A 222,725-nucleotide genomic window follows, 5' to 3' on the forward strand; every position below is an offset into this window, starting at 1 on the left:
GGTGACCCTCTTGATGCTGGGAATGCTGGCCCAACCCATGGAACTGCACCTGAGCCAGTTTTTCGCCCAGAAAAGCCTGCCTGAAGGCTTCGGGCGCAACATCGTGAACGTGATTCTGGTAGATTTCCGCGGCCTGGACACCTTCGGCGAGATTACCGTGGTGGGGCTGGCCGGGCTGGGGGTCTGGGCTCTTTTGAAACGCCGGCAGCGGGAGGAGCGGCCATGAACACCCTGATTCTCAAGACGACCTCGAGGTTCCTCTTCACCCTTCTGCTTCTGCTCTCGGTCTTTTTGCTCCTGCGCGGCCACAACGAGCCGGGCGGGGGCTTTATCGGGGCCCTGGTGGCGGTGGGGGCCTACGCGCTGTTTGCCCTGGCGCATGGGCTGGCCGCGGCCCGTAAACTCCTGCCCCTCGCCCCCTTGCGCCTGGTGGGGTGGGGCCTGCTGGTAGCCCTTCTGAGCGCCCTGCCGGCCTTGCTTTTGGGCCAGCCCTTCATGACCGGGCAGTGGTTCAGCCTGCTGGGCGTGAAGGTGGGCACCCCGGTCATCTTCGACATCGGGGTCTACCTGACCGTGTTCGGGGCGCTGCTCTCGGCTATTTTTGGGCTCGAGGAGGCCGCGCACCATCCTTCGGAGGGCGCCTGATGGAAATCCTGCTCTCGTTTTTGGTGGGGGGCCTGGCCGCGGTAGGGGTTTATCTGATGCTCCGGCCCCACCTGATTCAGTTTCTGATTGGTTTTCTGGTGCTGGGCAACGCCGCCAACCTGCTGATCTTTACCGCAGGCCGTCTGGGCAGCCAGTTCCCGCCCCTGGTGCAGCCCGGCGGCGCAGTGCTGGAGCCCTACGCCAACCCCCTGCCCCAGGCCCTGATCCTCACCGCCATCGTGATTGGCTTTGCCCTGGCGGCGTTTGGCATCGTGCTCTTCTACCGGGCCCAGCAGGCCCTGGGCACCCTGAACGCCGAGGCCATCCTCGAGGTGCCCGAACCGGCCCCGGCCCCCTCGCCGGTGGACGAGGTGCCCGCAGAGGGGGTGCGCCGATGAGCTGGCTGCTGGTGCTGCCCCTGCTGATTCCGCTCACCACCGGCATCCTGTGCCTGGTGCTGCCGGGCCGCACCGCCCAGCGGGTGCTGGGCCTGGCGGGGGCCCTGGGCCTGCTGGCCGCGGGCCTGGCCCTGCTGGCCCAGGTTCAGCGCCTGGGCATTCAGGCCGTGCAGATAGGCAACTGGCCGGCCCCCTTTGGCATCACCTTTGTGGCCGACCACCTCTCGGCCCTGATGGTGCTGGTCACTGGGGTGGTAGCGGTGGCGGTGGCCCTTTTTGCCCTGGCCGAAAACGACCAGGCGCGCGAGGGTCTGGGCTACTACGCCCTGGGCCATCTGTTGCTGTTTGGGGTGAACGGGGCCTTCCTGACCGGCGACCTGTTCAACCTGTACGTCTGGTTCGAGGTGCTTTTGCTGGCCTCCTTTGTGCTGATGATTCTGGGGGGCAGCAAGGCCCAGCTCGCGGGCGGGGTCAAGTACTTCGCAGTCTCGCTGCTGTCCTCGATCCTCTTCCTGGTGGCGGTGGGCCTGCTGTACGGGGCGACCGGAGCCCTGAACATGGCCGACCTGGCCCTCCGGGTGGAAAAGGTTCATCCGGGGCTGCTCACGGCTTTGTCCATGCTGTTTCTGGTGGCGTTTGGGCTTAAGGCCGCGGTTTTTCCTTTCTTCTTCTGGCTGCCGGCCTCCTATCCGGCCCCTCCCGCCATGATCTCGGCCCTCTTTGCCGGGCTTCTGACCAAGGTGGGGGTGTACGCCCTGATCCGGGTCTTCACCCTGCTCTTTACCCACGACACCGGGTTTACCCATAGCCTGATCCTCTGGATTGCCGGTTTTACCTTACTCCTGGGGGTGCTGATGGCGCTGGCCCAGGGGGAACTCAGGCGGCTGTTGTCGTTCCAGTTGGTGAGCCACATCGGCTACATGCTGATGGGCCTGGGCATCCTGACCCCGCTGGCCCTGGCCGGCTCGGTGTTTTATGCCCTCAACCACATGATTGTGATTGCCGCGCTCTTTTTGCTGGCGGGCCTCTTACAGCGCTTGCAGGGCACCACGGTGCTGGTGCGGATGGGCGGGCTGTACGGGCCTTATCCCTGGCTGGCGATCCTGTTTTTGCTGCCGGCCTTCTCGCTGGCCGGACTGCCGCCTTTTTCGGGCTTCTGGGCCAAATACACGCTGGTGGCAGCCGGGTTGCAGGCCGGACAGTACGGAATTGTGGCGGTGGCCCTGCTGGTGGGCCTGCTGACGCTGCTCTCGATGGGGCTGGTCTTCGCCGAGGTGTTTTGGAAGAAGGCTCCAGGGGAAGTCAGGGCGGCCCCCGGGGGCCTGGGCGGGCTGGCGCTGCCGGTGGGCCTGCTAGCAGTTCTGACGCTGGGGATTGGGCTCTGGGCCGAGCCGCTCTTGAGCCTCTCGCAGGCCGCCGCGCGGGAGCTGCTCGAGCCATCCGGGTATATCCAGGCGGTGCTGGGGGTGAGCCGATGAGGGCCTTTGTGTACAACGTGGTGCTGACCATCTTCTGGATGGCCGTGACCGAAGCCTTTACCCTCGAGAACTTTCTGGTGGGCTTTGTCATCTGCTTCCTGATTTTGCTGCTGGCCCGCCCGCTTTTCGATGCCCCCTCGAGGCGCTACTTCACCCTGGCCTGGAAGCTGCCCCGCTTCGTGCTCCTGATGCTGTGGGAGATCGTGCTCTCGAGCCTGCGGGTGGCCCAGGCGGTGCTCTCGCCCCGGATGCCCATCAAACCCGGCATTATCGCCTACCCGCTGGAGGTCAGGAGTGATCTCGAGATCACTCTGCTGGCCAACCTGATCACCCTCACACCGGGCACCCTAAGCCTGGACGTCTCCTCCGACCGTAAGGTGCTCTATGTGCACGGGATGTTTGTGGACGACCCACAAAAGGTGATCGAGTCTACCCACGAAAGCCTGGAAAAAGCCGTACTGGAGGTGACCCGATGAGTTTTCTGGAGGTCATGCTGCTGGCCCTGCTGCTAACCCTGCCCTTTGCGCTGTACCGCCTGGTGAAGGGGCCAACCCTGCCCGACCGGGTGGTGGGCCTCGACCTGATCACCACGGTCTCGGTGGCGCTGGCTGCACTGTATGCCCTGGTGAGCGGCCAGACTGCTTTCTTGGATGTGGCCATTGCGCTGGCTCTGTTTGCCTTTTTAGCTACGCTAGGGCTGGCCCGTTACATCGAGTACCGGGGTCACAAGGGGGACTGAGATGCTTGAATGGCTGGTGTATATCCTGGTGCTGGGTGGGGTGTTTTTTCTGTTAATTGCGGCCATCGGGGTGGTGCGGATGCCCGATTTGTACAACCGCATGCACGCCACCTCCAAGGCCGGTACCCTGGGGGTGGGCCTGATTCTGGTAGCGGTGGCGGTGTTTTATCAGGAGCTCTCGGTGGCGGCCCGTGCGCTTTCGGCCCTGGCCTTTATTGTCCTGACCGCGCCGGTAGCCGCCCACGCCCTGGGCCGCGCAGCCTACCTCTCGGGTGTAAAGCCCTGCGAAGACACCTACATAGACGAGCTGGCCGGGCACTACCAGGCCAATCACAGGCTCGAGTCGGTGGAGAAAACCCCACCGGCCCACAAGCCGGAGTCAAACCCCTAAGCGCTCGAGCTCATACGGCAGCATTTTCTGCCACCAGGGCCAGTCGTGGTCTACGTCGTGGCCCCAGTAGTCGAAGGTAGCGTATACGCCCTTCTGGTGGAGCAGTTCCTGCATCTCGCGGGTGTCGCGGATGCACTCTTCCTCCCAGCGCCCCTGGCCCACCGCAAACACAATCTTGTTGCGCCGGTAGGCGTTTAGCTTGGCCTCGTCGGTCAGGTTGCGCAGGTACCACAGCGGTGAGTTGAAGTAGGCATCCATACCGCCCTCGTTCCCCACGAAGCCCCCCACCTGGTACAGTCCCGACAGGGCAATCAGGCCATCGAAGACCTCGGGGTATTTGAAGAAGAAGTTGGCCGCGTGGAAGGCCCCCATGCTGCACCCCGTGACCCATAGGGTGGGCAGGCCGGTGTTTTTCTGCACAAAGGGCACCACCTCCTGCATGATGTAGGCGTCGTAGTCGTTGTGGCGGCGGGCCCGCGCGGCAGGGGGGATGCTCTGGTTGGTCCAGCTCTGCCAGTCAATGCCGTCCACGCAAAAAAACTTGACCCGCCCCGCCTCGATCATGGGGGCCAGGGCCTGGGCCATGCCGGCGTGGCCTTCCCAATCGTACCAGCGCCCGTTCTGGGCCGGAAATACCATCACCGGCTGGCCGTAGTGGCCGTACAGCTTGAGCTCCATCTCCTGCCCCAGGGCCGGGCTATACCATTTGTGATACTCGGTGTACACGCAGCACCCCCTCTAGGCCCGTTCCTGGATGGCCTGGGCCGCCTGAAGCAGGGTTGGCAGGTCGGGGTGGCGCAGGATGTAGCCGTAATTCCCGATGGCCCCGGCAAAAATGCCGCTTATGCGCTCGTGGTGGGCGATGAGGGGGCCAAACTCGGCCAGCACCTGTTCGTGCGGGCGCTTGTAGTGTATGTGATCCTTGCGGCCCACGTAGGTGCAGAAGTAAGGGCGCTGGGCCTGCTGGCTTACCCGGCCATGGGTGAGCACGTTGACCCATTCCTTGAATATGTCCATGTCGTTGGCGTAGTTGAACATGTCAATCGAGAGGCCCCCCGGTGGGCGCATGTTAACCTCGAGCGCCACCAGACCGCCGTCTTCCAGGCGGAAGAACTCGAAGTGAAAGAAGCGCTCGCGCACGTTGAAGGCCTGCACCACCCGGCGCCCGGCTTCCCGCAGGTCTTCGGGGATTTCCCGCACCATGTAGTAATAGATATCGGTGTCCTGGTTAACCACTTCCATCACGCCTTTGGAGTACTCGAGCGAACTATCGAAGACCACGTTGCCCTGGATGTCGGTCAGGCCGTCGTAGGTGATGATTTTGCCGGGGATGAACTCCTCCATGATGTAGTCCACCGGGGGCTTAGTGGCGATGTAGTCCATGAGCTCGGCGTCGTTGGTGATCTTGTAGGTTTTGGCCGCGCCCACCCCGATATCGGGTTTGGCCACCACCGGGTAGCCCACCTCCTCTACAAAATCCTGGGCCTCCACCGCGGTGCGGCAGACCCGGCCTCGCGCCACCCTGAGCCCGGCCTGCTGAAAATACTGCTTCATAACCGACTTGCGCTTCACGCGGTCCATGTCCTGGGGGCGCAGGCCGAAGATGTTAAAGTCTTCGCGCAGCCGGGCCTCGGTCTCGAGCCAGTACTCGCTCATGGAGTCGAGCCGGTCGATCTTGCCGTAGCGGTGGGTGAAGTAGCCCAGCGCCCGCAACAGCTCGTCGTAGTTGTGCATATCGGAAACTCTGTAATACTCCGTCAGGGCCTGCTTTAGCTCTGGCCGTAGCGCGTCGTATTCGGCATCGGCCAGCCCCAGCACGTTGTGCCCAGCTTCGCGCAAACGCACGCAAAATGGCCAGAAGTTGGGGGGGAAATGGGGGGAAAGAAAAACTACATTCATCGCATACCTCCTGGGCTTTGGGCTGACCCCAGTATTCTCAATCAGTGCCTACAAATCAAGCATTTGAGGCCGGTTTCGCTTGAACCCAATACATTTGGGTGTAATAAAAGGTGAGGGGTTCAAGCCGACCGAAGGAAGTAGGAGTGCATTCCGGCAGTTTAGCCCTGCCAAAGTGAATGATACTGCTGGGATGCGTATGTAGCCGCCCGAAAACAGGAGAGTTTTACAATAAGCAACCCCCAGGAGGCTGGTTTCTTGAAACCTGCATTCGTTGCCGATAATATCCCATAGGGTCGGCTTCGACAGCCTCAGCCAGCCCCCCGCTGGATAAGGCCGGAAAGCCTTCAGCGCACACCCTTTGCCATACTCGGTGAGTAGGCGCCTTCTTAGAGCCTGCTAACTAGCTGTTCGTAAAAGCTCCACAGTTTTCGCTGTCATCAGAATCGAAAAAGCCAACAGTGCCAACCTCGCAAGGTCTCAGCCAGCCGCTCATAGTCTCGCGCCAGCCTGCGAACCGGGATGTCCAGGCAAACGAACGTTCCACCACCCCAACGCTTCGGCAGCAGCACGAATCCTCGTTTGGCCCCTTCCACCTTGACCACACACAGGGCGATGCCTTCCGCCTCTGCCGCTTGTGCCGCTTCCTCCCCAGTGTAACCCTGATCCACAAAGGCCACTTCCACCTGCTCCCCCGTCACTTCCTGCACCTGTTGACTGAGGGCTCCACCTGGGCCCGTTCCTGTTCACTGGCCGCCGTTACTACCAGGGCCAGCAGATGCCCCAGGGTATCTACCGCCAGGTGAACTTTGCTTCCCTTGCGTCGTTTGTACCCATCGTATCCGGCCCGCTCCCCACTTTGCGGGGTGGACTGTAGGGTGCGAGCATCGTAGATGGCAGCGCTGGGATGGGCGGCTTTGCCCTGGAGCATTCGCAGGGTCATGCGCAGGTCGTGTACCAGGTCTTCGAAGACCCCCCCGGTTCATCCAGCGGTAGGCTTGCGCCTGAACGATATGGGGGGGTGGGAAGTCGTGGGGCAGGTAGTCCCACTGAGCACCGGTTCGAACCATCCAGCGCAGGGCGTTGAACACTTCGCGCAGGTCGTACTTGCGCTGGGGTGCTTCCAGCGGGGCGAGGGTCAAATAGGGCAGCACCAGAGCCCATTCCTCATCACGGACGTCCGATGGGTAAGCACGGCGGTTCATGCTCTAAACATAACTGCAGTGCCTGATTTGGGTAGGTGGTTTGTAGATTCTAGCGATAAGGCCCCACAACCTCGGCCCTGGGATTCTCGGTTTGCAGGTCTTCCGGCCAGGCCCCGCCCAGGCCCACCCAGGCCCACACCATATCGGCGGGGATGGGGGCCACAAAGTGCAGGTATTTGCCGGTGCGCGGGTGTTGCAGGCGCAGTTCATAAGCGTGCAGGGCCTGGCGCGCTATCCGCTCGGAGGGCTTGCCGTAGACCTCGTCGCCCAGGATGGGGGCGTGCAGGTGCTTGAGGTGCACGCGAATCTGGTGGGTGCGCCCGGTGTGCAGAATGGCCGAGACCAGGGCGTGCGGTTCGGCTACCGCCAGCACCTCGAACTCGGTCTGGGCGTGCCGGGCCGCCACCCCCCCCACGTGCATGCGAGTGCGGTCGACCGGGTGGCGGCCGATGGGAGCCGACAGGACGCCCGCGCGCGGGATGCCCACCGTTAGGGCAATGTAGCGCTTGTACACGCTGCGCCCGGCGAAGGCCTCGGCAAGCCGGCGGTGCGCGGCCTCGTGGCGGGCTACCACAATCACCCCGCTGGTGTCCTTGTCGAGGCGGTGCACGATGCCAGGGCGTATTAGCTCGGGCTTCTGGGCTTGCAGGCGCAACCCGCCCTCCTCCTCGGGCTCGCCCAGCGAGAGATCCAGCCCGAACCGCCCCAAAATGGCGTTTACCAGCGTTCCGGAGTATACCCCTGGGGCCGGGTGGGTGATCATGCCGGCGGGTTTGTTGATCACAATCAGGTCGGGGTCTTCGTACAGAACGTGCAGCGGGATGTCCTCGGCAGCCACGCTTGCTGGCTGGGGTGGCGGGGGCTCCACCTCGACGGTCTCGCCCCGTAGCTTGTAGGAAGGCTTGGTCACCACCTTACCCCCCACCGTCACCAGGCCGGCCTCGATCCATTCCTGGGCCTTGGCACGGGAGGTATTGGCCTCGAAGGCCAGGGCCTGGTCGAGGCGAACCCCACTGGCAGAAAAGCGTACCATCAGGGTTATTGTAGGGTATCGCCCTAGTCGCAGCGTGAGCCAGGGTTACGTAAAAAACGTAATCTTTGGGTAGGCTACCTGTATGATGGTAGGCGTGGAAGTGGATTTGACCCTGCGGCCCAAGCGTCTGGACGACTACGTGGGGCAGGCCAAGCTCAAAAAGAAGCTACGGGTCTACCTCGAGGCCGCCAAAAACCGGGGGGAGGCCCTCGATCACCTGCTCTTGTTTGGCCCACCAGGGCTGGGCAAGACCACCCTGGCCCACGTGGTGGCCTACGAGCTGGGGGTGAACATCCGCGTAACCAGCGGCCCGGCCATCGAGAAGCCGGGCGACCTGGCAGCCATCCTGACCAACAGCCTCGAGGAAGGCGACATCCTCTTCATCGACGAGATTCACCGCCTGTCCAAAGCCGCCGAGGAGCACCTCTACCCAGCGCTGGAAGATTTCAAGATCGACATCGTGATTGGCGCAGGCCCGGCGGCCCGTACCCTGCGGCTCGACCTGCCCCGCTTTACCCTGATTGGGGCTACCACCCGCCCAGGGCTCATCTCCGGGCCGTTGCGCAGCCGCTTTGGGATTATCGAGCACCTGGAGTTTTACACCGAGGCCGAGCTGGCCCAGGGGGTGACGCGTGATGCCCAGCTCATGGGCCTGGCCATCGAACCCGAGGCCGCCCTGGAAATTGGGCGTCGCAGCCGGGGCACCATGCGCATTGCCAAGCGCCTGTTCCGCCGGGTGCGGGACTTCGCCGAGGTGGCCGGTGAGCAGGTGGTGGGCCTGGAGCGCACCCGGCAGGCCCTGGATGCCCTGGGCCTGGACGCCTTAGGGCTGGACGCGCGCGATCGCCAGATTATTCAGACCGTGATTGAGCGCTTTGCCGGGGGGCCGGTGGGCCTCGAGACCCTGGCCACCGCCCTTTCCGAAGACCCCGAGACCCTCGAGGAAGTCCACGAACCCTTCCTGATTCAACTCGGCCTGCTCAAACGCACCCCCAGGGGCCGCCAGGCCACCGAGCGGGCCTACGCCCACCTGGGCTACCCGCTGCCCGAGCAGAGCCGCCTGCTGGAGTAGACGCCGAGACTCATATGATTCGGGCTAGGTTGGGCGAAATCGATCTCGGGGATCTGCTGCGAGCCCTCGAGGGGGGGCGCAAGAGCGCCATCATTACCCTGAGCTGCCCCAAACTGGAGGGCCGAATTCACGTCCGCGAGGGTAAAATTGCCTACATCCAGACCCAGCCTGGCCCCCACCTGGGCGAGTACCTGGTGCGTTTCGACTATCTGACCCTGGAGCAGGTGCAGGCCCTGGTCAAATACCAGCAGCAGGAGAACCCCGGAACCCCCCTAGGCTTGCTGGCTTTGCAGCAGAGCCTGGTCACCGATGAGGAACTGAACGAGGTTTTGCAGGCGCAGATCCTCGAGGGTCTGGCGACTATCCTGGCCCAGCAGGAGGGCGAGCTGGTGGCCGAGACCCCGCCTGCAGACACCTCACAGGTGCTGCTGCCCGGTGCTGCCGATACCAGCACCATGCTGATGGAAGCCCTGCGCCGCCTCGATGAGTGGATGCGGGGCAGGGTAGAGCCCGAAACGGTGCTGCAACTTTCTGGTGACCCCACCCGTCACGCCCTCTCTCCCGATGCCTGGACGGTGCTCGAGGCCATCGACGGGGTCAAACGGGCTCGCTCGGTGGCCCTGGCCTGCGACCTGCCCGAAGAGCAGGTCTACCACCTGCTTTACGAACTCAAAAGCCGGGGGATTCTGACGGAAGCCGAGGTGCGCCCCCAAGACCCCTTGCTACTGGTTTTGGCCGATTCCAACCTGATCCGGCGGTTGCTGTTGGTGACCCTCGAGCGCCATCGCTACCGGGTCATGCTGTCCCCTGACCTCCAAAGCGCAGGGCGCATCCTGGAGCACAACCGGGTGCAGGGAGTGCTGCTGGAAGGGGCCGATCTGGCGGCCAAAGTGCGTTACCTTCGGGCCTTGCCCAGCGGACGCTTTTTGCCCATCTGGCTGATTACCGAGCAGCCTCTGCGTGGGCTGTGGGTCAGGAGCGCAAGGGTCAGCCACCTCCCCAAACCCTTCGGGGAGGGGGAATTGCTCGAGGCCCTTTCCGTTATCAAGCGGCCGGTTTAAGCACCCCAGAATGAGGAAAAATCAGTGATACGCATTTCGGTAGTATCATTTACTTTGACTAGCCTAAACGATTCTACCGAAATGCTTTTCTACTCCCTTCGGTCGGCTTGAATCCTTCACCTCTGACTGCGCAGGGCGGTGAAGGATTCAAGCGGAAACGGTATGACAGGGCACTTAGCTTAGGTGCAGGGTATGCTGGCCGGTGGCCGGAAGTTTGGTCAGGCGATCGAGCACCACCTCGCCGTGTTTGAGCAGGTACATCAGGAAAGGGTAGACCCGTTCCTGGGGGCCTGCGGGCGCCAGGTGGCGCTGTAGACGGGCAAACTGAGCGCCGATGGTATTATCCTGCCGCAGGGCGCTGTCCAGGATTTTGCGCTCGAGGCGCTTTAGTTCGTGCTGAATGCGCACCTGGGCCCTGTGACGGGGGCGTTGCAGGGTCGGTTCACTGAGTAGGCGCTGAATCTGTTCGAACTCGGCATTAATGCGCGCCAGGTGGCCTCGGATGGCCTGCACCCTGGCCTCTTGCTGGGCCAGAGCGGCTTTGAAGGCCCCTTCGGGGTCGGCCTGGAACGCCCAGGCCTCGAGGCCGTATTTTTGCAGGATGCGTTCGATGGGTGGCTCCAGTACCACAACCCCCATCCGTCGAATCACCGCGGGTGGTTTAAGCCCATGCAACTCGTACACACCACCTAACTCGGCCACATATCTAAGCTCACCCGGCCCTACCACAAAACCGGCGGTGGGCAGCACAGTATCCTGCAACACTGGCCTGAGCCCAGCCGCTGGGGTGAGCCGGGCAGGGTCGTGGGCCAGGATGGCCCGCAGGTCGGCTTCGGTGTACTGCCGTTCGCCATCTTCAAAATGCCCTTCCCGGAAACGCAGCAGCCGACGAACGCCGTCGGGGCCTTCTAAAAACAGGTTGGTGGCCCCCTCGCCGCGGCCCAGGGCCGGCTCGAGGCCGGCCTGCTTCATCGCCAGGGCGGTGCGATTGATAGCCTCGGAGGAAGCCAGAGGATTGGCAATTTCACGCTCGAGGGCAGGTGCGAACAGGGGGGCCAGCTCGGGGGCCATGGGGTCGAAGACCACCAGCCCCAGGGGGCCCAGGAATTCCAGCAGCAAGCGGGCAAATACCTCGCTGTAACTCCAGGGCCCCACCAGGGCCTTACAGATGCGCTCGCGTACCTCGGAATAGCCACCAAAACGCCGCAGCAACTCGCAGACCTGGGAAAAATAGGGTGAAAACGGTATGCGCCCGGCGGGGTGGGCCGCGGGTAGCTCGAGCGTCAAGCGGTGCACCCGCTCCTCGAAGTCCAGCAGCTCAACCGAGCGAATCTCGTCGGTATCATGATCCTGTGAGGCCACCCAGAATATTGGAACCACCGGCGTATCGGTGCTGTGGGTTCGCGCCAACTTAATGGCTGCGTGGGCTTTGTAGAAGGTATAGGCCGGCCCGGTAAGCAGGCCGGCTTGCTGTCCGCTCACAATGGCCCGGCTGTTGGGGTGGGCCAGCCGCTTGGCGGCCTCGAGGCTGGCCGAAGGCGCGCCAAGCCGCTTGAGATAGGCCACCAGCCCCGCGCTGAGCGCCTCGCGTGGGGCTGCTCGAGGCGTATGCAGCAAAGCGGGCAGATCCTCGAGGCCGTAGGGCAAGAATTGACGCAAAGGGTCGGCCATGACTAGGGGATTCTATCTTCAGATGGGCATCTATGGCGTAACTTGCTTTACCTGCCCCGTATACAACGCCATTATCCCGAGGCCACCTGCTTCAGCGCATCGGGCTTGAGTATCAGAATACGGCGGTAACCCAGCTCGATGGTGTCATCCATCGCCAGCTCCCCCAGCACCTTGGTGATGGTTTCGCGGGTAGAGCCGGCCAGGTGGGCCAGATCCTGGTGCGATAGGGTTACCTCCAGGCCCTCCTGGCCCCTGCGCATGGCCGAGAGCAAAGCCTTGGCCAGCCGGGGGAGCACCTCCTTGAAGCGCAGGTCGCGCAGGCGTTCCTCGGTTTTGCGCAGGCGGCGCGAGAGCAGCAAGACAAAGGCTGCCTGCGCCTCGGGGAAGCGGCTGTTCAGGCGCAGCAGGTCTTCCCTCGAGGCCGAGAGCAGCTCACAGTCCACCAGGGGCTCGGCGAACATGCCGTAGCGCTCGCCCGGCAGCAGGGCGCTCTCCCCAAAAATATCACCAGCCCCCACCACCGTTAGGGTGATCTCCTCCTCCTGGGGGCCAAGCTGGAACAGGCGCACCCAGCCCTCGAGCACGTAGTACAGGGTTTTGGCCTCGTCTTCCGGGTAGCATACATAGCTGTTCCGCCGGGCCGTAAAGCTATGGAATACCCGCTCGGCCTCGGCCCTGGCTTCGGGGGGCAGGGTGGTGATGAACTCCGGAATCATATCTAATAAATTAGCGGTTCTATCTGTGAGAGATTCCTGGCCGAGGATACAAATTGTGAGCTGATTACTTATCGATTTGATGTGTGCTCAGACAAATAGCGAGCGACTGGAACCGGGCAGCAGCCCGGCGGCCTCGCCACGCCGGAACAGCTCGGCTACCGCGGCCTCGCCCTCGGGGCCTACATCCGGCGAAAAGTTGTTCACATAGGTTTGGACGTGGGCCCAGATGACCTCGTCCTGCAATTCCTGGGCGTGCTGCTTGATGTAGGCCACCGTTTCTTCGGGATGGGCGTAGGCGTACTCGAGGCTTGCGCGCACCGCCCGATCTATGGCCCGGATGGTCTCCGTACCCAGGTCGCGCCGGGCCAGGATGGCCCCCAGCGGCAGGGGCAGGCCGGTCAGGCTTTCCCACCACTCCCCCAGATCCAGCAGCTTTTGTAGCCCGTGTAGCTGATAGGTAAAGCGCGACTCGTGGATGATCAGGCCGGCGTCTACCTCGCCCTGGGCCACGGCAGGCATAATTCGGTCGTAGCGCATCTCCACTGGCTCAAATCCCTGGCTGTGCAGGGAAAGCAGCAAAAACGCCGTGGTGTGGCGGCCTGGAATGGCGATTTTTTTACCGCGCAGGTCTTGTAGTGGGTGTTTGGCAACCAGCAGCGGCCCCACGCCCCGCCCCAGGGCCCCGCCCGACCGCAGCGCGACATATTGCTCGCGCAGGTGGCCGTAGGCCGCGTAGCTGATCTTGGTTAGCGGGAGCCGCCCTTCCAGGGCCCAGCGGTTCAGGGTTTCCACATCCTCCAGTTGTTCAGTGATGGGAAAGGGGGTGGCAACCTTACCGTGAGCCAGCGCATAGAAGATGAAGGTATCGTTGGGGCAGAAGGAGTAGCCTAGTTGCATACAGTTTATGTTACCGGCTGGCCCAAAGCCGCAAAGTGAACGCGGCCGGTTGATAAACTGAGCTTGTGCGGTATCTACGGGTGCTGGGTCGTTTTTGGGGAACTGCCCTGGCCGCCGAGCTCGAGTACCGGGGCAATTTTGTACTGGCGGCCCTCTCCTCGCTGGGAGGTGCAGCGGGGAGCCTGTTTGGGATTTCCTTGCTTTACCAGGGGGGCTACCAGCCAGGCGGGTGGCGCTTCGAGGAGGCTTTACTGGTACTGGCGGCCTTCCTCATGCTGGATGGCCTGGCTTTTACTCTGCTTTCGCCCAACCTCAACCGGGTGGTGGAGCAGGTGCAGAAGGGCACACTCGACTTTGTGCTGCTCAAGCCGCTGGACAGCCAGTTCTGGCTCTCCTTTCGCACCCTTTCCCCCTGGGGCCTCACCGATGGCCTGATCGGACTGGCGATCTGGTTCTACGCCGGTAGCCGCCTGCAGTTTGCCGTGCTTGATTACCTGTTGGGTTTCGGGCTCTTGGGGGTGGCCTTTGTGATGCTGTATAGCCTGTGGTTCATCATCGGCAGTAGCAGCATCTGGTTTGTGAAAGTAGCCAATGCTACGGAGGTGCTGCGGGCGGTGCTCGAGGCCGGGCGCTTTCCAGTGCAGGCTTTTCCGGCGGCTTACCGCTTCATCTTTACTTTTGTGGTGCCGGTGGCTTTCCTTACTACCGTGCCCGCCGAGGCCGCCCTGGGCCGGCTGACCGTTGCAAACCTGGGCCTGGCCGTTCTGATAGCCCTGGGCCTGCTGTTGTTTTCGCGGGCCTTCTGGCGCTTTGCTCTCAGAAGCTACACCTCAGCCTCGAGCTGAGCTTACCGGCTCTGTGCGAGAAAGGTCGAAAATCCTCCGGCAGCGATCGGGGCCTGTTGCTTCATATGCCGTGTGTATTGGTTGATATCTCACTTAGGGTTTTAATTCACACTCATTAGACTTGACAATAATACGCTCAAGTTTCATAATAAACTTGATATGAATCTGGAGCGCTATACCGAACAAGCCCGCCAAGCCATTGCCCAAAGCCAGGTGTTGGCCCGGGAGTCTGCCCATTCGCAGATCGACCTACCCCACCTGGCTGCGGTGATGCTGCGGGATGCCGCAAGCCTGCCAGCCCAGATCGTGCAAAAAGCTGGGCTGAATCCCCAAAGTATCTACCAGGCAGCGCAAACCGAACTGGGCCGCTTGCCCAAGGTCTCGGGAACCGAAGGAGGGCAGTATCTTTCGTCCCGTCTGGCCTCGGTGCTGGGGCGGGCCGAAAAACTGGCCGAAGAACTGAAAGATCGCTTCGTGGCCCTGGACACGCTGCTTTTGGCCCTGGCCGAGACCGGGTATGGAGGGTTGCAGGCCAATGGTATTCGGCAAGCCTTGCAGGAGATTAGAGGAGGAAGAACCGTGAACAGTGAACATGCCGAAGGAACCTACAACGCTCTGGAGCAGTACGGCCTCGACCTGACCCGCCAGGCCGAAGAGGGCAAGCTCGACCCCGTGATCGGGCGCGACGAAGAGATCCGGCGGGTAATTCAAATTTTGCTGCGCCGCACCAAGAACAACCCGGTGCTGATTGGTGAGCCGGGGGTGGGTAAGACCGCCGTGGTGGAAGGGCTGGCCCAGCGCATCGTGAAGGGCGACGTACCCGAGGGGCTCAAGGGCAAGCGCATCGTGAGCTTGCAGATGGGCTCGCTGCTGGCGGGGGCCAAGTACCGCGGTGAGTTTGAAGAGCGGCTCAAGGCCGTCATCCAGGAGACCGTGCAGAGCGCGGGCCAGATTATTCTGTTCATCGACGAGATTCACACCGTGGTGGGGGCCGGTAAGGCCGAAGGCGCGGTGGACGCAGGCAACATGCTCAAGCCGGCCCTGGCCCGGGGCGAGCTGCACCTGATCGGGGCCACCACCCTCGACGAGTACCGCGAGATCGAGAAAGACCCGGCCCTGGAGCGCCGCTTCCAGCCGGTGTTTGTGGACGAGCCCAGCCTCGAGGAGACCGTCAGCATTCTGCGCGGCATCAAGGAGAAGTACGAGGTGCACCACGGGGTGCGCATCTCCGACCCGGCGCTCATCGCGGCGGCCCAGCTCTCGCACCGCTACATCGCCGACCGCAAGCTGCCCGATAAGGCCATCGACCTGGTGGACGAGGCGGCGGCCCGGCTGCGCATGGCCCTCGAGAGCAGCCCCGAGAGCATCGATGCCCTGAACCGCCGGAAGCTCCAGCTCGAGATCGAGCGCGAGGCCCTGAAGAAAGAGACCGACGCCGAGAGCAAGTTCAGGCTGGGCGAGCTGGAAAAGGAAATCGCCGAGCTCGAGGCCGAGATCAAGAAGCAGCAGGCCGAGTGGGAGGCCGAGCGCGAGATTATGCAGAGGCTCCGCGCGGCCCAGCAGCGCCTCGATGAGGTACGCACCCAGATCGAGCAGGCCGAGCGGGCCTACGACCTGAACAAAGCCGCCCAGCTCCGCTACGGCGAGCTGCCGAAGCTCGAGCAGGAGGTCAACGAGCTGGCCGACCGCATGGCCGGGGCCAAGTTTGTACGGCCCATGGTGACCGAGGAGGATATCGCCGCCATCGTCTCGCGCTGGACGGGCATCCCGGTAGCCAAGCTGATGGAAGGCGAGCGCGAGAAGCTCCTGCGCCTCGAGGACGAACTGCACAAGCGGGTGGTGGGCCAGGACGAGGCCATCGTGGCGGTGGCCGACGCCATCCGGCGGGCCCGCGCCGGCCTCAAAGACCCCAACCGGCCCATCGGCTCCTTCCTCTTCCTGGGCCCCACCGGCGTAGGCAAGACCGAGCTGGCTAAAACCCTGGCCGCCAGCCTCTTCGACACCGAAGAGAACATGGTGCGCATTGACATGTCGGAGTACCAGGAGAAGCACACCGTGGCCCGCCTGATTGGGGCCCCTCCGGGCTATGTAGGCTACGAGGAGGGCGGCCAGCTCACCGAGGCGGTGCGCCGCCGGCCCTACTCGGTAATCCTCTTCGACGAGATCGAGAAGGCCCACCCCGACGTGTTCAACGTTCTGTTGCAGGTGCTCGACGACGGCCGCCTGACCGACGGCCAGGGCCGCACGGTGGACTTCCGCAACACCGTGATTATCCTCACCTCCAACATCGGCTCGCCCCTCATCTTCGAGGGCATCCAGTCGGGCCAGAGTTACGAGACCATCCGCGAGCGGGTGTTTGGGGTGCTGCAGCAGCACTTCCGCCCCGAGTTCCTCAACCGCCTCGACGAGATTGTGGTCTTCCGTCCGCTGGCCAGGGAGCAGATCGCGGCCATCGTGCAGATCCAGCTCGAGGCGGTGCGCAAACGCCTGGCCGAACGCCGGATTACCCTCGAGCTCTCGCAAGAGGCCCTCGACTTCCTGGCCCAGCGCGGCTACGATCCGGTCTTTGGGGCTAGGCCCTTGAAGCGGGTGATCCAGCGGGAACTCGAGACCCCCCTCTCGCGCAAGATTCTGGCGGGCGAGGTGGCCGATGGCGCTCATCTGTACGTGAGCAGCGGCCCCCTGGGCCTCACCTTCGAGGTGCGTCAGGCTGCGGTGGCCTAAGGAAATACCGTCTGGGGTCGCCAAGGCCCCAGACGCTTGTTGACTAGGAGTAACCATGGCTGTATCCGACAACATCACCACCTGTATCCATTGCGGCGCTAAAAACCGTCTGGGTAACCCCCCCGCGGGCCAGGTTCCGGTCTGCGGGGCCTGCAAAAAGCCCCTGCCCTGGCTGGTGAATGCCACCCAGGGCCTCACCCCCGAGCTTCAGGCCAGCGTGCCGGTGCTGGTGGATTTCTGGGCCGAGTGGTGCGGGCCCTGCAAGATGATTGCCCCGGTGCTCGAGGAGATCGCCCGCGAGTACGCTGGCCGGCTCAAGGTGGTCAAGCTGAACGTGGATCATCACCCCCTGGCCCAGAGCGCCTACCACGTGCAGGGCATCCCCACCCTGATCCTGTTCAAAAACGGCCAGCCGGTTGAGCGCATTGTGGGGGCCGCGCCCAAGCATATGCTCCTGCAAAAACTCCAGCCCCACCTCTAGCAAGCGGCTCCTCCAGTGGAGCACAGGCCATCCCTCCCCAGCGCTGAGGGGTGGCCTGATGTATATTTATGATGTATGCTCCGCAAGCAAGTTTACCTGACACCAGAAGAAGACGCCAAGCTCAAGCGTCTGGCGCAAGCGACCGGGCGTACCGAGGCCGAAATCATTCGCCTGAGCCTCGACCTTCTCCCGGAGGAAGAAGCCCCCGTGTTGCTCAACCTGGCGCAGGAGGGCTTGCTGGAGTTTCCGGAGCGCCCCTGCACACCGGCTAAAGCCCAGGAAGTTTTTCAGCTTTATCTGGCACGGGTAGGGAAGCGCAGATTGGGGCTGTCCCAGGCGGTTATCGAGGGACGGGAGGGTCGGTGATCCCTCCGTACCTGGATACCTCGGCCCTCATCAAGCGCTACGATCCCCAGGAGCCCGGGGCCGGGGCTGTGGTGGCCCGGCTGGAAGAGACGAGGGTGATACTCACGAGCGCCTTAACCCCAGTAGAGGCGGTTTCCGCCTTCCGCATGAAGCAACGAAGCGGGGTTTTCAGTGCGGAGGAGGTGCGCCTGGCCGTGGAGGTGTTGGAGGCTCACACCGCGCTGCAGTACCGCCTGGTATCGCCCAAACCCCCGGTGTACCGTGAGGCCAAACGCCTCCTTTTGCGCTATAAGCTGCGGGCCTACGATGCCCTACAACTGGCCACGGCCCTGGTGGTGGTTCGGGTAAGCGGCCTCGAGGTTGGGGCGCTGGAGTTCTGGACAGCAGACCGTGACCAGGCCGGGGCGGCGCAGGCCGAAGGGCTATCCGTCAGGCTGGTCTAATCTATAAACTACTAAAACTACTTGACAATAGTACACTCAAGTTTTATACTCTCCTACGTAAAGGAGGTTGCTATGATTCGATACAACCCTTTCCGCGAGATTGAACAACTGCAAAACGCACTGCTGCGCAACTTTTTCACCCCCACCGCTGAAAGCGCCCATACCCCCTTGGTGGACGCGCTCGAGGATGCCCAGGGCATTCACCTGGCCGTCTACCTGCCGGGTGTGGAGCCCTCCAACGTGGAGGTGACCGCCGAGAACAACACCCTCACCATCCGGGCCGAGCGCCCCTTCAACAAGCCCGAGAACGCCAACCAGTGGCGGCTCGAGGGGCCTTACGGCAAGTTCGAGCGCAGCTTCGTTATTCCCAACACCTTCGACCTGGGCAAAATCGAGGCCACCTTCAAACACGGCATCCTCTACCTCGATATCCCCAAGGCCGAAGCTGCCCAGCCCCGCCGGATTGAGGTACGGGTCAACTCGTAAGGCACGAACGCTATACCAGCCCCCGCTTGGCGGGGGTTTTTTGTTGTTCTTGCTGTAACCTGTGGGCATGTTCCCGCTGCACGACATCAACCGGGCCCACCGCCGCCCGTATGTGGTCTACCTGCTGGTGGTGCTGAACCTTGTGGGGTTTGTGTACACCTTTGGCCTCACCGACCCCGCCGCGGTGATCGGGGCCTATGGCTTTGTGCCGGCCCGCTTTATGGCCGATCCCTTTGGCGAGGGGATCACGCTCTTCAGCAGCATGTTTTTGCACGGCAGCCTTTTACACATTCTGGGCAATATGTGGTTTTTGTGGGTCTTCGGCGACAACATCGAAGACCGTCTGGGCCACGGGCGTTTTTTGCTGTTCTATCTGCTAGGCGGGGTTGCCGCTGCCCTGATTCAGGGCCTGGTGAGCGGTTTTTCCAGCGACATCCCCATGATCGGAGCCTCGGGGGCCATCTCGGCGCTGCTGGGGGCCTACATTGTGCTCTACCCCCGCGCCCTGATTCTCTCGCTGGTGGGCTGGATTCCCGTGCCCATTCCCGCCGTTATTTACCTGGGCTACTGGCTCCTGATTCAGTTTGCGGGCGACTTTATGGGCGAGGAGGGCATTGCCTTCTGGGCGCATATTGGGGGTTTTGTGGCGGGAGTGGTGCTGATCCGAGTATTTGACTCGAGCTCGAGCCGCAAAGCGTAGATGATTATTTTGACCTTAGAAGATAAGGGGGTTGAGATAAACTAATTTTTGCAATGGTATCAATTAGCCCTCATGCAGTAGTACAAACTCGTAACATAGGGACAAACGTTCAGATCGCCGAGTTCGCTGTAATACGACAAGATGTAACCATTGGTAATGATGTTGTGATCCACCCCCATGTGGTTATCGAATCCGGGGTAGTAATCGGTGACGGTGTTGAGATATTTCCTGGGGCATATATTGGCAAGGAACCCAAGGGGGCTGGAGCTCTTTCTCGTAAGCCAGAGTTTGAAAGGCGTGTAGTAATAGGTGCAAACAGCTCTATTGGCCCAAACTCGGTCATTTTCTATGATGTTGAGATTGGCGAGAGCACTCTGTTGGGAGATGGTGCTTCTATTCGAGAGAAGTGTCGAATTGGATCTAAATGTATTATAAGTCGCTACGTAACCATAAATTACAACACAACCATCGGAGATCGCACCAAAATAATGGATCTAACTCATGTGACGGGAAACTGTCGAATTGGCAACGATGTATTTATTAGTTTGACTGTCGGGATGACAAACGACAATGCTATTGGGCGTATGGATTATGACGAATCCAGAGTTCAAGGGCCGGTGATTGAGGATGGTGCGGCAGTCGGGGCAGGAGTAACTTTGCTACCGGGAGTAAGGATAGGCCGTAATGCTTTGGTTGGAGCGGGTTCGGTGGTCACAAAGGACGTTGATCCAAACACCCTAGTAATGGGTATACCAGCCCGATTCGTAAAAAAGTTAGGTGACTGATATGCCACTGGATCAAGTACGAATAATCACTCTGCCTAAGATTAGCGACCCGAGAGGCAACCTAACCTTTGTTGAAGAAAATAGACACGTGCCTTTCGAAATCAAACGGGTTTATTATCTTTATGATATACCTGGCGGAGAGGGCAGAGGTGGACACGCCCATTATGAACTCGAGGAGTTTATTATTGCTGCTTCGGGAAGTTTTGATGTCATTCTTGATGATGGTTATGTGAGACACCGTTTTCATCTTAATCGTTCGTATTTTGGTTTGTATGTTCCAAAGATGGTTTGGCGAGAATTAGACAATTTTTCTTCTGCCTCGGTGTGTTTGGTGCTCGCTTCTAATTTTTATGATGAACTAGACTATATTCGTGATTACAGCGAATTTGTGAAGAGGGTTCGAGATGGATGAGATCCCTTTTCTAGACCTTAGAGCGGCTTATCTTGAGCTGAAGGCTGAGATTGACGCTGCTGTACTGCGTTCCCTCGAGAGCGGATGGTACATTGGTGGTGCCGAGGTCGAGGCTTTTGAAGCGGAGTATGCCAACTATTGCGGTGCCCAGTTCTGCATAGGTGTGGGAAACGGCCTCGACGCATTACACCTGTCACTCAAAGCTTTTGGGGTTGGCCCAGGTGATGAGGTAATTGTGCCCAGCAATACCTACATTGCAACCTGGTTGGCCGTGACATACTCGGGCGCCAAACCTGTTCCTGTCGAACCTGACGAGCGAACCTATAACCTAAACCCAGCACTTATTGAGGCTGCAATCACGCCTAGAACCAAAGCGATCATTCCCGTTCACCTTTATGGTCAACCAGCTGACCTTGACCCGATTCTCGAGATCGCGCGTCGGTATGGCTTGAGGGTACTCGAGGACGCTGCTCAGGCACACGGCGCACGCTACAAGGGAAAGAGGATAGGTGCACACGGCGATGCTGTTGCCTGGAGCTTTTACCCAGGCAAGAACCTTGGAGCAATAGGGGATGCTGGAGCGGTTACCACAAACAACCCCGAACTTGCTGAGCGAGTAAGTATGCTGCGCAACTACGGCTCCAGGGTGAAGTATGTCAACGAGCTGGCGGGTTACAACAGCCGCCTAGACCCCATCCAGGCCGCCGTGCTACGTGTAAAGCTTGCTTACCTGGATGAGTGGAATGAGCGTCGTCGTTTGGTTGCAGGGCTGTACCTAAAGCAACTAGCCAATACGGGGCTGACGCTCCCGTACGTTCCCGAATGGGGCGAGCCTGTCTGGCATCTGTTTGTGCTTCGCAGCTCTGAGCGTGATCAGTTGCAGAAGCATCTTGCGTCCCAGGGTATCGGAACCCTGATTCACTACCCGATTCCGCCCCACCGACAGCAGGCATATGCCGAAATGGGTCTGCAAGAAGGCTGCCTCCCAATCTCGGAAGCCATTCACCGGGAAGTACTTTCATTGCCCATCGGCCCACACTTAAGCATGGCACAGGCAGGCCGCGTGGTGGAGGCTGTACAGTCTTTTGCATGGGCTCGATCTTAAGGGCTACCTTGATCTTGGGTAGCGGCTCTGTCGTAAGCCTGTTTGCTGGCTTTATCGCGAACAAGGCTTATGCGATATGGGTTGGCCCGGAAGGGCTGGGTTTGCTGAGCTTACTGCAAGGCTTGCTTGGACTGGCTGCGCTGGTTGCTGGGATGGGTTTACCCTCTGGATTGGTTCGCCTGGGAGCAACGGCCGCAAGCCAAAATGACAGCACATTTATAGCTGCGCTACGCCAGGCGTCTTGGCAACTTTATGCGCTGCTTGCAGGCACGGTGGTTTTGCTGTCGCTGCTCTTCGGCCAGCCTATTGCTCGTTTAATGTTGGCAGACAGCCCTGCTTCGATCCTTGTCTGGGTTGTTCTTGCTGTGCTACTCAGTTTAGCTGCGGGCTTGCAGATTGGCCTGTTGAATGCCTACCATCGCGTCGAGATGCTGGCTCGAGTGACGGCACTCTCTAGCATCTTTGGGGCGGCTTGGGGTGTTGGATTGGTCTGGTTGTGGCGTGAAACAGCATTGCCTTTGGTCTTAATGGGTGTTCCGACAGCCCAGTTGGTTTTGTCGAGCTATTTTGTTCGAAATCTGTATTTAACTAGAGAAAAACCCCTTCTAGCGAGGGTAAGAGAGGCTCGAGCCCAGTTGCTGCGATTCGGCTTTCCTTACACCCTGAGCCAGCTGGTTGGCAGTGCGGTACAGCTTGCAATGCCCTTTTTTGTGCTACACCAACTCGGTCAAGAAAACGTGGGTTACTACAGAGCTGCCGTATTATTTTCTACCGCCTACATTGGATTTTTACTAAATGCATTGGGTCAAGATTACTATCCCCGGTTATCTTCCGTTAGAGATCGGCCCGAGGTCTTCCGTCAGACTATACACCTCCAGCAAACTTTTGTTCTACTGATAGGTGGCCCTCTTATCACACTTTCGATAGCACTGGCTCCCCCGATGGTAACGATTTTGTTTTCTACTGAGTTTGAGCCTGCAGTGAAAGTACTGCAGTGGCAACTGCTGGGCGATCTATTACGGTTTTTGAGCTGGACGCTTGGTTTTGCTGTACTGGCCATATTGCCCAGTCGCATGTATCTATTCACCGAAACGCTGGGGGGCGGGATGATGTTGGGGTTTTGTCTGTGGGGCATGCAGCAGTTTGGCTTGCAGGGCTTGGGTATAGGCTGGCTGCTCGGGTATGGCGGTTATTTGCTCGTTTTAGCACTGGTGCTAGTAGCAAACAAAACCTGGGCGCCCACATGGACGAATGTGGGTCTACTCATGCTGGGTCTAGGCGTGGCAACACTAGTGCGGTTTTTTTCCCAGCCTTGGGGGTTGCTAGTTGCATTAGTATGGACACTGATGTGTGGTTTCTGGCTGCTTGTTTGGCTTCGACAGGTTCGGGTTGAGGTGAGATAGAAATGGCCGAGCCTCTGGTTAGCGTTTTAATCCCGGTTTATAACCACGCTCGCTATGTGCGTCAGTGTTTGGACAGTTTGTTGAGCGAAGGTTGGCCCAACCTCGAGGTTCTGGTTGTAGACGATGGTTCCACGGATAACTCTTTTGAGATGGTGCAAGCATGGCGCACGCAGCACTCGACCGCGTTCAAACGCTTTATATTAGAAAGACAAGACAACAAGGGCTTATGTCGAACTCTAAACTATTTGGTTCGAAAAGCTGAGGGAGATTTCCTGACGCTAGTAGCTAGTGATGATTACCTTTTACCCAATGGTATAGCCAGGCGGATTGAGTATTTAACAAACAACCCTGAAAAGCTAGCGGTTTTTGGCGACAGTATAGTAGTAGATTCTTGTGGGCGACAAACCGGGCGCAGTGCCTTGACTCAGATCTATAAATTTTCAGCCCGGCCGGAGGCGTTAAAGGTTTCGAGACTAATGGCGCTGGAGCTCATCTTGAGATGGTCTGTTCCTGGGCCGGGTTTGCTTTTGAGGCGTACTGCATTCGACGATACTTTGGGAGTGGGCTACTACAACGAGTCGGTCATGATCGAAGATCGAGATTACTATCTGCGGTTACTGGCTCGAGGCGCTCTTGGATTCATCGACATTCCCGTTGCCGCATACAGATGGCATCAAGAAAACACGGTTAATGCTAATGGAGCCAAAAGGATGCGCCAGTATGCCGATCTTGCATCTATTGCACAGCGACTCTCACACCAATTCACTGGTATAGAGAGACTGGCCCTTTTGGTGGAAGCGAAGAAACGGGCAACTGCCTTCTCTGGGTTAGCGCCGACTCGACTACCAGCATGGTTTTTCTGGAGGTTGGTCTGGGCTTTGCTCCTGCTGATCCAGGATGCCCGGGTGTTTTTCTACCGCTTTGTAGGAGGTGTCGATTGAGTCACTTCCATGTGGAGATACTGCTCGCAACTTTTAATGGAGCACGGTACCTGCAGGATCAACTTGACTCGTTGGGTGCGCAAACCTATTCGAACTGGTCGCTTATTGTGCGGGATGACGGCTCTACTGATAGCACCCGAGACATACTTAAGACTTACTCACAGAGTTTCCCGGGGCGAGTAAGAATTATTGAAGATAGCGATAAGGGATTGGGGGCTAAGGGCAATTTTGCTCGTTTGCTAGAATATGCGTCTGCACCTTATGTAATGTTTTGTGACCAGGACGACATATGGCTGCCCAATAAGATAGAATTACTTCTTCATCGGATGCTAGAGGCTGAAGCTCACTGGGGCTCGGGTGTACCTCTTCTCATACACAGCGATCTTGAGGTTGTAAATCATGACCTATCTGTAATTGCTAATTCTTTCTGGAAATACCAGTACCTTGAGCCCACATCAGGGCAGGGTCTAAACACCCTTTTGGTTCAAAATACGGTGACGGGCTGTGCAACCATTATTAACCGAGCGCTGTATCGAATGGCTTTACCTATTCCGCAAGAAGCTATTATGCACGACTGGTGGCTGGCTTTAGTTGGGTCTGCTTTTGGGCGGGTGGAGTTGGTGCCACAGCCTACCGTACGTTACCGCCAACATGATTCAAACAGTATCGGTGCAAAAAGATGGGGGTGGGGTACAATGTTTAGCAAAGCAAAGAAAGTTCGAGGGATCATAGAAAAGACCCAAAGGCAGGCGCGAGCTTTCACTGAGCGATTCGGTATGTCAACCCCAAAAATTATTAGCGAGTACGGAAGGCTGCAAGAGCTGGATCCACTGTCCCGGCGTAGTTGGTTGCTTCGAAATAAGGTTCGCTGTTCTGGTTGGCTGCGCAACCTTGGTTTCTGGCTCTACGTATGACCGTATCATTGATCATTCCCACCTACAAAGCGGCCACGTTCCTACCAATACTGATCGAGGCGCTGTGGCGGCAAACCCTCAAACCCTACGAGATCATCATCATAGACTCCTCCTCTTCCGACCAGACAGTTGCAATCGCACAAGAGATGGGCTGTCGGGTCGAAGTGATCCCACAGTCGGAATTCAACCATGGTGGAACGCGCAACCGTGCAGCGCGGCTGGCCAAGGGTGAAATCCTGGTTTTTATGACCCAGGATGCCCTCCCATCAGACGAATTCTTTCTACAAAAGCTGATCGAGCCCATCAGCCAGGGTACTGCTGTAGCAGCCTATGCTCGGCAAATTCCCTATCCCGATGCCAACCCAACCGAGGCCTTTGGGCGACAGTTCAACTACCCGGCTCAGAGTCACCTGCAAACCCTCGCGCAACTTCCGTATAAAGGCTTCAAGACCTTCTTCTACTCCGATGTAGCCTCGGCTGTGCGGGCCGAGGTGTTCTGGGCCATGGGTGGCTACCCGGACTGGGTGATCGTTGACGAGGATGTTTACCTCTGTGCCCGGTTGCTGAGAGCAGGCCACACGGTGGCCTATGCTGCAGAAGCAAAGGTCATTCACTCGCATAACTACAGCTTGAGCCAGCAGTTTCGCCGCCTGTTCGATGTAGGGGTTTTTGTAGATCAGGCTGGTGATATGTTGACAGGGGCCAAAACCAGCGGCGAGGGGTTGCGGTTTGTGCGGCATATGACCATGCATCTGGCCCAAAAAGGTGCCTGGGGATGGGTTTTGTATGGCTGGCTCGAGGCAGCCCTTAAATTTGTCGCCTACCAGATGGGCCGTCGCCACCGCTGGCTGCCTGTTTCGCTCAAACGCATACTGAGCTTACACCGGCGCTTCTGGGGCGTTGCAAGTTGATCTGCGGCATTTGCCCCAAGAAAAGCGGCAACAGGCGATAGGCTAGAGGGGATGCAGTCACGTATTCCAAGGGTTTTGCCCTATCCTGTAGCCAGGTCAAATGCTGTGGTCGCAAGCAAGCCTTGGCTCACCATTACCACGCTCGTAGTGGGCGATCTTCTCACCCTTACGGCCCTGATGGCTGCAACGGTATGGGCTCGCTATGTGCTGGGGGGGGTATACGAGTTCCAGACCTACTGGCAGCTTTGGCCCACACTGTTTTTGTTCGTGGCGGTTTACGCCCTATTGGGGCTCTATCCCGCGGTGGGGCTGAGTGTACCTGAGGAAATCCGCCGCGTCTTTACCGCAACGACTTTGGTTTATCTGCTGTTAGGCTCTACCACCTTCTTGTTCAAAGAGGCTGAGACCTACTCCCGTGCCATCTTCCTGGTGGCTTGGGCGCTTAGTCTGGCAGGAGTGCCAATTACCAGGGCCCTCCTGCGACACTGGTTCGCTGCCAAACCTTGGTGGGGTTATCCGGTGGTGATATTGGGCGCGGGCAAGACGGGCGAGGCGGTGGTTAAAGCCTTGCGACAACAGCCCGGACTGGGCCTCAAGCCGGTGGCCTTCCTGGACGATGACCCCAGCAAGCGCGGCGATTTTGTGGGGGTTCCGGTGCTGGGTGGGTTGGAACTGGCTCCAAAAATTGCGCAAGAGTGGGGTATTCGACACGCGGTACTGGCGATCCCAGGTGCTTCAAGGGCACGCCTGCTGGAGGTAATTGAGCGCTACGGCAGCGCCTTCCCCAAGCTCACCCTCATCCCCGATCTGTTTGGCATGGCCAGCCTGTGGGTCTCGGCTACCGATATGGGGGGTATTTTGGGTTTGGACTTGCGCCACAACCTGCTGCAACCTTCAGCACGTTGGCTCAAGCGGGGTTTGGATTTGGTGGGGGTTCTGATGGGTGGCTTGCTGTTGCTGCCGTTTTTGGGTTTGCTTGCGCTTCTGATTCGCCTGGATTCGCCTGGCCCGGTGATTTTTGCTCACGAGCGCCTCGGCAAAGATGGGCGGCGCTTCCGGGCACTCAAGTTTCGCACGATGGTTCAAAACGCCGACCAGGTGCTTTTCAAAGCGTTGGAGCAAAACCCTGCCCTCAAGGCCGAGTGGGAACGCGACCACAAACTTCGCCGCGACCCCCGCATTACCCGCCTTGGGGTCTGGCTGCGGCGTACCAGCCTGGACGAACTGCCCCAGCTATGGAACGTGTTGGTGGGGGAGATGAGCTTAGTAGGGCCACGGCCTATTGTGCAGGCCGAGGTGGAGCGCTATGGCGACCGTTTCTCGCTTTATACTCAGGTTTTGCCCGGCATGACCGGCCTGTGGCAGGTCTCGGGTCGCAACGATACCACCTATGCCGAGCGGGTGGCGCTCGATACCTACTACGTGCGTAACTGGTCGCCCTGGCTCGACTTCTACCTATTGGCCCGCACGGTTTGGGCGGTGCTGTGGAGCAAGGGGGCTTACTGAGCCTCGAGTTTCTCCAATAGTGCAGGAGCTTTCTGACCCCATTCTCCATACTGTCTATAGACGCTGTTCCCAAGTGGTATACCTGCTGGTTTGAAATTCGGCGGAAAGCGCTCGAGGCCTGCCCGCAATGCCTCGATAGCCTCGGGTTTTAACCCCAGTTCAATCGCGACTTCTGCCCGTTGCAAGTAAAACCACGGCCCGGCCAGAGGAAACTGCTGGTTGATGGTGCGTAGAGCCTCGAGCCTCTCCTGAGGGCTTTCCGCATACTGAAGCTGGGCGCGGCGAATCCAGATACTCTTGGGGTTCAGCTCGGCAGCCCTGGCCAGCAGCGCCTTTTGCTCTTCCCCCGAGAGCCGCGCTGCCTCGGCTAAAACCTCGGGCCGGTAACCCAGGTGGCGCGTTACAGCGCAACTGCTCTGGCAGGGCCAGTACCACCATACGGCCAGAGCCATAGCGATGATTAGAAAAGGCACCCTCCAGAGTAGGTGCGTACTGGTGGGGATAGGCTTATGCACAAGTTGTCCGTACACTGCTCCCAAGCTGGCGAAGGCCAGCATCATCACGGCTGGGTACATGCCGGTAATGTCGAAGGCTAGGGTAGCCCAGAGCCCGGCGGCACCCAGTGCCCAGGGCCAGACTTTGGAGTTCCACCCCCGCCAAAGAATCCAGGCCAAAAGCCCTAGAAGCACGATTAGCCGGGGCCAGCCTCCGGTCGCAGCGGTCTCGAGGTAGTAGTTATGAGCGCTGCTAAAAAGTACTCCAGGGTATTGCTGATAGGCCGCCAAAACCTCTCGAAAGCTGCCATTGCCTGTTCCTAACGGTTCATGCAGGGCAATGCTAAGGGTTTGTCGCCACATCTGAAGCCGGCTGCCGAAGCTGCCCTCGGTGCTGGCATCGCTGATTTGTTTTTCGATCGAGGTGCGTGTATCTAAAGCGGTTTGAATGGGATGAAAGGGAAGTGCAGCATCTACGCTAAACACAATCAAACCTACTAAGCCCAACCCGGCAAAAATGCGTGGAAGATTGATTTGTTCTCGCCAAAGCCGATACACCAAGAGGGCAAGAACCAGTACGAAAGGTAAGTAGACCGCTCGAGCGCCCGACATCAAAGCGAGGTACAAAGCCGCAGTTAACAAGATACCGCTCAGCAGGGGCCACCTCGAGCGAAACAGCCACACCATAGCCAGCGGGATTAGCACCAGGGCCTGGGCCCCGGCTACATAGTGGCTCGAGCCAGAGAAGTACATCACCAAGCCAGCCCAGGCCAGCGTGAGGGTGGTTAGGAGGCCATACCCCAATAAGGCGATATTCAACCCCACAAAGCCTGCCAGCCAGGTTCCTGCGGCAAACGCAGCTAGGTAGGCCAGCTCCCACAAGCCCAACACCAGGGTGTTGCCAGGCGTAAGGCTCCAAAAAACGGTTAGAAGACCCAGCCCCCACCACACCCACAGGGCAAGCGGGATTTTCGGCAACACAAACCCTACACAAAAAAGCACCAGACTGCTCAACCAAACTGGAGCGACATCATAATGCGAGTAGATCTGCTGCCATAGCCAAAGAAGTACAGCCAATAACAACATTGAATTAAAGAAAGTCTGAATATAACCGGATTTATACACAGCTTTATTGTAAAGTCCAATTTAATGTTCAGTCGTACTTTTCTGCACCAATGGTTGTGGCCGATCTATGCTGCCATCTATGTTTTTTTATTCTATCCAACTTTTCTGGTAAACCCAGGTGCAAATCTTAGCAATGTTCTTTCCGAAGGATATCTGGTAAGGGCTTATGTTACAGCCCTTTTTTTGTTGGTTGGCTTTACGCTGGAATGGTCGGCACATCCTCAGTTGCAGCTTAGTGACGCTCGCTACTTGTCAAGAGCCTTACGTCACCACCCGGCCATTGCGCTGGCTTTGTTTTATGGGCTCTGGTCTGTAATAACCTCTTTCCTTGCACTAGAGCCAATTGCGGCATTAACGGGTTCATTTTATGGCAGTGGCGATGGTGCTTTATTTAGTCTCGCCCTTATAGGGGTTTTTGTATTGGTTTATTTGCAAGCGCTACGTGATCCTGAGCTGCCACGTCGGTTGGCATGGGCTGTCGTAATCTCGGGTGTGGTAATGGCCTTACTTGCTATTATCGAAATCATTACCCGGCAGGGAGTTTTGTATCCAATTCATCCTGGAAGTTTGCCAATGGTAAGCTTCCCGCAAAAAGGACACTTGGCTGGGTTCTTTGTATTAGTTATTGGAATCTTATTTGGTTTTTTGCGTCAGCCTAGTAGGATTGCAATTCCTGCCCTTTTGGCAGTTAGTGTGGCACTGGGTTTAACCTTTAATCGGACAGCGTTACTAGCAATAGGCTTTGGGTGGTTGTGGTTGCTTGGTAAATGGCGACAAATGTTTGTAGTTGCTACAGTAATTGCCTCGGGTCTTTCGATGGGTTGGCTCATGGTCGGTACGCTAAACTCCGAGGGTGAGCGCCCGCTAATAAACAACACAACTGTTCAAACCCGTTATTACATCTGGAAAGCGGCTATGGGGGGTATTTTGGAGCGACCCCTGACCGGATGGGGGGCAGGCCAGTTTGATATGGTTTGGCCAAAGTTTTTATCGGAGGAAGAACTCAACCGATATGCTCAGATGGAGTGGGGAGTGAAGAGAGTCAAAGATGTTTTCCTAACTCCCAGAGCCTCACCAGTGCTCCTCGTAGAGCAAACCGATGGGACAGTGGCAATCAAAGGGGTTTCAGTTTGGAAAGCCCATAATCAATTTTTGGATATCGCTTTGCTGCGCGGCTTGGTAGGCTTGCTGTGCTACCTAGGGCTGTTATGGTATGTCTTTCTTTCTATACGTAAGTTTCCTCCGCTGGCAATGGGACTCATTACCTACCATGCATTCTTGCTCTCATGGTTTGCTCCTTTTCATATTGAAGGAACTTTGTGGGCTGTTTTGGGAGGAGCTTGCGCTGTAGCGAGTTTAACTGGGCGTAGAACGAATATTACCTGAATGTGCTGAGGATATGCTTGCCCAACCCATGGCTACAAGGAGCAGGTGCAATGGCTCAGTTCCAACCACAGGAAACCACGCAAGGTAGTAGACCATCAAAGCTATCGTTATCCAAAGCCACGCGAGATTTCGGTTCCCCCAACTTTTCCAAACTGGAAACAAATAGAGAACGACCCATAACATTGCGCTTAGACCACCAAAAGCCAGTAGACGATCTAGTAAGAGATTATGTGCCTTATCGAGCGTGATCGGGTAATCTCGTTTAATATTGGCCTGGCCGCCAAATCGTTCAAACTCCACATGGATATACCTGCTGCGCAGTTGCTCTCGTGGAGGCATAACGACAGTGGCATTGGCGACCTGCGCGTCGCGGGGCCAGGCTAGTTCTGTTTTGGTCAATTCCAGCAAATCGGCTACTGGCGGGTCGCGTAAGAGAGATAGCCTGAAGGCATCTGACCCTCCTCCAATCAAGGGTGCACCCGGAATTTTGCTCAGGCTTTGATAAGCCAATGCCCAGATTTGAAAACGACTCTCGAGGGTGTTGGTTTCTGTATATTCACGCGTAAAGCCTTGCGGGTTTGGAACAACAAACTGAACACAAAATACTGACATAACAGCAAACGTGGAGATAAGCAGCGTGCGCCAAGTACGGTGTATCAAGCTTAGGCCGACCACGCCAACAATTAGGGCTATCAGAGCTGCGCGATTCCCGGTTGCGCCAAGAGCGAGTGCGGAAAGAAAGAGACCAAGCAGAGTTAACCAACGATATTCTTTTCTTGACTGCTCTATGGTTAGCCATATGCCCAGCAATATAGTGGGCAAAAGGAGGCCAGCCAGCATGCCGGGGTGGCTTAGGCTGCCAACCGGGCTGCTGTACATACTCCACTTCACCAGTGGTCCGATAGGGTCGAGCTGTAGCCGTTGTAAAAGGGCTAGTACTGCTTGAATGCTTCCCCCAACGAACAATGCTGCCATAAGAGTAATCCGAAGATGGGGCAACTTAAGGAGCATTTGGTAGGCGAAAATTCCAAAAAGAACCAGACCCAAATGGTATAGCAAGCCATCAAGCCGTCGCTGTGGGCCAAGCAGGGCATAGCTCCAGTCATCCCGCGCGTTGAGGCTACTCACTAAGACCAGTAACAAATGAACAGATAGTAGCAAAACAAAGGGTTTGCGCCACTGTATCTCCCTAAGACTAAGCATTCCCAATAAGCCAATCAGCAACAGTACCAGAACCTTTGGAAATAACTGAAACATTTCAAGCGCCTGGGCTAGCTCAGTATCAAAAATTAGACCGGGTTTCCAGAAGGGTGCACCAGGAACAATAACCAATGGAAAGAAGGTAGTAAAGGCAATTAAGGAGATAGTAGAACGATGTTGATTGGGCGAGTTCATTAGGGGTACTATAGCGCTTTTGGCATTAGCGAAAGACAAGAATGCCCCTCATAAGAGGAGCATTCGTAGCTCAAACACTATTTCATGGAAGAGTGAAGGTTCGGCCAGCAGCACTGGATACAACTACCTGGGCAATGTTGCCACCTAGATCGCTTATCGTGCACGACTGCACCGTGTTTGCTCCAGGGCTTGTGATGACATAGCCTCCAGCTGAGTAGCCATTGGTACAATCGCCCGTGACCAAACTATTGTTTGTATCCTCGGCAAGGTAAGCATAGGCCGCTTTGTAGACGTTATGGCCGTAGGCTTGAGCAGCCCGATCAATGCTTAATCGGCGTGCCTGGATTAGATTGGGCAGCAGCACCGCAGCCAGAATGCCGATGATGGCAATTACGATCAAGAGCTCTATAAGGGTAAAACCCCTGCTCTGCATCGGCACCTCCCTGTCAAAACCAGGAGACCGAAACACTTCGATCTCCTGGCGCAAAGCATGAGGCTGAGGGGTTATTGACCGATGGTGTAGGTTTGGGAGTTGGCGCTGGTGACGGTTACACGGGGGGCGTTTGCAGTACCAGAAACGGTGCAGCTAGAAACGGTAGTGCCAGGGTCGGCTACAGAGTAGCTACCAGCCGAATAGCCATCGGTACAAGAGCCTGTGATCAGAGTGTTGTCAGGGTTTTCAGCTACGTAGGCCAGAGCTGCCTTGTAAACGTTCTGGCCGTAGGCCTGGGCAGCGCGGTCGGTGGCAGTGCGGCGGGCGTTGAGCAGGTTGGGGATCAGCACGGCGGCCAGGATGCCAATGATGGCGATCACAATCAGGAGCTCGATGAGGGTGAAACCGGATTTCTTCATGGTACTTCTCCTAAGGGTTCCGCACCGGGATATGGTATGGGTGCGGTATTGCGTAGTGCAGATAAAGCTTAGGGCCTCGAGGGAGCGGGCCTATTCCCGAACTCCAGGGTTTAGTATAGTCCGCGGTTTTGTAAGGCGTGTGGAATTTGACCCAACTCAAGGCCCGAAGCGTTACGTGAGCTAAAGGCTTGATAGATTGGTGCTTATGGAAGTTAATCGGCTCATCGAGTTGGGGCGCTACGAGGAGGCCCGTAGCCGCATCCTGGCGGGAGAAAAGGGCGATGCCGACGGGTTGGCGGTGCTGCTCGAGCTGCGCGACTGGCTGCGTCTGAAGGAATATGGCAGGGCCCTAAAGGTGCTCGAGCAGGACGGCGACCTGGTGCAGGGCTATCTGGATGTGGCGCAGGCCAGGGCGGCCATTCAGGCGTTCGAAGCCGAGGACGAGCAGCAGATCAGGGCCTACCTGACCGACCCCCATCTGGGGGCGGAGGCCTGGGCGGTGCTGGGGTTGGTGCGCATTTCGCACGGCGACCGCGCGCAGGCCCGGCAGGCTTTCGAGGCTGCGCTGCAGGCCGACCCCCGCCACTTTAGGGCCCAGACCAACCTGGCTAACCTGGCCCTCGAGGCCGGCCAGATTGATGAGGCTATCCGGCTATACCAAGAGGCGCTCAAACTGAACCCCGAGTACGCCCTGGCCCATCACAACCTGGGTGCGGCCTACCGCAAAAAAGGCCAGATCGACAAATCGGTCTACCACATCAAGCAGGGCCAGCGCCTACAGATGCGCCCCGCGACGCGCCCCCCACGTGCATCTGTACCGGGGGCCGCGCCCCCCCTGCCCGAGCGCAGGCCCTGGCTGGGGGGCCGCTGGTGGCTCTGGCTTCTAGTGCTGGGGCTGGCGCTCTGGCTTATAAGCCGCCAGCCCTGAGCAGGTGTTTAGGGCTCGAGGCTCGCTTCCTTGGGAGCAGGCTTGGATTTGGTGCCTACATAGCGTAGGGCCGTCCAGATGAGCACCACCGAAAAGGTGAGCCTGAGCCAGAACTCGGGGAGTTGATTGGCCACCAGGCCTCCCGCAAAAGCCCCGACCAAGATGCCTACTACCAGCCCCGGTACGTGGGCCTGGGCCAGGTTGCCATGGCGGTAGTGGGTGTACGACCCCACCAAGGCCGATGGCACCATAGCCAGCAGCGAGGTGCCCTGGGCGGTGTGCTGCTCGAGGCCCACCAGCAAAACCATAATCGGCACTGTAATGGTACCGCCACCCACGCCCAGCAAGCCCGAGGCAAAACCTGCGGCAGCCCCGGTAAAGACCAGGGGAATGATCCGAAGCCAGCCTTGCAGGGGCTCTTCCACGTGCGGAATGTAGGGCTTGAGGATCAGGCTCAGGGCCACCACCACCAGGTACCAGCCAAACACCCGCTTGAGCTTCCACTCCGGCAGCCGGTTGGCGAAGCGGGCTCCCCAGTTGGCCGTGAGCATGGCGCTGGGGAAGATGAGCAGGGCCGCCAGCCAGTCCACGGTACCCTGGGTGGCGTAGGTCAGGGCCCCTACCAAGCCGGTGAAGACCACCATCACCAGGCTGGTAGCCACGGCCTGGTGCTGGGATAGCTTGAGAAAGGCCGACATCAGCGGAACCGCTATAATGCCGCCCCCAAGCCCCACCAAGCCACCAAATGCTCCTGCCAACAGGCCGATCCACAGACTCGAGAGATTCACAGGCCAGTTATACCACGACCGGTGAAATTTTAGATTCAAAATATACCCTGCAGCCAGCGCAGCCAATTCTCCCCCAGCACACCGCTTTGGAAGGCTTCGGGAACCAGCGCGGCGATTTTTTGTAGATCGGCGGGTGTATCGAGGCCGTGGGGGTTCTCGTTCAGGCCAAAGCCGCCGTCGAAGTCGGAACCGAGGCCCACCCTGTCCCAGCCAATCAGGCTGGCGGTGTGGGTCATATGCTTACCGACAACATCCAATTTCACCCGTTCCATGCCGCGTTTCCAGGTGTGGTCGAGGAAAAACCCATACAGCACCGTGCCAATTACGCCGCCCCGCGCCCCAATGGCTCGGATCATGGCATCGCTCAAGTGGCGGTTGGAGAACTCGAGCCCCTCCCCCCCCAGCAGAGCCCGTGGATTGCTGTGGGTGGCGCAGACCGGGCCTTGGAAGACCTCCAAGGCCTCCCAGAAAGCCTGCTCGTCCATGTGGGAAAAGTCCAGGGCCAGCCCTTGCTCGTCCATGGCTTGCAACAGTTCCATCCCCAGCGCGCTCAGGCCGCCGGGCTCGCGGGTGCCGCCGCAGTAGCGGGTGCGGTTCCAGGCGGGGCCAATCAGCCGCACTCCCTGGGCCTTCCAGAAAGCCACCTCGCCGGGCTCGCGGACGCACTCGGCGCCTTCAATCAGAATGACCAGGGCTGTGACCCTGTCCTCGGGCCACAAGGCCAGATGCCGGGTCAGGTCGGCCTGGCTGCGCAGGATGCGCACCCAGCCCTGCTCTTCCCAGCGCAGGTACACCTCCAGTTGCCGGAGGGCCTGGGTGTGGGCGCTTTGGGGCTCTGGGTAGCGGCGGGGGTCTACCCACAGGGTGGCAAAGCAGACCCCAACCTTCCCTTCGCGCAGGGCCGGTAGGGTTACGACGGGTATATCGGTGTGGGTATCGCGCTGGCGTAGCTCTGAGAGCGGTAGGGTGAGGTCGCGCCCCAGGTCTACTACGTTGTGGGCGAGGTCGAGGTGGGCGTCTACGATCATGGGTTCAATACTAAAACAGGGGTGGCTGGTTGGCGCGGTTCTGGACAGAACTCGGCAATCCAAATATAGTCAGGAAACTGTGCTGAACTCGTTTTTTGCTGCCAGGACTGGCGGCAAAGGTAGAGACAATCGCGATGGGAAAGCATTTTTCGTTTTGAACTGCTCTGGATTCTGTAAAGCCATTGCCGGTTTGTAGGGCATGCTGGTGTGACAAAACCGGTTAGCCCTTAAAACCAGGCTTATGAACCTAGTCTGGCACCGCGCCGACCTTCGCTTGCACGACAACCCCGCCCTGGCCGAGGCCTTGCGAACCGGCCCTGCTGTGGGGCTGGTGGTTTTGGATCCCAATATTCTGCAAAACACCACCCCCCGGCGGCGGGCCTGGTTCTATCGGAACACCCTGGCCCTGCGCGAGGCCTATGCGGCGCGGGGGGGCCTCCTGCTGGTGCGCAGCGGCCTGCCCTGGGAGGTTTTGCCCCAGATAGTAACCGAGCTGGGCATTCAGCGGGTATTTGCCGTGCGGAACTCGACCCCCTATGCCCGGTTTCGTGACCAGAAGGTGGGGGAGGCGTTGCTGGGGCGCATCTGTTGGCTGCCGGGTCAGTACATCCACGAGCCGGGAAGCATCGTCAAGCCGAACGGGGGAGCCTACACGGTTTTTACGCCCTATTCCAGGCGCTGGTGGGCAGCCCCGGAGCCGGTTTTGCTCGAGGCCCCCGACCGCTTTCCACCCCTCCACCTGCCACCCGACTACAACCCAGGGCACCTTCCCCAGGAAACCTCGGACGTGCCCCTGCCACCCGCGGGCGAGGCGGCGGCCCTGGAGGCGCTCGAGGTCTTCTTGCGCGATAAACTGCCCCACTACCACCAGACCCGCGACGGGCTGGCCGGGGAGGGGGTCTCGAGGCTCTCCTACTACTTCACCCTGGGGGTTCTTTCGCCCCGGCTGGCCGCCCGTAAAGCCCTGCAGGTGGGGGGGGAGGGGGCCCGCAAATGGGTCAACGAGCTGTGCTGGCGCGACTTTAGCGGCGACCTGCTCTACCACCGCCCGCAGATGATGACCCAGGCCTTCGACCCGCGCTGGGAAGGCCTGCCCTGGAACGACGATAGCGGGTTGTTTGAGGCCTGGCTGCACGGCCAGACCGGCATCCCGGTGGTGGATGCCTGCATGCGTGAGCTACAGGCCACCGGCTTTCTGTCTAACCGGGGGCGCATGGTGGTGGCGCAGTTTGCGGTCAAGCTGGCTTTGCTACCCTGGCAGAAATGCGAGCGGGCCTTCCGCAACCTGCTCTTAGATGGCGACAACGCCTCCAACCTGCAGGGCTGGCACTGGGCGGGGGGGCTGGGGGTGGACGCGGCCCCCTACTTTCGGGTGTTCAACCTGATCACCCAGGCCGAGACCCACGACCCCCAGGGATTGTGGCTAAAGCGCTGGGTGCCCGAGTCGGGGGGCCGGGCCCAGCCCTACAAAACCCCGGTTATTGACCTGGACGCGGCCCGCAGGCGGTATCTGGCGGCTGCGGAGGGGATCGCCAAGGGCTAGGTGGTGGTCAAATGGGCTTATTCGGGTGGTGTCGGCAAATAACACCGACTGGTTTGTTGGGCTCCAGGGGATAGTTTGAGCGCTGAGACTCGATAAAATCTGAAACGTGCTACTATTTTTAGACGAGAGCGGAACCGACCATAAGGAGGCTCCCTACGAGGTATTAGCAGGTATTGCGGTTTCTGAGCGCAAAGCATGGTCGCTAATTGAAGCTATCCGCGAAGCCCAGCTCGAGACCTTTGGGGTCGAGCTGGTGGAGGTGTTGAAGGAGTTCAAGGGCAGTCAACTACTGCACCGTAAAAAGTTCCGCCTCGCATCGCAGTTGCCTGATATGGACTCCACAAGCCGCCGTGAACTGGCCTTGTCGCTGCTAGAGAAGGGCAAGCGCTCGAGGGAAACCGGTAGGCCCGAGCAGATTTCCCGCGCCGAACTCACTGCCTATGCTCAAGCCTCGCTGCACTATGCCATGACCCTGCTTGACTTGTGCGCTGATTACAAGGTTCGGGTTTTCGCTAGCATTATCGAGCCTTCCGCGCCCTTGCCCAGCGAACCCGTGTTGCGAAAAGATTTTGCCTACCTATTCGAGCGCTTCTATTATAGCCTCGGGGACGCAGCTCCCGCAGAACACGGCCTATTGGTCTTCGATGAACTCGACATAACCCAGTCGCGCCGGATCAATACTCAGATGCAACGCTACTTCCGCGACACCCGCAAGGGTCAGCAGCGGGCCAAGCGCATCTTGCCTGAGCCGTTTTTTGTTCATTCCGACCTAACCACCTTGGTACAAGTAGCCGATTTAGTAGCCTACTGCCTCAACTGGGGTTGGCGCTTAACAGGCAAAATGAACCATCCCACCCGCCCAGAACTTGAGCCTTACGGTCAAAAAGCGGCCAACCTTCAGTACAAAGGCAAACCCCGTAAAGCCAAGGATGGCAGATGCTATCCCGTATACGGTATTTGCTACCTAGATGACCTGCGGCCCCGCGGGGAGCGGGTCAGCCTCGAGCCAAGTTCAGTGTTGGGAGGGGAACCGTAACAAAAAGAAAAGGCAGTGCCAATGGCAAAGCCTCCAGTAAGCATTATGGCAGCAAACCACTATTCTGTCAAAGCTTTATGACCCTCCTCGATCCACCACACCCTGATTTCCCAGCAGGCATGGCCGATTGGGGCTTTGAGCGCCTGACCGTGCTTGGCAACCACGAGCTTCTCAGGCAGCCTTTGGTTGGGGTGGTTTCCTCCCGCCAATGCCCTGCCGGCTTGATTCTGGCTGCGCACGATTGGGCAAAAACTGCCCGAGAACAGAACCTTGCCTTGGTTGGAGGGTTTCATACGCATTTCGGTAGTATCGTTCACTTTGACAAGCCTAAACGATACTACCGAAATGCTTTTCTACTCCCTTTGGTCGGCTTGAATCCTTCACCTCTGACTGCGGCGGGCGGTGAAGGATTCAAGCGGAAACGGTATCACTCGCCTGTTGAGCAAGAGGTGTTGCGCCTGGGTACAGACTTAAAGAAAGCACTCGAGGCAGGGCGCTTGCTGCTGGTCTCACCCTTTGGCGTGGGGGTTCGGAGGGCCGACAGTCAGAGGGCCGAGCGGCGCAATCGGTTGGTGGTAGGGCTGGCCTCGAGGGTTCTGGTCATCCATGCGGCTCCGGGCAGTGCTACGGAGCGGCTTGTTCGAGAGATAAAGGCTTTGGGGAAACAGATGGAGGAACTCGAGGCTCTATCATGAGGCGTAAAGGCTTCAAATCCCACCTACCCACCCAACTCTGCCCCGTCTGCGGCCTGCCCTTCCAGCGGCGCAAGAAATGGGCCAGGAACTGGGATACGGTCAAGTACTGCTCCCAGCGCTGCAAGCGCCAGGCCGAAGGGAGGCTGGCGTGAGCGAACTGGCAGGGGAGCGGATCGCCCAGCAACTCATGCTGTGGGCGCTGGTGTGTCTAGCTGGTGCGATGTTTGGTCTGTGGCGCACTGGGCAGGTCTTCTGGAGGGCCTTCTGGTTCATGACCGGGGTCTGGGCGCTGGTCAACGCGGCCATCGCCTATGGGGGCTGGCTGGGGGCCGAGCCCGACCTAGCCAACCTTCGCCGCTTGCTCTGGATTAATGCCGGTCTGGATGTGCTGTACATTGCGGTAGGTTTGGGTTTATGGATGCGCCCAAGGCCGATGCTCAAAGGTTTTGGCCTTGCTATCGCAATCCAAGGCTTATTCTTATTTTTCTTTGACCTGTTGCACGCCCTACAAATCTAAACGTATCTTAGACAAATATTGTACTAATGCTGAACGAATATCCTTAGCCCCAAGGTTGAAGGGCAGAACCATTTGGCAATTGCCGCCATACTCCAAGTCTGCCGTTCAACTTTAGTAGAGGAGAGCATGTATGAAGCTAAGAACCCTGCTCGTGATCGGTAGCCTTGCCTTGGCCGCACTGGGCCTCACCCTGACCAACGCCCAGAGCACCACCCAGAACCAGACCATTGCCCAGATAGTGGCCACCAACCCCAACTTCAGCACCCTGCTGGCTGCGGTGCAGGCGGCGGGCCTGGTGGAGACCCTCTCAGGCCCGGGCCCCTTTACGGTATTCGCGCCCACCAACGAAGCCTTTGCCAAGATCCCCAAGGCCGACCTGGACAAGCTCCTGGCCGATAAAGCCGCCCTTACCAAGGTGCTGACCTACCACGTGGTGGCGGGGCGGGTGCCCTCGAGCCAGGTGGTCACGCTCAAGGAGGCCAAAACCGTGCAGGGCCAGAGCGTGACCATCGAGGTCAAGGATGGCAAGGTGATCCTGAACGGTAACTCGACCGTTACTGTGGTGGATATCCAGGCCAGCAACGGCATTATTCACGTGATTGATACGGTTTTGCTACCCAAATAGCAGAGCCGAATTTTTAGCCCCTGTCGCCTGGCAGGGGCTTTGTTTTTGTCCTGAGGTTGTTGGTTTGTAATCCAGATCGGTTTCCGAACCATCTGTCGCGGGATACCATGCCCTGGAAGAAAGTCCAGCAGGAAGGAAGGAGCAGGCTATGCTTTGGACAAGGTGGATTGCAGGCTTGGTGCTGGTACTTGGTTTTGTGCTGGCCCAGGGGGGTACAGCCTACGTGCGCTTTGCCCACCTGGTGCCCGATGCACCCGCGGTGGATATCGTCTCGGGGGGTAATAAGGTCTTCGAGGCTCAGGCCTTCAAAGATGTCACCTACTACGCCGAGGTGCCCGCTGGCAGCCTGACCCTGACCGTGCAGACCACCGGGCAGAACCCCGCCAAGGTGGCCGATGTGACCATCCGGGTGCAGGCGGGTAAGTACTACACGGTGATGGCCCTGGGCACGGCCTCCACCCTCCAGGCCCGCCTGGTCGAAGACCGCATCGCCCCCGCCGAGGGGGTGGCGAAGGTTCGTGTGATCCATGCCTCGCCGGACGCGCCCGCGGTGGATGTGGCCCTCAAGGGGGGGCCGGTGTTGTTCCGCAACCTGGCCTTCAACCAGCTCTCGGGCTATGGCATTGTTCCGGCGGGGGTGTACAACCTCGAGGTGCGCCCCACCGGCACCCGCACGGTTGCGCTGCCGCTCGAGGGGGTGGGGTTTGAGGGCGGCAAGGTCTACAGTGTGTTTGCGGTGGGCCTGCTGGCTGGAGAAACCCTCGAGGTCATCGTGGTGGAGGACAGCTTCGGCAGTCCATAGCTTCCTCAATATCTGACCGGGTGGGCTTCGGCCCACCTTTTTGTGTGCTCCGGCCATGTTACAAATCCCTGGCGGCAGCAGGATAAGAGCCATGCGTGCATGGATTCTGCTAATGATGGGGCTGCTGGGGTTGGGCCTGGCCCAGCCAGCCCGCTGGGAGGGCCAGCCCGAGTACCGGGCCATTCCGGGAGTCACGACTGCCGCCGGGGCGGCTCTGGACAGAAGCTACGTGCTGGTCTATCCGGCCCAGGGCACCCCACGCGGCACCTTGATCTTTGTTCCGGGTTTCTTGGGGGGCGCCACCAACTTTGATATTCTGGCCCGGCGATTGGTGCTGGCCGCGCCGGGCTGGGCAGTCTGGGCCTGGGATCGGCGGGCCAACGGCCTCGAGGATCGCCGGGGCTTCACCACGCCCGACCCCTGGGCCTACTACCAGAACTACCCACTGCCCGAGTTTCCCTTCCTCAAGGACTGGGGGCTGCGGGTACACCTGGAGGATCTCGAGCGGGTGGTGAACCAGGCCCGCTCGAGCGGCCCGGTGGTGCTGGCCGGGCATTCGCTGGGGGCCAGCCTGGCCTCGCTCTACGCCCTGTACCGGGGTGATACCATCCGCGGCCTGATTTTGCTCGACGGTGCACCCCGCCTGATTCCCCTCACACGCGAGCAGTATTTTGGCGGTACCGAAGGTGGGTTTGGCCGGCTGGCCGGGCTCAATGATCTGCTGGAAGGTAAAGCACCTCCCTACATCAACGCTTTCGGGCTGAACCCGGTGGGCTTTGCCCAGGCCGAGGCCCAGGCTTTCATGACCGCACAAGACCCCCAGGCCGACGCCCCTCCCGGCTGGGCGCCCTTCCGGGCCAGCCGGCTGGCCGCGGCCCTGTACCGTGTGGACGAGCGCTACGCCCTCTCGCCCATCTTTGCCGTCTCGGTGGGGCAGGCCACCGGGCGCGAGGGCATCAACCTGCTGAGCCTGGCGGTGGGCAGCCTGGTTTATACCATCCGGGGCCCGCGCGGTGGGCGGGTGGAGTGGCGCGACAGCGGCGAGGCCACCGACCCGCTGGAGTTCATAAACGCCTACGCCAACCCGGTTACGGGTTTCTCGGAGTGGTTTTTTCCCTACCGGCTTTCGCTCGATATCTCGGCCTATGACACCGCCATGCCCGAGCTCCAGCCGCGCGCGGTGCCGTATCCGGTGCTGGCCCTGGGCGCGGGGCGGGGTTTGCTGCCGCAGGTGAGCAATTTTCGCAGCGTGGGGGAGGTATTCCCCAGCACCAACCTGGACATTCGCATCCTGCCCGGCCTGACCCACCTGGACATCCTTACCAGCCGCAAGGGGGATGTGGTGGGCCCCATCGCCCAGTACCTGCAGGGGGTGCGCTAGCCAATGGACCCCAGAAGCTCGGTTCTTTGGCGCCATGCGCCACTTTGCCCGGGGCCTCGAGGTTGGGCTGTAGCTATATAACCTGGGACAAGCGCAACCCAAAAGAGCAGGCGTCCATCTGCCAGCAGGCCCAGCTTTTGCGCCGACGCATTGCCCAGGGTGAGGTTTAGATGGCAAAGGGCTCAACAAAAACTCAAGGCTCGTTACACACCGAGATTTCACAGTGGCGATCTTTGCCGGAAAAGCTGTTTTGGTCGGTATTTATGCACGTAACTATGGCAGGGCTCCCCGCGTGACCTTGGTGCCGGGTGTGATTAACGTTCCGAAGAGGGGCAATTGTGGGTAGAATCACTGAGTGCTAGAACGGCTTTGACAGGGCAAGCCCAAAGCGCACGTTCGGTTTGCATACGGGAGACGAAGACTTGTTCACACAGATGCTGACCTGGTTGAAGCTGCGCAGGCTCGAGCTGCTGCTGGGCCTGGGTTTCGTGCTGGTATATGCCCTGGCCTTTCCGCTCCTTTACCAGACCCTCAACCACGGTGCACTGCACCTGGCTTTGCCGGGGGTGGCCCTGCTGAGCTGGGGCCTGGGCCTGGGGGGGGCATTGGGGGTAGGCCTGGCGATGCCCTTTCTGCACCTGGGCCTGCTGCAAGCAACGGGCGTTCCGTGGGACTCGAGCCTGCGGGAAGTGATGCTGGTGATGGGGGCGGTGGGCCTGCTGACCTGTTTGGTGGTGGGCCTGTTTCGGTTTCAGTACGACCGCCGCTGGGCTGCTGAGGCGGCCATGCGGCAAAGCCGGGCCCAGGCCGAGGCGCGCAACCTCGAGCTGGCCCTCTTCTCCAAGGTGCGCGACGGGCTGGCCCGCGACCTCGAGCCGCTGGCCCTGATGCGCGGGGTGGTGGATGCTCTGCAGGAACACCCGCGCTTCGACAGCATTGCCGTCTATCGGCCCGAGGCTGCCTCTTTGCGGCTGCTCTGGGCTGGGGGCCGACAAACCCTGCCCGAACAGTTCGAGCCCACCCACGAGATCGTGCACCGGGCGGCCCACCTGGCCGAAACGGTGGTGATGTACAGCACCGAGGAGCGCAGCAAAGCCGGTCTGCTGGGCGAGCGCAGCCTGGTGGCGGTTCCGCTGCCGGTCAAGGGCAAGGTGGTGGGGGTGCTGGTGGTGGGCAGTGCCCATACCGACCTCGAGCCGCGCGACGTGCGTTTTCTGGAGGGGGTGGCGGGGCAGCTCAGCCTGGCTATTGACCGGGCCCAGGTCTACGAGGCCCTGCGCGAACAGGAGGCCATCTACCGCACCCTGATGGAGACCCTGCCCGATGCAGTCGCCCTCTACGACGGCTCCAGGCTGCTGTACCTCAACCCGGTGGGCCTGCGCGGGCTTGGTTACGAGCGCCTGGAGGAGGTGGTGGGCCAGCCCCTCACCAAATTTGTTCATCCCGACTCGCTGCCGCGCGTGGCGGAGCGGGTGCAGCGCATTCTGGGAGGGGAACGGGATCAACTCGAGGAAATTCGCTTGCTCACCCGGGATGGGCGAGAGCTCGAGGTCGAGGCCCAGGGGGTGCGGGTGCAGATCGCAGGCCACGAGCAGGTCTTGATCTCCATCCGCGATGTGGGCGAGCGCAAGCGCCAGCAGGCCCGCATCGAGTACCTGGCCTACCACGACCCCCTCACCGACCTCCCCAACCGCCGCAAGCTGTGGGAGGTGGCCGAGAGTATTTTTGTGGCCGACCGGCGCAAGCGCGAGACCCCGGCCCTGATCTACCTCGACCTCGACAACTTCAAGCTGGTCAACGATACCCTGGGCCACCAGGCGGGCGACGAACTCTTGCGCCAACTGGCCCAGCGCATCAGAGAGGTCTTGCGCCAGGACGACCTGCTAGCCCGCATGGGCGGGGACGAGTTCGCGGTACTGCTGCCCTCGGCGGATCACACCTCGGCCATGGCTGCCGCAAGGCGCATTGTCGAGGTGTTTGATTATCCCTTTTCGCTGGGCGAGCACGCCATTCACGCGCAGGCCAGCCTGGGGGTGGCGCTCTACCCCGAGCACGGCCAGACCCTGGATGAACTGGCCCGCGCCGCCGATGTGGCCATGTACCAGGCCAAGCAAGCCCAGACCCAGGTGGCCGTCTACGACCCTGCCCAGGACATCAACTCCATCGAGCGCCTGAAGACCATCCAGCAGTTGCGCAAAACCATCCAGCAGGGCCAGTTCCTCATTCAGTACCAGCCCATCCTGAACATCGCCGAGCGCTACATCAACAAGTGGGAAGCCCTGGTGCGCTGGGAGCACCCCACCCGCGGCCTGCTGCGCCCGGCTGAGTTTGTGCCGCTGGCCGAGGAGTCGGGCCTGATTGGCGAACTGGATCTGGCCGTGCTGAAACAGGCGGTGCAGGACCAGAAGCGGCTGGGTGGCGAGCTGACCATCAACTTTTCAGCCGTCACGCTGGCCCACCCCAACTGGGTGCGGGAGGTGGTGCGTGCGCTGGTGGACGAGGCCCTGCAGCCCAGCATGCTGTGGCTCGAGATCACCGAGTCGGCCCTGCTGCCCGAGCGGCAAAAATGGCTGGGGGGGCTGGTGGCGTTGCGCGGCCTGGGCGTGCGGGTGGCCCTGGACGATTTTGGCATGGGCTACTCCTCGCTGGCCCACCTCAAGCAGGTGCCGGTAGACCTAATCAAGATTGACAAAAGCTTTGTGGCAGAGATCGGCCAAAGCCAGACCTCGGAAGACATCCTGCGGGCCATGCTGCAACTGGCCAGCGCCTTTGGCCTCAAGACCCTGGCCGAGGGGGTGGAGAACCGAACCCAGCTCGAGTGGCTGGCCCGCCACGGCTGCCACTATGCCCAGGGCTACTACATCGGCCTGCCGGTCTCGGTGGAGCAGGCGGTTGAGGCTGCTTTTACCAAAGCCTACTGATCTGGAGAGTTTTGCTGGATCTTATTCAAACCCCACGCGCGGTTTCTTGTATGGGCCAGCCAATAAACCTTTACGGAGAAGAAGGTGTGGGGTTGCAAGGGATTTGCTTCTGCCTCACGGTGTTTGGCAGCAAACACACGTAACTTGAGGCCATGAATACCTTGCTGTTGGGCGCGACGGGGGGCATCGGGCAGGCTCTGGCGCGGGGACTGGCCGGGCGGGTGGGCCGGTTGTGGTTATCGGGCCGCAACGGCGCGGTTCTGGCCGCTCTGGCCCATGACCTGGGGGCCCTGGCCGTGCCCACCGAGCTGGCCCACGAGCTCGAGGTGCAGGCGCTGGCCCAGGAGGTAGGGCCGCTGGATCTGCTCATCTACGCGGCGGGGGCGGTGCAGAAAGCCAGCCTGCGCGAGCAGGGGATGGACGACCTCGAGCGCCTCTCCGCCGCCAACCTGACGGGCCTGGCCCTGGTGCTCAAATACGCCACCTTTAACCCGCAGGCACGGGGGGTGCTGCTGGGGGTTTACCCGGAGCTGATTGCCGTACCGGGTTTGTCGGGGTATGTGGCGACCAAGCTGGGGGCCGAGGGGCTTTTGAACGTGGCCCGCAAGGAATTCTGCCGCGAAGGGGTGCGCTTTTGCCTGGTGCGGCTGCCCGCGGTAGCCACCGGCCTCTGGGGCCCCCTGGGGGGTGCGCCCAAAAACGCCTTACATCCAGACGAGGCTGCGGCGCGTATCTTAGAGGGTGTCCTGAGCGAGCCTATGCCGGACGTGCTCGAGGTCAGGTAGGGGAGGAAGATGCGCAATTGGCTAGTGTTGCTCTGGCTGGCTTTGCTGGCGGGCGGTGCCCAGGCCCAGACCGGCCAGTTCACCATCGAGGGGCGCGTGACCTATGCAGCCAGCTACAACCTGGGCCGCTGGGAGGGCAGCAACACCAGTGTGCGCGGTACGGTGCGCTGGAACCCCCAGACCGGCGAGGCCTCGGGCCAGGTTTGCGTGGAGCTGGGCCGCTTCGATTCGGGCAACCCCTTGCGCGATGCCGACGCGCGGGGGGTCTTCGACGTCAACCGCTTTCCCCTGAGCTGCCTGGAGGTGGAGCGCCTGACCCAGACCGGCGAGGACGCCTTGCTGCTAGGAACGCTGGAAATTAGCGGAACCCGCCGCCCGGTGCGCATAGCCGGCAAACTCACCCACGAGGGCAGCGCCTACCGCTTTGTGGGGGGGTTCAACACCAGCTTCTCGGAATGGAGGCTGACCCCCCCAAGCCTGCTCTTTTTGCGGGTCAACGACCCGGTGGAGGTGCGCCTGGAGGCTCGAGCGCTCCCGCGTTAAGTAAAGCGAAGTTAAAGAACCTTCTGCACCTGGGGCAGGGGGGCCTTGATACCCTTAAAACCCGGAGGGATTCCATGCAGAAACGAACCGCCCTGCTCCCGGTTCTGCCCTGGTTGCTGCTGGCCTGCAACGCCCTCGAGGCCGCACCCCCCGTCGTACCCCCCGACCAACCCACACCCGTTGCGGGGCAGGCCTGCCCCGACTGGGTGCACAACCGCCACGTGGTCAAAGGCCCCGATGGCGAGCTGTACCCCACCTGGCACCCCCAGGTAGACCCCGAGTACGGGTGCTACTTCGACCACGACCACGGCGACGACCCCCGCACCAGCCTGGCCAACCCCGAGCTGCCCCCCTTTGGTTACGTGGGCAAGCTGGCGGGTATGCCGGAGGCCCACGAGGGTTTCAAGGTCTTCGTAGCCAACCGCGGCACCCGCAACGACGAAGACCGGGTGGCCCTGACCAGCACCCGCATCGTGGCCCACATGGGCACGGGTGGGGTGCGCCGCTACAGCGTGCGCCAGCACTCCTTAATGTTCGACCTGGTGGCCCCCAGCGGGCACCGGGTGAGTGTGCAGGGGATGGCCGACACCGGCCTGGTGGGCTCCATCTGCCAGCGCGACCTCACCCTGGGCGACGCTGACCCCAGCAACGACATTGGCCGCACCGTCATGACCCTTCCGGGAACCGGCTGCCATAGCAACAGCCCCGGCTCGCTCTACGAGATCTGGGCCTTCAAGCTCCGCCTGGCCGATATGGCCGAGGTGGTGGCCTCCACCGCCGTCTTCGACCCCATCACCACCATGAACCCTGCCAACCTCGCCGAGCTGCACTACACCGAGCAGGTCTTCAGCGGGTTTAGCGGGTTGCGCGGCTGCGACCGCGAGGCCTACCACGGCCCGATCTACTGGTACAACCGCAACGGTCCCGAGGTCTTCTACACCGATGCCTTTGGGCGGCCTGGTGGCCCCATCCGGCAGTTGGTCTCGCGCCACGATGATGTGGGCATCTGGATGTCGCAGCGTTCGGATGGCTTCCAGAACCAGTTCAAACTGATCAGCAAACACTGTGCGCCTGGGCTGGGGCTGAAAAACTAATCCAGGGGCTCCCGGCCTGATCCGGTGCTCTGGGCTGCTCGAAGCCGAGGCTTACGCAGGACAGGTGCGCCCCTGCGCTAGTCGAAGATTTTGCCGGGGTTGAGCAGGTTGTGGGGGTCGAAAAGCCGCTTGATCTGGCGCATCCAGCCCAGGGCCGGGCCGTGCTCCTTGGGCAGGTACTTCTTTTTGCGCAAGCCCACCCCGTGCTCGCCGGTGCAGGTGCCGCCCAGGGCCAGAGTGTGCTCTACCAGCCGAAGGGAGAACTCCTCGGCTCGCGGGTCGCCCGGCTCGCAGACCACCAGGGTGTGAAAGTTGCCGTCGCCCACGTGTCCCAGGATGTTTCCGGTCAGGCCCAGTTCGCGCAGCAAGCGGCTGGAATAGGCCACCAGATCGGGCATTTTGGAGATGGGCACGGCGGTGTCGGTGGAGAGGTACTCCTTGCCGGGAAACAGGTTGACCAGGGCCCAGTAGGCCTGGTGCCGGGCCTCCCACTGGGCAGTGCGCTCTTCCTGGGTGCGGGCGGCGTCTATGCTGATGGCCCCGGCCTCTCGCATGAGCTCGAGGGCCAGGTGGGACTCGGCCTCGAGGGCCGCGCGGGTGGAGGAGTGAAACTCCACGAACAGGACGGGTTTTTCTGGGTAGTTGCGGCCCAGGTAGCGGTTGATGGCTTTGATGCCGATCTCGTCCACCAGCTCGAGGCGGGCCACCGGTAGCCCGCTGACCATCACGGCGTAGGCGGCCTGGGCGGTGTCGGTCAGGTTTTCGAAGAAGACCCGCAGGGTGTGGATGTGTTCGGGGATGGGGTGCAGCTTCAGGGTGAGGCGGGTGATGATACCCAGGGTGCCCTCGGAGCCGATGAAGAGGTCTTTCAGGTCGTAGCCGGCGCTGGTCTTGCGCACCCCCCGGCCCAGCTCCAGCACCTCGCCATTGGCCAGCACAACCTGCAACGCCAGCACGTTCTGGCGCATGCCTCCATAGCGCACGGTGGTGGTGCCCGAGGCGTTGGTGGCGGCCATCCCGCCCAGCGAGGCGTCGGCACCGGGGTCTACCGGAAAGAACAGACCTGTGCCCTTGAGGGCTTCGTTCAGGGCCTTGCGGGTCACACCGGGCTCCACCACGGCCAAAAAGTCTTCGGGGCGAACCTCCAGCACCCGGTTCATGCGGGAGACATCCAACGAGAGCGCTTTCCCCTGCGGAATAACCTGGCCCTCGAGGCTGGTTCCGGCCCCAAAAGGCACTACGGGAATGCGATGTTCGCGGGCCCAGGCCAGAGTGGTTTGAATGTCGGGAAGATTTTCGGCGTAGACCACGGCAATAGGGGGGTGGTGTGTCGGATAGCTTTCATCTTTGCTGTGGGCTTCCAGGTCGGCGGGGGCGGTGCTAACCTTTAGGGGCAAGAGGTGTTGCAAGCTTTCCACCATGGCTCTAGCCTAACCGAACCAGACCGATGGTGAACACGTGACTTGGAGCCCTCGAGCGGGGTGATATTTGAACCATTAGAGAAGACTTAAGCGTTACGCCGATGGGTTTGGTGACGGATGCGCCCAAAGACTTGGCATTAACTGCTACCCTTGCTCGTAGTGATGAGCGCTTTGACGAACACACACCAACCTACTGCACGTGAGAACCTACAACAACTGCTGCGCGAAGCCTGGCACAAGCTTGCACTGCAACCCCTGGAGTCAACGGCCCCGGCGCGACGCGCCGAGCACTTGGCCCGCTGCGCAGGGGAGAACCGGGCCTGGGCCCAGAGCCTGTTTGTATGGGGGGTAGCCAGTTTATATGAGGGGGGAACCCACGAAGCCATCACGCTGTTGTCGAGGGCCCTGGCTGTTTACCGATTTCTGGGCGATGAAGAAGGCCAGTGGTCTTGCCTTAAGGCCATTGCCCTGGCCTGGAGCCATGCTGGGGACACAACCCAGGCCCTCGAGACCCACGCGGCTGCCAACAGCTTTAAGCGTCAGGCAGAGTTTTCAGCCCGAGCAAACTGGCTGCGCTGGTTTACCGATTGACGCTGGCTGCCCCGGACTGTCAAGGCCAAACTTCTCTTTTTGCCGTCTGGGACGGTTTATTTGCGCTTGACCAGAACGCCTGTTTTGGTGCAAGCTAAAGTATGGCAAGCCTTAGACGGGAAGTGTGGCAAGACGTAGAGGTGAACCTGGAGCTTTCGCTCGAGTTCGACCCTGAGGAGTTTTTGCGGCGCTACCCAGGGCTCTCGCTGGTGCTGGCCGAGCTGCTGGTGGGGCCGCCGCGGCGCTGGCGCGACCCCGCCGAACTGCTGCCCTATGCCGGTTGCAAGAGCCTCGAGGCCAAGCTGCCGCGCCTGCGCTTCAGCCCGCTGGAGACCCGCTCGCTGGGTCAGGCCCTCGACAAGCTGTTCACGGCGATTGAGTTCAGCATTGTGGGGCATAAGGTGATGGCAGTACCGCCGCCCAGCCGGTTTATCGAGCTGCCCGAGGGTTGGCGGGCTCGGAGCGGGGTCTGGCTCTGCCACCGGCCACTGGCTTAGATGCCCAGACCGATTTGACCCATACCTAGCCGGAACGACTGATTGGATAACGCTCCAAATTCTATTGGGCCATATTCGCCATCTGTCCAAAAATGCCCTAAGCTGGAGTGGCGTAGCCGGATGCTGCGCGGGTTATGCCGCAACGAATTTTGCTGGTTTACACAAAGGCAGGGGGTGGGCACTTTGCCCTGGCGAAAAATCTACACAAACTGCTGACCGAGCTCGAGCCCGAGTCCGAGGTTCGCCTGTTCAATTTTTTCGATGTGGGGCCGCGCTGGATTGCCCAGGCCATTCAGGATGGCTACAACTTTGCCGTCAACAAGCAGCGCTGGCTCTTTACGGTCTTTCAGGCGTTTTATCAAACCCGCCCGGCCATTCAGTCCTTTGCGCGGGTGCTGGGGATGCGCCTGGCGCCGGCCATCAACGAGTACCTCGAGGAATTTCGTCCCGATAAAATCATCTACTGCTACCCGGTGAACCACGGCTTTCGCCGGCTGCCCTACGTGCGCAAGCACAAGCCCAAAACCCTCACCGTAGTAAGCGATATTTTTAGCCCGCACCTGTACTGGTTCATAGACACCAAAGACCAGTACGTGGTGGCCAGCCCCGAAGCCTACAGCATCGCGCGGCGTTACCGGGTGCCCCCGGAAAACCTGCACTTCTTCCAGACCCTCATAGACCCCAAGTACAACAAGCCCCTCGAGCCCGCCCAGGTAGCCCGGCTGCGCGAGGAATGGGGCCTGGTTCATCCCTACACCGTGCTGGTGACGGGGGGTGGGGCCGGCCTAAAAATTAGCTTCAAGCTGGTGCGCGAGCTGATCAAAATCGAGGGCATCAACGTGGTGGTGGTGTGTGGGTATAACCAGAAGCTTTACCGGCAGCTCGAGGCTTTCAAGCAAAAGCACCGGCTATCTAACCTGATTCTGTTCGGCTTCACTCAGCAGATGTACGAACTGATTAATGTCTCCGACGTGGTGGTTTCCAAAGCCGGCCCTGCGACCATCGCCGAGGTGCTCTCCCAGCACAAAGACCTGATCGTCTGCGATTATGTATGGCCGCAAGAGTACGGCAACGTCGAGCTAATCCGGCACGAGAAGCTGGGGTATTACATCCGGCAGCCCCGCAAAATTGCCGACAAAATCCGGGAACTCAAAGACCGGCCCCCCGAGCGCAAAACCCTCAACCTGCAAAACGACATCGTGCGGCTGGCCGAGTATATCCTCAGGCTTTAGGCTTTTCGCCCAGAATCTTTTCGATTTTGTCCAGCGCTTCCTGGGGCAGGTCGACTCCGGCGGCGCCCAGGCTCTCCTCGAGCTGCTCGGGCTTGGTTGCGCCAGTAATGGCGCTGCTCACCCCTTTTTGCCGCAAGACCCAGGCCAGGGCCAGTTGGGTGCGGGTGAGGCCCAGCTCGCTGGCTACTTTCTTGAGGGCCTTGACCTTCTTGACGTTTTCCTCGGTCAGGAAGCGGTTGCCGAACTGCGGGTAGCGCTCGAAGCGGCTGTCTTTGGGGACGCCCTTGTCGTAGCGCCCGGTGAGCATACCCATAGCCAGCGGGCTCCAGACCACCATACCCATCCCGAAGCGCTCGGTCTCGGGCAGGATTTCCTGCTCCACCCGCTCGCGGTAGAGCATCGAGTACTGCGGCTGCTCCACTACGGGCGGGTGCAGGCCGTTGTTGCGGGCAAACTGCACGGCCTCCACGATGCGGGCCGCCGGCCACTCGGAAGTACCCCAGTACAGCACCAGGCCCCGGTCTACCAGGTTGCTCATGGTGCTGACGATTTCCTCCATGGGCACCTCGGGGTCGTAGCGGTGGCAGAAGTACAGGTCGAGGTAGTCGGTGCCCATGCGCTTCAGGCTTCGCTCGAGGCTTTCCCGCACGTGCTTGCGCGAGAGGCCCCGGCCGTTGGCGTCGTCGCTGGTAGGCCAGAAAACCTTGCTAGACAGCACCAGCTCGTGGCGGGGGAACTGCTCCAGCAGGGCCTTGCTCATCAGCTCTTCAGCCAGCCCTTTGGCGTAGACGTCGGCGTTGTCGAAAAAGTTAATCCCGCCCTCGTAGGCGATGCGGGTGATGGCCTTGATGTGCTCGAGGTCCTGCACCGCGTCGCCGTAGGTGACCCAGGCCCCCAGCGAAATTTCCGAAACCTTCAAGCCCCACTGACCAAGTTTGCGATAGCGCATGGGCATAGTAACCTCCGCCCGCCATCTTATCGCGGGTCACACCGGTGATTGGGATTTGGGTTACCTCGGCTCCTCGAGCTCGATGACCGCCGCCGGGGCCACGAAGCCCACCGACTTGTGGGTGCCGTCGCAGAAGGGCTTATTGCCCGAGTGCCCACAGCGGCACAGCGAGACCCTGGGCTTCTCGATGACCACCTCCTGGTCCCCCTGACGGAAGACGTACCTGCCGCCGGTTTCGATGCCGATGGAGCCATTCTCGCGAAACTCGATTTTCATGGATGCAATTCTAACCGTGTCTACTGTGTGGTAGAAATGGGGTAGCAGCACACCGCCTGGGTTTGACCTGGAGGCGCAGGCATTCCAGAATACTCTGGATGTATACCACCCGCCTGGCTTACGTACACCTGACCGTGCGGCACCTCGAGGCCGCCGTTACCTTTTACACCCGTTTCCTGGACTTGCAGCTCTCCGAACGTTTTGGCAAAACCGCCCTGCTGGTCTCCTCGGAGAACGATGCCCACTTCGAGCTGGCCCTTAGCGAAGGCACGCCATCGGGCTCGGTGGTGCTGGGGTTTGCCATTCTGTCCGAAGAGGACTTCCGAGCGGCCCAGGATTTTGTGCGGCTCGAGGGGGTGCCCTTCCGGCTGGAGGATCGCGGGATCGCCTGGGTGCTGGGCCTGCAAGACCCCGATGGCAACACGGTAGAACTGTTCCTGGATCGCCGCGCATCGGGGGGGCGGGCCTTCTGGCGGGGCGAGAGCGCCCCTCTCTGATTGTTTCGTCGCCCGGGCGTTTTTCTGGGATGCACGCTGGCATAGGGTGCGCCACCAACTGTGGCTTTATACTGGGGCCAAAGCAAGGAGGAAGTGTGCGCATACTGCGTTTTCTGGGGCGTTTGTTGTTGTTGCTGATTGGACTGGCGCTGGTTCTGGCTGTGGGGGGTTGGTTCTGGTTGCGGGCGGCCACCATTCCGCAGCACACGGGGCGGCTGGCCCTTAAGGGTCTCTCGGCGCCGGTGGAGATGAGCCGCACTGCCGAGGGCATACTGCACATCAAAGCCCAGACCGACGAGGACGCGTTCTTCGCCCTGGGTGTAGCCCACGCCCAGGATCGCCTGTGGCAGATGGAGTTCCAGCGCCGGGTGGGGGCCGGGCGGCTTTCCGAGGTGATTGGGAAGGCCACCCTGGAGCAAGACCGCTTCCTGCGCACCTGGGGCTTCTACCGCGCTGCTGAACAAGCCTATGAGGGCCTATCGCCCTATGCCAGGTCGGCAGTGGACGCCTACGTGGCGGGCATCAACGCCTACCTGGCCACCAACCCGCCCCTGCCGCTCGAGTTCCGCCTGCTGGGTTTCAGGCCCGAGCCCTGGAAGCCCGCGGATGTGCTGGTCTGGGCCAAGATGATGTCCTACGACCTTTCGGGCAACTGGCGCAGCGAGCTGCAGCGCCTGCAGTGGGCGGCCAAAGGCATGCCCGTGGCGCGCATGATGCAGCTCAAGCCCCCTTACCCCGCCGATGCGCCCACCGTGCTGCAGGCCGAGGATTTACAACTCCCTCCGCCAGCAAAGCCGGATGGGGAGTCGGCCCGTTCCCTCCTCAGCCTGGCATCCCGGCTGCCCCAGGCTCTGCACCTGCCGGGGGAGCTAATGGCCCGGGCCTCCAACAACTGGGTGATTGGCCCCGCGCGCACCGTGAGTGGAAAACCCCTGCTGGCCAACGACCCCCACCTGGGGCTGGGTGCGCCCTCGGTGTGGTATCTGGTGCATATCGAAGCCCCCACCTACAGGGCCATCGGTAGCAGCTTTCCGGGGCTTCCGGCGGTGGTGATTGGCCGCAACGAGCGCATCGGCTGGGGGGTGACGACAGTTGGGGCCGATGTGCAGGATCTGTACATCCTGGAGGAAGTTCCAGGTGGCTACCGCTACAAGGGACAGACGGAGCCCTGGCGCACCCGCACCGAGGTGATCAAGGTCAAAGGCGAACCCGACGTGACCCTCGAGGTGCGGGAAAGCCGCTACGGGCCGGTGATCAACGATGTGGTCAGGAACCCCGGCGCCAAGCCGCTTTCGTTGCGCTGGACCAGCCTCGACCCCACCGACCGCACCATGGAGGCCTTCCTGGGGATCGCCCGCGCGCAGAACTGGGAAGAGTTCAAGGCTGCCTTAGCCCTCTACAACGCGCCCAGCCAGAACTTTGTTTATGCCGATGTGGACGGCAATATCGGCTATATGGCTCCAGCCCGCTTCCCCATCCGCCGGCCCGGCCACTCGGGCCTGATGCCGGTGCCGGGCGACGGCAACTGGGACTGGCAGGGCTACCTGCCCCAGGATCAGTGGCCGCAAGTCTATAACCCCAAAGAGGGCTTTATCGTCACCGCCAACAACAAGGTGACCGCCCCCAATTACCCGCACACCATCTCGCTGGAGTGGGAGGAACCCTACCGGGCCCAGCGCATCCGCGAGCTGATACTGGCCAAGGAAAAACTCTCCCTGGAAGACATGGTCGCCATGCAGCAGGACATTACCAGCCTCTTGTACCGGGAGTTTAAGCCGGTTTTGGAGCTGCTCAACCCACTCTCGGAGAACGCGCGCCAGTGGAAGGCCCGTTTGCTGGCCTGGGATGGGGTGATGCGGGCCGAGCAGGTCGAGCCCACGGTCTTCCAGGCCTGGTACACCGAGCTGACCCGCTTGCCCAGCAAAGAGGTGGAGCAGGAGTTCTGGGAGCAGCCCCGCTACCTGCTGGCCGCCATGCGCCAGGGCGACCCGGCCTGCCAGACGCCCGATACCCAGACCTGCCTGGAATTTGCTGCCCTCGCCCTCGATAAGGCCCTCGACCGCTTCAGCAACAACCCCCCGCGCTGGGGCGAGGTGCACCGGGCCACCTTCCCCCACGCCATTCTGACCAACGTCTCGCCGCTCAACCGCCTCTCCGACCGGGCCGTGCCCCACGGGGGCGACCGCTACACCCTGAACCGGGCCTCCTACGACCCCAGCACCTTCCGCATGACGGTGGGGAGCAGCTACCGGCACATTCTGGATTTTGCCGATCTGGAGAACTCGAGGTTCATTCACCCCATGGGCCAGTCCGGTGCGCTTTTGTCGGGCGGATACGACAACCTACTGGCTAAATGGGCGGGGGGGCAGTACCTGCCCATGCGGATGGGGGAGACCAGCTTCAGGACGCGCCAGACCCTCGAGCCCCTACGCTAGGGCGGCACGGTTCAGGGCTTGACGTGCTGTCGCTCGAGTTTTAGTGTACTAGATAGCTAGTGCACTAAGGAGGTGGCTCGATTGTGGGACTTGGACGTGGAAGCAGGGCCGATTTATGCGCAGATCGTACGGGGGGTGGAGCGGATGCTGGCCAATGGGCAGTTGAAACCAGGGGATAAGCTGCCCTCAGCGCGGGAGCTGGCGGCGGCCTTGAAGGTCAACCCCAACACGGTGATGCACGCCTACGGCCAGCTCGAGATGGCCCAGATCGCCGAGACCCGGCGGGGCCTGGGTACTTTTGTGCGGGAGGATGTAAACGTGGAGGGTATCCGGCTTCGCATTCTGCACGAGGCCGCCCAGCGCTTCTGGTTGGAGGTACAGAGCCTGGGACTCAGTCTCGAGGAGGCCCTCAAAGCCCTTAGAAGCCTGGGCCCCAACAGCGGCGGGGAGGTGCAGTGATGCTGGCCCGACTAATTGGCGTGACCAAGCGCTATGGCAAAACCGAGGGGGTGCACGACCTGAGCCTCGAGCTCTACCCAGGGCAGGCGGTGGGGCTTTTGGGCCTGAACGGCTCGGGCAAGACCACCACCCTCAAGCTCCTGGCCGGGATGCTTTTTCCCACCCAGGGCCGGGTGGAGGTGCTGGGAAAAACCCCACGCGAGAACCGGGGCCAGATTGCTTATCTCTCCGATGCCGACAACCTGTACGCCTGGATGACCCCGGACGATGCCGAACGTTTTATGCGGGGGCTGTACCCCGACTTCAACCCCAGGCGCTACCGCGAACTGCTGGCCTTCCTGGAGGTGCCGCAGCGCAGCTACCGTGCGATGTCGCGGGGGCAGCGGGCCCGTCTGCGGCTGGCGATGGTGCTGGCCCGCGACGCCCGGCTGTTTCTGCTCGATGAACCGCTCTCGGGCATAGACGTGATCTCGCGCGACCGCATCCTCAAAAGCCTGGTGCTGGAGTGGCGGGAGGAGGCCTGCTTGGTGCTCTCGACCCACGAGGTGAGCGAGGCCGAGGGAATTTTTGAACGGGTGCTGCTCTTGAAGGAGGGCCGCCTGGCCCTGGATGCCAAGGCCGAGGATTTGCGGGCCAGGGGACAGAGCGTGAAGGACGCCTTTATCGAGGTTTTGGCTTGATTGGAACGGAGAGGCGGATGGCAGGAGAGTATCCACTGAAGCCCTGCACGCTGCAATCGTTGATCTGGCTAGGAGGTAGATCTTAATGAACACGTTTTTGACTTTGCTCTGGCTCGAGTTTCGCAAGTTTAGCGGTTTCGGACTTGCGCTTTTGGTGGTGGGGGTGCTCTGGTTTTTTGTGGCCCGGCAGTTCTTCGAGTGGAACGGGAGCAACCTCGAGTCTGCCGCTGCTGTACTTGGCATAACCTTTTTGAGCGCATTTGTGGCTAGCATGGCTTTTCTGGTAGCCCTCGCCCAGGATTTCGCACGCGAGTACCGCGCTGGGCGCTGGGCACTGCTGCTGGGCTCACCCCAGCCGGGCTGGCTGCACTTGGCGGTCAAAGCGCTGTTTGGCCTGATAGTGTTGACCCTCTTCAACGGGGGAATGTGGCTGGTGCAAGCTTTCTGGCTTGGCCAAGCTGGGGTCAACCTGCCCTTCAGCTTGGGGGCTAGTATGTGGCTCTATTTGCTGGGGGGGCTGGCGCTGGTAATCCCGGCGCTTTTCACGGGTCTTTGGATTGCGGCCTACATCCCCGGCAAGGCCACTACCCTGGCTTTCTTCATCGGCGCGATTGGACTGGGGCAAGTACTGGAGTGGAATGCGCGGCTCTTTGGTAACTGGTTTTACCAACTCCTGCCGCCCTGGAAACTGCCCGCGCCCAGTATTGAGCAGAACCCTATGGTTCGTTTGCAGTTGGAACGCTTTCCTGGCCTGCCCACCGAGGGCTTCGTGCTTTTGGCGGTGCTAACAGTGCTGTTCTTTTTGGCTGCCAGCCGCTTGTGGCAGGAAGTGGAGGCTTGAGATGCCCAATGCGCATTTTGGAACTGTCGAGGTCATCGTGTTTGGGGTGGTGTTTGCCTGGCTGGCCTACGCGGGCTACCGCCTGTGGACGGCCACCTTCAGCCCGACGGCCCGCTGGGTGGGTGTTGCGTTTGTGGCCCTGGCAGCTTTAGGGCTGGCCCAGGATCTGTTCGATCTCAATCGGCAGTCGGTTAATGCCGGGGTGGTGGTGGCCGATGCTGGTGTGGTGAGTGGGGTAGTGGTGGTGAGCGGTGGCGGGGTCTGTATCCAGTGTGACCGTCGCCTGGACGGTGGCAGATACCGCTTGCGCGGTGGCTGGGTTGCGGGGGAGTATACCCTGCGACCGCAGGGGACTCAGCCCTATGCCATCGGGTACGAGAGTGGCGTGGCGCGCCTCGAGGACACCCCTTTGAAGCCTGGCTGCACCACGGGTTTTATATCCGAAGAAGCCCGGCTGGAATTCGCCGGTGCCAGCGAGGTGGTGCTCGAGGTGGGCCCCGGGGCTAGCTGTGTAAACTGAGCTGTAGCGCAATCTACCCGATGACGCAGGCACAGACTTAGACCATGAGGTGAGGAAAGATGCTGGATGTACTGCTGCAACCTACCAACTTTTTTCGAGCCCTGGCCGAGCGCAAACCCAACCTGGTAGCCCCCTTTTTCATCGTGATTGCGGCCACCGCAGCGGCTTCGCTGGGGCAGGTGTTGCTGGTTCGATTATTGCCCGGCCTGCTGCCTGGGGGCTGGGTGGTGCAGATGGTGCTGGCCCTGGTGGGCGGGGTGGTGGTCGGCATGATCCTCTGGGGACTGGGCGGGCTCATCATTCGCCTGCTGGCCGGGCCGGATAGCCGGGCCTGGGAGGTGTATGGCTGGGCCAACGTCCCGGCCTTGCTGGTGGGGCTGGTGCTGATCCCCTTTGGGGCTTTGTTTCCAGTAACCGCCGATCTGCCCCCGGTGCCGCCCATGACCGATGTCGAGGCGGTGCGGGCCTGGCAGCGGGAGTACCAGCAGGTGGTGGGCTCTGCATTGGGAACCCGTGTGCTGCAAGGATTGGGGCTTCTGGCTTCCGTCTGGTCGTTCTGGATTATCTGGTCGGGCCTGCGGGTGCTGGCCCCGGCTCGAGCCCTCTGGGCCACGCTGGCAGTGGCTGCGGTTTCGTTGGCTTTTTCGTTGTGGGGTATCCTGGCTCAGGGTTAAGGGCTGCAACTGGAGGCAATAAGCATGAAACGTTGGTTCTGGGCTCTTTTGGTAGCCCTGTCGCTGGGTTTGACCCTGCTGGGCCTGCTGCGCCCGAGGGCCGAGCAGGGCCTTTCCGTCAACGTGGTGCGGGTGGAGCGGGGCGAGTTTATTCGGGAAGTACGGGCCAGTGGCACAGTAGAGGCGCGGGTCTATACCCTGACCTTCTCGCGGCCGGGGCGGGTAGCCGAGGTGCGGGTGAAGGAAGGGCAGGCGGTGCAGGCCGGTCAGGTGCTGGCGGTGCTCGAGACCGTCAACGAAACCGCACAGCTTCAGGCCGCCCGCGAGAGCCTGCAAGCCCTGCAGGCGCGGGCCCAGGCCCAGGAGACCGAGTTTGCCAGCAACCGCACCCGCTTGCAAAACCAGCTCCAGGAGGCCCGGCGCAACCTAGGCCTGTTGAAAGCCCTGCTGGCCGTGGGCGGGGTGGCTGCCAACGAGGTGCGCCAGGCCGAGCGCCAGGTCAGCGACCTCGAGGCCCAGCTGGCCAGCCTGCTGCAAAACCGTATCAGCACCCAGCGTGAGCTGCAGGCCCAGCTTCAGGCCCGGCAGAACGAGCTTGCAGCCCTGGAGCGAACCATCGCCCAGTCCACGCTGCGGGCCCCGGTGGCGGGGGTGGTCTCGAGCGTGGGCTTCCTGGTGGGCGTCGAGACCACCGCGCCCAGCGGCAGTGGAACCTCGCTCAACACCCCGGCCATCCGCCTGGTGGAGGCCGGGAGCCTGCGCGTACAGGCCCGCTTATCCGAGGCGGAGATTCCCTTGGTGCGCCCCGGCCAGCCGGTGCGGATCGAACTCGACGCTGCCCCGGAGCAGCCCTTGCAGGGCAAGGTGGATCGCCTGGGGGTACAGGCCGAGGTGGCCGGTGGCGGAGGGAGTGCGGTGTTGCCGGTGTTCATACGGTTTTTAGACCCGCAGGCCGAGGCGGTGGCCCGGCCCGGCCTGACCGCTACCGCCAACATCACCACCCTGCGCCTGCCCAGCGCGCTCAAGATTCCCCTCGAGGCCCTGGTCGAGGAAGAAGGCAGGCGCTTTGTCTGGGTAGTGGATACCCAGAGCCGCACAGTGCGCAAACAGCCCATCGTGCTCAAGGCCCGCAACCTGACCCAGGCCGCGGTGGAGGGGCTGGCCGAGGACAGCCTGCTGGTCTCGCTGCCGCCTGAAACCCTCAAGGAAGGTAGCAAGGTCAGCTACCGCCTGCCCGAGGCCGAGGAGCGCTGATGCCAGGCGGCAGGAGCGAGGATGGATATGGTTGCTTCCCAGCGTGAAGAAGTACCGGTGGTGGAGATGCGGGGTGTGACCAAGGTCTACCGCTCGGGCTCGAGCACCCGCACGGTGGAAGTGCGCGCGCTTGCAGGCGTCGACCTAACTATCTACCCCGGCGAGTACGTGGCCCTGATGGGGCCTTCGGGCTCGGGCAAGTCGACCCTGATGCACATCATCGGCCTGCTCGACACGCCCACCGAGGGCGAGTACCGCCTGGGGGGCGAGCCGGTGCGCGGTCTGGGCGAGGCCCAGCTGGCCCGCATCCGCAACCAGCGGGTGGGGTTTGTGTTCCAGGCGTTTTTTCTGCTGCCGCGCCTGACCGCGCTGCACAACGTGGCCCTGCCCCTGGTCTACCGGGGACTGCCGGCGTCGGAGCGGCTTAGGCGGGCCCGGGAGGCGCTCGAGGCGGTGGGTCTGGGCGACCGTCTCGACCACCTACCCTCCGAGCTTTCGGGGGGGCAGAAGCAGCGGGTGGCTATCGCGCGGGCCCTGGTGCAGGAGCCCGACTTGTTGCTGGCCGACGAGCCTACCGGCAACCTCGACTCCAGGTCTTCCGACGAGATACTGGCCCTGTTCGACATGCTGCACCGCCAGGGCAAAACCATTGTGGTGGTGACCCACGAGCCCGATGTGGGGGCCCGGGCCCAGCGCATCGTGCGGCTGCGCGATGGCCGGGTGGCCGATGGAGGCACGGTATGAATCCCGCCAAGGATGCCCCCCTCAGCTCAACGCGCGGAGGCCAGTCCGGTATGAACCCGCTCGAGAACTTCCGCATGGCCTTTGAGTCGCTGTGGGGCAACAAGCTGCGCAGTTTTCTGGCCTTGCTGGGCATTGTAATTGGGGTGTTCGCCGTCACGGCCATGATTTCTCTGGGCCAGATGGCCACGGCAGGCATCACCCAGGACCTCGAGGCCATCGCCGGTCGTTCGATTTTCGTACAGCCCAACTTCAACGAGGGACAGGACTTCAGCACGGCGCCTATCCGCGAGGAAGATATCCTGGCTTTGCAAACCCTACCCGCCGCAGTTATTCCGCAGCTTTTCACCAGCGCACAGTACGAGGTTCGGCCCGGCACGCGGCGCTCCATCCAGCTCCAGGGCACGCCCGGCGACCTGCCCCGGCTCGACCCCACCAACAAGCTGGCTAAAGGACGCTACTTCAGCGAGGCCGAAGCGCGGGGAGGGCTGGCGGTGGCGGTGCTATCCGACCGGGCGGCCCGCGATTTGTTTCCTGGCCGCGAGGCGGTGGGCCAGGTGGCCCGGCTGTACTACCCCGGTGGGGCCCGCCTCGAGCTCACCGTGGTGGGGGTCTTGCAGCCACCAGGGGGGCTGTTTGGGGGGCTGGGGGCGGCGGCGACCGTTTACGTCCCCAACGAGCTAATCTGGAACACCTCGCCCACCGCCCGCAAGGGCCAGTACGATTTTGTGGTGCTCTCCCTCAAAAAAGGGGCCGATGCCAGGCAGGTCACCCGCCAGGTGCAGCGCATCTTCGAGAGCCGCTACGGCAAGGGCAAGTACCAGATCGCCTCCACCGAGAGCTTTCAGGACACCCTGCGCTCCATCACCCTAATTTTGCAGGCGCTGCTAGGGGCCATTGCCGGGCTTTCGCTCCTGGTGGGTGGTATTGGCATCATGAACATCATGCTGGTAAGCGTAACCGAGCGTACCCGCGAGATTGGCCTGCGCAAAGCCCTGGGCGCGACCTCGAGCCAGATCCGCCAGCAGTTTCTAATAGAAGCGGTGGTGCTCACGCTGGTGGGGGGTCTGCTGGGCGTGGTGCTGGCAGCGGGGCTGCTGCTGATGATCACCGCGACCGTGCCGTTCTTCAAAGTTTTCATCCTCAACCCGGCTACGGTGCTGCTGGCCCTGGCGGTGAGCGCCTTGGTGGGCCTGTTCTTTGGGGTATGGCCGGCGGCGCGGGCGGCGGCCCTCGACCCCATCGAGGCCCTGCGCTATGAATGAGAAAACCAGGGATTGGGAATCCCTGGTTATTGGGTTGGGTGTTTGGGTTTAGCGGAAGTAGAGCCGCGGCCCGAACTCCACGTCGAGGCCAAACTGGCTGCTGCCACCGGCAAAATAAAGTGCGGGCTTCAGCTCAACAAGAAAGTTGAAATTGCCGCTTACGGGGAGCTCGAGGCCGGCCGCGCCGGAGAGAACAAACACGGTAGTGCCCCCAGCTTGCAGGCCCAGCCCACCTCCAAAGTAGAAGTCCAGCCCAGGGTTGCGCAGGAAGTAGAGTGCATCTGCACCGATGCCAAAAGCAGTACCCCCGCTGCTGGTTTGTAGCCCAAACCCGCCGCGCAGGGCCAGCGGGCCTAGTGCGTTCTCAGCGCCCATACGGGCAGAAACGCTCAGGCCGAAGTTAGGTACCAGCGCCATATTTCCGCTGGCAACTTCACCAAACAGGCGTCCCTGGGCAAACGCCCCACCCAAGACCATGGCTACGAACAAGACAAGGAGTTTTTTCATCTTTTTCACCTCCGGGCGGCCCAGTAAAAAAGCCGCCCCGGTAGAGTCTAAAGCATTTAGGTCAAATTGCGATTAAGCTTATACCAAGGAGGCAGTATGCAACGTTGGTTGACGGCGTTGGTTGTGGTTTTGGGGTTTGCTCTGGCCCAGGCTCCGGCAGGCTGGCAGGAAATTCGCCCGGGGGGTGCAGCGGTTTGCTCGGATGGTTCCCCCTGGCGTTTTTATGTCTCCCCGGGGGCCACCGACAAGGTGGTCGTCAATTTTCAGGGGGGTGGGGCCTGCTGGGATGCTGCTAGCTGCAACCCCCAGTCCCGCCTCTACACCACCCGCCTGCAACTTCAGGACTTGCAGGCCGGTCAGGGTATTTTCAACCGCAGTAACCCCGAAAACCCTTTCCGCGACTGGACGCACGTGTTCGTGCCCTACTGCACCGCCGACCTGCACTGGGGCAACAACACAGCCCGTTACGGCGATCTGACCATTCAGCATAAAGGGGCTGTCAACGCCCGCCAGGCGGTGCTCTGGGTCTTCAACAACATCCCTAATCCACAGAACGTGTTTGTTACCGGTTGCAGCGCGGGCGGCTATGGCTCGATTATGTGGGCCCCCTACTTCATGCGCCGTTACCCCAATGCGCAGGTAACACAGCTGGGGGATGCCGCCCTGGGGGTGGCCCCGGCCGCGTTCTTCCCGGTAGCCTCGAGGGCCTGGGGTATCCAGGGTGCGCTTCCAGGCTGGATTGGGGGCCTCGAGCCCGACCGTTTGGGCTCGAACGACCTATACCAAATTTTTGCCAAGGCCTTCCCCAACCGCAGCTTTGCTCAGTACAGCACCCTGGCCGACGAGGTGCAGATATTCTTCTACAGCCTGATTGTGGGCCAGCCACGCCCCACCCCTGAAATTGCCCAGCAATGGGTGCAGGGCGCCCTGGCGAACCTGGCTTCCATCAAACAAGCGGCCCCCAACTTCTACAGCTACCTGGCCCCGGGCAACCAGCACTGCATTATCGGGCGGCCCGAGTTCTACAGCACCCGGGTGGGGGATGTGCGCTTTGTGGACTGGGTGCGCAAGCTGGTATCGGACGGTAAACCCGGCGACGTGGCCCCATCCAGATAAACCGGCGAAACCCAGCCGGACTCATGCTCAGGAGGGGTCGCCCACCCCCTCCCATCCCAGCGCCTTGGTTATTTCCTCAGAGCCAGGCCTCTTTTGAGGAGCAAAGCTGGCAAACCAGTCGCGTAGGTGGGGCTCGAGGCCCACCAGCAGTTTGTGCACCGTCGATTTTCTGAGGGGTGCGGCTTGCAGCAGACCCTGCAGCAAGGCATCGCCCCTTTCCTCCACCAGCCGCGCGGCCTCGGTGGTGAACTGCCCCTGGAACCAGAGCTGGTCGGAAAGCCGCTTGGGTTTGGTCTCGTAGCTGCCCAGGCTGGGCTCACTGGGTGTGAGCTGGGCCAGTAGCAAGCCCCACTGCTTGGCTTTGGGGTAGAGTTCCGGCAAGGCCAGGTGGAGCGCAAGAAGATAGAGGTAGTTAGCCAGAAACTCGTCCACCCAGCGAACCCGGGTGCGCAGCTTCCAGGCCACGGCCACGGCGTGGGCATACTCGTGGCCCAGGTTGAGGTCGAGGAAATCACCCGGCTGGCCCGGCGGTCTGCCGGCTCGCTGGATGGCCGGAACCAGGGCTTCGCGCAGCCGCCAGATCAGGCGCTCGGGGTAGCGGGCCGGTAAAAACAGGTACAGCCCTTCACGCAGGCTGGTGCGCTGGAAGGGGAAGCCGTAGGGGTGTTTGACCCGGGCGGCCCAGTCGGCCTCGTCCAGCACCATCAGGTGTACGGGTGGTATCGGGGCGTAGCGCGCCAGGCCTTTGCGTAAGTCCAGCAGGTAGCTTTGCATGGCCCTGGCCCGCAGAACCGAGCCTTCGGAGGCCTGGATGGGGATGTAGGGGTGCGGGAGGGACTGCACACCCCGATTGTACGGGAGGGGCCTACGGCCTCAGCTCGAGCGTCCAGGTAGGCCCCCAGTCGGCCGGGCGGGTGCTGAGGGGGATGTACTGCTTATCGCGCCAGAGCCAGAGCAGGTTGTCGAAATGCGGGCTAAACACATCAGCAGACTGGCCCATGGGGTAGACGATGCGGCTGTTGTCGGGGTCGGAAAGGTCGAAGAGGGTGCGCAGGCTGGCCCCCGAGGTGTGCTGGAAGGTGTCCTGGTTGTAGTTTGCTACGTTCACGGTGTGCATCGAGCCGGGGGTGGGAATGGTGCGGTTGAACAGGCCGCCGATAAGCGGCGTGGAGGCCAGGGGGGAGGGAAGGCTGGCCTGGTGCAGCCGGCCCCACTGCCAGCCGGAGGGGTCGGGGCCCAGGCGGCGCTCGAGCTCGGCGCCGGCTTTCTCCAGGGCCTGGGCCATAAACTGGGCGCAGTTCCGGATGCCCGCGCTGGCATTCTGGCACCAGCGGCCATCCTCGCGCAGGGTTTTGACAAAGGTATAGGGCACCGGCGGGTAGCGCAGGCCCAGCTCATCCTCCAGCATCCGGGAGATCTCACGGTAGTAGAAGGCGAAGGCCGTGGCCCCCACCGAGTCCAGTTCGGCCCGCAAGTCCCAGTTGCGCACCGCGTTTTGCAGACGTCGGGCTGACTCGCTTTGGGGCTGTAGGGCCAGCAAGCCCGGTAGCAGCTCACGGGCAATGATGGAGTAGGTATCCCCCTGCCAGCGGGCCATGTCCTCGAGGCTGGCCCTGGGCGTAGCCAGAATCAGCTCGCGGATACGCTGGGCCCGGAACACCTCGGTGGTGTAGCTGGAGATGTCCGGCCCCCCGTGCGGCAGCACGCGGTTGTTGGCGCTCGAGACAAACCCCTCCCTGGGATTGACCACCTGGGGTAGCCGCTCAAAAGGCAGGTAGCCCTTCCACTGCTGCCCGGTGCTGGCGCTGGCCGGGAAGCGCCCGTCCCAGTCGCGTATGGGAACCCAGCCCGGTGCGAAATAGCCGATGTTGCCCTCCACATCGGCATACACAAAGTTCTGCATGGGGGCCACGTAGCGCCTCAGGGCCTGGCGGAACTCCTCGGCGTTTTGGGCGCGGTTCATGCCCAGGTAGGCGTCCAGGGTGGTGTCCTGCGGGTCGAGGCCCGTCCAGCGCACCGAAACGGCCTGCTTTTCCGTAGCGATGGCGGCGCCCGCCGTGAGGCCGGGCCGCAGGAAGGCCGGCCCCAGGTCGGAGATCACCGGGCCGTACTCGCTTTCCCGCACGGTGATGGTCACCGGGTCGGCCCCCCGCACCCGGATGGTCTCCTGCCGAACCCGTAGCGGAACCAGGCCCAGCGGGGTGCGGTACGACTCTCCTTCCAAATCCAGCACAAACAGATCCATCACGTCGGGCCGCACGTTGGTGGCCCCCCAGGCCACCCGGTCGTTGCGTCCCAGAAACACCCCCGGCACGCCCGGAATGGTGGCTCCAATAGCGTTGTAGGTGGGGCCGCGCAGGTCGGCGATGTACCACAGCGCAGGGTTTTGCAGCCGCAGGTGGGGGTCGTTGGCCAGCATTGGCTTGCCGGTGGTGGTGCGCGCACCGCTCAGCACCCAGTTGTTGGAGCCCTGGTCGGGGTTTTGGGGGGCAATGCTGAGCTGCCTGGATAGCGCGGCCACCTGCTCGAGCCGCTCCAGGAGGCCAGGGGAGAGTGCGGCTGGCTGGTATACCCGGCGGCTCTGGGCGGGCTCGTCCAGGCTGCGGAGGTCTTCGGGCTGAAGAATGGTGGGCCAGCCCTGCGGATAGGGCCCGCGCAGGTCGTTAAAGCCCTCGAGGCCCACCTTATTCAGGATGAAGGTGTTGTCTATCTCGTCCTGCCAGACCTGCCCCAGATCGTAGGACTGCAGCTTGCCCCAGGCCAGGGTGTCGGCGGGTGTCCAGGGCTCGGGGGTAAAACCCAGCAGGGCAAAGGGCAGGGGCAGGCTGCCCTCGCGGATGAACTGATTGACCCCGGCGGCGTAGGCCTCGAGGGCCCGGCGGGTGAACTCGGTGTGGTTGGGAAGGGAAGCCAAAGCGGCCCGGTAGAAGCCCCAGGTGCGGAAGAAGCGATCCTGCTCGATGGCCCCGCTGCCCAGAATTTCGGCTAGCCGCCCCTGCGCGGCCCGGCGGCCCAGCTCCATCTGAAAAAGCCGGTCGCGCGCGTGCACGTAGCCCTGTGCAAAAAACACGTCCATATCGCTGGCCTGAGCCCGGATGTGCGGAACCCCCCAGCGGTCGAAGGTAATGCGCACCGGCCCCACAAGCCCCTGCACCTGCTGTACCTGATTAACCGGCACGCAGGAAGCCAGCACCAGCAAACCCATAAGCCACAAAAGCCGCCTGTGCATAGTTACTCCTCAGTATATGGAATCGCTGCGGTGTGGGCCGGGCCTGTCGAACGCCCCCGGTGGGTCTTGACCACCCCGGCGGCTTCCAGCTCGCTTATCTCCTCCAAAGAAAGGCCCAGGGCTGCGTGCAGCACCTCCTGGGTGTGCTCCCCCAGCAGCGGGGGGTGTGAACGAATCTGGGCTGGGGTGCGCGAGAAGTGGGCCAGTGGGGAGCCCAGCAGCGGAACCGTCCCCAGCCAGGGGTGCTGCACCTGCTGGCGCATACCCCGGGCCTGGGCCTGGGGCTCGGCCAGTGCCTCGGCCAGATTGTTCACCGGCGTGACCGGAACCCCGGCCTGGGTGAAGCGCTCGAGCCACTCCTTACGCGGACGGGCCCGTAGGATGGCCTCGAGCCTCGGCAAAAGCTCGGCGCGGTGGGTGACCCGGCCCGCGTTGGTCTGAAAGCGCGGGTCATCCCACAGCTCCGGGTGCCCGGTGGCCTCACAAACCCGCCGGTACTGCTCGTCGTTGCCAATGGTCAGCATGAACCAGCCGTCCGCCGCTTCAAAGGCCCCATAGGGGACAATCTGGGGGTGGGCGTTGCCCAGCCGTTCGGGCAGTTGGCCGGTTAGCAGGTAGCTCTGGGCCAGGTTGACCATGGCCGAAAGCCCCACATCAAACAGCGCCAGGTCAATGTGCTGCCCCAGCCCGCTCTTCGCCCGCTCCTGCAAGGCGGCCAGCACCGCCACGGCCCCATGCAGCCCGGTCATCAGGTCTATCCAGGCCACCGGTACGCGCATGGGCGGGCCCTCCGGCGCCCCCGTGACCGACATAATGCCGCACAGGCCCTGCACCGCCACATCGTAGCCCGGTTCCTGGGCGCGGGGGCCGGTCTGGCCGTAGCCGGTGATGGACAGGTAGATCAGCCGTGGGTTCAGCCTGAACAGGGTGGCATAGTCCAGACCGTAGCGGGCCAGGTCGCCGGTTTTGTAGTTTTCCACCAGCACATCGGCCTGCCGGGCCAGTTCCTGCACCATCTGCTGGCCCCTGGGGTCTTTGAGGTTGACCACCACGCTCTTTTTGCCCCGGTTGCAGGAGAGGTAATACGCGCTCTCCCCCTCCGGCCCCAGTTCCCAGCCCGGTTGCTCATCGGGCCCGGCCCGGTTTCCCTCATCCCCCGCCGGGGGGGAAGGGGGTGGCTGTCGTTTTGACAGGAAGGGGGGCCCCCAGCTACGGGTGTCGTCGCCCTTGGGGGGTTCGATCTTCCAGACCTCCGCCCCCAGGTCGGCCAGCATCTGGGTGCAGAAGGGGCCGGCCAGAATCCGGGAAAGGTCGAGTACCTTGAGACCATCCAGCGCGCCCATGCTCGAGATACTAAAGCTTTTATGGGTAGAATCGGCGGCATGAAGGTTCTGATTACAGGCGGAGCAGGGTATATCGGCAGCACCATCGCCAACGCACTCCTCGACACCGGCCATACCCCGGTGCTCCTGGACTCGCTGGTAACCGGGCCCCGGGTCTTTACCGAGGGCAAAATTTTCTACGAGGGCGACATCGCCGACCGGGCCCTGCTGGAGCGCATTTTCCAGGAGCACCCCGATATTCACAGCACCATCCACTGCGCCGCGCGGATTGTGGTGCCGGAGTCGGTGGAGCAGCCCTACCTCTACTACCGCGAAAACGTCTGCAAGAGCCTCGAGCTCTTCAAAAACCTGGAAGAACTCGGCTACCCTCGAGTGGTGTTCAGCTCCTCGGCCTCCATCTACGACGCGGTGCCGGGGTTCAAGGTCACCGAGACCTCGCCGCTCAAGCCCAGTTCCCCCTATGCCCGCACCAAGTACATGATGGAGATGGTGCTGGAAGACCTGTCCAAAGCCACCCGTCTGCGCGGCATTGCCCTGCGCTACTTCAACCCCATCGGGGCCGACCCCAAGCTGCGCTCGGGCATCCACGTGCGCGAACCCAGCCACGTGCTGGGCAAGATGGTAGATGTGGCCCTGGGTAAGCTACCCGAGTTCACCATCACCGGCGTAAACTGGCCCACCCGCGACGGCTCGGGCATCCGCGACTACATCCACGTCTGGGATCTGGCCATGGCCCACGTCAAAGCGGTGGAGCAGTTCGACCAGGTCATCGAAAAAGTGGGCAGCCCCTACGTGGTCATCAACCTGGGCACCGGCCACGGTGTCACCGTCAAGGAGCTGGTGGCCGCCTTCGAGCGGGTCTACGGGCGGCCCATCCCCAAGCGCGAGGCCCCACCCCGCCCCGGCGATGTGGCCGGGGCCTACGCCAACGCCGACCGGGCCCTGGAGCTTCTGGGCTGGAAGGCCGAACACTCGATTGACGAGGGCATCGCCAGCGCCCTGGCCTGGGGCCAGAAACGCAAAGAAATTCTGGGATACGCCTAGCCCATGCTTATGGGCTTTCCAGGGCCAGGGCGTTGAACAGATCGAACAGCAACAACCAGGCCCCCTGCAAGGCGATGGCCCACCCGGCCCCCTGGCTGCGGGGGTCAGGCTGCAGGGCCAGCACCACACCCCCGGCGATGTAAAGAAGATCGAGACCGGCGTTGATATACAGCAGGTTGCGGAGGCTATCCTTGCCCGGCTCGGGCCCCAGCAGCCCCACCAGGGCGATGCCGGAGTTAACCGCCGCCCAGACCGAGTTGGTGAGCCAGAAGGAGCGCTGCCAGGGGTCGTCGCTGGTGAGCCCGACGGTGGAGCCTACCAGGGTCCAGGGTACGCTCCAGGCCAGAAGGCGGACGGAAAGCGCCAGCCCCCGGTAGCCCTCCGGGGCCGGGCCAAAGAGCAGCCGATCCCAGGAGGGTCGTTCGGGCGGCTGGGTCTCCGCCGCATAGGCCATTCCCACCGAAAAGGGGCTTTGCGCCTGGGCCAGCCCCACGAAGGCCAGGCAAGCCAAAAGTGAAAACCAGAGGCCTCTGCGCATGCCTCCAGCTTCGCCGCTCAGTGTTCCGGCGAGTGGGGCTCGGGCAACACTTTGCCGGGGTTCAGGCGGTTGTGCGGGTCGAAGGCGGCCTTGACCCGCCGCAGGGCCTCGAGGGTCTCGGGGTCTACCGCTTCGCTCATAAAGTCGCGCTTCATCAGGCCGATGCCGTGCTCACCGGACAGCACACCCCCGTGCCGCAAGGCCACCCGGGCAATCTCGTGCAGCAGTTCCCAGACCTTCTCCTCGGAGTCCACCCTGGGGTCGTAGAGCACGTTGGGGTGCAGGTTCCCATCGCCAATGTGTCCAAACTGCACCACCTGCAGGCCGTACTGCCGGCCCAGCGCCTCGATGGCCCGCACCACCGCGGGCAGGCTCGAGCGCGGTACGGCAATGTCCTCGTTCAGCCGCTTGGGCTTGATGGCACCAATTGCGGGCGAGATCGAGCGGCGGGCTTTCCAGAGGGCCTCGCTCTCGGCGGCATCCTGGGCAACCCGCACGGTAGCCCCGTACTTCTGGCAGGCCTCGGCCACCCATTGCAGCTCCTCTTCCACGATGAGGGGATCGTCGCCGTCGGTGTCCACCAGCAAAATGGCTGCGACTTCGCGGGGCAGGCCCAGCCGCAGGTAGTCTTCCACCGCGTTGATGCAGCCGTTGTCCACGAACTCGAGCTTGCTCGGCACCGCACCCGCCGCAATAGCTTCCGAGACCGCTTCGGCCGCCTGCCCCACCTCACCAAAGATAGCCATCAGGGTGCGGGTGTAACGGGGGATGGGCTCCAGGCGCAGCCGGGCCTCGGTGATCAGGCCCAGCGTGCCTTCGGAGCCCACCAGCAGGCCCGCCAGGTCGTAGGCCTTGCGCTCCAGGCGGTGTACCTGGCCGGCAAAGTCTACGAACTCGAGCGCCTCCACATAATCGCCGGTCACGCCCTTCTTGAAGCACATGGGCCCCCCGGCGTTCTCGGCCAGGTTGCCCCCGATGGTGCTGGTGCGAAAGGAGGCCGGGTCGGGGGGGTACCAGAGGCCATGCGGCCGGGCCTGCTCGCTGATTTGCTGGGTGACCACCCCCGGCTGCACGGTGGCGGTGCGGGCCTGGGGTTCGATGTGCAGCCCGGTCATGCGGGTGAAGGAGAGCACGATGGACTCCTGAACCGGTACCGCCCCCCCCGAGAGCCCGCTGGCCGCCCCCCGGGCCACGATGGGCAGCCCCACCTGGTTGGCGAAGCGCACCACCTCCACCACATCGGCGGTGCAGGTTGGCAGCACCACCAGGGCCGGGGTTACGCCCATAGCAATGCCGTCGTAGGAGTAGTTGCGCCGCTGGGCCCGCTCTAATAGCACCTTCTCCCGGCCCAGCCGCGCCTGCAATTCCTGGACGGACTGGGCCGGCTGGGTGTAGCTGGGGCGGGACGGGGGCTTGAGGGGCTTTTTCCCGAGGTTGAGGGTCACGCCTATAGCTTATCAGGGCGGCCTCAGGGGCAGTTGTCAATCACCGGAATACCGGGAAAGACCAGCCGGGCCGAGCTGCCGTTGGTGGCAAAAACGGTGAGCTCGAGGCGGGTGGCCCCAATCTGGCGGGGCTGGGGCACCGGGGTAACCACAATGCTCTGCGGCGCTACGCTCAAGGGGGCGGTACCCTGGCTCAAAACCCAGTTCACCGTAATGCGGTTGTTCTGATTGAGGTAGCCGCCGCTTTCGCGGTTCATGCTGAGGGTGTGGGTAGCCTGGCCGGTTGTTTCGCCTACCAGCCTGGAATCCCAGCGGGCAATCCGGGCAAAGTCGTTGTAGCGGAAGCTGTAGGTAAGAGTGGTGAGTTTGTTGTCGCAGATGTACGAGCGCCCGCTGGCATCGCGGTAGTTGCTCTCGTAGCGCAGGTCGGAGATGAGTAGCGTGTCGGAGGGGTTGGTGCCGATGGGGATGCAGCCTACCAGCGCTGTTGCCAACATAGAAGCCAGGAACCATCTTTTCATGATTGAATCTTGGCTCGAGTGCCCCAGACCCTCATAAGAACAACTTAAACCAGGGTTTAGTTTGGGGGCCTGCACAGCAAAATCTAAAGTCCGGCTAAAGTTAGACTATCCCAGTATGAGCTACTGGCTGCTCAAATCCGAACCCGATGTATTTAGCATCGACGACCTGAAAAAGCAAAAAACCACCCTCTGGGACGGCGTGCGCAACTACCAGGCGCGCAACTTCCTGAGGGCCATGGAGGTAGGAGATCTGGCTTTCTTCTATCACTCCAGCACCGAGCCGCCCGGTATCGTGGGGCTATGCCGGGTACTGGAGACCCAAATTGCCGACCCCAGCCAGTTCGACCCCAAGTCGCCCTATTTGGACCCCAGGAGCTCTGTCGAAAATCCGCACTGGTGGACGGTGCGGGTGGGTTTCGTGGAAAAATTCAGACAACCGCTCACGCTGAATTTGCTACGTAAACACTTTAGCCCCGACGAGCTTATTTTGCTTCGCCGGGGCAACCGTTTATCGGTTATGCCGGTGGCAGCCGAGGTCGCAGAGAAGATTATTGCGTTGAGAGCGTTCCGATGATTTTGAAGAGCGGCAGGAACATCCCGGCCACAATCACACCCACGATAAAGCCCAGGAAGATAATCATGAGCGGCTCGATAGCGGCGGTGAGGGCGCTAACGGCTTCGTCTACCTCGCGCTCGTAGAAGTCCGCAATCTTTTGCAGCATAGTATCCAGGGCGCCGGTCTCTTCACCAATGGCAATCATCGAGCTGACCATGGGCGGGAAGACCTGCGGGTGGGCCTGGATGGTGGTGTAGACCGGCTCGCCAGCCTGAATGGCGACTTTGGTTCGCTCGAGGATATCTTCCACAATGGCGTTGCCTGCTGTGCCTTTGGTGATGTCGAGGGCCTCGACGATGTTGACGCCGCTCGAGATCAACAGGCCAAAAGTGCGCGAAAAGCGGGCCAGGGCGCTTTTTTTCATCAGGTTGCCAAAAACCGGGAGCTTTAGCTTAATCTGGTCGATCTGGTGCCGGCCTTTGTCGGTGCGGTAGTAGGCTCGGTAAGCAAAGTACAGCGCCACCGCCATCAAAGCGATAAAGATGGTGCTCTGGCGCAAAAAGTCGGAGATGCCCATTAGGGCTCGAGTCAGCAGCGGAAGCTCCGAGCCCAGCCCGGTTAGAATCTGGGCGAACTGGGGCACAATTCCGGTTAAGAGGAAGTAGGTTACCCCAATAGCAAACACGAATACGATGGCCGGGTAGGTCAGGGCCGAGCGAATTTTGCCAATCAGGGCCAGCTCGTTTTCCAGGAAGGTAGCCAGCCGATCCAGAATGGCGTCCAGCGTACCCGAGGTCTCCCCGGCCCGTACCAGGTTGATGTAGAGACGGCTAAAGAGCTTGTGTTTGCTCAGGGCCTCGCTGAAGTTGGCCCCCCCTTCCACCTCGGTACGAATTTCTTTAAGGATGCTTTGAAACTTCTTCTTTTCGGTTTGCCGCTCCAGAATAGCCAGGGCCTGCACAATCGGCAAGCCCGCGTTCAGCATGGTGGCAAGCTGGCGGCTGAAGATGGCCAAGTCCTTGAGGCCCGGCTGAGGCTCGAGGCCTGGAAGCTTAATTTCGGCCTGCAAGCCTTTCCCCGGCTCCTTTATTTCGGCGATAAACAGCCCCTTTTCGCGCAAGTTGCGGGCCGCCGTGCGCATATCCTCAGCTTCGATGACGGCAGTCACCAACCGCCCCTGTCTATCCCTGGCCTTATATTGATAGGTTGGCATACTCACTCTAGTATAGCCTCGGGAACGAAGTGCGCTGGTGAAAACAGCACATCCCCCTATTTATGGACACCCAGACCCTTAAAGCCCAGATTCTGGCCGTTTTGTTTGCTGCTGGCAGGCCGCTTGCCCTGGGCGACCTCAGTCCACTGGGCACGGAAGACGCGCTACTGCGGGCCATCGTGGCCCTCGAGCACGACCTGAGCGACGGCAAATCGGGGGTGCAACTCGAGCGGGTGGCGGGCGGCTGGCGGCTGGTGGTGCATCCCCTGCACCTGACGGCGGTCGAGCAGGTGTTGCGCCCCACCCCCCCACGCATTTCCAAGGCGGCCCTGGAGGTACTGGCCCTAATTGCCTATCAACAGCCCCTTACCAGAGCAGAGCTGGAAGCTTTGCGTGGCAAGAGCGTGGAAGGGGTGCTCGAGGGACTGATCGAGCGCCAACTGGTGCGGGTAGTAGGAGAGAAGGAAGCTGTGGGACGGCCCAAGCTATATGGAACCACCGACCGCTTCCTGGAAATGTTCGGCCTGGAAAGCCTAGCCGACCTGCCCCCAGTAGGAGAAGGCCCGATTTTGCTGCTGCGCAGCTAAGGTGCGTGCATGGCGCGAAACCAGGCTTCGTTATAATGCCGCAGGTAGGGGAGGGTTATTTGTTGTGACGCTTCGGGTTGATGTGATCCCTAAACCCCCGTATCCACAGCCGGTATTGGTCGTGGATGTTTTTTATGGCAGCGTTGTGGGTGCTTTGCTATCTTCTGGAGCCCGGGAAGTATGGGTTGCCAAGAGCGTGCGGGCAGCGCAAATTCTGGCTGAAGGGGGTGGCTTGCTTCTGGGCGAACAGGAGGGCTTTCCACCGGAGGGTTTTCATGCTGGAGTCTCGTTGCAAATCCTCCCAGGGCTTGGCGTGAAAGGAAAAACCTGTGTGCTGCTGGCCCCGCCGCTGGCCGAGTCGCTGGAGCAGGTTCCGCTCGAAAGCACGCTGGCCTACTTCCGCAATGCCAGAGCCGTTGTGGCCTACGCGGCCGAGCAAAACATCGGCACGGTAGTTGCGGCGACGCAGGCCAGGCTCGAGCCCAGCCTGGCCAATACCGTGGCGGCGGGTTTTATTGCCAAACGTTTACATCAATCGTTGGGTGGGGTGGGCGACCTGCAGGGCGGTGGCCGAATGGCCATGGCGCTGCTCAAGTCTTTCCCAGACCCGCAAGAGTCGCTGGTGCAGTCCGATATGGGTGAGCTGCTTTACCGCGCAGGACGTAGCGAGGAACTGGCCTTGTCCAGCCTGGTTAGCGTGGAAGAGCTAACGCCTAAACTAAAGCAGGTTAAGCGGCTCGAGGCCAGGCAGTACGGCCTGACCAAAGATCGGTTCGGATTTTGTTTCCAGGCGAGGTAGGCGATGCAGCGGGTCGAGATTTTGGGGACACCGGTTGATCTCGTCGACCTCGAGCAAACCCTGAACTGGATCGAAAGCCAGGTAGCCCACCCTGGTTCCCTGTGCGCCCAGATCGTCACCACCAACCCCGAGGCTGTAGTGCGGGCCCAGACCGAGCCGGCCCTCAGGCAAGCCCTTCGGGAGTGCGAACTGATCACAGCGGATGGGGTCGGTATCGTTTGGGCGGTGCAGCTTCTAACTGGACACCGCCTTCGTGACCGGGTGCCTGGCTCGGAAATCCTGCCCGCTGCTTTTGGCCGCTTTGGTTCCGGCTTAAGGGTTTATTTTCTTGGTGCAGCGCCCGGCGTAGCTCTGCGCGCCGCCCAGAACGCCCAGGCCCGCTGGGGCATTCAGGTGTGTGGGGTGCAGGATGGCTACTTCACCAACGAGGAAGACGTGGTAGAGGCCATAAGACAGGCCCAGCCCGATCTCCTGGTGGTGGGCATGGGTGAGCGGCAGGACACTTTTATTCACCGCAACAAGGCCCGATTGGGTGCCAAGGTCGCTATTGGCGTGGGCGGTATGATTGATGTTTTGGCCGGAGAGGTCAAGCGGGTGCCGGTCTGGGCGCAAAAGCTCAAGATTGAGTGGCTGGTACGCATTGCGCTTGACCGTCGGCGCTGGGGCCGATTCCCAAGGTTGCTCCACTTTGTGCGCCTGGTGTTGCGAGAAAAGCTACGCCATCTGTGGCCTAAGGGCACACATCGCGGCATCTGAGCTACCATACCCAAAATGTTGCACTGGGTATCTGCTGGAACCGCGATTGGACACACCCCTTGCCGAACCCAGCCACCAAGTAAAAGCTGGGGGCTTGTTATGCGTACTCTGGCAGCACAGATCGCTTTTGAAAGCCTAAACCGCACTGCCGGAATGCACTTCTACGCTTTGTGAGCGGAACCGGTACTAAACCCACCGGAAATTTCCTGTAGATTCCCCTATAAATTCTCGGGGAAGAGTTGTATAGGGGTGCGACTTACGATACTGTCCAGCACCTTTTGTAAGGCAGCCCGCCTGACTGTCTGGTCGAGCTCACCCTTAACTTGGTCAAAGGTTTGGAAACCGGCAGCTTCGATGCGATTGAGCAAAATGACATGATATCCAAACTCGGTTTTGACAGGTGTTTTAGAGCTTTCGCCTGGTTTTAGCGTCATTAAGGCTTGCTCGAAGGGGGCCACATAGGTGCCTCTGGGTTCACAGCCGAGATCGCCACCTTCGTCTTTGCTACCGGGATCCTGTGAAAGCTCTTTGGCCAGATCGGCGAACTTTTCGCCCTTGCCCAGCCGGACGATTACCTGACTGGCTTCCTGGGCCGTGCCTACCAGAATATGGGAGGAGCAGTACCGCGTGGGTACTGCAAACTGCTGTTTGGAGACCAGATAAAGCATCCGTAGGGCTGGCTCACTGATTTGTAGTTGTTGGAGGAGATGCTCGAGGTAGGCATTGTAGGTCAGCGCCTCGTACACCAACCCACGATAAGCCTCGAGGCTAGGTATGCCAGCTTCCTTGAGGGCTCGGACAAGCTCTTCTTCGCTTTCAAAATCGGCTTTTATCTCTTCGATGGCTGCTTCTACCGCTTCCTTGGAGGCGGCAAAGCCCGCCGCTTCTGCTCCAAGAACAATGGCCTGGTCGTGAGCCATACGTTCTAGGAACCGTGGTTTGAGTACGGCTAAGGCTTCTTCGCTGTAAGCCTGACCGCGTTGCCGCTCAGCATCGCGCACAAATAGGCCAAACTGCAGATCGAACTGGCTTTTGGTAATGGTGATGCTGGCGACAGTTGCGACCACTGGGTCAGACTGGGCCATCACCAGTGACCATAGAGCCGTAATCAGGAAAATTGCGAGCTTCAGATTCATTGATTCACCTCTGCAGCTTACGCCCAGCAGCGGCCGCAAAACTGCTTGTGAAGCTATGCTAACACGATTACGACTGCAAAAACACACCACCTCCACTCGCTCGAGCGTGGGCGGTCGCTTGTCCAGGCAGAGCAGTCATGGTCTTCATGGTGCAGCCTGGCCATGCCCTGACCGATTGGCCTTCCTCCCAAAGTGGCCCAGCACAGGATAAAATCGGCAGGTGTGCAAGAACCGCATAGTATCCAGTGCAAATACCCATAAGCCTGCTAGCTGTTTGACCGGGTGCGAGGCCATTAGATGAGCAAAGTGATCATCGTCGGCGGAGGGCTTTCGGGGTTAGCCGCGGCCTATTGGGCCTCCGAAGCCGGTCTGGAGGTTTATTTGGTCGAGGCCGCCCACAACCTGGGGGGGTGCCATCGAACAGTAACGCTAGAGGGACGATTTTTTGATCTGGGCGATGAGTATTTTGATGCGCAGCCCAGCACCCTGCTTGAACTTTGTTCCCAGGTGGGCTTGGAGCCACAACCCTTCCCTAAGCTCCAGCGGGTAGTGCGGCTACGAGGGCAGGACTGGGTCTTGCCTTCTGGCTTCAACCCAGTGACGGGATATGGCCTGCATCAGTTGGCGACTCTGCCCTTTGGCCCTGGGGTCAAGTGGCGGCTGGCCGCGGAGCGCTTTGTACCCGCAGCCACGGTCAAGGACGAGTCGCTGGACGCCTTTGTTCGCCGGAGACTGGGCCCGGAAATTTGGGAGGTGCTGGAGCCTTTTCTAAGTGCGATACTGGGCGGCCCGGCGGAGGAGGCCGCAACCCCAGAAGCTTTCGCTGCCCTGCTCGAGCTCGAGCGTCAGGGGGGCCTTATGGTCGCCAGCCGTCGGCTCAAGACAGAGGGCCGCTGGTCCCTGGCTGGCGGCATGGGTAGCCTGGTTCAGGCTCTGGGTACCCACCTATTGTCCAAGGCGCGGATTTTTACCGGGCAGGAGGCCCTGGCTATAACCCGCGATAAGGGGCGGTGGCAGGTGCACACACCTGGGGGTAGGCTCGAGGCAGAAGCAGTGGTGCTCGCGCTTCCAGCGCCACGCGCGGCCAGGGTATTTAGGCCCTCGGCTCCGCAGATGACCGCTTTGCTCAACCAGTTCCCCTACCGCCACAGTGCGAAGGCTTTCCTGCTTTTCCGCCACACCGGGCCTGAGGCCGGGCCGGTAGAGTATTACTGGGCTAAGACAGAAAGCTATGTCGGTTCGTCCCTCCGGCTGTCCCAGCTTGAGCCGGAGCTGACCCTGGCGCTTGTTCAGTTTATCGGAGATGTGGCTCACACTGCCGATGCCGAGCTTTCCCGCCTAGCCCAGCAGGATCTTTCCAGATACCTGCAAACCCAGGTTCGCCCGTTGGCTGCCTGGGTTTTTCGCCAGCCCTATTCCAGGCCACAGTTCACGCCGGGCCACACCCGTCGGCTCGAGGCCCTCGAGCAAGCCCTGGTGCATGCACCGGGTCTTTTCCTTACTGGTAGCTACCTGGCTGGCCCTGGCCTGGCCCGTCAGATTGCATACAGTCACAAGATCACCCAGCACCTGCTCAACTTCCTGGCCCTCTCTGCACTTCAGGCCGACTGATGCTGGATTCAAAAAAACTATCATCAGACCCAAAGCCCCAAGAGAGTGTCTTTTTGAACCCTACGGCTGCTGAGCTTGTCGGAGCAGAGCACACCCCCACGCCCTTGGCGAAGGAAGCGCCTTCTTTCCAGGGTGCGCTGCTGTCCCGCTATACAGATAATTTTGGCCGAACAGCCTCGACAATGTGCCTTACCAACTAACCGAATCTGGTATGGGGACTTAAGGGTTTTCTGGGGAATGCTCTAGGCCAAGCGTATCTCGGGAAGGCCTCGCGCTAGATGCTCGTCGTGGGTTGCGATGATTACCGCAGTGCCCAGGTCTTTAGCCAAACTTAGCAGAAGTTCCCAAACCCGCTCAGCATTGCGCCGATCCAGGCTGCCGGTAGGCTCGTCGGCCAACAGTAGCTTGGGCCGGTTGTAGAGGGCTCGAGCTACCGCGATCCGCTGCCGCTCACCGCCGGAAAGGGCTTTGGGGAACAGGTTGGCGCGGCCTTGCAGCCCGATGCGATGCAGCAGCTCCTGACCCCAGGCGGTATCTATTTCACCTGCCAGATACCCCGGAACCAGGATGTTCTCAAGGGCAGTAAGCTCTGCTTGTAAATAGTGATGTTGAAAAACCAGGCCAGTGAAGCGCAACCGCCGCTGGGCCAGGGTTTCCTCGCCCTGCCCCCGAATGCTTTGTCCTTGCCACCGGATGTCGCCTTGCTGGAGGTTGAGCAGCCCTGCCAGCAGGTGTAAAAGGGTGGTTTTGCCACTACCCGAGGGGCCCAGAATGACCCGAGCCTCACCCGCGCAGAGCGAGAAGCTGAGGTCTTGGAATAGCCTCACTTCGTCGTAGGCAAAGCCCAGATTTGTGACTTCCAGAACTGGTGTGTTATCTACTATTGGCAAAGCGTTACGCACCCTTGTAGAGTGTACTTGATGTTGGCTGACACACAGGTACTTGCCAAGACCCCGCTATTCCAAGGGGTGCCTCCGCAGGCCCTCGAGGTGGCCCGGGAGGCATTTGTTACCCGCAACTATCCTGCGGGCAAATTGATATTCGAAGCAGGAGATATGGGGGCTGCACTCTATATTGTGCAAAGCGGCCAGGTTCGCATTTACCGTACCTACCTGGATGGCCGGGAGCGGATGTTCGCTTACCTGGGCCCTGGGGAGGTATTCGGCGAGATGAGCCTGCTGGACGATCAGCCCCGCAGCGCCTCAGCCGAGACCACGGTAGACTCCGTTCTCTTGGTTCTGTATCAGGACGCTTACTGGAGCCTGGTGCGCAAATGGCCGGAAATCCTGCACAACCTGGCCACTATTCTGGCCCGCCGCTTGCGTGAGGCCGACCTCGAGCTCGAGGTGCTCTCCTTCGAGGAAGCCCGGGGCCGGGTGGCCTACGCCCTGACCAAGCTCCGCAAGCAGCGCTACGGCGATGGGCTCAGGATGAAACTAACCCACCAGGAGCTGGCCCAGCTTTCTGGAACCAGCCGCGAGACGGTAACCCGTGTTCTGCACGCTTTGCGCGAAGAAGAGCTGGTTAAGGTGGGGTCGGGTTACGTGGAAATTCTCGATCCGGCGGGGCTGGAAGAAGTTTTGTTCGGTTTGCGCTAAGCAGACCGTGTCGCCAAAACCAGGTTCCCCCCATTGCCCACCGATGTTGCGAATGGCACCGGTGGCTGGCCTATTTGCATGTTTTGGCGCGAGATTTTTGAACCGCAACCCTCGAGGTCACTTTCATAACGGCGGGGTTATCCTTTATGATTCCCTTCGTCCTCATTTATGTCTCAGCCTGCGGCCACTCGATTTCAAAAAAAACACGACTTAACAATAGGGTGCTATTTCGCTCATGAGGTGGGCCTGACCGGGCGTGAAGGTGTTTTTCAGAGGAAAAAGCTATGCGCTTACGGGCCGATCTAGTTCCCCAAGACAACCTGAGTTATCCCGATGTGGTGTTGGTGGTTGATGTGATTCGAGCCACTACCACCGCCACTGCTTTTCTGGAAGCAGGGGCCGATGCTCTGTACCTTACGCCCGATCTGGAAAGCGCCCGGGCTTTTCGGGATACCGATGTGGTGCTGGCCGGGGAGGAAGGGGGGCTAAAACCCGCGGGTTTCGACTATGGCAACTCGCCACGGGAAGCCCTGGAAGCGCCGGTGGGCGGCAAAATTGTGGTGATGAGCACCACCAACGGCACCCGCACCGCGCACCTGGCGGCCCGCAGCGCCAAGCACGTACTGCTGGCCTCGCTCTTCAACGCCCACGCCGCGGCCCGTCTGGCCCACCAACTGGCTACCGAGGAGGTGGCTATCCTGTGTGCTGGCAAGGAAGGCCGGATTGGCCTGGACGACGTCTACACCGCAGGGGTGCTGGCCGAGTTTTTGCAGATTATGGGCTCATATGAGCTGGAAGACGGCGCGCTGACGGCTCTCACCACGCGCCGGGCCTACCCCGACCCGCTCGAGCCCCTTCACCTGTCCGGCGCGGCCCAGGCCCTGCGCCAGGTGGGCCTCGAGGCCGATGTGCCTTTTTGCGCCCAGATCGCGGCCTCGCCGGCGGTGGGGATGCTCGAGGGCCGGGTGGGGGAGGCCCTCATTTTTAAGCGAGCCCAGCGGCCCAGCAACAGCGGCCAGGGCTAGGGCCGCATCCGGGTGTACATACGCGGGAAGGGGATGGCCTCGCGGATGTGCTCAATTCCACAGATCCAGCGCACGGTGCGCTCGAGGCCAATCCCAAACCCGGCGTGGGGCACCGTTCCAAATAGCCTCAAGTCCATGTACCAGTCGAACACCTCCTCGGGCAGGTTGTGCTCCCGGATCTTCTGGCGCAGCAGTTCGGGGTCGTGGATGCGCTCCGAGCCGCCGATAATCTCGCCCACCCCTTCGGGGGCCAGCATATCGGCGTTTTTGACCAGGCGGGGGTCGTCGGGGTCGGGCTGCATGTAGAAGGCCTTGATGGCCGCCGGGTACTTCTCCACAAAAATGGGCCGGTCGAACTGCGCGGTGAGGGCGGCTTCGTGGGGGGCGCCGAAGTCGTCGCCCCATTGCAGGGGGGTGAGCTCCAGATCGGGCTTGCTCTGGGCGATCTGGTTGACCATTTCCAGGGCCTGGGTGTAGGGGATGCGAAGGTAATGGCCCTGGGCGGTGGTTTCCAGCACGCTGGTGTCGCGCTCGAGCATCTCCAGCTCGAGCTTTCGGTTTTCCAGTACCCGCCCCACCAGGTAGACCACCAGGTCTTCCTGAAGCTGCATGTTTTCCTCGTGGGTCATGAAGGCCACCTCCGGCTCGATCATCCAGAACTCGAGCAGGTGGCGCCGGGTTTTGCTGCGCTCGGCCCGGAAGGTGGGGCCAAAGGTATACACCTTGCCAAAGGCCATGGCCCCAGCCTCGGCGTAGAGCTGGCCCGACTGCGAGAGGTAGGCCTTCTCCCCGTCGAACAGATCCACCTCGAACAGGTCGGTGGTGCCCTCCACGGCGTTGGGGGTCAGGATGGGGGCATCCAGCCGAACGAAACCCCGCGCGTGAAAAAAGTCGTGGATGGCCCGCTCGAGCTCGTCGCGTACCCGCAGCACCGCCCAGGCCCGCCGGTGGCGCAGATAGAGGTGGCGGTGATCCATCAGGAAATCTACCCCGTGCTCTTTGGGGGTGATGGGATACTCCCGGCTGGGCCGGGAGATTACCCGTAGCCCCCGCACTGAAAGCTCGTAGCCGCCGGGGGCCCGGCTATCGGCCCGCACCAGCCCCCTTACCTCCAGGGCAGTTTCCTGGGGTAGGTGGTCGGCCTCCTCGAACTCGGCGTCGGGCAGCTCGCCCTTGAAGGCGGTAGCCTGCATGAAGCCGGTGCCGTCGCGCAGTTGCAAAAAGTGGATCTTGCCCTTGGAGCGGCGGCCGGTCAGCCAGCCCCGGATGACGACCTCTTGCCCGTCGTACTTTGCGATTTCCTCAATAAAAACCCTTTGCACCCGTTGATTGTAACCATAAAAGACCGCTCTGGTTAATCACGAGCGCCAGCAGCCCGTCGCCCCCTTCGCTTGGCCGCGCCCGACTTCACCATTGGGTTCCCGGTTTACGTTATGATGCCCGCATAATGGCGACCGAGCTTAATTCATCCGGGCAACCGCACAATCCCAACACCTGCCCAACCTGTAAATTCGCCCACCTGCACCAGCACACCCAGTTCAGCCTGCTGGATGGGGCGGCCCGGCTCAAAGACCTACTGAAATGGGTCAAGCAGGTCTCGCCCGAGGAGCCCATGCTGGCCATGACCGACCACGGCAACATGTTTGGGGCGGTGCAGTTTTACAAATACGCCACCGAGCTGGGGGTCAAGCCGATCATCGGCTACGAGGCCTATGTGGCGGCGGAGTCGCGCTTCGACCGCAAGCAGGGCAAGGGGCTGGATGGGGGTTACTTTCACCTCACGCTGCTGGCGCAGAACATGGAGGGCTACCAGAACCTCTCCCGCCTGGCCAGCCGGGCCTACCTCGAGGGCTTCTACGGCAAACCCCGCATCGACCGCGAGATTCTGCGCGAACACAACGCCGGCATCATCGCGCTTTCGGGCTGCCTGGGGGCCGAGATTCCCCAGTTCATCCTGCAGGAGCGCTTCGAAGACGCCGAAAAGCGCTTGCAGGAGTACCTGGCGATTTTTGGCCCGGAACGCTACTTTATCGAGATTCAGGACCACGGCCTGGCCGAGCAGCACAAGGTGAACAGGGTTCTGAAGGAGTTCGCCGATAAGTACGGCCTGGGCCTGGTGGCTACCAACGACGGGCACTACGTCAAGAAAGACGACGCCGAGGCCCACGCGGTGTTGCTGGCGGTGCAGTCCAAGGCCACCTGGGACGACCCCAACCGCTGGAAGTTTCCCTGCGATGAGTTCTACGTCAAGAGCCCCGAGGAGATGCGCCAGACCTTCGAGGACGAAAAAACCCTCTGGGGCAGCCGCATGGATGAGCTGTTCGACAACTCGGTGAACATCGGGCGGATGTGCGAGGTGGAGCTGGTGCCCAAAAAGGTGCAGTACCGCATCCCCAAGTACCCTTTGCCCGAGGGCCGCACCGAGGTGGTCTACTTCCGCGAGCTGACCTTTAACGGGCTGCTCAAGCGCTACCCCGACCGGGTAACCCCCGAGCTGTACCGGGAATTCCTGCGCAAGCTAGGCCGGCCTGTGCCCCACGGGGATGGGGAGGTGCTGGCCCTCGAGCTGGCCCGCATCGAGGACCTCGAGGCCACCCGGGCCCACCTGCCCGAACTCAGCGAAGGCATCCAGTGGGACGGCTGGGCCATTCTGTCCCGCGCCATCTACGAGCTGACCGTGGTGGAGCGCATGGGCTTTCCGGGCTACCTGCTCATTGTGGGAGATTTCATTAACTGGGCCAAGGACAACGGCATCTCGGTGGGGCCGGGCCGCGGCTCGGCGGCGGGCTCGCTGGTGACCTATGCCACCCGCATCACCAACATCGACCCCCTGGAGTACAACCTGCTCTTCGAGCGCTTCCTCAACCCGGCCCGGGTCTCCATGCCCGACATTGACACCGACTTCTCGGACGTGCGCCGGGGCGAGGTGATTGAGTACGTGCGCCAGCGCTACGGCGACGAGATGGTGGCCCAGATTGGCACCTTCGGTACGCTGGCCTCCAAGGCGGCCATTAAGGACGCAGCGCGGGTGTTTGGCCTCCCAGTTAAAAAAGCTGACGAGCTGGCCAAGCTTATCCCGGTGACCTTCGGTAAGCCGATGCCGCTGGACAAAGCCGTTGAAACCATTCCCGACCTGCGGGCCGAGATGGAAAAAGATCCCCTGGTGAAGCGGGTGCTCGAGGTGGCCCAGAAGCTCGAGGGCCTCTCGCGCCAGAGCAGCGTACACGCCGCCGGGGTGGTCATCTCGGACGTGCCTTTGCGCGACTACATCCCCCTGATGCGGGCCGGGGACACCGGGGCCAAGGTCACCCAGTACGACATGGGCTCGGTGGAGGCCCTGGGCTTCCTCAAGATGGACTTTCTGGGCCTGCGCACGCTCTCGTTTTTGGACGAGTGCAAGCGCATCATCAAGGAGTCCAAGGGGGTCGAGCTCGACTACGACAACCTGCCCATCGACGACGCCAAAACCTTCGAGCTGCTGGGCCGGGGGGAGACCAAAGGGGTCTTCCAGCTCGACTCGGCGGGCATGACCAGCGCGGTGCGGGGGCTCAAGCCGCGCCGCATCCAGGACATCATCGCCCTGGGGGCGCTGTACCGGCCCGGCCCCATGGAGAACATCCCCACCTACATCCGCCGCCACCACGGCCGGGAGGAGGTGAGCTACCCGCAGTTCCCCAACGCCGAGAAGTTCATCCGCCCCATCCTGGAGGAGACCTACGGGATTCCGGTTTACCAGGAGCAGATCATGCAGATTGCCACCGCGGTGGCCGGCTACAGCCTGGGGGAGGCCGACCTGCTGCGCAGGGCCATGGGCAAAAAGAAGATGGAGGAGATGGTCAAGCAGCGGGCGCAGTTCAAGGAAGGGGCCGCCAAAAACGGCATCCCCGCCGAGGAAGCCGACCGGCTGTTCGATTTGCTCGAGGCCTTCGCCAACTACGGCTTCAACAAGAGCCACGCCGCGGCCTACGCCATCCTGACCTACCAGACCGCCTACGTCAAAGCCCACTTCCCGGTGGAGTTCTTCGCTGCGGTGCTCACGGTGGAACGCCACGACTCCGACAAGGTGGCCGAGTATATCCGGGCGGCCCGCACAGCCGGGGTGGAGGTGCTGCCCCCCGATATCAACCAGTCGGGTTTTAGCTTCCGGGCCCTGGAAAAGAGCGTGCTGTTTGGGCTTTCGGCGGTTAAGAACGTGGGCGAGACCCCCACCGAGCTCATTTTGCGGGAGCGCGAGCGGGGCGGGCCCTACAAATCGCTGCCGGACTTCCTGCGGCGGCTCGACGGCACCGTAGCCAACAAGCGGGTGGTGGAGTCCTTGATCAAGGCCGGGGCCTTTGATGCCTTTGGGCCTCGAGGCCCCATGCTGGCCGCCCTCGACGACCTGCTCAAGTGGGCCCAGGCCGAGCGCGAACAGGCCCAGTCGGGGATGATGGGGCTGTTTGGCGAGTCGCTCGAGCCGGTGATTCCGGCAGTGCCGCAGTTAGACGCCATCACCCAGCTTCGCATGGAGAAAGAGGCCCTGGGCATCTACGTGACCGGGCACCCCCTCTCGCGCTACCAGGGCCTGCGCGAGGCCGCGAGCTGCACGATAGAGGAACTGCCCCAGGCCTTTGCCGAACACAAGGGAAACCGCAACCGCGCGCGGCTGCTGCTGGCCGGTATGGTGGAGGGCATTGTACGCAAGCCGACCAAATCGGGGGGGATGCTGGTGCGCTTCACCCTGGCCGACGAGACCGGCGCGGTGGAGGTGGTGGCCTTTGGCCGGGCCTACGACAAAATATCCCCGCGCATTGCCGAGGATGCCGCGGTGCTGGTGGTGGTGGAGGTGGAGCCCGACGGCGAGGGGGAGACCCTGCGGGTGGTGGCGCAGGAGGTGTTTCCCTACCACGAGCTCGAGGGCCTGCCCAAGGTGCTGGAGCTCGAGCTGGACATGGCCCTGATGGATGAGGAAAAACTGATGGACTTGCGCAGTCGGCTCGACGAGGTGGCCGGGCCGTTGCCGGTGCAGCTCAAGGTGCGGGGGCCGGGCGGCTGGGCGCTGGTGGAGGCCCGGGAGGTGCGGGCCGCCGAGGAGGCCCTGCCGGTGCTGCGGGAGCTGGACTGGCTCGAGGCCCGCCTGATCCCCGACCGCGAGATGCTGCTGGGCTATGGCAAACCGGCCGAGGGCAACGGCTTCAGAAACCCTAAAGGGCCCGACCAGGGGCCGGTGGTGCCGTTCTGAGTTTCGGCTGGGCTCAAAGCCTTAGGAAGGGCTCCCACAGCGGGCTATTGGTGTCGGTGAGCGCATCCAGCGCGTTGAAGTGATGGCAGTTGGGCAGGGCGATAACCTCTGTGCAGATCGCCGGCCAGGCCTCCTTGAGCAGTCGGCTCTGGCGGTGGAACTCACCCGACTCGAGCGCCCCCACTGCCAGCACCAGGGGGGCCTGGACGGTCGGTGGCTTGTGGGCGGGGCTGCAGGCCCTGGCCCTGGCGGCATCGAGCTGCAGGTCGCTGTTGAACGATACCTGGATCAGGGGCTCCAGATCGAAGAGGCCGCTGATGGAAATTCCGCCCACGATGGCCCCGGCGGGCAGGCCGTAGTCGGCCCAGGGGGTGGCGAACATCTCGCCCGTCAGGTGCCCCCCCGCCGAGTGGCCGCTGATGATGAGCGGCTGGGGGTGCGCCCGGTAGAGCCAGGCCACGGCCCGGCGGCACTGCTCGGTAATTTCGGCGATGCTCACACTGGGGCAGAGCGCATAGTTGATAACCGCCACGCTGAAGCCGGCCCGTACCAGCGGGGGTGCGATCCAGGAGAAGTCGTCCTTGTCGAAGGCCCGCCAGTACCCGCCGTGGATGAAGACCAGCAGCGCCCGGCTGTGGGGGGCGGTAAATAAATCGAGGGTTTCCTTGGGGCCGGGGCCGTAGGGCAGGGTTTGGTATTCCAGGCGCTGGCGGGCCTGCCGGGCTTCCTGGGCCCAGCGCTGGAAGAAATCGGCGAAGTTGGGGACGGAGAGCCGGGGGTTGTACTGCTGCTCGTACCAGGCAGGTTCGGGCATAGCCAGAGCGCCTCCTCAGACACTAAGGTACTGCTTCCACACCTCGGGCCGCTGGGCCAGGGCGCGGGAATCGCCCTGCCAGACCACCCGCCCCCGCTCCAGGATGGTGTGCTGGTCGGCCAGGGGCAAGAGGCGCTCGAGGTACTTGTCAATCACCAGAATGGTCTGGCCGTTTTCCTTCAGCAGCCGCAAAACCCGCCAGATCTCCTCGCGCAAAAGGGGAGCCAGCCCCTCGGTGGCCTCGTCCAGAATCAGGAGCCGGGGGTTGGTCATCAGGGCCCGGCCAATGGCCAGCATCTGCTGCTCACCGCCGGAAAGCTGGTATCCCAGGTTGTTGCGGCGCTCTTTCAGGCGTGGAAAAAGCGCCCAGATGCGCGCCAGCGTCCAGGGCTCGGGGCTCTGGTTGCGGTTGGCGGCAAAGGCGATCAGGTTTTCCTCCGCCGTGAGGTTGGGGAAGATCTGCCGCCCCTCAGGGACGAGGGCCACGCCCAAAGCCGCGATCTGCTCGGGGGCCAGGGCCAGGGTGGATCGCCCGGCCAGGCGTATCTGACCCCTGCGGGCCGGGGTCAGGCCCATAATCGAACGCACCGTGGTGGTTTTGCCCATGCCGTTGCGGCCCAGCAGCGTGGCGACCTGGCCCTCTTCCACCCGCAGGCTTACCCCAAACAGCACCTGGCTGGGGCCGTAGAAGGTCTCGAGCTGCTCAATTTCCAGCAAGGCGCTCACTTTGCACCCCCTTCGTCGCCCAGGTAGGCCTTGTGCACCTCGGGGTTGGCCCTTATCTCCGCGGGGCTGCCCGAGGCGATGACCTGCCCGTAGACCAGCACCGAGATGCGCCGGGCCAGCCGGAAAACCGCCCCCATGTCGTGCTCGACCAGCAGGATGGTGTGGTGCTGTGCGAGCTGGGCGATGAGCGCCACCATGCGCTCCGACTCCTCGGCCCCCAGGCCGGCCATGGGCTCGTCTAAGAGCAGCAGCCTGGGCCGGGAGGCCAGGGCCAGGCCCACCTCGAGCTGGCGTTGCTCGCCGTGGGAGAGCTGGCCCACCACCCGCTCGAAGCGCCCGGCCAGCCCCACCTGCTCGGCCACGGCCAGGGCGGCTTCGGTCAGGTGCTTTTCCCGTGCGACCGGCTGCCAGAAGCGGAAGCTGCTGCCCGCGCGGGCCTGCACGGCCAGCTCGAGGTTGGTGCGCACGGTGTAGTTTTTGAACAGGTTGGTGATCTGGAAGGTGCGGGCCAGGCCCCGGTGCACCCGCTGATGGGCCGGCAGGTGGGTGATGTTTTCCCCCTGGAAGCGAAGCTGCCCCCGGCTGGGGGGGAGCATCCCTGCAATCAGGTTGATCAGGGTGGTCTTGCCAGCCCCGTTGGGGCCGATGAGGGCATGGATCTCACCCGCCTCGATGCTCAGGTTGCAGTTGTTCACCGCGGCCAGGCCGCCGAACTGCTTGCTGAGGCCCTCGAGCACCAGCAGACTCATGATCCCCTCCGCATCAGCCCGGCCAGGCCCTTGGGGGCAAAGAGCACGATGAAGAGCAGAATCAGGCCCACCCCAAGCTGCCAGTGGATGGTCAGGTCTTGCAGAATCTCCTCCACCAGAGAAAGCACCAGCGCCCCCAGCACCCCGCCCCAGAACTGGCCCACCCCGCCCAGAATCACCATCATCATCAGGTGGCCCGACTGCTGCCAGGCCAGCAGGTTGGGTGAGGCGTACTGGGTGTAGTGGGCCATCAGCACCCCGGCCAGCCCGGCCAGGGCCCCGGCCAGCACAAAGGCCACCAGTTGAAAGTGGAAGACCGGGTAGCCCAGGGCCAGCGCGCGGGCCTCGTTCTCCCGGATGGCCTGCAAGACCCGCCCAAACCTCGAGTGCACCAGCCGGTAGAGCAGGTACAGCGCGGCCAGCAGCACCCCCAGGGTCAGGTAGTACAGGGTGGTGTCGTTCAGCTCGAACAGGCCAAACTCGGGCCGCCGGGCCCGGAGGCCGTCCTCGCCGCCGTACTGTTTGAAGGAGACCACCAGGTAGTAGATCATCTGGGCGAAGGCCAGGGTAATCATGATGAAATAAATGCCCCGCGTTCGGAGGCTGATGGCCCCGATCAGCAGGGCCAGGAGCGCGCTGAGCCCCACCGCCACCGCCCAGATGACCCAGCCCGAGGTCACCCCTTCGCGCATCAGGATAGCCACCGTATAGGCCCCCAGCCCAAAGTAGGCGGCATGCCCGAAGCTCACCATGCCGCCGTAGCCCAGAATCAGGTTGAGGCTGCTGGCGGCCAGGGCGAAAATCATAATTTTGGTCAGGAGGCCCTGGTAGAACTCGAGGCCCATCGCCGCCGCAATGGGGGGGAAGGCCAGCAGCAGGCCCAGCAGGACAGTCGGGAAAATCCAGCGCATCACCACTACCCCTAGGTGCGGGCCGGGAAGAGCCCCTGCGGCCTGAAGAACAGAACCACCGCCATCAGCAGATAAATCAGAATCGAGGCCAGGGCCGGCCCCAGGTTGGAGGCCACCTCCGGCGAGGCCACCCGCGAGAGTAAAAGCGGCAGGAAGGCCCGACCAGCGGTGTCCACCAGGCCCACCAGCAACGCCCCCACCAGGGCCCCCTTGATGGAGCCGATGCCGCCAATCACAATCACCACAAAGGCCAGAATCAGGATGCTCTCGCCCATCCCAATCTGCACCGCCAGAATGGGCCCTAAAAAGGCCCCCGCAATGGCGCAGAGCCCGGCCCCCACCCCAAACAGCAGGGTAAAGAGGGGCTTGATGGGGACGCCCATGGCCTGGGCCATCTCGCGGTTGGAGGCCCCGGCCCGCAGCCACATGCCCACCCGGGTGCGGTTCACCAGCCAGAACAAAAGCAGCGCCACCAGCAGCCCCACCCCGATAATTACCAGCCGGAAGGCCGGGTAGTACAGGCCGGGAAGAATCTCCACCGGCCCCGAAAGCGCCTCCGGGGCCGAGAGCAGCAGGGGCTGGGAGCCCCAGATCATCCGCACCACCTCGTTGATGATGAGAATCAGCGCGAAGGTGGCCAGCACCTGGGAAAGGTGGTCGCGCCGGTAGAGCTGGCGCAGCACGCTGAGCTCGAGCAGCATCCCAATCAGGGCCGTGCCCAGCACAGCGCCCAGCACGGCCAGCCAGAAGCTGCCGGTGGCCCCCACCAGGGTGGCGGTCAGGTAGGCCCCGATCATGTACAGCGAGCCGTGGGCCAGGTTGATGGTGTCCATGATGCCCAGAACCAGGGTCAGGCCAGCGGCCAGCAAAAAGAGCATCAGGCCGAACTGGAAGCCGTTGAGCACCTGCTCGATGAACAGTGAGGGCGGCATAGGCTGGGCCTTTGATCTATCTCAGCTTGCACCTGTCTACGTAGGCGTCGCGGTGGTTGGTGAAGATGGTGCCCACCTGGCGGTTCACAATCTCCCCGCCCGGCTGCTGGATTACCTGGCGCAGGTAGTAGTTCTGGATGGGGTAGCCGTTGGGGCTGAAGCGGATTGGGCCGCGAGTGCTGTTGAAGCCGGCCAGCATGGCCTTGCGCAGCTCGTCTTTCTTGCTCAGGTCGCCCCCCACAGCCTTGATGGCGGCATCCAGCAGGAGCGCAGTGTCGTAGCCCTGCGAGGCGTAGAGGGTGGGGATGCGGTTATAGGTTTTGCGGAAGTCCTCCACGAAGCGCTGGTTGATGGGGTTGTTGAGTTCCAGGGTCCACTGCGAGCTGTTGTAGATGCCCACCATGCCCCGGCCCACTGCCCGGATGACGTCGGCATCGGCCGAGAAGCCCGGCAGGAAGAGGGGAATTTCCCGCAGCAGCCCGGCCTCGGCGTACTGCTTGATGAAGTTGACGCCCATGGCCCCCGGCTCAAAGGCATACACGGCTTTGGGGCGCGCAGCGCGAATCTGCGCGATTTCCGCCGAGAAATCGAGCTGGTTGAGCCGGTGGTAGACCTCGGCCACCACCCGGCCCTTGAAGTAGCGCTTGAAGCCGGTCAGGGCGTCGCGCCCGGCGGGGTAGTTGGGCGCCAGCAAGAACACGTTCTCGAAGCGGCGGGTCTGCACGTACTGGCCCATGGCCTCGTGCAGGTTGTCGTTTTGCCAGGCCACGTTCACAAAGTAGGGGCTGCACTGCTCCCCGGCGTACTCCGAGGGGCCGGCGTTGGGGCTAATGTAGAAGACCTTTTCCTCGAAGATGGCGTCGCCTACTGCGAGCAGGATGTTGGAAAAGATGATGCCGGTGAGGAAGTCGACCCGGTCGCGCTTGAGCATACGATCCACGGCCTGGCGGGCCACGTCGGGGTTCTGCTGGTCGTCGGCCACGATAACCTCGACCGGCAGGCCCCCGAGCTGGTTGTTGAGGTGGCGCAGGGCCAGGTTGAAGCCGTCGCGAACGTCAATCCCCAGGGCTGCCCCACCGCCCGAGAGGGTGCTTACGAAGCCAACCTTGACCGTGCGGGGCTGGGCCAGCGCGAGAGAAAAACCCATCAACCCCAGGAAAACCATCAGCCAAACTGCTTTTTTCATCCTTCCTCCTTTCCTGCGCTCGAGCTAGAGCGCGGTGCGCACCTGCCATAACTCGGGGAAGAGTACGATGTCCAGCGCCCGCTTGAGATAAGGAACCCCAGCGGTGCCGCCGGTGCCCTGCTTGTAGCCGATGATGCGCTCCACTGTGGTCAGGTGGTTGAAGCGCCAGCGGCGGAAGTTGTCCTCCACGTCCAGCAGTTTTTCGGCCAGGTAGTACAGATCCCAGTAGAGGGCGGTCTGGCGGTAGATTTGCAGCCAGGCATTGCGGATGGCCTCGCTGGGCTGGTAAGGCTGGCTGTAGTCGCGTTCCAGCACCTCGGCGGGAACTGCCAGGCCTCGAGCCGCCACCAGGCGCAAGGCCAGGTCGTAGAGGCTGGGAGACTTCAGGGCCTCTTCCAGATGCTGGTACTGCGCGGGTTTGTGCTGGTGGGGTTTCATCATGAAGGGTTCTTTGTTGCCCAGCAGGAACTCGATCAGGCGGTACTGGTACGACTGAAACCCCGAGGCCCGGCCAAAGGCCGAGCGGAACTCGAGGTAGTCGGCAGGGGTCATGGTCTTGAGCACCTCCCAGCTCGAGCTCATCTGCTCCTGGGCGCGGCAGACCCGGGTCAGCATCTTGAGGGCGGGGTCAATGACGCCCTGCGCCAGAAGGCCCATGGCGCTTTGCAGCTCGTGGATGATCAGCTTCATCCACAGCTCCTGTACCTGGTGGATCACGATGAAGAGCATCTCGTCGCGGGCCTCGGTAAGGGGCTGCTGGGCCGCCAGAACTTCTTCCAGGTGCAGGTAGTCGCCATACGAGAGGTCGTGGCGGAAATCGGTGTGGGCAGCTTGGTAGGTCGGGTCTTTCATCAGGTCACCTTGGCCCTTTCCTGGAAGCGCGCCTCCTGCCACAGCCCGCTCTGCATGACCTGGGCCAGCCTTTGCACCGCGTGGTAGACATCCTCGTAGCGCAGGTACAGTGGGGTGAAGCCAAAGCGCATAATGTCGGGGGCGCGGAAGTCGCCGATCACGCCCTGGCTGATTAGGGCCTGCATAATGGCGTAGCCCTCAGGGTGCCGGTAGGCCACCTGGCTGCCTCGGCGGTGGTGTTCGCGCGGTGTGGCGAGCTGGAAGCCATAACGGGCGGCCAGCGGCTCCATCAGCTCGATGAAGAGGTCGGTAAGCTGGAGCGACTTTTGCCGCACCTGCTCCATGTCCACGCCCTCGAAAACCTCGAGCGCTGCCTCCAGCGCGCTCATCGAGAGCACGCCGGGCGTCCCCACCGTCAGGCGCCGGATATCCAGGGCGGGCTGGTACTTGGGTACAAAAGCGAAGGGAGCTTTGTGCCCCATCCAGCCGGTCAGGAAAGGCCGGGTAGCCCCCTGGTGTCGCCGGGCCACGAACAGAAAAGCCGGTGCGCCCGGGCCACCGTTGAGGTACTTGTAGCCGCAACCCACGGCAAAATCCACCCCGTGCCGGTTGAGCTGTACCGGAAGGGCCCCCGCGCTGTGGGCCAGATCCCAGATGGTCAGGGCCCCTTTCTGCTGGGCCAGCCCGGTGAGCCGGGCCATGTCGTAGAGGTAGCCGGTGCGGTAGTCCACCTCGGTTAGCAGGAGCACCGCGGTCTGCTCGTCGAGAGCGTCCTCGAGCTGGTCTTTCTTTACAAAGCGCAGCTCGTACCCGCCCCGAAGCTCGGCGATGCCCTGGGCGATGTAGAGGTCGGTGGGGAAGTTGTCGATGTCCGAAACGATAACCCTACGCCCCGGGCGCAGCTCGAGGGCGGCCAGCAGCACCTTGAACAGGTTGACCGAGGTCGAGTCGGCGGCGATGACCTCGTCGGGCTCGGCCCCAATCAGCCGGGCGATCTTGGCCCCCACCCGCTGGGGCAGGTCAATCCAGCCGTGCAGGTTCCAGCTCTTGATCAGGCTCTGGCCCCACTCGGCCTGTACCACCTGTTCCATGCGGGCCACCACCCGCTTGGGCAGGGCCCCCAGCGAGTTGCCGTCGAGGTAGATGACCCCTTCGGGGAGCAGGAACTCAGCCCGTTTGGCGGCCAGGGGGTCGGTGCGGTCGAGGGCTTGCAGCTCGGCTAAGGTCATAGGTCTCCTTATTCGGGGATCACGGCGGTGGCTTCGATCTCCACCCGGGCCCGGTCTTCGATCAGCGCCCTCACCTCCACCACCGACATGGCGGGGTAGTGGCGGCCCATTACCTCGCGGTAGGCCAGGCCCAGGGCGTCGAGCTGGGCCAGGTATTCCTGTTTGCTGAGGATAAACCAGGTGAGCCGCACCACGTGTTCGGGGCGGCCGCCCGCCTGGGCCAGGGTTTCTACAATGTTTTGCAAGGCCTGGCGGGCCTGTTCAACAAAGTTGTCGGACTCAAAGACGCCCTGATGATTCCAGCCCACCATTCCAGCCAAAAACACCATGCGCCCTCTGGCCGCGATGCCGTTGACGTATCCCCGGGGCGGCTTCCAACCAGGGGGTTGCAGGATTTGCCAGCTATCCTCGAGCTTCTCCATGGCTATACCCTATTCTGTTCTGCTTCCTTGCGCAGCAAATACCGCTGTAGTTTACCGGTCTGGGTGCGGGGCAGGCTCTCGCGGAACTCGATGGCCCGTGGGTACTTGTAGGGGGCAATTTTCTGCTTGACGAAGTCCTGTAGCTCCTTCACCAGCGCCGCCGAAGGCTCTACACCGGCCCGCAGCACCACGTAGGCCTTGACGATCTGGCCCCGCTCGGGATCGGGGGCCCCCACCACCGCGCACTCAGCCACCGCCGGGTGGAGCAGCAGGGCATCCTCCACCTCGGGGCCGGCGATGTTGTAGCCCGCCGAGACAATCATATCGTCGGTGCGGGCCTGGTAGACGAAGTAGCCCTCCTCGTCCACCAGGTAGGCATCCCCGGTGATGTTCCAGCCGTGCTGTACGTAGTTGCGCTGGCGCTCGTCGGCCAGGTAGCGGCAGCCGGTGGGACCCTTCACCGCCAGGCGGCCCACCTGCCCTGGGGGAAGCGGCTGGCCTGCCTCGTCCAGCACGCAGGCCTGGTAGCCCGGAACGGGCTTGCCGGTGGCCCCCGGCCTGGCCTCTTCCTCAGTGTGGGAGATGAAGATGTGCAGCATCTCGGTGGCCCCGATGCCGTCGATGAGCTCAATGCCGGTGGCCTCTTTCCAGAGCTTACGCGTGGAGGCCGGCAGGGGCTCCCCGGCCGAAACGCACTTGCGCAGCGAGGCGAGGTCGAACTTTTGGGCCTGGGCGGCCATGGCCCGGTAGGCGGTGGGGGAGGTGAAGACCACGCTGGCCCGGTACTCGGCAATGGCCGGGAGCAGAAGATCGGGGCTGGCTTTTTCCAGCAAGACCGAGGAAGCCCCGATGCGCATGGGGAAAAGCACCAGCCCCCCCAGCCCAAAGGTGAAGGCCAGCGGTGGGCTGCCGATGAACACGTCGTCGGGGGTGGCCCGCAGGATGTGCTTGCCAAAGGTGTCGCAGATGGCTAGCACGTCGCGGTGGAAGTGCATGCAGCCCTTGGGCTGGCCGGTGGTGCCGGAGGTGAAGGCGATCAGGCAGGTGTCGTCGCTGGCCGTCTCTACGTTGGCGAAGTGCGTGGGTTTATGGGCCATCCGGGCTTCCAGGCTGCCCCCTTCGCCCCAGTAGATCACCTGTTGCAGGGTGGGGCAGTTGGGTCGCGCGTGCTCGAGCTCCTCCCGCAGCCGCCCGTCGCACAGGGCATGCGAGACCTGGGCCTTGTTCACTACTTCGGTAAGCTCCTTGGCCCGCAGCAAGGGCATGGTGGTGACCGCTATGCCCCCCGCTTTCATCACCGCAAACCAGGCCGCCACCAGCATGGGGTGGTTGGGGGCGCGCAGCAGCACCCGGTTGCCGGGCACCAGGCCCATATCCTGGGTCAGCACATGGGCGATGCGGTTGGCCTGCTCGAGCAGCTCGGCGTAGCTCCAGCGGAGGCCTGCACCTTGCAGGCAAAGGCGCTCGGGGTGCCGGGCCGCCATCCGGTCGAGCAGCTCGCTGGCGCAGTTGAGCCGCTCGGGATACTGGAGTTCGGGCAGGCTGAAGACCAGCTCCGGCCACTCCGACCTGGGGGGTAGATGGTCGCGGGCAAAGGTGTCAATGTGGGCGCTGTACCCCATCTCCGGTGCCTCCTTTCGTGGTCTGGGTTTCCTTGTAGCGTTTGAGCAATTCGCGGGCGATGATGAGCTGCTGCACCTCGCTGGCCCCTTCGTAGATGCGCAGGGCGCGAATTTCGCGGTAGAGCGACTCCACCACCTGCCCCCGGGTAATGCCCAGCCCACCCCATAGCTGCACGGCCCCGTCTATCACCTGCTGGGCGTACTCGGTGGCGGTGAGCTTGGCCATGGCGGCCTCCTGGGTAACCCGCTGGCCCTGGTCGCGCAGCCAGGCCGCGCGGTAGGTGAGCAGGGCAGCGGCCTCAATCTTCACGGCCATATCGGCCAGGCGGGCCTGGGTGAGCTGGAAGTCGGCCAGGGTCTGGCCGAATAGGGGTCTTGTGGTGGCGCGAAAAAGCGCCTCGTCCAGCGCCCGCCGGGCAAAGCCCAGCGCGGCGGCGGCCACCGAGGTGCGGAAGATGTCGAGGGTCTGCATGGCGATTTTGAAGCCCTGACCTTCCTCGCCCAGGCGCTGGCGGGCCGGAATCCGGCAGTGCTCGAACCTGAGCCTTGCCAGCGGGTGGGGGGCGATGACCTCGAGGCGCTCGGCGACCTCGAGCCCCGGCGTACCGGCCTCCACCACAAAGGCCGAGATGCCCTTGGCCCCCTGGCTGCCCGGCGCGCGGGCAAAAACCACGTAAAAATCGGCAATGCCCCCGTTGGAGATCCAGGTCTTCTGCCCGTTCAGGATGTAGTCCTGGCCCTCGGCCCGCGCCTCGGTGCAGAGGGCCCCCACATCCGAACCCGCCTCCGGCTCGGAGAGCGCAAAGGCCGCAATGGACTCGCCCCTGGCTACCGGGCCCAGGTAGCGGGCTTTCTGTTCGGGGCTGCCGTGCAGGGTGATGGCCCCCGAGCCCAGGCCCTGCATAGCAAAGGCGAAGTCGGCCAGGCCCTGGTGGTAGGCCAGGGTCTCGCGGATGAGGCAGACGGCGCGGGTGTCTATCTGCTCGTACACCCCCCCGTGGGCCTGGCCCCCCACCGCGTAGCGCGTCCAGCCCCCCGCGCCCAGCAGCCGGACGAGCCGGCGGCAGGCCTGGTCGGTGTCTTGCGTGGGGTGCACGGCGAGGTGATGCCTGGCCCAGGCTTCCAGGTCGCGCGCCAGCTCGCGGTGCTGGGGCTCAAAGAAGGGCCAGTCCAGGTGGGTTTGATCCCGCATCAGTCCCCCTCGAAAACCGGCTTCTCTTTCGCCACAAAAGCCCGGTAGGCCCGCTGGAAGTCCTGGGTAGCCATGCACAGGGCCTGGGCCTGGGCCTCGGCCTCGATGGCTTCGTCGAGGCCCATGCTCCACTCCTGGTGCAGCATCTTCTTGGTCATGGCGTGGGCAAAGGTGGGGCCCTGGGCCAGCATTCGGGCAAACTTGCGGGCCTCCTCGAGCAGCTCCTGGGGCTCGCACAGCCGGTTGAAAAAGCCCCAGGCCAGCCCTTCCTCGCCCATCATCACCCGGCCCGTGTAGAGCAGCTCGGCGGCCCGGCCCTGCCCGATAATCCGCGGCAGCATGGCGCAGGCCCCCATATCGCAGCCGGCCAGCCCGACCCGGTTGAATAGAAAGGCGGTCTTGCTCTGGGGCGTGCCGAAGCGGATATCCGAGGCCATAGCCAGGATGGCCCCGGCCCCGGCGCACACCCCATCCACCGCGCTCACGATGGGCTGGGGGCAGGCCCGCATGGCCTTGACCAGGTCGCCGGTCATGCGGGTGAAGGCCAGCAGCCGGGGCATGGGCATCTGGGTCAGGGGGCCGATGATCTCGTGCACGTCGCCGCCCGAGCAGAAGTTGCCCCCGGCCCCGCAGAGCACCACCGCCCGCACATCCTCGGCGTACTGCAAGGCCCGGAAAAGGTCGCGCAGCTCAGCGTAGGACTCAAAGGTAAGGGGGTTTTTGCGCTCGGGACGGTTGAGGGTGATGGTGGCGACGGCCTCCTCGAGCTGCCACAAAAAATGCTGGGCCTGGTAGCTTGCCAGTTTCACCGGCGGGCCTCCTTTCCGTTGAGGTGGGTTTTGAGTTTGCCCAAAAGCGTGTACATCTGTTCTTTTTCGCTGCTGGAGAGCCCCTCGAAAAGCTCGATCACCCAGCCTTCGTGCTCCTGAGCCATCCGGGCGAACACCTGGCGGCCCAGAGGGGTGAGCTTGACCGTGAAGGCCCGCCGATCCTGAGGGTCGGGCTCGCGCCGCACCAGGCCCTCGGCCTCGAGCTGGTCGGTAATCCCGGTGACGTTGCCGGTGGTCACCATCATGCGCTTGGACAGCTCGCTCATCTTGAGGCCCTCGGGGTGGCGCTCGAGCTGGGCTAGCAGGTCGAAGCGGGGCAGGGTGGTCTGGAAGTGCTCCCGCAGCCGGGTGCGAATCTGGCCGGTGATCAGGTTGGTGCAGGTGAGCAGGCGCAGCCACAGCTTGATGGCCTGGTGGTGGTCTTCGGCCAGGCGGGTCTCGAGGTCGGGCTTGACCGCCGGCATCTACATCACCTCCCCGCCCGCCACCGCGATGGCCTGCCCGGTCAGGGCCGCCGACCCGGGCATGCACAGCCACAGCACAGCCTGGGCCACCTCCTCGGGCTCGACCAGCCGGCCCTGGGGGTTGTGCCGCACCAGTTCGGCCCGGGCCTCGGCGGGGCTGCGCCCGGTCTTCTGCACGATGGCGGCCAGGCTGGCCTCGAGCAGCTCGGTCTGAGTGAAGCCGGGGCAGACCGCATTCACGGTGATGTTTTTCCGGGCCAGCTCCAACGCCAGCGCGCGGGTCAGGCCGATCACCCCGTGCTTGGCCGCGCAGTAGGCGCTCACGTAGGGGTAGCCCCTGAGCCCGGCGGTGCTGGCGATGTTGACGATGCGCCCCCAGCCCGCGGCCAGCATGCCCGGCAGGGCCGCCTGGGTGCACAGAAAGGTTCCGGTGAGGTTCACTTCGATCATGGTTCTCCACAGCCTCAGGTCGGTTTTGCCGAAGGGCCGGCTCTCGGCCTGGCCGGCGTTGTTGACCAGGATGTCTACGTTCCCCAGGGCGCGGGACGCGCCCTCGAAGGCCTGCTGCACCTGGGCGGGGTCGGTCACGTCGCAGGTTTCCACGTGAACTTCCGTTGCCAGTTTGCGGGCCTGGGCCTCCAGCTGCGCCCGGCTGCGCCCCAGCAGGGTGAGGCGGGCCCCCGCACCGGCCAGCGCCGTTGCAATCGCGGCCCCGATGCCGCGCCCGCCGCCGGTTACAACTGCGTGCTTGCCCGCCAGCGGTTTCATCGGATGGCCAGCTCCTCGGCCCGCTCGAGCGAGGCCCGGGCCAGGTTGCGCTCGAGCTGGGCCTTGCCGGATAGGTACTGCTTGGGCCAGCTTATCTCGGTGTAGCCGAGCCGCGCGGCCTGGTTCAGCGTCCAGTGAGGGTCGGCCAGGTGGGGCCGGGCGATGGCGCACAGGTCGGCCCGCCCGGCGGCGATGATCGAGTTCACGTGGTCGGCCTCGTAGATGGCCCCGACCGCCATGGTGGCGATGCCCACCTCGTTGCGGATACGGTCGGCGAAGGGGGTCTGGTACATGCGCCCGTACACCGGCCTAGCCTGGCGGGTGGTCTGCCCCGAGGAGACGTCAATCAGGTCGCAGCCGGCCTCCTTGAATAATCGGGCGATCTCTACCGCGTCGTCGGGGGTGTTGCCGCCGGGGGCCCAGTCGTGGGCGGAGATGCGCACCGAGATCGGCAGGTGCTCCGGCCAGACCGCACGCAAGGCCCGGAAGACCTCGAGGGGGTACCGGCAGCGGTTCTCCAGGCTGCCGCCGTACTCGTCGGTGCGCTGGTTGGTGAGGGGGCAGATGAAGGCCGAGAGCAGGTAGCCGTGGGCGCAGTGCAGCTCGAGCCAGTCGAAACCGGCCTCCACCCCCCACTGGGCGGCCCGCACAAACTCAGCTTTGACCCGCTCCATATCCTCACGGGTCATCGCGCGGGGGATCTGGTTGTGGGGGCCGTAGGGGATGGGGGAGGGGGCCAGCAGCGGCCAGTTGCCCTGCGGCAGCGGCTCGCTCTCGTCCTCCCAGCCCACCTGGGTCGAGCCCTTCGGCCCGGCGTGCCCGAGCTGAAGCGCGATCCTGGCGTCGGAGTTGTGGTGCACAAAGTCCACGACGCGCCGATAGGCCTGCATATGCTCCTCGCTGTACAGCCCCGCGCAGCCCGGCGTGATGCGCCCGTCGGGGGAAGGGGCGGTCATCTCGGTAAAAACCACCGCCGCCCCACCCAGGGCCCTGGCCCCCAGGTGCACCAGGTGGAAGTCGCTGACCAGCCCGTCCTGGGCCGAATACATGGCCATGGGCGAGACCACCACCCGGTTCTTGAGGGTCAGGCCCCGCAGCCGGAAGGGGGTGAACATGGGCGGGATGGGCCTGGGGGGCAGGCCGGATTTCTGCGCCAGCCAGCGCTCGTAGCCCTCGAGGTACCGCCGGTCGCGCAGGCGCAGGTTCTCGTGCGAGATGCGCTGGGAGCGGGTCAGGAGGCTATAGGCGAACTGCTCGGCCTCGAAGTGGCTATAGCGCTCGACGTTCTCGAACCACTCGGTGGAGTTGCGCGCGGCGTTTTGCAGTTTGAGCACCTCCACCTGCCGCACTTTCTGGTAGGCCTCGAGCACCTCGGGCAGGTGCGCCGGCGTATCGCCCAGGCGCTCGATGGTGCGGGCCAGCTCGATGGCGTCCTCGAGGGCCAGCTTGGTGCCGCTGCCAATGGAAAAGTGCGCGCTGTGGGCGGCGTCGCCCATCAGCACCACCGGCACCGGGCCGTTCCAGTGCACCCAGTTCTGGCAGACCACCCGGGGAAACCGGATCCAGATGGCCGAGCCCCGCAGGTGGGCGGCATTGGAGATCAGCCGGTGCCCCCCCAGGTACTTGGCAAAAAGCCGCTCGCAAAAGGCGATGCCCTCCTCCTGGCTCATCCTGTCCAGGCCGGCCTTCTGCCAGACCGTTTCCGGCGTCTCCACGATGAAGGTCGAGGTGTGCTCGTCGAACTGGTAGGCGTGGCCCTGAAACCAGCCCCACTCGGTTTTCTCGAAGGCAAAGGTAAAGGCCGGGAACGGCTGGTGGGTGCCCAGCCAGACAAAGCGGCACTTGCGCAGCTCAATATCGGGCTGGTACGAGGCTTCATACTTTTTGCGGATGCGGCTGTTGATGCCGTCGGAGGCGATCACCAGGTCGGCCTGGTAGGCCTGGGCCACAGCCTCGTCGTCGGTGACCTCGGTCTGGAAGACCAGGTTCACGCCCAGCTCCCGGCAGCGCGCTTGCAGGATGTTCAGCAGCTTCTTGCGCCCGATGCCGATAAAGCCGTGCCCCTCCGAGCGGATCACCCGGCCCTTGAAGTGCACCTCGAGCGCGTCCCAGTGGTGAAAAGCCCGGCTGATCTGGAGGTAGGTGGGGTGGTCGGCCTTTTCCAGGTTGCCCAGGGTCTGGTCGGAAAACACCACCCCCCAGCCGAAGGTGTCGTCCGGGCGGTTGCGCTCGAGCACCGTGATCTGGTGGGCGGGGTTTTGCTTTTTCATCAGCAGGGCGAAGTAGAGCCCCGCCGGCCCGCCGCCGATGCAGACAATCCTCACCGCCGCCTCCTTAACGCCGCTTGCTGGTTGGCCCCCTGGGTGTGCTGCATGGTAACCCCGCTTTTGCTTTAAGCCTAAAATATTTAGCTATAAGATAAAAGATTGCAAGACAGGTTACAAATCACGGGAAATAAACACCACCCTGGGGGCGGTCGGCGGAGCCTGTCGAAACCGACCGCCCAAACAGGCTAAGCGGGTTAGCGCCGGAGGGCCCGCCAGACCTTCTCGGGGGTGAGCGGCATGTCCAGGTGGGCGATGCCCAGCGCGTCCAGCACCGCATTAACCACCGCCGGGGTGGCGGCGATGGCCCCGGCCTCGCCCACGCCCTTCACCCCCAGGGGGTTGGTGGGGGAGGGGGTCTGGTGGCGGTGGGGTTCCAGCGGGGGCATCTGGTCGGCTTTGGGCAGGGCGTACTCCAGGTAGTTGCCGGTGCGGTTCTGCCCTTCCTCGTCGTAGACGACGCCCTCGTAGAGGGCCTGCCCGATGCCCTGGGCGATGCCGCCGTGCTGCTGGCCCTCGAAGAGCAGCGGGTTGACCACCACCCCGCAGTCGTCCACCGCGATGTAGCGCAGAATGCGCACCAGGCCGGTCTCGGGGTCTACCTCCACCAGGGCCAGGTGGGCCCCAAAGGGGTAGTTGGCCTCCCTGAGGGCAAAGCTGGCGTGGCCCTCGAGCCCCGGCTCCAGGCCGGGCGGCAGCTTGCGGGGGTTGAAGGCGGTGGCGATCACCTGCTCCAGGGGCACGGCTTTGTCGGTGCCGCGCACCCCCCAGCCCTGCTCGAGCAGCTCGATATCCTCGGGGGCGGCCTCCAGGAGGTGGGCGGCGATTCGCGCCACCTTGTCGCGCACCAGGTCGGCGGCCTTCAGTACGGCCGAGCCTCCCACCGAGAGGGTGCGGCTGCCGGCGGTGCCCATGCCGTAGGGAACCGCCAGGGTATCGCCCTGCACTACGCTGATGCGCTCGGGGGGCAGGCCCAGCCGCTCGGCCACGATCTGCACAAAGGCGTTCTGGGTGCCCTGGCCGTGGGGTGAGGTGCCGGTGAAGATCACCGCGCTGCCGTCGGGGTTGATGCGCACGCCGCCGGTCTCCCAGCCATACCCGGTGATCTCCACATAGCTACAAAGCCCGATGCCCAAGAGCCGGCCCTGGCTTCTGGCCTCGGCCTGCAGGGCCCTGAGCCGGGGGTAGTCGCTGACCTCGAGCAGCTTTTGCAACACCTCGCCATAGGCCCCGGAGTCGTACTTGGCGCCGGTGCGGGTTTTGTAGGGGAACGGCCCGCTGATGAAGTTTTTGCGGCGGATCTCGGCGGGGTCGAGGCCCAGCGCCCGCGCGCCCATGTCCATCAGGCGTTCGAGGTAGTAGGTGGCCTCGGGCCGCCCGGCCCCCCGGTAGGCCCCGGTGGGGGTGGCGTTGGTGTACACCCCCAGCATCTCCAGCTCCACCGCTGGAATCTCGTAGGGGCCCTGCAGCATCAGGATGGTGCCGGGGGCGTTGCCCAGGGTGGTCTCGAGGGCGTAGGCGCCCAGGTCGGCCACCACCCGCCCGCGCAGCCCCAGGATTTTTCCCTCGGCGTCGAAGGCCATCTCCAGCTCGGCCACCTGGGCCCGCCCGTGGATGGTGGCCCCAAAGCTTTCACTGCGCCCCTCCACCCAGCGCACGTTCCGCCCCAGGCGACGGGCCAGGTAGGCCACCAGAATTTCCTCGGGGTAAACGTTAATTTTGGCCCCAAAGGCCCCGCCCACGTCGGGGGTAATCACCCGCACCTGGTTCTCGGCCAGGCCCAGCCGCTCGGCTACCGCGCTGCGCAGGTCGTGGGGCATCTGGGTGCTCGACCAGACCGTGAGGGCCTCGCGGATGCCGTCCCAGCTTGCCAGAACCCCCCGGGGTTCCATGGCGCTGGGGGCCACCCGCTGCTGTACCAGCCGCCCGCCCACCACCGTATGGGCGCGGGCGAAGGCCTCGGCTACCTCGCCCGCAACGGTCTTGCGGGCCAGGGCCACGTTGCTCGGGAGCTGGGGGTGGATGGCGGGGGCGGCCTGGGCCTGCAGGGGCTCGGGGTAGGCCGGCAGTGGCTCGTAGTCCACAAACACCTGCTGGGCTGCCTCGTGGGCCAGGGCCTCGGAGGTCGCCAGCACCGCCACCACCGGCTCCCCCGCGTAGCGCACCCGCTCGCGGGCCAGCAGTGGGTGCAAAGCGCCCTGGGCATCGCGCGGTACCGAGGCCGGTGCGTACAGCTCGGGGAGGTCGCTCGAGGTGTATACCCCCACCACACCGGGGAGCTCTCGGGCCTCGGTGGTGTCCACCGAGACCAGCCGGGCGTGCGCGTAGGGGCTGCGCACCAGGGCCAGGTGCAGCAGGTTTTCGGAGGGCAGGTCGGCCAGGTACTGCCCCTGGCCCCGCACCAGCTTGCCGTCCTCTTGGCGCTTCATGGGTTGACCGATGTAGCGGTTCGACATGGCGATATGTTACCCACAAACCTCGAGGAAATGTGGGGCTGGGCGTATGCTGGGGGCGCTATGCCAACCCACACCTTCGAACCCACCCACTACCACCACACCCTGGGTACCCACCCGCCGGTCTTGCGCATTGCGCCGGGCGATACCGTGCAAACCACCTGCGTGGATGCAGCCGGCCAGGATCGGGATCTGCGGCAGGTTACTCCCCGGGGGAACCCCATGACCGGGCCTTTTTACATCGAGGGCGCCGAGGTGGGCGACACCCTGGTGGTTCGGCTGGAGAAGCTCAGGCCCAACCGCCACCGCGGCTGGTCGGGGGTGGTGCTGACCGCCAACGTGGTGGATCCCGAGGACGTGCCCCGGCTGGCCCAAGCCCAGGGGGCGCAGCGCTGGCTGGACTGGGACGTAGATCTGGAGAAGCAGACCGCCCGGCTGGCCTCGCCGGTGAGGGGTTTGGAGGGGCTCGAGCTGCCCCTCGAGCCCATGCTGGGCTGCTTTGGGGTGGCCCCCAGCCGGGGCGAGGCCATCTCCACCGCCACTTCGGGGCCGCACGGGGGCAATATGGACTACCGGGGCTTCAAAGAGGGGGTCACGGTCTATTTTCCGGTAGGGGTGGAGGGGGCTCTGTTCTTCCTGGGCGACGGGCACGCCCTGCAAGGGGATGGTGAAATCGCCGGGACTGGCATTGAAATTTCGATGGACGTGCAATTTTCGGTGGATCTCATCAAGGGACAGGCCATCCGCTGGCCCCGGGGCGAGGACGCGGCGTACATCTTCACCGTGGGCAATGCCCGCCCCCTCGACCAGTGCGTCCAGCACGCCACCAGCGAGATGCTGCGCTGGCTTACCGGCCCCTACGGCCTGGACATCCAGAGCGCCTCACAGCTGATGGGGCAGTGCGTCCGGTACGATCTGGGCAACATCTTCGACCCGGCCTACACCATGGTCTGCAAGATGCCCAAGAAACTTCTGGAGCGCCTAGGCTCTACTTCGGCATCGTACGGCGCAGCAAGTCCTGGATAATCTGTTCTACCCGCAGGCCCTCGAACTGGGCCTCCTCGGTCAGGAGCAGCCGGTGGGAGAGGGCCGGCCTGGCTGCGTTGCGCAGGTCGTCCCACTCGAGGTGGGCCCGGCCTGCCAGGTAGGCCAGGGCTTTAGCCAGATGGAGCCAGGCCTTGGCCCCGCGTGGCGATAGGCCCATGCGCAGGTGTTTTTCCTCGCTGGCGAGCTGGGCGGTGTTGGCGATGGCCTCGAGGGCGGGCTGGCTCACCACCACCTGCTGGGACTCGGCACGGGCTTTTAGCAAGTCCAGGCCTTCTACGGGCTGGGGGGCGACGGGCTCTTCCGAAAGAATCCGGATCCAGGTGGCCCGGGGGGGAGCCTGGACGGTAATCTTGGACATAAAGCGGTCGAGCTGGGCCTCGGGCAGGGGGTAGGTGCCCTCGAGCTCCAGAGGGTTCTGTGTAGCCAGCACCAGAAAGGGCTCGGGCAGGGCGTAGCGGGTTCCACCCACCGTGACCCCCCGTTCCTGCATGGCCTCCAGCAGCGCCGACTGGGTTTTGGGGGTGGCCCGGTTGATCTCGTCGGCCAGCACCACCTGGGCGAAGAGGGGCCCCTGTCGGAAAACAAACTGCCCATCCTCCAGAATCTCGGTTCCGGTCACGTCGGCGGGAAGGAGGTCGGGGGTGAACTGGATTCTCCGGTACGAAAGCCCGCTGGCCTCGGCAAAGGCCCTGGCCAGCAGGGTTTTGCCCAGCCCCGGCAGCCCCTCCAGCAAGGCGTGCCCGCCAGCTACGGCGGTTGCCAGCAGCTCGCGGATGACCTGCTCCTGCCCAAACAGCACCTGAGCGAGTGCGGTTTGTAAGGCGGTTAAGTGAACTCGAGCGTCGCTCACGGGCCCATACTACCCGCAGCCTGCCGCCCCCATACAGGCCCCAACCCGCAATTGGGTCTGTGGCTTGACCCGTGGGGCCTGGGCGGGCAGAATCGGGCTGTGTGGATTTTGGGCATAGACACCTCCTGCGACGATACCGGGGTGGGCCTGGTGCGGGATGGGGTGGTGGTGGTGAACCGGGTGGCCTCGCAAACCCTCCTGCACCAGCGCTACGGGGGGGTGGTGCCCGAGCTGGCCTCGAGGGAACACACCCAGGTGATTGACGGACTGGTGCAACAAGCCCTGGACGAGGCTGGCCTGAAGGCCGCCGATCTCGACCTGATCGCGGCTACCCGCGGGCCCGGCCTGATCGGGGCCTTGCTGGTGGGCTACACCTACGGCAAGGGACTGGCCTTCGCCCTGGGCAAACCCTTTGTGCCGGTGCACCACCTCGAGGGCCACATCTACGCCGCGCTGGCCGAGCACCCCGAGGTCGAGCCCCCGTTCCTGGCCCTGATCGCCTCCGGCGGCCACACCCACCTGTTCGAGGTGCCCGCGTGGGGCACCTACAGGCTCCTGGGGGCCACCCTGGACGATGCCGCCGGTGAGGCTTTCGACAAGGCTGCGCGGCTTTTGGGCCTGGGCTATCCGGGGGGGCCGGAAATCGAGCGACTGGCCAGACAGGGCGAGCCCAGCAAGGTGCCGCTGGCCGTGCCGCTCCAGGGCCAGGAAGGGTTTGCTTTCAGCTTCTCGGGCCTCAAAACGGCGGTGGCCCGGGCCCTGGAGAAAGGCTACGCGCCCGCCGATATCGCCGCCCGGTTTCAGCAGGTGGCGGTGGAGCACATCGTGCAGGTGGTGACCCGGGCTGCCCGGCACACCGGCCTTTCGACCGTGCTGGTGACCGGCGGGGTGGCGCAGAACACCGCGCTAAAAACCCAGTTACAGGCGGCGGGCCTTCGGCTCATGTTCCCCCCCAGGGGCCTCGCCACCGACAACGGGGCCATGATCGCCCTGGCGGCCTGGCGCACCCACGCGCGCAACCTACACAACCCCATGGCCCTTCCGGCGGCGGCCTACCTGCCCCTGGGCGCTGGCTAACCGCCCTTGCGCAAGGCCACCAGCTCGGTTACGTTTTCGCCATCGCGGGTTTTCTGGATGCTTCTGACCAGGCCCACGTTTTCGGCATACCAGCTTGTGCCCTGGCTTTCAAAGTTGAAGGGGAGGCTCAGAGGGCCGGCTTGGGCGCGCAGGCGGGTGGCAAAGGTGGTTTGCAGCTTGTAGGCCACAAAGCGGCCCGCCGGGGTGGTAACGGTCTCCTGCGCCACCACCCGGTAGGTGGTCTCGAGCGTCCCGCTGATGTTGAAGCGCAGCGGCCCCTGCTGCCCGGTGCCCTGTACCTCCAGCACCAGCTTCCAGCTACCGCCCACCGCCCAGCGGTCGTAGTCGGGGACGGCCACGCCCGTTACCTTGACCACCTTCAGGTCGTAGCTCACTGACTGAGCCCCGGCTTCTACCCGGCCACCCCCCTGGGTGCCGAAGTCCACCGGGGCGATGCCCTCCGGGGTGCAGCGGTAGGTGGTCTCTTCCTTTCCACCGGCGCTCTGGCGCACCTGTACAAAGCTGCTCTCGGTAATGCTGGTTTTGCGAATCGAGTAGGCGCCGGGGCGTTCCCCCGTCACCCGGTACTGCCATTCCCAGCCGGGGCGGGCGGGGGCGAAGGGCTGGTCACAGAGCTGGGCCAGGGCCGGACTGCCGAGTAGCAAGACCCACAATAGGGCGCGCATACACCCAGTGTATACGCGACCGCGCTATTCTCATCCAGGCAGGGTACAATCGCTTTTGGTTATGTTGGCCTGGATTAATAGACTGTTAGATAACAACGAACGCAAGGTGGCCCGCTACTGGAAAGAGGTGGTGGCCCCAGTCAATGCCCTCGAGGACGAGGTCTCGAAGATTGAAGACCTGGCTGCTGAGTATGCCAAGCTGCGCGAACAGCACGCCCAGGGCGCGAGCCTCGATGAACTGCTGCCCAGGGCCTTTGCCCTCACCCGCGAGGCCTCCAAGCGCTTTTTGGGCCTGCGCCACTACGACGTGCAGCTCATTGGCGGCGCGGTGCTGCACGAGGGCAAGATCGCCGAGATGAAAACCGGAGAGGGCAAAACCCTGGTCGCCACCCTGGCCGTGGCGCTCAACGCCATCGCCAGTAAAGGGGTGCACCTGGTCACGGTCAACGACTACCTGGCCCGGCGCGACGCCGAGTGGATGGGGCCCATCTACAAGGGGCTGGGCCTCTCGGTGGGGGTGGTGCAGAACCACTCGAGCCCCGAGGAACGCCGCAAGGCCTACCTTTGCGACGTGACCTACGTGACCAACAGCGAGCTGGGCTTCGACTACCTGCGCGACAACATGGCGGTAGCCCCCGAACAACTGGTGCTGCGGCACGACACCCCCCTGCACTACGCCATCATCGACGAGGTGGACTCCATCCTGATTGACGAGGCCCGCACCCCGCTCATCATCAGCGGCCCCGCCGAGAAGGCCACCGATATGTACTACCGCATGGCCGAGATCGCCAAGAAGCTCGAGCGCGGCGAGAAACCGCCGGTAGGCACCAAGGGCGAACCCACCGGCGACTACACCATCGAGGAGAAGCAGAAAGCCGTGCACCTCACCCTGCAAGGCATCGCCAAGGCCGAGAAGCTTTTGGGGGTGGAGGGGCTCTTCAACACCGAGCACATGGAGCTGGCCCACATGCTGACCCAGGCCATCCGGGCCAAGGAGCTCTACTTCAAAGACCGCGAATACATCGTCCAGGACGGCCAGGTTATCATCGTGGACGAGTTTACGGGCCGTTTGCAGCCGGGCCGCCGCTTCGGCGAGGGGCTGCACCAGGCCATCGAGGCCAAAGAGGGCGTGAAAATCGAGCGCGAGAACCAGACCCTGGCCACCGTGACCTACCAGAACTTCTTCCGCCTCTTCGAGAAGACCGCCGGCATGACCGGCACCGCCAAGACCGAGGAGAAAGAGTTCCAGGAAATCTACGCCATGGACGTGGTGAGCATCCCCACCAACCGCCCGGTGATCCGCCAGGATTACCCCGATGTGGTCTACCGCTCGGAGAAGGGCAAGTTTTTTGCGGTGGTGGAGGAGATTGCCGAGAAGTACGAGAAGGGCCAGCCGGTGCTGGTGGGCACCATCTCGGTAGAAAAATCCGAGCGGCTCTCGGCCATGCTCAAGGAGGCCCGCCACTACCTGCCCCGCCTCGAGGCCCGCGCCCAGGCCCTGGCCAAGGCCATCGAGAAGCAGAGCGGTTCCGAATGGGATCGCCTGAAGAAGGCCCTCGAGCGCCCCGGTTCTCTGCGGGATAGCGAGCTCGAGGCTTACGAGTCCACCATCCCCCCCAAGGGCAACATCCGCACCGCCTGGGAGTACCTGAAGCGAGCCGTGCACACCCTCGAGCTGATCCGCAAGGGCATTCCCCACCAGGTACTGAACGCCAAGTACCACGAAAAAGAGTCCGAGATCGTGGCCCAGGCCGGCCGCAGCAAGACCATCACCATCTCCACCAACATGGCCGGGCGCGGCACCGACATCAAGCTGGGGGGCAACGCCGAGTACCTGGCCGCCGACCTTTTGCGCAAGGAGGGCTTCGAGCCCCGCGCCGAGTGGCGCGTGGAGCTTTTCATCAAGAAGCTGGTGCAGGGCGACGAGGAAGGGGCCCTCAAGCTGGCCGCCGAGATCGGCGTGAAGCAATCTGTCGTTGACGAAATTCGCCGCCTGCGCGATACCTGCGCCGCCGACGAGGTGCGGGTCAAGGAGCTGGGCGGTCTGCACATCATCGGCACCGAACGGCACGAGTCGCGCCGCATTGATAACCAGCTCCGCGGTCGTTCGGGCCGCCAGGGCGACCCTGGCAGCAGCCGTTTTTACGTCTCCTTCGACGACGACCTAATGCGCCTCTTTGCCTCCGAGCGCATCATCGCCATGCTTGACCGGATGGGCTTCGACGACTCCGAGCCCATCGAAAACCAGATGGTCACCCGCTCCATCGAGCGGGCCCAGAAGCGGGTGGAAGACCGCAACTTCGATATCCGTAAGCAGTTGCTGCGCCTCGACGAGGTGATGGCCCGCCAGCGCGAGGTGGTATACGCCCAGCGCCGCAACGTGCTCCTGGGCAGCGACGAGGTAGTGCGCGAGGGTGCTTTAGCCATGATCGAGGACACCGTGGATGCGGTGGCCTCCAACTACCTGAACCCCCAGCAGCACCCCGATGACTGGGATATCGATGGGCTGCGCTCGAGCCTCGTAGACTACATCCCTGCCCTGGGCGACTTCGACTTTGAAGCACTGCGCAAACTCAAGGCCGAAGAGGGCATCGAGCGCCTGATTGAGGCTGCCCGCACCGCCTACGAGGCCCGCGAGGCCGAACTCAACCGCCAGGGCCCCGGCCTCATGCGGGCGGTGGAGCGCTTCGTGACCTTGCAGGTGGTGGACAACGCCTGGAAGGAGCACCTGCACAGCATGGATGTGCTCAAGCAGGGCATCTTCCTGCGCGGCTACGGCCAGCGCGACCCCTTCCAGGAGTACAAGCTCGAGGGCACCCGCTTCTTCAACGAGATGATCGCCAGCATCAAGAGCGAGGTCACCAAGTTCCTCTTCCGCCTGCAGGTGGAGGTGAACCAGCAGCCTACCCCGGCGCCGGTGGCCGAGGGGGTCGAGTACAGCGGCTCCGAGGCTACCGCTCCGCAGGCCAGCCGCGATCCCTTTACGGTGCGTCGTCAGCAAAAAGCAGCCTCAGCCTACTCCGGCCTGAGCCGCGCCGAACGCAGAAGACTCGAGCGCGAAGAGAAAAAGAAAAACAGAGGGTAGCGCTTTGTGCCCCTTGGCCCGGGCTCGGTTTGAAAACGACACCCTCGGTGCAATTTAGGGCGTACACTGAGCCCCTATGCTGACCCGGCGGCGCTTCCTGACCCTACTTGGCTGGGGTGGACTGGGTCTTCTGGGTACGGCTGGGCTGGCCGTAGGCAGCAGCTACCAGTTCGGGATTAGCCGGCATAGGAGGGTTTTTCCTGGGCTGGAGCAGCCTTTGCGGGTGGTACAGCTAAGCGATCTGCACTATGGCCCCTGGGTGCGCGCAACCACGCTACAGTCCTGGGTGCGGGCGGCCAATGCCGAGCGCCCTGACCTGATTGTCATCACCGGCGATCTGATCGAGTCTGGGATGCGGCTGGATCGGCTCAAAGCACTTTATCGCGCGATCACCCCCGACCTCGAGCACCTGGTGGCAGTGCTGGGTATGCTACAGGCCCCCTTGGGGGTATATGCCATCTGGGGTAACCACGACAATAGCCAGCCAGCGGCCAAGCGCTACCTGGGCCGACACCTACCAAAGCACGGCATATCGGTGCTGGTCAACCAGGGGCTGTGGGCGCGGGACGATCTTTTTTTGAGTGGGGTAGACGACTACTGGGCCGAGGAGGCCAATCCCAAAGTCTCGCTCGCCGGCTACCGAAAAGGCAAAGCCAGCCTGGCCTTGGCCCATAACCCCGATTTCTGGGATTACTACAGGGATTTGCCGGTCGGCCTGGTTTTGAGCGGCCATACCCACGGCGGCCAGGTGTATCTTCCAGGGGTCGGGGCCCCCTGGACGCCCTCGAGATACCACGAGCGCTATCTGGGGGGATGGTACAGCCCTGCGCTGGGCGCACCCGTCTCGGGTTATGTTTCGCGGGGCCTGGGTACGACGGTGCTGCCGCTGCGGGTCAATGCCCCGGCCGAGCTGACGGTATTTGAATTTACGCCAGAAGACTGATGCTGCTTTCGGTTAGGATAGCGGGGTGATTCTCGGGTACGACTTTATCATTCAACACTACCGGCGGCCCCTGCGGGGTTTATCGGCTCCTTTACGGGTAGCCCACCTCTCCGACCTGCACATTGGCTTTTTTATACGTCAGGGTTCAGTCCGGCGCTGGGTAGAAGCCACCCTGGCCCAAGAGCCCGACCTCATCGTGATTACCGGCGACCTGACCGACTCTGGGCGGAGCCACCAGGTGCTGCCTACCCTGTCCGAGTTGCAAAAGCTGCGGGCCCCCCTGGGAGCCTGGGCGGTCTGGGGCAACCACGACTACCGTTTTAATGGTTACCAGCCCAAGTACCCAGAACGGGTATCTGTTTCCGGGAACCGGGGTGCTAGTCCGCCCAAAGTGCCGATGGTGCCGCCACGTGACCTCGAGGCCTCCCTCAAAGAGCTGGGTATCCATTTTCTTCACAATGCGGGAACTCAACTCAGAACGGATCTTTACCTGGCCGGCGTGGAAGACCTGTGGCACGGAGAGCCCGACGTGGCCAAAGCCCTGGAAGGGCATCGGGATTCCTCGGCCTGCCTGCTTATCTGCCACAACCCGGACTACCTGTACCAGGTGCCCAGGTCGGTTGACCTTACGCTCTGCGGCCACACCCACGGGGGTCAGGTGGTGCTGCCCTGGTATGGCCCGGTCTTTACCTCCTCGCTGTACGGGCAGAAGTTTGCCGGGGGCTGGGTAGACGACCCGGTTCCCGCTTTTATCTCGCGGGGCCTGGGCTTATCCACCGCGCCTTTACGGGTGGCCTGCCCCGCCGAGCTGGTGATTCATGATTTTGTTCCGCTCGAGCACTAACATAAACCTGATGAAAAGCCGCGCCGGATGGGTCTGGGTGGGGGCCCTGCTTGCAGGGCTATGGTGGCTTACTGCTATGCTTTATCCAAGATTGCCCGATCGCATTCCCGGGCATTTTGGCCCGCGCGGAGATGTGACTCGCTGGGCCGACCGGGTGGAATTCTGGTGGATTCCCGTGGTAGCTACGGGTCTTGTGCTGCTGGTGTTTGCCCTCACGCGGCTGGCCTTTCGCTATCCAGAAATTTTGAACCTGCCGCAAAAAGAGCGGTTTTTGTCACTCCCAGAGTACCTGCGACATAAGTTAGTGCGTGTGCTGGACTTCTATCTGGCTTTTTTGACGGGCTACTTATGCGTCTTGTTCGGCTACCTCCAGTGGAACACTTATTTAGTTGCGCTGGGAGCAGCTAAAGGCCTGGGCTGGGAGATATGGCTATTTTTTGCCATAGTTCCTTTGCTGATAGGTTGGATGATCTGGGACACCAACCGCAGGCTGCGGCTAGTTCAGCGCACCTTATAGCCGATGCCCTGCAAAATCTGGCGGGCCTGCTCGCGTTCCTCGGGGGTGGCAAAGCCTATGCGGATGGCCCCCCCTTCGTCGCGGATGGCCAGCACCTCGAAGTTTTTGATGTTGACCCCGGCGTTGCCCAGCGCGGTGGAGACGGTGGCAATTTGACCCGGCTTATCAGGAACCTGCACCACCAGTTCGTTCATCACCGGCAGCAGGCTGCGCTTGACGATGGGCAGCGCGTCGCGGGTGCGCTTGGCCTCCAGGGCCGCCTCGAGCAACGCTTCGGGTTGCTCGAGCAGGTTTTCCAGCTCCAGCATCACCGCGCGCAGGTCTTCGATGGCCGCGCGCAGGGCCTCTTTGTTGGCCACCACCATGTCCCGGCTCATGCGGGGCGAGCCCGAGGCTACGCGGGTCAGGTCGCGGAAGCCCCCCGCAGCCAGGAACATCAGCAGATCCTGGTGGGGATCCTGGGCCACCAGCCGGTTCAGTCCCACTGCCAGCAGGTAGGGCAGGTGCGAGATGCGGGCCACCAGCCGGTCGTGCAGCTCGGGGGCCATCTCCAGGGGATAGGCCCCCAGGTTCTGCACCAGGCTGCGCACGGCCTCGAGGGCACTCGGGACAGTGCCGGTGGTTGGGGTAATGACCCAGACGGCATTCTGCAGCAAACCGGCGTGGGCGGCCTCCACGCCGGCTTTTTCGCTACCGGCCATGGGGTGGGAGCCCACAAAGTTGGGCAGAACCCCCGTCAGGGCCTCCACCACCGGCTGCTTGACGCTGCCCACATCGAACCAAACGGTGTGTGGGCTAGCAAACTGTGCCAGCTTCCGGCCCTCGCTGACCAGCACCCCCACCGGGGCGGCCAGCACCCCGAGCTCGAGGTCGCCCACCCAACTGCCCAGCGAGGCGTGTACCCTGTCCACCACCTGAAGGGCCAGGGCATCCTCGAGGGCTCCAGGGTCGGGGTCGTAGGCGTGAATTTCCTCGGCTAAAAAGCGTTCACGTAGCCCCAGGGCCACACTGCCCCCCAGGAGACCAATGCCGAAAATGCCGACTTTGCCAAACAGAGGCTTCATCATAAAGTTACGGGTTTGTGTTTAAAGGTCGTGCTTTTAGTCGTGGTTTCCCCGAGGCCTCGGACAGCCGATGGTAGGGGGTTTTTTTAGATTTCCGGCTGAGGACTAGGCGGGCTCGAGGGCGCGGGTTAGCCGGCGCCCCAGGGCGGGCAAAAGGGCCTTTATCCGGCTCATCATATCGGCAAACTGGGCTTCGTTGAGCTGCTGGGCCGCATCGGACTGGGCCTTTTCGGGGTCGGGGTGGGTTTCCACAATCAGCCCGTCAGCGCCGGCGGCCAGACCCGCCAGCGCCAGGGCGGTCACCCAGTCGCGCTTACCGGCGGCGTGCGAGGGGTCAATCCAGACCGGCAGGTGGGTCAGGCTTTTCAGTACCGGCACCGCCGAGACATCCAGGGTGAAGCGGGTAGACTTCTCGAAGGTGCGTATGCCGCGCTCCACCAGAATGACCCGCATGTTGCCCTGGGCCAGTACGTACTCGGCCGACATCAGAAACTCCTCCAGGGTCATGCTCATGCCCCGCTTCAGCAAAACCGCCCGCCCGGACTGCCCGGCGGCCTGCAAAAGGGCGAAGTTCTGCGCGTTGCGCGCACCAATTTGCAGCACATCGGCGTAGGTGGCTACCAGATCGACCTGCTCGGGTGAAACCACCTCGGTCACCACGGGAAGGCCGGTCTGCCGCCGGGCCTCGGCCAGAATTTCCAGTCCCTCCTGGCCCATACCCTGGAAACTGTAGGGCGAGGTGCGGGGTTTGAAGGCCCCACCCCGAAGCATCTGCGCCCCGTGCTTCTTTACATAGTGGGCGGCGGTCAGGGTTTGCTCGAGGCTCTCTACCCCACAAGGCCCCGCCGCAATCATTACCTCACCGCCACCGGTGGCCCCGGTATCCCAGCGCAGTACGGTGGGTTTGGGGGAGATTTCCAGCGAGGCCAGCTTGTAGGGTTTGGAGATGGGGATAACGTCCTGCACGGCAGATAGTGCGCGGAAATGCTCAATCAGCTCTGGGGTTGGCCCCTTGCCAATGGCCCCGATCAAGGTGGTGTGCTCCCCCTCGGAAACGTGGGGCCGGTAGCCAACCCGGCGCACCTCGGCCACCACCGACTCCACTTCTTGAGGCCCTGAACCATGTTTCATGATAATTAGCATTGCCTGACCTCCCTGCACACAAAAAACTTCCGGGGATTTGGAACTCCCCGGAAGCATTGGTGCGATAAACGCCTACACAGGCCTCACGGGGACAACAGGCCAATAAAAATACCCAAAAAAGTAGGTATTTTGGCTTGTGACACCCCTCGAGGTCTGCATATAAAGGTGAGCATATTGGCCCGGCCTTGGGTTTGTCAACTCGTGCGAATGGGGGTGATGGCTAAGGTGCAGCGGGAGATGCAGACCAGGCGCCCTTGCTCATCGCGAATCTCGATACCCCAGACTGCGCTGGTGCGGCCAGTATGGATAGGTGTACCGGTGGCCGTGACCTTGCCCGACTGCATGGAACGCAAGTGGTTGGCATTGATCTCCATCCCAAAGCTGGTATGGCCCTCGGGCGCGGCCAGATACGCGCCGATACTGGCTACGGTTTCGGCCAGCGCCACCGAGGCCCCGCCGTGCAGGTAGCCAAAGGGCTGGTGCAACCTGGGGGTTACTTCCATCTCGGCCACCACTTTTTGGGGGGTGGCCTCCAGGATGCGGATGCCCAGGGTCTTGACCAGTGAGTCGCGCTCGAGCCGGGTAGGGTCGATCTTGCTCATGGCTTATAGCCTACCGCACCTTTCCAAAAAGCAAGAAACCTGCTACAATCTATGTTTGCCTGGGGGCGTTCCGGTTTCGACAGGGGCCCTTGAAGGCAGTACGGCGTGTCGAGGTAGCCCATGGCCTCGTAAAAATGGGCAAAGCCATAACTGGCAACGCTCGTAGCAACAGCTACGCTCTCGCTGCTTAAGTCAGCGACGTTCTTCAGAAGCCCAGCCGATGGCGTACTGAACGAACGACCTAAAGTCGGCTAGCTCGAGGCAAGGCTCCGTAGCCAAGAGCGAACTTCTCGCGGAGCTTGGTCTGGGCCCGCTGTTGGTGGCGCAAGCCTAGGCGACAAGCAAACACCAACTACACACGTAGATGTCTGCTGGATGGGTCTCTGGACGCGAGTTCGACTCTCGCCGCCTCCACCAAATGCCACCCGATAAGGGTGGTTTTTTTGTCCTGGTAGCAGCTTCGAGCAAGGCTTCGAACAAACCCGAAGAGTGTTTTATGACGTGGGGGTTGCTTGCGCTTCCAGCCGCTGGCGCAGTATCCGATACTGGAAAAAGTAAAACTCCGCTACCAGCAAAAGCGCGGCCAGCAAAGCCAGCCAGGGGGCCATTTGCATAGTGTGCATGGGGGGTAGAGGCTGGTTCGGGCTTGGGCGGGGTAGCAGGGTTTCGTCGTGGTTAAGCAGGCCGCTCCGCTGTTCACCTCGGGGCGCAATCAGGTTATAAACCAGAACCGGAAAGGCTGGTATATTCTGCAGGCTTTCGGCGGGGGGTAGGTACAGCCCATTGGGATGATACCAGGCCAGGGCCTGTCCGGTCTCACTGATAGCAAGAGGCCGCCAGCCTGGGGCTGCTGGGCGGGGTGGAGTGGGCAGGTTGTAGCCTACGAGTTCGACCCCGCGCAAATAGGGGAGGATGCGCTCGACATCGAAAACCAAAGCCTGACCGCTGGCTTGTTCGGCAAAAAACACTGTGAAGCGGCTGGGCGACCGGCGGGGGGTGCCGATCTCGATAGCGATTTCGCCGGGACTGCCGCGGCTGGTGCCTAAGAGTGCCAGAAGACGCTCGAGGGCTGGTGAACGCCCCGATAGCTCTACCCTGACCAGCCGCCTCGAAAAACCGGCTTGGTTATCCAGGGCCAGCACATCGCTGCTTAAAATGCGTGCGCTGGGTGTGCTCGAGGGCACCTCGAGGCTGCTGAAGCCACCTGCGGGCACTTCTAGCGCATACCGCTGACCATCCACCCATACCTCTCCCTGCCACAAGCCCGGCCCTGCGTTGGCCAGCGCCACAAAGCCAGGCCCAATGGCTGTGATGCCCACATTGGCACCGTTTCCGGCCACATTGAGGTAGCCATCTGTTTCGGGTGGGGGTGCTTGGTCAGCTATAGTCAAAACCCTGGCGCCCGGTAGTAGAGCCCGACCTTTGACAATGGCCTGCCGGAGATTGGCGCTGGTTGCTGTGGGCTGTAGGCCCTCGAGGTGGCCTAGTAGGTTTTTTCCTGGGGCTGGGCCAAAGGTCTGAACCTGGTTCCCAGCCACGGCCAGAACAGCTCTGGGCGAGGCTGCTAGATACTCACGAGCTAGGGTTTTGGCGCGCTCGAGGCGGCTCGGATTAACATCGGTGGCTGCCATAGAGGCCGAGACATCCAGCACCAAGACCAGTTCGCCGGGCCAATCCAGCGAGACCTTAGGCGCTGTCAGGGCAAGTGTAACCAGTAAAGCGGAAAACAACAGCACCACCAGCCGCAGGTCGAAGCGACGCCGGGCCCGGCCTTTGCGAACGGCTTTTTGCCAGAGCCATAGCCCGGCTGCGTGACGCACCGGAGGCTGTCTGCGCCGATACCACAACCATACCAGTCCCAGCACTGGGGGTATAAGCCACAACAGCCAGGGCAATCCAAAGGCAACCTGCACCCCCTTAGCATAGGGTGATGGAGCCGGACACTCAAAGACCCCTATCCAAAATTGATGATATACGCTGTTCTGGACGCTATTATATGCGACTTATGCAGAGATCTGAAATCGGGCTTATCCACCGATTGGTGGATATAGTCTTGGGTGCTTTGAGTCCTCGAGGCCTTGACAGCCGCATGATGGCTTTATAGCTTTGTACCAAGTCCATCTCGCTCAGATGCTTTCTTCAAAAGAGAGCGAAGGTGGTGAACTGTCCAATAAACACGTAGGAGGCTAGAAATGAAGAAACTGTTGGTCTTAGGAATGCTTGCCCTGGCCGGGTTGGCCCTGGCCCAGCCCAAGGTGTTCAAGGGCACTGAGCCAGGACGTGCGGGCGGCGCTTACCGAATTACATCGATTTCCGATCCGCGTACCTGGAACCCCTTTGTGGCTCGTGAGACCTCGTCTACCGATATCATCAAGCTCTTTTTGCCTTACCTGACCACCTACGACCCCTACACCCAGGCCCCCGAGGGTCGGCTGGCCAAGTCGTGGGAGGTTCGTAACAACGGCCTGACGGTTATCTTTAAACTACGCGAAGGGGCCAAGTGGTCAGATGGACAGAACATTGACGCCGACGATGTAGTCTTCAGTGCCACTGTACACGCCGATCAGCGGGTCAACTCTAACTCCCGCAGCAGCTTCATCCTGGATGGCCAGCCCATCCGCTGGACCAAGGTAGACCAGTACACGGTGCGGGCCGACTTCCCCAAGCCCTACGCTCCAGCGCTAATCCAGAGCTGGTATATCGTGCCCGAGCACATCTTTGGCCCGGCCTACCGCGCGGGCGTGCAGCAGCTCCAGGCCCTGTGGAACCTGGACACCCCGCCGGCCCAGGTGGTCTCGGGCGGCCCCTTCAAGCTTGACAGCTACGTAAAGGGCGAGCGGGTAGTGCTGGTGCGCAACCCCAACTACTGGGGGGTGGACGAACGCAACAACCCGGTGGCCTACCTCGAGCGCTATACCGTGCAGATTGTGCCCGACCTCAACGCCCAGCTTGCCCGCTTCCTGGCGGGTGAGGCCGATACCTTTGCCGCCGCCAACGCCGACCAGGTGGCCCAGGTGCTGGAGCGCATCCGGGGCAACCGTCTGCGCGCTGAGATTTTCCCTAACGCCGACGTAACCCTGGGTACCAACTTCATCGTTTTCAACTGGAACCACAAAGATTCCTTCAAGGAAAGCCTCTTCCGCCAGGTGAAGTTCCGCCGGGCCATGGCCCACCTGATGGACAAAAAGTCCATGATCGAGGTGGCCCTGGGCGGCCTGGGCCAGCCCCAGTGGAGCCCCATCTCCATCCCCAACAAGGCCTTCTTCACCGACGATGTGGCTAAGTTCGAGTTCAGCCCGCAAAAAGCCGCTCAACTCCTGGCCGAGCTGGGCTTCCGCAGCAAGAACCGCGACGGTTGGTTGGTGAACGCCCAGGGTAAGGTGCTGGAGTTCAACCTGGTCACCAACCAGGGCAACAACGTGCGTGAGCGTATTGCCCAGATCTTCCGCGACGAGGCCCGCAAGATTGGGGTCAAGGTGGAGTACCGGCCCATCGACTTCAACGAGCTGGTGCGCCAGCTTACCAGCCCCGCCGCCGATGGCACCCGCGAGTTCGACGCCATCCTGATCGGCCTCACCGGCGGTATCGAACCGGCCTTCAGCCGCAACGTCTGGGAGCTTAACGGCTCGTTGCACATGTGGAACCTGGGCACCGGTGGTAAAAACCCCGCTAAGGTTGAGGCCTTTGAGGTGCTGATCGACACCCTCATGAAGCGCGGTGCGACCACCCTCGACCAGGCCCAGCGCCGCCAGATCTACGTGCAATTCCAGAAGGTGGTGGCCGAGAACCTGCCCATCATCTACACCGTGGCCCCGGCCTACAACCCGGCCCGGCTGACCCGCCTGGGTGGGATGTTCCCCAAAGAGCAGATCAACTCCATCAACGAGCAGTACCCGTACATCGAGACCGTTTTTGCTAAGGAGTGAACGCCTTCTGGGGCAAGGGGTGGCCCACCACCCCTTGCCTTTATGCTGAGGTTCTATGTTTGCTTACGTCGTAAGAAGGCTGCTCCAGCTCATTCCTACCTTCTTTGGGGCTACCCTGCTGGCTTTTCTGGTGATTCAGCTTGCGCCAGGCGATTTTGTGACCCGGCTCGAGCTCGACCCCACCCAGGACCGCGAGTCCATCGCTAACCTGCGTCAACAACTCGGCCTCGACCAGCCCCTACCGGTGCAGTATGCCAAGTGGCTCTCCGGCATCCTGCAAGGCTATCTGGGCCTGTCCCTTTCCTACAAGACTGACGTCTGGAACGTAATCGGCCAGCGCATCCTGAACTCCATGGTGCTGGTGGTGCTGGCTACCCTGATGATCTATCTGATTGCCATTCCCATCGGGGTGTACTCGGCTATTCGCAAATACACCTGGCCCGACCGTACTTTTACGGTGCTGGCCTTTCTGGGCCTGGCCATCCCCAACTTTTTCTTTGGCCTGATCATGCTGTTTCTGGCGGTCTGGCTCAACGACCTGACCAATATGCGCATCCTGCCCATTGGGGGCATGACCACCGAGTTTATTCATCTGGGCAACCTGACCCGCACGGCCCAGATTCTCTTCCCATTCGCCTTGCTGGGAACCCTGATTTTTGCTGGGCTCTTCTGGCAGCGAAGCCGGCGTGGGCAGGCCGCCACCTTTGGCATCTGGGTGGGGCTGGTGCTGTTTGGCATGAGCACCCTTTTGATGCTGGCGCCCTTGGTGCAAGGGCCGGGTTTGCCTGAGCGGCTACCCTACAGCGATTCGCCCCTTTGGGCCCGGGCTACCAATGTGCTCTGGCACGCCTTCCCGGTGGTGATTGTGGTGGGCACCTCAGGTCTGGCCGGGTTGATGCGGGTGATGCGGGGCCAGATGCTGGATGTGCTCTCACAGGACTACATCCGTACCGCCCGTGCCAAGGGCCTGAACGAGCGGGTGGTGATTTACAAGCACGCTCTGCGCAACGCGGTGATCCCCTTTATCGCCGGCATTGGGGGGCTTTTGCCGGGCCTGATCGGCGGAGCTGGGCTGGTGGAGGTGACCATGGCCTGGCCTGGAATCACCCCGGCGCTGCTCGAGGCCATCTCGGCCATTGACATTTATGTGATTATGGGCCTCATCACCATTACCACCGTTTTGTTGATGATTGGCAACGTGGTCTCGGATCTGCTGCTGGCCTTGGTGGATCCGCGTATCCGGTACAGCTAGGGGGGGATGGGTATGCTACGAAGAGTGCAAATGAATACCGCCCCGCAGGCCAACCGCAGTTTTTTTCAGCAAGCCTGGATTCGCTTCAAGCGGCATCCCCTGGCCCGGCTGGGTGCCGTGGTGCTGCTGGTGTTTTATCTGGGCGCCCTGTTTGCCGATTTCCTGGCGCCTTATCCAGAAGAGAAAAGCTTCCGCGATTTTTCTTTTGCCTCGCCTACCCAGATTTTCTGGCGCGACGAGCAGGGGCGTCTGACCCGGCCTTATGTGTGTGCTTCTGAGCGGCGCCGGAACCTCGAGACCTTCAAGGTCGAGGTCATCACCGACTGTGAGAAAGGCCGCTATCCCATCTACTTTTTTGTGAAAGGGGAGCCTTACCGCTTCCTGGGGCTCATCCCTACCGACCTGCGCTTGATGGGCGGGCCTTGGCTGCTGGAAGACCAGGCCAAGCTTTTTCTGTGGGGCACCGACGACTTTGGCCGGGACATCTGGGGCCGTATCTGGTTTGGCGGTCGTATCAGCCTGACCATTGGTATTTTTGCGGTAGCCCTGGCCCTCATTATCGGTATCTTCATGGGCAGTATCTCCGGCTACTACGCCGGTCGTCCGGTTACGTTCAGTATCGGGATACTCAACCCACAGTTCTGGGCTTTTATTCGGGGCAGTCCCTGGTACACCCACCTGTTGGCTGCTTTGGGGCTGGTGCTCATCGCTGGCCTGCTGCTGGGCATGGGGTATGGTTACCAGAACTACATCCGCCCCGACCTTCAGCGGGTTAGCACGCTGGCTCTGGGCGCGCTGGGCCTGGTGGTCGGGTTGGTGTTGCTTGGGGGAATACTGTACGCCTTGGTCTGGAAAAGCCACCTGGCCAGGGCTTTGCTCTGGCTTTCGGCCTGGGTGGGCATCGCCTGGCTGCTCTGGATTACGGTCTGGGGTTTCTGGCAGAGCAGCCGGGGCCTCGAGGCCATCGTAGCGGCCTTGATTGGTGCGGTGTTGCTCGGGGCAATCGGCTATATTCTGCTCTGGCCCCGGATCGAATTTGACCTCGACACCATCATCATGCGCACGGTCGAGGTGCTGGCGGCCATCCCCGACCTCTTCTTGCTGATCATCCTCTCGGTGCTGATTCCCATGGAAATGCCGCCGGCGGTGCGCTTTGTGCTGGTGGTGACGATTCTCTCCTTTGTGAACTGGGGTGGGCTGGCCCGCATCATCCGCAGCCAGGTGCTGCAACTGCGCGAGATGGAGTTTGCCCAGGCTGCGCAGGCCCTGGGCGCTGGCGATGCCCGCATCATCATCCGACACGTGTTGCCGGGAACCTACACCTATCTGATTGTTGCCGTTACCCTGGCCATCCCTGGGTTCATCCTGGGCGAGTCGGGCCTCTCCTTTTTGGGGCTGGGCATTCAGGAGCCCGCTACCTCCTGGGGCCTTATGCTTTCCAAGGCCCAGGCCACCGGTATCACAGCCTTTACCGAGCGGCCCTGGCTTCTGATCCCAGGGGTATTCATCCTTTTGGCGGTTTTGGCGTATAACTTCATGGGTGATGGCCTGCGCGATGCGCTTGATCCTCGCACCAAGGTGTAGCTAGGGGCCCGGATCGCGACAAAGGTGCTTTCCCAGGTTGCATGATCCGTGATGTTCAGGCCAAGCTAACCCAGTTGGCGATATAATGGCAAAATCTGCGGTTGCAGTGCTCTAGGAGTTGGAATGGACGAGAAACGGCTGGTGGATGTAAAAGACCTCAAGGTTCACTTCTTTACCGACGACGGCGTGGTCAAAGCCGTGGATGGGGTGTCCTTTCACATTGACAAAGGCGAGACCCTGGCGGTGGTAGGGGAGTCGGGCTCGGGCAAATCGGTCACGAGCCTGGCCATGATGCGCCTGATTCCCAACCCACCGGGCAAGATTGTGGGCGGGCAGATGCTCTTCCGGGGCAAAGATGGCAAGGTGCGCGACCTGGTCAAAGAAGACGAGGCCACCATGCGCAAGATTCGTGGCAACGACATCGCCATGATCTTTCAGGAGCCCATGACCAGCCTCAACCCGGTCTATACGGTGGGCGATCAGATTGCCGAGGCCATCGTGCTGCACCAGGGTAAAAGCAAAAAGGAGGCGCTCGAGCAGGCCGCCGAGATGCTCGACCTGGTGGGCATCCCCGAACCCAAAAAGCGCCTGGCCAACTACCCCCACCAGATGTCGGGGGGTATGCGCCAGCGGGTGATGATCGCCATGGCGCTGTCCTGTAACCCTTCGCTCCTCATCGCCGACGAGCCCACCACCGCCCTGGACGTGACCATCCAGGCCCAGATTCTGGAGCTCATGAAAAAACTCCAGGAGGAGATCGGCATGAGCATCCTGTTCATTACCCACAACCTGGGCGTGGTGGCCGAGATGGCCGACCGGGTGGTGGTGATGTACGCAGGTCGGGCCGTCGAGGAAGCCGATGTGGTGCCCACCTTCAAGAAGCCCCTGCACCCCTACACCATGGGCCTCTTAAACTCGGTGCCCCGGCTCGATCTGGCGGCCACACACCAGCAGCGCCTGGAGGCCATCCCGGGCAACGTACCCAACCCGCTCAACCTGCCCCCGGGCTGTGCCTTCCACCCGCGCTGCAAGTTCTTCAAACCGGGGTTGTGCGACACCGAGACTCCCGTGCTGCAGGATGCTGGAGAGGGACATATGGTGCGCTGCGTGCGCTGGGCTGAGATTCAAAAAGGCGAGGCGGTGGGAGCATGAGCGTGGCTACACCTGAAACCACCACAACCAATCTAGTTGAGGTCAAAAACCTCAAAAAGTGGTTCCCCATCCGGGGCGGAATTCTGTCTCGAGTGGTCGCGAACGTAAAAGCCGTCAACGATGTGAGCTTTGCGGTTAAGAAGGGCGAGGTGGTGGGGCTGGTAGGCGAGTCCGGCTCGGGCAAGACCACCGTGGGCCGCACCATTCTGCGCCTGATCGAACCCACCGACGGCAGCATTTACTTCGACGGGCAGGACATCACCCACCTACCCAAAAACCAGCTACGGGCCTACCGGCGCAAGATGCAGATCATCTTCCAGGACCCCTTCGCCTCGCTTAACCCGCGCATGACCGTGGGGGACATCATCGCCGAGCCGCTGGTGATCCACAACCTGGAAGGCTCGGCCCAGGCCCGCAACGAGCGCGTCGCCGAGCTTTTGCAACTGGTGGGCCTCAACCCCGACCACGTGCGGCGCTACCCCCACGAATTCTCCGGTGGGCAGCGGCAGCGCATCGGTATCGCCCGCGCCCTGGCGGTGCGCCCCGAGTTCATCGTGGCCGACGAGCCGGTCTCGGCGCTGGACGTCTCCATTCAGGCCCAGGTGGTCAACCTGCTGCAAGACCTCAAGGAGCAGCTTGGCCTGACCATTCTGTTTATCGCGCACGACCTGGCGGTGGTGGAGTACATCTCCGACCGGGTGGCGGTGATGTACCTGGGCAAGATCATGGAGCTGGCCCCCTCCCGCGACCTCTACCTCAAGCCGCGCCACCCCTACACCGAGGCCCTGCTCTCGGCCATCCCCACCCCCGACCCCACCATCAAGCGCGAGCGCATTGTGCTGCAGGGCGATATCCCCAGCCCCATCAACCCCCCTTCGGGCTGCGTCTTCCGCACCCGCTGCCGCTACGCCATCGCCGAGTGCGCCAACACCGTGCCAGAGCTTAAGGAAGTCGCCCCCGGCCACTTCAAGGCCTGCATCCGCGACGATATTCCCGGCCTGAGCTAACCACAGCCCATGAGAAGAGCGCCCTCATTGGGCGCTTTTTTGTTTGGAGGTCAGTTCAATGCGCAATGAGCCTTCTCTCATCCTGGTAGATAGGGGGGATGATTTACTGGGCACATGCGAAAACAGTTGTTGTTAGGGGCAATGGCGCTGCTGGGTGCAGTAGAGGCCCAGGAAGCGGTCATTTACCGGGGCTTTGCCGAGCTAAGGCAGCCGCAAACCTTACCGCAAAACGAGTGGGTCTGGGAGCCCGGCGAGGCCCTGTTTCAAAGCCTGGTTCCGGGAACCCTGCGCTTGATTGGGGTGGCCGAACAGTCGCGGCGTGTGGAGGTAGCGGCCCAGCCGAACCCTCTACTGGCTTATGTGGGCAAGGAGGTGCAGTTTTTCTGGGAGGGCCAGTGGCGCAAGGCCACCCTGGTGAGCGCCGAGCGGAATCTATACCTGTACGAGGGCCGCTACCTGGTGGGGCTGCCCGGAACGGTGGCCTACCCCGACCCCAGCGGGTTTAGCGCTGCGCCCGGCCCCAGGGTTACCTTCCTCTACCAGGGGGCAGGGGCGGCCACGCTGGCCTACCTGACTCGAGCCCTCACCTGGAGCCTGCGCTACACCCTCGAGGATGGCGAACTCACGGGCTGGGCCACCCTGACCAACGCGCTGGGCCGCCCCTTGCAGCTGGGCCGAACCGAACTGGTAGCGGGGAGCGTGCCCTTGCTGGAGGGAGGGTTCAACGTACCGGCCCCCCGCCCCGAGACCCGGATGCTACAGGCCGCCCCTGCCATGGCCGACGCTACAGAAGCAGAGTTTGTGGGGGAGACAGCCGGCACCTACCGCTACCGCCTGCCAGGGGTGGTGAGGCTCGAGCCCGGCCTCACCGAGCTGCCCTTTATGAGGGCCCGGGTACAGCCGGTATATTTGTGGCGCTTGCAAACGGGTTTTAGCACCGGGCGGGAGCTGGCTTTCGTGCGGGGTTTCCGCTTCGTGGCACCAGAAAACCTGGCTGCCGGGGTGGTGAGCATCCGCGAGCAGGGGGTGTTTGTGGGGCAGGCCAGCACCGGCGATACCGCCAAAGGCAACAACGTGACCTTGATACTGGGCGCCGATCCCGAGGGCCGGGCCACCCGACAGGTGGAGCAACAGACCCGCAACCGCTTCCGTGTGACCACCAGCGTGCGCAACCCCAAGTCCTATCCGGTTGAAGTCGAAATCCAGGAGACAATGCCACAGCCCTTCACCCTGGAAGTGCTAGATTCCGCCTCGGGACAGACGGCTAACGCCGCTGTTCAGCCAGGGGAGGGCCTCGAGCGCACCCCTGAGGGCTACCGCATCCGCTTTACCCTGGCCCCAGGCCAGAGCCGTTCATATGTCTATACCCTCACCCTGCAACAGCGTTAGGTGTTTTAAGGGTATGCACTTCGTACTGACCCGTGGGTCAGGTAGAGTATGGGGGTGACAACCGACCTGCTCTATCAACTCCGTTTTCTGTCCGACCTGACCGAAGGCCCCGCCGGTAAGCCGCTCTTCGTCTATACCGATATCGAGCGGCCCGAAAAAGACCCGCCCCGCTACCGCAGCCGCCTGGCTACCTGGGACGGCGGATTGCGCCTTCTAACCCAGGGCGAGGCCAAAGCGCCGTTCTGGCGCGGTGATTACATCTACTTCACCCGCAAGGTGGACAAGGCCAGCCAGCTTTTTCGCCTGCCCCTGTCGGGCGGCGAGGCCGAACAGGTGACCCAGTTCAAAGCTGGTATCGAGGGCTATAAGGTAAGCCCGGATGGCCGCCGGATTGCCTTGCTGACTCGAGGGGAGTACGAGCCGCCCAAACCCGACGCGCCCCGCATCTACGAGACCTGGCCGGTCAAGTTCGATGGCAGGGGCCTGCTGCCGGGGCAGCCCAGGGAGCTCTGGCTGTGGGAAAACGGACAGGCCAAACCCCTGGTCAAGCTGGCTCAGGACGTGGAGGAAGTGGTGTGGGATCTGGCGGGCACGGGGCTGTATTTTACGGCCTCGAGCACGCCGCAGGAGCGCTGGGGCTGGATCCAGCGGGCCTACCACGTGGGTTTGGACGGCCAGATCAACGAACTGTTTGGGGGCGTGGGGCCCATCGTCGGCCTGGAACCCACCCCCGACGGCGGCCTGGTCTACCTGGCCCACGCCTGGGAGCGGGGGGGTGGCACGGAACACAAGCTCCACTACCGCAGCGTGGATGGGCAGGTGCGTGTGCTGGCCCAGGGTTCTTTTTTGAACTCGGTCAACTCGGATGTGCGCATCGGCGCGGGAACCCAGACCCCCAGGATGGGGCCCGATGGGCGGATTTATGTGGTGGTCACCCAGGAGGGGTCGGCCCGTCTCTTGGCGGTGACGCTCGAGGGCCAGGCTGAGTTCGTCAGCCCAGCAGAGGCTAGCATTCTGGGCTTCTCCTTTTGCGCTAACAAGCTCTACACCCTTTCGGAAAACTTTACCCGTGGGGCTTGCCTGGCCCAGCAGGGAACGGTGCTCTTCGACCCCAACGCCGATGCGCTGCCCATCCTGCCCGTCCCCCTCGAGGTGCGCTACAAGGCCCCGGAAGGCCATACCGTGCAGGGCTGGGTGCTGCTTCCGGAAGGCGACGGCCCCCATCCGCTGATTCTGTACATCCACGGGGGCCCCCACACAGCCTTCGGCAACGCACTGATGCTCCAGCTCCAGCTCTTCCGCGCCGCCGGGTTTGCGGTGGCCTACTGCAACCCCCGGGGCTCCACCGGCTACGGGCAGGACTATACCGACCTGGCCCGGCGCTGGGGCGAAATTGACGAGCAAGACCTGCTGGGCTTTTTAGACCACGTGCTGGGCCAGTTTCCCCTGGATTCTAACCGTGTTGCGGTGGCCGGGGGGTCGTATGGGGGTTACATGACTAACTGGCTCACCGCCCGCCACCCCGAACGCTTCAGGGCCGCTGTTACCGACCGCAGCATCTGCAACTGGACGAGCTTTTACGGTGCTGCCGATATTGGGCCGCGCTTTACTTACCTACAGCTTGGGGCTAAACCCTGGGAGAACCCCGAGGTGCTGTGGCAAAAAAGCCCGCTCTCGCTGGCCCACCAGGTACAAACTCCCACTCTGGTGGTGCACTCCGAGCAAGACCATCGCTGCCCCATAGATCAGGGCGAAACCTGGTACACCGTGCTTCTGCAAAAGGGCGTGCCCACCCGGTTCTTCAGGGTTCCCGAGGAGGGACACGAACTGAGCCGCTCAGGACGGCCCGACCGCCGCATCGCCCGGCTGGAGGCCTACCTGGAGTGGTTTAAGAAGCATCTGTGAGCCAGAGCGTAAAGGGCCAGGGGCCGGTTGAACCTGTCGAGGCCGGCCCTGGTTATTTTCTAGAACGGTTGTACCCCTCAAAGAGCAAACACTTTTGCCAGCCCCGATCTACCCAAAAAGAAAAAGGCGGGCAGGCCCGCCTTTCGTGTTCGCTACGACTAGGCTTTGGAGGTGTCCATGGCCTCGGGGATGACCCCGTAGGTCTCCTCGTAACGCTGGATGTTTTCGGCCAGACTGCGCAGCAGGGCCTTGGCGTGCTGGGGGCTGGTGATAATCCGGCTGGTCACCACCGCCACCACCTGATTGGGCTGTCCGCCGGGCTGCATCAGGGCAAAGTCGAGGTAGAACTCGTTTTTTTGATGGGAGAAAATGGCAAAGTTGGCATATTTGCCAAGGGCGGTTTCGCGATCGATGTCTACGCGCAGCTCGGGTACCTGTGAAACTTCACTCACGATAAAGCCTCCTGGAGGCGTGGAATACTTTTTTTGAGCTGGAAGCGTACTCGACCCAGGCTTTGCATGGAGTCTATCAGCACAACCAGCAGGTATCCACCCTCGAGCGGAACCAGCAAAACTGGCCCCTCGGGGTACTCTACCATGACTTCTTCTACCTCGCCGCGCTCGAGCTCCTGCGACAATGCCCTGGCAGAAGCTAAAGCGGTAGAAGCCGCGCTACCCAGAAAATCTATGTCCGGGGCCTGTTCGGTGCGTAGGCTTTCCACCACAAACCCGTCCTCGGCAACAAGCGCCGAGGCCACTACCCCCTGGGTTGCTTGTAGCTCTCGAATTACTTCTTGAACCATACCATCACTCCCTAAATGGTTTGTGCCAGGCGCATGGCCAGACGGGAAAGCTCGAGCCCGATATTTCTACGATCGGCACCTTTCTCAACTACAGCCCCCAGGCAGTAGCCATTGAATACCACAACCAGCACCTCCCGGTGTTCGGTAGCGAGGGTGAAGCGCCGGAGTTCACCGCCCAGGCCATGGGCAAGGGTGCGACTGGCTCGAGCCAGGGTGGCTAGCTCAGCAGCCAGCAACTCGGGTTCCGGCGTGCCTTTGCCAACGCTTTCGATGACCAAACCATCCTGGCTGGCCAACACGACCTGACGCACACCCAGCGGTACTAGGGTCTCGAGCATTTTCATGCACGGCCCCCGCAATCGTTCCAAACCATACGGGATTTAGCCTAGCACAGAGCTCACCAGGGTTTTGTCCAATTGCACAAGGGAGCAGCCTTTTACTGATATCCGCGCCGGTTCTCCAGCGCCCTAGCCAGGGTAACTTCGTCGGCGTACTCGAGGCTGCCCCCTACCGGCAGGCCGTAAGCGAGCCGGGTCGAGCGAATATTTTGCTGATTCAAGCGTTCGGCCAGGTAACCTGCAGTGGCCTCACCCTCGACGGTCATTCCTGTTGCCAGGATCACCTCACGAACACCTTCCAGGCGAGCAAAAAGTTTTTCCAGATTAAGCTGCTCTGGCCCGACGCCCTCCAAGGGATTCAAGGCCCCGCCCAGCACATGATATAGGCCATTGTACTCGCCGCTGCGCTCGATAGCCATCAGATCCGAGATGGTCTCAACCACGCAGATTACCGATGTATCCCGCTCGGGGTCGCCGCAGATGGGGCACAATTCGCTCTCGGCCAGATTGCCACACCGTGGGCAGGGGTGCAGGGCTTGTGCAGCCTGCAGGCTGCTTTGTAGCTCCGCCGCCACATCGGGGTTTTGTACCAAGAATAGTCCTAGCTTTTGTGCGCTCTTAGGCCCCACCCCCGGCAGACCTGCCAGGGCGCGAACGAGCTTGAGGAGCCTTTCAGGATAGCGCATAAGATTTACCGCTGTTTGTGGAATACCGTTAGAACATGTTGCCCAGCATATTACCAATGCCGCCCAGCTCGCGGCTCATCTCTTTTTCCGAAAGGTCGTGGGCTTTTTTCTGGGCATCCTGAATAGCCACCAAGAGCAAGTCTTCCAGGGCCTCGAGGTCGTCCTTATCCACGGCCTCGGGCCTGAGCTTGACACCTTGAATCTGCCCATGCCCGTTGGCGGTGATCTCTACCAAGCCCCCGCCTGCGCTGCCTACTACCGTCATCTGCCCCAGGCGCTCCTGAACCTCTGCTGCTTTTCGCTGGGCCTTCTGGGCCTCCTTCATGAGTTTTTGAATGTTCATCTGTTTCCTCCGCAACAACTTCTCTATTATCACACCTACATAGGCTTTAGGTGTAGACAAGAGGTGGGTGAACTATGCCTGTGTACGTTCTGCTACGGGACGGGGAATGCCTCCCCGCAAAATAACCGTGAAGACCACCAGGAATACTGTAAAGCCCGACAGCCACAATACGGTTAGTACCCCCAGACGCGGTTCCAAGAGTCCGGCCAGAAGCGTTCCGAGTAGCACAGCGCTTTGCATGGTAGCACCAAAAGCCGCCATGATGCGCCCCCGCAACTCGACCGGGGCTGATAGCTGAATAATTGAGCGAGCAGGGACGATGAACATGGTATTGAGCAGGCCCATCAGTAGGGTGGCAATACCGGCCCAGATGGGGTTGGGAAACAACCCTAAGGAGGCGAAAACAATCCCCCACAGGGCCAGGCTGCGTATGAACACCACCTCCCGCGTCCAGCGCTTGATGAGCGGCATGGTGACCCATAACCCCAGCACGGCCCCCGCGGCCATCAGAGCCTCGAGTACACCGAAGCCTTGCACACCGATTTTCAGTGCCCCCACAGCATATACAATGCCCAGAGCGCCTTCTACCGAGCCAAAGGCGGCTGCCAGGGCTAAGGTTCCAATAGTGCGACTGAGCACGGGGTTTTGCCACAACGGCTGAATGCCTTCGGCCACGGCTTTAAAATAACTGCCCCTGCCTGCTTTGCCCGAGAGCACAGGCAGAAAAATAAGGAACCCGGCGGCAATCAGGTACGATAGAACGTTGATCCAGAAGGCTGGTACGGGGCCCACAGCAGCCACCAAAGTACCTGCAAGCGCTACAAAGGCGATCTCAGAAAAACGCTGGATGAACATCATCAGCCCATTGGCGCTATCAAGTGCCGATTCGGGCACCATATCGGGAATGGCGCTGTTGCTGGACGAGTTGTATAGTGCTTCGAAAACAGCCATTAGAAAGGAGATCGCCATCAATATCGGCATCGAATCCATGGCGAAAAGCGGAATGCCAGCCACCAGCACGGCTCGAGCCAGATTGGAAATTGCCATGAGAGTGCGGCGATCGTAGCGGTCGGCCAGCGGGCCCATTAACGGTCCCAGCACTGCGCTTGCAAAAAACTGTGCACCCAGGATGAGCGAGATCCAGACTGCATTCTGGGTTTCCTGGTAGGCCACAAACAGTAGGGCAATGCGATGAATTTTGCTGGCTGCAAAGGAAAACAAGGTAGATACAAAGAGCCATCGAAATGCTGGGTGCTGTAGCGCGCTCCACATAGGTTGACCTATGATATGGAATCAACAACGAGTAGTAAATATAAACGTGGTTTAGGCGAGCGGTTGCAACGATAATAACCCAGGAGCGAATGCCGAAGTCTCAAGATTAAACCTCACGGATAGGATCGATAGCAACCAGGCTGTGGGCTACCCGTGCGCCTTCTCGAGCCAGCACCAACCCGCCTTCGGGCACCCGCCAGACCAAGAGGTCTTGCAGCTTGCGCGGGATTAGGCCGGTGGATGAAACGTAGACGCTATCGTCCTGATAGCGCAGCGATAGCACGGTGCTGCCTGCTTTAATGGTGCTAGGGCTATCGCCAACCGTGGTCGAGTTAACATCGCCCAAAGTATCGCGGGAAGGCGGGCTGAAGCCCAGCCACTCGTTTAGCTCACGGTGCAGTACCTGGGCATAGTCCTCGAGCCCTAGCATCTGCGCTATTTCGGCCAGGCGAGCTGTCCACTGCGGGTTACGCTCCATGCGCCCCCGAACCACCTCGAGGCCCTTGCGGGCAAAATCCTGGAGGTTGTCTATCGGCGCCTCGCCGTATTTGTTGGCCGACTCCGGGCCAAACTGGGCATAGTTGATCTCACCCTTGAGGCGTGCTGAAAGGGCCCGTAGCAGACGCAGGTAAGCAAAGTGGTGTTCGGGCCACATTAGATAAGCGAGGACGCGTCCTTCGGCCAGCAGGCTGGATATGCTTGCGGCTTCCCGGGGACCAATGCGAAGGTGGAGATAGTCCTTGTACCGAACCACGTGCAGTTCGGCGTCGGGTAGAGTTAGGCTAAAGGCTGCATCCTCCTCGATGATTCGTTCCTGCTGCGCTACGCTGATACCAAAAACTTTCCCCGCTTGTGAGATGCCTACCTCGTGGTTCCAGAAATAGAAGCGCTGGGGCATCAGGCGAAGATTGAGCGCTCTGGCCTCACGCGGAACAGCCTCGAGGGCGTACTCGGGATTTTGGCTACCCAGAATTTTTTGAGGGATTTGCGGCCAGCTTGCTTCTCCCATAGGACTGGGCAGGTAGCGGGTGAGCAAAGCGATCAGGTGCTCGATAGCTGCCGAGAAGCGCGCCCGGTCTTCTTCCATGACCAAAGCCATGCGTCGCTCCTCGGCGGCGGCATTGTGCAGGCGCTCTTCTAGAGCTCGAATCTCGCCAACGCTCAGGTTTTGGCGATGGGCTTCCTCGAGCGCCCGGCGCAGGGCCTCGAGGCTGGGCCCGCGGGTGCTGGTGCGGAGCGAGCCTTCGCTTTCCAGTATCCGTCGAGCAAACCGTCTGATATAAGGTACCGTTTCTTCTTGCGGCAGCTTGAGTTTGTTGGAAAGAGCGAAAGCCTCACGAAACAGCTCGAGGAGTAGATTTTTAGCGATAGTTAGGTTATCGAGGTGAACCCTGGGGTCTGAGACGCCCGGAATGGGGTGGGCTAGCGTGAAGCGTGAGAGGTTGTAGTCCTGGGAAAAATGGGGGCTTTTGGAATAGGCCTCGAGGTTTTGCAGGATGGCATAGGCCATGCGGAGTTCATCGCGCTTGCCCTGGTTAAGCGCCTTGGCTACACGAAGCAGATCACGATCTAGACGGCTCCAGTACACTGCCTCGGCCAGCTTATCCAGGGCTTCCCGTTCGGGGCTAAACGAAGCCCCCTCATCTTCAACCAGAATTGCGCTGAGATCTGGAACGTTTTCGTCTACGACGGTTTTGTAGCCAGGCCGATGAGCCTTAAAGCGTCCGTCGATGTCGCGAAACTTCTTGGCCAGGGGGCCGGGCAGGTTGGCCTGAATTAAGGTTTGTCGCAAACGGGTTAGGCCGGCCATTCCCCCCTTGGGTTCGTTGCCTGCTACAAGGTCATCTACCTTGTATTCATAGAGCTCGAGTAATTCAACCAAGCCTGCCTTCATTCAAACGGTATTATAAGGTGTCATGCGATTGGCACGGCTCGAAATTGCCACAGAATCCAACATTGGTCGGCGTCGCCGGAACAACGAAGATTTTCATCGTGTGGCAGTACATCCGACCCCGGCTGGAAACCTGGTGTTGCTGGCCGTGGCCGATGGTATGGGTGGGGCCGAGGCGGGTGAACTGGCCAGTAAACTGGCCATCGAGGGGGTTAGCTCGGCGGCTAAGTCGTATGCTGAGCACGCAGCAACAGGTCGCCCTGGCGTCAGCCTCAACCTGGTCATGGACAAGGCTTTCAAGCTCTCCCAGAGGCGAATTTTGCAAGAAGGTGAGCGGGTGCCCTCGCGCAAGGGTATGGGCACCACCCTAACAGCCGTGATGCTAACCGAATGGAACCGGCAGGCTGTGATCGGGCACGTAGGAGATACCCGTGCCTACCGATACTCCTCGGGTCGCTGGACGCTTTTAACGCAGGATCACTCCTGGGTAGCTCAGCAGGTGCGCCAGGGTGTGCTGAGTGCCGAACAAGCCGAAGACCACCCCTGGAAGCATATGCTTACCCAGGCCCTGGGGCTTTCGGATGTTAAACACGACATCATCTCGGTCAATTTTGCCCCTGGCGAGGTGTTGGTGCTGGCAACCGATGGCTTGTACGGGCTAGTGCCCCCCGAGGAGTGGAACATTACCGGGGATCTTAAATCGGCCTTGGAGAGCTGGGTGGCCAAGGCACTGATGCGCGGTGGCACCGACAATATCACGGTAGTAGCGGCGAGGTTCAGATGAGTTACTTGCTGGCTTTATTGTTGGTTGCTATTTCCACGGCCCTGATGCTGCGCCTTGGGCGCACCTGGCCGATGATGGCCGTGCTGGCTTTACTGCTGGGGGGTTTGGGCGTGCTGGGGGCCGAGCTCTGGGTGCTGGCAACCGCTTTTGCTCTGGGGTTGGGGGCGATGTGGCTGCCCAAGACCACCCGGGTTAACTTCAAGCCGCGGCCCAAACCGGCTTCCCGAAAACCCAAAGAAAAAGCAAAGGCTTCCACAGGGAACAATGTTCCTGGCCTCGAGGCCCTCTATGAGATTCAGGAAAAAGTGGGTATTGGGGGTATGGCTACCGTTTACAAGGGCCGAAGCAAAAAAGATGGGCGCCTGGTTGCGCTCAAAATTCCCCAAGAAAAATACGTGGGCGACCCTCGGTTTGTGCGCCGCTTCCACCGCGAGGCTGAACTGCTAGCCCACCTTGATCACCCCGGAATCGTCAAGGTCTACGACCACGGCAACCAAGGTGATACTCATTACATTGCCATGGAGTACCTCGAGGGGGAAGGGCTTGACCGTCTTATTGAAAACAAGCGCCTTTCCATCAAAAGCATCGTGCAGATTATGGGTCGGGTGGCTGAGGCCCTGCAGCACATTCATGCTCAGGGTATCATTCACCGCGATATCAAACCCGGCAACATTATGGTGCTCAAAAATGCTCTGCGCGACGATGGCAGTGTAGATCCACGTGGGGTTCGCCTGATGGACTTTGGGATTGCCGCAGGCAAGGTGCTGACCCGTCTGACCATTACCGGGGCCCGCATTGGAACCCCGGTCTACATGAGTCCCGAACAAGCCAAAGGCCAGCGCATTGATCACAAGTCGGATATCTATAGCCTGGGGGTGGTGTTTTACGAAGCCCTGTGTGGACAGCCCCCATTCCAGGGCGCCTATGAAGCGGTCATCCACCAGCAGATCACCCAGATGCCTACACCCCCTAAGCAGGTCAACCCCGAGATTCCCCAGGTGCTTTCCGACCTGATTTACCGGATGCTGGAGAAAGACCCCGAAAAGCGTCCCGGCCTCGAATCGGTGCTGGAGGTGTTGCGTGGTAAATGGGAGGAAGACCCGGGCCTTGCGGCTCCTTCTTACCTGGCCTTGGCGGTCGAAACAAAAAAAGGCACCCTTCGACTGATGGATCTGAATGGTACCCTCATGCGGATGTGGAGTGGGGTGGGAAGTGGGCGGGGTATGTTCCCATCTCCACCGCTTGCCCTGGCTGTGGACAAACATGGAGGCTTCTGGATCAGCTTGTTTGAGTATGGTGGGGGGGCAGTGCGCTTACTGCACCGCTTCGATGTAGAAGGCGAAATCACCCACTCGATAGCGCCTTATGGTATGAAGCTGGGGGAGCTACTTTATCCGGTTTCACTGGCCGCTATGCCAGATGGCCTGCTGGTGCTGGACGGTGAAGCCTGCACCATTACCCGCTTTGATCTCGAGGGCAACCCCATGGGTCGTTTTGGTGGTGCCGGGCCGGGCCGGGGTACCTTCGATTCGCCAAAAGTCTTGCTAAGCAGCCCAAATCACATCTTCGTGCTTGACTACGGCAATCGCCAGGTGCAGCGCCTCGACCATAAGGGGCAGTACATTTCTCGTTACGCCTTCCGCAAGAGCCGGGAGTCGCAAGAGCTACGCCTGCTGGGTGGCCTGGGCCTGACGCCACAAGAGGAGCTTTTGATCTACGATGTGGACAGCCAGAAAATCCGCAAGCTTTCCCTCGAGGGCGAGGTGCTTCAATCGCTGCCTCTGCCTGTGGCCGAGGGTGAGGACCCCAACAGTCAGGTGGAGATGGTGGTGCTGGAGGATACCATTTACGCCATGCGGCGGGGCGGTACCAAAATTCATCGCATCAAGCTGGGGGGTCAGGCACTGCCCAGCCTAGAAGTGTATGCCCCCTTGCGCGGAATTGCCATCTGGCACAATACCTTGCACGCCAAAGCCGAAGCGTCCGCCAGCCGCTCGGCCCGAGGCGTGTGACAAAAAGACGGTCGCCAAATAATTCCGTTTCCGCTTGAATCCTTCACCGCCATGCGCAGTCAGAGGTGGAGGATTCAAACCGACCGAAGGGAGTAGAAAAGCATTTCGGCAGTATTATTTAGGCTTTCAAAAGTGAACGATACTGTTGGAATGCGTATAACTTCAACAAGAGGATGTTCTTCTTCCTTGACCGCTCGTCAATGAAGCAACCGAGACTGGTAGGACACTTTTTTCCACAAGGCCTGACCTCGAGGCCAATGTTGTGCTGTCCTACAGCCAGTTCTGCTTGAAGAATAGATACTAGGCCTATGATGCTAAAACCCGGTGATTCCGCCCCGCTTTTGCAAATACAGGATGCCTTAGGGCGAACTGTAGACCTGGCTGAACTGGTGCGACAAGGGCGTTATGTGGTGTTGTGGTTTTATCCAAAAGCCAACTCTCCCGGCTGCACGGCCCAAGGTAAGAAGTATGCGGAGTTACACGAGGCCTTCCGGCAAATGGGTGCCGAGGTGTTTGGCGTGAGCAGAGACCCTGCTTCGGCTCAGTGCGACTTTATGGATAAACTGGCGCTCGAGGGCGGCCTGATCCCCGATTTGTCGGGCCGGCTGGGTCGGGCGTTTGGAGTGGGGGGATTCCTGGGCCTAGGCTCCTTGTTGGGTTTATACAACCGCGATACCATTCTAATCAACCCCCAGGGCAGGGTCGAGCAAGTTTGGCGCAACGTCAATCCCTTCCGCGACGCCGAGGTGGTGCTGGACTATCTGAAGTCGAGGATATCCAACCTCGAGGCCCCCGCACCGGCCCAGCCTGCCACTGACCCAAAAGGTTTGTAAATATTTGCAGGTGTGCTCGAGGCAAAGTTGCTTGTGCGATTCCGACGGAGATGCAACCTATCTGATGCGGTAGGCGGACGGCGCTTCATTAAAAAGCCGCCATCCTCATGGCACTGAGCTTGCCGAAGCAGAACACACCCCCCAGGATGCTCGCCGAAAAAGCGTCTCTCATTGCTCGGAGCGTGGTAGTGCAGGCAGAGTTGACACAAGATGAAGCCTAGCCTACAGCCGATGGCACAATTTGCCATCAAACTTTAGTCATGCGGCATTTTTTGTGGGTACTGTTGCTGCTGGCTCCGGTACTAGCCCTAGCGCCCGGCGATCCAGTTAATCTGCCCAAAATACAAGATGCCTATGGCAAGTCGGTAGATCTAGCGGCCATGGCTAAGGAAGGAAAGTATCTCCTGTTTTGGTTTTATCCCAAAGCCAATTCGCCTGGATGTACCGCTCAGGGTAAGCGTTATGCAGAACTATACAGCGAGTTCGAAAAGCTGGGTGTGGAAATTTTTGGTGTGAGCGCCGATCCTGCTGCCGAACAGTGTGCTTTCATTGAACAAATGGCCCTCAAAGGGGCCATGCTCCCCGACCGGGATGGCAGTCTGGCCCGGCTGTTCAAGGTGGGTGGTTTGTTTGGGTTTTACAACCGCGATACCATCCTGGTGAACCCCCAGGGCCGTATCGAGCGCATATGGCGCAATGTAAACGCTTTTCGTGATGCCGATACGGTGCTGGCTTATGTGCGTGGATTAAAACGCTAAGGTATGGGCTTGCATAGGTGGGTATGAGGGTTGTGGTTATTGGAGCGGGCGTGGGTGGACTTACCGCGGCTGCTCTACTAGCGAAAGCGGGCCTCGAGGTTACGGTTTTGGAACACCACACCTATCCTGGGGGCTTGGCGGGAACCTTTTGGCACCAAGGTTTCCGCTTCGACGCTGGAGCTACCCTGCTGGCCGGTTTCGACGAAGATGGAATTTTTACTCGCTTGGAGCGCCAGCTGGGGGCTTGTTTTCCAGTGCGCAGACTGCCTCCAGGTGAACCCCTAATGGAGGTTTGGCTGCCTGGCGGAAAGGTGGTAACCCGCCCGGTGGGCCGTACCTACGAACTGGAAGCCCAGCAGGCTGCTTTTGGCAGACCCGTACAGGGTTTTTGGCGATGGCAGGAAAAACGGGCGCTGGCCTTGTGGAAGATAGCCCAGGGTTTGCCATTTCCACCCGCCAACACAACGGAATTGCTAAGCCTGACCCAAAGAGGATTTTCCTGGGCTCTGGAACACCGAGCCGATCTGCTGGGCCTCCTGGCCGACCTGGTGCGGCCTACCCTGGCCTACGCCCCGTCCCACACAGGCTTCCGGCGTTTCCTGGACGCACAGCTTCTGATTGCTTCTCAGGCCGATGCCCGGCATACCTATGCGCTGTTTGGAGCTGCCGCCCTGGATCTACCCCACCGCGGCCCGGTGATGCCGCAGGGGGGCATGGGGGCCGTAGCGGAAACCCTGGCCCAGGCAGTGGTACGGCACGGTGGCCGGGTGCTTTATCGTCATCGTGTGGACAAGCTGCGAATTAGAAATGGGCGTTTGGCGGCGGTCGAGGTGGTACTAGGCGGGCGTCGGCGGGGGGAGCGGGAGGTGCTCGAGGCCGACCTTTTCATAGCCAACCTCACTCCGGGTGATCTGACCGCCCTGATTCCCGGTGCAGTAAAGCAGGCTCCACCTCACGATGGCTGGGGGGCATTTGTGCTGCATGCGGCGATTCCTGCGTCGGCGGTTCCGCCGGGGGCCTATTACCGGCAGTGGGCTGGCGAGGGTGACTGGGTATTTTTGAGCTTGTCCGACCCGGGCGATACCTTGCGGGGTTCACCAGATATACGGGTGTTGTCTGCTTCAGTGCATACCCGGTTGGCCGACTGGCAAGGGCTTTCTAAAGAGGTGTACCAGGCTCAGAAAATGGCCTGGCAGGAACGGGTGGTGCGCCAGGTTGAGCGCCTGATTCCGGGCTTTAGGGAATCGGCGGCGCTGATCTTGGGGGCTACCCCACGCACCTACCAGTTCTACACCCGGCGGCAGGATGGCTGGGTGGGAGGGTATCCGCAGGTGCATCCTCTGCGTACCCCGAGCCCCAGAACCCCTTTTTCCAACCTCTGGCGGGTGGGGGAGACCATCTTTCCAGGCCAGTCGGTGCCGGCAGTGGCGATGAGCGGTGAGCGAGTTGCTGCGTTGGTGCTGGGGCTTACTGCTCAGCGAAAGGCTGCCCGACTTTCCAGTACGCGGCCATAACTTTTCGAGCCGCCGGGAGCGCCACACCGCTGCCTTCGCCACCATTTTCGAAGAAGGCCACCACTACCAGCGGGGGTCGTGGGTCGGTGGGGTCTACCGGCCCGTAGCCCATGTACCAGGCGTGCTCGAGGCCTGGGGTAAGGGTTTCATTCTGAGCTGTTCCGGTTTTACCTGCGGTTGCCACTGGGAAATTCCCCAACACGTGCCGAGCGGTGCCCCAGGTCACGGTTTTGCGCATTCCCTCCTGAAGCTCTTTCCAGAACCGACCGGATACGGTGGTGATGGGACGCTGCAGCTCCTGATTGCCGATTCGCCGCACCAGATGCAGTTCGGGCTGCTGGCCATTCTGGGCGATGGTCGCCAGCATTCGGGCAATTTGTACCGGGGTGGCTTTGTTGTAGCCCTGCCCAATCATGATGGAAAGAGTCTCGCCCGGCCACCAGCGGGGGTCGTGGGGGAGGTTCGTTTTCTTCCACTGCAGCGAGGGCACAATCCCGCTCTGCTCGCCAATTTCCAGACCCGTAGGCCGACCCACGCCGAGCTCGAGGGCTCGCTTGTGCAGCTTGTTCACCATACCGATGGGGTCGAGCATCGCTACCTGGTAGTACCAGGTGTTGCAACTTTGCGCGATGGCCTCTTTAACGGTCATCATGCCCATATCCACTCGAGCCCAGTTACGCCGTATACCCCCAAAAACAATGTAGGGGCTACAACGGAAGGTGGTGTTGGGTGTTACATAGCCGCTTTCTAAAGCCATGCTCGAGCTTACTAGCTTATAGGTGGAGCCTGGCGGATAGGCGTTGACGGCGCGGTTCAGGGTAGGGCGATCCTTATCGCTAAACAACTCGCGGATTTTATCGTTTGGGCGTGGCCTGCGACCAAACAGATTGGGATCGAAGGCGGGGGCTGTGGCCATGGCCAAAACCTCTCCATTGCGCGGGTCAAGCGCTACGATGGCGCCTTTGGCCTGGCGAACCAGGGGAAGCCCATAGCGCTGCCGGATACGATTGATGTCCGCAGCAGCTTCCTGTAAGGCCTGCTCGGCTGCTTTTTGCAGATCCAGATCCAGGGTGAGATAAACATCGGTACCTGCCTGGGGTTCTCTAATTTCTTCGAATCGCACCCGCTGGCCTCTGGCATTGACCTCGGCCAACACCAGCCCCTTGATTCCCCTCAGCTGCTGCTCCAGGGCGGCCTCGAGGCCCGAAGCCCCCACCAATTCCTCTGGTTCGTAGCCTTCTTTTAGTTGCTCCTGATTGGGTAGGGCGGTATAACCGATGACCGGCCCCGCAATTGGATTGGGATAAATACGTTCGATACGCTCGAGCAGTTTCAGGTTGGGCTCGCCTGCTGAAAGCTCAGCCAACGTAGGAATCAGTGACTCGGGGACGTTGATCATTAACTCGACCGGCCCATTCTTGGCCTCGGGGAGTTCTTTGAGTCCGGTGAGGGCGAGGATCCGCTCCTTGAACAGCACCTCACCGCCTAAGTACAGCAAATCTACCGCTAGCCGGTTGGTTGCGATGATCCGACCGTTGCGATCAAGAATGCGACCTCTTGAAGCCAGGGTGGTTTCGGTGCGTAGATAATTGCCCTGGCTTCGGGTAGCGTACTGCTCATACTGCACTACCTGGAGCTGCCATAGACGGGCTGCAAATAGCACCAGCAAAAGGTAAAAGACCCCTAGCAGAATCCAGATCCGGCTGTTCACGCGACACTCCTACTGGTTATGGCCCATAAGCTGTCGATACGCCTGAAGCACAAAGGGCGCGATTATCAGCGTCAACACCATCTCCGGTACGATAACCGACCAAAGGGTGAGAGGGTTGAACTCCCCAAGCCGTAGCCACAGAGCTACCAGCAGTATGCCCAGCCATTTGGCTGCAAAGCTGCCTCCAAGAATTACTGCCTGCCCAGCCAGTTCGTCCCAGTGCACCAGGCGCGATAGCCGGTAGTAGGCATATGCGGACAGCAATAAGCCCACCGCATGTAGGCCGGGGTACCCCGCCGAAAGCAGATCTTGCAATAAGCCCACCGCAAAAGCCAGCGGTAAGCCCAAAAAAGGCGATACAGAAGCAACTATTCCCAGGGTGGCTAGATAAATTAGATCGGGTGGCGGGACGGTCTCACCCAATAGCCCGGATACGAAACCTTGAAGGAGAAACGCAGCTGCAATCAGCAAAATTAGTCGCATAAAATTGAGTTCAGCAAAGAAACAGCCGCGATTGGCGGGGCTTTATGCCTTCCGGATGCCCATCTATTAGTCATAGTGGTCGCAACACCTGTACTTCCTCGAGCAGCGAAAGCTGGACAGCAGGGCGCACCAGCAAAACTTTCTTTAGAGCGCCTGGGGCTACCGGAAGCACCTGCTCGACAGTGCCCACCGTAATCCCAGCAGGATAAAGCCCCTGTATAGCACCTGAAACCACCTTATCGCCGGGCTTGACGCTCGCCTCCGGTGCAATTTCAACCCGTAGCATTCGGGGTGGTGCACCATAGGCAACCCCCCGACCGGGCGCATTTGCCAGCCGGACTCCCACCCTCGACTCGGGATCCAGGATGGTGCGAACAACAGCCTGGTTGGGCGTAACCTCGGTGATAACCCCTACCAGCCCACTGGCAGTTGTGACCGGCATACCAACCCGGAGCCCCTGGCTCGAGCCGGCTCCCAAAAAAAGCCTGCGGTATAGCCCCGAGGGATCATCGTCAATGACGGGTGCTACTGCAACTACCCCTAGGCCCTGAACAGCCTGCACCCGCAGCGTGGCCTGTAATCGACGGTTCTCCAGGATTAGGCGCTGGTTTTCTTGGCGCAACTGCTGCAACTCGGCTTGCATGCGGCGCTGTTCGGCCCGCAGGTCGCGCCGGTCAAAAATGGCGGCCAGGCTGGCTCTGGCGTTTTGGCCCAGACGAAAGGAAAACCCAAAAATGGGTGCAATGCTCGCAGCAAACTCCCCCGGCAAGGTTGGAGCCGACTGTCGGGTGACGGTGGCTAGAAGGATACCGATTACCAATAATCCAGCTAACAACACCCGACGCAATAAGGCGCTGCTCACAACCTACCGCCTCCCAGATCGTGTAACAATTGAACGAGATTTGCCATTAGGCTTTTCAATTAACTAACTCCCAAACAAGAGTTTAGCCCATCTCACGGTAGCTGGCTCCATGCCGCAGGTTTCCCAGAGCGGCATAGAGCAGTAACATATTACTCAGTAAGAGTTTGAGAAAAGTCTTATTTGCGCGACCTTACTAGCGAAGCCTGCGAGGCCACGTTTGAGCGAGCAGCTCCGGAGTGGGGGTAGCTTGTGCCGGTCTGTTCACCCAAGAAACAGTCTGCTGGTGAGGAACGGCTGAGGCTTTTGGTGGCATCAGTTCAGTATTGGTGAGAAGTTTTGTGCAGCCAATCTCCTGGCTTGTTAGAGATTTCTCATAGGTTTGGAGTAGCCTACTACACATCAGCTCAGGATACCGTTAGACTGTGGTAAATCCTGTAAGTGGAGATACAAGGCTGGGAGGCCGGGATGCGATTTTTTGTCGTAGGAGACGTATCGGTTGACCTAATCTACTTCCTCGAGCGAATCCCCGAGCCAGGTGAGGAGATTCCGGCTCAGCGCGCCCTCATGAGGCCAGGGGGCGCAGGGGGCACTTTGGCGGCACACCTGGCTAGTCTGGGCAACAAAGTTTATCTGGCCAGCCGGGTGGGCGATGATCCCTTTCGCAGCGTAGCTCTGTCGCAACTCGAAAAAGTTAAGGTTGACCTCAAATACCTACAAACCGACCCGGAGCAGACCACCTCTTCAATCCTGATTCTGCTAATACCTGGCGGCGAACGCTCCATGATTTCGGCGGGGGGCGCCAGCCGCTATCTGGATGCCGCCGAGTTTAAGCCCAAGATGCTCGATCAGGTTGATGCGGTGGTTTTCTCGGCTTACGGGTTTGTGGGTGGGCCCCAGCGACAGTACGCCATTAACGCCCTGGATGCTGCGCGCAAGCGCGAGCTACCCATTTTTGTCGACCTGGGTACTGGTGCGGTACGGGCAGCCGGAAAAGAGCTGTTGGGTATCCTGCGTGGGGTTCCTTACCTGCTGATGAACCAGGTGGAGCTGCTAGCTCTAACAGATACTTCCTCCATTAGCGATGGGGTTGCTGCACTGAAAGACTGGGGCCTCGAGACGGTGGTGGTCAAGGTTGGGGCTATGGGCTCTATCGTGATTACCCCCACCCGACAAGAGCTCATCGAACCCTATCCCCTCGAGGAAGTCGTGGACACCACCGGCTCGGGTGATGCTTTTACTGCCACCTTTGCTCATGCCATCCTGCAGGGCAAAGACCCCTTTGTGGCCGCCCGCCTCGGCAATCTGGCTGGATCACTGGCTGCCACTGCCATTGGTGGGCAGGGTCGCCTTATCACCGAGGAAGACCTTTTGCAGGCCCGGTAGGCTTTAGCCGCCCAGCCTGGGGCTTTGCCGGTACTTTTGGCCTCGACGACTTTTGTTCTCATCGCCGAGGTTTATGCATCACGCGCTCGAGTCTGCCCTGCTTGTAGACTCGTATCTGCAGTGCTCAACCACACAACCACAGCAACAAGCACCGCGCTGGTATATACGTGGGTTGCACAAGAGGGGTGACAAATGAGGCGCATAGTGGCAGCAGGGCTCTTGTTTATTGGTCTGGCTTTTACTCAGTCATTGCCTGAAGTGCCGGCAAGCGAAGTCCAGGCCTTTGTGGCCCAGGCCCAGCGGGGCGGGCGGGTGGCGTTGCGCGCGGGCATCTATCGGCTTACCCGGCCGCTGACCCTCAATAACCCTGTCGAGCTGGTTGGAGCAGGAAGCACTCAAACGGTGATCACTTCTACGGCAGAGGGGTATGTGGTCAGCTTTCGCGGAGGCGGTAAGTCCAGCGCAACCGGCCTTGCATTTGAGTATCAGGGCAAGGCCCAGGCCTACGTGGTCTATATTCAGGAGGGCGAGGTCATCCTAACCGATGTAGCTGTTAGTGGGGCCGTGCGGGATGCGGCCAACAAGCAGGGTGGTTCGGGCATCATTGTCTGGAACGATAGTAAGCTGACGCTCAACAAAAGCGTGGTGTGGAGCAACGAACTCGAGGGCGTGGCCGTGTTGGATAAGAGCCAGGTTGTAATCAAGGACAGCGATCTTTCAGAGAATGTTGGAAGCGGCCTATCCTTATACGACGGTAGCGCCGGACAGGTAGATAACACCCTATTCGAGCAGAACGAAGCCAGCGGCATAGAGCTGTTTGACCGTAGCCAGCTAACCCTGGAAAACAGCGACCTCCAAATGAACGGCGAGTTTGGCTTGTATGTGGCGGATGCTGCCAGCGCGACAGCCAGAGAGAACTCCATTCAACAAAATACCTTTAGCGGCGTGCTGGCTCGAGACCAGGCCCAGGTGACCCTGGAAAACAACGACATCCTGAGCAACAAGGAGGCCGGCATTTTGTGTGTGGGTCTGGCCACAAGCGTCATTCGCAATAACCTAATCGAGAAGAACGCAACCAACGGCATCGGCGTTAGCGAGAAAGCCCGTGTGCTGGCTATTAACAACCTCGTTCGCGGCAACGCCGAGTTTGGGCTAGCCGCCAGCAAAGAGGCTGTAGTATCAGCTCAACAAAATACGATTGAATTCAGCGGTTATAGCGGCATTTTAGCCCGCGACAATGTGCAGGTCATCCTCGAGCGCAACCTCCTGCAAAACAACGGCGAACACGGGATTTTCTTCGTGGGCAATGCGGGGGGCCGGGCCCAGGGCAACGAGTGCAAGCAGAACAAGCTCACCGACCTCTATCTGGAAAAGAGCAGCAACCCCACCCTAGGCACAAACGCCTGCAAGGTCGAGCGGCAGCCCTAGGCTACAGCCGGGAAGCGAAATACCGCCGGATGGCCTCGAGCAAAGCCAAACCCACAGCCCCGCTCTTTTCTGGGTGGAATTGGGGAGCTACCACGTTACCCTGGGCATAAAGCGCGGTAAAGCAGGTTCCGCTGTAGTCGGTGACGCCCACGCTCCCCTCCACCAGCGGGGCAAAGTAGGAGTGCACAAAGTAGAAGTAGCGGCCCGATAGGTGCTGGAAGTGGGCGCTGTACTCCACCGTGTTCCACCCCATCTGCGGCACCCGTGCGGCCTGGAAGCGGGCCAGCCGGCCCCGCACCAGGCCCAGCCCGGCGGTTTGGGGGGCTTCTTCGGAGCTTTCGAACAGGATTTGCATCCCCACACAGATGCCCAAAAAAGGCTTGCCCAAGGCAATGTGCGCCCGCACCCCTTCCTCGAAGCCGGAGGCCTGAAACGAGCGCATGACCTGCCCAAAATGGCCCTGTCCCGGCAGCACCAGCAGGTCGTGCCCTACTACCTGGCGGGGGTCGTCCGAGACCGTGACCCGGTAGCCCGTGGCTTGCAGGGCCTTGGCGGCGCTGTGCAGGTTGCCCGAGCCGTAGTCAATCAGGAGGGTCTTCATGGCGCTACAGCACTTCCTTGGTGCTGGGCAGGTCGGGCCGGGTGAGGCGGGTGGCTTGGTAGAGGGCCCGGGCCAGGGCTTTGAAGGTGGCCTCGAGCACGTGGTGGGCTTCCCGGCCAGCCAAAAGCCGCACGTGCAGGGTGAGCCCCGCATGGTTGCAAAGCCCGCGCAAAAACTCCCGCAGGTGGTAGGCATTGAGGCCCCCGGCGCTCCCTTCGATGCCCAGTTCCTCGGGCACAAAGGCCAGGTGGCTGCGCCCGGACAGATCCAGCACCACCTGCACCAGGGTTTCGTCCATGGGCACGCTGGCCTCGCCGTAGCGTTCGATACCCCGGCCCTCCCCCACGGCTTGCCGCAGGGCCATCCCCAGCACGATGCCCACATCTTCCACCAGGTGGTGCACGTCCACGGCCAGGTCGCCCGTGGCTTTGACCTCGAGCCCCAAGCGCCCGTGCCGCTGCAAAGCCAGAAGCATGTGATCCAGAAAGCCCAGCCCGGTCGAGATCTCTCCGCTCGAGGGTGCATCGAGGTTCAGGCTGAGGCGGATCTGGGTCTCGGCGGTGTTGCGTTCGATGGTAGCGCTACGCATGGGGCACCTCGGCCAGGGAAAAGGCGGCTTCCAGGAAGCGCTGGTTCTCCTGGGGCGCGCCCACCGAGACCCGGATGCAGCCCTCGAGGCCCGGATAGTGATCCTGCCGCCGCACCAGGATGCCCTGGCGTAGCAGCCCCTGGTAGGCCGCCGCCGCATCGGGGGTGCGGATCAGAAGGAAGTTGGTCTGGCTTTCGTACACCCGCCAGGTGGGGTGCTTTTGCAGAGCCCGGAAGAGCTTTTCCCGCTCGGCTACCAGGGTCTGCACAATCCCCTGGACATAGCCGGGTGCCTCCAGCACCGTCAGGAGAATCTGGGCGGTGTGGGCCGGCAGGCCAAAAGGCGGAACAAAGTTCTGTACCACGTTGCACACCTCCGGCGAGGCCAGCAGGTAGCCGGCCCGAATCCCCCCCAGGCCCCAGGCCTTGGAGAAGGTGCGCAGAAGGGCTACGCTGGGGTTGGCTCGAGCCAGCGGCGCATAATCCGTACCCGAAAACTGGTGGTAGGCCTCGTCTATGACCAGCAACCAGCCCGTCCGGGCGGCTTTGTCGGCCAGAAGTTGGATGTCCGCTTCGGCAAACAGCCGGGCCGTGGGGGCGTGGGGGTTGGGCAGAAACAGCACGCCCGGAGGGGTGTCCATGGCCTCGAGCAGAGCCTCTGTCGGCAGGGAGAAGCCGCCCTCGAGCGGAATTGCTTGGTAAGGCGTGGCCGAAATTTTGGCGGAGAATGCATAGTGCGGAAACGAAGGGGCGGTATCCAGCACATGGTTGGAGGCCTGTACCAGGGCTTGAATGAGCAGGTTGGAGCCCGGTGCAACCACTAGCCCCTCCATGGGCCAGCTCAGCCAGTCGGCCAGCTTTTCCCGCACGTCCTCGGCGTGGAGGTGCGGATACCGATTGAAATCCAGGCCCTGCAAACGCGCCAGAACCCGCTGCTTGAGTTCGGCGGGCAGGTCGTAGGGGCTCTCGTTCTGGTCGAGCTTGATGGGCGCATCTACCTTTTTGTAGGGGTAGCTGGGCAGTCCCTGTAAATGGGGCTTAAAGGCCTTCACCCCCCGATTGTCGGAACTCGTGGGCTGCCCGTCAAGTATGGCCCGATGGCTGGGTGCAACCGTGAACCCAGCACCAATGCAGGCGGGGCGGATTCTTTAGGCTAAGGCCATGCGAATCGGGATGGTGTGCTATCCGGGCCTGGGCGGGAGCGGCATTGTGGCCTCGGAGCTGGCCGACCGGCTGGCCCGCCGGGGGCATCGGGTGTATCTGTTTGCTACCGAGCTGCCCATGCGTCTACCGGAAGGGAGTCCGGTGCAGTTTGCTGCGGTGGACGTACCCAATTATCCGGTGTTCCCCGCACCCCTCTACACCCTGGCGCTGGCGGGGGCGCTCGAGCGGGCCATCCGGGAGGAGGGCCTGGAGCTGATTCACACCCACTACGCCATCCCCCACGCGGTAGCCGCCGAGCTGGCCGCCGAGGGCCGCATTCCCCTGGTGCATACTCTGCACGGCACCGACGTCACCCTTCTGGGCATAGACCCCGCCTACCAGACCCTTACCGCCCGGGCCCTGCAAAAAGCCGCCGCCGTCACCGCCGTTTCCCAGAACCTGGCCCAGCAGGCCCAGCGCACTTTTGGGGTAAGCCCGCAGGTCATCTACAACGCCGTAGACACCGAGCGCTTCCGGCCCAACCCCCAGGCTAGGCGCTTCTATGCAGCCCAGGACGAGTTTCTGCTGGTGCACGCCTCCAACTTCCGGGCGGTCAAGCGCGTGGGCGATATCGTGCATGTTTTCGCTAAAATTCGCCAGAAGCTTAAGGCCCGGCTGGTCTTGGTGGGCAGCGGGCCGGAGCGGGCCGAGGCCCTTTCGATTGCCCATAACCTGGGGGTAGACGATTGTGTGACCTCGCTGGCTACGGCCAAAAACCCCGAGGAGATCATTGGGGCGGCTGATGTGTTCCTGCTGGCCTCGGAGTACGAGGGGTTTGGTCAGTCGGGCCTCGAGGCCCTGGCCTGTGGGGTTCCGGTGGTAGCGACCCGCGTGGGCGGCGTGCCCGAGTGGCTTACCCCCGAGGTGGGCCGTCTGGTACCGTTTGGCGACCTGGAAGCTTTTGCTCAAGCGGTGGTGGAGGTGCTTACATCGCCCGGCCTCGAGCAGATGCGTGCTTCAGCCCGAAGCTACGCCCAGACCCACTTCAACCCAGAACGAATCACCAGCCAGTATGAGCAGGTTTATCAGATGGCTGTAGGGTGCAAAAACCTCGAGCCCACAGCACCTGCCGAATGACAACCTGTGAAACCAGATTTGCACACGACATTCATATAATTGATATAGTCTCCTAACAGAAGAGCAAAACCAGTGCTAAATTGCCGCGCTCTTCTGTAGACGGTTGTATAACAAGGAGAATGATATGTTGGAAGGGTTCAAAAAGTTTATTTTTCGTGGGAATGTGATCGACCTGGCTGTAGGTGTGATTATTGGGGGTGCCTTCGGAGCTATTGTCAACTCGTTGGTTGCGGATATTATCACCCCCTTAATCGGTATGATATTTGGGGCTCCAGACTTCTCGAGCCTCAAGCTGGGGGCCATAAATATTGGGAAGTTTATCAACGCCCTGGTGAGTTTCTTGATGGTGGCCTTTGCGCTGTACTTCTTCGTGGTCACACCCATGAACAAACTGCAAGAGATGTCCAGGAAAAAAGAGCCAGAAGCGGCTCCCGCAGGCCCGCCGGAAGAGATTGTGCTTTTGCGGGAAATTCGCGACGCTTTGAAGAAATAAAGGGATGTGCATACCAGGTTCGGTTGGGTCATCGATGATCCAACCGAATCTTTTATTGCCTGGGGCGCTTTGTCGGCCTCGAGCAGGCTCGCACTTAGGAGGTAGGGTGAGAAGGATTGTCGATGACTCGCTCTGCAAGCCTCTCGAATTGTTGTAATTCCAGGGCCTCGCCGCGCACATCTAAAGGAAGACGGAGCGCTTCCAAGGCCTGTGCCACCCGTTCTGGCGTGTAGCCCGCAGCCTTGAGTGCATTCATCAGCGTTTTGCGACGCTGGGCAAATGCAGCCTCAACCAGACGAAAGAGGCCTGGGTGGTCAGGCCTTTGGTTTGGTTCCAGGCAGACCACCGAACTTGTAACCTTGGGTGGAGGAAAGAAGGCACCGGGGGGCAGATCCACTACCCGGCGAGCCCGCGCATGATACTGCACCCGTACGGAAAGCAGGCCGTAGGCGGGTGTTCTGGGTCTGGCTACCATACGCAGCGCCACTTCTTTCTGCACGAGCGCTACAATCCGGCGAAATCGGCCCGAAAGCAGCAGTTTGGTGATGAGTGGTGTGGCAATATTATAGGGCAAATTGCCTGCAAACAAGCTTTGCGGTGTTAGACTGGCCCAGTCGAAGGCAAGCGCGTCACCCCAGATAATTTGCACGGGCAGGCCGGCTAGGGTTTCGGCATAGACGGCCTCGAGCCGACGATCCATCTCGATGCTAACTACGTTTGCCCCAGCCTCGGCCAGGGCACGGGTTAGGGTTCCCAAGCCCGGCCCCACCTCATAGACCGTTTCGCCGGGTTGTAGTCCGACAGTATCTACAATTTTTTGCAAATAACTCCGTTCGACTAGGAAATTCTGCCCGAACCGCTTATCGGCTCTAAGGCCATAGCGGTCGAGTAGCGCTCGAACAACCTTGGGTGATGTGAGGTTCACAGTGTGGGCCTTAGGTAGTAGGCGTGGGGGTTGGGCAAGTAGAGAAGCGATACCGCTGGTTTGACGGCTAGAAAATGCTAGAACCCACCGGAGGAATTTCAACTATCTCCCAATCCAATCTGTCTTCGTCAAGAATCAGCTCCAGATACTGATTGTGGTCGAGTGCGTCAATTAGGGCCAGCTTATCCTTTATCAGAATGCCGTTTTTCATCACGGTATGGCCATATACGCCAAAGCGATAGCCCATGCGTTCGACATAGTCGGCGTTGTTGAGCCACCACTCCTTGGCCTCACGCCCGTTGTAAAACATTTCATCGTAGGTTTGTAGCCAAGGCACAGGCCCCACATGGGCAAAATTGACCCCGTGGAGATTAATTTGGGCGGGAAAGGTTTTTATCCAGTTTTTTAACTCCTCGGGAAGCTCCACGCCGCCTAGTTCTGGATGAAATTCTTTGTGCTCGAGGTGTGCGTTGCCCAGCACCATATCGCCGGTAATAGCAGCATGGTCATGATTGCCCATCAGAATGGTGATATGGTCAGGTGCAGCTTCTTGAAAGCGCTTGATGCGCATCAGCTCGCGAATTTGCGCTTTGGCGGCTATCCGTAGGTGGTCGGGATTGTTGGGGTCGTAGTCCTCGAGGCCAGTTAGACGGCGATAGTCAGCCAGGAGCTTTGGGTGCACCAGATCACCCATCAAAACCACGCGGTAAGTGCCGCGCCGCAGGGGGTCGGATGGTAGCCAATCCTCTCCCACAGCATAGGAATTCCTCAAAGCCCGCCACAGCTTGGGAAAGTCGGCGTGCAAATCTCCGATGGCAATAACTTTTATCACAGCTATCCTTTGCTCAAGAGGCCTGACCTTTTAGCAAAGCCCGCAGCTCGCCGTAAAGTTTACGGGTTTCCTCGGGATGTTTGCCATACCCCCCATACTTCATCACGATTAGCGCAGCCTGCTTGCCCAGACCAGCCTGTCTAAGACGCTCAATTAAGCGATCGATAAGCTCCTGTGGCTCGGGCTTGGCCTCGCTGATGGGGGGAGGGGCAGGCTGGGATGGCTGAACCTCGAGGTCGGGCTGCTGATAATCTTCGCCCATGCCATCGAGCTGGGGTGGAACAAACTTTTCGCCGACGGGGTCGTAGTCAACCCATTGCCGTGGATAGCGGCCAATGCCAAACTTGGCTGCCGCCCGCACCAATGCGTCGGCGAAAGCCGCTTTGAGGCTATTCCCCACGCCCACATCCTCTTTGGCAACGTCCATTATGGTAAGCCTGCACTTGACCGCATAAAAACCGTCTGCCCGAGCTGGAATCTGAACCACTTCGTAGCTATCTTGCCAGCCCTGTATGCCAGCTACCTCGTCGAGGCGCTCCAGCACGGCGCTGTGGCGCACAAAAGGTGTAATCAGGGCTCTTCGCTTATCTTTGGATAGGGCCTCCACCCGCCACTGCAATTCTTCGGGAGCGAAGGGTTCACTGAGCACATCCCAGACATCGTTCATTGACCATCATTCTATCAGTCTGGGTTGTAGCTATCACAACTAAGAACCTCCAATGGTGGGGGAGAGGCTATTGTGTTGCTTGGTACAGGTCAGCAGATCGGCCATCCATCTTGTAATGAGCCCGGTTCTTTTGTATACTCCCTGCTTGGTGTCCTTCCTCGGTCGTATGACCGCGAAGGCAGCCAAAGACAGCGACGGGCTCAGAAGCCTTAATCATGTCGCCGAGGCGCTCGTAGGGAAGCGTTTTCGTGGTACAGCGCTGGGATTTCCCTAGTCCCAAGTCCAACGGGGGTTGATGCCGGCGGCTTGTGGCCCTGGCGGCTATGCCGTCGCACGCAATGCCCCTACCAGGAGGAACTTTGCCTAGCAAGCGCAACATCGAACACCTCGAGGCGCTCACCGCTACCCTGAAAGGTACGGCAGGCTCGTTCTTCGTGGTGAACTACCAAGGGCTCGAGGCGGGCCCAACCGGGAAGCTTCGCAAGGTGATACGGGAAAAAGGTGGCGAGATGATCGTCGCCAAAAATACCCTCATCCGCAAAGCTATAAGCGACCTGGGGCTACCAGAGCTCGAGGGCCTGAATGGTCCCTCAGCGGTGGTAGTTTTCTCTGATCCCGCTGCAGTGGCAAAAGCCCTCAAGGAGTTCGCCAAGACGAACGATAAAGGCATTCCTGTTCTTAAAGCGGGTGTGCTCTCGGGACAGGCCCTAACGGGCAAGCAGGTAGAGGCCCTGGCCGACCTTCCCAGTCAGAAGGAACTGCAAGCCGAACTCGTCGGCGTGCTATCGGCCACGATGTCCAACTTCGTGGCTGTGCTGGGGGCAAAGGCTCAGGAATTCGTCGGCATCTTGGATGCCCAGGTTCAGAAACTAGAGGCCGCATAGGCCAACAGGAGGATACAAAATGGCTCTGGATATCGCTTCGATCAAGGCTCAACTTTCTGGCGCAACTGTGCTGGAACTCAAGCAACTCATCGACGAACTGAAAGAAGAGTGGGGTGTAACCGCTGCTGCTCCGGTTGCTGTGGCTATGCCGGGCGCTGCTGCTGCGGCTGCTCCTGCTGCCGAAGAGAAGACCGAGTTTGATGTGGTGCTCAAGGATGCTGGCGCTCAGAAGCTCAACGTCATTAAGGAGCTCCGCGCCATCACCGGCCTGGGTCTCAAAGAAGCCAAGGATCTGGCCGAGCAGGGCGGCGTCGTCAAGGAAGGCGTGTCCAAAGACGAAGCCGAGAAGATCAAAAAGCAGCTCGAGGACGCCGGCGCCAAGGTCGAACTCAAGTAACTTCTTTTTGCTTTCAACCCCCCAGCCACCGCTGGGGGGTTTTTGCCCTAGCGTCCTGGCACAAGAAAGGGTCCAAAAGGACTATCCGGAGGATCGTAGGGGCCGGCTACAAACTCGCCCATGCCTTTGGCCAAAACCCCCTGCCCCTGCCAGGTACCGCTGCCTATCACCGGGCCTTCCCAGTAGGCTACGCGGGTCGAGGAGGTCAGCAATTCCTGATCTTTGCGAAGGGGCTCGAGGCGAAGGCTTAGGCCCTCGGCCTCCACCTGCCAGACTAGACTATAGCTGCGTGCGCTGGACGAGACCCAGCTTTCTAGGGGAATCATCCGAAGGTTGTGGAGCGCCTGCACCTTTCCCTGGGTGTCAATTGCGGTCGCTGCAAGCTGGACAACCTCCCCTCTGGCATTCTTGACACGGTAGAGCATCAAATCTACCCCGTTGGAAAGGTGCAGACCAAACCAGTCCCACAAGGCCCCCAAGCCTGTAGGGTTGCCACTCTGGCTCCCGATCTGATCGCCCCACTGATGATCCATCCAGGCTTCACCGCGCACGGCCCGGCCAGCGATGACACCCTCGAGGGCCATGCGGGTAAAGGACACGTAATACATATGGCCGGTTTCAGCCGTGCCGGAGTAACCCGGTGGATGAACTACAGCGGGTTTGAGCGGGGTTAGGCGTACCTGGATGGGCCCGGCTGACAGGTGGTAGCCTGAGCCTTCTTGCACCAGCTTCCATTCGCCTTGCTCGAGCCGCAGGGGCGGAAACCGCACGAGGCTATCGCCTTGGGGCCGGTCGGTGCGGAAATCGAAGCGCTCTTCAAAGAGTTTTTGATTGGTGCGGAGGTCGGTCACGGCCAGGTGCGTAGCATGATAGGGGCCGGGAAAAAATATCGCAGGGTTTATCAGGCCAATTTGCCAGTTTTGCGGAGCATAGGCCTTGAAGAAGGCCCAGTGGAAGGCCAGCCCCTCCTCGGGTAGATAGCCGGAAACATACCACCACTCCAAGGGTGTGTTATTGGGGCCCCAGTTGTCGGCTGTGGGTAAGCGGTTGGGATCTACGCCCTGCAGGGACGGGAGACAACCGGTAAGACCCAGCAATAGAACCATCAACCATAAGCGCATAGATTTAGTGTAGCCAGGCAACGGCTTGGGTGGCTGTAGCTCAGGACGTAAACTGGACTCCGGCGAGACTCAGCATGACCGATACCCACTGCCACCTAGACTTCATGGAGCCCCAGGAAACCCAGGCCGCTATCGAGGCCTCGATGGATTTTAAAGCCATCCTAACCATCGGTACCAACCCTGTACGCAACCGCAATACACTGGCCCTGGCCGAGGCTCATCCCCACATCTGGGCTGCTGTGGGATTGCACCCTACCGAGGCCCAGCTTCTTTCACCGGAACTCGAGGCCGACCTGCAACACCTGGCCCAGCACCCAAAGGTACGGGCTATCGGCGAAACCGGTCTGGATTTTTACTGGACACCCGAGACCCGCCAGGCCCAGTATCGAGCCTTGGATTTTCAACACCAGCTGGCGGCCTCGCTGGAGTTGCCGCTTATTTTTCACGTGCGTAGCAAGCAAGACGATCTGGCCGAGCAGGAACTGGCAGCGTGGTTGCTATATAACCGTCCCTCGAGGTTTGTTCTGCACGCGTTTGCAGGTCATCCTAAGCTAATCGAGGTGGGTCTTGCGCTGGGGGCCTACTTTGGCTTTGCTGGGCCGCTGACCTACAAAAAGAATGTAGCCCTGCGCGAGGCGGCTAAGCAAATTCCACTCGAGCGCTTGCTTATCGAAACCGATGCGCCTTTTTTGCCTCCCGAGCCCTACCGTGGTAAGCGGAACCACCCAGCCCTTGCCAGGTTTACTCTGGCCAAGCTGGCCGAGATTCGAGGCCTAGACCTCGAGCAGATGGAGCAGATTACCGATCAGAACGCCCAGGCTTGCTTTGCGTTTAACGCAGACGCGATAGTTAACCGATTCTAAATGTCGAGTGTTTGGCCTTGTGGTCGGGCTCCACATGAATGGTAGTGGTTACTCCATCTAGGCTGGCTTGCAAGGCGTTCTCGAGCCGGTCGCAAATCTGATGGGCCTGCTCCACCGAGGTCTGCCCCGGTACAACCAGATGAAATTCCACAAAAGTGCGCGGCCCAGCTCGCCGGGTGCGCAGGTCGTGGATCTCGAGTACCTTGCCTTCGGTTGCCAGACCCTCGAGGGCGTAGTTTAAGGTGCTGTGAATCTCGGCCAACTCGGCTTCAGAAACTGACTCGTCCATCAGGCCCCCTACAGAGTCGCGCACCAGCCGCCAACCTACCCACAAAATGTTGATTGCTACGGCAATGGCCAGCAAGGCATCCAGCACCCACCAGCCGCTTAGCCAAGCCAGCCCTATTCCCAGCAATACTCCAACTGAAGTCAGCACATCAGCCAGGATGTGCCGCCCATCCGCCACAACAGCAGGTGAACGAGCCTTGTGCCCACTGCGGATTAAAAACCAGCCCAGTGCGGTGTTAATTCCCGAAGCTCCCAAGGAAACCAATAACCCCGCGCCCAACCCCTCGATGGGCTGTGGTGCGAGCAGCCTGGGCCAGGCCTCGCGCACGATAGTCAAAGCGGCCAGTACAATCAATACTCCCTCCAGCACTGCCGAAAAATATTCGGCTTTGGTGTGCCCGTATGGGTGATTGCTGTCAGCAGGACGGCGTGAAACCAGCACCGCAATCAAAGCGGTTCCGGCTGCCACAATGTTGACTATGGATTCCAGCGCATCGGAGTACAGGGCTACCGAGCCAGTGAGTATATAGGCCAGCCACTTCAGACCAAATACGCCACCTGCTACTACAAGGCTAAGGGTTAAGGCCTGTACCGGGGTCATAGGTCTCCATGTTGCAGCGAAAAGGAAAGGTGTTGCTTTAGGCGCATACTGACCTCACAAAGATAGTAGGCTTTAGGAAAGCCTACAACCCCCTCGGGCCTTTGCAAGCTCGTGCAATAGAAAAGCTCCCTTTGCAGGGAGCTTTGACGAAGCCAGGCTCTGCTACGACTGATGGGCGGCGCTGGTGCTTACCTTGATACTGGGCCCCATGGTCGTGGTGAGGTAGATGGAGCGCAGATAAGTACCCTTGGCACTGTCGGGCTTGGCGCTCTCAACAGCCTTGATAAAAGCCCGGACGTTTTCTGCAATTTTCTCAGGGGCAAAGCTGGCCTTACCTACGGGGCCGTGTACCACGCCGGTTTTGTCGTTGCGAAACTCGATACGGCCGGCCTTGATTTCGCGCACCATATCGCCGATATTGAAACCGACCGTACCGGCTTTGGGGTTGGGCAGCATGCCTTTAGGGCCCAGAATCCGCCCGAGCTTCGAACCGACCGCGCCCATCACGTCGGGGGTAGCGACCACCGCATCGAAGTCGGAGCGGCCATCCAGGATTTCCTGAATAATTTCCTCACCAGCAGCAATGTCGGCACCGGCAGCTTGCGCCTCGGCAATTTTCTCACCTTTGGCAATTGCCAGCACGCGCACTGTGCGCCCTGTCCCATGCGGCAAAGCCACGGTAGAACGTACGTTTTGATCAGATTTCTTAGGATCAATCCCCAGCTTGACGTGCACCTCGACGGTCTCGTCAAACTTGGCGCTCTTGATTTGGGGTATCAGGGCAGCAGCTTCTTCGACCGTATACACTTTGCTCAGATCTACTTTTTCCAGCAAAGCCCGATAGCGCTTACCGTGCTTAGGCATTGGGCACCCCCGTCACTTCTACGCCCATCGAGCGGGCAGAACCTGCAATCTGGCGAGCAGCTGCTTCCACGTCTAGGGCGTTCATATCTGGCATTTTTTGCTTGGCAATCTGAAGGCACTGCTCCCAGGTGAGCGTACCTACCTTTTCACGTCCGCTCTTGCCTGAGCCCTTCTCGATACCGGCAGCTTTGCGAATCAGGTACGAGGCGGGTGGGGTTTTGGTGATAAAAGTAAACGAGCGATCGGAGAAGATGGTGATCTCGACAGGCACGATGGCGTCGCCCATATTCGCGCTGACCGCGTTGAATTGCTTGACAAACTCCATGATATTGGCGCCGTGCTGACCCAGCGCCGGGCCTACTGGGGGTGCAGGTGTGGCCTTGCCAGCCGGAAGCTGCAACTTAACCACAGCAGTAATCTTTTTCATTTATCTTCCTCCTTTGTATTGTCCCGCAAGCTGCGGGTATGGCTCCCACGAACTTCGTGGTGGTATCGCCTTGGCGCTTTCGCGCCGCTCACAGCGGATAGAAGCATTACTCACTATCCGCGATAAGCCACTGGCTATCTAGTGTTCGCGTTATGCGCGAACTACCTGCGAAAACTCCAGCTCGACTGGGGTTTCGCGCCCGAAGATGGATACCAGCACCTTGACCTTTTGACGCTCGAGGTTGACCTCGCTCACCACGCCGGTGAAGTCGGCAAAGGGGCCCGAAACTACCCGCACCACATCGCCCTCCTTGAAGGTAACCTGAGGTTTGGGGGCTTCTTTTTTCCCTGCCAGACCGGCAATTTCTAGTAGGTGCTGTACTTCATCTGGAGTAAGAGGTACTGGATGGGTGGCTGTGCCGACAAAACCGGTAACGCCAGGGGTGTTGCGTACTACTTCCCAGGCTTCGTTCACCTCTCCAGGGGTGTCACCTAAGTCCACCAGCACGTAGATGTAGCCGGGATAAAGCTTACGGCGCACCACTTCCTTCTTACCCCCATCGCGGTGTTCTACTACCTCCTCGGTTGGAATTAAGACCTGAAAGATCTTGTCTTGCATACCGAGGGCCTTCACCCGTTGCTCGAGGTTCTGTTTGACCTTTTCCTCGTGGCCAACATAGGTGTGGACGGCGTACCATTCAATGCTCATAGCTCGCACCAATGTACTAGGGTAGACGTACCGTAATGAAGCGGAAGATGGTGTCAATCAGGCCCAGCACAACCATCGCTACCGTGGCAAACACCAAAATGACCTGGGTGGACTCGATAACCTCCTGGCGACTAGGCCAAGTGACACGGGACAGCTCGGCCCGGGCCTCGCGGAAGTAGTTGATAATCCGCGCACCAAGCGGGCGCCGAGGGGCGGCATTCTGCTCTTGGGCCATACGTCCGCCTTAGACCTTTACTTCCTTATGGGGCAGGTGCTTATTGCACCAAGGGCAGAACTTCTTGAGCTCGAGCTTAGCGGTGGTATTGCGGCGGTTTTTTTCCGTCGCGTAGTTGCGCCGCTTGCACTCAGTGCATTCTAAAAGCAGCTTGATTCGTACGTCACTCGCCATCTTGATCCTCTTTCAACCTTCGGCCCAGCCAGGGCCACGTGGGCCTGACCGGGCCAGTAAGCTATTAGTTTACCACGTTACTCGATGATCTTAGCCACCACACCGGCACCCACGGTGCGACCACCTTCACGGATGGCGAAGCGCAGACCTTCCTCCATGGCGATGGGCTTGATGAGTTCGACGGTGAAGGTGATGTTGTCACCGGGCATGACCATCTCCACGCCTTTGGGCAGCTCCACCACTCCGGTCACGTCGGTGGTGCGGAAGTAGAACTGCGGGCGGTAGTTGGTGAAGAACCCAGTGTGCCGGCCACCTTCCTCCTTCTTCAGGATGTACACCGAGGCCTCGAACTTGGTGTGGGGGGTGACGCTGCCCGGCTTGGCCAGCACCTGACCCCGCTCGATGTCTTCCCGGCCCACGCCCCGCAAGAGCAGACCCACGTTGTCCCCGGCAATACCCTCGTTGAGGGTTTTGCGGTGCATCTCCACCCCGGTTACCACGGTCTTCTGGGTCTCCCGCAGCCCCACAATCTCCACTTCCTCACCGGTTTTGATCTTCCCGCGCTCAATCCGGCCCGTGGCCACCGTACCGCGCCCGGTGATGGTGAACACGTCTTCCACTGGCATCAGGAAGGGCTTGTCCACGTCCCGCTGGGGGGTGGGGATGTAGGAGTCAATGGCGTCCAGCAGCTCCCAGATCTTATCCACCCACTCGTTCTCACCCCGCTGGGTCTTGGGGTGGGCCATCATGTGCTCCAGCGCCTTCAGGCCCGAGCCGCGGATGATGGGGGTGTCGTCGCCGGGGAACTCGTACTGGTTCAGCAGGTCGCGAATCTCCATCTCCACCAGATCCAACAGTTCGGGGTCGTCCACCATGTCGATCTTGTTCAGGAAGACGATGATGTAAGGCACCCCCACCTGGCGCGAGAGCAGGATGTGCTCGCGGGTCTGGGGCATAGGGCCGTCGGTGCCCGAGACCACCAGGATGGCCCCGTCCATCTGAGCCGCGCCGGTGATCATGTTCTTGACGTAGTCGGCGTGGCCGGGGCAGTCCACATGGGAGTAGTGCCGTTTCTCGGTCTCGTACTCCACGTGGGCGGTGTTGATGGTAATCCCGCGGGCCTTCTCCTCAGGAGCTTTGTCGATCTGGTCGTAGGCCTGCACCTCCACGCTGGGGTTGGCCGCCGCCGCTACAAAGGTAATCGCCGCCGTCAAAGTGGTCTTGCCGTGGTCTACGTGTCCGATGGTGCCCACGTTTACGTGGGGTTTGGTGCGCTCAAATACGCCTTTCGCCATGTGTGGTGCCTCCTTTTTGGCTTCCGCTAAAGTGTTTTCCCTTTCAGGAACACACCGCCCGCAGCGGTGGACGGGCGGTGTGGGTTTGGAGCTCGGGATCGGGCTTGAACCGACGACCTCACCCTTACCAAGGGTGTGCTCTACCAGCTGAGCTACCCGAGCACCGAAGTATTCGCGCAAGAAGCGCTTATGGAGCGGGAAACGGGACTCGAACCCGCGACCCTCTGCTTGGGAAGCAGATGCTCTACCAACTGAGCTATTCCCGCGTTGGGCGCTTCCGCGCCGCCTATAGCGGACGGCTTGTAGCTTTTAGCTAACAGCTATCTGCTATGGACACACCCGAAGGGTGCTTGGTGGGCAGGGGTGGATTCGAACCACCGTACTCCGAAGAGAACAGATTTACAGTCTGTCGCCTTTAACCACTCGGCCACCTGCCCTTGTGGAGCCACCCATCGGAATTGAACCGACAACCTTCCGATTACAAGTCGGGTGCTCTACCAGTTGAGCTAGGGTGGCCCGGCTTGCTGTTCTTCCGATGGCAGCCTGGACAAAGGGATTGAACCTCGTCCAAGTCGTAAGGTTACACCACGGACGGAGGGCTGTCAAGCCAAACAAAAGCCCAGCGATAAGCCAAAAGCCAGATTCGATTGAGCAAATGGCAGCGGGTGCAAAGTCTGGTACAGTACACGCATGCGGATAATCCCCTTTGGTGCGGCTCAGACTGTGACTGGCAGCTGCCACTTGGTGGAACACCAGGACTATCGTTTGTTGTTGGATTGCGGTTCGTACCAAGGCGCAGCTGAAGAGCGTAACCAAGAGCCTTTTGGTTTTAATCCAAAAAGCCTTCATGCGGTGCTGATCACGCACGCCCACAACGACCATATTGGGCGCTTGCCTCTACTGATACGACAGGGGTATGCGGGGCCTGTATATGTTACTGAGCCAACCCGGCTTATACTGCCAGTGATTCTTGAAGATGCCCTGAAGCTCATGCAGGAAGAACGTGAGCGGCTGGAACGCAAAGGTCGCGAAGCGCCGCCCTTACCCTGGAATGAGACTGACCTAGCCGAGCTGTATAGCCGCCTAGAAGAAGTTACCTACTATCAGACGCAAAGCCTGGGCCCCTTTCGCTATCGCTTGCGCGATGCGGGGCATCTGCCGGGCAGCGCTTTTATTCAGCTCGAGGCCGGAGGTAAATCACTGATCTTTAGCGGTGATTTGGGCCACCGACGCAAGGATGTGCTCACAGATCCCGACTACCCGGCCCAGGTCGATTTAGTGCTATGCGAAGGAACCTACGGAGACCGGTCGCATCGTCCTTTTTCTGCAACCCTGGAAGAGTTTGCTGAAATCCTGAGCGATGTGCTAGGCCGCGGGGGCAAGGTGTTCATACCCTCATTTGCCCTCGAGCGCACCCAAGAGGTTTTGTTTTATATTCGCGAACTCGAGCAGCGAGAGGCAATACCCATCGTACCGGTGTTTGTGGACTCGCCCATGGCCTCCAAAATAAGCGAGATTTACCCTAAAGTGCGCGACTTTTTCAGCACTGAGGTTCAGCACATTTATTCACACGGCCTCGATCCATTCCGCCCCAAACGCCTTGAATACACACACAGCGTAGAAGAGTCCAAGGCCCTCAATCTCATGCAGGGCCCCCTAATCATAATTGCCGGCAATGGGATGCTTTCCGGAGGGCGCATTCTGCACCACCTACGACAAGGCTTGCCCGACGAAAAAAACGCGGTAATTATCACAGGTTACCAACCCAGAGGCGGCTTGGGCGAACTGCTAATTAATGGTGCCGAATCGGTGCGTATTCTGGGGGAAACTGTGCGGGTACGAGCCAAAACCCATACCCTGGGCGGCTTTTCGGGCCACGCGGGTCGCGATGAACTGATTGACTGGCTAGGCAGCGAGCATCGGGTGGCGCTGGTGCATGGTGAGGTGGATAAGCTGCAGGCTCTGGGACAGGCTTTGCGGGAACGCGGCAAGGTAGCCTTTATAGCAGAGTGGGGCAAGGCCATTGAGGTTTAGGTGTTTCCATCAGCACAGCGGCTTTGGTCGTACAGGGTGACGCAAACCTCTAGGGACGGCCGCGAGTATCCATAACGCCCTAAAGAGCAACGATAAACTCATGCCAGCACCTGAGCTGTATGCAATGATTGGGCCATACCAAAGGGAGTAGCTCATGCAAAAAAAACTGATCGGGATTGGGGCACTTTGGGTATTGGCTGCCGCAGCCCAGCCTAGTGTGGGTTCGGTACCTTGGGCTGTTGGAGGGGTGCAAGAACCTGCACTGTTACGTGTTGCTGAGCTTAGACGGCTGCTCGAGCCCAAAGGTGTGCGCTTTAATGAGACCGGCATCCTGGGGCGTTATTTGCTCGAGGTCAAGTTTCCCCAGACCGCTAATGGTCTGTACTTACGCATGGTAAGCCAGAACGAAGTGCCGTATGCTGTATTTGACGACCTGTTTATCAACCTGGCCCAGGTAGATTTGGGCGTTGGAACCCCCGTTCGGGTGACGGGCTGGGCCAATCCCACGGTTACCATTGGGCCTACCACCTTTAGTCTCGGTACCACGAAGAATCCGGTTAATCCTTATCTTGGCTATATGTACCTCGTTCGTAAGCTGCTCATTGATCGGAGTGATGCTCCGCCTTACCTCGCAAAGCTCTTGGATGAAAACCCTAAAGCCCGTCGCTGCTTGCATGAGCTGGAGGTTGGCGACCCACCCGGAACTGTATATGCGGCAGCCAGTAAAGTATGGGCTGAGGCCAACCTAAAAGCACCCTATGATTATCCTCCCGACTTCCCTGCACCAGCGGCATTTCATGTGGACGCTGTGCAGAATGGACGCATTCGGTTGCTCCTGCCCAATGATAAGGCCAATTATGCCGCCAGTCTCGAGGACTGGAAAAAATCGCGCGACCGAGAAATGCTAGTTCTAATCAAGCTAACAGGATGGATCAAGAACTTAAATGCCGAGTACCAGATAGTAAGGCCACCTCGAGGGCGTAGTCAGGCAGTGCGCTGTGGCTTTTAGTCGACGATGCTGAAATTTGTCTAGAAACCAGAAGTGCTTTGATACATCACAACGCGCAAACACTCTTTCAGACCAAAACCATTTTCCCGCGATTCATCGAATCTTCTGATGGGAATTTTCCCACCGCTTATCCGAATTCCTCAGTGACTGACCGGTTGGTCAGCGGCGGGTTTTTGTGATATAGTTCGCTTGTCATGGAGCTTACACTAAAGTCGGCAAGGCGATTTGTTGACGAGATCCCTGCCCCTCTGGTAGTGGTAGGGGTGTGGGGTGGCGAGTTTAGCGAAGAGGGGAACAGGCTGGATGCTAGGTACCGCAAAGCACTCTCACGAATGATGGGTGGCTTGCATTTTAGAGGTGATTTTGGCGAAACCTTGCTAGTTCCCCTGGGTAAAGATGAAGAGCCTGGGTTTGCTCTACTATTTGGCCTGGGTAAGAAACGCGGTGTGAGCATTGAGACTATCCGCAAAGCTGGGGCCAAGCTGGTGCAGGAAATCGCACGCCTCGGCTTTAAGGAAGCAGTAACCGAGACCTTCCTCTCAGAAAAATTCGGCAAAGTGGAGGCCAGCTATGCCTTGGCCGAAGGCGCACTTCTGGGTGGGTATACCTGGAACAAATACAAGACCACCGGAGCTTCGAGCAAACGTGGGGAAAAACTGCGCTTATGGCTAGCTCGAGCCTCGGGGTCTGCGGTAAATCGGGCAGAAATCGTGGCTGAAGCGGTTAATTTTGCGCGCGATCTTGTCAATGAGCCCCCTAACATCCTGACTCCAGCCGAACTGGCCCAGCGTGCAAGCGCAATGGCCCGGGAACTTGGACTCGAGGTGAAGGTCTGGGACGAGGCGCAGATTAAGCAAGCAGGTATGGGTGCTTTTTATGGTGTAGCCCAGGGCTCGGCCAACCCGCCGCGTTTTATCCAGCTAACTTACAAACCCCAAGAACCTGCTGGCCGTGTGGTCGCTTTGGTGGGCAAAGGCCTGACCTTCGACACCGGAGGGTACTCCCTCAAACCGTCCGAAAGCCAGATCACCATGAAGTGCGATATGGCCGGCGCAGCCGCGGTGCTGGGTGCAATGCGGGCCATTGCCAGATTACAGCCTACGGTGGAGGTTCGTGCCTATGTGGCTGCCGCCGAAAATATGATTTCTGGTACGGCTTACCGAGTGTCTGATGTACTTAAAAGCCTGTCAGGAAAGACCATCGAGGTTTTGAACACCGATGCAGAGGGCCGTCTCACTCTGGCAGATGCCATTACCTATGCAGACCAACAGGGGGCGGATGCAATTGTAGAGCTTTCTACCCTAACAGGGGCCTGTGTGGTGGCGCTGGGTGAAAAAGTAGCTGGTCTGTTTTCCAACGATGCCCGTTGGGGACGTGAGGTGCAGGAGGCAGCTGAGCGAGTAGGGGAAAAAGTCTGGCCCTTGCCGATGGAAGAGGAGTACCTCGAGGCCCTCAAGTCTAACACCGCCGATATCAAAAACACCCATGGACGAAGCCGTTCGGGAGGGGCTATTACTGCAGCACTCTTTTTGGCAGAATTCACTGAGAAACCACTGGTACACCTGGATATTGCGGGGCCTGCTTATACCGAAAAAAACCATGACCTGGGGCCAGCAGGTGGTACTGGGTTTGGTGTTCGAACCTTAGTTGAATTGCTCGATACCACTGTAGCAGACTAGGGCAGTTTTTGAAAAAAACCAGATGCTGTTAGTTCGTCAGCGAATGGTGGCGAACTAGCCCGACCAAAGTTATCCGCGTTGAGGCAGGCGATACCCGCCTCTTGGGACGGGATACGCTTTCAGACGTACGGCAGATGCGTCTCACTCCGGCAGGTATGTGGGCCTCTATGTGTCTGGTAAGCTAGCCACATCACGACTCTGAAGACTGCTCTAAAGCGATTTGGGTGCTACTGGCATCCAGGACAAACGCCCCGTAGCTCTAGGCGGGCTTCTTCTATAAACCAACCATTTTTGGTTTCTACAGCTTTTTTGATGGGCTCAGGATTGAATTCAGGTAGATCTTTTGCCAAAACATCCTCTACGCTTCCGCACTGCAGGCAAAAAAGATGGTGGTGGCGTTCATTGAAGCCATCGTAGCGAGTATTACCTTTTTGGTCTTTGAATTCCCACAACAGGCTGGCTTCGCGCAACACCTGGAGATTAAGATAGACGGTCGAAAGCCCAATATCGTACCCCCTTTTTTTGAGACCCTGATACAGCTCCTCGGGTGTCGGATGAGTGTTTTTGTGATCAAGGTAAGCCAGTATGCGTTCTCTGGGTAGAGTATGGCGAAGCCCCAATGCTTTTAGGCGCGCTCGGTAGCTTTCCCGCTCTTTGGTCTTGGCCATTTTTGCCTCCGTGTGTAAGTTATCAAATTATAAAACATTTTCAGAAAGTGAGCACTATTGAGTTTTTGTCCAGCTCTCGATGGCCTGCCTGCTGAGATCCCATCTGTAAACCTGACCAGACATGGCCCGAACAGCTCCTTTGTTGAGAGTAATACTACCTAGACGCAAGAGATGGAGATGATATACTAATTCCATTGTGGAGAAGCCAGTTTATCGTTTTTTGCACCTGATATTTGCGCTGGGAACGCTACATGTATTGCTTTTGATTGCCTTGGAGCTTCAACGAAATTTTCAGACACGCAACCAGATTTTGCAGATGCAGACTCGTCTGGAGCAACTTGAGTTGCGTAACCAAAAGCTAGATATTGAGCTTCAACTTGCCGCCGACCCCCGCTACCGCGAGGGCTTGATTCGCCAAATGGGCTATGTGCATAAGGACGAACTGCTTTTACCGATCGCGACAACTAACCACTTTCCTTCGAACTAAATCGAATCCTTTACTGAAGCCTATACAGGGTTGATGCAGATAAAACGGGTTTTGTGTTGGATGATGCCGTGGTGTTCAATTTCATCGCAATACCGCATAGTATAAAGATCGTATATGCTTGAACAGCTAACGGAACTGCTTCTCGAGGACGAAGCACTAACCGATGGGCTCTCGGATGAAGAAGCTAGCGAATTACTGGGCTGGCTCATTGGCATTGCGGAGAGCCTCGAGGCGGAGTCTGGCGAGATGCCGCAAGCATACATAAGCCAGTTGAAGCAGTTTGGGCGCGAAATTGCTCGGATATCTAGTCGCTACAAAGTTCCAGTGCAGGAGCTAATAGATCTGGTCGAGCTTGCCTGGGAAGAGCCTAATGAGACATTGTCCCCCAAGCCCATGCGGGCATGAGAATTTGTAAGGCAGTACACCCTTTGCTACGCCGTTGGTCGGGGATAGCACTAAAGACAAAATACGGTGCAACACGACTATCTTACTAGTTTGTCGGCGTATCCGGTAGTATAGGCGGGATGGTCAAACATTAAGAATTCTTAATGTCTTTTGGTGCAAATGTAACGCGCCTATAACGGCTGATGGTTTAACCTACAAGCATGAGTAGGGAGCTTATATTACAGATTGCATTTGACAAAACCCGACCCCCTCGGGTTCGGCCTCATCCGATGGGCAGTGGGCGTATCTCGTTGCGCAATTGGCTTTTACCTGCCCCCATTGAGTTTAGCGGTGGTATTGCGCCACGTGCCCAGGTGCGCTTTAGACACCTCGCTTAAGTTGTGTCCCCCTGGCAACTGCCACCGCGCCTCCCGGTGGCAGTTGATTTTTTGCATATTTGCCGCTAGAGCTTTGTAGGTACAATGATTAGAAATGCGGGCCAGAATGCTGGTGGAATGGAGTCTTGGGAGCGCTAATAGATATACCTGGAGGTCGTGTCAAGATTTATGTGTAGCAGTCTGTGTAGAGGGGAAGTACCGCTCCTTCAGCATCTGTTCTAGCATCTCCTTTGCCTCGGCAAAGCCTCTGAGTGTACGCTCTGTCCATTTGCCCTCCTGCCTTTCGCTCTCCAGATACAGCACTTTGAACACCGCCTCCGTTGTAGGAAACTTGTGATCCCGTACCTTGGTACTGCGTCTTATCTCCCGGATAAACCGTTCCATCGGATTGGTGCTCCGAAGGTAGGGCCACAGCACCTTGGGATAGCCATAGAACCGCAGCAGCGCCGCGGAGTCCTCCCACCAACCGCTCACCAGCCGCGGGTACCTCGACCCCCAGGTTCGCCGCAGCCGCTCCAGGCCTTCCAGGGCTTCCTGTCGGCTTTCCGCCCGGTACACCCCGCGTAGATGCTCGGCCACCGCCCCCCGATCCCGTGCACGCACCTGTGCCAGGCTGGAGCGCACCATGTGCACCACGCAGCGCTGCCATTCGGCGCCGGGGTAGACCCTTTGGATGGCCGCCTCCATGCCGGGAAGGCCATCGGTCACGAAGAGCAAGACCCGCCGTAGGCCCCTTTGCCACAAGCCCTTCAACACCTCCTCCCAGGCCAGAGCGCTCTCTGCGGGCAGGAGCCAGAAGCCCAGCACCTGCCGCTCCCCGCTGGGGGTGATGCCCAGCGCCACATACACCGCCTCTTGCTGAACCCCCAGGTCGTCCCGCATGACCCTCAGAAACAGACCGTCCAGGTAGACCACGGCCAGTTCCTCCGGCAAAGGCCGCTGGCGGTACTGCTCCGCCGCCCGCAAGACCTGGTCGGTCAGGCTGCTAAGGGTCTCGTGGGTATAGCGGTGCCCCAGCAACAGGCTCAGCACCTCCGCCGCTTTGCGCTGCGTCACCCCGGCGGCATACAGGGCCACGGCCACCTCCCCCACGTCCACCAGGCGCCGGGCATAAGGTTCCAGGAAGCTGGGATAGTAGCACCCCTCGCGATCCCTGGGCATCTGGAGGTTCACTGAACCAAAGCGGGTCGAAAGCCGCCTGGGGTAGTAGCCGTTTTTGCGTCCTCCGTGTTCCCGCAAGAAGGCCTCCCGGTCGGCGTCCAGCAGAATCTGCAAGACCTCGGTGGCTGTTTCCCTTACCGCTTCGCGCAAAATCATCTGTAGGGTATCCTGATCCATGGGGTACCTCCTTGTTGATTGCGGTACCCCCTCTTTTTACACAAACCCCTACACATAATTCCTTACACGACCTACCTGGAACGGGCAATGCCTTGTGCCCAGGGAACCCCCTTGGCAGGCTGAATGGGGCTTACCACCGGTTAACTACGGCCTAATTCCGGATTGCTATAACCCAGCTGACCAAGGCGCCCTCGATGCAATTTGGGCTAATAGAGAGCCGATACCGGTTGGAACCTGGCTCGAGGGTCAGGTATTGGGTATGGTCTGGCTATGCGATGGGGATCACAAAATAATCCTGGGCGAACCTCAGAATCTCCCAAGCCTCGATCTCGATGCGCTCTGGCGTTGGTTTCGTGGTCGTCAACCCCGTTTGACGAATGCAGATGAAGCTGAGGCCTTTATTCATTCCTTAGAACTTTCTTAAAACAAAAACTTACCAAAGTTGCGTGGGTGCTTCCTGTTGACTCGAAACTGAGAGCGATTCACGGAGGGAGCCCGGCAATCCTCAAAAGCCAAAAAGCTGCACGTTGGGCCGGCTTGGAATGGGGTAGATTCTGCGACCAGAGAAGAGATAACACAAATCCGGAGCCTAAGCGACCCCGGTTTTTGTGTCCTGGAGTGGCGCGCCCGGGAGGACTCGAACCCCCGACCTACCGCTTAGAAGGCGGCTGCTCTATCCACTGAGCTACGGGCGCAAGAAAGCCCAAACTGGGCCAGCGATAGTTTAGCAGACTTATTGAAATCGCAAAATTGCCTTCCTGAAAAAAGAGCCGCCCAGAAGGCGGCTTTTTGGAGCGGGAGACGGGATTCGAACCCGCGACATTCAGCTTGGAAGGCTGACGCTCTACCAACTGAGCTACTCCCGCGTGTCGCTCTAGCTGCTTGGAGCGCTTGGTCGGGGAGACTGGATTCGAACCAGCGACCCTCTGCTCCCAAAGCAGATGCGCTACCAGACTGCGCTACTCCCCGATTGTACGCCTGGCACGTGCTGCCACAGCGTAGCACCAAAGATAACATGCCTGAGTAAAAATGGTCAAAGGGTTATCCGGGGCTTTAATGTTGTCTCTATTTTCCATAAGAGATTACACTTTGCCCTGTGGAACCTACGCTTTTTCGTAGCCGACGCGAGCGCAAGCTTGGCGAGCATATTGCGGTGCGCCTCGAGGGGGTCACCAAGCGCTTTGGCGACCAGGTGGTAGTGGACAATGTCAACCTCGAGATTCGCGATGGTGAGTTTTTTAGCCTGCTAGGGCCCTCGGGCTGTGGGAAAACCACCCTGCTGCGCATGATTGCGGGTTTCGACACCCCCGATGCGGGCCGAATCATTATTGGTGGAAAGGATATGACCCAAGTGCCGCCCTATCTGCGCCCGGTCAATACTGTTTTCCAAAACTACGCGCTTTTCCCACACATGACTGTGGAGCAGAACATTGCCTTTGGCTTGCGCATGAAAAAAATGCCCCGCGACCAGATTGCCCAGCGGGTGCAGTGGGCGTTGGAGCTCATCAACCTGCCGGGCTACGAGAAACGCCGCACCGACCAGATGTCGGGGGGGCAGCGTCAGCGGATTGCTCTGGCCCGGGCCCTGGTCAACGAACCCGAGGTGCTGCTGCTTGACGAGCCGCTCTCGGCACTTGACCTGAAGTTGCGCCAGGAATTGCGAATAGACCTGATGAACCTGCAAGAGCGGTTGGGGATCACCTTCATTTTTGTGACCCACGATCAGGAAGAAGCCCTGGTGATGTCAGATCGCATCGCTGTTATGAACAAGGGCCGCATCGAGCAATTGGGCCCCACAGAGGAGATCTACGAACTTCCCAAAACCGCTTTTGTGGCCAAATTTATCGGTGATTCCAACCTGATTCCGGCTCAGGCCATTGAGCCGCGAAAGGTCAGAACGGCACTGGGTGAGTTTGTACTTGATGACGAGGATGCCTTAGTTCCCGGTCAGGAGGTGCTGCTCTCGATTCGCCCCGAGAAAATACGCCTCTTTCGAGAGAAGCCCAATCTCCCCAACCTTTTTCGGGCCAAAGTGGACGACATCATTTACACCGGCTCCGAAAACCAGTACGTGCTGGTGGCGGGAGGCCAGCGATTGATGTGCGAGACCCTCAATCAGGACATCCAGGAGCCGGGTCACGAAGAATTCACCTACGACGAGGAGGTCTGGGTGGCCTTTACCCCAGAAAAGCTAGTGGTTATTCAGGACACTGCCAGCGGGAGTAACCCCTATGCGTGAAGCTACAACGCCCTGGGAGCGCCTACGTCGGGTGCTATTTACTGTAGGGCCCGGCGCGCTGTGGCTGGTGCTGTTTATTCTGATTCCGACCCTCATCATGTTTGTAGCCTCGCTGATGAGCCGGGGTAGTCTGGGCCAGCTTGTACCGCCCTTTGGCCTGCATAACTACCTACGTTTCTTCTCCGACCCGCTTTTTATCGAAATCATTGGGCGTAGCCTGTGGATTGGTTTCTGGTCAACGGTATTTATTATGTTGCTGGGCTACCCGCTGGCCTTTTACATCGCCCAGAGCCGCTACAAGGAAGCTTTGCTGCTGCTGGTGGTCATCCCGTTTTTCACCAACTTTCTGATCCGGGTCTATGCCTGGATTGTGGTCTTCCAGAAAGAGGGCCTGCTAAACGGCCTCATTACGGCTTTTGGCCTTCCGCCTGCCGAACTGCTGCCCTCTACCTTTGCGGTGTATGTGGCTACGGTGTACACCTACCTGCCTTTTTTCGTGTTGCCGCTCTATGCCGCCGTCGAGCGCATTGACTGGAGCCAGCTCGAGGCCGCCTACGACCTGGGGGCCAGGCCCATCCGGGCTTTTTGGGAGGCCATCTTTCCCCAGACGGTGCCGGGCTTGTTTGCCGGTTTCTTGCTGGTGTTTATTCCGGCGGTGGGCACCTTCGTCATTGCCGATCTGCTGGGTGGGGGCAAGGTGACGTTGGTGGGCAACCTGATTCAGCTCCAGTTTGGTTCCGCCCAGAACTGGGCTTTTGGCAGCGCGGTCAGCATGGTGCTGATGGCTATGGTGCTGCTGGGCCTGTGGCTTTACGCGCGAACCCAGGGTGAGAAAGGACTGGACAAACTGGTATGAGGCGCTGGCTCTCCCTGCATGCCTGGCTGGTATTTGCTTTTTTGTACCTGCCCATACTGGTCATTGTGGCGCTTTCGTTCAACCAGAGCCGCTTTGGGGTGCGCTTTACCGGCTTTACCTTCGACTGGTATATCCGCCTGTTCAACAACGAAAGAATCCTCGAGTACCTGACCAACACCCTGATTGTGGCGGTGGTGTCCACGCTGGTCTCGACCGTTCTGGGCACCCTTTTGGCGCTGGGGCTGGTGCGCTATCGGTTCCGCTGGCAAAATGCCCTGCGCTACTTGCTGTATGTGCCGGTGGTGGTGCCGGATGTGGTGATGGGTATCTCGCTGCTGCTGCTGTTTGATGTGGTGCGCGATGCCATTGGCTGGCCCCGCCTGTCGCTGTTTACCATCATCCTGGCCCATATCAGCTTTCAGATTGCCTACGTGACCCTGGTGGTGCGGGCGCGGTTGATGCTGCTCGACCCAACCCTGGAGGAAGCAGCCAAAGACCTGGGTGCGACCCCCTGGCTCACCTTCCGCGAGGTCACCCTACCCCTGATCATGCCAGGGGTGGTTTCGGGGGCCTTGCTGGCGTTTAGCCTTTCGCTCGACGACTTTGTGGTGACCTTTTTTACCGCTGGCCCTGGCTCCACTACCCTGCCCCTTTACATCTACTCCTCGGTTAAGCTGGGGGTAAGCCCCGAGATTCACGCCCTCTCCACTCTGATGGTGGGGATTACAATTTTGGTACTGTTGTTGGGGACACTGTTCTGGAGGAAGCGCTCGTAAGTGCTCGAACGGAGGAAGGTGCGAATGAACAGAGTTTGGTTGGTTGTTTTGTTGGGTCTTTTGGTAGCCGGTTGTGGGCAGCAGAAAAAAGAGCTGCGCCTTTTGAACTGGTCGGACTACATGCCCAAAGAGGTGCTTGAGGAATTCGAAAAGCGCGAGGGCATCAAAGTGGTGGAGGATACCTACGACTCCCCCGAGGCCATGCTCTCCAAGCTGCAAGCCGGGGGCGACGCCGAGTACGACGTGCTGATTACCCCCGACTACACGGTGGGGTCGCTGGCCCGGGCCGGCAGCCTGCAGGAACTCGATAAGGCCAAAATTCCCAACCTGAAGAACCTCGACCCCCAGTTCACCGACCCCGCTTTCGATCCGGGGGGCAGGTATAGCGTGGTGTACCAGTGGGGAACCACCGGGCTGGCCTACCGGGAAGACCTGGCGCAGGGGCCGGTGGAGAGCTGGGCGGTGCTGTTTGATCCGGCCAAGCAGGTGGGGCGCTTCTTGTTGCTCGACGAGATGCGCGAGATGGTGGGAGCGGCCCTTAAATACATAGGCGAGTCGGTCAACACCACCGATCCCGATAAACTCGCCCAGGCCCAGAGACTTTTGCTCGAAGCCAAGCGCCGCTCGCAGGGCTTTGCCGGCGGAACCAGCATCCGCGACCGCCTGATTGCGGGTGATATTGCTGTGGGGCCAGCTTACTCGGGGGATATTCTGGCGGCCCAGGCCGAGAACCCCCAGCTCAAATATGTGATTCCTGTCGAAGGGGCTACCCTCTGGACCGACAACCTGGTGGTGCTGAAGAAAAGCCCCAACCACGAGCTGGCCTACAAGTTTATCAACTTCTTGCTCGAGCCCGAGATAGCCGCGCAAATCTCAAATTCAATTGGCTATGCCACGCCGGTGGTGGCGGCCATGGATCAGATTGAAGAAAAGGACAACCCCATCATTTACCCCAGCCCGGAGATACGGGCCCGCCTCGAGCTGCTCGCCGACTTAGGCGATCAGGCCGATGCTTTCAATAAGGTCTGGTCGGAGGTGAAGTCGCGTTAGGGACAGCTTAATTTCTGCTGGGTGGCGCGTGCGGCGGAACGGGCAGGCCGGGCGTGTTTAGGAAGGGTTAACCTAACCCTGTCTGCGGCGCAAATCTTACTTTTGCCCGGAAGTTTGGGGCTATACTCGAGGCGTGAGATACCTTGTTGGGCTTCTAGCGATCCTCGGCCTGGCGCTGGCTCAGTCGGGGCCCCAGCTCTACCAGCAGAACTGTGCCTTCTGTCATGGAGACAATGGGCAGGGACGGCCAGGGGCTTTTCCACCCCTGGCGGCCCACGCCCCCGAGCTGGTCAAGACCCCAGAGGGCCGGCTCCACCTGATTAACGCGCTGCTGTTTGGGATGCAGGGCCCGGTGCGGGTTAAGGGCAGTACCTACAACGGGGTGATGCCGGCCTTTAGCCAGCTCTCCGATGACCAGATTGCCACTGTGCTCAACCACATTCTCAATGCCTGGGGCAACGATAAGCTGCTGCCACGCGACCACCGGCCCATCACTGCTGCCGAAGTGCGCGATGCACGCAGCGTGCCCAATCGGCCCACCCCCCAGCAGATTGGCAATGCTCGTTCCCGTATCAATGTTCCGTAAAGGGTCTTTGCCTTGAATGAAGGAGGATAGATGAAACAGGTGTTGGTTGCATTGGTTCTGTTGGTTTCTGCGACTTTTGCCCAGAGCGGCCCTGCCCTGTACCAGCAATGCCAGGGCTGCCATCAGCCGAGCGGCGCGGGTATTCCGGGCGTATTTCCCCCGTTGGCCGGGCACGTGCCTGAGATTCTGGCCGCCAAAGGGGGCCGCACCTGGCTTATTCAGCTCTTGCTGTGGGGCATGAGCGGGGAGATTGTGGTCAAAGGGGCTAGGTACAGCGGGGTCATGCCGGGGTACCGCCAGCTCAGCGACGCCGAAATTGCCGCCCTGCTCAACCACATCTCCACCCAGTGGGGCAATAAATTCCCGGCCGGCCAGAAACCGTTCACGGCAGCCGAGGTCAAGGCCCAGCGCAGCAAGACCCTCACACCTGCCCAGGTCAATGCTGCCCGCAAAGCCCTGGGCTTGAAATGAAGGAAGCGCCAACCCTAAAGCTCTCGACCACCGACTGGGCCGTGCTGGCTGCTTTGCTCGAGCAACCCTCGCACGGCTTTCGTATAGCGGCCCTGTTTGCGCCGAGCGGCGCACTGGGGGATATCTGGCGCATCCAGCGCCCACAGGTGTATCGAGCTCTGGAACACCTCGAGGCCCGTGGGCTGGTAGAAGCCCTGGGCCAGCAGGAAGGTCAGGCGGGGCCGCCCCGGACGCTGTTTGCCGCTACCTCCAGCGGCCAGACCGCGGCGCTCGAGTGGCTTTTTACCCCGGTGCACCGGCTGCGCTACGGTCGCTCGGACTTGCGCTTGAAAATCGCCTTCCTGATTCGATTGCACCACGACCTCGAGCCGCTCCTAAAGGCCCAGACGGGTGTTTTTGGGGCCATCCTCGAGGATCTGCAACACCAGTTGCAAAAAGCCGAGGGCCTTCAGTTTGTCTCCCTGCTATGGCGCATACAGATGGCGGAGGCCAGCCTGGGGTTTATCGAGCAGGTGCGGGCGCAAAGTGTGGCCTTGTCTCAATAGGGCCACCGCCATATAGTTACACTGTAACTATTTGGGAGGCCGCATGATTCGCGTTGTGTGTGTGGGGCTGCTGATGCTGAGCTGGGCTCTGGCCCAGAATACCGTGCGGGTGGTGGCAGCGGCAGATTTACAGTACGCCCTGTCGGAAATTGCCCAGGCCTTCCTTCGGCAGAATCCGGGCCTGAAGGTTGAACTGAGCTTTGGCTCCTCGGGGAAAATTTATACCCAGATCGTGCAGGGTTTGCCGGCGGATATTTATTTTTCCGCCGATGAGGCCTTCCCACGCCAGCTCGAGCAGGCAGGTCGCACCGTGCCGGGAACCCTGCGCCTGTTCGCGGTGGGTCGTATGGTGATCTGGGCTTCGAATCGCCTGGTTCAGCAGGGCCTTGATCCACGCCAGCTCGGGCCGCGCATACTGCTCGACCCGCGGGTGACCCGGCTGGCGGTAGCCAACCCGGTGCACGCCCCGTACGGCCGGGCTGGCGTGACGCTTCTGGAACGGTTTGGCCTTCTGCGTTCAACCCGACCGGCCCGCTGGGAGGAGATGACGGCAGGTATTCCCGCTTACTACGATGTGGCCCCCCTACAGCGGGGCAAGGCCAGCTTCGAATTCGTGTATGGCGAGAACATCTCCCAGACTGCCCAACTGGCCCTGACCAGCACCAACATTGGCCTGCTGGCCCTCTCCATTGCCAGGAGTGAGGCGATGGAGCGTGCAGGTGTGTACTGGCTGGCCCCCTTGAGTAGCCATTTGCGCCTTAATCAGACTTTTGTGATTCTGCAAGGCCGGGATCGTCCGGCAGTGCGGCGTTTCTACGACTACATCAACACGGCCGAAGCCCACCGCGTCCTGCGCAAGTATGGCTTCTTGCTGCCGGGGGAGCAGCCAGAGTAATGGACGACCCGGTTTTCTGGCAGACCATGCGCCTGACCCTGGGGGTTAGCCTGGTGACCACCCTCATTCTGCTTTTGTTGGGGCTGCCGTTGGGCTGGGTGCTGGCCCACAAGCGCTTCTGGGGCAAGCGGGTGCTGGAATCGGTGGTGCTGCTGCCCCTCACCCTACCGCCCACGGTGCTGGGGTTTTACCTGCTGTTGCTCCTGGGGCAGAATGGCCCCCTCGCGCAGTTTTTGGGTATAACCTGGGCTTTTCGCTTCGAGGGGCTGGTGGTGGGGTCGGTGCTCTTTAGCCTGCCGTTTGCCCTGAACGGCTACCGCGAGGCCTTTCGCAGCCTGGATCTGGACCTGATTCAGACCGCGCGAACATTGGGGGCGGGCTGGCGGCGGGTCTGGCTCGAGGTCATCCTGCCCATCACCTGGCCGGGGATTTTGTCGGGTTCCATTCTGGCCTTTGCCCATACCCTGGGCGAGTTTGGGGTGGTGCTGATGGTGGGGGGTAGCATTCCCGGCAAAACCCAGATGGTGAGCATCTACATCTACGATCAGGTACAGGCCCTGCAGTTTGGGCGAGCCGCCGAGGCCTCGGGGGTTTTGCTTGTGGTGAGCTTTGCCCTGGTGTACCTGGTGCGTACCCTGGAGGACACGTGGAGATTGCGTATGCCCTCGAGCACCCGGTAAAGCTCGAGCTCAGCCTGCAGGTACGGGGCTTTACGGTACTGCTGGGCGAGAGCGGGGTGGGGAAGACCAGCCTGCTCAAGGCCATTGCTGGCCTGATTCCGGCCAGGGGCCAGCCCTTCACGGGGTTGCGAGCCGAGGTGCGGCCGGTGGGCTACCTGCCCCAGCATCTGGCCCTGTTTCCCCACCTGCGGGCCTGGCAGAACGTGGCCTTTCCGCTGGCCCACCTGCCCCCCCAGGCCCGTAAGCAAAAGGCCCTGGCCTACCTCGAGCTGATGGGCATGGCCGAACTGGCCGAACGCTACCCCCGCCAGATGTCCGGGGGACAGCAGCAGCGGGTGGCCCTGGCCCGGGCCCTGGCCCGAGAACCCCAGATTCTATTGCTGGACGAGCCTACCAGCGCCCTGGATGTGGCGACTCGAGAGGAGGTTTTTGGAGGGGTGCTGGAGCGTCTTAGAACCTTGCAAATACCCACGCTGGTAGCCTCGCACGACCAGTGGCTGGCCCAGCGGGCCGACTGGGTGGCGGTTTTGACCAAAGCAGGGCTGGCCCAGCAGGGAACCTCCGAAGAGATATTTACCCGCCCCGCGACCCTCGAGGTAGCCCGGCTGGTGGGCTTTCGCAACCTTCTGGAGGGCACGGTTCTGGCCGTGGACGGCCTTTGGGTGCAGGTACAAACCCCCCTGGGCATGCTCAAAGCCCTATACCCAAACGGCATTTCGGTTGGGCAGCGGGTGATGGTGGGCGTCCGCCCGGAGGAAGTTTTTACCCAGGAGGGCCCTGAGAACCGCATCCGGGGCCAGGTGCGGCACCTGCGCACGCAGGGCCTGCGGGTGCGGGGGCAGTTGGCGGTGGGCTCGGTGGGCCTGGACTTCTTCCTGCCGCGCTACAAACAGGCCCAGCTCGAGCTTGCCGAAGGCCAGTGGCTCGAGGTTGCCCTCGAGCCACGCTTTTTGCACCTGATACCGCTTACCTAAGACTGTTTTTGCTCGGGTTTGCTCTCCTCGGTCTTTTTCTCTTCCTCGCTCAGACCTTTGCGAAACTCCCGGGCCGACTGGCCCAGACCTCGAGCCAGCTCGGGCAGCTTGCGTGCGCCAAACAACAAAACCACAATCAGCAGGATGATGATGAGCTCAGTAGGGCCTAAAGGCATGGTCTTCCTCCTTGGTTCCAGTATACGCCGACCGGTATGAACCCAACTGTAAAGCCATAAGGTAACAGGAATGTGAAAACCGCTTATACCTCGCTGTAGCGGTCGCGGTGGATGAGCAGGGCCAGCCCCAGCCCCAGATACACCATAATCAGGCTGCTACCGCCCTTGGAAACCAGGGGCAGGGTCAGGCCGGTCACCGGGGCCAGGCCCAGCGTGACCGCAATGTTGACCACGACCTGAAAGGCCAGCATCGAGAGCACCCCCACGATGATGAGGCGATCCTCGAGGCGCACACACTCCAGCGCCATGCGGCCCAGCCGGAAAAAGAGCAAAGCGTACAGCACCATGAGGGTGGAGGCGCCCACAAAGCCCCACTCCTCGGCCAGCACAGCATAGATGAAGTCGGTCTGACGCTCGGGCACAAACCCTAACTGGGTCTGGGTACCGGCCCCAAACCCCTTGCCCATCAGGCCCCCCGAGCCAATGGCAATGGTGGACTGGATCTGCTGGAAGCCTTTGCCCTTGGGGTCTTTGGAGAGGTCAAACAGAATTTCCACCCGATCCCGCTGGTACTGATTGAGGTTGGGCCAGACCACCGTGGGCACCAGCACCATCACCGCCAGGAGCCCCACCACGATATGGATGGTGGGCATGCCCCGCACGAACAGCATGCCCAGCAGCCCGGCGATAAGCACCAGGGTGCCCCCCAGGTCGGGTTGGATGAATACCAGGCCCAGAATGGGGGCCGTCAGCAAAACCGGCAGCGCATAATCCAGCCAGCGCTCCAGCGGACGGGCCGCCAGCACTTTAGCCAGCACCAAAATAAGCCCAATTTTAGCCAGCTCGAGCGGTTGAAAACTCAACGGGCCCAGGTTGAACCAGGCTTTGGCCCCGTTAATCTCGCGCCCAACCAGCAAAACCAGCACCAGCAAAACCAGCGAGACTGCATACAGTGGAAAGGCCCAGGAAAGCACCTGGCGGCGGGAAAACAACTGCACCAGCAGGCCTACCGATAGGGCGATGGGGAAGGCCAGTATCTGCTGTAGCCAGACCCCGCGGCTGGGTGCTGCACTGTAGAGCGTGACCAGACCAATCAGATTAATCAGCAACACCAGGCCAACCAGCACCCAGTCGTAGGCAAAAACCGGCACCCTGCGCAGCGTCACCCCAACAGTCTATAAAGGCTGGGTGAGATTTGTCAGATTATACCCTTTCCGCTTGAATCCTTCACCGTTGGACGCAGTCAGAGGTGGAGGATTCAAGCCGACCGAAGGGAGTAGAAAAGCATTTCGGTAGTATCGTTTAGGCTTGTCAAAGTGAACGATACTACCGAAATGCGTATTACACTGCTGCGGAAGGCGCAGACAGTGCTAAACTCTACTCGGATAATAGGAGGCTTAGAAGACTATGGACGAGATCATCACCATCGGTTCGGCTGTGGTTATTGTGCTGCTGCTCTTGATGTTCATTTTTTTGGTCAAGGACAAGGGCTTGCCCAATAAGGATCACTAGGTCGCTGCTACTCAGCGAGGCCACCCCGATGGGGGTGGTTTATGTTTTTAGCGGGCTGGCACCATACCGCCGGCCAGTCGCCGTACGTGGTTTGGGCCTGGATAACACCGGCTAATACATTACGGATTTACGTTAGCAGGTCAAAATGGCGTAATATATCGGGAGGAGGCAGTTATGCGTGAGGTATGGGTGGTTTCGGCGGTGCGCACCCCTATTGGGCGTTTTGGCGGCGCGCTCAAGGACTTTTCGCCGGTAGACCTGGGGGCGCACGTGATGAAGGCGGCGCTCGAGCAGGCCGGATTGAGCGGGGCTGAACTCGACCTATTTGTGTTCGGTCAGGTGTTGCGGGCCGGACACGGCCAGCTACCGCCCCGTCAGGCAGCCTTTAAGGCGGGGATTCCCAACACCGTGGACGGCTACGCGGTGGATATGGTGTGCGCTTCGGGGATGCAGGCCGTAGCCAACGGCGCGCTGGCTATCAAAAATGGCGATGCCGAGCTGGTGCTGGCCGGCGGGATGGAGTCCATGACCCAGACCGGTTTTTACCTCTCGAGCCGGGCCCGCTGGGGCTACAAGTACCTGGCCGGTGCGCCCGAGCAACTGCAGGACATTTTGCAGCGCGACGGGCTCTCCGACCCCTTCACCGGCGAGGCCATGGGCGACCAGACCGAGCGCCTGGCGGCGGAGTTTGGGGTGACCCGACCCGAGCTGGACGAGGTGGCCCTGGAGTCGCACCGGCGGGCTGCGAGGGCCCAGGAGGCCTGCTACTTTAGCCGGGAGATTGTGCCCCTCGAGGTCAAGACCCGCAAGGGGCTCGAGCGGGTCGAAAAGGACGAAGGGGTGCGGCCCGAGACCACCCTCGAGTCGCTGGCGGCCCTGCGCCCGGCCTTCAAGAAAGACGGGGTACTGACCGCGGGCAACGCCTCGCAAATTTCCGACGGGGCCTCGGCGCTGCTCCTGGCCAGCCCCGAAGCTGTGCAGAAGTACGGCCTGAAGCCCATTGCCCGCATCCTGGGCAACAGTTGGGCAGCGGGCGAGCCCTGGCGTTTCCCCGAAGCCCCCATTCCGGCGGTCAAAAAACTGCTGGAGAAGCTTAATATGAGCATTGCCGACTTCCACCTGTTCGAAAACAATGAGGCCTTTGCCCTCAACAACCTGCTCTTCAACCGCCTGCTGGGTGTGCCCATGGATCGCCTGAACGTGCATGGCGGGGCCATCGCCCTGGGCCACCCCATCGGGGCTTCGGGGGCGCGCATCCTGACCACCCTGATTCACGCTCTGCACACCCACGGCCAGGAGCGTGGCCTGGCGGCCATCTGCCACGGCACCGGCGGCTCCACGGCCATGGCGGTGGAGGCTGTGGGGTAGGCGTTATCATCGGAGTGACTCGAGCCCATTGAAGCCATCACGCATCGGTGAGCCCAGCATCTACGAGAAGCCTGCTCGAGCCAGGGAGGAAACTATGGAAGACACCCCTAAACCCGACCAAAAAACCTGGGTTGAAGAAATTCAGGTCCAGGGTAGCGAACTTGTAAGCAAAATTCAGGAGCTATTGCGCGATGCTACCGCCACACGGGTGACCATCTGCAAACCCAACGGCGAGGAGCTGATCTCGTTGCCCCTCACCGTGGGAGTGCTGGTGGGCGGGTTGCTGACCCTGGCCGCCCCGCGGCTGGCCGCCATTGGGGCGATTGGCGGCCTGATTGCCCAGTTCAAGCTCAAGATTGAGCGCAACGCCGAGGGGCAGCTCGAGGTGCGGACGCTCGAGGAAGAAGCCAAGACCGACTTCCCCGACCAGCCGGCCTAGAACGGCACTTCAGGAAACCCAGGCCGGGAGCAGGTCTTCCAGGCCCACTTCTTCGATGCTCCAGCTAACTTCGGTCACCCGGTACTCGGCCTGGGCCGCGATGAAGTCGGCGGCCTCGCGCAACACGGTCTCGACCCAGACGCTGTCGTGGCCGATCAGGCTGAAACCCACCACCTCCCAGCCGTGCTCGTCTTGCCCGGCCAGGCGGGCCGCCGAGACCGGAAAGCGCGCGCGCAGCCGCTCGATGGTGGGTTTGACCAGGGCCCGCTTTTCCTTGAGGCTTTTGACCCAGGGCATTTCCAGGCGCGCGGTGTAGAGGCCCAGGTAGGCTTTCATACCCAGATTGTGCCACACCCTCGAGCCGGTGGACTAAATTTCTTCACAAAGTATCCAGTTCCAGACGCTCCGCACCGCTATAGACGTTGAAGCTGTCCCGCAAGAAGCCAATCAGGGTGAGGTTGAAGGCCTGGGCCAGCTCCACCGCCAGGCTGCTGGGGGCCGAGATGGCGCACAGCACGGGAACGCCCGCGGCCAGGGCTTTTTGCACCAGTTCGTAGCTGGCCCGCCCGCTGACCAGCACGATCTGCTCGGAGAGGGGCAGCCGGTTTTCCAGCAGGGCCCAGCCCAGCAGTTTGTCCAGGGCGTTGTGGCGGCCCACGTCCTCGCGCAGGGCCAGGAGGTGGCCTGCTCGGTTGAACAAAGCGGCGGCGTGCAGCCCCCCGGTCTGGGCAAAGAGGGTTTGCTGGGCGCGGAGCTGCTCGGGAAGCTTGGTAATCAGCGGGCTCGAGACCCGCCAGCTTATATCCAATGGCGCATAGCGGCGCTGCAGGTTTTCCAGGCTGGCCTTCCCACACACCCCACAGGCCGAGGTAGTGTAGAAGTGGCGTTCCAGCGGGGCCAGATCGGGCAGGGTGGCCGCGTTCAGCTCGACGTTCACGATGTTGTACTGCTGGGGCTCGCTGGGGTCGGTGCAGTAGGCGATGCGCCGGATTTCCTCCCGGCGGCGAACCAGCCCTTCGGAGAGCAGGAACCCTGCGGCCAGCTCGAAGTCGTGGCCGGGAGTGCGCATGGTGATGGCGACGGTTTTCCCGCGGGTTTGCGCAGCCAGCAGCCGGATTTCCAGCGGCTCCTCGGTGGCGACCAGGTCAAACCGGGCCGAGGCCTGGCCCTGCTCAATCCGCAGCAGCCGGGTTCGGGTGCGGGCTTTGGGGCGGTGGTTGGGTGTGGATATAGACATACGCCTCTTTGTAGGCCGGAATTTTGGCCTGGCTCGAGCGCAGCCTGGGGTCAATCAGGACATTGCCCTCGGGCCAGTGCACCTGGAGGCTGCCGGGCCGTACCTCGGCCGCGAAGACCCGGCCCGCCAGGGTGCCAAAAGGGTTGTGCAACCAGACCGGCTGGCCGGGCTTCAACCCCAGCCTTTCCAGGTCGCTCGGGTTCATCAGGACGGCCTCGCGGGGGGCGCCGTTGATGGGGTCGGTGGCCTCGTGCACCATGCTGTTGAACTGCTTGCCGCGCCGGGTAACCAGGCGAAAAGCGCCCTCGGGCACAGCGCTTTGGGGTAGGGCCACCGGCAGAAAGCGGGCCCGCCCGCTGGGGGTGGGGCAGACCCCGCCGGGGCAGAGGTGGGGCCCCCCGTACTGGAAGGCGTCGCCCCGGGCCTTTAGGTGCTGGATGCCGTCGTAGAGGGGGACGACCCGGGCAATCTCGGCCCGCACCGCGGCGGTATCGGCAAAGCGCACCTTTTCGGCCAGCTCGGGCCTGCACATGCGGGCCACCACCTCCTGAAAGACCTCCCCCTCCCAGCGGGCCTCGGGCAGGCGGGGGCCGGGGATCTCGGGGCTGAAGACCACCCGGCGTTCGGTGGTGGTTTCACTGCAGCCGCCCGGAATCTCGTAGCGGGTGGTGGCGGGGAGCAGAATCACCTCCTCGGCGGGCTCGACCAGCATCTGCGACGACAGCACGATGTCCTGGTGCACCCGCAGCGGCACCTGGGCCAGGTGGGCCTCGGCCTGGGCCGGGCTGGGCAGGGTCTCGAGGAAGTTGCCCCCCACGCTCCACAGCACCTCGAGGCCCCCCTCGAGCATCTCCGTCACGGTCAGGCCCGGCTGGCTGGGCACCGCAAAGCCCCAGGCTTTTTCCAGGGCCGCGGCGGTTTCGGCATTAATCGGCAGGCCGCCCGGAAACACCGTGGCGTAGGCCCCCATCTCGGCCCCGCCCTGCACGCCCGAATGCCCGCGGATGGGCATCAGGCCGCAACCTTCGCGCCCCAGGTAGCCCCGCGCCAGGCCCAGGTTGATGATGCTCTGCACGCTCTCCTCGCCCGAGCGGTGCTGGGTGATGCCCATGCTCCAGACCAGCACGGCCCGGTCGGCCTTGGCAAGCAGCAGGGCGAACTCGAGCATCTCGGCTTTGGAGAGCCCGCTCAGGCTCTCGAGCGCCTCCCAGGGGGTTTGTTTGACCTGATCGGCCAGCGCCTCAAAGCCCTCGGTGTGCTCGGCGATAAAGGCCTGGTTCAGCCAGCCCTGCTCTATCAGGTGCTTGAGGGTTCCGGTGATAAAGGCGCTGTCGCCCCCCGGCTGTACCTGGAAGAAGCGGTCGGTGATCTTGGTGCCAAAGAGCGCACTCTCGGGGTCGGAGGGAACCCAGTAGTGCCGCATGGCCGGTTCCAGGTAGGGGTTGACACAGACCACCTGGGTTCCGGCTTTTTTGGCGTAGTACAGGTACTTCATCATCACCGGCTGATTAACTGCCGGGTTGGAGCCGAAAAACACCACCAGGTCGGTGCCGATCAGGTCGCGGTAGCTGCAGGTGGTGGCGGCCACCCCCAGCGCGGCCTTGAGGGCCACGGTGCTGGGGCTGTGGCAGATGCGGGCCGCGTTGTCAATGTTGTTGCTGCCCAGGGCCCGCACCGCTTTCTGCACCACGTAGTAGGTCTCGTTGGGGGTGCCCCGGCTGGTGAGGTAAAAGCCCATCTTTTCGGGAGGGGTTTTGCAGAGCCTCCAGGCGATGCGGTCGAGGGCCTCGTCCCAGCTGATCCGGGTGAACCCCGCTTCCCCCCGGCGGCGGCGCATGGGGTAGGGGAGGCGGCCCAGCGCCCGCAGCTCGGCAGAGCTTCTGGACTTGAGGTCTTCCACATTCCGCAAAACTTCCGCCTTCAGGGGCCCCATGGTGTTGAGCCGCAGCAGGCGCAGCCGGATGTTGCAGAGGTGGATGCCCTCAATCGTCCAGTCCCTCAGGCCGCGGGTGCCCAGGGCGCAGCCGTCGCAGACCCCATCGCGCAGGATGCGCCAGGCGTACTCGAGGTTGTCGGCGTTCTCGCCGATGGCCCGGAAGACCTCGAGGAAGTTGTTGGGCTTTTGCAACCCCAGCCCAAACGGCCGCAGGCTCACCCAGGTTTCGGGGCTCCACCCTTTTTTCACAGGCTTGAGTGCCACTTCCTGCCTCCGCTGAACGCCCCTATTCTAACGGCCAGATTGGGGTGTGGGTGTGTCCTCAAACTCAAGCCAGTGGCCCTGCCAGTCGAAATACTCCAGCGCCCCCAGCCGCTTTTTGTAGTCGTACTCGGAAGGTTCCGGGTAGGCGTAGCCGGGGTAGTAGTAGGCCTTGCCCCAGGCCCTCGAGAGCAGAATCGAGTGCAGGATCATCAGGATGCCCAGGCTGCGTTTGGAGAGGTCGGGGTCGAAGCACTGGTAGACGCTCGAGGTGGCCTGCGCCCCCTCGTCCAGGTAGCTGATGCCCACCAGGCGGCCCTGGTGATGCAGGGTCAGGCTGTGGCAGCGGCAGGGGATATGGGCCGGATGCCGCGAGATGAAGTTGTAAATGCTTTTGGGGATGCTGTGGGAAAAGCGGGTTTTGTGCCGGGCAAAAAGCGCCTCCACCTGGGCGTTCACAAAGGCCGGCTGTAGCTTTACCTGGATGTCCTGGTTCTTCTTGAGCACCCGCTGCTGGCTTCGACGCAGGACAAACCCGGCCAGCCGCACCCGCAGGGGCAGCACGGTGTGGCTTCTGGTTTGACTGTAACGAAAAAAGTACTCCCCGAAGTGGCGCCAGCCCTCGGCCCAGAGCCGATCCATGGTCTTGGGCTCGACCTCAGCGGCCAGAAAATACTCATTCAGGTAGGGCACCATCGCTGGATGAGCCTACCATCTCAGGTGCTTTCCGTTGGAGCGATGGCCCTACACCGACTGGAGGTGGGCATGAAACAGCGGGTTGAAGATGTGGGGCTTTTCCATGTGGGGTGAGTGGCCGGTGTCAGGGATCACCTCTTCGCGGAAGGAGCCGCCGTTGGCCCGGTACTGCTCGAGCACATAACGGGTCTGCCCCACCATCGGCTGCGGGGGGTGCACCTCGTCGCCCGGCCAGCCGGGCACCACCCCCAGCTTGCCCAGGGTGCCCATGTTGAAGAGGCTCATATCCCCCACAATCGGGTCGTCGGAACCGCGCACCCAGAGGATGGGGGGCTTGGAGGGGGCCGAGAGCATTCTTTGTACGCTATCCCCCACGTACTTGGGCGAGATGGCGTTGGCCGGCCCCCACTTTCCAGGGGCGACCCCCGGCCAGTGGGGCGAAGGCTCGGCGTCGCCCGGATACTTGTCGGGCCCAATTTTCTCGGATAGAACGCCCGAGAGCAGGGCTTCTTCGCGGGGATGCCGGAAGGGTGGCTTCCAGTAGAAGCTGTTCATAACGTTGCGGGGGGCGGCCTGAAACTCGCTGCCCCGGTAGCCCTCGGCGATGAGCCGGGCGAACTCGGGGTTGACGATGCCGGCCCCCGAGCCGGCAAAATCCGGGGCGCAGGGGGTTCCCAGAATGTCTTTGGTGCCGCCAAAGCCAAAAGGGGAGCCCGGCGCGATGACGGTGGCGGTGTGGATGCGCTCGGGGGCCGCCGCCAGCATGGCCCAGACCACACTGCCGCCCAGCGAGTGTCCGGCCGCGTGAAAGCGGGCATAACCCAGCAAGTCCATCAGGCCCAGGAGGTCGTCTACCCAGTCCATGCAGCCGCGGGTGGCGTCAACCAGCTTGTCTTCGGTGTCGCCATAGCCGCGCAGGTCGGGCGCGATGGCGCGAAAGCCATCCGGCAGGGCCAGCATGGTTTCTTCCCAGAAGGTGTTGCTGCTGGCGTTGCCATGAATCAGGAGCACCGGCACCCCGTCGGAAGGGCCCCGTAGCAGTACGTGCGTCTTGAGACGAGGGGTTTCGACCATGGTGGAAACTAGGCCTGGCAGGGGAGGAATAGAACCCATAGTGCTCTCCTTCAGATCAGGTTTAGATATGCCGTCATGTTATCTGGTAGTTGTTACAAACCTGTTACTCGAGCTACCAGCACAACAATCGGATTTCTCGAAAACAGGTATTCTTGAGCGTATGTGGGACTTGATAATTATCGGTGCGGGGCCGGTGGGTCTGGCCGCTGCCATCGAGGCCAAGCGGGCGGGGCTACGGGCGGTGGTGCTGGAAAAAGGCACCATCGTGCACACCCTGTACCGCTGGCCCAAAGAGACGGTCTTCTTCAGCGAGGCTAAAAACATCGAAATCGGGGGGCACCCCTTTCCTTCGCTCTCGGCCAAGCCTACCCGTCGGGAGGCCTTGCAGTATTACCGCCGGGTGGCCGAAAACGAAGAGCTGGACATCCGCACCTATACCGAGGTAACCGACCTATACCCTGAGCCGGGACATTTCAGGGTGAGCTACCGCGACCGCGATGGGGAAGGTGGGCTGAAGAGCCGCTTTGTGCTGGTGGCGACGGGCTACTACGACAACCCCAACCGCCTGGGGGTGCCGGGGGAGGATCTACCCCACGTGCGCTATGGCCTCGACGAAACCCTGCCCTACTGGAACCAGCGGGTGGTGGTGGTAGGGGGTTCTAACAGCGCGGTGGAGGCAGCCCTCGAGCTCTACCGCGCCGGGGCCAGGGTCACAGTGGTTCACCACGGGCCCGAGATTCGGCCCAGGGTCAAGTACTGGCTCAAACCCGACTTCGAGAACCGGGTTAAGGAAGGCTCCATAAATCTGCTGCTCAATGCCAGGGTGCGGGCGATTGCTCCGCGGGAAGTGCTGGTAGAGACCTCGAGCGAGCAAGGCTTCCGGAGCATCCCCTGTGATTTTGTGCTCATCCACATCGGCTATAGAGCCGTGGATGGGCTATTGCGCCGGGCCGGGGTGGCCTACCAGGGCGACGCGCCGGTGCTCAGCGAGGCTTACGAGACCAGCCTCGAGGGCCTCTTTGTGGCCGGAAGCGCGGGGTATGGCACCGATACCCGCACGGTGTTTATCGAGAACGGTCGGGAACATGCGAGAAGAGCTGTGCAGGAAATGGTCGCGCGCATGCAGAGAGCGAGCGGCGTAATTGTGTGAGCCTTGACACGGTATACCAAACACCCGTAAACTCTTTCACAAGATGCTTCTGCCGAGCAGCCTAATCCTAGTGGTAGTAGGCCTAATTATCGGGCCTGCGGGGGATTTGGTGTAGCGAAGAGCCTAGAAGCGCATCCTAAAGCCCCCCGAAGCCTCGGGGGGCGGTTCTTTGAGGAGAGAGGTATGAACGGAGCCGCCGCCATTCTGAAAGCCCTGGAGATGCAGGGAGTGGATACCATTTTTGGGCATCCGGGGGGCACCATTATGCCCACCTACGACGCCCTCTACGACTCGCCCATCCGGCACATCCTGGTGCGCCACGAACAGGCCGGGGTACATGCTGCAACGGCCTATGCGCGGGCCTCGGGCCGGGTGGGGGTGTGTATGGCCACCTCGGGGCCGGGGGCCCTGAACCTGGTCACAGGTTTACAGGATGCCCTGATGGACTCCACGCCGGTGGTGGCCCTGACCGGCAACGTGCCCCAGCACCTGATTGGCACCGATGCCTTTCAGGAAGCCGATGTGGTGGGTATCACCCAGCCGGTCACCAAGCACAACTTCCAGGTGCGCAACGTCAACGACATTCCGCGGGTAATTGCCGAGGCTTTCTACATCGCCTCTACCGGGCGGCCTGGCCCGGTCTTGATCGATTTTCCTAAGGATGTACAGCAAGCCGAGTTTACCGGTAGCTTCGACGTGGAGATTGACCTGCCGGGCTATAAGCCCACCTACAAGGGCCACCCCCGGCAGATCGAGCGGGCCCTCGAGGCCCTGCAAAAAGCCGAAAAACCCGTGCTGATGGTGGGGGGCGGGGCGCTGAATGCGGCACCGGAAATCGTGGCCCTGGCCGAGAAAACCGGAATTCCGGTGATCCCAACCCTGATGGGGCTGGGGGTGTTTCCCGGAACCCATCCGCAATGCCTGGGGATGCCGGGGATGCACGGCTCGGTCGCGGCCAACCGGGCCATCCACCACGCCGATACCATTCTGGCCATTGGGCTGCGCTTCGACGATCGGGTGACCGGCAAGGTCTCGCGCTTTGCCCCCCACGCCCATACCATCATCCACGTAGACATTGACCCCGCCGAGATCGGCAAGCTGGTCAAGACCACCATTCCGGTGGTAGGGGATGCCAAATGGGTGGCGGCAGAGCTGGTCAAGGGGGCTCAAAAGCTGAACCTGAGCAAGTGGTGGGCGCAGCTCGAGGACTGGAAGACCAAACACCCCTTTGCCTGGAAGCCCAAGCCCCACCTGCAAAGCCAGGAGGTGATCCAGGCCTTTTGGGAGGCCACCCAGGGCAAAGCGGTAGTGACCTCGGGCGTGGGCCAGCACCAGATGTTTGCCGCGCAGTTTTATAAGTTCGATGCTCCGCGTTCCTGGATCAACTCGGGAGGCCTGGGCACCATGGGGGTGGGCCTGCCCTTTGCCATTGGGGCAGCGCTGGCCCGACCGGGCGAGCTGGTGATCGACTTCGACGGCGACGGCAGCTTCCAGATGACCCTGCAGGAGCTGGCTACCCTCAAGAAACACAACCTGAACGTCAAAATTGTGATTCTGAACAACGGCTTTTTGGGGATGGTGCGGCAGTGGCAGGATCTGTTCCACGCCAAGCGCTACAGCGAGGTCTACCTGGCCGACTCCAACCCCGACTTCGCCAAGCTGGCCGAGGCCTACGGCATCCGGGGTATCACCCTGACCGACAAGGCCAAGCTGCACGAGACTGTTAAGGAGGTTCTGGCCCACCCCGGCCCGGTGCTCTTGGAGGCGCGGGTCTACCACGAGGAAGGGGTTTTCCCCATGATTCCCTCGGGCGGTGCGGCAGAGGACATGATTATCGAGAACCCGCGGGAGACCGTGGCGGGCGACTAAGCCCTGAATGGAGACTGTTCATGAGGCACTTGGTTTCGGTACTGGTACAGGACAACCCCGGCGTTTTGCAACGCATCGCGGGCTTGATTGCCCGTCGGGGCTTCAACATCGAGTCGCTGGCGGTGGGGCGCACCCATCAGCCCGGCCTTTCGCGCATCTCGCTGGTGGTTTCGGGCGACGATGCGGTCTTGGAGCAGGTGGAGAAGCAGCTCAACCGACTGATTGAAGTTATTAAGGTAACCGACCACTCCGAGCCCCACGTGGAGCGCGAGCTGGCGCTGGTCAAGGTGAGCATCGCCGGCATGGAGGAGCGCCTCGAGGTCAAGGACATCGCCGAGGCCTTCCGGGCCCGCATCGTGGATGTGGCCAAAAAGTCCATCATCTTCGAGCTCACCGGCGACTCCACCAAGGTCAACAACTTTGTGGAAGCCATGCGGCCCTATGGGCTGCTCGAGGTCATGCGCACCGGCGCGGTGGGGATGTCCCGCGGCGAGCAGGTACTCAAGGTACGCGAGAAGAAGGCGGTCTAGGATGGGCTAAGGCCCATCTTTTGTTTTTGTGAAGACGTCGGAGGGTTGGCCCTTCGACCTTCGATGAGGAGAAAAGAATGAAGATTTACTACGACCAGGACGCAGACATCGGCTTTATCAAGGACAAGACTGTGGCCATTCTGGGCTTTGGCTCGCAGGGCCATGCCCACGCCCTGAACCTGCGGGACTCCGGCATCAAGGTGGTGGTGGGGCTGCGCCCCGGTAGCCGCAACGAGGAGAAAGCCCGCAAGGCGGGGCTCGAGGTACTTCCGGTTGGGGAAGCGGTGCGCAAGGCCGATGTGGTGATGATCCTGCTCCCCGACGAGACCCAGGGGGCCGTCTACAGGGCCGAGGTGGAGCCCAACCTGAAGGAAGGGGCTGCCATTGCCTTTGCCCACGGCTTCAACATCCACTTTGGACAGATCAAGCCGCGCCGCGACCTGGACGTCTGGATGGTGGCCCCCAAAGGCCCCGGCCACCTGGTGCGCTCGGAGTACGAGAAAGGCTCGGGCGTGCCCTCGCTGGTGGCGGTTTATCAGGATGCTTCCGGCTCGGCTTTCCCCACGGCGCTGGCCTACGCCAAGGCCAATGGCGGCACCCGCGCCGGCACCATCGCCACCACCTTCAAAGACGAGACCGAGACCGACCTGTTCGGCGAGCAGACCGTGCTGTGCGGGGGCCTGACCCAGCTCATCGCGGCCGGTTTCGAGACCTTGGTGGAGGCCGGCTATCCCCCCGAGATGGCCTACTTCGAGTGCCTGCACGAGGTGAAGCTGATCGTGGATCTGATCTACGAGTCGGGCTTCGCCGGGATGCGCTACTCCATCTCCAACACCGCCGAGTACGGCGACTACACCCGCGGCCCCATGGTCATCAACCGCGAGGAGACCAAGGCCCGTATGCGCGAGGTGCTGCGCCAGATTCAGCAGGGCGAGTTTGCCCGCGAGTGGATGCTGGAAAACGTGGTGGGCCAGCCCACCCTGAACGCCAACCGCAATTACTGGAAAGACCACCCCATCGAGCAGGTAGGCCCCAAGCTGCGGGCCATGATGCCTTTCCTTAAGTCCAGGTTCTCGAAGGAAGAGGTCGGTAGCTGACCGAGGTTAGCAGAACGGAGGTTGTATGCGGCACATCCGAATTTTCGATACCACCCTGCGGGACGGCGAGCAGAGCCCTGGTGTAGCCCTTTCACTACAGCAAAAGCTGGAAATTGCCCACGGCCTGGCCTGGCTCAACGTGGACATCATCGAGGCGGGTTTCCCGGTGAATGGGGCCAGCGAGTTCGAGTGTGTCTCGCGCATCGCCGCCGAGGTCAAGGGGCCGGTGATCTGCGGGCTGGCCCGCACCCACAAGCTCGACATCGAGCGAGCCGCGGCGGCCCTCGAGAAGGCCGAGAAAAAGCGCATCCACGTGTTTACCAGCGCTTCCAAGGTGCACCTGGAGTACATGCTGCGCAAGACCCCGGAGGAGATCCTGGAAATTTCCGACGCCATGGTGCGCTATGCCCGGCAGTTCACCGACGACGTGGAGTTTAGCGCCCAGGACGTGATGCGGGCCGACTTCGACTTCGTCATGAAGCTCTACGAGACCGCCATCAACGCCGGGGCCACTACCATCAACATCCCCGATACCACCGGCTACGGCACCCCACAGGAGTACGGGGCCCTTATCAAGCGCATCTACGACGAGGTGGTGCGGGGGCGGGACGTGCACATCTCGGCCCACTGCCACGACGACCTGGGCATGGCCACCGCCAACAGCCTGGCCGCGGTGGAGAACGGGGCCACCCAGATCGAGTGCACCATCAACGGCATCGGGGAGCGGGCGGGCAACACCGCTCTGGAAGAGGTGGTGATGGCTTTGTACGTGCGCCGCGACCACTACAAGGCCCATACCCGCATCAACACCCGTGAGCTGTACCGCATGAGCCGGATGGTGGAGCGCTACACCGGCATGGTGGTGCAGCCCAACAAGGCCATTGTGGGCGACAACGCCTTCGCCCACGAGTCGGGCATCCACCAGGACGGGGTCATCAAGAACAAAGAGACCTACGAGATTATGAACGCCGAGCTGGTGGGCCGCCAGGCCGCGGTGCTGGTGCTGGGCAAGCACTCCGGGCGGGCCGCGGTCAAGAAAGCCCTGGCCGACCTGGGTTACAAGCTGGACGACACCCAGATTGGCACGATTTTTGCCCGCTTCCGGGAGATCGTGGAGCGCAAAGGCCCCATCGAGACCGAGGAACTGCGGGCCCTGGTAGAGAGCGAGTCGGTCTCGACCCCGCACCTGTTCAACCTCGAGAAGCTCCAGTTCTTCTCCGGCTACGGCATGCTGCCCACCGCTACGATAAGCCTCGAGACCCCCAAAGGCGTGGTCACCACCACCGCGATTGGGGACGGGCCGGTGGACGCGGTGTATAAGGCCCTGTCCGAGGCCATCGGGTTCAAGCCCGAGCTCGAGCTGTACCGGGTGGAGTCGGTGACCGGGAGCACCGAGGCTTTGGGCGAGGTGACGGTCAAGCTCAAGCTGGGCGAGGTGATGGCCACCGGGCACGGAATTTCGCCGGACATCATCGAGGCTTCGGCGCGGGCCTACCTGGATGCCGCCAACAAGCTGGCCGCGGGGCAGTCGGCGCGGCATCCGAAGTCGCTCGAGGAAGTGCAGCGCTCGGGTTTGGGCAAATAACCATGATCGAAATCCTCGACACCACCCTCCGCGACGGCACCCAGGGCGAAGCAGTCAACCTGTCCTCGGACGACAAGATCGCCATCGCCAAGCGCCTGGCGGCTTTCGGGGTTCCCCTCATCGAGGGGGGCTGGCCGGGCAGCAACCCCAAGGACGCCGAGTTCTTCGCCCGCATGAAGGGGGTAGACCTGGGGAATAGCCAGCTCTGCGCCTTTGGCTCCACCCGGCGCAAAGGGGTGCGGCCCGAGGACGACCCCTCGGTGCAGGCCATGCTGGCGGCGGCCACCCCGGTGGTTACGGTAGTAGCCAAAAGCTGGGACTTCCACGTGACCCACGCGCTCGAGGTCTCCCTGGAAGAAAACCTGCGCATGATTGAGGAGACCTACCGCTACCTGGTCTGCGAAGGCAAGCGGGTGATTCACGACGCCGAGCACTTCTTCGACGGTTTCAAGGCCAACCGGGGCTATGCCCTGGCCACGCTCGAGGCCGCCGTGCGGGGCGGGGCCGACACCCTGTGCTTATGCGATACCAACGGGGGTAGCCTGCCCGAAGAGGTCTTCGAGATCACCCAGGCCGTGCGCCAGGCTTTTCCCGGCCTGACCATTGGGATTCACCCCCACAACGACGCGGAACTGGCGGTAGCCAACGCCCTGGCTGCCGTGCGGGCGGGGGCCACCCACGTGCAGGGCACCATCAACGGCTACGGCGAGCGCTGCGGTAACCTGAACCTGACCAGCGCCATTCCCAACCTGATGCTGAAGTACGGCCTGCCGCTCCAAGGGCTCACCCCCGAAAAACTTGCCGAGCTGCGCGAGGTCTCGCACTTTGTGGACGAACGGGCCAACCTGGCCCCCAACCTCCGCGCGCCCTACGTGGGGGATGCAGCCTTTGCCCACAAGGGGGGCATCCACGTCTCAGCGGTGCTCAAAGACCCCCGCACCTACGAGCACGTCCCGCCCGAGGCCGTGGGCAACAGCCGCCGGGTGCTGGTCTCCGACCTCTCGGGTCGCAGCAACCTGCTAGCCAAACTGGCCGAGTCCGGGGTTAATGTGCCCAAGGAGATGGCCGGGGCTTTGTTGGAGGAGGTCAAGCAGCTCGAGCACGCCGGCTACTCGTTTGAAGGAGCCGAGGCCAGTTTCTACCTGCTGGCCCACCGGCTGCGGGGCGGTCAGATGCCCTTCAGCGTGGAAGGCTTCACGGTGTTCGTGCACGTCAACGACGCCAACCCCGAGACCCCCACCTGGGCCGAGGCCACGGTGCGGGTCAGGGTGGGCGAGACCCTCCAGCACACCGCCGCCGAAAGCCAGCATGGGCCGGTCTCGGCGCTGGACAAAGCCTTCCGCAAGGCCATTGAGCCCTTTTACCCCGAGATTGCCGAGATCGAGCTTTGCGATTACAAGGTACGTATTCTCTCGGGCCAGGAGGCCGGTACGGCCTCCGGGGTGCGGGTCATGATCGAGATGCACCGGGCCGGGGAGCGCTGGAGCACTGTGGGGGCCAGTAAAAACAACCTCGAGGCCTCCCTCAAAGCCCTCACCGATGGCTACGCCTATGCCTTGGTGAAGAGCCAGCCCATACCGCAGGACTAGGGCCGCGCCTCCTCGAGGTCGGGGTTTTCAGTCGGGGTGTAGGCCGCGAGGGCCTTTTCCTCGGCGGGGATGCGCACGCACAGCAGCAGCAGGGCGTTGAGGATGGTGGCTGTCAGGGCTGTAACCCAGGCGTTAAAGATGAGGGGCAGGGACAGCAACTCCAGGGCCACCGCCAGGTAGTTGGGGTGGCGCAGGTAGCGGTAGGGCCCTCGGGTGATCTGTTGGCCCCCAGGAACAACCAGAATTCGGGTATTCCAGTACCGGCCCAGGCTGCTGATGGCCCAGTAGCGCAGACCCTGGGCCAGCAAGAAGACCAGCAGCCAGAATCCCCAGATGGGGGAGGGCTGGTTGCGGGCAAGCCCCTCCAGCAGCCAGCCCAGCATCCAGCCGATGTGCAGCAGAAAAAACAGTGGGTAGTGCTCTCGTCCGTGCTCTTTGGCCCCCTGCGCCAAAGCCCAGCGCAGGTTGGCCTGGGCCAGGCGAAGCTCCAGCAGCCGCTGGAGTACCACCCAGATCAGCGCGACCCAGAGCGCTACCACTGCAAAACCACCCCTTCTGCGGCAAAGCCAGGCCCCAGGGCCAGCAACACCCCTTTGCTGCCGGGTGTAGGTCGCTCGAGCTGGTACATCTGATGGGCCAGCACGAAAAGCACCGTGGGACTGGACATATTGCCGAATTTCCTCAAAACGCAGTGGGAGGCCTCGAGGCTTTTTTCATCCACACCCATCCCCTCACGGTAGGCTGTCAAAACCTTGGCCCCGCCAGGGTGGAGTGTCCAGGTCTTCACATCTGGAGCGGTAAGGCCAAAACCCGCCAGCCCGTCCCGGATCAGATTGCCCAACTCCCCTTCTACCAGGGCCGGGATGCTTTGGGCGAAGCGCACTTGCAGGCCGTCGGGCACGATGTCCCAACCCATCACCTCATAGCTTTCTGGTAGCAGCCGGCTGAATCCGCCGAGCACCTTCGGCCCTGTGCCTGGGCCCGGTTCGCCTGGCCTACCCAATACCGCAGCGGCAGCACCGTCGGCGAACAGGCTGGTCGCTACCAGGTTGCTCTTGCTCAGGTCGCCCTGTATGAAGGTCAGGCTGCACAACTCAACCGCTACCATCAGCACATACGCACCGGGATGGTTCAGGGCTATCTCGGCAGCCCTGGCCAGCCCTGCCGAGCCCCCGGCGCAGCCCAGCCCCCAGATGGGGAGGCGGATGGCCGAGAGCGGGAGGCCCAGGCGCTGAACGAGGTGGGCCTCGAGGCTGGGGGTGGCAATTCCGGTGGTGGTAACCAGCACCACCGCCCCCACCTGTTTGGGTTCGATGGCCGCGAGCTGTAGGGCTTCACGGCAGGCCTTTTCGCAGAGGTCTAGAGCGGTTTCAAACCACAACTGGTTTTTCTCGGCAAAGCTGTGGGGCTGGGTAAACCACTCGAGGGGGGCCGAGAGGTAGCGCGACTCGATGCCGGTGTTCTCAAAAACGCGGATGAGGCGCTCGAGGCCCTGCAGGCGGTCAAACAGGTTCTGCACCAGATCCCGTACTTCAGACTGTCCTACCCGGTGCGGGGGGTTGGCAGTGGCGACGCTGAGAATTCTGGGATGCATAAAGATGCCTCAGACGTCGCTTTCGGGGGTTGCGCAGGAATCGCGGAAAACAAATTGCGAGATGCGCTTGCGATGATCGGATTTCCAGTCAATGCGGGGGCGGGGTTTTTCCTCGGGCAGATAGCCCAGCCGATAAACTGCCATCAGCTCCAGGTGCTCGGGCACTTCCAGCAGCCGCTTGATTTCCTCCCAGGCCTCGGGAATTTCCATGGGTGTGGAGACAAACTGAATGCCCATCCCAAGCTCGACCGTGGTAAGCCAGATGTTCTCGATGGCCATGCCCAGGCCCAGCACGCTATACAAGCCGGAGAGCTGGCCCGGACGGTATTCTTGCTTGTCCAGCAGGGCCGCCAGCAGGAGGGGTGAGCCTGCAATTAGTTTGCGGTTGTCCTCGCCTAGGGTTTGCGGAACCCGCAAGGTTTTTAGCAGTCCGAGGGCATTTGGGCTCATAATCTGGCGGGTGAAGGGACGTAAGGGACCCGGCAGCTGGTCAATCAGGATGCCGTCGCGCCGCTCGTCCATCTCTTTTTCTGTAAAGCGAAAGTAGGGGCGATAGCGCTCGAAAAACTTGCCGTCGGCAATCAGTTGTTGCATGGTTCGCCCCCCAATCTCGGCAATTTTCTCTCGCTTGACCCTGTCCTCAATCAAAATGAAGCGCCAGGGCTGGGAGTTGAAATGGCTGGGGGCTCGGCTGGCCGCTTCCATCAAAAGGCGCTGGTGTTCTTTGGATACGGGCTTGTCCAGAAAGGGGCCATTGGTGGTTTTGCGCTTCCGGATTACCTCTAGAAATTCCACATCAACCCCCGATCGACAACAAGTATCCCACCAACCCCACCGCGCCCAGTGTGGGATGGGGCCAGGTGTGGGGGCGGGCCTTGGGGAAGAGGGCCAGGCAAGCGATGGTTAGCAGCAACCACCACTCGCGTGTGAACACCAGGGCCAGCAGCGCAGCGACCAGCACCACCAGATAAAGCGCGTGATGCCACAGGCCGAAGTGGGCCAGACGCAGTTGCGCGGCCAGGCCTACCAGCAAATTGAGCACGTACAATCCCAAACCCACTGCCAGGAACGGAGACATCCAAACCTAGCATACGCTACCAGGTCTGTAAATGGTTTGTGGGCCTGGCGCCCCAGGCTTTTTTTATCTTTTCTCGCAGCTCGAGCCCGTCCAGCGGCCACCCCGACTCTGGCACTCGCGTCGCAGATTTTCCTCGGGCGCTCGAAGCACTGCCAGTACCAGACCTGCCGGGTAGCCACCGGCACCGGCCCCCAGGCCCAAGTCCAGGCGGGTTAGGGTGAAGCTTTCACGGGTACTGGGTACCTGCGTACTAAAGTAACCCTGCCCATCCCAGATGTAAATCACACTCTTGATGACCCGACCACTGGGGCGATAAGGCGGATTAACCTGTAATTCAATCTCGATGGGCTTTAGGAAGCTGGTTGTTCCTGAGGAAAGCCGGTAAATTCCCACTACCTCACGTTCGGGCAGCGTTTGGATAAAATAAACCTCGTTTTGGGGCGGAGAAGAGGGTACAGCCTGAAGGCGCTCGAGGCGGAATCGAACCGAAGAAACCAGGGCACCGGGTGGAATCAGAACCTGAATGCCGGGTAGCATTAGGGCCCCCCCCTGGGCATCAATCCGGCGCTCAACCACTTGAGCACTCAGCCCCCATCCTGCAGTTGCCAGCAGACTAAATAGCAATAATAGCCGCATCATAGCTTGTCCACCCCTGGGCTCAGATTAACCCACAAATTTCTGAGAAAATCCATGTCCACACTGCACAAGCTAAGAATGTCACCAACCGACGATAAATGAAAGCCAAGGTGGTGCTTTAGCGGCAGCCGGCACTGCAAAAAACTTCCAATATTGGGTAGGTATGGCTTATCGGCTATAAACCTACCAGTTTTTTGGCTTCGGCAAGAACGGCTTTTACAGTTTTTTCTTCCTGGGCCTCGCAATAAATGCGCAGTACAGGCTCGGTACCGGAGGCCCTGAACAACAGCCAACCGGCATCACCAAAAAGCCACTTTATGCCGTCCAGATTCTCGGTATCGCTCACCTGCTGCCCTGCAATAGGTTTTGGGGTTTGTACCTTGGCCATGACTTCCTTGAGTTGCTCCATCGAGGGTAGGTGTAAGTCGATGCGGTCATAGGCGTGTTTGAAACCCACCTCGGCCTCAATTTCGGCAAACTGCTCTCCCAGGCTTTTTCCAGTATGTACAATGGACTCCAGAAGCAACAAGGCGTTCATGAGGCCGTCGCGCTCGGGTATGTGCCCGACTACTCCAATACCGCCCGACTCCTCACCCCCAATCAGGACATCGCCTTTTAGCATCTCATCGGTGATGTATTTGAAGCCGATGGGCGTGACCAGCAACTCCAGACCCAGCTTATGCGCGAGCTTGTCAATGACTACAGAAGTAGAGAAGGTTTTGACTACCCGGCCACGGTATCCCTTGCGGTGCAGGTGTTTGAGTAGTACTGCAAAAATTTGATGACTGTTGAAGTTGATCCCGCCTGCCAGCACAGCGCCAATGCGATCGGCATCGCCGTCGTTTACGGCTGCAAAGGTGGGGTTATCCTCGGCCTTTAGCACGGTTATGACGGTGAACAGGTTTTGCGGGATGGGCTCGGGGTTCACACCATAGAACATGGGGTCGGGTACAGCGTGTAGCTCACGCAGCTCGAGCTTTAATCCCACGTGCTTAACGAAACCTGCCAGCCAGCCCGCCCCTGCCCCGCCCATGCTGTCGTGGTACATCACCCCGGTGTAACCGCGCAGGGCCTCCAGGTCTAGCTGCTGAGCCAGAAAGTCGTAGTAGGCTTTTCGCACATCCAGGCTGTGCACGGTTGCGCTGGTTGTTTTGGGTGCTGCCCCCAGGTGCTTTTCCACTTCGGCTACCAGTGCTGGGGTGGCCGCACCGCCGTAGCTGCCCTTGATTTTGAATCCGAGATACTCGGCCGGGTTGTGGCTCGCCGTAATCATGACGCCGCCATCGGCCTGCAAGTGCTTAACGGCAAAAGACAGCACTGGGGTGGGAAGGTACGATTTGGAAAGGTAGACCTCGAGCCCATTGGCGGCCAGAACCTCGGCAGCTCTTTGAGCAAAGCGATGGGCCATGAAGCGGGTATCGTAGCCCACCACCACTTTCTTGCCCTGGTGCTCCAGGAGGTATTCAGCGTAGGCCTGGGCTACGCGAGCCACATTATCGAAGGTGAATTGGTCGCCAATAATGGCCCGCCAGCCGTCGGTGCCGAACTTGATGATGGTTTTTGATGGGGTGCTGACGGCTTCTGTTGCCTTTTCCATACCAGAAAACACTATACAGTGTAGGCGCAAGCCAGCCGCTTCAAATCTGCATTTTCATCCACGGGGCGGAGTTATGAAAGTTGGCCACGGCGCTGCCGGGCGGAACCAGCCCATCGCAGGCTATTCGGATGTCTTCCGGGAGCTTCATGTCCAGTACAGGTAGCAGGTGCTCGAGCTGTCCCACACTCCTGGGCCCGATGATGGGCGCGGTGATACCGGGCTGATCCTTGACCCATAGCACGGCCAGTTGGGCAGGATCGTAGCCGGCCTCGCGGGCTAGCTTGACAAAGCGGTTGCCCACCTCCACCGCCCTGGGCGTGACCCGCTCGGCATAGATCCCACCCCGCAGGTGGGCCCGGGAACCCTCGGGACGAATGTTTTCCTCGGCATAGCGCCCGGCCAGCATGCCCATGGCCAGCGGCGACCAGGGCAGCAGAGCCAGGTTATATGCCTGGGCCATGGGAACCAGCTCGTTCTCGATGCGCCGATCCAGCAGGTTGTAGGGCGGCTGTTCCGAGACAAAGCGCACGTAGCCCTTCAGCTCGCTCACCAGAATGCCTTCCAGCACCTTCCAGGCCGGGGCGGTGGAGCTGCCGATGTAGCGCACCTTGCCCTGTCGTACCAGGTCGTTCAGGGCCGCAAGCGTTTCGTCAATGGGCATATCGAAGACCGGGCGGTGAAGCTGATAAAGGTCGATGTGGTCGGTTTGCAGGCGCTTGAGCGAGTCTTCACAGGCCCGCAGGAGGTGGAGCCTCGAGTTCCCTCGGTCGTTGGGGCCGGGGCCGGTGGGGTAGTGGGCCTTGGTGGCGATGAGCACCTGGTCGCGCAGGCCACTTTCCTTGAGGGTCTGCCCAATTACCCGTTCGGCCTCGCCCTGCATATAGCTGTTGGCGGTATCAATCAGGTTAATACCGGCCTCGATGGCCCGCAGAATCATCTTTTTGGCCTCGGCCTCGGGGGTGGGGTTCAGGATGTTATCGGTTCCCAGGGCCAGAGGCGCTACTTTAACGCCGGTTCGACCCAGATTGCGGTATTCCATGGGTGGCTCCCTTCAGTGCAGGACAGGTGTGCTCATCGGGCCGCGTACCCCGCATCCACCAGCACCAGCGAGCCGGTCATGTAGCTGGCTTTATCGGAGGCCAGAAAGAGCACCACCTGGGCGATTTCTACGGGGTCGGCCAGGCGGCCCATGGGCACGGTCTCGGCCAGGCGTTGCAGCAGTTCGGGGGTAACGGGTTCCTTGCGTTCGGACTGAAGCATGGGGGTGTTGACCTCGCCGGGGCAGACCGCGTTGATGCGGATGCCGTCTTTGGCGTGGTCGAGGGCCAGGGCGCGGGTGAGGTTGTGCACGGCCCCCTTGCTCGCACAGTAGGCCGCCACCCCCGCCGCCCCCAGGTCGCCCCAGATCGAGCCAAAGTTGACGATGGCCCCGCTACGCTGGGGCTGCATGGCCCGGATAGCGGCCCGGCACATAAAAAATGTGCCGCTCACGTTTACCGCCATGACCCGCTGCCACTGCTCGTCGCTGGTCTCCACGCCGCTGGCCCGCACGATAATGCCAGCCGCATTGACCAGCACGTCGAGCCGCCCGTACTGGGCGAGGGTATCGGCGACCACCTGGTTGCAGAAGGCCGAGTCGCTTACGTCCCCAATCCGTACCCGTGCGCCGATTTCGGCGGCCACCTGGCGGGCCCGCGCCTCGTTGCGATCCAGAATTGTTACATGGGCTCCGGCCCTGGCAAACTCTCTGGCTGTGGCCTCGCCCATGCCCGAGGCTCCTCCGGTTACGATCACCACTTTTCCCTGGAAATCCACAAGCGCTCCTTATCTGAACGAAAGCGATTGTATTGAGCGCAAGCAACCGAGGTCAATCTTGGGGGCCGGGACGTTGCTCTCTAGCCCTACACTGGTATACTTCCCTGCGGAGACGGTATACCAAACCGCAGCACGTTTTTAGTAGGAGGTCGAATGGTCTTGATCGCTGTTCCCAAAGAGACGGCTCCAGGCGAACGCCGGGTCGCGCTTACGCCCGAGGTGGTGGGTCGCTTGCGCAAAGAAGGCTGGGGTGTGCGGCTCGAGGCAAATGCAGGTGCCCAGGCCTACTTTAGCGATGAGGCCTACCGCAATGCCGGGGCCGAAGTAGTCACCAGAGACCAGCTTTTCCAGGGGGCTCAGGTGGTGTTTACCGTGCAGCCGCTGGAAGAGGCCGACCTGGCCCGGCTCGAGCCCGGCACCGTTGTGGCGGGCCTGATGTACCCCCACCGCAACCCGGCGCGGGTGCAGGCCATGGCCTCGGGTCGGATCTCCGCCCTGGCCATGGAGCTGATACCCCGCATCACCCGGGCTCAGAGCATGGACGTGCTCTCGTCCCAGGCCACCGTGGCCGGGTATGTGGCGGCCCTGATCGCGGCCCGCGAGAGCAGCCGCTTCTTCCCCATGCTGACCACCGCCGCCGGCACCATCCGCCCGGCTAAGGTAATGGTAATGGGAGTGGGGGTGGCGGGCTTGCAGGCCATCGCCACGGCGCGCCGCCTGGGGGCCAATGTCTGGGCCTACGACGTGCGCAAGGCCGCTGCCGAGCAGGCCCTCTCGCTGGGGGCCAAGGTCATCGAGCTACCCATCAGCGCCGAGGGCGAGGGGGGGTATGCCCGCGAGCTCACCGAGGAGGAAAAGAAAATCCAGCACGAGGCCCTGGCCAAAGAGGTCGGCAGCATGGATGCCGTCATCACCACCGCCCAGATTCCGGGCCGCAAGGCGCCCATCCTGATTACCAAAGACATGGCCGAGCGCATGAGCCCCGGCGCCGTCATCGTGGATCTGGCCGCCGAGTCGGGGGGCAACTGCGAGCTGACCAAGCCCGGAGAGACCCTCGAGCTGAACGGCGTGAAGATTGTGGGGCCCCTGAACCTGCCCAGCGCGCTCTCGGTGCACGCCAGCGAGATGTACGCCAAAAACCTCTACAACCTTTCCAAGCTCCTCATCAAAGACGGGCAGCTCGCGCCCGACTGGAGCGACGAAATTCTGGCGGGGGCTCTTCTCACCCACCAAGGCGAGATTACCCATGCGCCCACCAGGGCGCTCGTAGGAGGTGCGTGATGGACTCTACCTGGGCTGCACTGTACATCTTCTTGTTGGCGGCTTTTACCGGATACGAAGTGATTAGCCGGGTGCCGGTGATTCTGCACACCCCCCTGATGTCCGGCTCCAACTTCATCCACGGGATTGTGGTGGTGGGGGCCATGGTGGTGCTGGGCCATGCCGAGACCCCTTTGGAACAGGCCATCGGCTTTTTCGGGGTGATTCTGGGCGCGGCCAACGCCGCCGGCGGCTACGCCGTAACCGAGCGGATGCTGGAAATGTTTGAGCGGAAGCCGAAGGGAGGTCAGTAGCTTTTCAGCCGATAGCTCTGGAATTGCCTGGCTATCAGCTTGCGCGACGCAAATATGGAAAACTTCGTTCAGCTCATTTACTTCGTTACGGCCTTCCTCTTCATCCTGGGCCTGAAGCGTATGTCCTCGCCCAACACCGCCCGCAGCGGGGTGGTCTGGGCCGGGGTGGCCATGGTGGCGGCCACATTGGTGACGTTTTTTGTGCCCGGCCTGCACAACCAGGGTCTGATGATTCTGGCGGTGGTGGTCGGCACGGTGGTGGCCTGGATTGCCGCCAAGCGGGTACAGATGACCGATATGCCGCAGATGGTGGCCATCTACAACGGCATGGGAGGTGGAGCAGCCGGGGCCATCGCGGCGGTCGAGCTTTTGCGCGGGGAGTTTGGCGAGGCCCAGGGGCTCAAACTCCTGGCTATCCTGGGGGCTCTGATCGGCTCGGTCTCCTTTACCGGCAGCCTGATTGCCTTCGCCAAGCTCCAGGGCCTGATGTCGAGCCGGCCCATCCAGTTCCCGGCGCAAAAACTGGTCAATGCGGCGGTGGGGGTGGGGGCCTTGCTGCTGGCCCTGCTGGTGCTCTTCACCCAGTCGGGGCCGCTCATTCTGGTCTTCTTCCTGCTGGCTTTGGGTTTTGGGGTGCTGATGACCCTGCCCATCGGGGGCGGGGATATGCCGGTGGTGATCTCCCTCTACAACGCCTTCACCGGCCTGGCGGTGGGCTTCGAAGGCTTTGCCATCGGCAACGCCGCGCTGATCGTGGCCGGTACGGTGGTGGGGGCCGCCGGTACCCTGCTCACCCTCCTGATGGCCAAGGCCATGAACCGCAGCCTCTGGAGCGTGCTGGTGGGCGGCTTTGGCGTGGAGCAGGACAGCGGTGAGGTCAAGGGCAGCCTCAAGCCGATTGACCTCGAGGACGCCGCGGTGATGCTGGCTTATGCTTCCAAGGTCATCTTCGTGCCCGGCTACGGGATGGCGGTGGCCCAGGCCCAGCACAAACTGCGCGAGCTGGCGGACGTGCTCGAGTCCAAGGGTATCGAGGTTAAGTTTGCCATCCACCCGGTAGCAGGCCGCATGCCCGGCCACATGAACGTGCTGCTGGCCGAGGCCGGGGTGGCTTACGAAAAGCTCTACGACCTGGAAGACATCAACCCCGAGTTCCCCCAGGCCGATGTGGCGGTGGTGATCGGGGCCAACGACGTGGTCAACCCGGCCGCTCGGCGCAAGGGCTCGCCCCTGTACGGCATGCCGATTCTGGAAGTGGACAAGGCCAAGAACGCCATTGTCATCAAGCGTGGGCAGGGCAAGGGCTTTGCCGGTGTAGAAAACGAACTGTTTTATGCCGACAACACCCGGATGCTGTACGGCGATGCACAAAACGTGCTGGGACAACTGGTGCAGTCCCTCAAGAAGCTCTAGAGTCTGAGGTTGTGGAGCCGAGGCTGGATCAGGTGCTGGTCTGGCTCGAGCAGGGCCGGGCAGTGGTGCAGGTGGAGTACTTCGATGCCCTAGGTAAGCTACGGCGCGAAACCTTCCACCGCCCTACGCGTGATTTAGGGCGGGCCCTGGAGGAGGTGGCGCACCTGCTGGCTGGAGAGGGTATGAAGGGACGGCCTCGAGTGCGCCGTAAGCAGGGAGGTCGGTTGCGAGTGGAGCTCGAGTTACAGGAGTGCTTCTGGAAGGCCCTGGGTTCTTGAGCTGAACCTGTCCGGCGCTGCTGTGCTTTCTGGCCGGAGCAACCTGAAGAAGCCCCCACCGGTGGGGGCTTCTTTGCTAAGGATGTTGGTGTTATGCCCCAGCGCCAGGTTGCTGACGGTTGTCGCTGGGCTGTACCACGGGGGGCATGGTGGGTTCGGGTAGCAACAGGTATTCCAGCACCTCTCCCACATCCTCGACCAGCTTGATATCCAGCCCCTCCAACACCTCTTTGGGCAAGTCCTCGAGCTGGGCTTCGTTGTCCTTGGGCAGCACAATCTTGTGAATCCCGGCCTGGTGGGCGGCCAATAGTTTTTCCTTTACCCCGCCAATGGGCATTACTTTGCCGCGCAGGCTGAGCTCGCCGGTCATGGCAATGTCCATGCGGGCTGGACGGCGACTCAGGGCGCTGGCGATGGCTGTGGCCATGGTGATACCGGCGCTGGGGCCGTCCTTGGGAGTAGCCCCGTCGGGTACGTGGACGTGCAGGTCTACTTTGTTGTAGAAGTCCTCCGGAAGGCCATAATCCTGGGTATGGGCGCGCAGGTAGGTGAGGGCAGCCTGGGCCGACTCCTTCATCACCTCGCCAAGCTGGCCGGTGAGTGAAAGCTTGCCACTGCCCGGAACGGCGGCTACCTCGATGGTAAGTAGTGTCCCACCTACAGGCGTCCAGGCCAGGCCCTGGGCGGTGCCGACCTGTGGCTCGGACTCAGCCTTGTCGGGACGGAAACGGGGGATGCCCAGATAGGTGGGTACGTCCGAGGCGTCGATGGTACGCAGCCCCTCCCAGGCCCCCTCGAGCCAGAACTTGGCCCCTTTGCGGGCAATTTTACCCAGCTCGCGCTCGAGGCCCCGCACCCCCGCCTCACGGGTGTACTCGGAGATTACCCGTAGAATGGCCGCGTCGGTCACCTCAACCCTGCCTTCCATCCCCGACTCCTTGAGCTGCTTGGGCCAGAGGTACTGTCGGGCGATGGCCTGCTTCTCCATGTTCGTATAGCCCGGTATCTCGATAACTTCCATGCGGTCGAGCAAGGGCCGGGGGATGGTTTGCAGGGTGTTGGCGGTGGTGATGAAGAAGACCTTCGAGAGGTCGTAGGGCACATCGAGGTAGTGGTCGGTGAAGGTGTTGTTCTGTTCGGGGTCGAGCACCTCGAGCATGGCGCTCGCGGGGTCGCCCCGCCAGTCCGAACTCATCTTGTCGATCTCGTCCAGCAGGATGACGGGGTTGATCACGCCCACCTGCTTCATGGCGTGAATCAGTTTGCCGGGCATGGCCCCAATGTAGGTGCGGCGGTGGCCGCGAATCTCGGCCTCGTCGCGCACCCCACCCAGCGAGATGCGGTGGAACTTGCGGTTCATGCTACGAGCAATGGAGCGACCCAGCGAGGTCTTGCCCACCCCTGGCGGCCCCACCAGCACCAGGATGGGGGCTTTATTGCGTACATCCAGCCCCTGGGTGAGCTGCCGCACGGCCAGGTATTCCAGGATGCGCTCTTTGACGTCCTTGAGGCCGTAGTGATCCTCGTCCAGAATCTGCCGGGTGTGGGCAATGTCCAGCACCTCGGGGTCGGCCTTGGTCCAGGGCACCTCGGTGAGCCAGTCCAGGTAGGTGCGGGCCACGGTGGCCTCGGGGCTGCCCTGCTGCATGCGCTCGAGCCGGTCTAGTTCCTTGAGGGCCTTGGCCTTGACCGCCTCGGGCATGCCCACTTCTTCGATTTTTTTGCGCAGGGCCTCGAGGTCGCCCAGCCCATCCTCGCCACCCAGCTCTTTCTGGATGGCTTTCATCTGCTCGCGCAGATAGTACTCGCGCTGGTTGGTGTCCATCTGGTCTTTGACCCGTTGGGCCACCCGCTTGTCCAGCTCGAAGCGCTCGAGATCGCGACTGAGGAACTCCAGTACCTTCTTGAGACGGGCCTCGAGGTCGGTAAGCTCGAGGATTTCCTGCTTCTCGGCTACTGTCCAGGTAGCGTGATAGGCAATGGTATCGGCCAGCATGGCCGGGTCGGTGGTGCTTTTCACTGCCTCGAGCTGGTAGCGGTCGAGGCGTAGCGATTTGTGATTGGCTACGTATTTGTCGAACGAATCTTTGAGTTCTTCAACCAAAACCCGAACGACCGCCTCCTCGGCAGGGAAAATTTCGCTGAACACCTCACCGCGTGCCCGCAGGTAGGGCCCGGGGATATAGTCCTTGACCTCGGCCCTGGCCCTGGCTTCCACCATGACTTGCAAGGTGCCATCGGGTAGGCGCATGGCCTGCTTAACTACTGCCTGCACCCCCCAGATATAGAGATCATCGGGGGTAGGATCGTCAACCTCCGGGTCACGCTGTGCAACCAGGAAGATCAACCGGTCGGCCCCCATTGCTTCTTCGACTGCGCGCTTGCTTTTGGCGCGGCCCACATCCACCGGGGTGGTGGTGTGTGGGAGGATCACGGTGTTTCGCAGTGGAATGACCGGTAGTTCTAAACGCATATGGTATCTATCTCCTATGTTCCGCCTTTGGTTCGTCGCTCTCGCGGCGGTATGGGAGCGATATATACCAGATTCTAATAGCAGAAAGCCCGCCGATAGGGTCAAATCTTACACTTAGCGAACTTGAGTACGGCTTGCTCAAGGCTGGCTTGGCTTGGGTTATACGTAGAGCTATTTTTGGTGCATGAACCTAGACTCAAACGCACGAGACCCGCTTCACCTCGTGGACATTTCCCAGAATTAGAACAACCTGCAGGCACTCTCCTTGCTTAGGGGCCGGACTCAGGAAGGTGTCTTGAAAGCGCAACTTGCGTACAGCGTTTTGGGTTTGTAGAACCAGATCGTAAAAGATGGCCCCGTGGATACTTACAGCCTCGGCATGCAGTACGGAACCCTCGAGCGTCTCATACATGATTCTAGGATGCCCTCCAAGCTCCAGGCGATGCAAGACCTCGAGTGTGTCAGCAACGGGAATCCCCAAACCCCTGCCGGCCCTACTCAATAAAAAGGTGACACCATGTACTGGGTTTGAAGAGCTAGGGCAATGTTAAAAGGTAGGTGCAAAACGAATAAACAGCACCAGCAGCAAGGTCGCGATCGCACCGGTTGCAATGTCGAGAAGCAGATCTCTAACCAGATTTTTTTTGGAAGTAGTTCGTTTCAGTGACATAAAATATGTATATAGCAGATAGCAATTTAAGTCAATACATAACATGGCTGCTTATTTTTACTTACAACACAATATTTGGACAGTGTGACAAAACTCTGTGGGCCATCATCACGGGCCTTGACAACTATCTGCCCAAGTTCGTATATTCCCAACTAACAAGCAAAGTGTCGGGTTAAATCGGCTCCTGCGAGGGCACGAACCTTCTTAGTGATTGCGCTATCACCAAGAGGGTTTATAGCTTTTTTCATAGCCGAATGGCCAGACCTCAGCGTCAAAGGAGGAAGCGTGCAGATCATCAAGCCCGAGGAAGTGTTGAGTGAGTACCATCCGCCCCTCACCGACCACGAAGCGGTTGTAGAGGCCAACCGGTGCCTCTACTGCTACGACGCGCCCTGTACCCACGCGTGCCCAACCCACATCGACATCCCCAGGTTCATCAAGAAGATCGCAACCGGGAACCTGGTGGGCTCGGCCCGTACCATTCTGGAGTCCAACCTGATGGGGGCCACCTGTGCTCGGGTCTGCCCGGTGGAGGAGCTATGTGAAGGCGCCTGCGTGCTGGGGGCCGAACACAAGCCCATCATGATTGGCCGCTTGCAGCGCTATGCCACCGACTACGTCTACGAGCACGGCATTGACGTATTCAAGCCCGGTGCGCCCACCGGCAAAAAAGTAGCGGTCATCGGGGCCGGGCCGGCGGGCCTTACCTGTGCGGGTGAGCTGGCCAAGCTGGGCCACAGCGTAACCGTGTTCGAGAAGCGGGAGCTGCCCAACGGGCTATCCACCTACGGCATTATCGTGCTGCGCGAGCCAGTCGAGGTAGCCCTGGCCGAGGCCGAGATGGTCAGACGGCTGGGGGTTGAGATAAAAACCCAGATGGAGCTGGGGCGGAACCTGAGCTGGGAGGAGGTGCGCAACAACTTCGACGCGGTCTTCCTGAGTGTGGGGCTGGGCTCGGTGCCCCAACTGGGCATACCGGGCGAGGAGCTAATTGTAGATGGCCTCAGCTATATCGAGACCTCCAAGATGAACCCCCAAGCCCTTCAGGTGGGCCGGGAGGTGGTGGTGATCGGCGCGGGCAATACCGCGGTGGACTGCGCCACCATCGCCAAGCGGCTGGGGGCCGAACGGGTGACCATGGTCTACCGCCGCACTGACAAGGAGATGACAGCCTACCCCCACGAGTACGAGTTTGCCAAAAAGGAGGGCATCGAGTTTCGCTTCCTCACCCAGCCGGTCGAAGTACTCCACGAAGGAGGGAAGATTACGGGGTTGAAGTGTGTGCGGATGCAACTCGGAGCCCCGGACGCCAGTGGACGGCCTGCGCCGGAGCCGGTGCCGGGCTCGGAGTTCGTGCTGCCCTGCGACCAGGTGGTCAAGGCCATTGGGCAGGAGAAGCCGGCTGTGGCCAAGCTATTGGGCCTCGAGACCGAGAAAGGCTTCATCAAGGTCAACCACGAGTTTGAGACCAGCCTGCCGGGGGTGTATGCGGGCGGCGACTGCATCCGCGCGAAAGGTTCGGCCTCGACGGTAATGGCCGTTCAGGATGGCAAGCTGGCGGCCTTTGCTATTCATCGGCGGCTGGTTGCTGGCCTCGAGGCCGCCGCCGATTAGGTGAAAGGAGACGTAGATGGCAGACTTAAGTATCAACTTTGCCGGCATCAAATCCCCCAACCCCTTCTGGCTGGCCTCGGCGCCCCCCACCAACTCGGGGGCCCAGATACACCGGGCTTTCGAGTACGGTTGGGGTGGTGCGGTCTGGAAGACCATCGGTGCGCCGGTGCTGAACGTGTCCAACCGCTACGGGGCCTGGCACTACGGAGGCCAGAAAATGCTCGCCATCAACAACGTGGAGCTGATCTCCGACCGGCCACTCGAGGTCAACCTGCGGGAGATTCGCGATGTCAAGCGCCACTGGCCCGACCGGGCGGTAATCGTCTCGGCCATGGTGGAGTCTACGCCAGAGGCCTGGCGGGACATCATCCTCAAAATTGAGGACACCGGGGCCGACGGCATCGAACTCAACTATGGCTGCCCCCACGGTATGAGCGAGCGGGGGATGGGCAGCGCGGTGGGGCAGGTGCCGGAGTACTGCCAGCAGATCACCCAGTGGGTGATGGACGTAGCCAAAATTCCCGTCATCGTCAAGCTCACGCCCAACGTGGCCTCGGTGGTGCCCCCGGCGCGGGCGGCCCTGGCTGCGGGGGCCAACGCCCTGAGCCTCATCAACACCATCAACTCCATCATCGGGATTGACCTGGACACCCTGGAAATCACCCCCAGCATCGGCGGTAAAGGCGGGCACGGGGGCTACGCTGGGCCGGCGGTCAAGCCCATCGCCCTCAACCTGCTGTCTTCGCTGGGTGTGGATCCAGTGGTGAAACAGTCCGGGGTGCCCATCAGCGGCATGGGCGGCATCTCGACCTGGCGGGACGCAGCGGAGTTTTTGCTGCTGGGCGCAACCAGTTTGCAGGTCTGCACCGCCGTCATGCACTATGGTTATCGGATCATCGAAGACCTGACCGACGGGCTCAATGCCTGGATGGACGCCAAGGGCTTCAAGACCATCGCCGACGTGGTGGGCAAGAGCCTTCCTCGCATCTCCGACTTCAAGGACTTCGATCTCTCCTTCCGAGCGGTGGCCCGCATCAACCCCGACAAGTGCATTCAGTGCAACCTTTGCTACGTGGCCTGCAACGACACTGCCCACCAGTGCATTGACCTGGTGGACGCCAGCGGCAACCGCGTCCAGCCCTACAGCTATGACGTGCGCTCCAACGGGAAGCACGAAGCGGTGAGCACCCGCCCGCAACCTGTGGTGCGGGAGGACGACTGCGTGGGCTGTCGGCTGTGCCACAACGTCTGCCCGGTAGACGGCTGTATCGAGATGGTCGAATTGCCTTCAGGTCGGCCCTCTATCACCTGGGATGAGCTGACCAAGGCCCGCCCCGAGCTGGCCACCGACTGGGAGGCCATGAAGCGGTATCGGGAAGAGGTGGGGATTGAGATCCACTAAGGTTTCAAAGCCCTAAAGAGGATGGTTTTGGTAGGCAGGTGAGCATTTAGACTAACCGTATGGTCAAGCCAATTCCCAAGCTGATGGCCGTAACCGAGTACCTCGAGAGCGAAATTGGCTCGGCGGTGCGGCGGGAGTATGTGGGGGGCCAGGTGTATGCCATGGCTGGCTCGAGCCTGCGGCATAGCCGTATCGCAGGAAACATCCACGCCCATTTCTGGCAGCTCGCGCAGAACCGGCCCTGCCGGGTTCACCAAGAGGCGGTCAAACTGCGCATTGGAACGGATGAAGACCCCGAAGTGGCCTTCTACTATCCCGACGTGATGGTGGTCTGCGATAAAACGCCCCCCCACGAGTACTACGAGACCGAGCCCTGCATACTGGTCGAGGTGCTGTCGCCATCCACGGTGAACACAGACTTGCGCGAGAAGTACCTCGAGTACACCCGCCTACCCAGCCTGCGCACCTATTTGGTGGTGGATCAGGACACTCTGTTCGTGCGGCACTGGTTCCGCGACGAGGCGGGGCACTGGCACCACCAAGACCTTACTGGCGATGGTCAGATTCCACTCCCCTGCTTGGGTGGCCAGATTACCTTACCGCAGATTTATGGGAGGGTGTTTGAGTAGGACTGTCTTTCCGGGCGATAGCAGCAAGGTGTGAGGCAGAGGGCTAACTAGATGCAAGGTCGGAAGCTATAACGGCAACGGAGGCGCCAATGGGACTACTGATTAAGAATGGTGAAATCATAACCGCGGACAGCCGGTACAAGGCCGACATCTACGCCGAGGGCGAGACCATCACCCGCATCGGGCAGAACCTCGAGGCCCCGCCCGGCACCGAGGTGATCGACGCTACCGGTAAGTACGTGTTCCCCGGCTTCATAGACCCCCACGTGCACATCTACCTGCCCTTCATGGCGACCTTTGCCAAGGACACCCACGAGACCGGCTCCAAGGCGGCCTTGATGGGGGGCACCACCACCTACATCGAGATGTGCTGCCCCAGCCGCAACGACGATGCCCTCGAGGGCTACCAGCTCTGGAAGAGCAAGGCCGAGGGCAACAGCTACTGTGACTACACCTTCCACATGGCGGTCTCCAAGTTCGACGAAAGAACCGAGGGGCAGCTTCGGGAAATCGTGGCCGATGGCATTAGCTCCTTCAAAATTTTTCTCTCCTACAAAAACTTCTTTGGCGTGGATGATGGGGAGATGTACCAGACCCTGCGCCTGGCCAAGGAGCTGGGGGTGATCGTGACCGCCCACTGCGAGAATGCCGAGCTGGTGGGGCGGTTGCAGCAGCAGCTACTCTCCGAGGGAAAAACCGGCCCCGAGTGGCACGAGCCCAGCCGTCCCGAGTCGGTGGAGGCCGAAGGCACCGCGCGGTTTGCGACCTTCCTCGAGACCACCGGGGCTACCGGCTATGTGGTGCACCTCTCCTGTAAACCGGCCCTGGATGCGGCCATGGCCGCTAAATCGCGGGGCGTGCCTATCTATATCGAATCGGTGATACCCCATTTCCTGCTCGATAAAACCTACGCCGAGCGGGGCGGGGTGGAGGCCATGAAGTACATCATGTCGCCGCCGTTGCGCGACAAGCGTAATCAAAAAGCCCTGTGGGATGCGCTGGCCCAGGGCTTTATTGACACGGTGGGCACCGACCACTGCCCCTTCGACACCGAGCAAAAGCTGCTGGGCAAGGATGCCTTCACCGCCATTCCCAACGGTATCCCGGCCATCGAAGACCGGGTGAACCTGCTCTACACCTATGGGGTGAGCCGCGGCCACCTCGACATTCACCGCTTTGTGGACGCGGCCAGCACCAAGGCCGCCAAGCTGTTTGGGTTGTTCCCCCGCAAGGGCACCATCGCGGTGGGCAGCGACGCCGACCTGGTGGTCTACGACCCCCACTACCGGGGCACCATCTCGGTCAAGACCCAGCACGTCAACAACGACTACAACGGATTCGAGGGCTTTGAGATTGATGGCCGGCCTAGCGTGGTGACAGTGCGGGGTAAAGTGGCGGTGCGGGACGGGCAGTTTGTGGGTGAGAAAGGGCGGGGTAAGCTCCTGCGGCGCGAGCCCATGTACTTCTAAATGAAGCCGAGATGGGTCTTGAATTTGCTGGGTGGGATCTGCCTGTGGATAGCGGTTCTGCTGGCGCTGGGGGGTAGTTCGGCCTGGGCGCTTTTTGCGGTGGTGGGTGGGTTCCTCTTGGTGCTGGCCCAAAGGGGCTTTAGGAGGGAATAGATAACGAATAAAAGTTTATGCGTACTTCCGTAAAATCCCCCTAATGAGGTAGATGATGCTGATACCCCCTGACCAACTGCTGGTGTTTGCCCTGGCCAGTCTGGCCCTGCTCCTGATACCGGGGCCGGCGGTGCTTTACATCGTTACCCGCAGCGCTGCGCAGGGGCGTGCGGCGGGTCTGGCCAGCGTGCTGGGTATCCAGTGCGGGGGCATGGTACACGTGCTGATGGCTACCCTGGGTCTTTCGGCCATCCTGCTCTCGAGCGCCCTGGCTTTCAACCTGGTTAAGTATGCAGGTGCGGCCTATCTGGTGTACCTGGGCCTGCGAACCTGGCTCTCCAGGGAGCCCCTCGAGCTAGGCGCGGTCGCCCGCCAGCCCATGCACCAAATTTTTCTGCAAGGGTTTGTGGTCAACGCCCTGAATCCCAAAACCGCACTGTTCTTTTTTGCCTTCCTGCCCCAGTTTGTAGACCCTGTACGGGGGGCAGCCTGGGCCCAGTTTTTGTTGCTGGGGATGGTTTTTATAAGCCTGGCCACCCTGAGTGATGGGGCCTATGCCCTGTTGTCGAGTTCGCTGGGAAGCCTTTTGCGCTACAAAGCCCGTGAGCCGCGCTTCGCCCAGGGACAGCGGCTCATTACCGGGGGCATCTACATCGGGCTGGGCCTGACCGCGGCCCTGACGGGCAACCGCCATAAATAGGGAAGATGATGATGCAAGCCAATACCTCTCCAGAGCTATCCGCCAAAGGTTCGAACGCAGCGGCCATCGTTTCGGTGCGGGATGTCTCGATGGTGTTTCAAAACGGAACGGTGGCCCTCAAAGACGCCAACCTCGAGATCGCCCAGGGGGAGTTCATCAGCCTGATTGGGCCCTCGGGTTGCGGTAAAACCACCCTGCTGCGTCTGCTGGCCGACCTGATTCAGCCCTCTTCGGGCACCATCCGCATCGGGGGTAAAAGCCCCGAGGAGGCCCGCAAGGCACGGGCCTACGGCTACGTCTTCCAGGCCCCCACCCTGATGGAGTGGCGCAATGTGCTCTCGAACGTGATGCTGCCCTTGGAGGTGATGAACTTTCCCGTACAGGAGCGCAGGGCAAGGGCCGAGCGGATGCTGGCTTTGGTGGGGCTGGAGAAGTTCGCCAGGCACTACCCCTGGCAGCTTTCGGGCGGGATGCAGCAGCGGGTCTCCATCGCCCGGGCCCTGGCTTTCGACCCACAGCTTTTGTTCATGGATGAGCCCTTTGGCGCCCTGGACGAGATTACCCGCGAGAACCTGAACCTGGAGCTTTTGCGCCTGTGGCGCGAGACCGGTAAAACCATCATCTTTGTGACCCACTCCATCCCCGAGGCGGTCTTCCTGTCCACCCGGATCGTGGTGATGACCCCGCGCCCCGGCAAAATCGAGACCGTCATACCGGTAGACCTGCCCCAGCCCCGCACCTTCGAGACCCGCGAGACCACCCGCTTTTTCGAACTGGCTACCGAGGTGCGGGAGGCCCTGCGCAAAGGCCACGGCTACGAGGTGACCGAGTGATGCGAATCTCGCCCAATCTGGTGCCCATGCTGGTGGTGGCCCTGGTGGTGCTGGCGCTGTACTGGCCGCTGATGTACCTGGCAAATATCCCGGTAGCGCAGCGGGCGTTGGATACGGGCGCGGCCCTGCCCTGCGAGACTGCTTTTGAGTGTGCAACCCAGCTTAGGAGCCCGGTGTTGCCTTCGCCCCAGCAGCTCTGGAACGGCTTTGGCAACCTGATGTTCCCCCTCAATTCACCCAACGCCATTCCCATCAATGCGGCTGTTACGGCCTTCGAGACGGTGGTGGGTTTGCTGCTGGCGGCGGTGGTGGGCTTCTTTTTTGCGATTGGGATGGTGGCCTCGAGGGCCTTTGAACGGGCATTGCTGCCCTGGATTGTGGCCTCCCAGACCGTCCCCATCATCGCCATTGCGCCCATGCTGGTGGTGCTGCTGGGGCAGTATGGGGTGCAGGGCTGGCTGCCCAAGGCCATCATTGCGGCCTATATCGCTTTTTTCCCCATCACCATCGGGGTTGCCAAGGGCCTCAAAAGCCCCGACCCCATGGCCCTCGACCTGATGAAAACCTACAACGCCAGCCACTGGCAAACCTACCTCAAGCTGCGCTTCCCGGCCTCGGTGCCCTATCTGTTCACGGCCTTCAAGGTCGCCATGACAGCGGCCCTGATCGGGGCCATTGTGGCCGAGATCTCCACCATCAGCTTTCAGGGCATCGGCAAGATGCTGGCGGAGAACTCGAGGGCCTCGGATGTGGTGGCGATGTGGGTGATTATGCTCTCCTCGGCGGTACTGGGAATCTTGCTGGTGGCCCTGGTGAACTGGCTCGAGCGCCTGCTTACGCCCTGGCGGCGCACCGGCCCGGTGGCAGCGGGGCCCTCGAGGCCGGCTCGGGAGGGGGTGCATAGCGCGTGAGCGGGCTGTATCGTCCTTCCTCGTACTGGACGGGGTGGCTTTTACTGGGGCTGGGGTTTGGGCTATTGCTGTGGTTTATCGTGGCCTGGTGGGATCAGTCCGAACCCGCCAGCAGCACCCAGAAACTTCTGATTGGCCTGGGCTTTTTGGGGGTGGTGTGGGGCATTGCCAGGGTGGCCCAGCAGTTTGTGGACACCCCCAATCCGGTCATCGGCTTCACACCCGCGGCCCTCACCCTGCTGGCCCTGATGGTGACCGCCGAGGCCCTGCTGCGGGCCTACCAGGTACCCCCCGGCCTGATTCCGACCCCCAGCCGGGTGCTTTCAACCTTGCTGGAAGTGCGGGATGTGCTTTTGCAGGACGCGTTCCAGACCGTCGTGCTGGAGGCCCTGGTGGGCTACCTAATCGGCTGTAGCCTGGGCCTGATTACGGCCTTGCTAGTGAGCCGGTATGTATTTTTGGAGCGTGGGCTGCTCCCTTACGCCACGATCTTTAGCAGCATTCCCATCGTGGCCCTGGCCCCGGTTCTGGTCAAGATGATTGGCATTGACTGGCCCTCCAAGGCCGTGATCGTAGCTGTTACCGTGTTTTTTCCCATGGTGGTCAATACCTTCCGGGGCCTGACCGAGGTGAGCCCGCTCTCGCTCGACCTGATGCGCTCGTATGCAGCCGGGGAAGTGCAGCAGTACCGCTGGCTGCGCCTGCCCAACGCCCTGCCCTTTATCTTCAACGCCCTCAAGCTGGGTACGACCCTGGCTATGATTGGGGCCATTGTGGGCGAGTTTTTTGGGGCCAACGGGCAGGGGCTGGGTTTTCGTATCCAGATCGAGGCTGGGCGTTTTGGCTTCGATATCGTCTGGTCGGCCATCATTGTGGCCTCGGTGATAGGCATTGCCTGGTATGGCCTGGTGGCGTGGCTCGAGCGGAGATTAACTGGATGGCACGTGTCCTTTCGCTAGCGACCTTTACGCCAGGCTCGCACCTTCGGTCTCGAGCGTAGGTTTACGGGATGGCACGTATCTTTCCGCTAACGACCCTTGCGCCAGGCTCACACCTTCGGTCACCCCGCTGCGCGGCGAAACCGGCATCTCGAGCGGAGGCTAACCGGATGGTGCGTATTCTTCCGCTAAGTGCCCTACCACTGATTTTTCCTCATCCTGGGGCCCCTGCGAGAAGTGCAAATGCGCGGTTTGCTTCGATGAGCCAAGGGGCAAAGCTTCCCGTGAGGTACTTAGCAAGGGTGTGGAGCGTTAGCTTCACCTGCTTTTGGCTAATAAGGAGGTGAAAAGAGCGCGCTTGACAAGAGGGTTGTAGGGTGCAGTAGGCTACCGTTTGAAGTCGTTCTGGCACAAAAGGAGGCAAGGATGAAGAAGTGGTCGGTCTTGTGGGTACTGGCAGTCTTCGTGTTGGCATCGCTGGCGAGCGCACAGCAAAACCTGGTCAAGGTCAACTTGCAGCTCAAGTGGTTTCCGCAAGCCCAGTTTGCGGGTTTCTTTGTAGCCAAGGAGCGGGGCTTTTTCCGGGCGCAGGGGCTGGATGTAACCCTGCTGCCGGCGGGCGACCAATCCCCCATTCAGGTGGTGCAGTCCGGCGCAGCCGACTTCGGCACGACCTGGATTGCCGACTTGCTCACCGCTCGGGAGCGCGGTATTCCGGTGGTGCACCTGGCCCAGATTTTCCAGCGCTCGGGCTTTACGCTGGTGGCGCTGAAATCCACCGGCATCAAGGACCTGTGCAAAGACCTGAAGGGTAAGAGCGTGGGGGTCTGGCCCTCCGGCAACGAGTACCCGGCGGTGGCTTTGTTCCGCAAGTGCGGCCTGACCAGCTCGCTGGATCCCAGGGTAACCAACCCCGATGTTACCGCGGTAAGCTACCCCTTCGACCCGGCTTTGGTTTTCCCCGACAAGGTGCAACTGGTCTCGGCCATGATCTACAACGAGGTCAACCAGATTGCCGGACTGGGCTACGACGAGACCAAGGTGGATGTGTTCAAGCTGGCCGATGAAGGTATCAACCTGCTCGAGGATCTCCTATTCACCACCGAACGGGTCTTGAACGAGCGCAACTTCAAGGGTTCAGGCCTGACGGGCCGGCAGGTAGCCGCCCGCCTGATTCGGGCCTCCATCCAGGGCTGGAACTGGGCGGTGGCCAACCAGGCCGAAACCGTCGAAAAGTACGTGCTGCCCTTCTGCGGTAACACCTGCAAAGGCTCCGGCACCCGCGCCGATGCCAAGGGCCACCAGACCTGGCAGATGGCTGAGATCGCCAAACTCTACAACGCTGGGGCCACCGCTAAGGGCTGGCCGGGTTTCCTGGTGCCTGCCGACTACCAGGCCTCGGTGCGCCTGCTGCGCGAGCAGGGCATCCTGACCAAAGACCCTCCAGCGGCCACCGTGGACTATGGCCCCTGGGAAGCCGCCACTGGCAAGCGGGCTCGAGACTGGAAATAACCTGAGCTTGAGCAAGAAATGATTGTGCCAGGGGGCGGACAGTGTGTCGCCCCCTATTTCACCCCAGGGCTACGCTTTTTGGAGACAACCATGCTAAACCCCAAACGAACCGTTGAAGAACTCAAGGAACTGCGTGACCTGACCGCCGACGAAAACGGCGCCTGGCGGGTGGCCTGGACCGATACCTGGCTCAAAGCGCGCGAATGGTTCAACCGCAAGCTGGAGGGCCTACCGGTAGAGCAACACTACGACGCCGCCGGCAACAACTGGGTGACGCTCAAGGGCAAAAGCGAAAAAGCCCTTCTGATTGGGGGCCACCTGGACTCGGTGCCGGGCGGGGGCTGGCTGGATGGCTGCCTTAACGTGCTGGCGGGCCTCGAGGTTCTGCGTCGCATCGCCGAGGAGTACCAGGGGAATCCCCCGGTCACAGTGCGGCTGGTGGACTGGGCCGACGAAGAAGGGGCCCGCTTTGGGCGCAGCCTGCTGGGTTCCTCGGCCTTCTCGGGCACCCTCGAGCCCGAGCTGGAAAAAGACCGCACCGACAAGGACGGCATCCGCCTGGAGGAGGCCCTGCGGCGCTGCGGGGTAGAGATGAGCAGGATGCTCGAGGCCCGGAGCGAACAGAAAAACGCCGCAGCCTACCTCGAGCTCCACATCGAACAGGGCCCGGTGCTGCTGGACATGGGCCTGCCCCTGGGGGTGGTTCTGGGAACCTTCGGGGTCGAGCGCCACGCCATCACCTTTAGGGGCCAGGCCGCCCACTCCGGCTCCACGCCCATGCATAAGCGCAAGGATGCTTTTCTGGCCGCAGGCAAAATGGCCTCCGAGATCTACAACATCACCGACCGTAACGGAGGGGTTAGCACCATCGGAAGCTGCATCACCAAACCGGGGATTGTGACCAGCGTGGTGGCGGAATGCACCATCACCCTCGACCAGCGCCACCTCGATGCCGATGCCCTGGCCCGCCTTAAGTTCGAGGCCGAAAAAGCCAGCCAGCGCTTCGCCCGCGAGGGAGGCCTGCCGGAGCCGGAGTGGAACACCATCTGGCGGATTCACCCCATCCTGTTCCACCCCGAGCTGATCGAGTTCTGCGACCAGGCCATCCGCGAGGTGGCCGGGGTCTCGCACCGCCTGCCCTCGGGGCCCCTGCACGACGCCGCCGAGGTGGCCCGTGCCGGCATTCCCACGGTGATGATGTTCGTGCAGAGTCTGCACGGTATCAGCCACAACAAAATCGAGGACACCAAGGAAGAACACCTCGAGCTTGCGGTGCAGGCCCTGGATCGGCTGGCCGAGAAAACCATGCACTGGATTGCCAAGCAGTAGGGTATGCACCTGCCCACCCTGCGCCAGATTCTCGAGCTTCCCGCCTTTGCCGGGGCAGAACTGCTCTCGGGGCAGGGTCGGCTCGAGGCCCCCATCACCTGGGTGCACGTGGCCGAGGTGCTGGACGTGGCCCGGCTGCTGTCGGGGGGCGAGCTGGTGCTTTCCACCGGCCTCGAGCTCTCCCGCAGCACGCCCGAGGCCCAGGTGGCCTATGTGCGCTCGCTGGCCGAGGCCGGGGTGGGTGGGCTCGGCCTCGAGTTGGTGCAGTGGCTCACCGAGGTGCCCCCGGAGATGCTGCAAACCGCCCGAATGCTGCAATTCCCCATTCTGGCTTTTCGCACCGAGGTGCGCTTTGCCGACCTGACCCGCGCGGCCCACGAGCGCATTCTGCGCCCAGCGGTGGATAAGGAAGAGCCGCTGCTGGACTCCCTCCTGGAGGCCCTGGTCGAGACCGGCCGCGACCGCAGCTTTCTGCAGCGCCAGCTAGGGGCTATCCTGAACCTGCCCAGCCGGCCCCGCAGCACCCTGCTGGCTACCCTGGAAGCCCTGCTGGCCTCGCAGTTCAACATTGCCGAGACCGCCCGCCGGCTGGGGGTGCGCCGGCAGAGCATCTACTACCGCCTCGAGCAGCTCAGGGGCATGCTGGGCGACCTCGAGAGTCCCGAACGGCGGCTGGGGTTGTGGGTGGCGCTGGAGCTGCTCAAGCGCTGAGTCAAGCCGGTGTGCAAAAGGCTATTCTGAGCGCGGTTTCTGCTAATACCCGTTGTTGCAGGGTCGTTTCTGGACAAAATAACCTATACGCGGAGGGTCGGCTGAGCTTGTCGAAGCCGATCCACACGCCGCATAGAACGGTAGTGGGCTCCCAACACGGCGTGCTGCTCGAATCGCTCTGACTTATACCGGTTCCGCTTGAACCCTTCGCCTGTGGGTGTAATCAAAGGTGAAGGGTTCGAGCCGACCGAAGAGTAGGAATGTGTATTACGGCCAGACCGCCCGTGAGGCCAGACCCGTCAGGGCCAGCAACAAAAAGTACAGCAGCGCCGAGCCGCCAAACACCTCTACCGCGCTCCAGTGGGTGCGCCCGAACACCCTTTCGCCAATGTAAAGCGTAGGGTAGGCATACAGCAGCACGAATGAGGCCAGCCGACCGCCCATGGACTGCTGGAATTTGTGGTTGACCACCTCGTTGATGAACTGTCGGTCGTGCTCGCTCAATTCGCTGTAATCGCGCCCACCTAGCTCGGACTCGAGCATCCGGCGGTGCAGATGGTTCATGGTGCGGTGGGCAAAAAAGGCAGCAATGCTCAAGGCCAGGGTAATCAGAAGGGGAGCAACCAGAGAGCTCATCGCCCTGGAGTATAGGTTGTGGGCGGGGCGGCTCGAGTGATATTCAACCTGTAGATTTGCAGTAAAAGTCACGCCTCACCACCAAACAACCCAGCAGCCAACGGGTCGGCAGCATGAGTTTTGTGAGCGTGGGACAGGGGTTTTTACTTCACCACTGTAGGGTAAAGTCCGCCGCTTGAATAGCAGCTATATCCCCATCGTTGGGCGCAATTTCTGGCAGGCTGGAGGTGGAGGAATCTATGCCCCTTCTGATCTGTCCAAACTGCGAAACCGGAATGAACGAAATTCAGCGCAATGGTGTGCACATAGACGTCTGCCCCAAGTGCCGGGGTGTCTGGCTCGACGGTGGTGAGATGGAAAAACTGCTGGGCCAGGTGCGCCAGTACGAACAGGAATACGAGGCAGAACTCGAGAGCTACCGCCGCCAGCAGTACGCCCCGCCGCAGCCTCAGGGCTATACCCCTCCGCCAGCCCATCACCGCAACCCCTACGACACCGACGACGACGAGTACTACAAGCGCCACGGCAAGAAGAAAAGCAAGCTGGGCCGGCTTTTCGACCTGTTCGACTAATCCTGTCCCTTGCTTTGCAATAGCAAAGGCTCGAGTTCACTTTCCTCCCACAATTTATACTCAGTAAACACACCCAGCACCATCTTGCTTTTTTTTTTGACCTTCCCGGTATCCTCCTGGCAGCACTCTCTTTCCGCCCTGCAACCCAGGAGGCTTGGTTATGCTGCATCAAAAAGGGCATTGGCTCGGTCTGTGGACATGGCTCCTGCTGGTATTGCTGGCTTGTAGCCCGCCCCCCCCGTCCGGCCACCCCCACCGCCACCGCGGTGGGCCTCAACGCCCAGTTCTACCCCAACCCCAGCTTTAGCGGCCCCGCCCTGGCTCGCCTGGAACCCCGCCTGGCCCTTGCGGGGCAGGTGCCCGGCCTGCGTCCGGGGCCCTTCTCGGCCCGCTACGAAGGCGCCCTGCTACCCCCCAGGGACGGCGATTACACCCTGCACTTGGTGGGCCAGGGCCAGACCTGCGTCTTCGACGACCTCTCGCTTTACGCGGGCAGCAAGCAGCCCCTGGGGCCGGCCCCCGAGCTGGCCTCCAACCGGCTCAACAACCCCGCCTTCGAGCAGGGCCTCACTGGCTGGACGCTGGCCACCGGCAACGCCACCACCCCCGCCGAGGGGCAGAGCGGCCAGGCCCTGGCCTACCAGGCCTGGAGCTGGGTCTACCAGATCGTCCCCCTCACGGGATTAACCCCTGGGGAGCGGCTGGTCTTGCGGGGCTTTTTGCGCAACCCCAACGCCCAGGCCTGCACCCTGGGCCTGCAAGGGGGCAGCGAGACCGCCCTCACCTTCGACCAGCCCGTACACTACCGGGCCCTGGACTGGCAGGAGGTCTACACCGAGGTCACCTTCCCCAGCGGCACCACCTGGCTGGGGGCCTACCTGGCCGGGCCGGAGGGCTGCCGCTTCGACGATCTGCAGTTGGGGGTGCCCGAGAGCGGCGGCTCCCCCCTGCCCACCGGCATCAGCCTGAACGCCCGCACCGCCTTGGCCGGCAGCGGCTTCAACCTGGCCGCTGAGGGGGGCGAGGAGGGGGTGAGCTATAGCTGGGAACTGGGCGACGGCACCACCGCCACCGGCGAGACCGTCTACCACGAGTACCGCCAGCCGGGTTACTACACCATCACCCTCACCGCCACCGCGCCCGACGGCCAGACCGCCACCTTCCAGCAGCAGGTGGCCCAGCTCCCCAGCATCCACGCCATGCCGGAGTTCCGGGCCCTGGCCGACCCCTTCCCGCTGGCCTTCGATGTGCAGTACCCGCTGAGCGGCCATACCTACGAGTGGCGCTTCAGCGACGGTGCGGTGCTGAACGGCCCCCGGGTGGAGCGAACCTTTGAGAACCTGGGCTTCTACGGCCTGACCCTGGTCATCTACGAGGAGCCCAGCCCCACCGGCCTGGGCCGCCAGAGCAGCGAGCGCCGGGTGGTGGCCGTCGAGCAGACCCGCATCAACCGCATCGCCGAGGTGCCCATCGCCGACATCCAGGGCTTCCAGACCGGCCCCACCAGCTTCATCTTCAGCGCGGCAGCCTCCGAAGGGGAGGGCCCCCTGACCTACACCTGGGACTTTGGCGACGGCACCAGCGCCACCGGGGCCGAGGTCAGCAAAACCTACAGCGGCAATGGGCGCTACCCCATTACCCTCACGGTGCGCGACCGCTTCGGCCAGACCGACCAGGAGGAGGCGGTGGTCACCCTGGGCACCCAGTACGCCCCCGGTAGCCCGGCCACCCGGGTCGAGGCCGGTTACAGCGGGGGGTTGCAGGGACAGTCGGCCGTTGCCAGCCCGGCCGCGCCCAACCCCTTTGCGGGCGCGCAAACCTCCAAGCTGCGCGTGCGCCCCCGGCCCGACCGGGCCCTCCAGGCCCTCTCGCTGGAGGCCGAACTCAACCGCCGCACCCAGCGCAGCCGCATCCGCTACCTGGCCCCCAACACCGCACCCGGCCCCAGCCTGCGGGCCCAGGCCGCCAACCTGGAACTCAGCAACCCCTTCCCCTTCGTGCTCCACAGCGGGGTGAACAGCCTGGGCGCTGTCCACGAAGCCCCCAGCACCAGCGACCTTTTCCGGCTGGGCTCGGCCAGCGTGCAGGTGCGGGGGCTCCCACAGCCCCAGGGCCTGGCCTGGGACTACGAGGGGGTAGACCCCCAGGCCAACACCGCCGCCCGCATCCGGGTCTTCCGCCCCGCCTTCCCCAACCCGCTGCCCGCCGGCCGCACCCCCCTGCGCACCCAGGCCCAGCTGCAAAGCGGCGCCACGGTGGCCCTGGAAAGCGACCTGGCCGCCTTCGCCGGCCTGCGGGTGCCGCGGGTCACCCTCTCGGTGCTGCCCGATACCCAGTTCCCCAGCGGGCCCAGCGTGCAGGAGTACCTGGTGCAGGTGGGGGGCCAGACCGAGCTGATGGCCCAGGTGAACATCCGGGTTGGCCAGGTCTCACAGAACGGCTTCGTCTTCTTCGAGCTGCCGGTCTATGCGGTGGACGAGGCTGGCAACCTCCTGAGCGACGTCTCGGGGGTCTTCTACGCCCGCTTTGCCGACCCCCGCATCCTCTCCATCAGCGGCGAGATGGTGCGGGGCCGGGCCAGCATGACGGTGGCCCTCAACCTGGCCAACTTCGCCGACGGCACCACCCAGTTCGACCTGCGACCCCTCACCCTCTTCTCCGGCAACCCCCAGAACCCCTGCGGCCCCAACAACCAGTACGCCCCCTTCGGCGCCACCCTCGCGGGCTGCACCCAGCTCACCGCCAGCTATGCGGCCCCGGCAGGGCTGAACCTGGAGGCCTACCCCTACACCCTGCCCGAGGACTACCCAAGCCGCACCAACCGCATCCTGATTGGTAAGAACCTGGACGAGGTCGGCCTCTACGACCAGAACCTGCGCGACGCCATCGAGACCGGCCTGGAGCTATCCGGCCAGGGCCTGCGGGCCCAGAGCAGCGCCGGTGAGATCGCCCGGCTGATCCTGGGCTTCATCCCCATCGTGGGCGATGCCGTGGACGGCCTGGAGCAGCTCTACAACGCCGCCACCGGCAGGCAGGTAGACCCCGTTTTGGCGGTGCTCTCGGCGGCAGGGCTGGCGTTAGACCTGGGCACCGGCGGGGTGGGGGACGTGACCGCTGGGGTCAAGGCCGCCTACCGCGTCAGCCTGGCCATCAGCCGGCAGGGCGGGGGCCTGGTGGCCCTGGTCATCCGCGAACAGTTCGTCCAGTTCACCCGCGGGCGGCTCTCGCCGCAGGCGCTGGTGGACGGCCTGCGGCAGCGGTTCGGCAGAATGGTAGACCTGGCCAGGGCGCGGGGGTGTGGGGGGTTCTCGCTCAACAACCTTTGTTTGAAAGCTTACGACAAGGTATCTACCAGGGTTCAGGGTAACACCTCCGCTAATGAAGTCTTGCTGCAGATGGATGGCTTCATCGAAGAAGCCAGTCGGAGAGGTGTCCCTCCCCGAGAACATCTCGACACGCTGTCGCAGTTTGGCTCTTGCTTTGGCTATCGCAACAGGGGGCTGCTATCGCTCTCGGTGCAGTCTACCAACGAGCGATGCGACCTGCTGGAGCTTCTGCGCTGGAGACTCCTGGCATTTGACCCAGATACAGGCAAGTGGCGTGCGGGCGAGGCTAACAGCGCCATCCGCTATGAACAGCAGTATGGGGGAACATTAACAAGGTACGAGCAGGGCGGCTTTGACTTCCGGCAAGGAACCACCACCTTCGACGTGAAAGGGGCCGTTGACCCCAGCCAGGCCAAAGCCTTCGCCGCCAACTTCAACGCGAGGGGTTTTGTGCGTAAAATCTCGGAGGAGCTCAATGACTCTACAGTGGATTTCATCATCGTGGAGACACTGTACATCCCGGAGGCGCAGAAGGCTGTGGTGGAGGCGCTGATAAACGAACTCCCACCAGACCAGAGGAACCGTATCCGCATACTGCGATAGCCCTGATAATAACAAATAGGAGTTACGCAGTTGCCTTCCTCC

The 222,725-nt window shown here is 61.4% G+C and carries 221 protein-coding genes, 7 tRNA genes, 1 other RNA gene and 1 pseudogene (1 of these 230 cut by a window edge); 129 read left to right on the top strand and 101 right to left on the bottom strand.

Features of this window, described 5'->3' with window-relative positions:
- The 7 genes in view from Q0X18_RS03685 to mnhG are tightly spaced (at most 1 nt apart) and all read left to right on the top strand, a layout consistent with a single transcriptional unit that may run on beyond the window.
- A protein-coding gene (locus Q0X18_RS03685; protein ID WP_297558718.1) for a putative monovalent cation/H+ antiporter subunit A crosses the window boundary here: on the top strand, positions 1–226 show its end. It extends 2,051 nt beyond the left edge of the window; 226 of the gene's 2,277 nt are visible here — the last part of the coding sequence; its start codon lies off the left edge, out of view; it ends in the stop codon at positions 224–226.
- On the top strand, positions 223–645 hold the full coding sequence (locus Q0X18_RS03690; RefSeq protein ID WP_297558720.1) for a Na+/H+ antiporter subunit B: 423 nt from the start codon (positions 223–225) through the stop codon (positions 643–645). The genes Q0X18_RS03685 and Q0X18_RS03690 overlap by 4 nt, the downstream gene beginning before the upstream one ends.
- Positions 645–1,043, top strand: a complete 399-nt coding sequence (locus Q0X18_RS03695) for a sodium:proton antiporter (RefSeq protein ID WP_297558722.1) — start codon at positions 645–647, stop codon at positions 1,041–1,043. The genes Q0X18_RS03690 and Q0X18_RS03695 overlap by 1 nt, the downstream gene beginning before the upstream one ends.
- A complete protein-coding gene (locus Q0X18_RS03700) occupies positions 1,040–2,521 on the top strand; it encodes a Na+/H+ antiporter subunit D (protein ID WP_297558725.1) in 1,482 nt (493 codons plus the stop codon). Before Q0X18_RS03695 ends, Q0X18_RS03700 begins: the two co-directional genes overlap by 4 nt.
- Positions 2,518–2,997: a Na+/H+ antiporter subunit E gene (locus Q0X18_RS03705; RefSeq protein ID WP_297558727.1), complete on the top strand. Its 480-nt coding sequence runs from the start codon at positions 2,518–2,520 to the stop codon at positions 2,995–2,997. The genes Q0X18_RS03700 and Q0X18_RS03705 overlap by 4 nt, the downstream gene beginning before the upstream one ends.
- Complete coding sequence (locus Q0X18_RS03710; protein ID WP_297558729.1) at positions 2,994–3,260, top strand: monovalent cation/H+ antiporter complex subunit F; 267 nt, start codon at positions 2,994–2,996, stop codon at positions 3,258–3,260. Before Q0X18_RS03705 ends, Q0X18_RS03710 begins: the two co-directional genes overlap by 4 nt.
- A 1-nt stretch (position 3,261) precedes the next feature.
- Positions 3,262–3,651, top strand: a complete 390-nt coding sequence (gene mnhG, locus Q0X18_RS03715) for a monovalent cation/H(+) antiporter subunit G (RefSeq protein ID WP_297558732.1) — start codon at positions 3,262–3,264, stop codon at positions 3,649–3,651.
- Here mnhG and Q0X18_RS03720 read toward each other — a convergent pair.
- The 4 genes and pseudogenes from Q0X18_RS03720 to Q0X18_RS03735 all read right to left on the bottom strand — a co-directional run bounded on the left by Q0X18_RS03720 (position 3,640) and on the right by Q0X18_RS03735 (position 7,785).
- The gene (locus Q0X18_RS03720) at positions 3,640–4,377 is read right to left on the bottom strand and encodes an esterase family protein (RefSeq protein ID WP_013013160.1); all 738 of its coding nucleotides are present in this window, start codon (positions 4,375–4,377) and stop codon (positions 3,640–3,642) included. The genes mnhG and Q0X18_RS03720 overlap by 12 nt on opposite strands.
- A 12-nt stretch (positions 4,378–4,389) precedes the next feature.
- Complete coding sequence (locus tag Q0X18_RS03725; protein WP_297558736.1) at positions 4,390–5,550, bottom strand: acetyl-CoA carboxylase biotin carboxylase subunit family protein; 1,161 nt, start codon at positions 5,548–5,550, stop codon at positions 4,390–4,392.
- Between the two features lie 437 nt (positions 5,551–5,987).
- Positions 5,988–6,752 (bottom strand): annotated as a pseudogene (locus Q0X18_RS03730) (IS5 family transposase).
- 49 nt (positions 6,753–6,801) lie between these two features.
- Complete coding sequence (locus Q0X18_RS03735; RefSeq protein ID WP_297558738.1) at positions 6,802–7,785, bottom strand: RluA family pseudouridine synthase; 984 nt, start codon at positions 7,783–7,785, stop codon at positions 6,802–6,804.
- A gap of 82 nt (positions 7,786–7,867) precedes the next feature.
- Here Q0X18_RS03735 and ruvB point away from each other — a divergent pair, with 82 nt between their 5' ends.
- Together ruvB and Q0X18_RS03745 are read left to right on the top strand one after the other, a co-directional pair.
- Positions 7,868–8,857, top strand: coding sequence for a Holliday junction branch migration DNA helicase RuvB (gene ruvB, locus Q0X18_RS03740; RefSeq protein WP_297558741.1), 990 nt, complete (start codon positions 7,868–7,870; stop codon positions 8,855–8,857).
- Between the two features lie 14 nt (positions 8,858–8,871).
- Entirely contained in the window at positions 8,872–9,918 is a 1,047-nt protein-coding gene (locus Q0X18_RS03745; protein WP_297558743.1) for a response regulator, read from the top strand.
- 174 nt (positions 9,919–10,092) lie between these two features.
- Here Q0X18_RS03745 and bshC read toward each other — a convergent pair whose 3' ends face one another.
- From bshC to Q0X18_RS03760, 3 genes are all read right to left on the bottom strand, one after another.
- Positions 10,093–11,589, bottom strand: a complete 1,497-nt coding sequence (gene bshC, locus Q0X18_RS03750; protein WP_297558746.1) for a bacillithiol biosynthesis cysteine-adding enzyme BshC — start codon at positions 11,587–11,589, stop codon at positions 10,093–10,095.
- Positions 11,590–11,660: 71 nt separating this feature from the next.
- Entirely contained in the window at positions 11,661–12,305 is a 645-nt protein-coding gene (locus Q0X18_RS03755; protein WP_297558748.1) for a Crp/Fnr family transcriptional regulator, read from the bottom strand.
- Between the two features lie 87 nt (positions 12,306–12,392).
- Positions 12,393–13,202, bottom strand: coding sequence for a menaquinone biosynthesis family protein (locus tag Q0X18_RS03760; protein WP_297558750.1), 810 nt, complete (start codon positions 13,200–13,202; stop codon positions 12,393–12,395).
- 65 nt (positions 13,203–13,267) lie between these two features.
- Here Q0X18_RS03760 and Q0X18_RS03765 point away from each other — a divergent pair, with 65 nt between their 5' ends.
- The 15 genes from Q0X18_RS03765 (at position 13,268) to wbaP (ending at position 27,224) form a co-directional block, all read left to right on the top strand.
- The gene (locus tag Q0X18_RS03765; RefSeq protein ID WP_297558752.1) at positions 13,268–14,047 is read left to right on the top strand and encodes an ABC transporter permease; all 780 of its coding nucleotides are present in this window, start codon (positions 13,268–13,270) and stop codon (positions 14,045–14,047) included.
- Between the two features lie 159 nt (positions 14,048–14,206).
- A complete protein-coding gene (gene clpB / locus Q0X18_RS03770; RefSeq protein ID WP_297558755.1) occupies positions 14,207–16,771 on the top strand; it encodes an ATP-dependent chaperone ClpB in 2,565 nt (854 codons plus the stop codon).
- Between the two features lie 55 nt (positions 16,772–16,826).
- Positions 16,827–17,252 carry a thioredoxin gene (gene trxA / locus Q0X18_RS03775; protein WP_013013172.1) on the top strand — a complete coding sequence of 142 codons (426 nt, stop codon included), beginning with the start codon at positions 16,827–16,829 and terminating at the stop codon, positions 17,250–17,252.
- Positions 17,253–17,327: 75 nt separating this feature from the next.
- On the top strand, positions 17,328–17,618 hold the full coding sequence (locus tag Q0X18_RS03780; protein WP_027881315.1) for a ribbon-helix-helix protein, CopG family: 291 nt from the start codon (positions 17,328–17,330) through the stop codon (positions 17,616–17,618).
- Entirely contained in the window at positions 17,615–18,061 is a 447-nt protein-coding gene (locus Q0X18_RS03785) for a type II toxin-antitoxin system VapC family toxin (protein ID WP_013013174.1), read from the top strand. Before Q0X18_RS03780 ends, Q0X18_RS03785 begins: the two co-directional genes overlap by 4 nt.
- Before the next feature lie 72 nt (positions 18,062–18,133).
- Positions 18,134–18,547 (top strand): Hsp20/alpha crystallin family protein, encoded by a 414-nt coding sequence (locus Q0X18_RS03790; protein WP_297558765.1) that lies wholly within the window; start codon positions 18,134–18,136, stop codon positions 18,545–18,547.
- Between the two features lie 67 nt (positions 18,548–18,614).
- On the top strand, positions 18,615–19,247 hold the full coding sequence (locus Q0X18_RS03795; RefSeq protein WP_297558767.1) for a rhomboid family intramembrane serine protease: 633 nt from the start codon (positions 18,615–18,617) through the stop codon (positions 19,245–19,247).
- 53 nt (positions 19,248–19,300) lie between these two features.
- Entirely contained in the window at positions 19,301–20,032 is a 732-nt protein-coding gene (locus Q0X18_RS03800) for an N-acetyltransferase (RefSeq protein WP_297558769.1), read from the top strand.
- 1 nt (position 20,033) lies between these two features.
- On the top strand, positions 20,034–20,444 hold the full coding sequence (locus Q0X18_RS03805) for an FdtA/QdtA family cupin domain-containing protein (RefSeq protein ID WP_297558771.1): 411 nt from the start codon (positions 20,034–20,036) through the stop codon (positions 20,442–20,444).
- On the top strand, positions 20,437–21,549 hold the full coding sequence (locus Q0X18_RS03810; protein ID WP_297558774.1) for a DegT/DnrJ/EryC1/StrS aminotransferase family protein: 1,113 nt from the start codon (positions 20,437–20,439) through the stop codon (positions 21,547–21,549). The genes Q0X18_RS03805 and Q0X18_RS03810 overlap by 8 nt, the downstream gene beginning before the upstream one ends.
- Entirely contained in the window at positions 21,534–22,952 is a 1,419-nt protein-coding gene (locus Q0X18_RS03815; protein WP_297558776.1) for an oligosaccharide flippase family protein, read from the top strand. The genes Q0X18_RS03810 and Q0X18_RS03815 overlap by 16 nt, the downstream gene beginning before the upstream one ends.
- A gap of 2 nt (positions 22,953–22,954) precedes the next feature.
- A complete protein-coding gene (locus tag Q0X18_RS03820) occupies positions 22,955–23,893 on the top strand; it encodes a glycosyltransferase (RefSeq protein WP_297558778.1) in 939 nt (312 codons plus the stop codon).
- Positions 23,894–23,904: 11 nt separating this feature from the next.
- Positions 23,905–24,807 carry a glycosyltransferase family 2 protein gene (locus Q0X18_RS03825; RefSeq protein ID WP_297558780.1) on the top strand — a complete coding sequence of 301 codons (903 nt, stop codon included), beginning with the start codon at positions 23,905–23,907 and terminating at the stop codon, positions 24,805–24,807.
- Positions 24,804–25,718, top strand: coding sequence for a glycosyltransferase family 2 protein (locus Q0X18_RS03830; RefSeq protein ID WP_297558783.1), 915 nt, complete (start codon positions 24,804–24,806; stop codon positions 25,716–25,718). Before Q0X18_RS03825 ends, Q0X18_RS03830 begins: the two co-directional genes overlap by 4 nt.
- Before the next feature lie 147 nt (positions 25,719–25,865).
- Entirely contained in the window at positions 25,866–27,224 is a 1,359-nt protein-coding gene (wbaP, locus tag Q0X18_RS03835) for an undecaprenyl-phosphate galactose phosphotransferase WbaP (RefSeq protein ID WP_297558787.1), read from the top strand.
- On the opposite strand, the gene Q0X18_RS03840 is transcribed toward wbaP, so the two are convergent.
- Positions 27,218–28,699 (bottom strand): O-antigen ligase family protein, encoded by a 1,482-nt coding sequence (locus Q0X18_RS03840; RefSeq protein ID WP_297558789.1) that lies wholly within the window; start codon positions 28,697–28,699, stop codon positions 27,218–27,220. The two genes, wbaP and Q0X18_RS03840, sit on opposite strands and share 7 nt — an antisense overlap.
- Positions 28,700–28,867: 168 nt before the next feature.
- On the opposite strand from Q0X18_RS03840, the gene Q0X18_RS03845 reads away from it, so the two are divergent.
- Positions 28,868–30,229, top strand: a complete 1,362-nt coding sequence (locus tag Q0X18_RS03845; protein ID WP_297558792.1) for an O-antigen ligase — start codon at positions 28,868–28,870, stop codon at positions 30,227–30,229.
- Here Q0X18_RS03845 and Q0X18_RS03850 read toward each other — a convergent pair.
- The 3 genes from Q0X18_RS03850 to Q0X18_RS03860 all read right to left on the bottom strand — a co-directional run bounded on the left by Q0X18_RS03850 (position 30,200) and on the right by Q0X18_RS03860 (position 32,476).
- The gene (locus Q0X18_RS03850; protein ID WP_297558794.1) at positions 30,200–31,624 is read right to left on the bottom strand and encodes an O-antigen ligase; all 1,425 of its coding nucleotides are present in this window, start codon (positions 31,622–31,624) and stop codon (positions 30,200–30,202) included. The genes Q0X18_RS03845 and Q0X18_RS03850 overlap by 30 nt on opposite strands.
- An 82-nt stretch (positions 31,625–31,706) precedes the next feature.
- The gene (locus tag Q0X18_RS03855; protein ID WP_374707499.1) at positions 31,707–32,111 is read right to left on the bottom strand and encodes a type II secretion system protein; all 405 of its coding nucleotides are present in this window, start codon (positions 32,109–32,111) and stop codon (positions 31,707–31,709) included.
- Between the two features lie 17 nt (positions 32,112–32,128).
- Complete coding sequence (locus tag Q0X18_RS03860; protein ID WP_297558796.1) at positions 32,129–32,476, bottom strand: type II secretion system protein; 348 nt, start codon at positions 32,474–32,476, stop codon at positions 32,129–32,131.
- Between the two features lie 205 nt (positions 32,477–32,681).
- Here Q0X18_RS03860 and Q0X18_RS03865 point away from each other — a divergent pair, with 205 nt between their 5' ends.
- Positions 32,682–33,404: a tetratricopeptide repeat protein gene (locus Q0X18_RS03865; RefSeq protein ID WP_297558798.1), complete on the top strand. Its 723-nt coding sequence runs from the start codon at positions 32,682–32,684 to the stop codon at positions 33,402–33,404.
- 8 nt (positions 33,405–33,412) lie between these two features.
- Here Q0X18_RS03865 and Q0X18_RS03870 read toward each other — a convergent pair whose 3' ends face one another.
- Together Q0X18_RS03870 and Q0X18_RS03875 are read right to left on the bottom strand one after the other, a co-directional pair.
- Positions 33,413–34,192 (bottom strand): sulfite exporter TauE/SafE family protein, encoded by a 780-nt coding sequence (locus Q0X18_RS03870; protein ID WP_297558800.1) that lies wholly within the window; start codon positions 34,190–34,192, stop codon positions 33,413–33,415.
- Positions 34,193–34,227: 35 nt separating this feature from the next.
- Positions 34,228–35,220, bottom strand: coding sequence for a dipeptidase (locus Q0X18_RS03875; RefSeq protein ID WP_297558803.1), 993 nt, complete (start codon positions 35,218–35,220; stop codon positions 34,228–34,230).
- A 241-nt stretch (positions 35,221–35,461) separates the two neighbouring features.
- Here Q0X18_RS03875 and Q0X18_RS03880 point away from each other — a divergent pair, with 241 nt between their 5' ends.
- The gene (locus Q0X18_RS03880; protein WP_297558805.1) at positions 35,462–36,763 is read left to right on the top strand and encodes a deoxyribodipyrimidine photo-lyase; all 1,302 of its coding nucleotides are present in this window, start codon (positions 35,462–35,464) and stop codon (positions 36,761–36,763) included.
- A gap of 106 nt (positions 36,764–36,869) precedes the next feature.
- Positions 36,870–37,799, top strand: coding sequence for a DUF3800 domain-containing protein (locus Q0X18_RS03885; RefSeq protein WP_297558807.1), 930 nt, complete (start codon positions 36,870–36,872; stop codon positions 37,797–37,799).
- A 59-nt stretch (positions 37,800–37,858) separates the two neighbouring features.
- Here the strand turns inward: Q0X18_RS03885 and Q0X18_RS03890 are convergent, their stop codons facing one another.
- A complete protein-coding gene (locus tag Q0X18_RS03890; RefSeq protein ID WP_297558809.1) occupies positions 37,859–38,116 on the bottom strand; it encodes a hypothetical protein in 258 nt (85 codons plus the stop codon).
- A gap of 132 nt (positions 38,117–38,248) precedes the next feature.
- On the opposite strand from Q0X18_RS03890, the gene Q0X18_RS03895 reads away from it, so the two are divergent.
- The 10 genes from Q0X18_RS03895 to Q0X18_RS03940 all read left to right on the top strand — a co-directional run bounded on the left by Q0X18_RS03895 (position 38,249) and on the right by Q0X18_RS03940 (position 47,162).
- A complete protein-coding gene (locus Q0X18_RS03895) occupies positions 38,249–38,494 on the top strand; it encodes a hypothetical protein (RefSeq protein ID WP_297558811.1) in 246 nt (81 codons plus the stop codon).
- On the top strand, positions 38,491–38,646 hold the full coding sequence (locus Q0X18_RS03900) for a DUF2256 domain-containing protein (RefSeq protein WP_297558816.1): 156 nt from the start codon (positions 38,491–38,493) through the stop codon (positions 38,644–38,646). The genes Q0X18_RS03895 and Q0X18_RS03900 overlap by 4 nt, the downstream gene beginning before the upstream one ends.
- Positions 38,643–39,011 carry a hypothetical protein gene (locus Q0X18_RS03905; RefSeq protein ID WP_297558819.1) on the top strand — a complete coding sequence of 123 codons (369 nt, stop codon included), beginning with the start codon at positions 38,643–38,645 and terminating at the stop codon, positions 39,009–39,011. Before Q0X18_RS03900 ends, Q0X18_RS03905 begins: the two co-directional genes overlap by 4 nt.
- Positions 39,012–39,141: 130 nt before the next feature.
- Positions 39,142–39,636, top strand: coding sequence for a fasciclin domain-containing protein (locus tag Q0X18_RS03910; RefSeq protein ID WP_297558822.1), 495 nt, complete (start codon positions 39,142–39,144; stop codon positions 39,634–39,636).
- A gap of 148 nt (positions 39,637–39,784) precedes the next feature.
- The gene (locus Q0X18_RS03915; protein WP_297558825.1) at positions 39,785–40,438 is read left to right on the top strand and encodes a DUF4397 domain-containing protein; all 654 of its coding nucleotides are present in this window, start codon (positions 39,785–39,787) and stop codon (positions 40,436–40,438) included.
- A gap of 91 nt (positions 40,439–40,529) precedes the next feature.
- The gene (locus Q0X18_RS03920) at positions 40,530–41,819 is read left to right on the top strand and encodes an alpha/beta hydrolase (protein ID WP_297558827.1); all 1,290 of its coding nucleotides are present in this window, start codon (positions 40,530–40,532) and stop codon (positions 41,817–41,819) included.
- Between the two features lie 434 nt (positions 41,820–42,253).
- Positions 42,254–44,740, top strand: coding sequence for a bifunctional diguanylate cyclase/phosphodiesterase (locus Q0X18_RS03925; protein ID WP_297558829.1), 2,487 nt, complete (start codon positions 42,254–42,256; stop codon positions 44,738–44,740).
- Between the two features lie 152 nt (positions 44,741–44,892).
- Entirely contained in the window at positions 44,893–45,525 is a 633-nt protein-coding gene (locus Q0X18_RS03930) for an SDR family NAD(P)-dependent oxidoreductase (protein WP_297558832.1), read from the top strand.
- A 9-nt stretch (positions 45,526–45,534) separates the two neighbouring features.
- Entirely contained in the window at positions 45,535–46,068 is a 534-nt protein-coding gene (locus Q0X18_RS03935) for a YceI family protein (RefSeq protein ID WP_297558835.1), read from the top strand.
- A 74-nt stretch (positions 46,069–46,142) separates the two neighbouring features.
- Positions 46,143–47,162, top strand: coding sequence for a hypothetical protein (locus tag Q0X18_RS03940; protein ID WP_297558838.1), 1,020 nt, complete (start codon positions 46,143–46,145; stop codon positions 47,160–47,162).
- Positions 47,163–47,239: 77 nt separating this feature from the next.
- On the opposite strand, the gene Q0X18_RS03945 is transcribed toward Q0X18_RS03940, so the two are convergent.
- On the bottom strand, positions 47,240–48,583 hold the full coding sequence (locus Q0X18_RS03945) for an FAD-binding oxidoreductase (protein WP_297558841.1): 1,344 nt from the start codon (positions 48,581–48,583) through the stop codon (positions 47,240–47,242).
- Between the two features lie 162 nt (positions 48,584–48,745).
- On the opposite strand from Q0X18_RS03945, the gene Q0X18_RS03950 reads away from it, so the two are divergent.
- The 3 genes from Q0X18_RS03950 to Q0X18_RS03960 all read left to right on the top strand — a co-directional run bounded on the left by Q0X18_RS03950 (position 48,746) and on the right by Q0X18_RS03960 (position 50,903).
- Entirely contained in the window at positions 48,746–49,174 is a 429-nt protein-coding gene (locus Q0X18_RS03950) for a hypothetical protein (protein WP_297558844.1), read from the top strand.
- Between the two features lie 101 nt (positions 49,175–49,275).
- Positions 49,276–49,671: a hypothetical protein gene (locus tag Q0X18_RS03955; protein ID WP_297558847.1), complete on the top strand. Its 396-nt coding sequence runs from the start codon at positions 49,276–49,278 to the stop codon at positions 49,669–49,671.
- 134 nt (positions 49,672–49,805) lie between these two features.
- Positions 49,806–50,903, top strand: coding sequence for a glycosyltransferase (locus Q0X18_RS03960; protein WP_297558850.1), 1,098 nt, complete (start codon positions 49,806–49,808; stop codon positions 50,901–50,903).
- On the opposite strand, the gene Q0X18_RS03965 is transcribed toward Q0X18_RS03960, so the two are convergent.
- Both Q0X18_RS03965 and Q0X18_RS03970 read right to left on the bottom strand, forming a co-directional pair.
- Positions 50,893–51,852, bottom strand: coding sequence for an aldo/keto reductase family protein (locus tag Q0X18_RS03965; RefSeq protein ID WP_297562970.1), 960 nt, complete (start codon positions 51,850–51,852; stop codon positions 50,893–50,895). The genes Q0X18_RS03960 and Q0X18_RS03965 overlap by 11 nt on opposite strands.
- A gap of 60 nt (positions 51,853–51,912) precedes the next feature.
- Complete coding sequence (locus tag Q0X18_RS03970; RefSeq protein ID WP_297558853.1) at positions 51,913–52,128, bottom strand: CDGSH iron-sulfur domain-containing protein; 216 nt, start codon at positions 52,126–52,128, stop codon at positions 51,913–51,915.
- A 98-nt stretch (positions 52,129–52,226) separates the two neighbouring features.
- Between Q0X18_RS03970 and Q0X18_RS03975 the strand changes: the two genes are divergently transcribed.
- The 10 genes from Q0X18_RS03975 to Q0X18_RS04020 all read left to right on the top strand — a co-directional run bounded on the left by Q0X18_RS03975 (position 52,227) and on the right by Q0X18_RS04020 (position 61,494).
- Entirely contained in the window at positions 52,227–52,625 is a 399-nt protein-coding gene (locus Q0X18_RS03975) for a VOC family protein (RefSeq protein WP_297558857.1), read from the top strand.
- Positions 52,626–52,720: 95 nt separating this feature from the next.
- Entirely contained in the window at positions 52,721–55,060 is a 2,340-nt protein-coding gene (locus Q0X18_RS03980; protein ID WP_297558860.1) for a penicillin acylase family protein, read from the top strand.
- Positions 55,061–55,132: 72 nt separating this feature from the next.
- The gene (locus Q0X18_RS03985) at positions 55,133–55,519 is read left to right on the top strand and encodes a GntR family transcriptional regulator (RefSeq protein WP_297558862.1); all 387 of its coding nucleotides are present in this window, start codon (positions 55,133–55,135) and stop codon (positions 55,517–55,519) included.
- Positions 55,519–56,199 carry an ABC transporter ATP-binding protein gene (locus Q0X18_RS03990; protein WP_297558865.1) on the top strand — a complete coding sequence of 227 codons (681 nt, stop codon included), beginning with the start codon at positions 55,519–55,521 and terminating at the stop codon, positions 56,197–56,199. The genes Q0X18_RS03985 and Q0X18_RS03990 overlap by 1 nt, the downstream gene beginning before the upstream one ends.
- A gap of 85 nt (positions 56,200–56,284) precedes the next feature.
- Positions 56,285–57,040: a hypothetical protein gene (locus Q0X18_RS03995; protein ID WP_297558868.1), complete on the top strand. Its 756-nt coding sequence runs from the start codon at positions 56,285–56,287 to the stop codon at positions 57,038–57,040.
- A 1-nt stretch (position 57,041) separates the two neighbouring features.
- Positions 57,042–57,560, top strand: coding sequence for a hypothetical protein (locus tag Q0X18_RS04000; protein ID WP_297558871.1), 519 nt, complete (start codon positions 57,042–57,044; stop codon positions 57,558–57,560).
- Positions 57,561–57,619: 59 nt separating this feature from the next.
- Positions 57,620–58,234, top strand: coding sequence for a YIP1 family protein (locus Q0X18_RS04005; RefSeq protein WP_297558874.1), 615 nt, complete (start codon positions 57,620–57,622; stop codon positions 58,232–58,234).
- Positions 58,235–58,258: 24 nt separating this feature from the next.
- Entirely contained in the window at positions 58,259–59,488 is a 1,230-nt protein-coding gene (locus Q0X18_RS04010; RefSeq protein ID WP_297558879.1) for an efflux RND transporter periplasmic adaptor subunit, read from the top strand.
- Positions 59,489–59,515: 27 nt separating this feature from the next.
- Positions 59,516–60,232 (top strand): ABC transporter ATP-binding protein, encoded by a 717-nt coding sequence (locus tag Q0X18_RS04015; protein WP_297562972.1) that lies wholly within the window; start codon positions 59,516–59,518, stop codon positions 60,230–60,232.
- Entirely contained in the window at positions 60,229–61,494 is a 1,266-nt protein-coding gene (locus Q0X18_RS04020; RefSeq protein WP_297558881.1) for an ABC transporter permease, read from the top strand. The genes Q0X18_RS04015 and Q0X18_RS04020 overlap by 4 nt, the downstream gene beginning before the upstream one ends.
- A gap of 48 nt (positions 61,495–61,542) precedes the next feature.
- Here the strand turns inward: Q0X18_RS04020 and Q0X18_RS04025 are convergent, their stop codons facing one another.
- Positions 61,543–62,001 carry a hypothetical protein gene (locus Q0X18_RS04025; protein ID WP_297558884.1) on the bottom strand — a complete coding sequence of 153 codons (459 nt, stop codon included), beginning with the start codon at positions 61,999–62,001 and terminating at the stop codon, positions 61,543–61,545.
- A 96-nt stretch (positions 62,002–62,097) separates the two neighbouring features.
- Between Q0X18_RS04025 and Q0X18_RS04030 the strand changes: the two genes are divergently transcribed.
- On the top strand, positions 62,098–63,117 hold the full coding sequence (locus Q0X18_RS04030; protein WP_297558887.1) for a pectin acetylesterase-family hydrolase: 1,020 nt from the start codon (positions 62,098–62,100) through the stop codon (positions 63,115–63,117).
- 27 nt (positions 63,118–63,144) lie between these two features.
- Here Q0X18_RS04030 and Q0X18_RS04035 read toward each other — a convergent pair whose 3' ends face one another.
- From Q0X18_RS04035 to Q0X18_RS04045, 3 genes are read right to left on the bottom strand one after another with little or no spacing between them, the layout of a single operon-like run.
- On the bottom strand, positions 63,145–63,960 hold the full coding sequence (locus Q0X18_RS04035) for a hypothetical protein (RefSeq protein ID WP_297558889.1): 816 nt from the start codon (positions 63,958–63,960) through the stop codon (positions 63,145–63,147).
- Between the two features lie 22 nt (positions 63,961–63,982).
- Entirely contained in the window at positions 63,983–66,346 is a 2,364-nt protein-coding gene (locus Q0X18_RS04040; protein WP_297558892.1) for a penicillin acylase family protein, read from the bottom strand.
- Positions 66,347–66,348: 2 nt separating this feature from the next.
- Positions 66,349–67,689: a CaiB/BaiF CoA-transferase family protein gene (locus Q0X18_RS04045; RefSeq protein ID WP_297558895.1), complete on the bottom strand. Its 1,341-nt coding sequence runs from the start codon at positions 67,687–67,689 to the stop codon at positions 66,349–66,351.
- Between the two features lie 39 nt (positions 67,690–67,728).
- Between Q0X18_RS04045 and galE the strand changes: the two genes are divergently transcribed.
- Positions 67,729–68,733 carry a UDP-glucose 4-epimerase GalE gene (galE, locus tag Q0X18_RS04050; protein ID WP_297558897.1) on the top strand — a complete coding sequence of 335 codons (1,005 nt, stop codon included), beginning with the start codon at positions 67,729–67,731 and terminating at the stop codon, positions 68,731–68,733.
- Between the two features lie 7 nt (positions 68,734–68,740).
- Here the strand turns inward: galE and Q0X18_RS04055 are convergent, their stop codons facing one another.
- From Q0X18_RS04055 to Q0X18_RS04065, 3 genes are read right to left on the bottom strand one after another with little or no spacing between them, the layout of a single operon-like run.
- Positions 68,741–69,271 carry a hypothetical protein gene (locus Q0X18_RS04055; protein ID WP_297558900.1) on the bottom strand — a complete coding sequence of 177 codons (531 nt, stop codon included), beginning with the start codon at positions 69,269–69,271 and terminating at the stop codon, positions 68,741–68,743.
- Positions 69,272–69,288: 17 nt separating this feature from the next.
- Positions 69,289–70,716, bottom strand: a complete 1,428-nt coding sequence (locus Q0X18_RS04060) for an FAD-binding oxidoreductase (protein WP_297558903.1) — start codon at positions 70,714–70,716, stop codon at positions 69,289–69,291.
- A 23-nt stretch (positions 70,717–70,739) separates the two neighbouring features.
- A complete protein-coding gene (locus Q0X18_RS04065) occupies positions 70,740–71,237 on the bottom strand; it encodes a hypothetical protein (protein ID WP_297558906.1) in 498 nt (165 codons plus the stop codon).
- Between the two features lie 115 nt (positions 71,238–71,352).
- Between Q0X18_RS04065 and Q0X18_RS04070 the strand changes: the two genes are divergently transcribed.
- On the top strand, positions 71,353–71,811 hold the full coding sequence (locus tag Q0X18_RS04070) for an EVE domain-containing protein (protein WP_297558909.1): 459 nt from the start codon (positions 71,353–71,355) through the stop codon (positions 71,809–71,811).
- Here the strand turns inward: Q0X18_RS04070 and Q0X18_RS04075 are convergent.
- Complete coding sequence (locus tag Q0X18_RS04075; protein ID WP_297558911.1) at positions 71,786–73,006, bottom strand: type II secretion system F family protein; 1,221 nt, start codon at positions 73,004–73,006, stop codon at positions 71,786–71,788. The genes Q0X18_RS04070 and Q0X18_RS04075 overlap by 26 nt on opposite strands.
- Positions 73,007–73,068: 62 nt before the next feature.
- Here Q0X18_RS04075 and scpB point away from each other — a divergent pair, with 62 nt between their 5' ends.
- From scpB to Q0X18_RS04090, 3 genes are all read left to right on the top strand, one after another.
- Complete coding sequence (gene scpB, locus Q0X18_RS04080) at positions 73,069–73,593, top strand: SMC-Scp complex subunit ScpB (protein ID WP_297558913.1); 525 nt, start codon at positions 73,069–73,071, stop codon at positions 73,591–73,593.
- A 64-nt stretch (positions 73,594–73,657) separates the two neighbouring features.
- Entirely contained in the window at positions 73,658–74,392 is a 735-nt protein-coding gene (locus Q0X18_RS04085; RefSeq protein WP_297558915.1) for a 2-phosphosulfolactate phosphatase, read from the top strand.
- A gap of 3 nt (positions 74,393–74,395) precedes the next feature.
- Positions 74,396–75,148 (top strand): WecB/TagA/CpsF family glycosyltransferase, encoded by a 753-nt coding sequence (locus Q0X18_RS04090; protein ID WP_297558917.1) that lies wholly within the window; start codon positions 74,396–74,398, stop codon positions 75,146–75,148.
- A 218-nt stretch (positions 75,149–75,366) separates the two neighbouring features.
- Here the strand turns inward: Q0X18_RS04090 and Q0X18_RS04095 are convergent, their stop codons facing one another.
- Positions 75,367–76,323, bottom strand: coding sequence for a peptidylprolyl isomerase (locus tag Q0X18_RS04095; RefSeq protein WP_297558919.1), 957 nt, complete (start codon positions 76,321–76,323; stop codon positions 75,367–75,369).
- 258 nt (positions 76,324–76,581) lie between these two features.
- Between Q0X18_RS04095 and hemG the strand changes: the two genes are divergently transcribed.
- Positions 76,582–77,895 carry a protoporphyrinogen oxidase gene (gene hemG, locus Q0X18_RS04100; protein WP_297558922.1) on the top strand — a complete coding sequence of 438 codons (1,314 nt, stop codon included), beginning with the start codon at positions 76,582–76,584 and terminating at the stop codon, positions 77,893–77,895.
- A gap of 242 nt (positions 77,896–78,137) precedes the next feature.
- Here hemG and Q0X18_RS04105 read toward each other — a convergent pair whose 3' ends face one another.
- Positions 78,138–78,797 (bottom strand): ABC transporter ATP-binding protein, encoded by a 660-nt coding sequence (locus Q0X18_RS04105; protein ID WP_297558924.1) that lies wholly within the window; start codon positions 78,795–78,797, stop codon positions 78,138–78,140.
- An 18-nt stretch (positions 78,798–78,815) separates the two neighbouring features.
- On the opposite strand from Q0X18_RS04105, the gene Q0X18_RS04110 reads away from it, so the two are divergent.
- Both Q0X18_RS04110 and Q0X18_RS04115 read left to right on the top strand, forming a co-directional pair.
- Positions 78,816–79,493: a Crp/Fnr family transcriptional regulator gene (locus Q0X18_RS04110; RefSeq protein WP_297558926.1), complete on the top strand. Its 678-nt coding sequence runs from the start codon at positions 78,816–78,818 to the stop codon at positions 79,491–79,493.
- 284 nt (positions 79,494–79,777) lie between these two features.
- Entirely contained in the window at positions 79,778–80,518 is a 741-nt protein-coding gene (locus Q0X18_RS04115; RefSeq protein WP_297558929.1) for a 2-phosphosulfolactate phosphatase, read from the top strand.
- Here the strand turns inward: Q0X18_RS04115 and asnS are convergent.
- The gene (asnS, locus tag Q0X18_RS04120) at positions 80,515–81,840 is read right to left on the bottom strand and encodes an asparagine--tRNA ligase (protein WP_297558932.1); all 1,326 of its coding nucleotides are present in this window, start codon (positions 81,838–81,840) and stop codon (positions 80,515–80,517) included. The two genes, Q0X18_RS04115 and asnS, sit on opposite strands and share 4 nt — an antisense overlap.
- A gap of 125 nt (positions 81,841–81,965) precedes the next feature.
- Between asnS and dnaE the strand changes: the two genes are divergently transcribed.
- A complete protein-coding gene (dnaE, locus tag Q0X18_RS04125) occupies positions 81,966–85,739 on the top strand; it encodes a DNA polymerase III subunit alpha (protein ID WP_297558935.1) in 3,774 nt (1,257 codons plus the stop codon).
- Positions 85,740–85,752: 13 nt separating this feature from the next.
- Here the strand turns inward: dnaE and Q0X18_RS04130 are convergent, their stop codons facing one another.
- The 16 genes from Q0X18_RS04130 to Q0X18_RS04205 all read right to left on the bottom strand — a co-directional run bounded on the left by Q0X18_RS04130 (position 85,753) and on the right by Q0X18_RS04205 (position 103,216).
- A complete protein-coding gene (locus Q0X18_RS04130; protein ID WP_297558938.1) occupies positions 85,753–86,553 on the bottom strand; it encodes an alpha/beta hydrolase in 801 nt (266 codons plus the stop codon).
- A gap of 15 nt (positions 86,554–86,568) precedes the next feature.
- Entirely contained in the window at positions 86,569–87,279 is a 711-nt protein-coding gene (locus Q0X18_RS04135; protein WP_297558941.1) for an ABC transporter ATP-binding protein, read from the bottom strand.
- A complete protein-coding gene (locus Q0X18_RS04140) occupies positions 87,276–88,028 on the bottom strand; it encodes an ABC transporter ATP-binding protein (RefSeq protein ID WP_297558943.1) in 753 nt (250 codons plus the stop codon). Before Q0X18_RS04140 ends, Q0X18_RS04135 begins: the two co-directional genes overlap by 4 nt.
- Positions 88,025–88,939, bottom strand: coding sequence for a branched-chain amino acid ABC transporter permease (locus tag Q0X18_RS04145; RefSeq protein WP_013014374.1), 915 nt, complete (start codon positions 88,937–88,939; stop codon positions 88,025–88,027). Before Q0X18_RS04145 ends, Q0X18_RS04140 begins: the two co-directional genes overlap by 4 nt.
- An 11-nt stretch (positions 88,940–88,950) precedes the next feature.
- Positions 88,951–89,871 carry a branched-chain amino acid ABC transporter permease gene (locus tag Q0X18_RS04150; RefSeq protein WP_297558956.1) on the bottom strand — a complete coding sequence of 307 codons (921 nt, stop codon included), beginning with the start codon at positions 89,869–89,871 and terminating at the stop codon, positions 88,951–88,953.
- A 16-nt stretch (positions 89,872–89,887) separates the two neighbouring features.
- Positions 89,888–91,057 carry an ABC transporter substrate-binding protein gene (locus Q0X18_RS04155; RefSeq protein ID WP_297558959.1) on the bottom strand — a complete coding sequence of 390 codons (1,170 nt, stop codon included), beginning with the start codon at positions 91,055–91,057 and terminating at the stop codon, positions 89,888–89,890.
- A 24-nt stretch (positions 91,058–91,081) separates the two neighbouring features.
- On the bottom strand, positions 91,082–91,909 hold the full coding sequence (gene kynA, locus Q0X18_RS04160) for a tryptophan 2,3-dioxygenase (RefSeq protein ID WP_297558962.1): 828 nt from the start codon (positions 91,907–91,909) through the stop codon (positions 91,082–91,084).
- Positions 91,909–93,138: a kynureninase gene (gene kynU, locus Q0X18_RS04165; RefSeq protein WP_297558965.1), complete on the bottom strand. Its 1,230-nt coding sequence runs from the start codon at positions 93,136–93,138 to the stop codon at positions 91,909–91,911. Before kynU ends, kynA begins: the two co-directional genes overlap by 1 nt.
- A gap of 8 nt (positions 93,139–93,146) precedes the next feature.
- Positions 93,147–93,560, bottom strand: coding sequence for a RidA family protein (locus Q0X18_RS04170; RefSeq protein WP_297558969.1), 414 nt, complete (start codon positions 93,558–93,560; stop codon positions 93,147–93,149).
- 2 nt (positions 93,561–93,562) lie between these two features.
- Positions 93,563–95,182, bottom strand: a complete 1,620-nt coding sequence (locus Q0X18_RS04175) for an AMP-binding protein (RefSeq protein WP_297558978.1) — start codon at positions 95,180–95,182, stop codon at positions 93,563–93,565.
- Positions 95,160–96,374 (bottom strand): acyl-CoA dehydrogenase family protein, encoded by a 1,215-nt coding sequence (locus Q0X18_RS04180; protein WP_297558982.1) that lies wholly within the window; start codon positions 96,372–96,374, stop codon positions 95,160–95,162. Before Q0X18_RS04180 ends, Q0X18_RS04175 begins: the two co-directional genes overlap by 23 nt.
- On the bottom strand, positions 96,374–97,183 hold the full coding sequence (locus Q0X18_RS04185; protein ID WP_297558985.1) for an enoyl-CoA hydratase family protein: 810 nt from the start codon (positions 97,181–97,183) through the stop codon (positions 96,374–96,376). The genes Q0X18_RS04180 and Q0X18_RS04185 overlap by 1 nt, the downstream gene beginning before the upstream one ends.
- Entirely contained in the window at positions 97,180–97,668 is a 489-nt protein-coding gene (locus Q0X18_RS04190) for a MarR family winged helix-turn-helix transcriptional regulator (protein ID WP_013014365.1), read from the bottom strand. The genes Q0X18_RS04185 and Q0X18_RS04190 overlap by 4 nt, the downstream gene beginning before the upstream one ends.
- On the bottom strand, positions 97,669–98,436 hold the full coding sequence (locus Q0X18_RS04195; protein ID WP_297558988.1) for an SDR family NAD(P)-dependent oxidoreductase: 768 nt from the start codon (positions 98,434–98,436) through the stop codon (positions 97,669–97,671).
- Entirely contained in the window at positions 98,433–100,760 is a 2,328-nt protein-coding gene (locus Q0X18_RS04200; RefSeq protein WP_297558996.1) for a bifunctional salicylyl-CoA 5-hydroxylase/oxidoreductase, read from the bottom strand. The genes Q0X18_RS04195 and Q0X18_RS04200 overlap by 4 nt, the downstream gene beginning before the upstream one ends.
- 197 nt (positions 100,761–100,957) lie before the next feature.
- Positions 100,958–103,216, bottom strand: a complete 2,259-nt coding sequence (locus Q0X18_RS04205; protein WP_297558999.1) for a xanthine dehydrogenase family protein molybdopterin-binding subunit — start codon at positions 103,214–103,216, stop codon at positions 100,958–100,960.
- Positions 103,217–103,276: 60 nt separating this feature from the next.
- Between Q0X18_RS04205 and Q0X18_RS04210 the strand changes: the two genes are divergently transcribed.
- Positions 103,277–104,239, top strand: a complete 963-nt coding sequence (locus Q0X18_RS04210; RefSeq protein ID WP_297559002.1) for an acetamidase/formamidase family protein — start codon at positions 103,277–103,279, stop codon at positions 104,237–104,239.
- On the opposite strand, the gene Q0X18_RS04215 is transcribed toward Q0X18_RS04210, so the two are convergent.
- On the bottom strand, positions 104,202–105,110 hold the full coding sequence (locus Q0X18_RS04215) for a MoxR family ATPase (RefSeq protein WP_297559004.1): 909 nt from the start codon (positions 105,108–105,110) through the stop codon (positions 104,202–104,204). The genes Q0X18_RS04210 and Q0X18_RS04215 overlap by 38 nt on opposite strands.
- 99 nt (positions 105,111–105,209) lie before the next feature.
- On the opposite strand from Q0X18_RS04215, the gene tsaD reads away from it, so the two are divergent.
- Positions 105,210–106,187, top strand: a complete 978-nt coding sequence (gene tsaD / locus Q0X18_RS04220) for a tRNA (adenosine(37)-N6)-threonylcarbamoyltransferase complex transferase subunit TsaD (protein ID WP_297559007.1) — start codon at positions 105,210–105,212, stop codon at positions 106,185–106,187.
- On the opposite strand, the gene Q0X18_RS04225 is transcribed toward tsaD, so the two are convergent.
- The gene (locus Q0X18_RS04225) at positions 106,184–106,873 is read right to left on the bottom strand and encodes a hypothetical protein (protein ID WP_297559010.1); all 690 of its coding nucleotides are present in this window, start codon (positions 106,871–106,873) and stop codon (positions 106,184–106,186) included. The two genes, tsaD and Q0X18_RS04225, sit on opposite strands and share 4 nt — an antisense overlap.
- Before the next feature lie 61 nt (positions 106,874–106,934).
- Here Q0X18_RS04225 and secA point away from each other — a divergent pair, with 61 nt between their 5' ends.
- From secA to Q0X18_RS04245, 4 genes are all read left to right on the top strand, one after another.
- Positions 106,935–109,958 (top strand): preprotein translocase subunit SecA, encoded by a 3,024-nt coding sequence (gene secA / locus Q0X18_RS04230; protein ID WP_297559013.1) that lies wholly within the window; start codon positions 106,935–106,937, stop codon positions 109,956–109,958.
- 76 nt (positions 109,959–110,034) lie between these two features.
- On the top strand, positions 110,035–110,901 hold the full coding sequence (locus Q0X18_RS04235; protein ID WP_297559016.1) for a metallophosphoesterase: 867 nt from the start codon (positions 110,035–110,037) through the stop codon (positions 110,899–110,901).
- A gap of 25 nt (positions 110,902–110,926) precedes the next feature.
- The gene (locus tag Q0X18_RS04240; protein WP_297559019.1) at positions 110,927–111,745 is read left to right on the top strand and encodes a metallophosphoesterase; all 819 of its coding nucleotides are present in this window, start codon (positions 110,927–110,929) and stop codon (positions 111,743–111,745) included.
- A gap of 10 nt (positions 111,746–111,755) precedes the next feature.
- Positions 111,756–112,262, top strand: a complete 507-nt coding sequence (locus tag Q0X18_RS04245; protein ID WP_297559021.1) for a DUF1648 domain-containing protein — start codon at positions 111,756–111,758, stop codon at positions 112,260–112,262.
- Here Q0X18_RS04245 and Q0X18_RS04250 read toward each other — a convergent pair.
- From Q0X18_RS04250 to Q0X18_RS04260, 3 genes are all read right to left on the bottom strand, one after another.
- Positions 112,247–113,326 carry a prephenate dehydrogenase/arogenate dehydrogenase family protein gene (locus Q0X18_RS04250; RefSeq protein WP_297562974.1) on the bottom strand — a complete coding sequence of 360 codons (1,080 nt, stop codon included), beginning with the start codon at positions 113,324–113,326 and terminating at the stop codon, positions 112,247–112,249. The genes Q0X18_RS04245 and Q0X18_RS04250 overlap by 16 nt on opposite strands.
- Positions 113,327–113,431: 105 nt before the next feature.
- Positions 113,432–114,469 carry a 3-deoxy-7-phosphoheptulonate synthase gene (gene aroF / locus Q0X18_RS04255; protein ID WP_297559025.1) on the bottom strand — a complete coding sequence of 346 codons (1,038 nt, stop codon included), beginning with the start codon at positions 114,467–114,469 and terminating at the stop codon, positions 113,432–113,434.
- Between the two features lie 194 nt (positions 114,470–114,663).
- The gene (locus Q0X18_RS04260) at positions 114,664–115,071 is read right to left on the bottom strand and encodes a hotdog fold thioesterase (RefSeq protein ID WP_297559027.1); all 408 of its coding nucleotides are present in this window, start codon (positions 115,069–115,071) and stop codon (positions 114,664–114,666) included.
- A gap of 61 nt (positions 115,072–115,132) precedes the next feature.
- Here Q0X18_RS04260 and ssrA point away from each other — a divergent pair.
- Positions 115,133–115,488, top strand: a transfer-messenger RNA (tmRNA) gene (ssrA, locus tag Q0X18_RS04265).
- A 77-nt stretch (positions 115,489–115,565) separates the two neighbouring features.
- Here ssrA and Q0X18_RS04270 read toward each other — a convergent pair.
- A complete protein-coding gene (locus tag Q0X18_RS04270) occupies positions 115,566–116,984 on the bottom strand; it encodes a VWA domain-containing protein (protein WP_297559030.1) in 1,419 nt (472 codons plus the stop codon).
- 279 nt (positions 116,985–117,263) lie between these two features.
- On the opposite strand from Q0X18_RS04270, the gene Q0X18_RS04275 reads away from it, so the two are divergent.
- The 7 genes from Q0X18_RS04275 (at position 117,264) to Q0X18_RS04305 (ending at position 127,286) form a co-directional block, all read left to right on the top strand.
- Complete coding sequence (locus tag Q0X18_RS04275; protein ID WP_297559034.1) at positions 117,264–118,997, top strand: ABC transporter substrate-binding protein; 1,734 nt, start codon at positions 117,264–117,266, stop codon at positions 118,995–118,997.
- Positions 118,998–119,052: 55 nt separating this feature from the next.
- Positions 119,053–120,249, top strand: coding sequence for an ABC transporter permease (locus Q0X18_RS04280; protein WP_297559037.1), 1,197 nt, complete (start codon positions 119,053–119,055; stop codon positions 120,247–120,249).
- Between the two features lie 12 nt (positions 120,250–120,261).
- Positions 120,262–121,833, top strand: coding sequence for an ABC transporter permease (locus Q0X18_RS04285; RefSeq protein WP_297559041.1), 1,572 nt, complete (start codon positions 120,262–120,264; stop codon positions 121,831–121,833).
- A 123-nt stretch (positions 121,834–121,956) separates the two neighbouring features.
- Entirely contained in the window at positions 121,957–122,985 is a 1,029-nt protein-coding gene (locus Q0X18_RS04290) for an ABC transporter ATP-binding protein (protein ID WP_297559044.1), read from the top strand.
- Positions 122,982–123,992 (top strand): ABC transporter ATP-binding protein, encoded by a 1,011-nt coding sequence (locus Q0X18_RS04295; protein ID WP_297559047.1) that lies wholly within the window; start codon positions 122,982–122,984, stop codon positions 123,990–123,992. The genes Q0X18_RS04290 and Q0X18_RS04295 overlap by 4 nt, the downstream gene beginning before the upstream one ends.
- Before the next feature lie 114 nt (positions 123,993–124,106).
- Positions 124,107–125,381, top strand: a complete 1,275-nt coding sequence (locus Q0X18_RS04300; protein ID WP_297559051.1) for a hypothetical protein — start codon at positions 124,107–124,109, stop codon at positions 125,379–125,381.
- 54 nt (positions 125,382–125,435) lie between these two features.
- Positions 125,436–127,286 carry a S9 family peptidase gene (locus Q0X18_RS04305; protein ID WP_297562977.1) on the top strand — a complete coding sequence of 617 codons (1,851 nt, stop codon included), beginning with the start codon at positions 125,436–125,438 and terminating at the stop codon, positions 127,284–127,286.
- A 158-nt stretch (positions 127,287–127,444) separates the two neighbouring features.
- Here the strand turns inward: Q0X18_RS04305 and Q0X18_RS04310 are convergent, their stop codons facing one another.
- The 7 genes from Q0X18_RS04310 to Q0X18_RS04340 form a co-directional block, all read right to left on the bottom strand.
- Positions 127,445–127,738: a DUF3467 domain-containing protein gene (locus tag Q0X18_RS04310; RefSeq protein ID WP_013013432.1), complete on the bottom strand. Its 294-nt coding sequence runs from the start codon at positions 127,736–127,738 to the stop codon at positions 127,445–127,447.
- A complete protein-coding gene (locus Q0X18_RS04315) occupies positions 127,735–128,088 on the bottom strand; it encodes a roadblock/LC7 domain-containing protein (RefSeq protein ID WP_297559057.1) in 354 nt (117 codons plus the stop codon). Before Q0X18_RS04315 ends, Q0X18_RS04310 begins: the two co-directional genes overlap by 4 nt.
- Positions 128,089–128,099: 11 nt before the next feature.
- On the bottom strand, positions 128,100–128,432 hold the full coding sequence (locus tag Q0X18_RS04320) for a roadblock/LC7 domain-containing protein (RefSeq protein WP_297559059.1): 333 nt from the start codon (positions 128,430–128,432) through the stop codon (positions 128,100–128,102).
- A 92-nt stretch (positions 128,433–128,524) separates the two neighbouring features.
- Complete coding sequence (gene recR, locus Q0X18_RS04325) at positions 128,525–129,112, bottom strand: recombination mediator RecR (RefSeq protein WP_297559061.1); 588 nt, start codon at positions 129,110–129,112, stop codon at positions 128,525–128,527.
- Positions 129,113–129,140: 28 nt separating this feature from the next.
- Complete coding sequence (locus Q0X18_RS04330; protein WP_297559063.1) at positions 129,141–129,455, bottom strand: YbaB/EbfC family nucleoid-associated protein; 315 nt, start codon at positions 129,453–129,455, stop codon at positions 129,141–129,143.
- A gap of 72 nt (positions 129,456–129,527) precedes the next feature.
- Positions 129,528–130,727, bottom strand: coding sequence for an MFS transporter (locus tag Q0X18_RS04335; RefSeq protein WP_297559066.1), 1,200 nt, complete (start codon positions 130,725–130,727; stop codon positions 129,528–129,530).
- Positions 130,728–130,833: 106 nt separating this feature from the next.
- Positions 130,834–132,621 carry a hypothetical protein gene (locus Q0X18_RS04340; protein WP_297559068.1) on the bottom strand — a complete coding sequence of 596 codons (1,788 nt, stop codon included), beginning with the start codon at positions 132,619–132,621 and terminating at the stop codon, positions 130,834–130,836.
- A gap of 22 nt (positions 132,622–132,643) precedes the next feature.
- Between Q0X18_RS04340 and Q0X18_RS04345 the strand changes: the two genes are divergently transcribed.
- The 5 genes from Q0X18_RS04345 to Q0X18_RS04365 all read left to right on the top strand — a co-directional run bounded on the left by Q0X18_RS04345 (position 132,644) and on the right by Q0X18_RS04365 (position 138,519).
- Positions 132,644–133,402 carry a PP2C family serine/threonine-protein phosphatase gene (locus tag Q0X18_RS04345; protein WP_297559071.1) on the top strand — a complete coding sequence of 253 codons (759 nt, stop codon included), beginning with the start codon at positions 132,644–132,646 and terminating at the stop codon, positions 133,400–133,402.
- Positions 133,399–135,414 carry a serine/threonine-protein kinase gene (locus Q0X18_RS04350; RefSeq protein ID WP_297559074.1) on the top strand — a complete coding sequence of 672 codons (2,016 nt, stop codon included), beginning with the start codon at positions 133,399–133,401 and terminating at the stop codon, positions 135,412–135,414. Before Q0X18_RS04345 ends, Q0X18_RS04350 begins: the two co-directional genes overlap by 4 nt.
- Positions 135,415–135,722: 308 nt before the next feature.
- Positions 135,723–136,247, top strand: coding sequence for a peroxiredoxin (locus tag Q0X18_RS04355; RefSeq protein WP_297559079.1), 525 nt, complete (start codon positions 135,723–135,725; stop codon positions 136,245–136,247).
- Between the two features lie 260 nt (positions 136,248–136,507).
- Entirely contained in the window at positions 136,508–137,005 is a 498-nt protein-coding gene (locus Q0X18_RS04360) for a peroxiredoxin (protein ID WP_297559084.1), read from the top strand.
- A gap of 23 nt (positions 137,006–137,028) precedes the next feature.
- Positions 137,029–138,519: an NAD(P)/FAD-dependent oxidoreductase gene (locus Q0X18_RS04365; RefSeq protein WP_297559086.1), complete on the top strand. Its 1,491-nt coding sequence runs from the start codon at positions 137,029–137,031 to the stop codon at positions 138,517–138,519.
- On the opposite strand, the gene Q0X18_RS04370 is transcribed toward Q0X18_RS04365, so the two are convergent.
- The 3 genes from Q0X18_RS04370 to mreC all read right to left on the bottom strand — a co-directional run bounded on the left by Q0X18_RS04370 (position 138,473) and on the right by mreC (position 141,575).
- Positions 138,473–140,230, bottom strand: coding sequence for a penicillin-binding transpeptidase domain-containing protein (locus Q0X18_RS04370; RefSeq protein WP_297559088.1), 1,758 nt, complete (start codon positions 140,228–140,230; stop codon positions 138,473–138,475). The two genes, Q0X18_RS04365 and Q0X18_RS04370, sit on opposite strands and share 47 nt — an antisense overlap.
- Positions 140,231–140,239: 9 nt before the next feature.
- Positions 140,240–140,713, bottom strand: a complete 474-nt coding sequence (gene mreD / locus Q0X18_RS04375; RefSeq protein ID WP_297559090.1) for a rod shape-determining protein MreD — start codon at positions 140,711–140,713, stop codon at positions 140,240–140,242.
- Between the two features lie 70 nt (positions 140,714–140,783).
- The gene (mreC, locus tag Q0X18_RS04380) at positions 140,784–141,575 is read right to left on the bottom strand and encodes a rod shape-determining protein MreC (protein ID WP_297559092.1); all 792 of its coding nucleotides are present in this window, start codon (positions 141,573–141,575) and stop codon (positions 140,784–140,786) included.
- Positions 141,576–142,040: 465 nt separating this feature from the next.
- Here mreC and Q0X18_RS04385 point away from each other — a divergent pair, with 465 nt between their 5' ends.
- Both Q0X18_RS04385 and Q0X18_RS04390 read left to right on the top strand, forming a co-directional pair.
- The gene (locus Q0X18_RS04385) at positions 142,041–142,958 is read left to right on the top strand and encodes a carbohydrate kinase family protein (RefSeq protein ID WP_297559094.1); all 918 of its coding nucleotides are present in this window, start codon (positions 142,041–142,043) and stop codon (positions 142,956–142,958) included.
- A 192-nt stretch (positions 142,959–143,150) separates the two neighbouring features.
- Positions 143,151–144,386, top strand: coding sequence for a right-handed parallel beta-helix repeat-containing protein (locus tag Q0X18_RS04390; protein WP_297559098.1), 1,236 nt, complete (start codon positions 143,151–143,153; stop codon positions 144,384–144,386).
- A 1-nt stretch (position 144,387) separates the two neighbouring features.
- Here Q0X18_RS04390 and hisH read toward each other — a convergent pair whose 3' ends face one another.
- Genes hisH through Q0X18_RS04405 form a run of 3 tightly spaced genes read right to left on the bottom strand, consistent with a single transcriptional unit; the run spans position 144,388 to position 146,627 of the window.
- A complete protein-coding gene (hisH, locus tag Q0X18_RS04395) occupies positions 144,388–144,987 on the bottom strand; it encodes an imidazole glycerol phosphate synthase subunit HisH (RefSeq protein WP_297559100.1) in 600 nt (199 codons plus the stop codon).
- Positions 144,988–144,991: 4 nt separating this feature from the next.
- Complete coding sequence (gene hisB / locus Q0X18_RS04400; protein ID WP_297559102.1) at positions 144,992–145,576, bottom strand: imidazoleglycerol-phosphate dehydratase HisB; 585 nt, start codon at positions 145,574–145,576, stop codon at positions 144,992–144,994.
- Entirely contained in the window at positions 145,569–146,627 is a 1,059-nt protein-coding gene (locus tag Q0X18_RS04405) for a histidinol-phosphate transaminase (protein WP_297559104.1), read from the bottom strand. The genes hisB and Q0X18_RS04405 overlap by 8 nt, the downstream gene beginning before the upstream one ends.
- A 109-nt stretch (positions 146,628–146,736) precedes the next feature.
- Between Q0X18_RS04405 and bshA the strand changes: the two genes are divergently transcribed.
- Both bshA and mscL read left to right on the top strand, forming a co-directional pair.
- On the top strand, positions 146,737–147,855 hold the full coding sequence (bshA, locus tag Q0X18_RS04410) for an N-acetyl-alpha-D-glucosaminyl L-malate synthase BshA (RefSeq protein WP_297559106.1): 1,119 nt from the start codon (positions 146,737–146,739) through the stop codon (positions 147,853–147,855).
- 124 nt (positions 147,856–147,979) lie between these two features.
- Positions 147,980–148,348 (top strand): large conductance mechanosensitive channel protein MscL, encoded by a 369-nt coding sequence (gene mscL, locus Q0X18_RS04415; protein WP_297562980.1) that lies wholly within the window; start codon positions 147,980–147,982, stop codon positions 148,346–148,348.
- Positions 148,349–148,442: 94 nt separating this feature from the next.
- Here the strand turns inward: mscL and rsmA are convergent, their stop codons facing one another.
- The 3 genes from rsmA to Q0X18_RS04430 all read right to left on the bottom strand — a co-directional run bounded on the left by rsmA (position 148,443) and on the right by Q0X18_RS04430 (position 150,772).
- Positions 148,443–149,273 (bottom strand): 16S rRNA (adenine(1518)-N(6)/adenine(1519)-N(6))-dimethyltransferase RsmA, encoded by an 831-nt coding sequence (gene rsmA / locus Q0X18_RS04420; RefSeq protein ID WP_297559109.1) that lies wholly within the window; start codon positions 149,271–149,273, stop codon positions 148,443–148,445.
- Between the two features lie 67 nt (positions 149,274–149,340).
- Positions 149,341–150,102, bottom strand: a complete 762-nt coding sequence (locus Q0X18_RS04425; protein ID WP_297562982.1) for a metallophosphoesterase — start codon at positions 150,100–150,102, stop codon at positions 149,341–149,343.
- Between the two features lie 16 nt (positions 150,103–150,118).
- Positions 150,119–150,772: a Rad52/Rad22 family DNA repair protein gene (locus Q0X18_RS04430; protein WP_297559111.1), complete on the bottom strand. Its 654-nt coding sequence runs from the start codon at positions 150,770–150,772 to the stop codon at positions 150,119–150,121.
- Between the two features lie 359 nt (positions 150,773–151,131).
- On the opposite strand from Q0X18_RS04430, the gene rplJ reads away from it, so the two are divergent.
- Both rplJ and rplL read left to right on the top strand, forming a co-directional pair.
- Positions 151,132–151,656, top strand: a complete 525-nt coding sequence (rplJ, locus tag Q0X18_RS04435) for a 50S ribosomal protein L10 (protein WP_297559117.1) — start codon at positions 151,132–151,134, stop codon at positions 151,654–151,656.
- A gap of 19 nt (positions 151,657–151,675) precedes the next feature.
- Positions 151,676–152,053, top strand: coding sequence for a 50S ribosomal protein L7/L12 (rplL, locus tag Q0X18_RS04440; RefSeq protein WP_297559119.1), 378 nt, complete (start codon positions 151,676–151,678; stop codon positions 152,051–152,053).
- 47 nt (positions 152,054–152,100) lie between these two features.
- Here rplL and Q0X18_RS04445 read toward each other — a convergent pair whose 3' ends face one another.
- A complete protein-coding gene (locus tag Q0X18_RS04445; protein WP_297559121.1) occupies positions 152,101–153,174 on the bottom strand; it encodes a lipocalin-like domain-containing protein in 1,074 nt (357 codons plus the stop codon).
- Between the two features lie 74 nt (positions 153,175–153,248).
- Here Q0X18_RS04445 and Q0X18_RS04450 point away from each other — a divergent pair, with 74 nt between their 5' ends.
- Positions 153,249–154,037, top strand: a complete 789-nt coding sequence (locus Q0X18_RS04450) for a TatD family hydrolase (RefSeq protein WP_297559123.1) — start codon at positions 153,249–153,251, stop codon at positions 154,035–154,037.
- Here the strand turns inward: Q0X18_RS04450 and Q0X18_RS04455 are convergent.
- From Q0X18_RS04455 to Q0X18_RS04505, 11 genes are all read right to left on the bottom strand, one after another.
- Positions 154,024–154,926 (bottom strand): cation diffusion facilitator family transporter, encoded by a 903-nt coding sequence (locus Q0X18_RS04455; protein WP_297559125.1) that lies wholly within the window; start codon positions 154,924–154,926, stop codon positions 154,024–154,026. The genes Q0X18_RS04450 and Q0X18_RS04455 overlap by 14 nt on opposite strands.
- Before the next feature lie 162 nt (positions 154,927–155,088).
- Entirely contained in the window at positions 155,089–155,790 is a 702-nt protein-coding gene (rplA, locus tag Q0X18_RS04460) for a 50S ribosomal protein L1 (protein WP_297559128.1), read from the bottom strand.
- Positions 155,783–156,217: a 50S ribosomal protein L11 gene (gene rplK / locus Q0X18_RS04465; RefSeq protein ID WP_297559130.1), complete on the bottom strand. Its 435-nt coding sequence runs from the start codon at positions 156,215–156,217 to the stop codon at positions 155,783–155,785. The genes rplA and rplK overlap by 8 nt, the downstream gene beginning before the upstream one ends.
- 150 nt (positions 156,218–156,367) lie before the next feature.
- On the bottom strand, positions 156,368–156,925 hold the full coding sequence (gene nusG / locus Q0X18_RS04470; RefSeq protein ID WP_297559132.1) for a transcription termination/antitermination protein NusG: 558 nt from the start codon (positions 156,923–156,925) through the stop codon (positions 156,368–156,370).
- Positions 156,926–156,941: 16 nt separating this feature from the next.
- Positions 156,942–157,160: a preprotein translocase subunit SecE gene (secE, locus tag Q0X18_RS04475; protein ID WP_297559138.1), complete on the bottom strand. Its 219-nt coding sequence runs from the start codon at positions 157,158–157,160 to the stop codon at positions 156,942–156,944.
- A gap of 9 nt (positions 157,161–157,169) precedes the next feature.
- Positions 157,170–157,334 (bottom strand): 50S ribosomal protein L33, encoded by a 165-nt coding sequence (gene rpmG / locus Q0X18_RS04480; RefSeq protein WP_013013465.1) that lies wholly within the window; start codon positions 157,332–157,334, stop codon positions 157,170–157,172.
- A 77-nt stretch (positions 157,335–157,411) separates the two neighbouring features.
- Entirely contained in the window at positions 157,412–158,629 is a 1,218-nt protein-coding gene (gene tuf, locus Q0X18_RS04485) for an elongation factor Tu (RefSeq protein WP_297559142.1), read from the bottom strand.
- A gap of 86 nt (positions 158,630–158,715) precedes the next feature.
- A tRNA-Thr gene (locus Q0X18_RS04490) sits at positions 158,716–158,791 on the bottom strand.
- 28 nt (positions 158,792–158,819) lie between these two features.
- Positions 158,820–158,895 (bottom strand) — tRNA-Gly (locus tag Q0X18_RS04495).
- A gap of 85 nt (positions 158,896–158,980) precedes the next feature.
- Positions 158,981–159,066, bottom strand: a tRNA-Tyr gene (locus Q0X18_RS04500).
- A gap of 3 nt (positions 159,067–159,069) precedes the next feature.
- Positions 159,070–159,145, bottom strand: a tRNA-Thr gene (locus Q0X18_RS04505).
- A gap of 174 nt (positions 159,146–159,319) precedes the next feature.
- Here Q0X18_RS04505 and Q0X18_RS04510 point away from each other — a divergent pair.
- The 3 genes from Q0X18_RS04510 (at position 159,320) to Q0X18_RS04520 (ending at position 163,351) form a co-directional block, all read left to right on the top strand.
- Positions 159,320–160,663, top strand: a complete 1,344-nt coding sequence (locus tag Q0X18_RS04510) for an MBL fold metallo-hydrolase (RefSeq protein WP_297559144.1) — start codon at positions 159,320–159,322, stop codon at positions 160,661–160,663.
- Between the two features lie 154 nt (positions 160,664–160,817).
- A complete protein-coding gene (locus tag Q0X18_RS04515) occupies positions 160,818–161,672 on the top strand; it encodes a hypothetical protein (protein ID WP_297559146.1) in 855 nt (284 codons plus the stop codon).
- A 194-nt stretch (positions 161,673–161,866) separates the two neighbouring features.
- Entirely contained in the window at positions 161,867–163,351 is a 1,485-nt protein-coding gene (locus Q0X18_RS04520; protein WP_297559148.1) for a leucyl aminopeptidase, read from the top strand.
- A gap of 227 nt (positions 163,352–163,578) precedes the next feature.
- Here the strand turns inward: Q0X18_RS04520 and Q0X18_RS04525 are convergent, their stop codons facing one another.
- Complete coding sequence (locus Q0X18_RS04525) at positions 163,579–164,019, bottom strand: Fur family transcriptional regulator (protein WP_297559149.1); 441 nt, start codon at positions 164,017–164,019, stop codon at positions 163,579–163,581.
- Between the two features lie 196 nt (positions 164,020–164,215).
- On the opposite strand from Q0X18_RS04525, the gene Q0X18_RS04530 reads away from it, so the two are divergent.
- A complete protein-coding gene (locus Q0X18_RS04530; protein ID WP_297559152.1) occupies positions 164,216–164,506 on the top strand; it encodes a septum formation initiator family protein in 291 nt (96 codons plus the stop codon).
- Positions 164,507–164,620: 114 nt separating this feature from the next.
- Positions 164,621–164,911, top strand: coding sequence for a hypothetical protein (locus Q0X18_RS04535; RefSeq protein ID WP_297559154.1), 291 nt, complete (start codon positions 164,621–164,623; stop codon positions 164,909–164,911).
- Between the two features lie 536 nt (positions 164,912–165,447).
- Here the strand turns inward: Q0X18_RS04535 and Q0X18_RS04540 are convergent.
- Entirely contained in the window at positions 165,448–166,626 is a 1,179-nt protein-coding gene (locus Q0X18_RS04540; protein ID WP_297559156.1) for an IS256 family transposase, read from the bottom strand.
- Between the two features lie 94 nt (positions 166,627–166,720).
- On the opposite strand from Q0X18_RS04540, the gene Q0X18_RS16160 reads away from it, so the two are divergent.
- Positions 166,721–167,050, top strand: a complete 330-nt coding sequence (locus Q0X18_RS16160) for an inorganic diphosphatase (protein WP_374707500.1) — start codon at positions 166,721–166,723, stop codon at positions 167,048–167,050.
- Between the two features lie 195 nt (positions 167,051–167,245).
- Here the strand turns inward: Q0X18_RS16160 and Q0X18_RS04545 are convergent.
- From Q0X18_RS04545 to Q0X18_RS04555, 3 genes are all read right to left on the bottom strand, one after another.
- Positions 167,246–167,321: transfer RNA gene (locus Q0X18_RS04545), tRNA-Arg, on the bottom strand.
- Positions 167,322–167,416: 95 nt separating this feature from the next.
- Positions 167,417–167,492, bottom strand: a tRNA-Gly gene (locus Q0X18_RS04550).
- 26 nt (positions 167,493–167,518) lie between these two features.
- Positions 167,519–167,595 (bottom strand) — tRNA-Pro (locus Q0X18_RS04555).
- Between the two features lie 127 nt (positions 167,596–167,722).
- Here Q0X18_RS04555 and Q0X18_RS04560 point away from each other — a divergent pair.
- The 10 genes from Q0X18_RS04560 to Q0X18_RS04605 all read left to right on the top strand — a co-directional run bounded on the left by Q0X18_RS04560 (position 167,723) and on the right by Q0X18_RS04605 (position 175,698).
- Entirely contained in the window at positions 167,723–168,865 is a 1,143-nt protein-coding gene (locus tag Q0X18_RS04560; protein ID WP_297559158.1) for an ABC transporter ATP-binding protein, read from the top strand.
- Positions 168,858–169,721: an ABC transporter permease gene (locus tag Q0X18_RS04565; RefSeq protein ID WP_297559160.1), complete on the top strand. Its 864-nt coding sequence runs from the start codon at positions 168,858–168,860 to the stop codon at positions 169,719–169,721. The genes Q0X18_RS04560 and Q0X18_RS04565 overlap by 8 nt, the downstream gene beginning before the upstream one ends.
- Positions 169,718–170,497 carry an ABC transporter permease gene (locus tag Q0X18_RS04570; protein ID WP_297559163.1) on the top strand — a complete coding sequence of 260 codons (780 nt, stop codon included), beginning with the start codon at positions 169,718–169,720 and terminating at the stop codon, positions 170,495–170,497. Before Q0X18_RS04565 ends, Q0X18_RS04570 begins: the two co-directional genes overlap by 4 nt.
- A 24-nt stretch (positions 170,498–170,521) precedes the next feature.
- Entirely contained in the window at positions 170,522–171,547 is a 1,026-nt protein-coding gene (locus Q0X18_RS04575; RefSeq protein WP_297559165.1) for a spermidine/putrescine ABC transporter substrate-binding protein, read from the top strand.
- A gap of 133 nt (positions 171,548–171,680) precedes the next feature.
- Positions 171,681–172,133, top strand: a complete 453-nt coding sequence (locus tag Q0X18_RS04580) for a cytochrome c (protein ID WP_297559167.1) — start codon at positions 171,681–171,683, stop codon at positions 172,131–172,133.
- A gap of 30 nt (positions 172,134–172,163) precedes the next feature.
- Entirely contained in the window at positions 172,164–172,604 is a 441-nt protein-coding gene (locus Q0X18_RS04585) for a cytochrome c (protein WP_297559169.1), read from the top strand.
- Entirely contained in the window at positions 172,601–173,149 is a 549-nt protein-coding gene (locus Q0X18_RS04590; protein WP_297559171.1) for a PadR family transcriptional regulator, read from the top strand. The genes Q0X18_RS04585 and Q0X18_RS04590 overlap by 4 nt, the downstream gene beginning before the upstream one ends.
- 43 nt (positions 173,150–173,192) lie before the next feature.
- Positions 173,193–174,044, top strand: coding sequence for a molybdate ABC transporter substrate-binding protein (modA, locus tag Q0X18_RS04595; RefSeq protein WP_297559173.1), 852 nt, complete (start codon positions 173,193–173,195; stop codon positions 174,042–174,044).
- Complete coding sequence (modB, locus tag Q0X18_RS04600) at positions 174,044–174,724, top strand: molybdate ABC transporter permease subunit (RefSeq protein WP_297559175.1); 681 nt, start codon at positions 174,044–174,046, stop codon at positions 174,722–174,724. The genes modA and modB overlap by 1 nt, the downstream gene beginning before the upstream one ends.
- Positions 174,691–175,698 carry an ABC transporter ATP-binding protein gene (locus tag Q0X18_RS04605; protein ID WP_297559177.1) on the top strand — a complete coding sequence of 336 codons (1,008 nt, stop codon included), beginning with the start codon at positions 174,691–174,693 and terminating at the stop codon, positions 175,696–175,698. Before modB ends, Q0X18_RS04605 begins: the two co-directional genes overlap by 34 nt.
- Here the strand turns inward: Q0X18_RS04605 and tatA are convergent.
- Together tatA and rodA are read right to left on the bottom strand one after the other, a co-directional pair.
- Complete coding sequence (gene tatA / locus Q0X18_RS04610; protein WP_297559179.1) at positions 175,695–175,874, bottom strand: twin-arginine translocase TatA/TatE family subunit; 180 nt, start codon at positions 175,872–175,874, stop codon at positions 175,695–175,697. The two genes, Q0X18_RS04605 and tatA, sit on opposite strands and share 4 nt — an antisense overlap.
- A gap of 83 nt (positions 175,875–175,957) precedes the next feature.
- Complete coding sequence (gene rodA / locus Q0X18_RS04615) at positions 175,958–177,040, bottom strand: rod shape-determining protein RodA (RefSeq protein ID WP_297559182.1); 1,083 nt, start codon at positions 177,038–177,040, stop codon at positions 175,958–175,960.
- Between the two features lie 520 nt (positions 177,041–177,560).
- Here rodA and Q0X18_RS04620 point away from each other — a divergent pair.
- Positions 177,561–178,754 carry a thiolase family protein gene (locus Q0X18_RS04620; protein WP_297559184.1) on the top strand — a complete coding sequence of 398 codons (1,194 nt, stop codon included), beginning with the start codon at positions 177,561–177,563 and terminating at the stop codon, positions 178,752–178,754.
- A gap of 94 nt (positions 178,755–178,848) precedes the next feature.
- Positions 178,849–179,193, top strand: coding sequence for a DUF4342 domain-containing protein (locus Q0X18_RS04625; RefSeq protein ID WP_297559186.1), 345 nt, complete (start codon positions 178,849–178,851; stop codon positions 179,191–179,193).
- A gap of 9 nt (positions 179,194–179,202) precedes the next feature.
- Here the strand turns inward: Q0X18_RS04625 and Q0X18_RS04630 are convergent, their stop codons facing one another.
- The 5 genes from Q0X18_RS04630 to Q0X18_RS04650 are packed head-to-tail and all read right to left on the bottom strand — an operon-like array spanning position 179,203 to position 184,436.
- A complete protein-coding gene (locus tag Q0X18_RS04630; protein ID WP_297559189.1) occupies positions 179,203–179,529 on the bottom strand; it encodes a DUF503 domain-containing protein in 327 nt (108 codons plus the stop codon).
- Positions 179,530–179,572: 43 nt separating this feature from the next.
- Positions 179,573–180,430 (bottom strand): formate dehydrogenase accessory sulfurtransferase FdhD, encoded by an 858-nt coding sequence (gene fdhD / locus Q0X18_RS04635; RefSeq protein WP_297559191.1) that lies wholly within the window; start codon positions 180,428–180,430, stop codon positions 179,573–179,575.
- Entirely contained in the window at positions 180,366–182,615 is a 2,250-nt protein-coding gene (locus tag Q0X18_RS04640; RefSeq protein ID WP_297559194.1) for an FdhF/YdeP family oxidoreductase, read from the bottom strand. Before Q0X18_RS04640 ends, fdhD begins: the two co-directional genes overlap by 65 nt.
- A 42-nt stretch (positions 182,616–182,657) precedes the next feature.
- Complete coding sequence (locus Q0X18_RS04645; protein ID WP_297559196.1) at positions 182,658–183,323, bottom strand: arginine-tRNA-protein transferase; 666 nt, start codon at positions 183,321–183,323, stop codon at positions 182,658–182,660.
- Between the two features lie 48 nt (positions 183,324–183,371).
- A complete protein-coding gene (locus tag Q0X18_RS04650) occupies positions 183,372–184,436 on the bottom strand; it encodes an alpha/beta hydrolase (RefSeq protein ID WP_297559198.1) in 1,065 nt (354 codons plus the stop codon).
- 121 nt (positions 184,437–184,557) lie between these two features.
- Between Q0X18_RS04650 and Q0X18_RS04655 the strand changes: the two genes are divergently transcribed.
- From Q0X18_RS04655 to cimA, 6 genes are all read left to right on the top strand, one after another.
- On the top strand, positions 184,558–185,547 hold the full coding sequence (locus tag Q0X18_RS04655) for a YpdA family putative bacillithiol disulfide reductase (RefSeq protein WP_297559200.1): 990 nt from the start codon (positions 184,558–184,560) through the stop codon (positions 185,545–185,547).
- Between the two features lie 183 nt (positions 185,548–185,730).
- Entirely contained in the window at positions 185,731–187,416 is a 1,686-nt protein-coding gene (gene ilvB, locus Q0X18_RS04660; protein WP_297559202.1) for a biosynthetic-type acetolactate synthase large subunit, read from the top strand.
- Positions 187,417–187,436: 20 nt separating this feature from the next.
- A complete protein-coding gene (gene ilvN, locus Q0X18_RS04665; protein ID WP_297559204.1) occupies positions 187,437–187,946 on the top strand; it encodes an acetolactate synthase small subunit in 510 nt (169 codons plus the stop codon).
- A 77-nt stretch (positions 187,947–188,023) separates the two neighbouring features.
- Positions 188,024–189,043 (top strand): ketol-acid reductoisomerase, encoded by a 1,020-nt coding sequence (gene ilvC, locus Q0X18_RS04670; RefSeq protein ID WP_297559205.1) that lies wholly within the window; start codon positions 188,024–188,026, stop codon positions 189,041–189,043.
- 25 nt (positions 189,044–189,068) lie between these two features.
- Positions 189,069–190,628, top strand: coding sequence for a 2-isopropylmalate synthase (locus Q0X18_RS04675; RefSeq protein WP_297559206.1), 1,560 nt, complete (start codon positions 189,069–189,071; stop codon positions 190,626–190,628).
- Between the two features lie 2 nt (positions 190,629–190,630).
- A complete protein-coding gene (cimA, locus tag Q0X18_RS04680) occupies positions 190,631–192,217 on the top strand; it encodes a citramalate synthase (RefSeq protein WP_297559207.1) in 1,587 nt (528 codons plus the stop codon).
- On the opposite strand, the gene Q0X18_RS04685 is transcribed toward cimA, so the two are convergent.
- The 8 genes from Q0X18_RS04685 to Q0X18_RS04720 form a co-directional block, all read right to left on the bottom strand.
- Positions 192,214–192,756, bottom strand: a complete 543-nt coding sequence (locus tag Q0X18_RS04685; RefSeq protein WP_297559208.1) for an isoprenylcysteine carboxyl methyltransferase family protein — start codon at positions 192,754–192,756, stop codon at positions 192,214–192,216. The two genes, cimA and Q0X18_RS04685, sit on opposite strands and share 4 nt — an antisense overlap.
- Entirely contained in the window at positions 192,750–193,811 is a 1,062-nt protein-coding gene (locus Q0X18_RS04690) for a type III polyketide synthase (RefSeq protein WP_297559210.1), read from the bottom strand. Before Q0X18_RS04690 ends, Q0X18_RS04685 begins: the two co-directional genes overlap by 7 nt.
- Before the next feature lie 9 nt (positions 193,812–193,820).
- A complete protein-coding gene (locus Q0X18_RS04695; RefSeq protein ID WP_297559212.1) occupies positions 193,821–194,606 on the bottom strand; it encodes a nitroreductase family protein in 786 nt (261 codons plus the stop codon).
- A gap of 1 nt (position 194,607) precedes the next feature.
- Positions 194,608–194,889: a hypothetical protein gene (locus Q0X18_RS04700; protein ID WP_297559214.1), complete on the bottom strand. Its 282-nt coding sequence runs from the start codon at positions 194,887–194,889 to the stop codon at positions 194,608–194,610.
- A gap of 63 nt (positions 194,890–194,952) precedes the next feature.
- Positions 194,953–195,528 (bottom strand): hypothetical protein, encoded by a 576-nt coding sequence (locus Q0X18_RS04705; RefSeq protein ID WP_297559216.1) that lies wholly within the window; start codon positions 195,526–195,528, stop codon positions 194,953–194,955.
- Between the two features lie 172 nt (positions 195,529–195,700).
- On the bottom strand, positions 195,701–197,122 hold the full coding sequence (locus tag Q0X18_RS04710; protein ID WP_297559218.1) for a phosphoglucomutase/phosphomannomutase family protein: 1,422 nt from the start codon (positions 197,120–197,122) through the stop codon (positions 195,701–195,703).
- 40 nt (positions 197,123–197,162) lie between these two features.
- On the bottom strand, positions 197,163–198,161 hold the full coding sequence (locus Q0X18_RS04715; RefSeq protein WP_297559220.1) for an aldo/keto reductase: 999 nt from the start codon (positions 198,159–198,161) through the stop codon (positions 197,163–197,165).
- 32 nt (positions 198,162–198,193) lie between these two features.
- A complete protein-coding gene (locus Q0X18_RS04720; RefSeq protein ID WP_297559222.1) occupies positions 198,194–198,937 on the bottom strand; it encodes an SDR family NAD(P)-dependent oxidoreductase in 744 nt (247 codons plus the stop codon).
- A gap of 153 nt (positions 198,938–199,090) precedes the next feature.
- Here Q0X18_RS04720 and Q0X18_RS04725 point away from each other — a divergent pair, with 153 nt between their 5' ends.
- Genes Q0X18_RS04725 through Q0X18_RS04740 form a run of 4 tightly spaced genes read left to right on the top strand, consistent with a single transcriptional unit; the run spans position 199,091 to position 202,202 of the window.
- Entirely contained in the window at positions 199,091–200,218 is a 1,128-nt protein-coding gene (locus tag Q0X18_RS04725) for a Re/Si-specific NAD(P)(+) transhydrogenase subunit alpha (RefSeq protein ID WP_297559224.1), read from the top strand.
- Entirely contained in the window at positions 200,218–200,511 is a 294-nt protein-coding gene (locus Q0X18_RS04730) for an NAD(P) transhydrogenase subunit alpha (protein WP_013014151.1), read from the top strand. Before Q0X18_RS04725 ends, Q0X18_RS04730 begins: the two co-directional genes overlap by 1 nt.
- Positions 200,512–200,565: 54 nt before the next feature.
- The gene (locus Q0X18_RS04735; protein WP_297559227.1) at positions 200,566–201,924 is read left to right on the top strand and encodes an NAD(P)(+) transhydrogenase (Re/Si-specific) subunit beta; all 1,359 of its coding nucleotides are present in this window, start codon (positions 200,566–200,568) and stop codon (positions 201,922–201,924) included.
- An 11-nt stretch (positions 201,925–201,935) separates the two neighbouring features.
- Positions 201,936–202,202, top strand: coding sequence for a hypothetical protein (locus Q0X18_RS04740; RefSeq protein WP_297559229.1), 267 nt, complete (start codon positions 201,936–201,938; stop codon positions 202,200–202,202).
- A gap of 91 nt (positions 202,203–202,293) precedes the next feature.
- On the opposite strand, the gene lon is transcribed toward Q0X18_RS04740, so the two are convergent.
- Together lon and Q0X18_RS04750 are read right to left on the bottom strand one after the other, a co-directional pair.
- A complete protein-coding gene (lon, locus tag Q0X18_RS04745; RefSeq protein WP_297559231.1) occupies positions 202,294–204,675 on the bottom strand; it encodes an endopeptidase La in 2,382 nt (793 codons plus the stop codon).
- Positions 204,676–204,871: 196 nt separating this feature from the next.
- Positions 204,872–205,087, bottom strand: a complete 216-nt coding sequence (locus tag Q0X18_RS04750; protein ID WP_297559233.1) for a hypothetical protein — start codon at positions 205,085–205,087, stop codon at positions 204,872–204,874.
- Positions 205,088–205,630: 543 nt separating this feature from the next.
- On the opposite strand from Q0X18_RS04750, the gene Q0X18_RS04755 reads away from it, so the two are divergent.
- From Q0X18_RS04755 to Q0X18_RS04810, 12 genes are all read left to right on the top strand, one after another.
- Positions 205,631–206,959: an NAD(P)-dependent oxidoreductase gene (locus tag Q0X18_RS04755; protein WP_297559235.1), complete on the top strand. Its 1,329-nt coding sequence runs from the start codon at positions 205,631–205,633 to the stop codon at positions 206,957–206,959.
- A 16-nt stretch (positions 206,960–206,975) separates the two neighbouring features.
- Positions 206,976–208,361 carry an NAD-dependent dihydropyrimidine dehydrogenase subunit PreA gene (preA, locus tag Q0X18_RS04760; RefSeq protein ID WP_297559237.1) on the top strand — a complete coding sequence of 462 codons (1,386 nt, stop codon included), beginning with the start codon at positions 206,976–206,978 and terminating at the stop codon, positions 208,359–208,361.
- A gap of 59 nt (positions 208,362–208,420) precedes the next feature.
- Entirely contained in the window at positions 208,421–208,990 is a 570-nt protein-coding gene (locus Q0X18_RS04765) for a Uma2 family endonuclease (RefSeq protein WP_297559239.1), read from the top strand.
- 89 nt (positions 208,991–209,079) lie between these two features.
- Positions 209,080–210,459 (top strand): dihydropyrimidinase, encoded by a 1,380-nt coding sequence (hydA, locus tag Q0X18_RS04770; RefSeq protein ID WP_297559241.1) that lies wholly within the window; start codon positions 209,080–209,082, stop codon positions 210,457–210,459.
- Complete coding sequence (locus Q0X18_RS04775; RefSeq protein ID WP_297559243.1) at positions 210,460–210,612, top strand: hypothetical protein; 153 nt, start codon at positions 210,460–210,462, stop codon at positions 210,610–210,612.
- Positions 210,613–210,664: 52 nt separating this feature from the next.
- Entirely contained in the window at positions 210,665–211,312 is a 648-nt protein-coding gene (locus Q0X18_RS04780; RefSeq protein WP_297559245.1) for a LysE family translocator, read from the top strand.
- A 5-nt stretch (positions 211,313–211,317) separates the two neighbouring features.
- The gene (locus Q0X18_RS04785) at positions 211,318–212,145 is read left to right on the top strand and encodes an ABC transporter ATP-binding protein (protein WP_297559247.1); all 828 of its coding nucleotides are present in this window, start codon (positions 211,318–211,320) and stop codon (positions 212,143–212,145) included.
- The gene (locus Q0X18_RS04790) at positions 212,145–213,056 is read left to right on the top strand and encodes an ABC transporter permease (protein ID WP_297562985.1); all 912 of its coding nucleotides are present in this window, start codon (positions 212,145–212,147) and stop codon (positions 213,054–213,056) included. The genes Q0X18_RS04785 and Q0X18_RS04790 overlap by 1 nt, the downstream gene beginning before the upstream one ends.
- Positions 213,053–214,015, top strand: a complete 963-nt coding sequence (locus Q0X18_RS04795) for an ABC transporter permease (protein ID WP_297559249.1) — start codon at positions 213,053–213,055, stop codon at positions 214,013–214,015. Before Q0X18_RS04790 ends, Q0X18_RS04795 begins: the two co-directional genes overlap by 4 nt.
- Before the next feature lie 405 nt (positions 214,016–214,420).
- The gene (locus Q0X18_RS04800) at positions 214,421–215,506 is read left to right on the top strand and encodes an ABC transporter substrate-binding protein (RefSeq protein ID WP_297559251.1); all 1,086 of its coding nucleotides are present in this window, start codon (positions 214,421–214,423) and stop codon (positions 215,504–215,506) included.
- A 90-nt stretch (positions 215,507–215,596) separates the two neighbouring features.
- Positions 215,597–216,835: a Zn-dependent hydrolase gene (locus Q0X18_RS04805; RefSeq protein WP_297559253.1), complete on the top strand. Its 1,239-nt coding sequence runs from the start codon at positions 215,597–215,599 to the stop codon at positions 216,833–216,835.
- A 3-nt stretch (positions 216,836–216,838) separates the two neighbouring features.
- Positions 216,839–217,546: a PucR family transcriptional regulator gene (locus Q0X18_RS04810; RefSeq protein WP_297559255.1), complete on the top strand. Its 708-nt coding sequence runs from the start codon at positions 216,839–216,841 to the stop codon at positions 217,544–217,546.
- A gap of 267 nt (positions 217,547–217,813) precedes the next feature.
- On the opposite strand, the gene Q0X18_RS04815 is transcribed toward Q0X18_RS04810, so the two are convergent.
- Positions 217,814–218,182, bottom strand: coding sequence for a hypothetical protein (locus Q0X18_RS04815; protein WP_297559257.1), 369 nt, complete (start codon positions 218,180–218,182; stop codon positions 217,814–217,816).
- 239 nt (positions 218,183–218,421) lie between these two features.
- On the opposite strand from Q0X18_RS04815, the gene Q0X18_RS04820 reads away from it, so the two are divergent.
- Together Q0X18_RS04820 and Q0X18_RS04825 are read left to right on the top strand one after the other, a co-directional pair.
- Positions 218,422–218,754 (top strand): zf-TFIIB domain-containing protein, encoded by a 333-nt coding sequence (locus Q0X18_RS04820; protein ID WP_297559259.1) that lies wholly within the window; start codon positions 218,422–218,424, stop codon positions 218,752–218,754.
- Between the two features lie 266 nt (positions 218,755–219,020).
- Positions 219,021–222,683, top strand: coding sequence for a PKD domain-containing protein (locus Q0X18_RS04825; RefSeq protein ID WP_297559261.1), 3,663 nt, complete (start codon positions 219,021–219,023; stop codon positions 222,681–222,683).
- Positions 222,684–222,725 lie beyond the last annotated feature (42 nt).

The organism is Meiothermus sp. (assembly GCF_026004075.1).
Lineage (GTDB): Bacteria > Deinococcota > Deinococci > Deinococcales > Thermaceae > Meiothermus.

Bases quoted from the DNA above. Each gene is read 5' to 3' on its own strand.
- Q0X18_RS04235 (WP_297559016.1), top strand. From the start codon at position 110,035: ATGCTGACCCGGCGGCGCTTCCTGACCCTACTTGGCTGGGGTGGACTG.
- Q0X18_RS04195 (WP_297558988.1), bottom strand. From the start codon at position 98,436: ATGAAACCGCTGGCGGGCAAGCACGCAGTTGTAACCGGCGGCGGGCGC.
- Q0X18_RS04775 (WP_297559243.1), top strand. From the start codon at position 210,460: ATGAAGCCGAGATGGGTCTTGAATTTGCTGGGTGGGATCTGCCTGTGG.
- Q0X18_RS04300 (WP_297559051.1), top strand. From the start codon at position 124,107: ATGCGAAAACAGTTGTTGTTAGGGGCAATGGCGCTGCTGGGTGCAGTA.
- Q0X18_RS04390 (WP_297559098.1), top strand. From the start codon at position 143,151: ATGAGGCGCATAGTGGCAGCAGGGCTCTTGTTTATTGGTCTGGCTTTT.
- Q0X18_RS04330 (WP_297559063.1), bottom strand. From the start codon at position 129,455: ATGAACATTCAAAAACTCATGAAGGAGGCCCAGAAGGCCCAGCGAAAA.
- Q0X18_RS04570 (WP_297559163.1), top strand. From the start codon at position 169,718: ATGAGGCGCTGGCTCTCCCTGCATGCCTGGCTGGTATTTGCTTTTTTG.
- Q0X18_RS04175 (WP_297558978.1), bottom strand. From the start codon at position 95,182: ATGGGGTACAGCGCCCACATTGACACCTTTGCCCGCGACCATCTACCC.
- Q0X18_RS03960 (WP_297558850.1), top strand. From the start codon at position 49,806: ATGCCGCAACGAATTTTGCTGGTTTACACAAAGGCAGGGGGTGGGCAC.
- Q0X18_RS03845 (WP_297558792.1), top strand. From the start codon at position 28,868: ATGTTCAGTCGTACTTTTCTGCACCAATGGTTGTGGCCGATCTATGCT.
- Q0X18_RS03815 (WP_297558776.1), top strand. From the start codon at position 21,534: ATGGGCTCGATCTTAAGGGCTACCTTGATCTTGGGTAGCGGCTCTGTC.
- Q0X18_RS03850 (WP_297558794.1), bottom strand. From the start codon at position 31,624: ATGAACTCGCCCAATCAACATCGTTCTACTATCTCCTTAATTGCCTTT.
- Q0X18_RS04140 (WP_297558943.1), bottom strand. From the start codon at position 88,028: ATGAGTCTGCTGGTGCTCGAGGGCCTCAGCAAGCAGTTCGGCGGCCTG.
- scpB (WP_297558913.1), top strand. From the start codon at position 73,069: ATGGACACCCAGACCCTTAAAGCCCAGATTCTGGCCGTTTTGTTTGCT.
- Q0X18_RS04040 (WP_297558892.1), bottom strand. From the start codon at position 66,346: ATGCACAGGCGGCTTTTGTGGCTTATGGGTTTGCTGGTGCTGGCTTCC.
- Q0X18_RS03795 (WP_297558767.1), top strand. From the start codon at position 18,615: ATGTTCCCGCTGCACGACATCAACCGGGCCCACCGCCGCCCGTATGTG.
- galE (WP_297558897.1), top strand. From the start codon at position 67,729: ATGAAGGTTCTGATTACAGGCGGAGCAGGGTATATCGGCAGCACCATC.
- Q0X18_RS03970 (WP_297558853.1), bottom strand. From the start codon at position 52,128: ATGAAAATCGAGTTTCGCGAGAATGGCTCCATCGGCATCGAAACCGGC.
- Q0X18_RS04245 (WP_297559021.1), top strand. From the start codon at position 111,756: ATGAAAAGCCGCGCCGGATGGGTCTGGGTGGGGGCCCTGCTTGCAGGG.
- Q0X18_RS04735 (WP_297559227.1), top strand. From the start codon at position 200,566: ATGGAAAACTTCGTTCAGCTCATTTACTTCGTTACGGCCTTCCTCTTC.
- Q0X18_RS04690 (WP_297559210.1), bottom strand. From the start codon at position 193,811: ATGCATCCCAGAATTCTCAGCGTCGCCACTGCCAACCCCCCGCACCGG.
- hydA (WP_297559241.1), top strand. From the start codon at position 209,080: ATGGGACTACTGATTAAGAATGGTGAAATCATAACCGCGGACAGCCGG.
- Q0X18_RS03860 (WP_297558796.1), bottom strand. From the start codon at position 32,476: ATGAAGAAATCCGGTTTCACCCTCATCGAGCTCCTGATTGTGATCGCC.
- Q0X18_RS04355 (WP_297559079.1), top strand. From the start codon at position 135,723: ATGATGCTAAAACCCGGTGATTCCGCCCCGCTTTTGCAAATACAGGAT.
- Q0X18_RS03745 (WP_297558743.1), top strand. From the start codon at position 8,872: ATGATTCGGGCTAGGTTGGGCGAAATCGATCTCGGGGATCTGCTGCGA.
- Q0X18_RS03810 (WP_297558774.1), top strand. From the start codon at position 20,437: ATGGATGAGATCCCTTTTCTAGACCTTAGAGCGGCTTATCTTGAGCTG.
- recR (WP_297559061.1), bottom strand. From the start codon at position 129,112: ATGCGCTATCCTGAAAGGCTCCTCAAGCTCGTTCGCGCCCTGGCAGGT.
- Q0X18_RS04145 (WP_013014374.1), bottom strand. From the start codon at position 88,939: ATGCGCTGGATTTTCCCGACTGTCCTGCTGGGCCTGCTGCTGGCCTTC.
- Q0X18_RS04090 (WP_297558917.1), top strand. From the start codon at position 74,396: ATGCAGCGGGTCGAGATTTTGGGGACACCGGTTGATCTCGTCGACCTC.
- Q0X18_RS04780 (WP_297559245.1), top strand. From the start codon at position 210,665: ATGATGCTGATACCCCCTGACCAACTGCTGGTGTTTGCCCTGGCCAGT.
- Q0X18_RS03975 (WP_297558857.1), top strand. From the start codon at position 52,227: ATGTATACCACCCGCCTGGCTTACGTACACCTGACCGTGCGGCACCTC.
- bshA (WP_297559106.1), top strand. From the start codon at position 146,737: ATGCGAATCGGGATGGTGTGCTATCCGGGCCTGGGCGGGAGCGGCATT.
- Q0X18_RS04315 (WP_297559057.1), bottom strand. From the start codon at position 128,088: ATGGTTCAAGAAGTAATTCGAGAGCTACAAGCAACCCAGGGGGTAGTG.
- ilvC (WP_297559205.1), top strand. From the start codon at position 188,024: ATGAAGATTTACTACGACCAGGACGCAGACATCGGCTTTATCAAGGAC.
- Q0X18_RS04700 (WP_297559214.1), bottom strand. From the start codon at position 194,889: ATGTCTCCGTTCCTGGCAGTGGGTTTGGGATTGTACGTGCTCAATTTG.
- Q0X18_RS04070 (WP_297558909.1), top strand. From the start codon at position 71,353: ATGAGCTACTGGCTGCTCAAATCCGAACCCGATGTATTTAGCATCGAC.
- Q0X18_RS04750 (WP_297559233.1), bottom strand. From the start codon at position 205,087: ATGTATGAGACGCTCGAGGGTTCCGTACTGCATGCCGAGGCTGTAAGT.
- Q0X18_RS04455 (WP_297559125.1), bottom strand. From the start codon at position 154,926: ATGACCCCGGTACAGGCCTTAACCCTTAGCCTTGTAGTAGCAGGTGGC.
- Q0X18_RS03690 (WP_297558720.1), top strand. From the start codon at position 223: ATGAACACCCTGATTCTCAAGACGACCTCGAGGTTCCTCTTCACCCTT.
- Q0X18_RS04260 (WP_297559027.1), bottom strand. From the start codon at position 115,071: ATGAGCAAGATCGACCCTACCCGGCTCGAGCGCGACTCACTGGTCAAG.
- Q0X18_RS03760 (WP_297558750.1), bottom strand. From the start codon at position 13,202: ATGCAACTAGGCTACTCCTTCTGCCCCAACGATACCTTCATCTTCTAT.
- Q0X18_RS03820 (WP_297558778.1), top strand. From the start codon at position 22,955: ATGGCCGAGCCTCTGGTTAGCGTTTTAATCCCGGTTTATAACCACGCT.
- Q0X18_RS03965 (WP_297562970.1), bottom strand. From the start codon at position 51,852: ATGCGCTATCGCAAACTTGGTCAGTGGGGCTTGAAGGTTTCGGAAATT.
- Q0X18_RS04250 (WP_297562974.1), bottom strand. From the start codon at position 113,326: ATGAAGCCTCTGTTTGGCAAAGTCGGCATTTTCGGCATTGGTCTCCTG.
- Q0X18_RS04335 (WP_297559066.1), bottom strand. From the start codon at position 130,727: ATGTGGAGCGCGCTACAGCACCCAGCATTTCGATGGCTCTTTGTATCT.
- Q0X18_RS04015 (WP_297562972.1), top strand. From the start codon at position 59,516: ATGGTTGCTTCCCAGCGTGAAGAAGTACCGGTGGTGGAGATGCGGGGT.
- Q0X18_RS03990 (WP_297558865.1), top strand. From the start codon at position 55,519: ATGCTGGCCCGACTAATTGGCGTGACCAAGCGCTATGGCAAAACCGAG.
- Q0X18_RS03995 (WP_297558868.1), top strand. From the start codon at position 56,285: ATGAACACGTTTTTGACTTTGCTCTGGCTCGAGTTTCGCAAGTTTAGC.
- aroF (WP_297559025.1), bottom strand. From the start codon at position 114,469: ATGCTAATTATCATGAAACATGGTTCAGGGCCTCAAGAAGTGGAGTCG.
- Q0X18_RS04705 (WP_297559216.1), bottom strand. From the start codon at position 195,528: ATGATGCGGCTATTATTGCTATTTAGTCTGCTGGCAACTGCAGGATGG.
- Q0X18_RS04385 (WP_297559094.1), top strand. From the start codon at position 142,041: ATGCGATTTTTTGTCGTAGGAGACGTATCGGTTGACCTAATCTACTTC.
- Q0X18_RS04715 (WP_297559220.1), bottom strand. From the start codon at position 198,161: ATGGAATACCGCAATCTGGGTCGAACCGGCGTTAAAGTAGCGCCTCTG.
- Q0X18_RS04565 (WP_297559160.1), top strand. From the start codon at position 168,858: ATGCGTGAAGCTACAACGCCCTGGGAGCGCCTACGTCGGGTGCTATTT.
- Q0X18_RS04025 (WP_297558884.1), bottom strand. From the start codon at position 62,001: ATGAAAAAACTCCTTGTCTTGTTCGTAGCCATGGTCTTGGGTGGGGCG.
- Q0X18_RS03955 (WP_297558847.1), top strand. From the start codon at position 49,276: ATGGCAAGCCTTAGACGGGAAGTGTGGCAAGACGTAGAGGTGAACCTG.
- ilvB (WP_297559202.1), top strand. From the start codon at position 185,731: ATGAACGGAGCCGCCGCCATTCTGAAAGCCCTGGAGATGCAGGGAGTG.
- Q0X18_RS04170 (WP_297558969.1), bottom strand. From the start codon at position 93,560: ATGGAGAAGCTCGAGGATAGCTGGCAAATCCTGCAACCCCCTGGTTGG.
- Q0X18_RS04130 (WP_297558938.1), bottom strand. From the start codon at position 86,553: ATGCCCGAACCTGCCTGGTACGAGCAGCAGTACAACCCCCGGCTCTCC.
- ruvB (WP_297558741.1), top strand. From the start codon at position 7,868: ATGATGGTAGGCGTGGAAGTGGATTTGACCCTGCGGCCCAAGCGTCTG.
- Q0X18_RS04620 (WP_297559184.1), top strand. From the start codon at position 177,561: ATGCGTGAGGTATGGGTGGTTTCGGCGGTGCGCACCCCTATTGGGCGT.
- Q0X18_RS04725 (WP_297559224.1), top strand. From the start codon at position 199,091: ATGGTCTTGATCGCTGTTCCCAAAGAGACGGCTCCAGGCGAACGCCGG.
- Q0X18_RS04810 (WP_297559255.1), top strand. From the start codon at position 216,839: ATGCACCTGCCCACCCTGCGCCAGATTCTCGAGCTTCCCGCCTTTGCC.
- modA (WP_297559173.1), top strand. From the start codon at position 173,193: ATGATTCGCGTTGTGTGTGTGGGGCTGCTGATGCTGAGCTGGGCTCTG.
- Q0X18_RS03880 (WP_297558805.1), top strand. From the start codon at position 35,462: ATGAACCTAGTCTGGCACCGCGCCGACCTTCGCTTGCACGACAACCCC.
- Q0X18_RS03925 (WP_297558829.1), top strand. From the start codon at position 42,254: ATGCTGACCTGGTTGAAGCTGCGCAGGCTCGAGCTGCTGCTGGGCCTG.
- hemG (WP_297558922.1), top strand. From the start codon at position 76,582: ATGAGCAAAGTGATCATCGTCGGCGGAGGGCTTTCGGGGTTAGCCGCG.
- Q0X18_RS03940 (WP_297558838.1), top strand. From the start codon at position 46,143: ATGCAGAAACGAACCGCCCTGCTCCCGGTTCTGCCCTGGTTGCTGCTG.
- Q0X18_RS04005 (WP_297558874.1), top strand. From the start codon at position 57,620: ATGCTGGATGTACTGCTGCAACCTACCAACTTTTTTCGAGCCCTGGCC.
- Q0X18_RS04010 (WP_297558879.1), top strand. From the start codon at position 58,259: ATGAAACGTTGGTTCTGGGCTCTTTTGGTAGCCCTGTCGCTGGGTTTG.
- preA (WP_297559237.1), top strand. From the start codon at position 206,976: ATGGCAGACTTAAGTATCAACTTTGCCGGCATCAAATCCCCCAACCCC.
- Q0X18_RS03710 (WP_297558729.1), top strand. From the start codon at position 2,994: ATGAGTTTTCTGGAGGTCATGCTGCTGGCCCTGCTGCTAACCCTGCCC.
- tuf (WP_297559142.1), bottom strand. From the start codon at position 158,629: ATGGCGAAAGGCGTATTTGAGCGCACCAAACCCCACGTAAACGTGGGC.
- Q0X18_RS03780 (WP_027881315.1), top strand. From the start codon at position 17,328: ATGCTCCGCAAGCAAGTTTACCTGACACCAGAAGAAGACGCCAAGCTC.
- Q0X18_RS04285 (WP_297559041.1), top strand. From the start codon at position 120,262: ATGCTACGAAGAGTGCAAATGAATACCGCCCCGCAGGCCAACCGCAGT.
- rplA (WP_297559128.1), bottom strand. From the start codon at position 155,790: ATGCCTAAGCACGGTAAGCGCTATCGGGCTTTGCTGGAAAAAGTAGAT.
- Q0X18_RS04625 (WP_297559186.1), top strand. From the start codon at position 178,849: ATGGAAGACACCCCTAAACCCGACCAAAAAACCTGGGTTGAAGAAATT.
- Q0X18_RS03755 (WP_297558748.1), bottom strand. From the start codon at position 12,305: ATGATTCCGGAGTTCATCACCACCCTGCCCCCCGAAGCCAGGGCCGAG.
- ilvN (WP_297559204.1), top strand. From the start codon at position 187,437: ATGAGGCACTTGGTTTCGGTACTGGTACAGGACAACCCCGGCGTTTTG.
- Q0X18_RS04820 (WP_297559259.1), top strand. From the start codon at position 218,422: ATGCCCCTTCTGATCTGTCCAAACTGCGAAACCGGAATGAACGAAATT.
- Q0X18_RS04075 (WP_297558911.1), bottom strand. From the start codon at position 73,006: ATGCCAACCTATCAATATAAGGCCAGGGATAGACAGGGGCGGTTGGTG.
- Q0X18_RS04295 (WP_297559047.1), top strand. From the start codon at position 122,982: ATGAGCGTGGCTACACCTGAAACCACCACAACCAATCTAGTTGAGGTC.
- rplK (WP_297559130.1), bottom strand. From the start codon at position 156,217: ATGAAAAAGATTACTGCTGTGGTTAAGTTGCAGCTTCCGGCTGGCAAG.
- cimA (WP_297559207.1), top strand. From the start codon at position 190,631: ATGATCGAAATCCTCGACACCACCCTCCGCGACGGCACCCAGGGCGAA.
- mnhG (WP_297558732.1), top strand. From the start codon at position 3,262: ATGCTTGAATGGCTGGTGTATATCCTGGTGCTGGGTGGGGTGTTTTTT.
- Q0X18_RS03930 (WP_297558832.1), top strand. From the start codon at position 44,893: ATGAATACCTTGCTGTTGGGCGCGACGGGGGGCATCGGGCAGGCTCTG.
- Q0X18_RS04805 (WP_297559253.1), top strand. From the start codon at position 215,597: ATGCTAAACCCCAAACGAACCGTTGAAGAACTCAAGGAACTGCGTGAC.
- Q0X18_RS04650 (WP_297559198.1), bottom strand. From the start codon at position 184,436: ATGGGTTCTATTCCTCCCCTGCCAGGCCTAGTTTCCACCATGGTCGAA.
- nusG (WP_297559132.1), bottom strand. From the start codon at position 156,925: ATGAGCATTGAATGGTACGCCGTCCACACCTATGTTGGCCACGAGGAA.
- Q0X18_RS04180 (WP_297558982.1), bottom strand. From the start codon at position 96,374: ATGCGGGATCAAACCCACCTGGACTGGCCCTTCTTTGAGCCCCAGCAC.
- Q0X18_RS04150 (WP_297558956.1), bottom strand. From the start codon at position 89,871: ATGCCGCCCTCACTGTTCATCGAGCAGGTGCTCAACGGCTTCCAGTTC.
- Q0X18_RS04525 (WP_297559149.1), bottom strand. From the start codon at position 164,019: ATGGCCAAGACCAAAGAGCGGGAAAGCTACCGAGCGCGCCTAAAAGCA.
- Q0X18_RS03935 (WP_297558835.1), top strand. From the start codon at position 45,535: ATGCGCAATTGGCTAGTGTTGCTCTGGCTGGCTTTGCTGGCGGGCGGT.
- Q0X18_RS04190 (WP_013014365.1), bottom strand. From the start codon at position 97,668: ATGCCGGCGGTCAAGCCCGACCTCGAGACCCGCCTGGCCGAAGACCAC.
- Q0X18_RS03800 (WP_297558769.1), top strand. From the start codon at position 19,301: ATGGTATCAATTAGCCCTCATGCAGTAGTACAAACTCGTAACATAGGG.
- secA (WP_297559013.1), top strand. From the start codon at position 106,935: ATGTTGGCCTGGATTAATAGACTGTTAGATAACAACGAACGCAAGGTG.
- Q0X18_RS03735 (WP_297558738.1), bottom strand. From the start codon at position 7,785: ATGGTACGCTTTTCTGCCAGTGGGGTTCGCCTCGACCAGGCCCTGGCC.
- hisH (WP_297559100.1), bottom strand. From the start codon at position 144,987: ATGAAGACCCTCCTGATTGACTACGGCTCGGGCAACCTGCACAGCGCC.
- Q0X18_RS03950 (WP_297558844.1), top strand. From the start codon at position 48,746: ATGAGCGCTTTGACGAACACACACCAACCTACTGCACGTGAGAACCTA.
- Q0X18_RS03830 (WP_297558783.1), top strand. From the start codon at position 24,804: ATGACCGTATCATTGATCATTCCCACCTACAAAGCGGCCACGTTCCTA.
- Q0X18_RS03865 (WP_297558798.1), top strand. From the start codon at position 32,682: ATGGAAGTTAATCGGCTCATCGAGTTGGGGCGCTACGAGGAGGCCCGT.
- Q0X18_RS04790 (WP_297562985.1), top strand. From the start codon at position 212,145: ATGCGAATCTCGCCCAATCTGGTGCCCATGCTGGTGGTGGCCCTGGTG.
- Q0X18_RS04540 (WP_297559156.1), bottom strand. From the start codon at position 166,626: ATGGATCAGGATACCCTACAGATGATTTTGCGCGAAGCGGTAAGGGAA.
- Q0X18_RS03705 (WP_297558727.1), top strand. From the start codon at position 2,518: ATGAGGGCCTTTGTGTACAACGTGGTGCTGACCATCTTCTGGATGGCC.
- tatA (WP_297559179.1), bottom strand. From the start codon at position 175,874: ATGCCTTTAGGCCCTACTGAGCTCATCATCATCCTGCTGATTGTGGTT.
- rpmG (WP_013013465.1), bottom strand. From the start codon at position 157,334: ATGGCGAGTGACGTACGAATCAAGCTGCTTTTAGAATGCACTGAGTGC.
- Q0X18_RS04055 (WP_297558900.1), bottom strand. From the start codon at position 69,271: ATGCGCAGAGGCCTCTGGTTTTCACTTTTGGCTTGCCTGGCCTTCGTG.
- Q0X18_RS03790 (WP_297558765.1), top strand. From the start codon at position 18,134: ATGATTCGATACAACCCTTTCCGCGAGATTGAACAACTGCAAAACGCA.
- Q0X18_RS04785 (WP_297559247.1), top strand. From the start codon at position 211,318: ATGATGATGCAAGCCAATACCTCTCCAGAGCTATCCGCCAAAGGTTCG.
- Q0X18_RS03915 (WP_297558825.1), top strand. From the start codon at position 39,785: ATGCTTTGGACAAGGTGGATTGCAGGCTTGGTGCTGGTACTTGGTTTT.
- Q0X18_RS04510 (WP_297559144.1), top strand. From the start codon at position 159,320: ATGCGGATAATCCCCTTTGGTGCGGCTCAGACTGTGACTGGCAGCTGC.
- mscL (WP_297562980.1), top strand. From the start codon at position 147,980: ATGTTGGAAGGGTTCAAAAAGTTTATTTTTCGTGGGAATGTGATCGAC.
- Q0X18_RS04350 (WP_297559074.1), top strand. From the start codon at position 133,399: ATGAGTTACTTGCTGGCTTTATTGTTGGTTGCTATTTCCACGGCCCTG.
- secE (WP_297559138.1), bottom strand. From the start codon at position 157,160: ATGGCCCAAGAGCAGAATGCCGCCCCTCGGCGCCCGCTTGGTGCGCGG.
- Q0X18_RS04630 (WP_297559189.1), bottom strand. From the start codon at position 179,529: ATGAAAGCCTACCTGGGCCTCTACACCGCGCGCCTGGAAATGCCCTGG.
- Q0X18_RS04730 (WP_013014151.1), top strand. From the start codon at position 200,218: ATGGACTCTACCTGGGCTGCACTGTACATCTTCTTGTTGGCGGCTTTT.
- Q0X18_RS04515 (WP_297559146.1), top strand. From the start codon at position 160,818: ATGCAAAAAAAACTGATCGGGATTGGGGCACTTTGGGTATTGGCTGCC.
- Q0X18_RS04585 (WP_297559169.1), top strand. From the start codon at position 172,164: ATGAAACAGGTGTTGGTTGCATTGGTTCTGTTGGTTTCTGCGACTTTT.
- Q0X18_RS04430 (WP_297559111.1), bottom strand. From the start codon at position 150,772: ATGAACGATGTCTGGGATGTGCTCAGTGAACCCTTCGCTCCCGAAGAA.
- Q0X18_RS03875 (WP_297558803.1), bottom strand. From the start codon at position 35,220: ATGATCGTAGACGCCCACCTCGACCTCGCCCACAACGTAGTAGACCTG.
- Q0X18_RS04275 (WP_297559034.1), top strand. From the start codon at position 117,264: ATGAAGAAACTGTTGGTCTTAGGAATGCTTGCCCTGGCCGGGTTGGCC.
- Q0X18_RS04205 (WP_297558999.1), bottom strand. From the start codon at position 103,216: ATGTCGAACCGCTACATCGGTCAACCCATGAAGCGCCAAGAGGACGGC.
- Q0X18_RS04030 (WP_297558887.1), top strand. From the start codon at position 62,098: ATGCAACGTTGGTTGACGGCGTTGGTTGTGGTTTTGGGGTTTGCTCTG.
- Q0X18_RS04710 (WP_297559218.1), bottom strand. From the start codon at position 197,122: ATGGAAAAGGCAACAGAAGCCGTCAGCACCCCATCAAAAACCATCATC.
- Q0X18_RS04815 (WP_297559257.1), bottom strand. From the start codon at position 218,182: ATGAGCTCTCTGGTTGCTCCCCTTCTGATTACCCTGGCCTTGAGCATT.
- Q0X18_RS04520 (WP_297559148.1), top strand. From the start codon at position 161,867: ATGGAGCTTACACTAAAGTCGGCAAGGCGATTTGTTGACGAGATCCCT.
- Q0X18_RS04535 (WP_297559154.1), top strand. From the start codon at position 164,621: ATGCTTGAACAGCTAACGGAACTGCTTCTCGAGGACGAAGCACTAACC.
- Q0X18_RS04155 (WP_297558959.1), bottom strand. From the start codon at position 91,057: ATGAAAAAAGCAGTTTGGCTGATGGTTTTCCTGGGGTTGATGGGTTTT.
- Q0X18_RS04065 (WP_297558906.1), bottom strand. From the start codon at position 71,237: ATGAAAAGATGGTTCCTGGCTTCTATGTTGGCAACAGCGCTGGTAGGC.
- Q0X18_RS04590 (WP_297559171.1), top strand. From the start codon at position 172,601: ATGAAGGAAGCGCCAACCCTAAAGCTCTCGACCACCGACTGGGCCGTG.
- clpB (WP_297558755.1), top strand. From the start codon at position 14,207: ATGAATCTGGAGCGCTATACCGAACAAGCCCGCCAAGCCATTGCCCAA.
- bshC (WP_297558746.1), bottom strand. From the start codon at position 11,589: ATGGCCGACCCTTTGCGTCAATTCTTGCCCTACGGCCTCGAGGATCTG.
- Q0X18_RS04340 (WP_297559068.1), bottom strand. From the start codon at position 132,621: ATGAAGGCAGGCTTGGTTGAATTACTCGAGCTCTATGAATACAAGGTA.
- dnaE (WP_297558935.1), top strand. From the start codon at position 81,966: ATGGCGACCGAGCTTAATTCATCCGGGCAACCGCACAATCCCAACACC.
- Q0X18_RS04450 (WP_297559123.1), top strand. From the start codon at position 153,249: ATGACCGATACCCACTGCCACCTAGACTTCATGGAGCCCCAGGAAACC.
- lon (WP_297559231.1), bottom strand. From the start codon at position 204,675: ATGCGTTTAGAACTACCGGTCATTCCACTGCGAAACACCGTGATCCTC.
- Q0X18_RS04345 (WP_297559071.1), top strand. From the start codon at position 132,644: ATGCGATTGGCACGGCTCGAAATTGCCACAGAATCCAACATTGGTCGG.
- mreD (WP_297559090.1), bottom strand. From the start codon at position 140,713: ATGCGACTAATTTTGCTGATTGCAGCTGCGTTTCTCCTTCAAGGTTTC.
- Q0X18_RS04320 (WP_297559059.1), bottom strand. From the start codon at position 128,432: ATGAAAATGCTCGAGACCCTAGTACCGCTGGGTGTGCGTCAGGTCGTG.
- hisB (WP_297559102.1), bottom strand. From the start codon at position 145,576: ATGCGTAGCGCTACCATCGAACGCAACACCGCCGAGACCCAGATCCGC.
- Q0X18_RS04020 (WP_297558881.1), top strand. From the start codon at position 60,229: ATGAATCCCGCCAAGGATGCCCCCCTCAGCTCAACGCGCGGAGGCCAG.
- Q0X18_RS04000 (WP_297558871.1), top strand. From the start codon at position 57,042: ATGCCCAATGCGCATTTTGGAACTGTCGAGGTCATCGTGTTTGGGGTG.
- Q0X18_RS04290 (WP_297559044.1), top strand. From the start codon at position 121,957: ATGGACGAGAAACGGCTGGTGGATGTAAAAGACCTCAAGGTTCACTTC.
- Q0X18_RS04045 (WP_297558895.1), bottom strand. From the start codon at position 67,689: ATGGGCGCGCTGGATGGTCTCAAGGTACTCGACCTTTCCCGGATTCTG.
- kynU (WP_297558965.1), bottom strand. From the start codon at position 93,138: ATGACCTTAGCCGAGCTGCAAGCCCTCGACCGCACCGACCCCCTGGCC.
- Q0X18_RS04365 (WP_297559086.1), top strand. From the start codon at position 137,029: ATGAGGGTTGTGGTTATTGGAGCGGGCGTGGGTGGACTTACCGCGGCT.
- Q0X18_RS04800 (WP_297559251.1), top strand. From the start codon at position 214,421: ATGAAGAAGTGGTCGGTCTTGTGGGTACTGGCAGTCTTCGTGTTGGCA.
- Q0X18_RS04675 (WP_297559206.1), top strand. From the start codon at position 189,069: ATGCGGCACATCCGAATTTTCGATACCACCCTGCGGGACGGCGAGCAG.
- Q0X18_RS03920 (WP_297558827.1), top strand. From the start codon at position 40,530: ATGCGTGCATGGATTCTGCTAATGATGGGGCTGCTGGGGTTGGGCCTG.
- Q0X18_RS04360 (WP_297559084.1), top strand. From the start codon at position 136,508: ATGCGGCATTTTTTGTGGGTACTGTTGCTGCTGGCTCCGGTACTAGCC.
- fdhD (WP_297559191.1), bottom strand. From the start codon at position 180,430: ATGTCTATATCCACACCCAACCACCGCCCCAAAGCCCGCACCCGAACC.
- Q0X18_RS03725 (WP_297558736.1), bottom strand. From the start codon at position 5,550: ATGAATGTAGTTTTTCTTTCCCCCCATTTCCCCCCCAACTTCTGGCCA.
- Q0X18_RS03695 (WP_297558722.1), top strand. From the start codon at position 645: ATGGAAATCCTGCTCTCGTTTTTGGTGGGGGGCCTGGCCGCGGTAGGG.
- Q0X18_RS03945 (WP_297558841.1), bottom strand. From the start codon at position 48,583: ATGGTGGAAAGCTTGCAACACCTCTTGCCCCTAAAGGTTAGCACCGCC.
- Q0X18_RS04645 (WP_297559196.1), bottom strand. From the start codon at position 183,323: ATGGTGCCCTACCTGAATGAGTATTTTCTGGCCGCTGAGGTCGAGCCC.
- Q0X18_RS03910 (WP_297558822.1), top strand. From the start codon at position 39,142: ATGAAGCTAAGAACCCTGCTCGTGATCGGTAGCCTTGCCTTGGCCGCA.
- Q0X18_RS04280 (WP_297559037.1), top strand. From the start codon at position 119,053: ATGTTTGCTTACGTCGTAAGAAGGCTGCTCCAGCTCATTCCTACCTTC.
- Q0X18_RS04765 (WP_297559239.1), top strand. From the start codon at position 208,421: ATGGTCAAGCCAATTCCCAAGCTGATGGCCGTAACCGAGTACCTCGAG.
- modB (WP_297559175.1), top strand. From the start codon at position 174,044: ATGGACGACCCGGTTTTCTGGCAGACCATGCGCCTGACCCTGGGGGTT.
- Q0X18_RS04110 (WP_297558926.1), top strand. From the start codon at position 78,816: ATGTTGGCTGACACACAGGTACTTGCCAAGACCCCGCTATTCCAAGGG.
- Q0X18_RS03900 (WP_297558816.1), top strand. From the start codon at position 38,491: ATGAGGCGTAAAGGCTTCAAATCCCACCTACCCACCCAACTCTGCCCC.
- Q0X18_RS04445 (WP_297559121.1), bottom strand. From the start codon at position 153,174: ATGCGCTTATGGTTGATGGTTCTATTGCTGGGTCTTACCGGTTGTCTC.
- Q0X18_RS04575 (WP_297559165.1), top strand. From the start codon at position 170,522: ATGAACAGAGTTTGGTTGGTTGTTTTGTTGGGTCTTTTGGTAGCCGGT.
- trxA (WP_013013172.1), top strand. From the start codon at position 16,827: ATGGCTGTATCCGACAACATCACCACCTGTATCCATTGCGGCGCTAAA.
- Q0X18_RS04210 (WP_297559002.1), top strand. From the start codon at position 103,277: ATGCCAACCCACACCTTCGAACCCACCCACTACCACCACACCCTGGGT.
- Q0X18_RS04225 (WP_297559010.1), bottom strand. From the start codon at position 106,873: ATGCGCGCCCTATTGTGGGTCTTGCTACTCGGCAGTCCGGCCCTGGCC.
- Q0X18_RS03700 (WP_297558725.1), top strand. From the start codon at position 1,040: ATGAGCTGGCTGCTGGTGCTGCCCCTGCTGATTCCGCTCACCACCGGC.
- Q0X18_RS04655 (WP_297559200.1), top strand. From the start codon at position 184,558: ATGTGGGACTTGATAATTATCGGTGCGGGGCCGGTGGGTCTGGCCGCT.
- rplL (WP_297559119.1), top strand. From the start codon at position 151,676: ATGGCTCTGGATATCGCTTCGATCAAGGCTCAACTTTCTGGCGCAACT.
- Q0X18_RS03805 (WP_297558771.1), top strand. From the start codon at position 20,034: ATGCCACTGGATCAAGTACGAATAATCACTCTGCCTAAGATTAGCGAC.
- Q0X18_RS04115 (WP_297558929.1), top strand. From the start codon at position 79,778: ATGCGCTTACGGGCCGATCTAGTTCCCCAAGACAACCTGAGTTATCCC.
- kynA (WP_297558962.1), bottom strand. From the start codon at position 91,909: ATGAAAGACCCGACCTACCAAGCTGCCCACACCGATTTCCGCCACGAC.